We start from the raw sequence: 230,686 nt of genomic DNA on the forward strand, positions 1-230,686 counted from the left end.
TAAGTTACTCCATTTCAATGTGTGATAGCAAGGAAATAGATGAAAAAGGTATCGGATACTGTAATAATCATGTATTCATAAAAGCTTGTGAAGGACTAAGCATAAAGCCAGATTTAGTCCTTTCAGATGGATATTTAATAAAGAACTTTAATGGAGAAAATAAGCATGTTATAAAAGGCGATACAAAAAGTGCTTGTATAGCCTGTGCTTCAATAATTGCAAAAGTTTATAGAGATAATATTATGAAAGAATATCATAAAAAATATCCACAATATGATTTTGAAAAAAATGTTGGTTATGGAACTAAGACTCATGTAGATGCTTTAAAAGAAGTAGGGCCTACAGAAATTCATAGAATGAGTTTTTTAAAGAATATTCTATAGTTATACCCTAAAAGCATCTTTTAAAAAGTTTAATTCATACTTTGAACTATCAATATGAAAGTTAATTTCAATAACATCAAATCTAATATAGTAATTGTAGAGTTTTTTTATATGTAGATAGTATTTTGCTGCATTTATTATTCTACCTTGTTTAGAGCAGGTTACTGATTCTTTTGGCTTACCAAAGGAGTTAGAAAACCTGCTTTTTACTTCTATAAAAGAAATTATTTCATCTTTAATAGCTATAATATCAATTTCTCCAGAGGAACAATTAAAGTTTTTTTCTAAGATTGAATATCCCTCTTTTTCTAAGAATTTTGCGCTTAAATCCTCCCCGTAGAAACCTATAGATTTATTATATTTTTTCATTTAAATCACCTCTACTGAATTTTTAACACTTAAGTACAAGTTTAAACATTTTAAAATTTTAATGATTAAAAAATTTTTTTGTGGTTAGTATGATTTTTGAAAGTATATCTTTTAAAGAAGGTGATTTGTATGTCTATAAGTTTGAAAAGTTCAACTTTAATAGGAATAGAAGGTGTAATTGTTAATATAGAAGTTGATATAAGTAAGGGGTTGCCAAGTTTTACTTTGGTAGGCTTAGCGGATACTTCCGTTAGAGAAGCTAAAGAGAGAGTAAGAGCAGCTATTTTAAATAGTGGTTATGAATTTCCTTTAGGGAGAATAACAGTAAATTTAGCTCCAGGTAATTTAAGAAAGGTAGGAACTGGATTTGATCTTCCTATAGCTTTAGCCATATTAATTGAAAGTGGTCAAATTCAAAGAGAGATTTTAGAGAATACTGTTTATTTAGGAGAATTATCTTTAGATGGCCATATTAGATCTGTTAATGGAGCTTTGTGCTCTGTTATATCTGGAGTTGAAAATAATAATGATAAGTTTATTATACCAATGGATAATTTAAGAGAATGTTCTTGTGTTGATAATATTAATTTATATGGTTTCTCTCATTTAAAAGAGGTAGTTGGATTTTTAACCTATAGAGATGTGCTACCTTATAAAAGAGAAAAGGAAATTTGTGCGTTAAAGGAAGATAATTCTTTTAATGAGATTTGTGGTCAAGAAAGTGCAAAGAGAGCTATGATAATTGCAGCAGCTGGAAATCACAATGTTATATTGCAAGGACCTCCAGGATCAGGTAAAACAATGCTTGCTAAAGGTGTTAAATCTTTATTGCCAGAATTAAATAAAAAAGAAATATTAGAGACAACAAGGATATATAGTGTTTCAGGACTTTTAAATAATACTAAAGGAAAAATTGAAAGACCCTTTAGAAATCCACATCATACTGCAACAAGGGTATCTCTCATAGGGGGAGGAAGAGATTTAAGAGTAGGAGAAGTTACCTTAGCTCACAATGGTATTTTGTTTTTAGATGAACTTTTAGAGTTTGATAGAAGAACCTTAGAATGTTTAAGAGAGCCTATGGAAAATGGAGAGATAACAATATCTAGGAATGTAGGAAGTGTAACATATCCAGCAGAAGTCATGCTTATAGGAGCTTTTAATCCATGTCCATGTGGAAATTACTTAAGTGGTTATGAAGGAAGAGTATGTACTTGTAGTGAATATGAACGGATTAAATACAGAAATAGACTTTCTAAGGCTATGTTAGATAGAATAGATATTTTTACTTCTGTTAGATATGCCTCTTATAATGAACTTAATTCAAGTAATAAAAAAGAAAATTTAGAGGATATAAGAAATAAAATTAAGGAAGCAAGAGAAAGACAAAAATTTAGGTTTAAAGATTTAGAAATAACTTATAACTCTCAGATGAAACATAGTCATATTCAAAGTTTAATAAAATTAGATCAAGAATGTCATGAAGTTTTAAATAATATATACACAAGATTTTCTTTAAGTAGTAGGGCTTTAGATAGAATTATAAAATTATCTAGAACCATAGCAGATATGGATGGCAGTGAAGATATTAAAAAAAGCAATATTTATGAGGCACTTAATTATAGAAAAAATTTAGATGGAGAGGTTATATAAATGAAAGAGGTTGATTTAAATTATAAAATATGGTTTGGAAGTTTAAAGATTTCAAATAATATAAAAATAGAACTTTTAAATCAATTAGGAAATGAAGAAAATATATACATACATAGAAAGGATATAGAGGAAACGGGAATTAAATGCGCTAGTAAATTTAAAAATGATATTAACATTGATTTGAATAGTAGGGTAATTAATGATATAAATAAGAAAGACTATAAAATAGTAACATATTTAGACAAAGACTATCCTAAAAGACTTAAAAATATAGATGAACCTCCCTATATTCTTTTTTATAAGGGAGATTTAGAAAGAGCTGAAGATACTAATGTTGCCATTGTTGGATCAAGAAAATGCGATCCATATGGGAAAAGATGTGCAAGTCTTATAGCTTCAGGGCTAGGAAAAGCAGGTGTTGGAATAGTAAGCGGTGGAGCTTTTGGGGTTGATACTGAAGCACATAAAAAGTGTGTTGAAGAAAATTTTTATAATGTTGCCGTTTTGGGTTGTGGAATAAATTTAGATTATCCTGTCTATAATAGAGAATTGTATAAAAAAATAATTAAAAATGGATGTATAATTAGTGAATTTTTCCCTGATACACCACCTCTTAGATATAATTTTCCTCAAAGGAATAGAATAATAAGTGGATTATCTGAAGCAGTTATAGTAGTTCAAGCTGGAGAAAAAAGTGGATCTTTAATAACGGCAAATTATGCTATAAATCAAGGAAAAGATGTTTTTGCAGTGCCAGGAGATGTGTTTTCTTCTCAAAGCAGGGGTTGTAATAATCTTATAAAAGATGGAGCAGGCATATTTACTAATATAGGTGATTTATTAAATTCAATACCTTTTAAAATAAAAAAAGAAGGAAAATGTAATAAAGATGGCAAAAAAGAGGAAAATTCAGAGATTAACCAGTTGCTTTTAAGCATATTAGAGAATAATATTCTACATATAGACGATATTATAAGAGTAACAAATATTGACACATCTATCATATATGAGTTATTATGTGAATTGCAATTTGAAAATAAAATAGAAGTTATACCAGGAGATTATTATACAAAAATAATATGATAGTTTGAGGGGGTGAACACTCTGGATTTAATTCAGAGTTTACGATGGGTCAAAAATTAGTAATTGTTGAGTCACCAGCTAAAGCCAAGACAATAGAAAAATATTTAGGTAAAAATTATGTAGTCGAAGCTTCCATGGGACATGTAAGAGATTTGCCAAAAAGCCAATTAGGCGTTGATATAGAAAATGAATATAATCCTAAATATATAACAATAAGAGGAAAAGGTGAACTTTTAAGCAAACTTAGAAAGTTAGCTAAAAAAAGTGATAAGATATACCTTGCAACTGACCCTGATAGAGAAGGGGAAGCTATATCTTGGCACTTAGCTAATGTGCTTAAGATAGATGAAAACGAGAATTGTAGAATAGAATTTAATGAAATAACAAAGGATGCAGTTAAAAATTCAATAAAGCATCCAAGAAAAATAAATTGTAATTTAGTAGATGCTCAGCAAGCAAGAAGAGTGTTAGACAGATTGGTTGGATATGAAATAAGTCCACTTCTATGGAGAAATGTAAAATGGGGATTGAGTGCTGGAAGGGTTCAGTCAGCAGCATTAAAACTTATATGTGATAGAGAAGAAGAAATAAAGAAGTTCAATCCAGAAGAGTATTGGACTGTTGATGTTAAACTTAAAAAAGGAAAGAAGTCTTTCCCTGTTAAGTTAACAACTAAAAATAAGAAAAAGATAGAAATAAAAAATAAAGAACAAGCAGATCAAATAATAGATGAACTTAAAGAAAATGAATATATAGTAAGCAAAATAAAAAAAGGAACTAAAAATAAAAATCCTTTAGCTCCATTTACCACAAGTACTCTTCAACAAGAGGCAAGTAAAAAGCTTAACTTTATGACAAAGAAAACAATGTCAGTAGCTCAACAACTTTATGAAGGGGTTGAAGTTAAGAAATTTGGAACTGTAGGTTTAATAACTTATATGAGAACTGATTCTGTTAGAATCTCAAAGGAAGCTCAAGAAAAAGCTCTTAACTTTATAGATGAAACATATGGAAAAGAGTATGTTCCAGAGGAGCCAAGAGTATATAAAGGAAAGAAAAATATACAAGATGCACATGAAGCCATAAGACCTACATATGTTGAAATAACACCAGAGATTGCTAAGGCAAACTTAAGTAATGATCAATATAAGTTATATGCTTTAATATGGAAAAGATTCATAGCAAGTCAAATGGCTACATGTATATTAAATACTAATAGCTTAGAGATTAAAAATGGTGATTATACATTAAGAGCTAGTGGATCCACTATAAAATTTGATGGTTTCATGAAAGTTTATGAATATATATCAGGGGAAGAGGAAGAATCAGTACTTTTACCTGAATTAGAAGAAAATGAAGTTTTAAAAGAAGAATCAATTGAAGGTAAACAACATTTTACTCAACCACCTGCTAGATATTCAGAGGCTGCTTTCGTTAAGCTTTTAGAGGAAAAAGGTATTGGAAGACCAAGTACTTATGTTCCAACAATATCTACATTAATAAGTAGAAAATATGTAGATAGAGAGAAAAAGATTCTTATACCTACAGAATTAGGCTTTATAGTAAATGATATACTTTCAAATTATTTCAAGCAGATAGTTGATACTGACTTTACCGCAGAAATGGAAGTTAAACTTGATAATGTTGAAGCTGGAAAAGAAAGTTGGACTCATATAGTAGATGAATTCTTTACTCCATTAAAGGAAGATATAGAAAAGGCAGAAAAAGAGATATCTAAGGTTATTATAGAAGATAAAGTTAGTGATGTTCCTTGTGATAAATGTGGAAGACTTATGGTTATTAAGCATGGAAGATTTGGAGACTTCTTAGCTTGTCCTGGATATCCAGAGTGTCAAAATACAAAACCTATAGTTGAAGAGGTTGATGCAAACTGTCCATTATGTGGAGGAAAGATTTTAGTTAAGAGAAGTAAAAAGGGAAACAGATTCTATGGATGTAGTAATTATCCAGAGTGTAATTTCGTAAGTTGGTATGAACCAACAAATGAAAAATGCCCAGAATGTGGTTCATATATGGTTAAGAGATACTCTAAGAGTAAAGGTGAATATTTACAGTGTAGCGATAAAGAATGTAAATATGAAAAAATAATTGAAAAAAATAATGATGAAAATAACTCAGAAAAGTAGTTTTTAGTCCTTATCTCCACCAGTATTACTGGTTGAAATGAAGTATTTACTATGTTAATATTTAAATAATAAGTTTATTATAAGAATATTTTAAAAATTCTGAAATTTACATCTTTTGTAAAATGGTGCGAGGAGGATATAATGTCGACACTACTTAGTAAAACTAGAAGATTAAATAAGATTTTACAAAAATCAGGTACTGAAGCTATAGCTTTTGGAGATATATGCCAATTATTAAGTGATGTTATGTCGTGTAATGTATATTTAGTTGGAAGAAAAGGTAGAATATTAGGTTATTCTTTTTCTGAAAAATTTGAATGTGACATAATGAAAGAAAAAGTTGTTGTTGATAGAAAATTCCCAGAAGACTACAATAATAAATTAATAAACATTCAAGATACAATTGCAAACATACCTAATAAAGGAATATGTGTTTTTGAAGGGGTAGGCGAATGTTTAATCTCTAAAAAAATATCAACTATTGTTCCTATAGTTGGTAATGGAGATAGATTAGGAACTTTATTATTAGCTAGATTTGGGGAAGAATTTAATGATGATGACCTAGTTTTAGCAGAATATAGTGCTACAATAGTTGGGATGGAGCTTTTAAGAGCTAGACAAGGTGAGATAGAAGAAGAAGCACGTAAAAAAGCAGTGGTTCAGTTAGCTATTGGAACTTTATCTTACTCAGAATTAGAGGCTGTAGAACATATTTTTAGTGAGTTAAATGGAGATGAAGGATTATTAGTAGCTTCTAAAATAGCTGATAAAGTTGGAATAACTAGATCAGTTATAGTAAATGCTCTTAGAAAATTTGAGAGTGCAGGAGTTATTGAATCAAGAAGTCTTGGAATGAAGGGTACTCATATAAAAATATTAAACGAAAAGTTAATGGATGAACTTAAAAAGATAAAATAAGATTTGAAGAAGGTGTTTTTTGCATCTTCTTCTTTTTTTATATAATAAACTAATATTAATTAAATAAATATAAAAATCTATGATTTATAACTTTTATAAGAGGTTTAATAGAAATAAGTAATTTTTTATAATTAATTAGTATTTTTCAGTATATTTATAGATAATTTAAGATAAAATCAAATTAGGTGAAAGGTTTAAAAGTTATATAATATTATTTTATAAAAACTTTGAAAAATCTTGTTGATACTTTTATAACCCTATGTTATACTATCAAAGGTAACAAATACACACATTATCGAATCTATAAGCTGGTGCTACTTTAAGTAGTGCTTATAGTAAAGAAGATAGTGGAGGAAATAACCAATCTAGGAGGAAAAAATAATGTCAGTAATTTCAATGAAACAATTATTAGAAGCTGGTGTTCATTTCGGACATCAAACAAGAAGATGGAACCCTAAAATGGCTCCTTACATCTTTACAGAAAGAAACGGTATATACATAATCGATTTACAAAAAACTGTAAAGAAAGCTGAAGAAGCTTACAACTTTATAAGAGAAGTATCAGAAGCTGGTAAAGACGTAATATTCGTTGGAACTAAAAAACAAGCTCAAGAAGCTGTTAAAGAAGAAGCTGAAAGATCAAACATGTACTTCGTTAACCACAGATGGTTAGGAGGAATGTTAACTAACTTCACAACTATAAAAACAAGAATAAACAGATTAAACAAATTAGATGAAATGGAACAAGACGGAACATTTGACGTTTTACCTAAGAAAGAAGTAATCAAGTTAAAACTTGAAAGAGAAAAATTACAAAGAAACTTAGGCGGAATCAAAGAATTAGACGCTTCAAACATAGGAGCTATGTTCGTTGTTGACCCAAGAAAAGAAAAGAATGCAATAGCAGAAGCTAAAATATTAGGAATCCCAGTAGTAGCTATAGTTGATACTAACTGTGATCCAGAAGAAGTTGACTACGTAATTCCAGGAAATGACGATGCTATAAGAGCAGTTAAATTAATAGCTGGTAAAATGGCAGACGCTATAATCGAAGGAAGACAAGGCGAGCAATTAGCAGAGTAATATTAAGATAAATACTGAAAAGGTAGATGAAGCTCTCTGCTTCGTTTACCTTTTAATTAAATAGTCAGGAGGAATTTCAATGATAACAGCTAAAGCAGTTAAAGAGTTAAGAGAAAGAACTGGCGCAGGAATGATGGATTGTAAAAAAGCGCTAACTGAAACTAATGGAGATATGGAAAAAGCAGTTGAAGTTTTAAGAGAAAAAGGATTAGCAGCTGCAGCTAAAAAAGCTGGAAGAGTAGCAGCTGAAGGTATCGTTAAAACTTACGTATCAGAAGATATGAAAAAAGGTTCAATAGTTGAAATCAACTGTGAAACTGACTTCGTTGCTTTAAACGAAGAATTCGTTGGATTTGCAGGAAGAGTAGCAGAATTAGTTGCTAACTCAAATGTAAACACTGTAGAAGAATTATTAGCAGAAAAATTAGACGGAGACAAAACTGTTCAAGAAGTTTTAACTGAGTTAATTGCTAAGATCGGTGAAAACATGAGCGTAAGAAGATTCGAAAGATTCTCTGTTGAAAGCGGATTAGTTCAAAGCTACATCCACGGTGGTGGAAGAATAGGTGTTATGGCTGAATTAGCATGTGAAGCTTCATCACCAGTATTAGCTGAAGTTGCTAAAGATGTTTGTATGCAAATAGCTGCTGCTAACCCACTATTCTTATCAGAAGCTGATGTTGATCAAGAATCTTTAGAAAAAGAAAAAGAAATATACAGAGCTCAAGCTCTTAACGAAGGTAAACCAGAGCACATCGTTGATAAGATGGTAATGGGAAGAATCAAAAAATACTGTAAAGAAGTTTGTCTTTTAGATCAAGCTTGGGTAAAAGATGGCGACAAATCAATCGCTAAATTATTAGAAGAAAAATCAAAAGAAGTAGGTTCTCCAATAACTATAACTAAGTTCGTAAGATTCGAAAGAGGAGAAGGAATCGAAAAGAAAGAAGAAAACTTCGCTGAAGAAGTAGCTAAAATGGGCGGAAAATAATAACATAAGAGAACACATTGTGTTCTCTTTTTTTAGAATATAGATATAAAAAATTAACAAAAATAGAGAATTCAGCGTTTTGGAGGTTTAAGATGGGAACTTGTAAATACAAAAGAGTTATGCTTAAGTTATCAGGTGAGGCTTTAGCAGGCGAAAATGGTTTTGGAATAGATTTTAATATAGCAATGAACATAGCAAAGGCTGTAAAAGAGCTTGTTGATATGGGAATAGAAGTAGGCGCAGTTGTAGGTGGCGGAAACATATGGAGAGGTAGAAGTGGAGAAGGCATGGATAGAACTACTGCTGACTATATGGGAATGCTAGCTACTTCAATAAATGCTTTAGCACTTCAAGATTCATTAGAATCTTTAGGGGTAGACACTAGAGTACAAACTGCTATAGAAATGAAGGAAATAGCAGAGCCATATATAAGAAGAAGAGCTATGAGACACTTAGAAAAAGGTAGAGTAGTAATATTCGGAGCAGGAACAGGAAACCCTTATTTTTCAACTGATACAGCAGCAGCATTAAGAGCCGCTGAAATAGAAGCTGATGTAATATTATTAGCTAAAAAGGTTGATGGAGTTTATGATAAAGATCCACATAAATACGATGATGCTAAAAAATATGATGAATTATCATATATAGAAGTACTTGAGCAAGGATTACAAGTAATGGATTCAACTGCAACATCACTTTGTATGGACAACAACATCCCTATATTAGTATTTGCTTTAGATAATCCTGAAAACATTAAGAGAGTTGTTTTAGGAGAAAATATAGGAACAATAGTAAGCAAAAAATAAGGAGGAGTTTTAAATGATTAAGGACGTTATAAAAAAATCAGAAGAAAAAATGAATAAAACTATAAATTCTTTAAATTCAGAATTAGCTACAATGAAAGCTGGAAGAGCTAACCCAACTATGTTAGATAGAATTCAAGTTGAGTATTATGGAAGCATGTGTCCTTTAAATCAAGTAGCTAATGTTTCATCACCAGAACCAAGATTATTAGTTATAACACCTTGGGAAAAACCAATGCTTAAAGAAATAGAAAAAGCTATCTTAAAATCAGATTTAGGAATAAACCCTAACAATGATGGTACTATAATAAGACTTTTAGTTCCAGAATTAACTGAAGAAACTAGAAAAAATTTAGTTAAGAACGTTAAAAAAGTTGGAGAGCAAGCTAAGGTTGCTATAAGATCTATAAGAAAAGATGCAAATGATAAAGTTAAAAACTTCAAAAAAGAAGGAACTATAACTGAAGATGAAATGAAAAAGGGTGAAGATGACATCCAAAAAGTAACAGATAAGTTTGTTAAAGAAATAGATACTATAGTGGCAGCTAAAGAAAAAGAGATTATGTCAATTTAATTTAAAAAACCTGCTCTTTAGCAGGTTTTTTATTTTATAATTGAATTATAAGGAGGAACCTTCTATGTTAGATTTTTTTAGTAAAAAAGGAAATGAAGATTCAGAAGAAATAGTTCTAATTGAAGATAAAATGCCAAAGCATATTGCCATAATAATGGATGGTAATGGAAGATGGGCAAAAAAAAGAGGTCTTCCAAGAACTATGGGACATAGAGCTGGGGTTAAGACTATAAAAACTATTGTAAAAGAATGCGATAAATTAGGAGTGAAATATTTAACTTTATATGCTTTCTCTACTGAAAACTGGAAAAGACCAGAAGATGAAGTTAATGCTCTTATGAAGTTAGTTGTTGAATTTATAAAAAATGAAATTGATGAACTTCATCAAAACGGAGTAAGGGTACAAACTATAGGTGATTTATCAAGATTCCCAGAAGAACCTAAAAAAGCTATACTTTGGGCTATGGAAAAAACTAAAGATAACACTGGAGTAGTTTTAAGCTTAGCATTAAATTATGGTGGAAGAAATGAAATAGTTAGAGGTATAAAATCTGTAATAGAAGATGTTAAAGCGGGCAAAATAAGTATAGATGATATAAACGAAGATATGTTTGATGACTATCTTTATACTAAGGGAATGCCAGATCCAGATCTTATAATAAGGCCAAGTGGAGAACAAAGACTTAGCAACTTCTTATTATGGCAATGTGCATACTCAGAATTTTGGTATTCTCAAATAAACTGGCCAGATTTTAATGGTGAAGATTTAAGAAAAGCTATTTTTGATTATCAAAATAGAGATAGAAGATTTGGTGGAATTAAATAAATAATGAGGTGATTTGGGTGAAATCTAATAGCAGATATCTAGGCGCACTTATAATGGCTCCATTTATTGCTTTTATATTCCTAGGTGGAATTTGGCTTAAGCTATTTACTATTGCTCTTTCTTTTGCAGGATTATATGAATATTATAAAACTGTTAAAGTAGCAAAATTAAAGCCTATTTCCATAGGGGGATATATATTATTAATATTATATTACTTAACTTCAAATAATTTTGAAATGTTATCATTTTTAATAATAATAGCTACATTTATATTACTTTGTGTTCCTATACTTAATATTGAATATACATTTATAGATGTTGCAGTTACTATTTTAGGATTTATATATGTAGGAGTTTTCTTTAGCTTCATACATTTAGTAAACATCAAAGAAGGTGGACAATACCTAGTTTGGTTAATATTCCTATCATCATGGCTTTGTGATACTGCTGCATACTATTCAGGTAGATTCTTTGGTAAACACAAATTATGTCCAAAGGTTAGTCCTAAGAAGACTATAGAAGGTTCTATAGGAGGAATATTAGGAAGTACATTAGCTTGTGGAATATTTGGTATAATAATATCTAATAGTTTATCTTTAATACCTGTATATCATTATTTTATAATAGGTATATTATGTGGAGTATTCTGTCAATTTGGTGATTTAGTTGCTTCATCAATAAAGAGATACGCAGGAATAAAAGATTATAGTAATTTAATACCAGGACATGGTGGAATATTAGATAGATTTGACAGTATATTATTTGCTGGAACAATAGTATTCTTCTATTTAACACTTGTCTTAAAATTTTAATGCTTTAGATTTTCTAAAGCATTTTTTTATGCAAAGATTTATAAATATTAAATAAATCTGTATTTTATGTAAAAAAATATATACCTTATGTACTTCATATTGTAATAGTATTTTTTAGAATATATAATTTAGATATTCTAGAATATAAAAAATAGAATTTGCACTAGTGGAGAGTTTTATGATAAGAATTGGAATATGTGATGATGATAAGTCGGTTATTGAAAAAATTAAAAGTTATGTAGAAAACTTTAAAGAATGTAAGTGTCAAATAACTACTTATTGTAATGGAGAGAAGCTTTTAAATGAAAGAAAAAAGTTTGATGTAATATTTTTAGATATTGATATGCCAAATATAGATGGAATTGAAACAGCTAAGAGAATAAGATTATACGATAAATCAGTAAAGATAATATATATAACAAGTTATAATGAGTATGCAAATTTAGCATTTCAAGTTCATGCATTTGCATATTTAAAAAAACCAGTAGATGAATTAGAAATACATAAGCAGTTAAAAGAGGTGATATGTTATTTAGAAGAAGAGAAGCATGAAAAGAGTATAAGGTTTGTTACTACAGAAGGATTATTAACTTTAGAATTAAAAAATATCTGGTACTTTGAGTATATAGAAAGAAAAGTCTATATTCATTCTAAGGAAAAAGTATATGTTATAAAGGAGAAGATAACAAATATTGCAGATATAATGGGGAAATATGGTTTTATTATGCCTCATAAGAGTTTTGTTGTAAACTTGCTATACGTTAAATCTATAAAAGGGTATGATATTTTCATGATGGATGGAAGTATTATTCCATTATCTCAAAAAAAAGCTACTTACTTTAGAGATAAGTTAAATAGATTTTTAGAGAGTTGTCTCTTATTTTAAGGAGGAAATAAGGTGAGTAATTCAATTGAACTTTTAGCAAGTTTTATAAATATTTTATTAGGTCTATTTTCCACTTTTATAATATTTGATTTTTTAGGTAGATTTAAAAGAAGTATATTTTATCCAAAGTATATTTATATAATAACCTACATTTTATTTACAGCTTCTTTGTTTTTAGTAAATATAACCTTAGATAATGGAATTATAACTTTAGTAGTAACACTTTTAGGGACTGTATTTATAGGGCACTTTTTATATAATAATGAAAAAATATATATAATATATTATGCTATTTATGTAGTATCATTACTAATAATTCAGTGTATTGTCAGCTTATTGTTTAATTTTTCTTGTTATTATTTTGACATATATTTCTATAGTTCATTAATTTATATTAATACTCTTTCCTTAGTTATTCAATTTTCTTATTTAGGAATTTCAAGATTATTTATAATATATTTTAAAAATAAAAAAATTAAGAAAATAACAAAAGTTCAATATTTAAATTTTTTAGTTATGCCTTTGTTTAGCATAATATATATAATAACTTTGATGATGTATCTTCAAATCTATATAGAATTTAGTGATGTACTTTGGATAATCGTTAATATAGTATCAATAATTATTCTTAATATATTTATTACTAGTATATTTGAATCTATATCAAAAAATAATGAGCTTAAGAGTAAATTAATGATATATGAAGAAAAATCAAGAATTCAGTATGACTATTATATTTCATTAGAGAATAATTATAAAAATTCTAGGAAAATAATTCACGATATAAAGAATCATCTTCAAACAGTAGAAAATTTATATAAATCAGGAAATTATGATAAAGGAAAAATGTATACCGAGGATATGTATAAACTTTTAGATAAGTTTTCTCAAAAGCAATATGCAGAACATAAGACTTTGAATCTTATTATAAATGATAAGATGCTTAAAGCTCATAAGTATGATATTGATTTTCAGTGCAAAATTGGTGATATAGATTTAGAGTTCATTAAGGATATAGACTTAACAACGATTTTTGCAAATTTATTAGATAATGCTATTGATGAGACAAGATTAGGAAAAGATAGAAAGAAGATAATGTTAAAAGTTGATTCTTTTAATAATTTTTTAATAATTAATATTATAAATTCATTGAATAGTACACCAAAAAAGGGAAATAAGTTTTTAAAAAGCACTAAGCGAAATCATAGTGGATTTGGGTTAGAAAACGTAAATACGACTATAGAAAATTATGATGGAAACATGAGAATAGATTTTGATAAGAATGAATTTAAAGTAAATATAATTATTCCAATTAATAATTAGGGGGGATTATATGGAATCATCAAGTATAATTTATTATATTTTAATAAATATAATAATCAGCTTTGGAATACCTATAGTAGCATTAATTTATTTTATATTAAAAAAGAAGGCATGTGTGAAATCTTATTTTATAGGTGTAATAGTTTTTTTTATATCTCAAATTACTCTTAGATTACCCATTTTGAATAATGTAATAAGTAATATGGATTGGTATATAGAGATATCTATAGTTTCACCAATAATAATTATGATATTTCTTGGATTAACAGCAGGAATATTTGAAGAGATAGGAAGATATTTAGGATTTAAAATAGCTTTAAAAAATAATAGAAGGTGGATAGATGGAATTGCATTTGGAATAGGTCATGGTGGAATAGAAGCTATTCTTTTATCAGGAGTTACTAATTTGAAAAATTTGTTTATGGCAATTTCAAAGGTAGATGGAAATGTTTTAAGTGTTTTGAATTCAAATGGACCATATATTCTTTTAAGTGGAATTGAACGTCTATTTGCAATTTTTATTCATATAGGATTAACAATGATAATCTTATATGGAATTAATAAAAATAAGAAAAGATATTTGTTCTTAGCAATTATAATTCATGGATTTATAGATTTTATGGTTTTATTATTATCAAGTCTAGGAATAAATATAATTTTAATTGAATTAATTGTAGGAATTTTTGCCTTGGGAGGATTAATAGTTATTATTAAATCTAAAAGATTATTTTAAGGAAAATAATGGAGGTATTAAAATGAAAAAAATAATATCTATATTAATTATAGCTTTATGTGGAATTTTATTTATTGGGTGCGGAGCACAAAAATTAAGTTCAGATTATAATGAAGAAGATTTAAAAGCTTCCTCAGAAAAAATTGTTAATTATTTAGTAGAAGGAAAATATGAAGATATAATAAATATGGGAAGTGATGAGCTGAAAAAGATAGCAACTAAAGAGCAGATAGAAGAGGCATATATGAACTTATCTTCTAAACTAGGCCATTACGAAGGAATAAAAAAAATTGTATTTCAAGAAACTGAAGATGGTGTAGTTGTGGCTGTAATAGCAAAGTATGAAAATGGTAAAGCACAATTTACATTAGGGTTCAATAAAGAGATGAACTTAACTGCAATCTATATGAAGTAATAAAGAATTTGGATGTGGTAATATGATTATATATTTTTTAGCATCAATAACTTTATGGATATTAGCAATAGCAATAGGTTTAGGAAAAGCTAATTTTGGGGTTGCAGGATATAATATTGCAAGCAAAGAAGAAAAAATTGACGAGAAAAAATTAAGTGGATTTATGAGGAAATTCTTATTTGTTTTAGGATTAATTTAATTAGTTTTACCTATTGCTGAGATTTTAAAATTTAATGAGGAGTGGCTTATTTTCTTAGTGAATGTAATATTTATTATTGTTACATTAGGTGGAATTATATATATGAATACTGGGAATAGGTTTGAAAAATAATATTGAAAAGCATGGTTAATCCATGTTTTTTATTTTTTTATGTAGAATATACTTAGAGTAAAATAATCTATGTAGAATATATTAGAAATAAATATAATATATTTATTATGTAGATAAGTATTAAGTTTTTAAATCAAATACTAAATTTAATAGTGAATATATAAATATTTGTTAAAAGAAAACATAATAAATGTATATTATTGTATTTAGAGATATAATGATATAAAATAATATAATAGGCTAAGTAGATAATTTTAGTCTATTATGTTTAAGGAAGAACTTAGGAGGAAAGAATATGAAGAGAATATCTATACTAGGGGTAACTGGTTCTATAGGAACTCAAACTTTAGATGTATTAAGATTTCATAAAGAAGATTTTGAATTAGTTGGTATAACAGCTAATAGAAATATAGAATTAACAATGGATATAATAAAAGAGTTTTCACCTAAATACATTGCAATAAATCATGAGGAGTCTTACAAAAAACTTGTAGATTTAGTAAAAAGCGAAGGTTTAAAATGTGAAGTTATCTATGGTATGGAAGGCTTAGTTAAAGTTGCTACTTTAGATGAAATTGATATAGTTGTTACTTCTGTTGTTGGCATGATTGGATTAAAACCAACTGTGGAAGCTATAAGAAAAGGAAAAGATATCGCTTTAGCAAATAAAGAAACTTTAGTAGTAGCAGGTGAACTTGTTATGAGAGAAGCTAAAGAAAATGGAGTAAAAATACTTCCAGTAGATTCAGAACATAGTGCTATATTCCAATCATTACAAGGAAATGCTCATAACAAAATTGATAAAATACTTTTAACTGCTTCTGGAGGGCCTTTTAGAGGATTTACTATAGAAGATTTAAAATCAGTAACTCCAGAAAGAGCTCTTAAGCATCCAAAATGGAATATGGGTCAAAAAATATCAATAGATTCATCAACTCTAATGAACAAGGGATTAGAAGTTATAGAAGCTCATTGGTTATTTGATTGTCCTTATAAAGATATAGAGGTTGTAGTTCATCCACAATCAATAATACATTCTATGGTTCAATATACTGATGGAGCAGTTATAGCTCAATTAGGTGTACCAGATATGAAATTACCAATTCAATATGCTTTAAATTATCCAAATAGGGAAGGAAATATTAGTGAAAAGTTAGATTTATTTAAGATTAGAGAGTTAACTTTTGAAAAGCCAGATTTAGATACATTTAAATGCTTAAAATTAGCTTATGAAGCAGGAGAAAAAGGAAAGCTTATGCCAACAATTTTAAATGGGGCTAATGAAGTATGTGTTGAACTATTCCTAAATAAAAAGATAACATATCTGCAAATACCAGAGATAATAGAAGAGTGTATGAATACTTTTGATTACAACAAAGAGGTTACTCTTGATAATGTAATAAATTTAGACAAAGAAGTAAGACAGTATATATATGAAAAATATAACTAGGAGGGAAAAGGGTGTATATAATTTTTGCTTTATTAGCATTTAGTGCTTTAATCTTAGTTCATGAGCTTGGACATTTTATTGTGGCTAAATTAAATGGGATTTATGTTGAGGAATTTGCTATTGGTATGGGTCCAAAGCTTTTTGGTGTAAAAGTTGGAGAAACAGAATATAACTTAAGAATCCTTCCTTTTGGTGGATTTGTTAAAATGCTTGGTGAAGAGGATGAAAGTGATGATTCAAGAAGCTTAAATGCAAAAACTCCTATTCAAAGAATACTTGTTATGGGAGCAGGGGCATTTATGAATTATGTATTAGCCCTTATAATATTTATTGGGCTAGCTATGAGTTCTGGCTTTGCAGAAAATAAAGTAGCAAGTGTAGTACCTAATTCACCAGCACAAGAAATAGGAATTGAACAGGGAGATGAATTCCTAAAAATAGATGGAAACAAAATTCATACAACTGATGATTTTAGAATGGGATTAGCTTTAGCTAAGGGAAATCCAGTTGAATTAGAGATAAAAAGAGGCAATGATGTCTTAACAAAAACAGTACAGCCGATTTTAAATGAGAGTGGAATGTATCAAGTTGGAATAAGCTATGCTTTAGTTGAAAAACCTACTTTGCTTCAAGGAATAAAACAAGGATTTAATGAAACAAGAAGTCTTGTATCTCAGTCATTTATTGCATTAAAGACTATTGTTACAGGAGAAGCAAATTTAAAAACTGATGTAGGAGGTCCTGTTACAATAATTAAAATGTCAGGGCAAGCAGCAAAAGCAGGAGCAAATACTCTTTTATGGTTTATGGCATTCTTAAGTGTTCAATTAGCAGTATTTAACCTTTTACCATTCCCAGCTTTAGATGGTGGAAGAATATTTATAGAGCTTATTCAAATGATAATTAGAAAAGAAATACCTGCTAAGTACATTGAAGCTGTAAATACCGTTGGATTCATGCTCCTTATGGGACTTATGGTATTAGTAACTATAAAAGATATAATATTCCCGATACTATAAAAATTTGGAGGAATTAATAGTGAATAGAAAAGAAACTAGAAAGGTTAAGGTTGGAAACATATATGTTGGAGGAGATTTTAGAGTTTCCATTCAATCTATGACCAATACAGATACAAAAGATGTAGAGTCTACAGTTAAACAAATAAAAGAGCTTCAAGAAGCTGGATGTGATATTGTTAGATGTGCAGTTTTAGATATGGATGCAGCTTGTGCTATAAAAGATATAGTGGAAAAAATAAATATACCACTAGTTGCAGACATTCATTTTGATTATAGATTAGCTTTAAAAGCCATAGAAAATGGAGTTTCTGCAATAAGAATAAATCCAGGAAATATTGGATCAAGAGAAAAGGTAGAAGCTGTAGTAAAAGCTTGTAAAGAAAAAAATATTCCTATAAGAATAGGGGTTAACTCAGGGTCATTATCAAAAGAGCTTTTAGCAAAATACGGAAAGCCTACCCCAGATGCCCTAGTTGAAAGTGCATTAGAACATGTTAAAATATTAGAAGAGTTAGATTTTCATGATATAGTAATTTCAATGAAATCATCAAATGTTGAAACTATGATAGAAAGTTATAGAATAGCTTCACAAAAAACAAATTATCCTCTTCACTTAGGGGTTACTGAGGCTGGTACACCTTGGAGAGGAACAATAAAATCTGCTATAGGAATAGGAACTTTACTTGCAGAAGGAATAGGTGATACTATAAGAGTTTCTTTAACTGGAGATCCTGTTGAAGAGATAAAAGTAGGTAAAGAAATTCTTAAAAACTTTGGATATGTAAAAGAAGGAATAGAGTTTATATCATGTCCTACATGTGGAAGAACTCAAATAGACTTAATAAACATAGCTAAAGAAGTAGAAGAAAGATTAAGTTCTTGCAAGAAAAATATAAAGGTTGCAGTAATGGGCTGTGTTGTAAATGGACCAGGAGAAGCAAGAGAGGCAGATATTGGAATAGCTGGAGGTAAAGGCGAAGGTCTTATCTTTAGAAAAGGTGAAATAATTAAAAAAGTAAAAGAAGAAGACTTAGTTGAAGAGCTTATAAAGATAATAGAAACAATATAGTTTAAAGGAGGGATTAATATCCCTTCTTTATGTCGTATAGGGATAAATTAAAATAAAATTCAAAGGAGGCTTAGATTTTGAGTAACGAGTTTGTTAAACAGATTAACAGATCTATAAAATCAGATGATAATCTTAATGATTTAGAGTTTGAAATAACTAAGTTTCAATTGTTGAAGAAAAGCAATACTTTAAGAACCATAATAAAAAGTAAAGATCAATTATCAGAAGAACAAAAGAAAATAATTAAGCAATATATAAAAAAAGCTATAGGTTTTGAAATAAATATAGAGATTATGTATTACATAGATATTTCTGATATAACTTTAAAACAGGTAGTAGATCAGCATTGGAATCATGTTTGTGAAAAAATTATAGAGAAACATCCTGTTTTAAAAGAAGTTTTACTTAATTCTCCTATAGTAATTGAAGGAGAAAAAATAATTATAAAAAATGGTTCTGAGTTTTTATGTACTTTTGTTAATAAGAAACATATAGATAGAGAGATTAAGGGATATATAAAATCATTCTTTGGAATAAATTCTTTAGTAGAAGTTAAATATGATGAAAGTTTAGCTAATAAGAATTACAATGATGAAAAGTTAAATGAAAATAAAGAAATAGCTAAAAAAGTTATAGAAACTATGAAAGCTCAAGCTGCTCAAGAAAAGCCTGTTAAAAAAGAAAGTAGTGATAATAAACATAAATCTAATGGTGGCAATAAAGGTGGTTATGAGAAGAAATCTTATAAAGATGAGCCTAAGAATGAAAATACTATACTTGGAAGAAATATTCAAGGAGATACTATAGATATAAGCAGTATAGATATGGGGTCTGGAATTGTTACTATTTCAGGAGATGTATTTAAAACTGATATTTTTGAAACTAAGACAGGTAGAATAATACTTACATTCTTCATAACAGACTATACAAGTTCCATAGCCGTTAAATGCTTCTTAAGAGATAAGGATAAAGAACATGTTTTAGAAAATGTTAAAAAAGGTCTTTATTGTAAAGTAAGAGGAGAAGCTACTATGGATCCTTATGCTAAGGAAGTTGTAATAATGGCTAGGGATATAAATAAGCTTACAAAAATAGAGCGTATGGATACAGCAGAGGAAAAAAGAGTAGAACTTCATATGCATACAACTATGAGCTCAATGGATGCCGTAACTGCTGCAAGTAAAATTGTTGAGAGAGCAGCAAAGTTTGGTCATAAGGCTGTAGCCATAACAGACCATGGAGTTGTTCAGGCCTTTCCAGATGCTCAAATAGCTGCTAAAAAGAATAACATAAAAGTTATTTATGGAGTAGAGGGATATTTAGCGGATAATGGAACACCTATAGTTATTAATGGCCATGAGGAATCCTTTGATGATGAGTATGTGGTTTTTGATATAGAAACCACAGGTTTTTCAAGTAAAAATGATAAGATTATAGAAATTGGTGCTGTTAAGTTAAAGGATGGAGAAATAGTTGATTCCTTTAGTACTTTTGTTGATCCAAAGGTAAATATTCCATATAAGATTACAGAGCTTACAAGTATAACTCAAAATATGGTTAATGGACAGCCTACTATAGATGAAGTGCTTCCTAAATTTATGGAATTTGTAGGAGATTCTATACTAGTAGCTCACAATGCTGCCTTTGACGTTGGTTTTATAAAAAAGAACTTAATGGATATGGGAAAAACTTTAAATAATCCTGTAATGGATACCGTTCCTTTAGCTAGATATCTTTATCCAGATTTAAAAAAGGTTAAGTTAAATCTAGTTGCTAAACATTTAGGAATTAGCCTTGAAAATCACCATAGAGCTGTTGATGATGCAAAGGCTACTGCGGAGATATTAAAGTTTTCTTTCAAAAAGATGAAAGAAGAAATGGATATTCATGATGTTAAAACTCTAAATGAAAAGTATTTATCAAATATAGATGTAAAGAAACTTCCTCTACATCACATAATAATATTAGCTAAAAATCAAACTGGAATTAAGAATTTATATAAATTAGTTTCTATGGCTCACTTAGATTATTTTGCTAGAAGGCCAAGACTTCCTAAAAGTATAATAACTGAGTATAGAGAAGGCTTAATAATTGGTTCAGCTTGTGAAGCAGGTCAATTATATAAGGCAGTTTTAGAAGGAAAGACAGATGGGGAGTTAAAAGAAATAGCATCTTTTTATGATTATCTAGAAATTCAACCAATACAAAATAATGAATTCCTTATAAGAAAAGGAAATGTAAAAGATGAAGATGAACTTAGAGAGTTAAATAGAAAAATATATGATTTAGGAAAGGAAATGGATAAACCAGTAGTTGCTACATGCGATTGTCATTTCTTAGATCCTAATGATGAAGTATTTAGAAGAATAATAATGGCTGGTCAAGGATATGGAGATGCAGATAATCAACCACCTTTATATTTTAGAACTACTAATGAAATGATGAAAGAGTTTGAATATTTAGGAGAAGAGGCTTGTAAGGAAGTTGTAATAGAAAATACTCAGAAGATAGCTGATATGGTTGATGTTGTAAAACCTATACCAGATGAAACATTTCCTCCTAAAATAGAGGGAGCCGAGGAAGATATAAGAAATATGACTATGAATAAGGTTCATAGCATATATGGAAAAAATCTTCCAGAAGTTGTTCAAAAGAGATTAGATAAAGAACTTAATTCTATAATAAATAATGGATATGCAGTACTTTATCTTATAGCTCAAAAATTGGTTGCTAAATCCTTAGAAGATGGATACCTAGTTGGTTCAAGAGGATCTGTTGGTTCCTCTTTCGTAGCAACAATGTCAGATATAACAGAGGTTAATGGATTACCACCTCATTATGTTTGTCCAAATTGTAAGAAATCAGAATTTTTCTTAGATGGTTCTATAAGTTCAGGAGCAGATTTACCAGATAAAAATTGTCCTGATTGTGGAGCTAAGTATATTAAGGATGGCCATGATATTCCTTTCGAAACATTCTTAGGCTTTGAAGGGGATAAGGAACCAGATATAGACCTTAACTTCTCTGGAGAATACCAAGCTGTTGTACATAAATACACAGAAGTTCTTTTCGGAAAAGGATATGTATTTAAAGCTGGAACTATAGGTACAGTAGCTGAAAAAACAGCTTATGGTTTTGTTAAAAAATATCTTCAAGAAAGAGGATTAGTTGTATCTCAAGCTGAAATAGAAAGGCTTACTATTGGATGTACTGGAATAAAAAGAACTAGTGGACAGCATCCAGGTGGAATCATGGTTGTTCCAAATGACAATGAAATATATAATTTTTGTCCAATACAACATCCAGCTGATGATGTTAACACAGATATTATAACCACTCACTTTGATTACCATTCAATAAGTGGTAGACTTCTTAAGCTTGATATACTTGGACACGACGATCCGACCGTTCTTAGAATGCTTCAAGACTTAACTGGCTTAGATCCTAAGACAATACCTTTAAATGATCCTAAGGTTATAAGTTTATTTACATCACCAGATGCCTTAGGGGTAACTAAAGAGGAATTAGGATGTGAAGTTGGTAGTTATGGACTTCCTGAGTTCGGTACTAAATTCGTTAGACAGATGCTTGTGGATACTCAACCTAAGAGTTTTGCAGACCTTGTGAGAATATCTGGACTTTCACATGGTACTGATGTTTGGCTTAATAATGCTCAGTACTTTATTAAAGAAGGTTACACTACACTAAAAGATTGTATAGCAACAAGAGACGATATTATGGTTTATCTTATGTATAAAGATCTTCCTCCTAAGACAGCCTTTACTATAATGGAAAAGGTAAGAAAAGGAAAAGGGCTTAGTGAAGAGGATGAAGCTTTAATGAGAGAGAAAAATGTACCAGATTGGTATATTGAATCTTGTAAAAGAATAAAATACATGTTCCCTAAAGGTCATGCTGTTGCATATGTTATGATGGCAGTTAGAATAGCATATTATAAAGTTTATTATCCAGAAGCATATTACACAACATACTTTACAGTAAGAGCTGATGATTTCGATGCAGACTTAATTTGTAAGGGTGAAGAAGCAATAAAGGCAAAAATGGAAGAGCTAAATTCTTTAGGAAATAACATATCAGTAAAAGAAAAAGGGCTTTTAACTATTTTAGAAATTTCTTATGAAATGTATAAAAGAGGATTGAATTTCTTAAAGGTTGATTTATATAAATCAGAAGCAACTAAGTTTAAGATAGAAGAAGATGGTATAAGACCTCCATTAAATGCTCTTCAAGGAGTTGGAGATAATGCTGCAAAAAGTATAGTTGAATGTAGGGTTAATGGAGAATTTATTTCAAAGGAAGATTTAAGAATTAGATCTAAGGTTTCAAAGACTGTAATAGAAACTTTAGATAATCATGGATGCCTAGAAGGAATGCAAGAAAGTAACCAACTTAGTTTGTTTGGCTAATTTTAAAAATTTCTTGTAATATAAAATATACTATGTTACTATATAAGTAGAAGTTTTTTACTAATAGTTTGAGGTAAAGGAGTGGGACAGAAAAGCCCGCTCTTTCTATTTGTAACGCAACTTAGAATAAAGTTGCGTTTTTGCATACCTATTATTATATAAATTAATAGGTATTTGCTTTATTGGATACAATAAAGATAAGATTTAAAACTTAATAAGGGAGGGAAGTATAATGAAAAAAGAACAACTTGTAGCTGATCTTGAAGCACTTTGTGCTCCTATAGTTAAAGAAAAGGGATATGATTTATATCATATTGAATATGTAAAAGAAAATAATGAATATTATTTAAGATTATATATAGAAAAGCCAGAGGAGAGAATTTCTCTAAGGGATTGTGAAATTGTAAGTAGAGCATTAAGTGATATGCTTGATATAGAAGATCCAATAAAAGATGCGTACTTCTTAGAAGTTTCATCACCAGGATTAAATAGAAGATTACATAGTGATGAGCATTTTAATAGATTTATAGGAAAAGAAGTTTTTGTTGGATTTAAGAGTTCTTTAAGTGGAAGAAAAAATGTAAAAGGAATTCTTAAAGATGTACAAGAAAATGAAATAATAGTTGAATGTGAAGGGAATGAAATAAAAGTTCCTAAAGATAAAATTAAGACAGCGAACCTTGAAGGGGAGATATAATTTTAAGGAGGGTTTAAAAATGAATGAAGAATTTCTAGGGGCATTATCTGAAATAGTAAAAGAGAAAGGTATTTCAGTAGAGGCTTTATTAGAAACTATAGATGATGCTATAATAGCAGCTTATAAGAAAAACTTTTCAAATTCAGGAACAACTGCACAAAATGTAAAGGTAAAACGTGATGAGAAATCAGGAGAAATCCATGTTTATGCTCAAAAAGTTGTTGTTGAAGAAGTTTATGATGATGTAACAGAAATAAGTTTAGAAGATGCAAAGGCTATTAGTGCTATTTATCAATTAGATGACATAGTAGAAATAGAAGTAACACCTAAAAACTTTGGAAGAGTTGCAGCACAACTTGCTAAGCAAATGGTTATCCAAAGAATAAAAGAATCTGAGAGAAATGTAATTTACTCAGAATTTGCAGAAAAAGAATTTGACATATTACCTGGTACAGTAATTAGAAAAGACAAAGGTAATGTATTTGTAGACTTAGGAAAAATAGAAGGTGTTTTGGGACCAAATGAACAAATGCCTACAGAAAAATATAACTTCAATGAAAAATTACAATTATACGTAGTTGAAGTTAAGAAAACATCTAAAGGTGCTTCAGTTTTATGTTCAAGAACACATCCAGGTTTAGTTAAAAGATTATTTGAATTAGAAGTTCCAGAAATATATGAAGGAATAGTTGAAATAAAAAGTATAGCTAGAGAAGCTGGATCAAGAACTAAAATAGCTGTTTACTCAAATGATGAATCAGTAGATGCTATGGGAGCTTGTGTTGGACCTAAGGGTGTTAGAGTTCAAAATATAGTTAATGAACTAAAAAATGAAAAAATTGATATAATAAAATGGAGCAATACTCCATCTGAGTATATAGAAAATGCTTTAAGCCCAGCTAAGGTTATAAGTGTAGAAGCTGATGAAGAAACTAAATCAGCTAAGGTTATAGTAGATGATAGTCAATTATCATTAGCTATAGGTAAAGAAGGACAAAACGTTAGATTAGCAGCTAAATTAACTGGTTGGAAAATAGACATAAAGAGCAAATCTAAAGCAGAAGAATTATTACAAGAAGAAGATATTGTTGTTGAAGAAGACACCATAATAGAAGAATAATAACTTCTAGACTTTGGAGGTGACAAGATGAAACCTAAAAAAATTCCAATGAGAATGTGCAATGGTTGCATGGAAATGAAGCCTAAAAAAGAACTGATAAGAATAGTTAAAAATGCTGAAGGAGAAGTTTCTGTAGATTTAACTGGTAAAAAGTCAGGAAGAGGGGCTTACATTTGTAAAAGTGTTGAATGTTTAGAAAAAGCATTTAAAGCAAAAAGATTAAATAAAAATCTTCAATCTAACATTGGAGATGAAGTCTATGATAGATTGAGGGATGAGATAACAAATGGATAAATTTCTTAATTTTTTAGGACTTACAAAAAGAGCAGGTAAACTTTTGGAAGGTTATAATAAATGTGAAGAGGAAATGAAAAGAAGTAAGATCTACTTATTTATTTTTTCAAATAGCATTTCAAATCGTTCAAAAGATAAATTCGTTAAGTACTGTGAACAGTATGATATACCATACATAGATAATTTTTCAAAAGAAGAGTTAGGATATAGTATAGGTAGATGCGAAATCAATATATTAGGAGTAACTGATGAGAATATGGCAGAAAAACTTTTGTCATATTCTAATAATAATTAGTTCATCTAAAAATTTTTCGGGGGTGAATATATGTCAAAAATAAGAGTTTATGAATTGGCAAAAGAGTTAAGAGTTCCAAGTAAAGTTCTTATAAACGTATTAATGGATGAGTTCGGCGTTGAGGTTAAAAACCATATGAGCGTTATAGAAGATGAAGATGCTGCGTTAATAAAAGAACTTTTAGCAGGAAGTGAAGCAAACAGTGAATTGGTTGCTGAATATGAAGCTGAATTAGCTGAAGAAGTTAATAACGCTGCTAAGAAGAAAAAGAAAAAGAAAAAAGGTAGTGAAGATGATAACCTAGAACAAGATGTTGAAGTTATCGAAATTGGAAAAACTATAACAGTTAAAGAATTAGCTGAGAAATTAAACAAACCAGTTAATGATGTTATAAAAACTCTTATCTTCACAGGAGTAATGGCTGCTATAAACCAAGAAATAGACTTTGAAACAGCTGAAAAGGTTGCTGAAAAATATGAGGTTGCAGTTTATGAAAAAGAAGAAGAGAACACTTTAGAAGAGTTCGAAGAAGAAACTGATGTAGAAGAAGAAAACCTAGCTAAGAGACCACCTATCATAACAGTTATGGGTCACGTTGACCATGGTAAAACTTCATTACTTGATGCTATAAGAAAATCAAAGGTAACAAGTACAGAAGCTGGTGGAATAACTCAACATATAGGTGCTTACACTGTTGAAGTAAACGGAGAAACTTTAACATTCTTAGATACACCAGGACATGAAGCTTTCACAGCAATGAGAGCTAGAGGAGCTCAAATAACAGACGTAGTTATCTTAGTTGTTGCAGCTGATGACGGAATAATGCCACAAACAGTAGAAGCTATAAATCACTGTAAGGCAGCTAACGTTCCAATGATAGTTGCTATAAACAAAATGGATAGAGAAGGTGCTAATCCAGATAGAGTTAAACAAGAATTAACTGAGCATGGATTAGTTGTTGAAGACTGGGGTGGAGATATAATAGCAGTACCAGTTTCAGCTAAAACTAGAGAAAACATAGATACTCTATTAGAAATGGTTCTTTTAACTTCAGAAATGCAAGAATTAAAAGCAGATGCTGGAAGAAAAGCAAAAGGAACAGTTGTAGAGGCTAAATTAGATAAAGGTAGAGGTGCTGTAGCAACATTATTAGTTCAAAATGGTACTCTACACATGGGAGATTCAATCATAGTTGGTAGCACTTACGGAAGAATAAGAGCTATGTTTGATGACTCAGGTAAGAAGATAAAATCAGCTGGTCCATCAATCCCAGTTGAGGTTTTAGGTCTTTCAGAAGTGCCAGCTGCTGGAGATAGATTCACAGTTGTTAAAGATGAAAAGACTGCTAGAAATATGGCTGAAGCTAGAAAAGAAAAAATAAGACAAGAAAGTTTCGCAACTTCACATAGAGTTTCATTAGAAGATTTATATAGTCAAATTAAAGAAGGTTCAGTTAAAGAACTTTCAGTTATAGTTAAAGCAGACGTTCAAGGTTCTGTTGAAGCTATAAAAGCATCATTAGAAAAATTATCAACTGATGATGTAAAGGTAAGAGTTATACACGGAGCTGTTGGTGCTATATCAGAAACAGATATAACATTAGCTGCTGCATCTAACGCTATAGTAATAGGATTTAATGTTAGACCAGATAACAATGCTGTAGCAGCTTCAGAAAGAGATGGAGTTGAAGTTAAAACTTACAGAGTAATATACGATGCTATAGAAGATATTAAGTCAGCTATGATTGGTATGTTAGATCCAGAATACAAAGAAGTTGTATTAGGAACTGCTGAAATAAGAGCTACTTACAAAATTTCTAACGTTGGAACAATTGCTGGAGGATATGTATTAACTGGTAAATTAGTTAGAAATGCAGATGTAAGAGTTATAAGAGAAGGTATTGTAATATTTGAATCTAAGTTAGCATCATTAAAGAGATTTAAAGATGATGTAAAAGAAGTAAATGCTGGATACGAGTGTGGATTTAGTGTAGAAAAGTTCAATGACATTAAAGAAGGCGATATAATAGAAGCATATACTATGGAAGCTGTTCAAAGAAAAGAACTTTAATTTTATAAAGAGGTGATTTATATGGCTAACTTCAGAGGTAAAAGAATAAATGAAGAAGTAAGAAAAGAAGTAAGTGATATCATAAGAAATCAAATAAAAGACCCTAGACTAACAGCTATGGTAAGTGTAACTCAAGTTGAAGTTACTAAAGATTTAAGATACGCTAAAGTTTTTGTTAGCCTATTCGCTAAAAATGATGAAGAAAAAGAGGAAAGCTTAAAGGCTCTAAAAAGTTCAGCTGGATTCATAAGAAGAGAAGTTGGAAACAGAGTTAAGCTAAGAAGTACTCCTGAAATATTATTTGAAGAAGATAATTCTATAGATAATGCAATGTATATTGAATCATTGCTAAACAAAATCAAGGAGAAATAAAAAATGAGATTTCATGATGTAATATCAATTATAAATAAAAGCAAAAAGATTGGTATAACATATCATGTGTCTCCAGATGGTGATGCCTTAGGTAGTGTCTTAGCACTACTTCAAGGCATTAGAATTTATGGTAAAGAAGCTTATGTTATCTCTAAAGACCTAGTCTCAGATAACCTAAGCTTTCTGCCTTATGCTGAGGAAATAACTGGAGAAGTTATAAAGCCATCAGAAGATACTGATTGTGTTATAGTATTAGATTGTGGAAATGTTGAAAGAATTTCCGCAGATTTAAGCGAATTCAAAGGAACTTTAGTTAATATGGATCATCATTTATCAAATGATAAATATGGTGCTATTAACTATGTAGATACAGAGGCTTCTGCAACAGCTGAAATAATATTTATGTTACTTAAGGAATTAAAGGTTGAAATTAATGAAAATATAGCTAAATGTCTATATACATCATTAATAACTGATACAGGTTCTTTTAGATACTCAAATTCTACTGAAAGAACTCATATAATAGCAGGGGAATTAGTTAATTATATAAAACATGATGAAATTCATAGAAATATATTTGATAATAAGCCTTTTGCTAAAATGAAACTAATGTCTTTAGTTTTAGGAGACATGGAGCTAGTTTGCAATAATAAAATAGTTCTTATGAGAATTACTAAAGAGATGATAGATTCTATTGGAGAAGAAGTTCAAAATAGTTCAGATGTTGTATCCTTAGGAAATCAAATAAAAGGTGTAGAAGGATGCATACTTCTTAAAGAGGTAGATGAGGGAGTAAAGGTTAGCTTAAGATCTAAAGATACACTAGATGTTAGAAAAATTGCAGAAAACTTTGGTGGCGGTGGTCATACAAAGGCTTCTGGAGCATTCATTAAAGGTGTAAGTATAGATGAAGCTAAAAATAAAATATTAGAAATACTTGCAAAAGAGATGGTGTAATATATGAATGGAGTAATTAACATATATAAAAATACGGGAATGACTTCATTTGATGTTGTAGCAATGGTAAGAAGAGTTGCAAAGATGAAAAAGGTAGGACATACAGGAACTTTAGATCCAGCAGCTTCTGGAGTTTTACCCGTATGCCTTGGAAAAGCTACAAAAATTATAGATTATATAATGGAAAATAAAAAAGTTTATAGAGTGAATTTAAAACTTGGTATGGTTACTGACACATATGATTTAGAAGGAGAAGTTTTAAGAGAAGAGGATGCATCACATATAACAAAGGATGAAATATTAAATTGTATAAATTCCTTTTTAGGAACAATAGATCAAGTTCCACCAATGTATTCTGCTTTAAAACAAAATGGAGTAAGATTATATGAATTAGCACGTCAAGGAATAGAAGTTCACAGAGAAGCTAGAAAAATTACTATTTATTCTATTGAAAATATAAAAATAGAATCAAATGATAATATACAAATGGATGTTTGTTGTTCTAAGGGAACATATATAAGAAGCCTTTGCTATGATATTGGTGAAAAATTAAATGTTGGAGCAACAATGACTGCCTTAGAGAGAATACAAAATGGTCCATTTACTAAAGAAGAAGCAATAAATATAGAGGAATTAACAGAAGAACTTTTAGAAAAACACATTATTTCCATTGAAAAGGCTTTAGATTCTTTTGAAAAAATCACAGTAAATGAGAAGTTTGGTAAGCTTTTAAGAAATGGTGTTAAAGTATTTGATAATAGAATGTATAGTGAAGAAGTTGAATTTAATAAACTATATAGAGTATATGAAGACAATGGAGTCTTTTTAGGATTAGGAAAAAGGGATGAAAAAGGATTTAAATTGGAGAAATTACTGATAGAGGAGTAGTCAATGATTTTAATAAATAATGATTTTAAGAGAGTGGTTCAAAAAAGCACCTATGCAGCTTTAGGGAGTTTTGATGGAATTCATAAAGGTCATTTAGCTTTAATAAACAAAAGTAATGAATTATCTAGAAAAAATGATTCATTAAGTATGGTATATACATTTAAAAATCATCCAAGAAAATTTATAAACAAGGAAGGTGCACCAAAACTTTTAGTAACTTTACATGAAAAAATAAGAATTCTTGAAGACTTAAATGTTGATTTAAGTAGTTTTGTTGAGTTTAATAAAAAGTTTATGGAGCTAGAACCAGAAGAGTTTATAGAAAATCTTATAAAAAACTATAATGTACGAGGAGTTGTTGTTGGATTTAACTATAGATTTGGGCATAAGAATAAAGGTGATGTTAATTTGCTTAAGGAATTATGTAATTCAAAAGGGTTAGAGCTTTATGTTATAGAGCCATTTACATATAAATCAGAAGTAGTTAGTTCAACAAGAATAAGAAAAGCTTTATCAGAAGGAGAGCTAGAAGATGCTAATAATATGTTAGGCAGGTATTTCTCGTTAAATGGTGAAGTGGTAAGTGGAAAGAAAATAGGAAGAACAATTAATTTCCCAACAGCCAATTTAAAGAATAATGATGAAATAATTCTTCCTAAAATAGGAGTTTATTATACTAATGTAGAAGTTAATGGAGAAATTTATAAAGGTATAACTTCAGTTGGGAATAATCCTACTGTAAATGGTAAGAATACTACAGTAGAGACTCACATACTAAATTTTGATGAAGACATATATGGAAAGCATATAAAACTTTACTTTATAAGTAAGATAAGAAATGAAAAGAAATTTAATTCTTTAGAAGAATTAAAAGAACAACTAATTAAGGATAAAAAATTCGCAGAAGAAAGTAACATAAAAATTTCTTTGTAATAAAGATTTACAAGAAAAGCGAGTTTTGATATAATCATATAGAACCTAACTCTAAGATTTAAGGGTAACCGTCTTTTTTCTTGGAACTAGGGGATAATTTTTCGGAGGTGTAACAATGGATAAAATAAGAAAACAAGAAATAATAGCTAAACATGCAAGACACGAAGGAGACACTGGTTCACCAGAAGTTCAAATCGCGTTATTAACAGAAAGAATAAACTCTTTAACTGATCACTTAAGAACACACAAAAAAGACCACCACTCAAGAAGAGGTCTTTTAATGATGGTTGGACAAAGAAGAGGTTTATTAAACTACTTATATGAGCAAGATATCGAAAGATACAGAGCTATAATCAAAGAATTAGGATTAAGAAGATAATTTAGTAGAGCGGGTTTTTTACCGCTCTATTATTTTAAAAATATTAATATTGTAAAAATTTAGTCTTTATATACCGAAAGGAGGTATTTATATGAATCATACCCATGAAACTATCATAGCAGGAAGACCAATGAAAGTTGAGTTCGGAAAATTAGGAATGCTTTCAGATGCTGCTATATTAATGAGTTATGGTGATACAGTAATATTAACAAATGTAAATGCATCAGAAAAACCAAGAGAGGGAATAGACTTTTTCCCATTAAGTGTTGAATACGAAGAGAGATTATATTCAGTTGGTAAAATACCAGGTGGATTTATAAAAAGAGAAGGAAAACCTTCAGAGAAAGCTATACTAAATGGTAGAGCTATAGACAGACCTTTAAGACCTTTATTCCCAAAAGGATATAGAAATGATGTTCAAGTAGTATGTACAGTTGTTTCAGTAGAAAATGATAACCTTCCTGAAATACTAGCTATAAATGCTGCCTCAATGGCATTATGTTTATCAAGCATACCTTTTACTACTCCAGTGGCTGCAGTTCAAGTAGGATTAATAGGAGAAGAATTCATACTAAACCCTACTTCAAAGGAAAGAGAAGAAAGTTCACTTCAATTAACTGTTTGCGCAACTAAGGAAAGAGTTATGATGATTGAAGCTGGTGGAGATGAAATCCCAGAAGATACAATGATTAATGCTATCAAATTTGGTTTTGATAAGTGTCAAGATATAATAAAATTCCAAGAAGAAGCTGTAAGTATGTTCGGTAAAGAGAAAAAAGTGCCAGAACTACATAAAGTACCAGAAGAAATAGAAGAAGCTGTAAGAGAATTTGCTTTTGATATGATTAGTGAGTCAATGCACATTACTGATAGAGATGAAAGAAATGCTGCAATGGACGAAGTTAAAGCTAAAATAAATGAAGAGTTCGAAGAAAAATATCCAGATAACATGTCTGATATTGGAGAAGCTGTTTACGATATGCAAAAAGAAGTCGTAAGACATATGCTTTTAAAAGAAGGAAAAAGACCTGATGGAAGAGCTTTTGATGAGGTAAGAAACATTGGTTGTGAAGTTGGATTACTTCCAAGAACTCATGGAACAGGATTATTTACAAGAGGACTTACTCAAGTAATGACTGTTGCAACTTTAGGATCAATAAGTGAAATTCAAATATTAGATGGTATTGGTGAAGAAGAATCTAAGAGATATATGCATCACTATAACTTCCCAGCATACAGTGTAGGAGAAGTTAGACCATTAAGAGGACCAGGTAGAAGAGAAATTGGTCATGGAGCTTTAGCTGAAAGAGCTTTAGAACCACTTATACCTTCAGAAGCTGAGTTCCCATACACAATAAGATTAGTATCAGAAGTATTAAGCTCAAATGGATCTACTTCACAGGCTTCAGTTTGTGGTAGTACATTAGCACTTTTAGATGCTGGGGTTCCAATAAAGAGACCAGCAGCAGGTATAGCTATGGGATTAATAACTTCAAAAGATTTAACTGAGGAAGAAGTTTTAACTGATATCCAAGGTTTAGAAGATTTCTTTGGAGATATGGACTTTAAAGTAGCTGGAACAGAAGAGGGAATAACTTCAATCCAAGTAGATACTAAAATAAAAGGTTTATCAGAGAAAGTTATACACGATGCTATATATGGAGCAAGAAAAGCAAGATTAATGATCTTAGATAAGATTAAAGAATGCATACCAGCTCCAAGAGAAGAAGTTTCAAAATATGCACCTAAAACATCAACTCTACAAATAGATCCTGAGAAAATCAGAGATGTAATTGGGGCTGGTGGAAAAGTTATAAACAAGATTATAGCTGATACTGGTGTTAAAATAGATATAAAAGAAGATGGATTAGTTTATGTTTCATCAGCTGAATCAGAAGGCGTTAAAGAAGCTGTTAAAATAATAGAAGGTTTAACTAAAGAGGTTAAAGCTGGAGAAATTTATTTAGGTAAAGTTACAAAAATTGCTCAATTTGGTGCCTTTGTTGAGGTATTACCTAATAAAGAAGGATTAGTTCATATTTCTAAGTTAGATAATAAGAGAGTAGAAAAAGTTGAGGATGTAGTATCTGTTGGAGATGAAATCTTAGTTAAGGTAACAGAAATAGATTCTCAAGGTAGAATAAATCTTTCAAGAAAAGATGCAATAAAAGAAGCTGAAGAAGAAAATAAACAGCAATAGTAAAAGGCAATTATTATTGCCTTTTTATTTTTTTTCTTATTCATAAAGCCTACCTCTTTTAATGAGAATTGACATATATTATTTATAATCAACATATTATTTATTGTTTTAATAAATAAGTGGAGGTATGTTTTATGAGTAATAATGTTAGATATTTAAGCGAAATAGAAAGATATGAAATTATAAACATAAATGATGGTGAAAAGTATAGCGGACTTATAAATAATGATGTTATTATAGATGAAGAAGGAAAGCTAAAATATTTAATAGTAAACTTAGGTGGTGGCAAGTTTAATCTTTTTAACTCAGATGAATACTTAGAAATCGAGTGGGAAAATGTAAAAAGAATAGGAGCTAAAACCATAATATTAGATGTAGATAGTGATATGATAAAAAAAACTAAGCTGTAGGAGTGTGGGGATTTTGAAAATAGTAGTACAAAAATTTGGTGGTACTTCTGTATCAACAAAAGAAAGAAGAACTATGGTTGTAGAAAAGGTAAAAGGGGCAATAAATAAAGGATACTTACCAGTGGTTGTTGTATCTGCTATGGGAAGAAAAGGAGAACCTTATGCAACTGATACACTTTTAGGATTAGTATCAGAAGAGTTTAAAAAAGAAAATAAATTAGCTACTGATTTACTTATGGGATGTGGAGAAATTATAAGCACTGTTGTCATGAGTGATGAATTAAGAGAGGCAGAAATAGAAGCAGTTCCTTTAACAGGAGGAAATGCAGGAATACTTACAGATGATAATTATTCAAGTGCTGATTTTATAGATATAAATCCTAAATTAATATTAGAAGTTCTTAAAGAAGGAAAAGTGCCTGTTGTTGCTGGATTCCAAGGTGTTGATAGAAATGGATTCTTAACTACTTTAGGAAGAGGCGGAAGTGATACTACGGCTGCGGTTTTAGGAGTCGCATTAAAGGCTGAAGAAATTGAAATATATACAGATGTTGATGGAATAATGACTGCTGACCCAAGAATAGTTGGAGATGCTGAGCTTATAAATAAAATAAGCTACAATGAAGTATTCCAATTAGCAGACCAAGGGGCTAAGGTAATTCATCCAAGAGCTGTAGAAATAGCAATGAAAGGTAATGTTACTTTAGTCATAAAGAATACTATGAGTACTTGCATTGGTACAATGATAGATAGTCTAGGGGATGTAGATAATAATAAGTTCATAACTGGAATAACTCATCAAGGAAATAGAATTCAAGTTTCTATAAAATCTGATGACAATAAAGATAATATAAATTATAAGACTATTTTAGAAAGTCTTGCAAACAATAAAATAAGTTTAGACTTAATTAATATTTTCCCTAAAGAAAAAGTATTTACAATAGATTCAAGTGTTAAAGAATTATTTGAAGATATTATGAGGAAAAATGATTTAAAATATAGTTTAGTAGAAGATTTAAGCACTATAGCTATAGTTGGTTCAAGAATGAGAGGAATTCCAGGAGTTATGGCTAAAATAGTAGGTGCTTTAGATCAGGAAAACATAGAAGTTTTACAAACAGCAGACTCACATATGACAATTTGGTGTCTTGTTGAAAGTAAAAATGTAAAAGAAGCTATAAAAGCACTTCATAGAGCTTTTATGAAATAATGTATATAAATTTCCTTTCTGTACAAAATAATTTTAGTACAGGAGGGATATATATGGAACATAACAAAGAAAATGAAAATAAAAGTATAGAAGAAATAAAAGAAATGGGAGCAGTTTTACCTGAGCATAAGAAAGAAGATTCTAATATACAGGTTTTAACAATAATAGGGCAAATTGAAGGACATAGTGTTCAACCGCCACAAACTAAAACAACTAAGTATGAGCATATGATTCCTCAACTAATTGATATAGAACAAAATGATAGAATAAAAGGTATATTATTTGTTTTAAATACTGTTGGAGGGGATGTTGAAGCAGGGTTAGCAATTGCTGAGATGATAAGAAGCCTAAAAAAACCAACAGTATCCTTAGTTATTGGGGGAGGTCATTCCATAGGAGTTCCTCTAGCAACTGCATCCCAATATTCCTTTATTTCTCCATCAGCTACAATGATAATACATCCAATAAGAATGAATGGACTTGTAATAGGGGTTCCTCAAACATTTAATTATTTTAATAAAATGCAAGAGAGAATAAATGATTTTATAATAAGGACATCAGAAATCAAATTAGATGTACTAAAAAAGATGATGATGCAAACAGATGAACTTTTAAATGATATGGGAACAATATTAGTTGGAGAAGAAGCAGTTAAGTGCGGATTAATAAACGAAGTTGGCGGTGTTAAGGAAGCCTTAGATAAGTTAAATAGCTTAATAGAAGCTTATAATGTAGAACCATAGTATATCTATGGTTCTATTTATGTAATATAAAAATATTTTGACAATTTATAGTCATTTATGTATATAATATTTTTTGGTACAAGTATTTTACCATTTTGAAATTAAAATAGGGTGAGGTGATTTAGTTTAGTATGGCTGGGGGAAAAAAGAAAACCGCAACTAAAACTCAAAAAAAGAAAAATCAAAGCCAAATTAAAGTTACGGAAGAAATATATGCCTTAATAGCAATATGTGTTTCTTTAATTGTTATGTTTAGTTTATATACTGATAAAGCAGGATATTTAAGTGTTATATCAAGAAATCTCTTAATAGGACTTTTTGGAATAGGAGCTTTTTTTATTCCGATTTACATAATATATTTATGTACAAAGCTTTTCTTATTTAAAAGAGAGGTGTTATTTTCAAGAATAGGATTAGGAATAACCATAGCACTTATAACTAGTGTTTTACTTATTCAGACTGTGAATATAAACGATTATTATGTGCAGGGAAGCATATGGGGATCTATAAAAACTATATGGCATTCTCAAAGTGAATGGCATGGAGGAGTAGTAGGATTTTTAATTGTATTACCATTATATAAATTAGTAGGTAAAATAGGCCTTTTTGTTATTTTTGTAACCTTATATCTTATATCTTCAATGCTTATATTCGATTATAATCTAGTTTCAATAAGAAATTTCTTTGGAGGTTTTAAGGAAAAAGCTTCTAAGGTTAAATTTGTGGATAAAAAGTATGAAAAAGATGATTATATTAATTTGAAGAAAAAAGATGGAGCTTCTGAAGGAAATAAAGAGAGTAAAAAAGATGATATTTCAGAGGATAACAATAAGATAAAAATATTAGACTTTATGAAAAATTCTTCTTTAAATGATATAGAAGATAATAAGAAGGAAAAAGATAATCAATTAAAGGATAATATTAAGATAAATGATTTTAAACAAGAGTCTAAAATGCCTAGAGACTTAAGTTTAGATAATACTATAATAGAGCAAAGAGGATTCAATTCAGAAAAGGCTAAGGATGAAGAATCTATAGATAAAGAAATATCAAATAATATAGCTAGTAAAGGCTCAAATGTGGGAGCTAGTTATGTTGCACCAAATGCAGATTTATTAAATTTAAATAATAATAATGAATTAGACAAAGATGATAAAAAGGCATTATTAGCTAATGCTGCTAAACTTGAAGAAACTCTTATGAGCTTTGGAGTAGAGGCAAAAATACTTCAAGTAACAAAAGGGCCATCTGTTACTAGATTTGAACTTCAACCTAAGGCTGGTATAAAGGTTAGTAAAATAGTTAATTTAGCTGATGATATAGCTTTAGGATTAGCAGCTAAAGGAGTTAGAATAGAGGCACCTATTCCAGGAAAATCTGCCATAGGAATAGAGGTTCCAAATAAAGAACAAACACCAGTTTTTTTTAGAGAGATTGTAGAATCTAAAGAATTTTTAGATAATAAGTTTAAGGTAGCTTGTGCTTTAGGAAAAGATATAACAGGTAAGGCGGTTGTTACAGATTTAAGTAAGATGCCTCACGTTCTTATTGCAGGGGCAACTGGTTCTGGTAAGAGTGTATGTATAAATACATTAATAGTGAGTATATTATATAAGTATTCTCCAGATGAAGTTAAACTTTTAATGGTAGACCCAAAAGTTGTTGAATTAAATGTTTATAATGGAATTCCACACTTATTAATCCCAGTAGTTACAGATCCTAAGAAGGCTGCTGCGGCATTAAACTGGGCTGTAAATGAAATGACTAGAAGATATAAACTTTTTGCAGATAATGGAGTAAGAAATATAGAATCATATAATGCTTTATATAACAAAGGGGAAGTTCCAGAAAAGCTTCCTTATATAGTTATTATAGTAGATGAGCTTGCAGACCTTATGATGGCTTGTCCTCATGATGTAGAAGATTATATTTGTAGACTTGCTCAAATGGCTAGAGCCGCAGGTATGCATTTAGTAATAGCTACTCAAAGACCATCTGTAGATGTAATTACAGGGGTAATTAAGGCTAATATACCTTCTAGAATATCCTTTGCAGTTTCAAGCCAAATTGACTCTAGAACAATATTAGACTCAGCAGGAGCTGAAAAACTTTTAGGTAGGGGAGATATGTTATTCTACCCAGTTGGAGAGTCTAAACCTCAGAGAGTTCAAGGTGCTTTTATTTCAGAGGAAGAGGTTGAACATGTTGTATCATTTATAAAAGAGTCTCAAAAGGATGCTCAGTATGAAGAGGATATATTAGAACATATAAACTCAGCAACTCTAGCTTCAGAGGGAAATGGTGATGGTGATAGAGATGAACTTTTAGATGAAGCTATAGAAATCGTAGTTGAAAGTGGTCAAGCTTCAGCATCATATTTACAAAGAAGATTAAGAATAGGATTTAATAGAGCGGCAAGAATAATAGAAGAGCTAGAAGAATGTGGTGTTATTTCTAGAAGAGATGGAAGTAAACCAAGACAAGTACTTCTTAGTAAAGATGAATTAGAAAATATGAAATAAAAACTTGTTTAATTTAAAAAAGAGTTTTAAAATAAGAAATATATATTTAAACGTAGGAGGAAGTAGATTTGGCGAAATATAAGGTAGGAATGGTGAGTTTAGGTTGTGATAAAAATAGAGTTGACTCAGAAATCATGCTTGGAATGGTTCAGAATGAGTACGAACTTACTAATAATCCAAAGGAAGCTGACATAATAATAGTAAATACTTGCGGATTTATAGAAAAGGCTAAACAAGAATCCATAAACACAATATTAGATATGGCAAAATATAAAACAAGTCACAACTGTAAGTTACTTATAGCTACAGGCTGCTTAACTCAAAGATATGGTGATGAATTATTAGAATTAATGCCTGAAATAGATATAATGTTAGGTGTTAATGATTATGCTAAAATAAATGAAGCCATAATGAACTTTATAAATGGAAATAATGAAAAAGTAAAAGCTACAAATTACAGTGATGTATCAATTAATGAAGGATTAAGACTTATAACAACTGATAAAACTACTGCATACCTAAGAATTGCAGAAGGATGTGATAATTTCTGTACTTATTGCATTATTCCTAAAATCAGAGGTAAGTTTAGAAGTAGAGCTTTAGAAAGTATTGTAGAAGAAGCAAAAAAATTAGCTGAAAATGGAGTGAAAGAGTTAATATTAATAGCTCAAGACACAACTAATTATGGTATAGATATATATGGTGAAAAAAAACTTCACTTAGTTTTAAGAGAATTAGCTAAGATTGAAGGAATAGAGTGGATAAGAGTTCTTTATTGTTATCCAGAGGCTATATATGATGAACTTATCAAAGAGATTTCAGTAAATGCTAAGGTATGTAATTATCTTGACTTGCCTATACAACATATTAGCAATAATGTTTTAAAAAGAATGGGAAGAAAGACAACAAAAGAAGAAATAATAGGAAAAATTAATGACTTAAGAAAAAATGTTCCTAACATAGTTTTAAGAACTTCTTTAATAGTTGGTTTCCCAGGAGAATCTTGTGAAGATTTTAATGAATTAAAAGATTTTATAAAAACAATAAAGTTAGATAAAGTTGGAGTATTTACTTACTCAAGAGAAGAAGGAACACCAGCTGCCATAATGGAAGATCAAATAGATGAAGAAGTTAAAAAAGCTAGGGAAGAAGAAATAATGTTACTTCAAAAGGAAGTATCAGAGGAAATCAATAAAAACAAAGTAGGTAGAGAATATGATGTTCTTATCGAAAAGTTTAATGGAGAATACTATATAGGAAGAAGCTATGAGATGGCTCCAGATATAGATGGATATATTTATGTGAAAGGGAATGGAGCTAAAAAGGACCAGTTCTGTAAAGTTAAAATTGAAAAGGCCTTAGAATATGATTTGGTAGGAGTTGTATGCAATGAATCTTGCAAATAAATTAACTTTAATTAGAATAATTTTAGTTCCCATATTCTTAGTGTTTATAGCTTACCAGGACTTACCTTATGGGAGTGTAATAGCAACACTTATATTCATAATAGCATCTGTTACAGATCAACTAGATGGATATATTGCAAGATCAAGAAATCAAGTTACTAACTTTGGTAAGTTTATGGACCCTTTAGCAGATAAGTTATTGGTTACGGCAGCACTTATATCTTTAGTTGAATTACAATTAGTTCCTGCATGGGCAGCTATTGTAATAATAGCTAGAGAGTTTGCTGTTTCAGGTTTAAGAACTATAGCTGCATCAGAGGGATTAGTTATAGCTGCTAGCTGGTGGGGAAAAATTAAGACTGTAATACAAATAATTGCAATAGTGCTTTTATTATTACAAGTAAACATAATTAATTCACCAGGAATTAAGGAGTTAGTTGCAGGAAGCAGCTTTTTAAGAAATTTCTTTATATATGTTCCTGATATATTCTTATATTTAGCTGTTGTAATAACAATAATTTCTGGAGTAGATTACTTTAGAAAAAATAAAAATGTTATAAATACTTATAAATAATGTTTTAAAAGTCAAAAAATAGTCAATTATTAAGGCATGAGGTTCTTTTAAGAACTTCATGTTGATGTTGACTTTTTTTTTGTATATATTATAATAATAGTAGAACTTATGTTCGGTTATTTAAGGAGGTTACGTATGGCAAATATAGATAAAGATAAATTAAAAGCTATTGAGATGGCTATGGGTCAAATAGAGAAGCAATTTGGAAAGGGATCAGTAATGAAACTTGGCGAGCAAGGAGCTCCTCAAATGGATGCTGTTTCTACTGGATGTTTAGATCTTGATATAGCTTTAGGAATCGGTGGAGTACCAAGAGGAAGAATTATTGAGATATATGGACCAGAAAGTTCAGGTAAAACAACGGTGGCTTTACATGTAGTAGCAGAAGCGCAAAAATTAGGGGGAGCAGCAGCGTATATAGATGCAGAGCATGCTTTAGACCCAGTTTATGCAAAAAGATTAGGTGTTAATATAGATGATTTAGTAGTTTCACAACCAGATACAGGAGAACAGGCTTTAGAGATAACAGAAGCTTTAGTTAGATCAGGAGCTATAGATGTTTTAGTTGTGGACTCAGTTGCGGCTTTAGTTCCAAGAGCGGAAATTGAAGGTGAAATGGGTGATTCTCATGTTGGTCTTCAAGCTAGATTAATGTCACAAGCTTTAAGAAAGTTAACAGGAACAATCAACAAATCAAACTGCGTAGTAATATTCATAAATCAATTAAGAGAAAAAGTTGGTATAATGTTTGGTAATCCAGAAACAACACCTGGTGGTAGAGCATTAAAGTTCTATGCTTCAGTTAGAATGGACATAAGAAGAATAGATTCAATAAAACAAGGTGACGGAATAACTGGTAATAGAACAAGAGTTAAAATAGTTAAGAATAAGGTTGCTCCTCCATTTAAGCAAGCTGAATTTGATATAATGTACAATGAAGGTATATCAAAAGAAGGTAATATAGTAGACGTTGGAGTAAAAGAAAATATAGTACAAAAGAGTGGTGCTTGGTTCTCATATGGAGATATAAGATTAGGCCAAGGTAGAGAAAATGCTAAACAATATTTAAAAGAGAATCCAGCAGTTGCTTTAGATATAGAAAATCAAATAAGAGAAAAATATTCTCTTCCTTTAGCTAAGGCTGTTGAATCAGTAGATGTAGAAAAAAATACAGAAGAGTCTGTTGAAAGTTAATAAAAAAAGATAAGGATTTCCTTATCTTTTTTTTATAATTTAATCACTGTTTAATAATTCTAACGTGTGAATTTAAAGTTTTATGAATATGTTAACATTAATAAAATTTTAAAGCTTTTTTAGAATATAAAAAACTAAAAAAAGCACAATATAACTAGTATTATAAGGGAATAATTTTAGCTTTCTAGCATATAATATACGCAAGGGGTAACCTTGACATAAGTTTAAAATTACTATACAATAATAACAAATACTGGTTTATCATATTCAAAAAATTACAGTGAGAATAGTATGACACCTTTCTACGCGAAGTGTTTTTATAGAGAGAATAAGCGAGGAGGTGTTTATATGGTAGTAGGAATACTTATAGGAATAATAATATTAGGGGTAGTAGGGTTTATTCAATACACTCTTATACAAAAAGCTTCAAAAAATAGGGTGGAAAGCTTAGAAAAAGAAGCTAGTTTAACACTTGAGGAGGCTAAAAGAGAAGCTGAATCAACAAAGAAAGAAGCCATATTAGAAGCTAAAGAAGAGGTGCACAAACTAAGAGCAGATCTTGATAAAGAAACTCGTGACAGAAGAAATGAGATTCAAAGGTTTGAAAGAAGACTTATCCAAAGGGAAGAGTCATTAGATAAAAAAGGTGAAATGCTTGAAAAAAGAGAAGATAGCATAAACAAAAAATCTATAGAGATTCAAGAACTTGAAGAACGTGTACAAAATTTATACGGTGAACAAAGAGCTGAACTTGAGAGGATTTCAAATCTTTCAAGTGAAGACGCAAGAACATTATTATTAGATGAAGTAAGAAGAGAAATAAAACATGAATCAGCTATGCTGATCAAAGAACTTGAGACTAAGGCCAAAGAAGAAGCTGACAAAAAATCAAGAGAAATAATTACTACTGCTATTCAAAGATGTGCAGCAGATCATGTTTCTGAAACTACAGTACATGTTGTTGCCCTACCTAATGACGAAATGAAAGGAAGAATCATTGGTAGAGAAGGTAGAAATATAAGAACTTTAGAAACATTAACAGGAGTTGATTTAATAATAGATGATACTCCAGAGGCTGTTATTCTTTCAAGCTTCGATCCAATAAGAAGAGAAGTTGCTAGAATAGCTTTAGAAAAATTAATTGTAGATGGAAGAATTCATCCAGCTAGAATTGAAGAAATGGTAGAAAGAGCTATTAAAGATGTAGAAAATGACATTAAGGAAGAGGGAGAACAAGCAACTTTCGAAACTGGTGTTCATGGATTACATCCAGAAATAATTAAGCTTCTAGGAAGACTAAAGTACAGAACAAGTTATGGTCAAAATGTTTTAAAACATTCAATAGAGGTTTCATATTTAGCGGGATTAATGGCATCTGAATTAGGTTTAGATGTAAATCTAGCTAGAAGAGCAGGTCTTTTACATGATATAGGTAAAGGTGTTGACCAAGAATATGAGGGTCCTCATGCTGTTATAGGTGGAGAACTTGCAAAAAAATATCATGAGTCACCAGCTGTGGTAAATGCTATAGCAGCCCATCATGGTGATACAGAAATGCAAACTCTTGAAGCAGTACTTGTTCAAGCAGCAGATGCTATATCAGCAGCTAGACCTGGTGCAAGAAGAGAAACTTTAGAAGCTTATATTAAGAGATTAGAAAAATTAGAAGAAATAGCTACTTCATATGAAGGTGTAGAAAAGTCATATGCCATTCAAGCTGGAAGAGAAATTAGAATTATGGTTAAACCAGATCAAGTTGACGATGCAGGGGCAATTGAGATGGCGAGAAATATTGTTAAGAAGATAGAAGAACAATTAGAGTATCCAGGTCAAATCAAGATAAATGTAATAAGAGAAACCCGTGCAGTTGACTATGCTAAATAAATGAATATGTAAAATACATTTTGGTTACAAAATGTATTTTTTTAATTAACTCTACTGAAATCATTCAGTAGAGTTTTCTTATTATTTAAAATAAAAAATAAAATATTTTATCTATTTAAGAAGGAATTAGAGAGTTTATATAGAATATTATTAGGTAAAGGAAAACGTTAACTATTAAATGTAAACGTATCCTAAAAAGATCTAGGAGGTTTATATAATGGAAGTATTAAAGGTATCAACTAAATCAAATCCTAATTCAGTAGCAGGAGCACTAGCAGCCATAATAAAAGAAAGAAATACTGTGGAGATACAAGCAGTAGGAGCTGGAGCTATAAATCAAGCTGTAAAGGCTATAGCTATAGCAAGAGGTTTTGTAGCCCCAAGTGGAAAAGATATAGTTTGTATTCCTGCATTCACAGACATCGAAATTGATGGTGAAGAAAGAACAGCTATAAAGCTTATAATACAACCAAGATAAAGTTTATAGAGGAACTAAGTTTGGTAAATAAATAGATACTGCTATGAGTATTTTAACTTATAGCAGTATTTTTTATTGGTTTACTTTAAATAATAAAAATGATATATTGGAAGCGTAATAAATAAATTTAAAGCAGTAAAGAGGGGATTAGATGATATTATCTAGAAAAGCACAAAATATAGGGGCATCACTAACTTTAGCCTTAACAGCTAAAGCAGGTGAATTAAAAAAAGAAGGAATAGATGTAGTAAGCTTTGGAGTAGGTGAGCCAGATTTTAATACACCTAAAAATATAATAGAAGCTGCCACTAGAGCTATGGAAGAAGGAAAGACAAAGTACACAGCCACATCTGGAATAGTAGAATTAAAAGAGGCCATAGCAAAGAAATTACATGATGATAATGGACTTAACTATGGAACTAAAAATATAATTATCTCAACAGGAGCTAAACAATCTTTAGCTAATGTATTTATGGCGATTTTAAATCCAGGAGATGAGGTTATAATACCAGTACCATATTGGGTAAGTTATCCTGAGCTAGTTAAATTAAGTGATGGAGTTCCTGTTTTTATAGAAACAAAAAAAGAAAATGATTTTAAGGTTACTTATGATGAATTAAAATCAGTTTTAAGTGAAAATACAAAGGCAATAGTGATAAATTCACCAAACAATCCAACAGGAACTGTATATTCAAAAAAAGATTTAGAAGTTATTGCGAAATTTGCTGAAGAAAATGATCTTATAATAATTTCTGATGAAATATATGAAAAACTTATATATGGAAAAGAAAAACATATAAGTATTGCTTCATTAAGTGAAGATGCTTTCAAGAGAACAGTAGTTATAAATGGATTTTCAAAGGCTTATGCAATGACTGGATGGAGAATTGGATATGCAGCTTGTTATGATGAAGAGCTAATTAAGGTAATGAATAATGTTCAAAGTCATATGACATCAAATACAAATAGTATAGCTCAGTTTGCTGCCTTAGAAGCCTTAAACGGAGATCAAGAAACTATAAAGAATATGGTTAAAGAATTTAGTTTAAGAAGAGAACTTATGATAGAACTTATAAGTGGAATTGAGGATCTTACTTTTATAGAGCCTAAAGGTGCTTTTTATGTAATGATTGATGTGTCTAAGGTTCTAAAAAAAGCTAATATAAAGGGTTCAATGGAATTTGCAAACTTATTACTAAAAGAGGAAAATGTTGTTGTAATACCAGGTATAGCTTTTGGGGAAGATAACTTCATACGACTATCTTATGCTACATCTAAAGAAGAAATAATTAAGGGCTTAAAGAGAATAAAGAAATTTGTTAATAAATTTATGAATAGGGATTAATCTTTTCTTAAGTTGTTGAAATTTTCTAAAAAAATGAGTATAATTAAGAAGTTAGTATTATTAAATAACAAATAAAAGTAAAGAGGTGTTTATAATGGTAACTAAAGAAGTTATAGTTAAAAATTCAACAGGATTACATGCTAGACCAGCAACTTTACTAGTAAAAAAAGCTTCAGCTTTCAAATCAGACATAAGCTTAGAGTACAATGGAAAAAAAGCTAATGTTAAGAGCTTAATCGGAGTTTTATCATTAGGAGTTTCTAAAGATGCTAATGTTAAGGTTATCGCTAGTGGTGATGATGAAGCTTTAGCAGCTGAAGAAATAGCTAAGTTAATCGAAAATTTAGAAGAGTAGTCTTCGTAAAAGGATTCCTAATGGAATCCTTTTATTTTTATAAATTTATTTTAATAATTTTTTATGGTTTTTCAAAAACTATAAGTAAGATACGTACATTAAAGTCTAAGTTATAGGGATTTTGTGAGTAATAAAGGTGAAAACACGAATGATAGATAAAAAATGGATAAATTTATTTATAATAAACTTATCTTATGATATAATAAATTTAAATTAGCATTTCTACTTTAGGAGGGTACAAAGTGAAAAATTTATATAGCACACCATTGAATTCAAGATATGCGTCAAAAGAAATGTCATATATTTTCTCAGATGATATGAAATTCTCAACATGGAGAAAATTATGGGTTGCTCTTGCAGAGGGTGAAAAAGAATTAGGATTAAATATAACTAACGAGCAAATAGAAGAGCTTAAAAGTCATATTTCAGATATAAATTACGAAGAAGCAATAAAAAAAGAAAAAGAAGTTAGACACGATGTTATGAGTCACGTTTATGCATATGGACTTCAATGTCCTTCAGCAAAAGGTATCATACATTTAGGAGCAACAAGCTGCTATGTTGGAGATAATACAGATGTAATAATAATGAGAGATGCATTATTATTAATAAAGAAAAAAATAGTTGCAGTTTTAAATAATTTAAAAAGATTTGCTTTAGAATATAAGGATATGCCTACTCTAGGATTTACTCATTTCCAACCAGCACAGCTTACTACTGTAGGTAAGAGAGCTACATTATGGATGCAAGATTTAGTAATGGATATGGAGAACATAGATTTTCTATTATCAACTTTAAAATTAAGAGGGGTAAAAGGAACTACTGGTACTCAAGCAAGCTTTATGAATCTTTTTGAAGGTGATGAAGAAAAGGTTAAGGCTTTAGATAAAATCGTTGCAGAAAAAATGGGATTTAAAAAGAGTTTTGGAGTTACAGGTCAAACTTATCCAAGAAAATTAGATTCTATAATTTTAAATACATTATCAGAAATTGCACAAAGTGCATATAAATTCTCAAATGACTTAAGATTACTTCAAAGTATGAAAGAAATAGAAGAACCATTTGAAAAAAATCAAATAGGGTCATCAGCTATGGCATATAAGAGAAATCCTATGAGAAGTGAAAGAATGGGAGCATTAGCTAGATATGTTATAGTAGATGCCTTAAATCCAGCTATTACGGCTTCAACTCAATGGTTTGAGAGAACATTAGATGATTCAGCTAATAAGAGAATTGCAGTAGCAGAAGCTTTCTTAGCTTTAGATGGAGTTTTAAATCTTTATATAAATATTGCTGAGAATATGGTAGTTTATGATAAGGTTATTGAAGCTCATGTAAATCAAGAATTACCTTTCATGGCGACTGAAAATATAATGATGGAATCAGTTAAAAAAGGCGGAGATAGACAAGAACTTCATGAAAGAATAAGAGTTCATTCTATGGATGCTGCTCAAAGAGTTAAAGGAGAAGGGCTTAATAATGACTTAATAGAAAGAATAATAAATGATCCTTCATTTAATCTTTCTAAAGAAGAAATTATAGCTATAATAGATCCAGTTAAATTTGTTGGTAGAGCTCCAAGCCAAGTTGTAGAGTTTATTGATGAGTATGTAAACCCTATAATAGAAGCTAATAAGGATGCAGCTAGCTTAAGTAGTGATATAACAGTTTAATATAATATAGAGCTATTAAAGATTTATCTTTAATAGCTCTTTTTTATGGAAACAATTAAAAATTTCATAAAAATATTTATGAATTTTTACTTTGAGTTTTCATATAACTTTTGACTTAAAAAAATTATAAAGATGAAAATAATATTTAACATTTATAATAAAGAATAAATTTTTATGTTATATTAAATTGATTTGTTAAAAATTTTTTAAAGAACACATGTTTGAGACTCTTAAATCTGGTCAATACTTTAGGTAAATCATAATGAAGGAGATGAAAAGCATGAATAAAGTGGATCTTATTGGAAGAGTTGCTACTAAAATAGAAGTTAAGGAATCTAAAAATAAGAAAAAATATGTTAGATTTAGAATAGCTGTTAATAGTTTTAATGGAAGAGAAGAAACAACTACATTTTTAAGTGTAATTACTTGGAGTAAATCTACAGTGGATTTCTTAGAGAAATTTGTAAACATAGGAGACTTAGTATCTGTAAGTGGAGAAATAGTAGAAAGTAGATACGAAAGTGAAAGTGGAGAAGTTAGATATTATACAAATATACAAACTTCTAATATAAATCTTCTTAATAAAGCAAAGGAAAAAGAGATTTCATAGTAAAGAAAAAAAGATATATTGTGAAAATATATCTTTTTATTTTGCTTCTAAAAGTTTTGTAAAATAATTTCTTGGAATTAATCCTTTTTTTATACCGTTTATAACAGTAAGATAAGTTGCTGCTGTATCAAATCTAGCATCATGATAGTTTCCACTACCTTGGAAATATTTATTAGCAGTTTCACTTATTTCAGAATCAGTTATATTTAAGTGTTTGATTACTTCTTCAAGTTTAGGATTTTTATAATCTCCAGTAGGTCTTAATATTTTACAAATATCTTTATAATATTTCATAGTACAAAATACGTTGTTAGGTTCAAAGAACTCTCCAAGACCTAGTAATTCATGTTTTAAGAATTTAATATCAAACTGAACGTTATGACCTATTATAAAATCTGCTTCTAAGAAGTCATTTATGAAATCAGCATAAAGATCTTCAAAGTACATTCCTTCACTTAATTCATATAATTTCTCTAAGGAAAAACCATGGATTCTTTCAGCTTCTGGTTCCATTTCATCAACTGTAAAAAATATATTTTTACCTATTGTTTTTTGAGGTTTAGTTGAAGTGTCTACAAGGATATAACTAAGCTGACATATGCTTCCAGGTTTGACTCCTGTAGTTTCTGTATCAAAAAAAAGTAATTTCATTATTTAAGGCCTCCCATATTCTAATGTCCATATAATAGTATAAACTAAAATTTTTATTAATAAAATCTAATTTAAAATTTATATATTATAGATTATAGAAATTTTGATTATAAAATATCAATATTTAAGAATTATATTGAGTATTCTTAAATATTAATATATAAACAAATGAAAATCAAGTTTGATTATTATAGCTGTATTATTCTAAAGGAGTGATTGTTTTGAAGAAAACTTATATATTAGATACCAATGTATTGCTATATTCACCAGGAGCTATATATTCATTTGAAGATAACAATGTTATTATTCCAGAGGTGGTTCTAGAGGAATTAGACAATATTAAAAAAATGAATAATGATTTAGGAGCTAATGCTAGGCATGTTGCAAGAGAATTAGATAAACTTAGATTAAGTGGGTCATTAAGCGAAGGAGTTGATTTACCTAAAGGCGGAAAGCTTAAGGTGGTTACTAACTTTTATAATACTGAAATACCAGAAGCATGGAATATAAGCAAGCCTGATAATAGAATAATACAAATTTGTAAGGCCTTAAAGGAAAAGGGAGAAGATGTTTGTTTAATAACTAAGGATATATTTGAGAGAATAAAGGCTGATACTGTTGGCATAAAATCAGAGGATTTTTATGAGGTTGTAGTTCCAGAATTTGAAGAACAATATAGTGGAAGAATGGAAGTTTACACAAGTTCTGAATGTTTAAGTAAATTCTTTAAAAATAAATTTATGGAGAAAAAAGATTTAACTTCCTATGATGAAGAAAATAAGTGCTATGTGGAACCAAAATTAGAGATTAATCAATTTTTAATAATACACTGTAATGACAATGATAAACAAACTGCTTTAGGAAGATTTGATGGAAAAGTTATAAGACCTTTACTTTATAAAGATAGCAATAATATTATGGGAATAAGCCCTAGAAATGTTGGTCAAAAATTTATGCTAGAATGTTTGAGTATGGATGCTAAAAAGGCACCTTTAGTAATTATAAAGGGACCAGCAGGAACAGCAAAAACTTTATTTTCATTAGCTGTGGGATTACAAAAGATATTAGAAGAGGAAAGTGGACAATATAGAAGGATTTTAGTTTGTAGACCTAATGTAACAATGGATGAAGAAATAGGGTATTTGCCAGGAACTGAGCAAGAAAAAATAGCTCCATTTATGAGACCTATATATGATAATTTAGAGATTTTAATAGATTCAGATGAGAAAGAAAGATATTCAAATGAGAGAGAGTTAAATGATAAAATAGAGGAGCTTTTTGAAAGAAAGATAATAACAACAGAGGCTGTGGCTTATTTAAGAGGAAGAAGCATAATAAAGAATTGGATTATAATAGATGAAGCACAAAACTTAACACCAAAGCAGGTTAAAGCAATTATAACAAGAGCTGGAGAAGGATCAAAAATAATACTAGTTGGAGATCCAGAGCAAATAGATCAAGCTTTCTTAGATTCAAGAAGTAATGGACTTTGTTATGCTTCAGAAAAGATGAAAGGAAGTCATCTTTGCTACCAAGTTACCTTAAAATATGATGAATGTGAGAGAAGTGAATTAGCTTATGAAGCTGCAAAAAGATTATAATATTTAGAATTTTAAGAGGTTTCTTACTCCTAAATAGGGAGGAAAGGAACCTCTATTTTTAAATGTTTAGAGAAACATATAATCTTATTTGTAGAAAAATATTCTGATATAAAAATTAAAATTAATAAATTATTAAGTTTACCGAATAATAAATTCAAGAAATTTATGGTATAATTTAAAATACAAAATAAGGAGGTCTTGATTATGCAATTTTTATTAGATGCGTTTCTTAGTATTCCAGCAATATTAATAGCTTTTTCAGTAAAAGAGTATACTCGTGCTAAAATGGCAGATAAATTAGGAGATAAATCACCAAGGTTTAAAGGGGAATTAACCTTAGATCCATTAAAGCATGTTGATATAGCTGGTGCCTTAATGATGGCTTTCTTTGGATTTGGTTGGAGTAAATCTGTAGAGATAAATAAATATGCATTTAAAAATCCAAAGAAGGATGCTCTTAAAGTTAACATAGCTGCATGGCTTTCAAACTTAGTTGTTGCCATAATTGGAGTAATACTTACAAGTTTATACTTAAGATTTTTTGGTTTAAGAGGAGATCTTTCTCAAATTATATTTTTAATGTTACAATATATAATAATATTAAATGTAAACTTCTTTGTATTTAATATATTACCACTTCCAGGTCTTGATTGTTTTAGAATTTTAGAGGATCTTAAGCCTCAATTATTCTATAAGTTATCTGGAATAGTATATAAATATTATTATCCTATACTTATAGTTATAATACTTCTTGGAAGATATGTATTAGCTATACCATCTCAATTGGTTATGGCTTTTGTATATTCTATAGGTTTATTTATTTAAGAATAATTTAAAATTTATAATACTTTAGTTAGATTAGGTTAATAATTTGAAAATAACTCTTGATTTATAAGTTGTTTTCAAATTTAATATCTAATCTAATTTTTTTTATGGAAAGATAATTGAAATAAAATGTAAAAATATGGTAATATATAGAGGGGTGAGAATATGATAAGAATGTCTAAAAAAATTAAAGTAATTTTAGCCTCTCTACTTATTGTTTGTTCTGTTTTAGTAATAAATAGTATTATAAGCAATAATGTTGTAACGACAAAGGGAGCTAGTATTGAGGAAAAAGAAGTAATTAAGGAGAATGATAAAAAGGGATTTTTTAATAGGTTTAGCTTAGGAAGAAAGGTTAATATAAGTGCTGTAGGAGACATAATATTACATGATGAACAAATATGGTCTGCATATAATGAAGAAAATAAGGCCTATGATTTTATGAATAATTTTAAGTATGTAAAGAACTTCATAGAAAAAAGCGATATAGCCTATGGAACAATTGAGGGAACTTATGCTGGAGAAGAAATAGGGTATTCTGGTTATCCTAATTATAATGGGCCAGATTCCATGATAGATGCTTTAAAGGATACTGGATTTGATATTATAAATGTAGCAACGGATCATTCTTTAGATAAGGGGTTAGAAGGAGTTAGTAAAACTGGAGAAAAAATAGATAAGGATATGACTTCTATTGGGAATAAGAAGTATATTATTAAGAAGATAAAGGGAATAGAAATAGGATTTACCTCTTATACTTATGAGAGCAAAGAGGGAGAGTTAAATGGTCATAAAATTCCTGAAGATATTAATTTAAATACTTTTTCTTATAATAAATTAGATAAGGGACTAGAGGAGATGAAAGCCTTAGTAGAAGAGATGAAAAATGAGGGGGCTGAGTTTATAGTCTTTGGAATGCACTGGGGTATAGAATATAACACTGAGCCTAGTAAATATCAAGTGAAAATTGCTGAAGCCTTAAATGAATATGGAGTTGACTTAATATTAGGAAGTAATCCTCATGTTGTACAACCTATAGAAGAAATAGAGGGGAAAGATGGACATAATACCTTAGTAGCTTATTCTTTAGGTAATTTTATATCTAATCAAAGACTAGAGACTATGGGAGATAGAAGAACAGCTGATGGTGTTATATTAAATTTAACCTTAGATAAGAGTAGAAAAGGGGTTAAAATAGAGAAATGGGATTACACTCCAACTTGGGTATATAAGATTCCAAGAGAAAATAAAAAATCAGATTATTATATATTACCAGTTGAAGAGACTTTAAATAGTGAAGAAGGAAAAAAACTAGATAAGGAAACCTTAAATCAGTTAAATAAGTCTTTAGAATCAACTAAATCTATAGTAGAAAAATAAAGTTTATTAGAAAGTAGAGTGCTTTAAGCTTAAATAAATTTAGGGGTGTAAGTTTAAAAAAAAGTTTATGGGAAACTATTCTCCCATAAACTTTTTTATTTAGGCTTTTTCAATAACTAGATTTTTATTATAAACTTCTTTAAAGGCTTTAGAACTTCTTCTAGCTTGACGAAGCTCTAATTCTAAATCATATTCAGAATGAAGTTTTAAATTAACAGTATCTTCGTTAATTATTACATCAACATTTTCTACATGGCCAGTTAATCCTCTGTCTAAGCCTTCAGCAAGCTTAAGAATAACTCCTAAATACTCTACATGTTTTACGTCTAACCTATTTATTATAGTTGAATATTTAGCAATTGGAGCTTGGAAAGAGTTATTTCTATGGTAAGCGGCACATAATGCACTTAATAATATTTCCTTATGAGTTAATCCGCTTATATGAGAATTTAAAATAACATAAAATGAGTGTACATGGTGATCATAATATCTTATGCTTATACCACAATCATGAAGTAAGGAGGCTGTTTTTAATATATTCTTAAACTCATCTCCTAAATGATGAAGTGGTTTTAAACCTTCAAATAGTGAAAAAGCAAGTTTACATACATTTTGAGCATGAGGAATATTTATGTTTAAAGTATCCATAATTCCTTTTAAACTTACATCTAAAATATCATCATAAGTATGGAATTTATCTATTATATATTCATATATAAGTCCTTCTCTAAGACCACGACCACATATTATTACTTCATTAGTATTTGTGAAGCTTAAAACTTCTTTTATTAAGTCTGTAGAAGCAACTATGACATCAGCTCTAGCAGGAGAAAGTCCTTCAATTTTTTGTCTTTGACGAAGATTTTTACTTTTTAGTAGATGAAACATCTCATCAATATCATAGTCATAAAGAACATAATTATGAACTATATCAATAGGATATCTTTTTCTACGTCTATCAATTTTTCCTAGGTTTCTGAAAGAACCTCCAACACCTATAACAGATTTAAATGAATTATCTTTAAGCCAATCTATTTTTTCAAGGTGTTCCTTAATATAATTAACACAGTTTGTATTATTTTCATATCCAATCATGTCGTTTAATTGGAATAAGGATGTTAAAGTTACATATCCAAAGGGTAGAGTAACTTCTTTATAAATTTCGCTGTTTTTTAACCAACATAAGTGAGTATTATTTCCGTTTATATCTAAAAGAAGAGAATTATCTATATAAAGAGAATTTTTAGCTCCTAAAAAGTTATAATGAATTTCTTCTTCATTAGATAATATTCTAAGGTCTAATCCAAGTTCTTTTTTTATTATTTCTTTAAGATTAATTTTTTCATCTACATTTTTAATACTTTCAGCACCTATAAGTATAATTTTTGATGCACCACAGGATATGCACATAGATTTAAAAGCTTTTATAGATGAGATTGTAAGCTTAATTTTCTCTTCGTCTAAAACAGAGCAAGCGAAGAAATCAGAGCCAAGTCTTATATGCTCTTTTAATTCATCAATTATTTTAAAATATCCAGACTTCTCAACTTCAGCAAGTGTTAATCTTACAGAGTTAGAGCCTATGTCTATTACTCCTATTCTATCCATTTCTTTTCCCCTCTACTTGTTTAAAATATAATTTGATTATAATACTGATACTATAGAATTTCAAAGAAGTTTTCAATGGATATTTCAAAATAAAATATTATTAATAATAAATGAAAGATGATATTGACAGGGTTTAAGGTAAAATACTATAATAAGTTAAGAAAATATAATATAAAAAGTCTGTGAAGAGAAGAGTAGTCTTTATGATTTCTTAAGCGAGTAAGGGATGGTGTAAGCCTTATAGAATAGTTTAGATGAAGAGAGCCTCTGAGATTGCATTTTAATAACTTATATTTTTATTAAAGTGTCGCTTATGCGTTAAATTATAAAGTGGGTTTTTAACCAATTAGAGTGGTACCGCGGATATATCCGTCTCTTTGTTACAAAGAGGCGGTTTTTTATATTGTAAATAAATTTATATTTTGGCAATAATGTCATTATAATATATGTTTTAAAATCAGATAAAATAAGGAGGACAATTATGGATTACAAAAAGTTAGTTGCAGAAAGAATTAAAGAACATGTTGATCTAGAATTAGAAAACATAGAAAAACTTATAGAAATACCACCTAAGCCAGAAATGGGAGACTTTGCATTCCCTTGCTTCCAATTAGCAAAAGTTATGAGAAAAGCTCCTAATATGATAGCAGCTGAATTAGCTGAAAAGATAAATAAAGAGGGATTTGAAAGAGTAGAGTGTTTAGGACCTTACTTAAACTTCTTTGTTGATAAAGTAGCTTTCTCAAAAAATATAATAAGCAAAGTTTTAGAAGAAGGAGATAAATATGGTTCTTCTAAAATAGGAGAGGGAAAAAATGTTGTAGTTGAATATTCATCACCTAACATAGCTAAGCCTTTCCACGTTGGGCATTTATTCACAACAGCTATAGGACATTCATTATATAGAATGTTAAACTTTGAAGGATATAATCCAATAAGAATAAATCACTTAGGAGACTGGGGAACTCAGTTTGGTAAGTTAATCTCAGCTTATAAAAGATGGGGAAATGAAGAAGCTTTAGAAGAGGCTCCAATAAATGAGCTTTTAAGAATATATGTTAAATTCCATGATGAAGCTGAAAATAATCCAGAACTTGAAGATGAAGGAAGAATGTACTTTAAGAAGCTTGAAGATGGGGATCAAGAAGCTGTGGCTCTATGGGAAAGATTTAAAGACTTATCTTTAAAAGAATTTAATAAGATATACGGTATGCTAGGAGTAGATTTCGATTCTTGGGCTGGAGAAAGCTTCTATAATGATAAGATGGATACAGTAGTAGAAGAATTAGAAAAGGCTAATATATTAACTGAGAGTAATGGTGCTAAGGTTGTAATGTTAGATGAATACAATATGCCACCTTGTATAGTTGTTAAATCAGATGGAGCATCAATATATGCTACAAGAGACTTAGCAGCAGCTAGTTATAGACATAAAACATATAACTTTGATAAATGTATATATGTAGTTGGTAAAGACCAAATATTACACTTTAACCAAGTATTCAAAACATTAGAATTAGCAGGTAATGAATGGGCTAAAAACTGTGTACACATTCCATTTGGATTAGTTAAGTTCGCAGATAGAAAGCTTTCAACAAGAAAAGGTAATGTAGTTTTACTTGAAGACTTATTAAACGAAGCTATAGATAAAACAAGAGAAACTATAGAAGAAAAGAACCCACAATTAGAAAATAAAGAGGAAGTAGCTAAGAAAATAGGTATAGGAGCTATATTATTTACTTACTTAAAGAACTCAAGAGAAAGAGATATAGTTTTTGATTGGAAAGAGATGTTAAGCTTTGATGGAGAAACTGGTCCATATGTTCAATACTCATATGCAAGAGCTAAGAGTATATTAAGAAAAGCTGAAGAACAAAACATAACAGCTGAGCCAGATTTCACAAAGTTAACTTCAAAAGAAGAATTTGAATTAGCTAAAACTTTAGAAGGATTACAAAAGGCTGTAGTTTTAGGAATAGATAAGTTAGAACCTTCAGTTGTAACTAGATATTCAATAGAAGTAGCTAAGGCTTTCAATAAATTTTACAACAACCATACAGTTTTAAATGTAGAAGATGAAGGATTAAAGGCTGCAAGACTTGAACTTATAAAAGCTACTGCTCAAGTTATTAAAAATGCTTTATTCTTAATAGGAATAGATGTAGTTGAAAAAATGTAGTTTATAATAAAAAATAACCAATTCCATTTGGAATTGGTTATTTTTTTACTTCTTATTATCTTTTCTACTAGGACAACTTCCTTTAGATGCACATCCGCTGCAACCACTACATTGTCCTTTAGAGGATTTTTTGAAGTTTTTATATAATATAAACACAACAGCTATTACGATTAAAGCTGTAATAAGAATTTCCATTTAAAACACCTTCTTTAAAAGATTAATAAACCGATATGATAAATTATGAAGGCACTTATCCAAGCAACTAGGAATTGGAATATTACTGATAAAATTGTGAACTTACCACCATATTCTTTTTTCATAACCCCTACAACACTTATACATGGTGTATAAAGTAATACAAATACCATGAATGAGTAAGATGAAAGCGCTGTAAAGAATTGAGGTAACATATGAGTTAAATCACCTTTATAAATAACTTCCATTGTTGATATTATAGTTTCTTTAGCCATTAAACCAGTTAATAATGAAACTGAAGCTTGCCAATCTCCAAATCCTAATGGAGTAAATATTGGAGCTATAAATGAACCTATGTTATATAAGAAACTATGAGTTATATCCTCAACCATTCCAGTAAAGTTAAAGCTTTGAAGGAACCAAATAACAACACTCATTGCAAAGATAATAGTTCCAGCTTTCTTTAAGAAGCTCTTTGATTTATCCCAAAGTTGAGCTAATACAGATCTAACTTCTGGTACTTTATATTCAGGAAGTTCTATAATGAATGGTTCTTCATCTTTCTTGAATAAAGTATTTTTAAATACTAAGCCTAATATGAAAGCTACTAATATACCTAATATGTATAAAGATGCAACAACCATAGATGCATTATCTGGGAAGAATAATCCAGCAAATATTACATATACAGGTAGTCTAGCATTACATGACATAAATGGTGCTAAAAGAGCAGTAAGTTTTCTATCCTTTTCACTTTCTAAAGTTCTAGCTGACATAATAGCAGGAACTGTACATCCAAATCCTGTTATCATAGGAAGAAAAGCCTTTCCTGAAAGTCCTATTTTTCTCATGAACTTATCCATTAAAAAAGCAACTCTAGCCATATATCCACTGTCTTCTAATATTGCTATACATAAGAATAAAGCTAATATTATTGGTAATAAGACTATAATTCCACCTACACCGGCTACGATACCATCAACAAGTAATGATTGGAACCATGGAGCCGTACCTGATAATAGATCACTTAAGTATGGCATTAAAGTATCACCTAAGAATCCATCTAAAGCGTCTGAAATAGGTTGTCCAACCCATGAGAATGTAAATTGGAATACAAAGTACATAAGTGCTATAAATAATGGGTATGCAAGCCATGGGTTTAAAAATATTTTATCTAACTTATCAGTTAAAGTAGTTGAAGAATTACCTGATCTATTAAAGCAGTCTGATAATTTATCTTCAATAAATTTATAAGTATGAGCCTCATCCTTAAATGAGTAAGTATTTTTATCTAAATATTTTTCGAAATTACCTTTATTTAAGAATTCTTTAACCTCATCTAAGCCTTCTTTTTTAGATGCTGTTATTGGAATTACTTTAAGATTAAAAGCCTTTTCTAATTTTTTAGGATCAATTTTGATTCCTTTTTTCTCAGCGATGTCATTCATGTTAAGAAGCAATACTATTGGCTTCTTAAAGTCTTTAAGTTGCATAGTTAAATATAGGTTTCTATCTAGATTAGAAGCATCTACTATATTTAATATTAAATCAACATCTCCAGATTCTAAGAATTTTTTAGATACTTTTTCTTCGTTAGAGAATGTATCTAAAGCATATATACCAGGTAAATCCACTATTTTGTTAGAGTTGAAAAATCCTTCCTTTTTATCAACTGTAACACCTGGCCAGTTTCCTACATGTTGGTTAGAGCCTGTTAAGGCATTAAAAAGAGTAGTTTTACCAACGTTAGGATTACCGAGTAAGGCTATTGTTGTCATTAGTTTTCCCCCTAATTAAATTATTCTATTTTATTTATTATTTTAAAATTATATTTTTAGCATCTTTCTTTCTGATTGCTAAATCAAATCCTCTTAAATTTACTATTAATGGATCACCAAGTGGAGCCACTCTTTTAAGTTTAACTTCTGTTCCTTCTATACATCCTAAAGCAAGAAGTCTTTTAGCTAAACCATCGTGTCCGCATATTTTATCTACAACACCTGCTTGGCCTATTTTTAAATCATATATACTCATCTTAAGCACCTCACTAATGAAAATCATTATCAAATTCATTTAAATTATATCAAGTTACTTGGAATTTGTCAATTGATAAATTCTATTAATTAAAAATTTAATTAATATTTATTAATACTTAACGAAATAATGATATAATGATATAATATTTTTGTTATAAGTTTATATAAGAAAAGAGTGATAGAGTGATCATAAAAGAGCATGAAATAGATATAAATGATTTAGATCTTAGTAATGCCCTATCTTTTAATGAAAATTATGATATATATAAACAGGCTGTATATTTTGATTTAGAACACTATGTATATAAAAAACCAAAGTGCATAGGTGTTTTTGGTGCTGGATATTTTGATGAAGAGAAATCAAAATTCATTACTACTCAGTACATGATAGAGCATAAGGGCGAAGTGAGAGATATTCTTTACTTAGCAAAGAAATATTTTATAATGGTTGCAGCAGAGAAAAAGAAGAAATACATAGTGACTTTTTCTGGAAATAATGATTTTACAGTTATAAATTATTTGTTTGATAAATATGGGATAAACTTTGATTTTAATAATTACTTTAGATCTGTGGATATACAGAAAATTTATGAGCATACTTTTAAGCAAGGGATAGGTCTTAAAGCTTTGGAAAAGAAATTTGGGATTGAAAGAGAAGGTGATGTTCTTTCAGGATCAAATTTAGCAAAAACATTCCATAAGGTTTTAAAGGATAAAGATTATTTTCAAAGAATGCCAAAAGAAAAAGTTGAAAAGATACTTGTCTATAATGAGCAAGATGTTGTAAATTTATTTTACATATTATTAAGTTGGAAAAAGATATTAGTTAATTTAGAAGACAGTGAGAGTAAGGAAAGTGAAAATTAATAGTTTATTATAGTAAATAAAACTATAAAAACTAAAGGCACCAATTATTGGTGCCTTTAGTTTTTATGCTTTTTTATAGATTTTCCATCAGAGGTTAAAATAATAGTTCCATCTTCATCTGTTCTAAAAACCTTAGTTTTATAGGAAGATAATTTTTTAAGGGTTTCTTTTGCTGGATGTCCATATGAATTATCTAGCCCTGAAGAAATTATAGCTATTTTAGGAGAAACTTCTTTTAAAAAGGAATCTGTTGAAGAAGTTGTACTTCCATGATGTCCTACCTTTAACACATCTGACTTTAAATTTTCATTTGATTTAACTGCTTCCATTTCCGCTTCAGTCTCTGCATCTCCAGTAAACAAAAAGGAGGTTTCACCATAATATATCTTAAGGATAGGTGAGTAGTTATTTAGGTTTTCATAGGTTTTATAAGAGGGAGAATATACCTCTATTTTAGTATTTTCACCTAAATCTATAGGAAGAGATTTTGATTTAGATATAGTATTTATATTAAGATTCTTTTCTTTTAGTGCAGTTACCATGTCTTTAAATATATCAGTATTTTCTGTTACTTTAGGTGCACAAAAATAGTCTACATCAAATTTTTTAATAATAGATTCAATACCTCCAATATGATCAGCATGAGGATGAGTGGCTATTATAAAATCAAGCTTCTTTATTCCAAGGTTTTTTAAATATTTTACTAGAGAATTAGTAGATTCAGGAGTACCTGCGTCTATTAAAAGATTTTTACCATTGCTTTGAATTAAAGCAGAATCTCCTTGTCCTACATCTATATAATGGACTATAAAATTCTCATTTGGAATTGAATATGAAGTAGAATATAAAAATATTGATGTTACTAGTATAAATATTAAAAATAAACTAACTTTTTTAGAGGTGATTTTCAATTAAAAAACTCCTTTGAAAATAATTAATCATATAATAGATTATTAACAGATAGTTAAAGGAATAAACTTTAATTTGTAAATTTTATAATTACAATTAAAATAAACAATGAAAATTTTTGGAAAGATACAACTTTAGTGATATAATTGAATTGGAGATATTCATCTTTAAACTTGTAAAAAATAAAAAGGGGGCTTAATAATGAAAAAAGAATTTTGCTTAAAGCATGGAAAAGTAACTATGAACTTTACTGCAAAGTATTGTGATAGTTTTGAATCCATAATAAATAGCGAAGGATTTAGAAAAGTTTTAGAAACTTATTTAAAAAAGACTAAAAATAAAAAGAGTCATAATTTTAGATTCTTAAGCGAAGCCATAGGTACTGAAGACATAAAGGTTATATCTAGGTACTTAATAAGCACATTAAAGCTATTATCTATGATGGGGGCTGATGAGGTATTAGTTGTTAATGACGCTTTTGAAGGATTGCTTGAGGATAAGAAATCTTTTGCTAATATTATAGATGATGTCTATTCATTCTGGAGAAAGTTAGAAAGATACACTGTTATTCAAAATAATAAAGTAAAAGATGGTATTGCAGCAGTTGGATTTGTAGATGCTAATAAAAGTTTTAATGATTTAATTTTAAGATTTTACAGAAGACTTCAAAAGAATCTATTAGGAAGTATGCCAAACATACTTAGGCAGGTTTCTGCTGGTGGAAATGCAAGTATTATGGTAAGTAATTTAATATGGCCAAGTCCAAGGGAATATTCCATACTAGATCATATTCCATTTATAGATGCAATATCCTTAGAAGCACCATTTATAACTTATCCAAGTAAGAATACTAGGGATGGTATATTCTTAGAAACAAGTGAAAATCCATTAAGTGGATCTCATATAAATAGTGAAGAATGGTTTTGTTATCCTGCTAAGGTAGGGGAATTATTAGCATATGTATATTTCCATAGAGATTTTATGTCTCATGGAATAAGTTTATGTAATTTGTTTGATTTAGCAACTGTAGAGGAGTGCAGAGGGGTAAAACCAGATATTATTTATGTTTTCGGAGCTAAGGATGATGATGATGAATTAAAAACTTGTTTCTATGATGATGAAAAAAATAATATCATGCTAGGGTATGCTAATTATAGTGAAGAAATAGATTACTTTGGATATATGAAAAAAATGATATTAACTCTTCACAATATAATAATGATAAAAAGAGGATATATGCCTATTCATGGAGCTATGGTCAACGTGGTTCTTAAAAATGGAAAAGAAGCTAATATTGTAATAATGGGTGATAGTGGAGCTGGAAAATCTGAAAGTTTAGAAGCATTTAGAGCCTTGAGTGAAGAATATATAAGTGATATGACCATAATTTTTGATGACATGGGTGTATTTAAAAATGTAGATGGCATAATTAAGGGGTATGGAACTGAAATAGGAGCCTTTGTAAGACTTGATGACTTGGATCAAGGATATGCATTTAAGGAAATTGATAGAAGTATATTTATGAATCCTGATAAGATAAATGCTAGACTTCTTATGCCAGTATGTAAGTATGATGATATAATAAAGGGATATGATGTAGATCTTTTCCTTTATGCTAATAATTATGATGGGGTAGATGAGGGAGAAAAATCTATTGAATATTTTAATAATCCAGAGGAAGCGAAGAAAATTTTTAAAGCTGGTGCTAGAATGGCAAAGGGAACAACTACTGAAAATGGCTTAGTGGAATCATATTTTGCTAATCCTTTTGGACCAGTGCAAAAGAAAGAAGAGATGGATTTAATAATAGATAAATATTTTGATGATATGTTTAATAATAAAGTGAAGGTTGGACAAATAAAAACTTGTTTAGGAGTTTTAGGTTTTGAAAAAGAAGGACCTAAAAAAGCAGCCATAGAACTTTTCAATATAATTGAAAAAATGTAAAATGGTATGTATAAAAGTAACTTTTTATAAAACTTACAAACATATTCTGAGAATTACTAGATTTCGCTAAGAATTTATAATTATTACTCCGAAGATATTACTAAAACTTCGAAACTTGCTACGCTTCGAACAGTCTCAGTTTTTTAACGTAATATCTTCTGCGTAATAATTTAAATTCTAAAGCTCATCTAGATATTCTCTTCATATTGTTTGTAAGTTTTATTTGTTATATTTTGATACAGACCCTTTATTTTAGTCTTTTATACGATTGAAATAACCGTAGAATGATAAGCAGTATAATCCTGCTAATCCTACTAATACATATATTGTTCTACTCCAAATAGAAGCTATTCCAAAGATTGAGTCTACTAAATTAAAATTCATGATACCAATTAGACCCCAATTTAGAGCACCTATTATTACTAAAGTAAGAGCAATAATATTTAATGTTTTCATTGTTAACACATCCTTTTCTAAGATATGTTAATATTATTAGTAGAAATTTGTATTTTATTCATAGTTAAAAATATAAAAAAAAGAAATAGCTTAAGCTATTTCTTTTTTTAAAGGGTTATATTTCTATCTATTGGTTGAGATAGAGATATAAATGTATCAGTTCCGCTTATTCCTTCAATATGATTAATTTTGTTCATTAAAATATCTTGAAGATCTGATATGCTCTTGCAAATAACCTTAGCGAAAATAGCATAACCCCCAGTTATTAAATGAATTTCAACTACTTCTTTAATTTTTGAAAGTTCATCAAAAACATGAGTGTATGATGAAGTTGAGTTAACATGAATACCAACGAAGCATGTAACGTCATAACCTAATTTAGGTAAATTTAAAAGTATTCTAGTACCTTTTATAATTCCTAAGTCTTCCATCTTTTTCATTCTAACATGGATTGTACCACCTGAAACGTGGCATATTCTTGCTATCTCTAAGTAAGGAGTTCTGCAATCTTTAATTAGGATATCTAAAATTTGTAAATCTAATTCATCTAAATGAGTTGATGTGTTTATTAAAGACATAGTATCACCTCTTTAAAATTTGAATAAAATGATAATTCTATTTTATCAAATTTTTTATAGAAATACTATATATACTTTTGAAAATCACAAATATATTTTTATTAATTTAACACATTAATAAAAATGATATTGTAAATGTTAATTTTATAAGAACAACTTTAAAAATTAAAAACTTGAAAATGTTTTTCTTTTAGACTAATATATTATATAAGGAGTATTATGCAAGGAGGCAAAACTATGGGAATATTTGTATTAATTTTACAAATAATACTTTTAGCAGTAGTGATTTTCGGGGGATTTTCATTATTAAGTAGATTTGTATTTAACAAAGTTAAAATTAATAAATGGATAATTTTAGCTGCAGCAATAATAATCTTCCTTATTCCTACGTTCATCCCTATGAATCAATGGATTGTGTTAGCAATTTCTGCAGTAGCAACTATATTATTCTTATGGTTCTTAGATATTCTTAGAAATGGATATCCAAAGCTTAAAAAAGAGAAAAAAGTTGTTATTAAACCAAAGGCAAAACCAAATAGAGTTAAACATAATAAGGATTCAAAAAAATAAACTCCATTATTAATGGAGTTTGTTTTTTTATTCATAATTAACAAAGATGGGAGAGGACATGGCCTCTTTATTGTTATTTAAATAAACTTTAGCTACAAACCAAGTTTCATTTAAAGAAACTTCCTTTTCAAAAATATATTTAACATTATGCAAATCTATATCTTTAATTTCTTTAATGATTTTTCCCTGGTTAGTTAAAAATTGAACTTTAGATATTTTGTTTATATGATCTTCAACTTGTAAATAGAGACTAATTTTTGAAGAGGAATCTACAGTTATTGTTCCTCCCATAAAGGTTGAATTTAAAGAAAATAGCATTTTTAAAGTTTTTGATTCCGTTGAAAATATATGTCTATTTTTAAATGCATCAAGTAAGGAGTTTTTATTTAATTTATGTGAAATTACGCAGGTTAAATTTTCGCTATCTCCTTGATTTAATTTGTGATTGTCTTGGGAATTTATAGCTCCTATTTTAAATCCCTTATCTAAAAGGGAGAAAAATTGAGAGTCATATCTTGTATAAGTACTAGGTGGGATTCCATTTCCAACCTCTATAGAACATAAAAGTTTATCTAAAATAGGAGTAAATTCAATTTTTTTAGCTATGGAATTTTTAGGATGATTAATACTAAGTAAGGCTGTGTGATCATTAATGAGCCAAAGTAATAGATATTTAATGTCTGGAATTATTCCAGTAAAAAATGTATTAGGACATAGGATATTTAAGTGACCTAAGGTTGTTGATTTAGCTTCAAAACCACATAAGGCTAAAAAATCAGAATGTTTTTTATTAAATTTATTTATACATTTATTTAAATACTCCCATTTTGAAATTTCTTTATTTTTTTCTTTGATAGTTTCGCTTAAATATTTATTATGATCAGTAATTATTAAAAAATCCAATCCATTAGAGCGAGCATGTTCTAGGGATTCATAAGGACTACTTTTTCCTGTTGATAAGGATGTATGGGAATGGGGAATTCCATAATAAAACTTAAGCTTATCAAAGGGTATAGATTTTTTATCCATTAATACCTCTTTATAAATATTAGTATAGTATATAATATTTATAATATTTAGATTAAATGTGTTTTATTTATTATTTTTATATATGATTTTTTAAGTATATAATGTTAAGTATATTTAAACTAAAGTATCTTAGTTTTTATTAGAGAAATCTTTACAATAGAAAAGATTAAATTAAGCATACAAAAGCATAAGTAGACATATTCTACTTTCATATGATAAAATTACAAGAATGACTAAGAGGTGATCATATGTTAATTGAAATTAGAGGAAAGAAGCCTGAAATAGGGGGAAAAACATTTATAGCTCACAGTAGTGATATCATTGGTGATGTTACTATAGGAAGAGATTGTGGAATTTGGTTTGGATCTGTAATAAGAGGAGACGATAATTTAATTAAAATAGGAAATGAAACCAATGTACAAGATAATGCAGTATTACATGTTGATAAGGAGCACACTATTGAAATTGGGAGTGGTGTTACTATAGGACATGGTGCTATAATACATGGGTGTAAGATAGAGGATGAATGCTTAATTGGTATGGGAGCAATAATACTAAATGGAGCAAAAATAGGAAAAAATACTATGATTGCTGCAGGAACTTTAGTAAGTCAAAACAAGGAAATACCAGAGGGCGTGTTAGTCATGGGAGTTCCAGGAAAGGTTGTTAGAAAACTTACTGAGGATGAAATTGAAAGTATAAAAAATTCAAGAAGAGAATATGTAAAGATGAAAAATCTTTATATTAAATAAAGGAGGAGCTTATGATAATAAACATAGGACAATTTAATAAAATGAAAGTAGTAAGAGAAGCGGATTTTGGATACTACTTAGACAGAGGAACTAGAAATACTTCTGATGATATATTAATTCCAACTGGAAATTTAGATGGAAGAGAAATTAAGGTTGGAGATGAAGTAGAAGCTTTTATCTATAGAGATTCTAGAGATAGACTTATAGCTACATTAAAAGAGCCTTTAGCTGTTGTAGGAGATGTTGCCTTATTAGAAGTTAAATCTGTTACTAAAATAGGTGCTTTTGTAGACTTTGGTTTAGAAAGAGATATACTTGTTCCATTAAAAGAGCAAAAATACAAAATGGAAGAGGGTAAAAAGTACTTAGTATATATTTATGTAGATAAAACAGGAAGATTAGCAGCAACAACAGAGGTAGATAAATATTTAGATGAAATAGAAGAACCTAAAATGGGAACTGAAGTTTCAGGAATAGTTTATGGATATCAAACTAATGGATCTTTAAGAGTGGCAATAGATAATAAACATAGAGCTGTGGTTCTTAAAAATGAATATTTTACAAATATTAAACCTGGAGATAATATAAAAGGTAAGATAATAAAGGTTTATGAAGATGGAATAGTAGGATTATCTTTAAGAAATCATAAACTTAAGGAAAGAAATGAATTAGGAGACACTATATTAAATTACTTAAAAGAAAATGGTGGAGTTATGAGCTTAAATGATAAGAGTACTCCAGATGAAATAAGAAATACTTTTAAAACTTCTAAAAATTACTTTAAAATGGCCTTAGGTGGACTTATGAAAAAAGGTTTAATTGAGCAAGATGAATTTGGTACTAGATTAAAATAATAAAAAAAGAGCTATATGGAGTTTTTACTCTATATAGCTCTTTTTTATTACTATAAGTAGTATAAAAAATAATTTTTAGGGGATTTTATTGGTATAGGTGGTGAATTTTATGAGGAAAATAAAAGTAAATAGAATAATATTTCTTATAAGTTTAATATCATGTTTATTCATTGGAGGTAATACTGCTTTGGCAAAGGAAAATCCTAATACTATAGAATTTCTAAGCTATGATGAAGAAATCTTAATTTTAAGAAGTAATGATGAAACTGTTCTTATAAGCGAAGGTGATAATGTAGAGGGAATCATAGAAGGAATAAATAAAGAAAATTTAAAGGAATTTGATTTGTTTGTTTTAAGATCTATGGAAGAAGAAACTGATGAACTTATAAAAACTTTGATAAATAAAAGTAGTGTAAAGAAAATACTTCTTCCCACTTTAAAGGGAGTAAGTGAAGAGGTAAGTAATCTTACAAAGAAAAAAAATATAGAAATAGCATCTATGGAAGAGGGATTTAACTATAACAAGGAAAGCATTTCTTTAAATGCAAAGAAAGTAGAGAATTCTAAGGAAGGTATGATTTTTGCTACTATAGATAATATTAAGCTAGCTGTTTTATCAGAAGAGGCTTATGACAGTGCAATTAACCTTAGTAATATAGAAGATTGTAGAGTTGAGATTTTAAATTTAATTGACTCAGAGAAAGAAAATAAAAAAGAAGTAAAAAAATTAGTTAAGAGATTAAAACCTTTAGTTATAATAGAGGATTTAGATAATGGGAAATCCATAGAAAAGTTAGGAGTAAAACATTATAACTTAAATGAAGAAAAAGGATTAAAAATAATGAGAGTTCTTGGAGAAACTAAAGAGTTCAAGGTTCTTTCAAAAAAGGAAGGCTATACATCAAAATAACTTTTTATAAAACTTACAAACATATTCCGAGAATTACTAGATATTCTCTTCATACTGTTTGTAAGTTTTATTATTATATTTTGATATAGCCTCCTATCTGCTTTTTAAAGAGATTTTTCTAAACCTCGATGAGAATTTCTCCTTTATTATTAAAAATATGAATATAGAAGCTGCTATAGAAGTTACAGCTAAAACTTGAACTCTAAAATCAATAAAAGAAAGTTTTAGTGAAAGTGGACTTAAGCATATATAGGTTAAAACTCCTGTTAATATATATATTAAAAAGTTTGATAAGGATAAACCTATATTTATATTTTTATATATTTCATAAAGGTTTAAACAAAGAGAAAGTGATGAAATTACAAGCATAGTTATTGCATAACCATAAATATTTATAGATGGTATTGCAGTTAAGAAAAATAACAATGTAACTTCTAAAACTTCTGTTATTATAGTATTTCTTAAAATTACATTTTGTCTTCCAAGTCCATTTAAAATTCCATACATAGTATTTGAAGTAAATACTATTGGCATCATTACTGAGGTTATTCTTATATATTCTCCTAAATCATCTCTTCCAAAGAATAATTTACCTAAAGAGTCAGGAACACATAGGCCAATTACTGTGGTACAAATACCTATTAAAAAAGCTATTTTAATAACATCTCTAATTCTTTTAGTAGCTGAAAGATAATTCCCTTTACTTAAAGTTTGAGATAAATCAGGTATTAGCATAGTATTTATTGAAGAAACTATAATTATAGGAAAAGTTACTATGGACATAGCCATGGAAGAATATTTTCCTATAAGAGAAAGTGCTTGGGAATAAGTAAATCCTGCAACTATAAGCCGTTTAGGAACTAAAAGTGTTGATATAACGCTAAAAATACTCATTAAAAATCCATTTAAGCATAAAGGTACTGAGGTTACTAAAACATCAAATAATAATTGAGCACGGCTTTCCCCCTTTGCATTTGTTTTTGGAAATTTACTCATTGAGTATTTAAAATAGCCAAATAAAAGTATTAAACTTTGTAGTTCTCCAAGACATAAGGCTAAGTAAGCTAAAGTAACTAAAGACTCTAAAGTTTCAGCTTTAAATATAAAAATTAATATAGCTAAAACAAAGATACGTAAAGATTTTTCTAAAATATCTATAAAAGAAGGAACAGTAATTTTTGAAGTCCCATAGAAAAATCCCTTTAATATGTTTGAAAGTGCTATAAATATCATAGCTGGACAAGTTACCATTATAGATTTTATTATTCTAGGATCCTTAGCCCAAAAATGTCCGATTATAGGTGATAAGAAAAATACAAATATTCCTATTATAAGACACCAAATAAAGTTAAAAATAGCCACAACTTTCATTGTTCGAATTATGTTTTTATAATCATCTCTTGCTGAATATACAGCAGTTATCTTAGAAATGGATGCAATTATACCAGCTGTCATAATTGATATAAATAAATTATAAATAGGCATTATAATACCATAGAGTCCCATTCCTTCAGGGCCTAGTACCTTTGATAGGTACATAGAAAAGATAAAACCTAATAATCCAGTTGTTAAGTTAGAGGCTGTTAGCATGAAAGAGTTTTTATAGAAATCATTTTTACTCAATGAATCACCACCCTATTTAAAAGTTCAATAATAATGAATATTCACAACTTATGTTAAATATTCATTATATAGGAGGTAATTATTATTAATTATCTATGAGTTTCTAATTATTAAAATTTATTATTGAGGCTTTTTTAGGGAGGAAATATGAAGAATGTTATAAAGTTTATAAGTTTAATTTTAATTAGTGCATTACTAGGAAGTATAATATGTTTTTTTACTAATAAAGATGGTAAATATTTAGAAAGTGAAAGTTTTAGTGAAGAGTTAATACTAAAGGGATTAAAGGGAGCAAGAGCCTTATGTAATGATGAAGAGAATATTTATATAGCATTAGAAAATAAGATTTTGAAAATAGATAGAAATAATAATGTGTTTTTAGAATTAAAAGAAGAGGGAAATATATATGATTTAGAATATTATAATGAATTTTTATATTATACTTTAGATGAAAAGTTAGTATCTTATAATATAAAAAGTTCAGAAAGAGAAGTTTTAATTGAGGATATTCCTAATAAGGGTATAAATAAAGAGGATACTAGGATTTTAATAAATGATGGAAAGCTTTATTTAACCATAGGAACTTCTACAAATTCTGGAATAGTAGATGAAGAGGGAGAAAATCCTGATATTCCTCCAGTAGATATTGTTTTAAGTGGAAGAAATTATGATGAAAATAAAAAAGGAGCTTTTGTGCCCTATAATACTAAGACAGTAAAGGGAGAAAAAATAAAAGGAAATATATTAGGAAATGGAGCTATTATAGAATTTAATATAGAGAGCAAGAAAAAGCAATTATATTCTTATGGAATAAGAAATGTTAAAGGCTTTGATTTAAATAGTTCAGGAGAAATTTTTGCAATTGTTGGAGGAATGGAAGATGAGGGGTATAGACCTTTAAGTGGAGATTCAGATTATATATATAAAATAGAAGGAAAGGGAACTTGGTATGGTTGGCCAGATTATAGTGGAGGAGATCCAGTTAATTCTCCAAGATTTAGAGAAGAAGGAAAACCTATAATTAATTTTATAACAGATGAACATAAAAGCTATGTAATGCCAAAGCCACTATACCAAAGTGAAGGCACTAGAAATATAAATACATTATTAATAGATAGAAAAGGAACAATTTTAGAAGATGAGAATTCATTTTTATTCTTTAACAATAAAAATAATACTCTTTCAAAATTGTTAAAAGAGGGAGAGGTTAAAGAATTAATATATTTAGATAAAAATTCATATATAAATGATATGAAGATAATAGGGGACAATCTTTATATATTAGATGGGAATAAGGGTGTACTTTTTAGACTAGAAAAAAGTAACACTATAAATAACACACCTATTTATAGTTACTTTATTATATTAGGAATAAACTTTATATTCATTGGAGTTTTAGGTATTAAGTTCCTACTATCTTTAAAGAAAAAATAAATTAAGTAGTTGCTTTGAATTTTTAAATATAAAAAAATAATTATAAAAAATAAAATTATAAGAGTAATTTTTTCTAATAAGCATAGAAAGAATTACTCTTTAAATGTATAATAGAAATTAATATGGAATAAATTGGGAGTGGTATTATGATGAGAGAAGTTATACTTGATATGAGTAACATAAATTTTAAAGGTAACACTTTAGATGTTGGTATAAATAACTATGGAATTATTTATAATATTTTAAAGCAAACAGAAAGTGAAATAAGTGTAGATTATTATGTTGAAAGTTTTAATGGAGAATATAGAAATCAATATGATAATGGTGTGCTTTTCTTTTCCTTAAGTCAATTGCATAAGAATGAGGTTGAAGATGTTATAAAAAACATATGGAGTAATGTAAGATTTGGAGGAAACTTATATATATGGGATAGAGAAAAGCAAAAAAAAGAAACTGTAAATGATAAGGTTAAAGTTTTAATGACGGGAAATAAAGAAAAAGAGTTTGAATTTATAGACAATAGTATTTCTAATGAGTTTACAATAGATAGCTCAAAAAAAATACTTGAAAAATATTTTGAAATAGAGGAAACTAAAGTTTGTGATAAAATAATATTTATCAAAGGAATAAAGAGAGGAAGTATAAAGAATGAAAATACTGCTAACAGCAATAAACTCAAAGTACATTCACAGCAACCTAGCAGTGAGGTACCTGAAGGCATTTACAAAGGATTTAGATTTCCAAGGTGATATAAAAGAATTTTCAATAAATGATAGAGTTGAGAATATTTTAGAAGGTATTATTGAGGAGAAACCAGATGTAGTGGCTTTCTCCTGTTACATATGGAATATGGAATTTGTAAATAGACTAGCTGAACTTATAAAACTTGTTGATCCTAATATAGAAATACTTTATGGTGGACCAGAAGTTTCTTATGAAGGAAAAGAATTTTTAGAAAATCATCCAGGTGAATATGTAATAGTAGGAGAAGGAGAAAAAACTTTTAGAGAGTTTGTTCTTTATAAGCTTGGAGAAGGAAAAATAGAAGATATAAAAGGATTAAATTATAAGAGGGATGGGAAAGTCTTTGAAAATCCTAAAAGGCCTGAAATGGATATGAATGAATTAGTATTCCCTTATACTTATGAAGAAGATATAAACAATAAGATTGTTTACTATGAAGCTTCAAGGGGATGTCCTTTTAAATGTAAATATTGTCTTTCATCTGTAATGCATGGAGTTAGGTTCTTAGATGTAGAAAGAGTAAAGAAAGAACTAAAATACTTCATGGAAAGAGGATTAAAATTAGTTAAGTTTGTTGATAGAACTTTTAACTGTAATAGAGAATATACAGTGGAGCTTCTTAAATATTTAAGCGAACAGGATACAGAGACAAGATTCCATTTTGAGGTTGCAGCAGACCTTTTAACAGAGGAGCAAATAGAAATATTAAATAATGCTCCAAAGGGAAGATTCCAATTAGAGGTTGGAGTTCAAACTACAAATAATGAAGTCCTACATAATATAAATAGATATATTACATATGAAAATATAAAAGAGAAAGTATTAAAAGTTGCATCAGGAAAAAATGTAATGCAACATTTAGATTTAATTGCAGGACTACCAGGAGAAGATTTAGAGTCATTTAAAAAATCTTTTAATGATGTTCATGCCATAAGACCAGATGAAATTCAATTAGGTTTCCTAAAATTATTAAAGGGATCTTCAATGAGAGAGGAAGCTGAAAAATGGGGAATAGTTTATTCACCTTATGCTCCATATGAAATAATCAGAAGTAAAGATATAAGTTATGAAGAGCTTTTATTGTTAAAAAAAGTAGAAGCCATGGTTGATAAATATTATAATTCATGTAAGTTTAACAATGTAATTAAATTCTTCTTAAATATATATGAGAAACCTTTTGATTTTTATTATGACTTAGCTATGTTCTTTGAAGAGAAGGGTAATTTCAAGAGAAGTATAGGAAATGTTGAATATTATAAGATATTATTAGATTTTTATCTTGAGAAGATAGGAGGAGAGGATGAAGGTCTATTTAAGGAAGTTTTAAAATTTGATTATTTATGCTTTAATAAAAAGAGATGGTTACCAGACTTTTTAGTTAGAACAATTACTAAAGATGATGAACAAAATATAAAAGATAGTTTTGATAGACAAATGCCATTTAAAAAAGCTCATATAGAAAAATTTGAATTAGATATAATTAATTACATTAAAAATGGGAAAATTAACTTTGAACCAAAATATCTTATATTTGATGAAATGAATTTTGACTATGATTCATATGTAGAAGTGGAAAAGAAATAAATGGAAAATTAAAAAATATTAGTATATTAGTCGTATTAATATACAATATGAAAAGATATTAATACGACTTTTTTGTAAATGTTAATAATTTTAATCTTTTATTCAAAAAAATGTAATGTGGATTTTTGCAAAAAAACCTTTGAAAATGTATACAATCATAAAATTATGTTGAATTAAGTTAATTTTCATGTATAATTAATATTAAGGGTTAATTAATACTATATAAAGTATTAATATATATTTTATAAAAATTCCTTATATAAAGGTGGTGAAACTTTGGCAATAGAAGCAATAAAAGAAATTAAAAAAGTTGAATTGCAAGCTGATGAAATGATTAAAAAAGCTCATGAGCAAAGCAAAAAAATAATTTCTGATGCAACAATAGAAGCTGATGAAAGATATAACTCAATAATAGAAGAAGCTAAAAATGTTGCAAGAGGAATTGTTAGCAATGCAGAGGAAGCCGGAAGAAAAGAGGCTGAGGTCATACTTTCAGAAGGTGAAAAACAATGTGCTGAGGTATCAAGTCTTAAAGGTTCTAAGATTGATTCAGCAGTAAATTTAGTTATTGAGAGGATTGTGAAAACTAATGGCAATAGTTAAGATGAATAAATTCACCTTACTTGCCTTTGAATCAGAGAAAGAAAAGCTTCTTAAAAAAATTCAAAGTTCTTCAGAAGTTGAGTTCATAAACTTACAAGATGAAGAAAAAGTGGAAGGCAATGAAGTCTTTGAATCTCTTAGCAAAGATGATTTAGATGCTGAAACAACTCTTATAGAAGAAAATGTTTCAAAAACAAGATCAGCTTTAGACTTCTTAAAAGAGTTTGTTGCTGAAGTTGGAGGACTTAAGGCTTTAAAAGCTGGTAAAGAAAGCTTAACTTTGGATGAGCTAGAAGTAAAGGTTGAAAATAGCAACTGGGAAGTCGTTTATTCAGAGGTTAAGAAAATGGAGAGAGAGCTTGCTACTCTAGAAAACGAAAAGACAAAACTTTTAGGTGAAATAGAAATCTTAGAGCCATGGCAAAGTTTCGATGCTCCACTAGGTGAATTAAATAATTTTGAAAAAGTAGTTGCGTTCTTAGGTGTGATTTCAAGTCAAAATCTTGAAAACATGAAGAATGAAATTGAAAGCGAATTCAAGGAAAGTTATATAGAAGTTATTTCTAACACTGACCAAGATTCATATGTCTTTGTAATGACAATGAAAGAAAGAGCTGAAGAAATGGACGAAGTTTTAAAGAACTTTGGTTTTTCAGCGTTCCAAACTAAGTACAAAGAAAAAGCTTCAGTTCTTGTTGAAGAGTTTAAATTAAAGATACAAGAAATCGAAGCTCAAAAATCAGACTTAAAAGGAGTACTTTCAAATTACAGAGAAGAAAAGAGAACTTTAGAACTAGCTTATGAATATTACAGCAACATACTTCTTAGAAAAGAAGCAAGTGAAAACTTCTTAAAAACAGATAGAGTAGTTGTTATTCAAGGTTGGGTTCCTAAAAATGATAATTCTTCTTTAGAAGGAATCATTCAAAGTTCAGTAGGAGATATGTATTATCTTGAGTTTGAAGAAGTTAAGGAAGAAGAGGTTGCAGAAGTTCCAGTTAAATTACACAATAAGGGACCAGCAGCAGCTTTCGATTCAATAACAGAAATGTATAGCTTACCAAGATATGATGAAATAGACCCTACACCACTTTTAACACCTTTCTACCTAGTATTCTTCGGCATGATGGTTGCAGATTTAGGATACGGACTAGTATTATTTATAGGATCACTATTAGCTATGAAATTACTTAATTTAGATGAGGCACAAGAAAAGTTTGCTAAATTCTTTATGTATTTAAGTATAGCTACAACTATTGCAGGTGCAATATTTGGTACTGCCTTTGGATTTGAATTGAAATCTATAGGGCTTATAAATCCAAGTAAAGATACCAACTTGTTACTTATGTTATCAGTTGGATTTGGGGTTATTCAAATATTCTTTGGATTATTTATAAAAGCGTATATGTTAATCAGAGATAAGCAATATTTATATGCTTTATTTGATGTAGGATCATGGATTATGCTTTTAATAGGTCTTCCAATGATATTCTTTGATGGTCCTATAAGCTTAGTAGGTAAAGTATTATCAATAGTAGGTTCAATATTAATAATCTTAACACAAGGTAGAGATGAAGAAACAAAAGGTGCTCAAATAGGTCAAGGTTTATATGCCTTATACGGTATAACAGGATACGTAGGAGACTTAGTATCATATACAAGACTTATGGCTTTAGGTATTGCAGGTGGATCAATAGCAGCTGCACTTAACCTAATAATAGGTATGTTCCCAGGAATAGCAGTTATAATTGTAGGACCTCTATTCTTTATAGCAGCTCATACATTTAACATGCTTTTATCATTACTTGGAGCATATGTTCATACAGCGAGATTACAGTACGTTGAGTACTTCTCAAAATTCTATGAAGGTGGCGGAAAAGCATTCACACCATTTAGAACAATAAATAAATTCATAACAATAAAAAGAAATAAATAAATTATAGTTAAAATTAAATTAAAATAACATTATATTTTCAGGAGGAATTAAATTATGGAAAACTGGATTTCATATTTTATGGCAAATTACGGAGGATTAATATTTGGAGCTTTAGGTATAGCTTTAGCTGTAGGTATGTCAGGTATAGGATCAGCTAAAGGTGTTGGTATAGTTGGGGAAGCAGCAGCGGGATTAGTTACTGAAGAACCAGAAAAGTTTGGTAAAGCATTAGTTCTTGAATTATTACCAGGTACACAAGGTCTTTATGGATTCGTTATAGGTTTCTTAGTATTTAACCAAATCAGTAATGGTGATGCATCATTAGCTAAAGGATTATACTTATTATTTGCTTGTTTACCAATAGCTATCGCTGGATTATGGTCAGGTATATCTCAAGGTAAAGCAGCTGCAGCTGGTATCCAAATCTTAGCTAAAAGACCAGAGCACAATACTAAAGGTATCATATTCGCAGCAATGGTTGAAACATATGCATTATTAGGATTCGTTATATCATTCTTATTAGTAAATGGTGCAAGCGTAATAAAATAGTAAGCAAAGATTGGAGAAGTGAAGGGAATGTCAAATTTAAATAATTTAACTTCCAAGATTCTAAATGATGCTGAAGAAAAGAAAAAGTATATATTAGCTGACGCTGAAGCACAAAAAGATAAAATAATATCTAAGAAAACTAATAGAGCAGAAGCGGATAAAGAAGAAATAATAACTAAAGCTAATATAGAAGCAGAAGTTAAAAAAGCAAGAATAATTTCAAATGCTAAATTATCAGTAAGAAATGATATGTTAAGAGCTAAGCAAGACGTTATATCAAAAGTATTTAACGAAGCTATAGAAAAATTACAAAATCTTTCTAATGGAGATTATAAATATTATGTTATTTCAACTTTAGATTCTTTAGAGTTAGAAGGAACAGAAGTTATTATAATCAATGAAAAAGATAAAGATATATTTAGCAATGAGTTCTTGGAAGCATTAAATAAAGAACTTGAATCTAAAGGAAAAAAAGGAAGTATTACATTAAATATGGAAGGCAAATTTAATGGTGGCTTCATATTAGATAGAAATGGAATACAAATAAATAATACCTTTGAAGCTTTAATTAACTCTTTAAGAGGAGAGTTAGAGTTTGAGGTGAACAAAGTATTATTTGATTAAGGAGGATGAAGAATGGATTCAATGCAATTTTTGCAATTAATTCCTAGAATCAGAGTATACGAAAAGAAACTCCTTGATAAAGCTCAAATAGAAAGAATGATAGATGCAAACACTTCAGAAGGTGCATTAAAAGTTCTACAAGAAACAGAGTATGCAGCATTTATGAATGAAGTAAGAAGACCAGATGATTATGAAATTCTTTTATCAAATGAGTTAGTTAGATTATATAAAACTATGTATGAAGCTAGTCCTTTAAAAGAAATCATAGATGTTATGGCTTTAAAATATGACTATCATAACATAAAAGTGTTAGTTAAGGGGAAAATCTTAGATAAAGATTTTTCCCAAATGCTAATACCAGTTGGTATGGTAGGAGTAAATGATTTAAAATCTGCAATAAATGGAGAAGATTTTGGTAGACTTCCTAAGAAAATGGAAGAGTGCTTAAGAAAAATATTTGAAAAGTTTGAGGAAACTAATGATCCTCAATTCATAGATTTAATCGCAGATCAATACTTATATGCTCATATTCATGAAATTGCAAATAAGAAAAATATAAAAGATAAGGCTTTAGATAGATATCTTACTAATCTTATAGATTTAAATAATGTTAAAACATTATTAAGAGCTAAAAAGCAAGATAAAAATGTTAACTTCTTTTTAGATGCTATAGTACCAGGCGGTAGTATAGATGCAAGTAAGTTTAGAAGTTTATACTTAGATACAATCGAAAATATTCCAAACAACTTAAGTAGTAAAGAATATTCACAAGTACTAAGAGAAGGTATAGCTAGTTACATAGAGACTTCATCAGTTAGTGAATTTGAAAAGCTTATTGATAATCACATAATGAGTATAATGAAGGAAGCTAAAATAGTAACTAAAGGTTTAGAGCCAGTTTTAACATATATGTATGTTAAAGAGAATGAAATAAAGCAAATAAGAACTATCATGGTTGGTAAATTAAACAATATTACTAAGGAAGTAATAAGAGAAAGGCTGCGTGATGGATATGTATAAGAAAATAGGAGTTGTAGGTGATAAAGATTCAGTTTTAGCTTTCAAAGCTCTTGGAATAGATGTGTTCCCTGTAGTTGAAGATGAAGAAGCTAGAAAAACAATTGATAAGCTTGCAATGACAGGTTATGCAGTAATCTTTGTTACAGAGCACGTAGCTAAGAATATAGAAGAAACTATCGAGAGATATACAAGACAAGTACTTCCTGCTGTAATATTAATTCCAAGCAATCAAGGAACTCTAAATATAGGAAAACAAAGAATATCAGATAACGTTGAAAAAGCAGTTGGCGTTAACATTTTATAGAAAGTAGGTAGATAACTTGAAAACGGGGAAAATTATCAAGGTTTCAGGTCCTTTAGTAGTTGCTGAAGGTATGGATGAAGCTAATGTATATGACGTTGTAAAAGTTGGAGAAAAAGGTCTTATCGGAGAGATCATTGAAATGAGAGGAGATAAGGCTTCAATCCAGGTATATGAAGAAACATCAGGTATTGGACCTGGGGACCCAGTTATAACTACTGGAGAACCACTTTCAGTAGAGTTAGGACCAGGACTTATAGAGTCAATGTTCGATGGAATACAAAGACCTCTAGACGCTTTCATGAAAGCAGCTAATTCTGCTTTCTTAAGTAAAGGAGTAGAAGTTAAATCTTTAAATAGAGAGAAAAAATGGCCTTTTATGCCGACTGCTAAGGTTGGAGATAAGGTTTCAGCTGGAGACGTAATAGGAACAGTTCAAGAGACTGCCGTTGTTCTTCATAGAATAATGGTTCCTTTCGGCGTTGAAGGTACAATAAAAGAAATCAAAGCTGGAGATTTCAATGTAGAAGAAGTTATCGCTGTAGTAGAAACTGAAAAAGGTGATAAGAACTTAACATTAATGCAAAAATGGCCTGTAAGAAAAGGTAGACCATATGCAAGAAAATTAAATCCAGTTGAACCAATGACTACAGGACAAAGAGTTATAGATACTTTCTTCCCAGTAGCTAAAGGTGGAGCTGCTGCCGTTCCAGGACCTTTCGGAGCTGGTAAAACAGTAGTTCAGCACCAAGTTGCTAAATGGGGAGATACTGAGATAGTTGTTTACGTTGGATGTGGAGAACGTGGTAACGAAATGACAGACGTTCTTAACGAATTCCCAGAACTTAAAGACCCTAAAACTGGGGAAAGCTTAATGAAGAGAACAGTTCTTATAGCTAATACATCTAACATGCCAGTTGCTGCCAGAGAAGCATCAATATATACTGGTATAACAATAGCAGAGTATTTCAGAGATATGGGATACTCAGTATCAATCATGGCTGACTCAACTTCACGTTGGGCAGAGGCTTTAAGAGAAATGTCAGGAAGACTTGAAGAAATGCCTGGAGACGAAGGTTACCCAGCATACTTAGGATCAAGACTTGCTGATTACTATGAAAGAGCTGGTAAAGTTGTAGCTTTAGGTAAAGATGGAAGAGAAGGAGCTGTTACAGCTATCGGAGCAGTATCCCCTCCAGGAGGAGATATATCTGAGCCAGTTACACAATCAACTTTAAGAATAGTTAAAGTTTTCTGGGGACTAGATGCTCAATTAGCATACAAGAGACACTTCCCATCAATTAACTGGTTAACATCATACTCATTATACTTAGAAAAAATGGGTGAATGGATGGATGCTCACGTAGCAGATGATTGGTCAGCATTAAGAACAGAAGCTATGGCACTTCTTCAAGAAGAAGCAAACTTAGAAGAAATAGTAAGACTTGTTGGTATGGATGCACTTTCAGAAGGTGATAGATTAAAACTTGAAGTTGCTAAATCAATAAGAGAAGACTATTTACAACAAAACGCATTCCATGAGAATGACACATATACTTCATTAAATAAACAGTACAAAATGTTAAACTTAATCTTAAGTTTCAGACATGAAGCTGAAAAAGCTTTAGAAGCTGGAGTTTATTTAGATAAAGTATTAAAACTTCCTGTTAGAGACAGAATTGCAAGAAGTAAATATATTTCAGAAGAAGAAATAAGTAAGATGGATGACATCTTAGTTGAATTAAAATCAGAGATGAACAAGTTAATCAGCGAGGGAGGTGTTCTAAATGCTTAAAGAGTACAGAACAGTTACAGAAGTTGTAGGACCCTTAATGGCTGTTGAAGGCGTGGAAGGTGTTAAATACGATGAACTAGTTGAAATAGAAATGCAAACTGGTGAGTTAAGAAGAGGTAAAGTTCTTGAAGTTAACGGAGATAAAGCTATGGTTCAGCTTTTCGAAGGTTCAGCAGGAATCAACCTTAAAAATACAAAAGTAAGATTCTTAGGAAGACCACTTGAAATTGGTGTTTCAGAAGATATGTTAGGAAGAGTATTCGATGGTATGGGAAGACCAAAAGATAATGGTCCAAATATAATACCAGAGAAGAGATTAGATATAAATGGAGAAGCTATAAACCCAGTTGCTAGAAACTATCCATCAGAATTTATTCAAACTGGTATTTCTGCAATAGATGGACTTAACACTCTAGTTAGAGGACAAAAACTTCCTGTTTTCTCAGGATCAGGTCTTCCACACAAAGAGTTAGCTGCTCAAATTGCAAGACAAGCAAAAGTTTTAAACTCAGATTCTAAGTTCGCAGTTGTATTCGCTGCTATAGGTATAACTTTCGAAGAAGCTGAATTCTTCGTAGATGAGTTCACAAAAACTGGTGCTATAGATAGATCAGTTCTATTTATGAACTTAGCATCAGACCCAGCTATCGAGAGAATAGCTACTCCAAGAATGGCATTAACTACTGCTGAGTACTTAGCATATGAAAAAGGAATGCATGTTCTTGTTATAATGACAGATATAACAAACTACTGTGAAGCTTTAAGAGAAGTTTCTGCAGCTAGAAAAGAGGTTCCAGGAAGAAGAGGATATCCAGGATACTTATATACTGACCTTTCAACATTATATGAAAGAGCAGGAAGATTAGTTGGAAAAGAAGGTTCAATAACTCAAATTCCAATATTAACAATGCCTGAAGATGATAAGACTCACCCAATTCCAGACTTAACTGGATACATCACTGAGGGACAAATAATCCTTTCAAGAGAACTTTACAAGAAAGGAATAATGCCTCCAATAGATGTTTTACCATCATTATCAAGACTTAAAGATAAGGGTATTGGTAAAGGAAAAACTAGAGAAGATCATGCTGATACAATGAACCAATTATTCTCAGCATATGCTCAAGGTAAGCAAGCAAAAGAACTTGCTGCTATCTTAGGAGAATCAGCATTATCAGATGTAGATAAAGCATACGCTAAATTTGCTGAAGCTTTCGAAAATGAATATGTTTCACAAGGTTTTACAACTAACAGAACAATAGAGGAAACTCTAAATCTTGGATGGAAATTACTTAAGATCTTACCTAGAACAGAGCTTAAGAGAATTAGAGATGAATATCTTGAAAAGTATATGCCTGTTGGAGAGGATGAGTAAGAATGGCACAAAGATTAAATGTCAATCCTACTAGAATGGAACTCTCAAAGCTAAAGAAAAGACTAGCAACAGCAACAAGAGGACATAAATTATTAAAAGATAAGCAAGATGAGTTAATGAGACAATTCATAAATCTTATCAAATATAATAATCAATTAAGAGATGAAGTTGAAAAGGAACTAGGAAGTTCCTTAAAAGACTTCGTTATGGCTAGAGCTGTTATGAGTTCAGAGTTCCTAGAGGAAGCTATAGCATACCCTAAAGAAGAAATTGAGGTTGAAGTGGGAAATAAAAACATAATGAGTGTAAATGTGCCTATAATGAACTTCAAAAGAAAATTAGAAGGTGATGAAGGTAGTATTTATCCTTATGGCTTTATGAATACTTCAGCTGAACTTGATGATGCAATTTCTAAACTATATGGAATTTTACCAAAGTTATTAGAACTTGCAGAAGTTGAGAAATCTGGTCAGCTTATGGCAGACGAGATAGAGAAGACAAGAAGAAGAGTTAATGCTCTTGAATATATGACAATTCCTCAATTAAAAGAAACTATCAGATACATCAGAATGAAGCTTGATGAAAATGAGAGAAGTGCCTTAACAAGACTTATGAAAGTTAAGTCTATGATAGAGCAAAGAGGATAATATATTTAAATTAATAAAAAAGGCAATCTTATGTTAATAAAACATCAAGGTTTGCCTTTTTTCTTTACTATTTTCAAAATAAAATGTATAATTTTATTAAGCAAAATAGATATTTTAATATAATAAAAATTTTAATAATATTTTTATATATGTAAAATATCTAAAAATATGGTATAATAAGTAAATATTATACTGAAATATTAGGGGGGCTTAAAATGAACAGTGTTATGAATTTAACAACTTTAGAACAAATAAAAGCATATTCAGATCCTTATAGACTGAAGATAATAACTTATCTTAGAAATAATCAAGAATCTGCTACGGTAAAGGAAATTGCTGATTTTTTTGGGGAAGTACCAGCAAAAGTTCATTACCACATTAAAAAATTAGAAAAAGCAGGTATCTTAGAGCTTGTAAAAACAAAAGAAATAAAGGGAATAATAGCAAAATATTATTATCTAACTGCAGAAAGCTTCAATATAGAGGGAAATCAAATTAAAAAAGAAGCTAAACAAGTTTACAAATCTCAAATATTAAATATTCTAAGTGAATATTATGATAGTTCAAAGGAACAAACTATGAAAAGAATATCTGAGAAAGTAGATACTGGTAATGCAGAAGATTCCATAGGTTTCAATTATAAGAACATATACTTAAATGAAGAAGAGTTTAAAGAAGTAAATAGACAAATGAGAGAACTGGTTAAAAAATACGAAAGAAAAGAAGAAGGAAAAATGCCTTGTCATGTATTTTCAGTTTGCTTAAAACATGAAGTAGAGTAATTATTAAAATATGATTAAATTTCTTAATTAGTGACATAATAAGAAGTGATAAAATAATTTTAATTAAAATGTCATTAATATGACTTATTAATCTACTAGAATAGTATATGTAAGAAAAAATGTTTTTAATACAGAGGGAGAAAAAATGATTAAGTATTTAATTGTGATGCTTATTCCTTTTGTCATAGTATATCTATTAATGCCAAAGTTTATTGAATTTGCAAATGAAAAGGGTTTTGTTGATAAGCCTACAGGAAGAAAAAAACATGATAAATTAACACCTTTAATAGGTGGGGTTGTTATGTATATAGGATTCTTTGCAACATACCTTTTTGGAATAGATTCTACAAGGCAATTATCACAAACTTTTATTATATTTATAGCATCTACTTTGGTAATAATAATAGGAGTAATTGATGACTATTATAAGGGAAAGGGCAAAGAGTTTCCAATTTATCCAAGGGTTATAATTCAAGTTTTAGCTGCAACTATGGTTTTTAAAGCTGGGATTGTTTTTAGAGGTATAACTAATCCATTTACTGGAGAGTTTACTCAATTTTCAGGATGGATTCAATATATACTTACAATAACATGGATTTTTGGGGTTACTACAGTAATAAACTGGTCTGATGGAATGGATGGATTAGCAGGAAGCATTTCCATAATATCTGCTATGACTATGTTTGTTGTTGCTCTTGCAAAAGGACAATTTAACTCTGCATATATGTCAATAACTCTAGTAGGGTCAATATTAGCCTTTTTAAGATATAATAGACATCCAGCGCGGGTATTTATGGGTGATTCAGGTGCTAACTTTTTAGGGTTTATTTTAGCTATTATAGCCTTAGAAGGTGCTTTTAAGCAAGCAACAGCATTATCTATATTAGTACCAGTATTAGCCTTAGGAGTTCCTATTTTTGATAATATCTTTGTAATTTTTAGAAGATTTCAATCTGGAAAGCCTGTTTATGAAGCTGATAGAAGCCAAATACATTATAGGCTACAAGAAAGAGGAATGTCTGTAAAGCAAATTGTGTCATATATATGCATACTAAGTGGATGTTTAAGTTTAGTATCATTATTAATAATTATGATAATATTATAAGTATTGACTGTCTTTAAAGTATAATAAGTTTTAACTTAGATGCTTTAAAGACAGTCAATAATATTTTACAGAGAATATAATTTATTAGTGAAAAATTTATATTTTTATGTTTTAATATATTTATAGGAATTTTGAAAGGAGAAGTTAAATGGCTGTTAAGAAAATAGTTCAAATAGGACACGAAGCTTTAAAAAAAGTTTCAGAACCTGTTAAAGATGTTAATGAAGTTAAAGGATTAATACAAGATTTAAAAGATACATTAGCAACTGTAGAAGGAATAGGATTAGCTGCACCTCAAATAGCAGTTAATAAAAGAGTTGTTTATATAAATTTTGGAGATGGTGAGAATGAATATGTTCTTATAAATCCAGAAATAACAGGAGTTTCAAAGGAAACTTATGAAGACTATGAAGGTTGTTTAAGCTATGTAATGCATGAGGGATTAGTTGAAAGACCAAGAGCAGTAAGAATACAAGCTTTAAATGAAAAGGGTGAATTAAAAGTTTATGAAGCTCAAGACCTTTTAGCAAGATGTTTCTTACATGAGATAGATCACTTAGAGGGTATTATGTATGTTGATAGAGCTAAAGAAATGTACGAATTAGTAGAAAAGTAAATAGCTAGTTTAAGAGTATAGATTTTAAAATCTATACTCTTTTTTTATATTTTTACAAAAAAGCCTTGATTATCGTTTACAAAAGTATTATTATATAGTTAATCGGTTCAGTGAAGCGGTTAACTAGGGAGGGATATTAATGAATAAGATATGTGTACTTGGAAGTATGAATATGGATTTAGTTTTAAAGGTTAAAGATATGCCTAAAGTAGGAGAAACTATACTTTCTAAGTCATTTCAAAAAATAGCTGGTGGAAAAGGAGCTAATCAAGCAGTAGCAGCTAAAAGAAGTGGCGCAGAAGTTTTTATGATTTCTAAAATAGGAAAAGATGAAAATGGAAGAGAGTTAAGAGATAAATTAGTAGAAGATAATATAGATGTTAAATATGTTTTTGAAGATAGAATAGAGCCAACTGGAATGGCTTTAATAATGGTAAATCATAATGGAAATAATTCAATAATTGTTAATGCTGGTTCAAATATGACATTAACAAAAGAGGAAATATATAGTGCTGAAAATTTAATAAAAGAATCAGATATTATAATTTCACAATTTGAAACACCAGAGGATATTACAATAGAAGCATTTAAAATAGCTAAGGAGAATGGAAAAGTTACAATATTAAATCCAGCTCCAGCTAAAAAAATAAAAGATGAATTATTAAATTACACAGATATAATAGTTCCAAATGAAACAGAAGCAGAGCTTTTAACTGGAATTGAAATAAAAGATATAGAAGATGCTAAAAAAGCTGGGGATATATTCTTAGGTAAAGGAGTTAAGTTTGTAATTATTACTCTTGGTGAAAAGGGAGCAGCTTTAATAGGAAAAGATTTTTGTGAAATAGTTCCAGCTTATAGAGTTAATGCAATAGATACTACAGCAGCTGGAGATAGCTTCATTGGAGGCCTAAGTTCAAAGTTAGATACTAAAAATTTAGGAAGAGAGACTTTAAGTAGCTCCATAAGATTTGGAAATAAGGTATCATCAATAGCAGTACAAAGAAAAGGAGCTCAACCATCAATACCATATTTAAAGGAAGTTTTAGAAGTTTATAAGGGAGAAGAGTAATTATGAGAAAAACAAGCTTATTAAATAGTAATATAAGTTCAGTCATATCAGAGATGGGACATACTGATATGTTGGCTATAGGGGATTGCGGATTACCTATACCAAAGGAAACTGAGAGAATAGACTTAGCTTTAATAAAAGGTGTACCTGGCTTTATAGAAACTTTAAAAGCTATTTTAGAGGAATTACAAGTAGAAGAGGTACTTATTGCTAAGGAAACAGAAAAGGTAAGTCCAGAATTATTTACAGAAATAAAAGAAGTGATAAAAGATACTAAAATAACTTTTATATCACATGAGGAATTAAAGAAAGAATTAAAAGATTGTAAGGCAGTTGTTAGAACTGGAGAACAAACTCCATATGCAAATATAATCTTAAAATCAGGGGTTGTTTTTTAAAAAGTTTAAAAATGAATATTCTACTCAGTATTTATTGAGTGGAATATTCTTTGCAAAATAGGAATTATTTTGGGAGGTGTAGTAAATGGGTGAAAGAACACCAATGCTAAAAATGGTAGGTGTATCAAAATCCTTTCCGGGAGTCAAAGCTTTAGATAATGTTAGCTTAATGGCTTATGGTGGAGAAGTTACTGCTTTAATGGGAGAAAATGGAGCAGGAAAATCAACTTTAATGAAAATACTAAGTGGAGTATATAAAAAAGATGAAGGTAAGATATTCATTGAAGGAAGGGAAGTAGAAGTAAAGGGAATTAAATCAGCAGAAGAAGCTGGAATAACAATAATTCACCAAGAACTTAGTGTTTTAAATAACTTAACTGTTTCAGAAAATATTTTTTTAGGTAATGAAAAACATAGTAAATTTACAGGAAGAATAAATAAAAAATTATTAGCTGAAAGAAGTAAAATGTTCTTAGAACAAATAGGTTGTAATATAGATCCAAATAGATTAGTTAGTACTCTTAATGTAGGTGAAAAGCAAATGATAGAAATAGCAAAAGCTTTAACTAAGAATGCTAGAATAATTATTATGGACGAGCCTACTACAGCCTTAACTGATGTAGAGACTGAAAACCTTTTTAAAGTAATAGAGAATTTAAGAAAAAAGGGAATAGCAATAATATACATATCACATAGAATGGAAGAAATATTTAAAATATGTCATAGAGTAGAAGTATTAAGAGATGGTAAATATGCAGGAAGTGCAGAAATAAAAGACATAGATAATGATAAGCTTATAGCAATGATGGTTGGAAGAACCATAGAGGATCAATTTCCATACAGAGATGTTAAAAAAGGAGATTTAGCTTTAGAAGTTAAAAATCTTAGCTGTAAGGAAGGTGTTAAAGGAGCTTCATTTACTCTTAGAAAGGGAGAAATATTAGGAATTGCAGGTCTTATGGGATCAGGCAGAACAGAGCTTGCAAAAACAATATTTGGAGAATATAAAAAAACAAGTGGTGAAATTTCTTTAAATGGAAGTGCTATTAATATAAATTGCATAAGTGATGCCATAAATAATGGTATATGTTATCTTTCAGAGGATAGAAAAAAAGAAGGCTGTATTTTAGGAATGTCTGTTGGAGAAAATATGACCTTATGTAACTTAAAGAAATATGAGAATAAGTTTAAATATCTTGATAAAAAAGAAGAAGCAAAGGATATAGAGTACTATATTAAGAAGATAAACATAAAAACTCCAAATAAGGAACAATTTATTAAGAATTTAAGTGGAGGTAATCAACAGAAGGTTATACTTGCTAAATGGCTTATGCTATCTCCAGAAGTATTAATAATTGACGAGCCAACTAGAGGAATAGACGTAGGGGCAAAGAAAGAAATTTATGAACTTTTAAATGAACTTAAAGCTAGTGGAAAAGCCATAATAATGATTTCTTCAGACTTACCAGAGGTTTTAGGAATTAGTGATAGAATTATGGTTATGAGTGAAGGAAGAATCTCTGGAGAATTAAATAGAGATGAAGCAAACCAAGAAAGTATAATGAAATTAGCCGTTGGAATAAACAATTAGGGAGGATTACATAATGAAAGCGAATGTTAAAGCAAATATATCTAAATATAAATCTCTTATAGGACTAGTATTATTATGTATAGTTATTACTATAGTTACTCCAAACTTTTTAAGTGTATCTAATATAACTAACGTATTTACACAGGTTTCAGTTAATGCAATCATAGCAATAGGTATGACTTTCGTAATTTTAACTGGTGGAATAGACTTATCAGTTGGATCTACTTTAGCTATTAGTGGTGCCGTAGGGGCTTCTATTGTTAAGTCAACTGGAAACGTATTCTTAGCAATTATAGTGGCAGCTGTTATTGGTATAGCAGTTGGATTAATAAATGGTTTATTAGTATCAAAAGGAAAATTACAAGCATTCATAGTTACTTTAGCTACAATGACAATATTTAGAGGAGCTACTTTAGTATTTACAGATGGTACTCCAATATCAAAATTACCTGAAGCTTTTGTTAAAATAGGAAATGGTAAACTTGGATTTATGCCAATACCAGTTATAATAACAATAATAATAGCAATCATAGCAGTATATGCTTTATCACAAACAAGATTTGGAAGATATTTATATGCTTTAGGTGGAAATGAAGATGCTTCAAGATTATCAGGAATAAATACAGATAAGATAAAAACTTTAGTTTATGTAGTATCAGGTTTTGCCTCAGCTATTGCAGGGGTAATAATAACAAGTAGAATAGGATCTGCTTCACCTAATGCAGGAACAGGATTTGAATTAGATGCTATCGCTGCTGTAGTAATAGGAGGAACTTCTTTAGCAGGGGGAGAAGGAACAATAACAGGTACTTTAATAGGTGCTCTTATTATAGGTGTACTTAATAATGGATTAAACCTTATGAATGTATCACCATTCTATCAATCAATAGTAAAAGGTTTAGTTATATTAATAGCAGTACTTTTAGATAAAAAGAGCAGAAAAAATTAAGAAGCTTAAGAGGTGAGTTTTATGCATATAAATAAAAAAATATTTTCAGTTGGATTAATGCTCATGATGCTTATGACTTCATTTATAGGGTGTGGAAGAGATAATAAGCCTAAAATAGGAATGGTTGTATCAACTCTTAATAACCCATTCTTTGTAAATATGAAAGATGGAGCAGAAAAAGAGGCTGAAAAATTAGGATATGATTTAGTAGTATTAGATTCTCAAAATGATCCAGCTAAAGAAAGAGCAAATGTAGAGGATTTAGTACAATTAGGAGTTATTGCCTTACTTATAAATCCAACAGATAGCGATGCCGTAGTTAAGACTGTTGAGGTAGCTAACAAGAGTAATATTCCAGTAATAACATTAGATAGACAAGCTAATGGTGGAAAAATAACAAGTCATATAGCTTCAGATAATATAAAAGGCGGAGAAATGGCTGCTGAGTATGTATTAGATAAATTCAAAGATGAAAAAGGACCAATAAATGTAGTTGAGATACAAGGTATTCCAGGTGCATCAGCTACTAGAGATAGGGGAGAAGGATTCCATAATATAATGGATAAAAATGATAAATTTAATTTTATTTCAATACAAGCTGCTGATTTTGATAGACAAAAAGGTCTTCAAGTTATGGAAAATATAATCCAAGCTAATCCTAATATACAAGTTGTATTTGCTCACAATGATGAAATGGCTTTAGGGGCAGTTAAAGCAATTAAGGCTAGTGGAATAAATGCATTAGTTATAGGATTCGATGGAAATGATGATGCTAAAGATTCCATAGATGCTAATGAAATGACAGCTACAATAGCTCAACAACCAGATTTAATTGGAGCATTAGGAGTAGAATTAGCTAATAAGATATATAATGGTGAAAGCATTAAAGATAAAATAGCAGCAGACCTTAAGGTATATACTAAATAATTAGTAAAATTTTAGATTTGTTTTGATTAATAATATTAAATAATGCTTGTATATGCTAAATAGTAGGGGTATAGGTAGTCATAATATGGTATAATTACTGTTGTTATAAAAGGAAGCGGACAAGAGGTGTTGCGTAAAATGGGAAAAACTACATTACTAGACATAGCTAAAGCAGTAAATGTATCAAAGACCACTGTATCTATGGTGTTAAATAATAAAGAAATAAATGTTTCAAAAGAAACTAGAGAAAAAATATTTAAAGCTGCAAAAGATATGAATTATATACCAAATTCCTTAGCTAGAAGCCTAAGTACTAAAAAGAGTTATACTTTAGGTATGATAATACCAGATATTCAAAACCCTTTTTTCTCAGAAATGGCAAAGGCCATAGAAATTGAAAGTGAAAAGCATGGTTATAGTATTATTTTGTGTAACACTCTCAATGAAAAAAAGAAAGAAGAGGAATACTTAAAACTTTTAATTAGTAAATTAGTAGATGGTGTTATAATAGCAGCTTGTGGTGATGGTAAAGAGTGGATTAAAATTCTAAAAAATAATAAGATTCCCTTTGTTATGATTGATAGAATGGTTTCAGATGAAAAAAATGCTAATGGTGTATTTTGTGATAACAAGAAAGGTGTTGAATTAGGAGTAAATTACTTAGTTAATAAGGGCAATAAGAATATTGCCTTTGTTACAGGAAAGGCTAATTTAGAAATAGCTAATTTAAGACTAGAGGGTTTCAAAAATACGGCAAAGAGCTTGGGAATATCTAATGAGACCATAATAGAAGAATCTGATTTCTCTATGGAAGGTGGAATAAATGCCACAGAGAGAATAATTAAAAATAATAAAAAGGTAGATGCAATTTTTTATAGTAGTGATGTTATGGCAATTGGAGGTATGAAATACTTAATAAGAAACGGATATAAAATACCTGAAGATATAAGCATATTAGGTTATGATAATATAAACATTTGTTCTTATATGGAGCCAGAATTAACTACCATAGCTCAACCAATATATAAAATTGGTGAATATTCTTGTAAACTACTTATGGATTTAATAAACAATAAATCTTTAAAAAGCAAAATAATAAATTTAGAGCCTTCTTTAGTAGAGAGGGGAACAGTAAAATAATTAAATGAGGTTGTGTCAAAAGTTAATGATAAGACTTACAAACATATTCCGAGAATTACTAGATTTCGCTAAGAATTTATAATCATTACTACGAAGATATTACTAAAGCTTCGAAACTTGCTTCGCTTCGAACAGTCTCAGCTTTTTAACGTAATATCTTCTCCGTAATAATTTAAATTCTAAAGCTCATCTAGATATTCTCTTCATATTGTTTATAAGTCTTATTAAAAGCTAGTTTGATACAGTCTCATTTTTATTTTTTTCATTTTACTTAAAAATAAGTTTTGTAAAAAGTAAAGTTAACATAGTTTTTCAGAGAAAATAAATTTATGTTATAATTATAAGATATGAAGCACTTAAATAGAGGAGTAAATATGTTAGTTGAAGATTTATTGTTACAAAGGTTTAAAGAAGAAACTACAGGAAGAAATTATGCTAAGGGACAAAGAATAATAAGCAACGATCTTGTGGAATCTATAGAAATAGAAGACGAAGAAGATTTAGTGGCCGTTAATGGAATAGTGATTTCAGAACAATTATTTAGTAAATATAGTACGAAATTAGAGATAGATATTAGAACTAGAGGGATTTTATCAACATATTGTACCTGTACTGATTATGAAAAACATGAGTTTAGTAAGGAAAATTATTGTTGCAAGCATTTAGTAGCCACTTTTTATAAAGCTTTAGGAGAGTTAGCTAAGAAAAAAGAGTTTGAAGAGGATAAAAACTTATTTGCTAAGAAGAAAGAAAATAAAATTTTAGATTTAATTCTTCAAGAGGAAACAGATAAAGAAGAGTTGAAAATAGAAGTTTATATAAATAAAAATGAGTGGAGCAATAGCATATTAGCAGAGTTTAAAATAGGAACTAAGTCCATGAGTTCAAATAAACTTTATATATTAAAGGATATTGAGCAGTTTTTAGTAGCTTACTATAACAGAATTCCTATTAAATATAGTAAGGTTTTTACTTTTGATATAAGGGAACAAAAGTTAAGTACTAAGGATAGGGAATTAATAGAGTTTATAGAAAGCTTAAAAGAGATAGAAAAGCCAATAAAAAGCTTCTTAAGAAATAGAGATACATTTATAGAGGGTAAAAGCATAAAGATACCTAATTATTTAGTAAGAGATTTTTTTTGTGTTATAAAAAATCATAGAATTTATTTAAATGAAGGATTTTTTTATAGAGCAGTAGAAAGTGAAGTGCTTTTTGAAGATGTTCCAATAGATTTTTCTCTAAAGGATTCAAAAAATAATTTTGAACTGAGCTCCTTAAACGGAATGCCTAAGGTTTTAGGAGATAGAGCTGATGTATTCTTATATGGAACTAATATATATATTCCTAAAAAAGATTTTTGTTATAAAATAAAGAATTATTTAGATATATTTTCAGAGGGAAAGGTTATAAAGATTGATAAATGTGAAGAGGAAAGAGTATTTAGAAAGCTAATACCTTCCTTAAGAGATTTAACTGAGAATGTAGTTCTTTCTAAAAATATAATGAATAAGACGGTTTTAGAGCCTGTAAAATTTAATTTTTACTTTGATAAAGAGGGGAAAGAAGTAACTTTAACCTTAAAAGTAAAATATGGTTCTTATGAATTTAATATATTTGATGATTGTAAGGAAAAAATAATATATAGAGATATAAAAAAAGAAAAAGAAGTAATTGCCTTAATTGAGAGATTTAGCCTTGAAGAGATAAATAAAAAGTTTTATTTCTATTTAGGAGATGAATATATATTTAGCTTTTTTAAATATGATGTATGCAAATTACAAGAGTATGGAGAAGTGTATTATTCAGAAAACTTTAAAGGTATAAAAAGCTTAGGAAGCAAGGGGATAAAGGGAGACATTAAACCAGGAAGATATAATTATTTTGAGTTTGACTTTAAAATAGGAGATATACCTAGTGAGGAAACAAGAGAAATACTTAGGGCTTTTAGGGAGAATTTAAAGTTTTTTAAACTTAAAAGTGGAGAATTTCTTGATTTAGAAGAACTAGAATTAAAGCAATTTTTAAAGTTATTAGATTCAGTGGATAATGGAGATTTAGAGAAAAATTGCCTAGAAATAAATAATAGTAGGGCATTATATATAGCTAATTACATAGAAGAGAAGGGTATTAGATATATTAAGGGGAAAAAGAAGTTAAATGAATTGAAAAGTAAATTTAAAAATATAAATAAACTGTCCTTTGAAGTTCCTAAGGATCTTAAGGCTAATCTTAGAGAATATCAAAAGTTTGGATACAATTGGCTTAAAACTTTAGAGCATTTAGGCTTAGGAGGAATTCTTGGAGATGAAATGGGACTTGGAAAAACCCTTCAAGCAATTACCTTTATTCTTTCTAATAAGGGAAAGAAAACACTAGTAGTAGCACCCACTTCCTTAATATATAACTGGAAAGAAGAATTCAATAAATTTGCACCTGATTTAGTTGTGGAGGTATTAAATGAAGGCAAGGATAAGAGAGAAGAAGCTTTAAGAGATATAGAGAGTAAGGATGTAATTATAACTACCTATAACTTATTAAAAAGAGATTTAGAGGAATATAAGAAGATAAACTTTGATTATTGCTTTATTGATGAAGCGCAAGCTATTAAGAACCCAGATTCTCAAAATTCTGAAGCTGTTAAAGAGGTTAATTCAGAATATAAATTTGCTTTAACTGGTACCCCTATGGAAAATTCTCTTATGGAACTTTGGTCTATTTTTGATTTTGTAATGCCAGGATATCTTTATGATAGAAAAAGATTCACTGTTAGATATTATAAAAAATTAAATGAAAGTGAAGAAGTATTAAGTGAAATACATAGCCTTATAAAACCTTTCATACTAAGAAGAAAGAAAAAAGATGTTATAAAAGAATTACCTGATAAGATTGAAAAGATGCACTTAGTTGATTTAGGAGAAGATCAGAAAAAGGTATATTCAATATATGCTAATAATGCCTTATCAATTATGGAAAAGAAACAGGATGCAGAGGAGTTTAATAAGAGTAAAATAGAAATATTATCTTATATAACTAAACTTAGACAATTAGCCTTAGACCCTGCTATAACAATAAATGATTATATGGGGGAAAGTGCTAAAATAGAGGCTTTAGTTGAAATACTAAATCAAGGAATAGAAGAAGGGCATAAAATCCTTGTGTTTTCACAGTTTACTTCAGTATTAAAAAATATAAGTAGTAGACTTAAGGAAGAAAAAATTTCTTTTAGTTACTTAGATGGAAGTGTTTCATCTAAGAAAAGAATAAATATGGTTAATGAATTTAATGAGGGTGAAAACTCAGTATTTTTAATAAGTTTAAAAGCAGGGGGAACAGGACTTAACTTAACTTCAGCAGATATTGTAATTCATTTTGATCCTTGGTGGAACCCAGCAGTAGAAAATCAGGCAACGGATAGAGCCCATAGAATGGGACAAAAAAATGTAGTAGAGGTTATAAAATTAATAGCTAAAGGAACTATTGAGGAAAAGGTAGTAGCTCTTCAAGAGGAGAAGAAGGAATTGATTTCTAAGATTATTGAAGAGGGAGAATTAGGAGCAGGAAGTACATTTAATACTTTAAGTGAAGAAGAGTTAATGGATTTATTCAAAGTAGATTATTTAGGTTAATAATAAACTATAAGATAATAAATTTAGGTGATTTAAGAAACGCTAAGGTTTAGTATATAGTTAATAATGAACTGATCATAGTGGTGAAACCTGTATTGGAATGTTAGGTATATAGTTAATAATGAGCCCTATAAATAATTTAAAATAATAAAGTTTACTAATATAAAAAAAGAGCGTATATGAAAATAGCTTATGAATAAAACTTACAAAGAGTATAAAAATAATTTTTACTAATTTTAAATTTGTAAGTTTTATTAAGCTTCATATAAGCTCTTATATTTTTATGTAATCAAATAAAATTAAGATAATATTATTAAGGTTTATAGTTTAATTTTATATGCACTTATAATTTAATCACATAAATAAGTTTTTTATCTCATTATAAATTTTATTCTAAGTGTTCTTATAATGAGATAGTTACTTAAGAAATAAGCTTTAATTAATATATGAACCCATTAGAGGCAGGATTATAAATTACTTTTCTAGAGTAAGGACAATTAATAAGAGAATCAACTGTTGAGTCTAATAGGTTTATTATATCTATTAATGGCACCTTTTCTTTAAGGGAATATTGCAATTTACTTTGAAGCTTAATTAACTCATCTTTATTTATTCCACATACTAATCCTAAATCTTTCTTTAAAAGGGTATAGTAGCTTAAAGAAGCAGTAAGATTTTCAGTTAAGAGTATTAATCTATTTATATCCTTATCTTTTTTTTGAATATTTCTAAGTGTAAGCTTATTACACATAAGCTTTATATGGATGGTTAAATTTATTATTTCCTCTTCATTTTTTGAAGGGTTTTTTATTAGATCTTCTGCTAATATATTTACATATTTTATTAATTTAAGGCTTAATTCCTTTAGCCCTTGATCTAAGTTATAAGGAAATAAAAACTTATTAGCTAAGAAGGTTATTAATATACCTAAAGCTAAATAAAAAACTCTAAAAATAGCTAAGGTATTAACTCCATAGCTAAGAGATGCCATGCAAATAGCAGAGATGGCAGTAAAGAGAGAAAGCTTATAATAGCTTTTAAATCCATAGGTTAGATACAGGCTACAAACTAATACAATAATATGCACAACTTGGCTTTGAAACAAGTTTAAAATAATAATTACAAGGAAAATGGCTAAAAGATTTCCTTTTAATCTGTCTTTACTTTTATTTAAGGTCTCTTCATAATAAGGTTGCATTATGGACATTATAGTTATTCCAAGCCAACTCATTTTAGTAAAATCAAATAGATAGCTAAGAAGTAACACAAGACTTAAGGTTAAGGAGATCCTTAGGGCAAAATTAAATTTTATTGTACCAAAATGTAGAGAATCTCTAAATTTAAATTGGTTTTTATCTGTATTTTTCCATAAATCATAGCTTTTGTATCCTTCACCTTCTTCAAGAGTAGTCATATCAGCTAAATACAAATAAAGATTGGTTACTGAAATAGATAAGTCATGAAAAAAAGTGAACTGATCAGGTAAATCTTCATGAAATCTAGTTAATCTATACAGTTGTTTATCTATTTCATAATAAGAAATCTCATCATTTAAATATAATCTTAAAATATTTATAGATTTTTTTAATTCCTTTAAAAATGATTTAATTAGGGCACTATTGTAATTAAGTTTTGAGTATAGCTTATTTAGATTATATAAATCTAAGTTTAAGTTTTCTAATATTATATATATTTTAAATTGAATACTGCCTAAATTATTAGTTAAAATTTTTCTTTTTCTAGTAGTATAAAGGTTATAACAAATAGTAGTAAGTTCTTTAGAGATAGATTGCTGCAAATCTAAATTATAACTTCTAAAAATAAGGTTATCTACTTGGCTTTCTAATAAAAGTAAAGATTTATTTATGTTATCTTTTATTAATGATTTATAACTTAGCTTGTTTAAAAATAAGTGAAAGATTATTATTAAACTAAAGCCAAAGAAAATAGACAATAATCTTCTAGGTAAGCCTTGAAAGTCTACCTTATAAAAATAAGTAAATACATATAACATTAAGAATGGTTTGTATAATAAAGGGGTATAGGCAACTGAGAGCTTATAGGCTATAAAAAATATGGTGAAGAAATTTATTATAATTCCTAATATAAAGTTGCTTGAGGCTAAAAATGATAAAACAACTATAAAACAATATAAAAACAAAAGTCTTATAGTTTTTTCTAAGGGATTTATTTTAAAATTTTCTTTTAAAAGAATTGAGGAGGTTAAAGCTATTGGATATGCTAAGATTGCATTATTGATTCCAAAGAATATCCAAGAGGCTAAAAATGTTAAAAAGGCAATTGTCCCTTCACGTTTCATTGAATCCACATCTAAATTGTATTTCTTTATAACTTTATCAATCATAAACATCACCTAAACTAATATATAATAAATCTATTATTCCACTTAATATATAAATTTATGTTTGAAATTAAAAAAAGGCATTTATCAAAATACCTTTTGATAAAGCCATTTTTTAATTTAGGTTTGGAAAGATTGAGCTAAGTAACGGAATAGTACCATTAAATACTATTACTATTTTATTATCCCCTACCTTTATAGATTTTATTTGAAGATATTTTATTATATCCTTAAAAGAAAGGATTATATCTCCATTATTTTTGTCAAAGGAAAGTATTGAATTATCTTTTAGGTTTTTAAAGATAGTATCCTTAGAAATATCAATAAAACCAACCTTTCCTTCTTTATAGTGGAATATTCCTTTACCATCCTTGCTTTGAGCTGTAAAGGTAAGTTTTCCTTGGAAAGGTATATCTTTATAGTTTATATCTACATAAATATTAATATCATCATTTTCTATATCTACTTTTAATCCTGTAAGATCTTTTATTGCATCAGGTTCTTCACGTAAAGCTAGTATAAATAAATCTGTTAATTCAGAATCAGAAAATTCAGTTGTAGAGCTAACATTTATTTCTTTTAAAGAAAGATTTATGTTGTTAGGAAGGAATTTTTTTATTAAATTCCAATCATTAAGTTCTATGTTGGAATTCATTGAGGTTACAGGTACTTTAGGAGCAAAATATGATTTATAAACCATTTTTACTCCAAAAAAACAAGCTAATATTAAAATTAATATTGATAATATAACTATAAAAAGTTTATTTTTCTTTTTAGTCATGTTAATTATCTCCAATCTATAAGAGTTTATTAATTCAATTATAAACTAAATTAATTTAAATTTCACTTGTTTTCAAATGAAAGTAACAGATAAGGAAAGAGAAGATAAAATAATATTATAACGATATAATTTGGAGTTAATATGCTTGAAAATAATAATGAAAAAATAATAGATTACAAATCAGGTGATGTTACTGGTGATGGTATTAATGACGAAGTTTATATTATGTCTTGTGCCTTTAATCAATGTTTAAATAGACATTGGTTACTTATTAAAGAGGGAAATTCCGAAAGGGTTGTAAAGTATGAATTGGAAGAAAATAATTATAATTTTGAAGTTCATTTGGAACACTTTAAGGATCCAAATAAATTAGATATATTTATAAGATCCATAGGTGATTGTTTTGGGGGATGTGTTAAGGGACAAATTCTTACTTATGAGAATAATGAATTAAAGGAGATATTTAATACCAATGATTTCTACGAGAAAAATAAAGTAAGTGCCTTTTATAGAGATGATTATAAAGTTGAGGTATTTAACTATGAAAGAAATAAAAAATATATTGTTGATATAAAAGAGAATTTTAAATATTATCTAGACTTTGTATATTACGGAGATGGAAAAGTAAAAGAAGGAAAGGAAAAAGCAAATATAAGTAGTGTATGGGGATGTAACTCATATTATCCTATAGGAAGTGAAGTTGCTAATATAAGCATTATACAAAAGGTTATAGGTCAAGCTTCTACAGATAATATATGTTTAATTGAAAGTAAATTAAGGTGGAAAGATAATTCTTTTAATATAATTGATCAAACAGTAATTTTAAAGGGAACTTCTATAAATCAAAATAATAGAAGTAAAGAAATAAACAATAAAAAAGATTTTTCAATTGATACAAAAAATATTTATGAAGATTTAGTTGAATACTATAATGAATGTGTGAAATTTGATTCATCATCAATATATTGGTATTACTTAGCTAAAGCACAGTTATTAACAAAAGACTTAATTGGAGCTTTAAAATCAATAAATATGAATTTAAGTTTTCAATACCCTTATCCTTCAAAGGAAAAAGCTCTAATATTAAAAGAAAATATTGAATATAGTCTTAGGTTAAATAAATAGTTATTTTTAAAAGTAGCTTTCTGATGTGAAATAGTGATTAAAATGTTTTATACTAAATTTTATACAAGGCAAAGATAATGTAATAGTGTCATATTTAAGACTTATTAGTTAGTGAATTTCCTTGAAAAAAACCATAAAATATTATTAGAAGGTTTATTTTGAGGTGAAATTTATGGGGACGGAAAGTTATTTGCTTAAGATATCTACATTAGGAACATTGTTTTTTGCTGTGTTAGGAATAGCATGGGGATGAACTGTAAAGTCAGAGATGATTTTATTTGATGGAATGTACTCACTAGGTGGTGTGATTTTATCATTACTAGCCCTAATGGGAAGTATTTATATAAATAAAAAAGATTATGAGAAGTATCCCTTTGGTAAGAGGATGATAGAACCTTTAATAGTAATAATCAAATCCTTAGCAATTTTTATTATGTGTATATATTCACTTACAGGCTCTATTAAAGAGTTAATAGCTGGTGGTAATGAAGTTCAATATGGGTATGCCTTAATATATGCCCTAATATCAACTTTAGGGTGTGGAATTGTATATTTTTTCTTAAAGAAAAAAGGAAAAGCTATTAACTCAAGTTTAGTAAATGTAGAAAGTAGTCAGTGGTTAATGGACACTTTATTAAGCCTAGGAGTTTTAGTAGGATTTTTAATAGCAAATATAATTAAGCATACAGAATTTATTTGGTTTAATAAATACTTAGACCCATTAATGGTTATTGTTTGTTCATCAGTATTTATAAAAATGCCTATAAAATCTTTTAGTGATGGATTAAAAGAAATTTTAGAGTTTAAGGCTGATGATAGTATAACTTTAGAAATAGATAAACTTGTAGAGGGAATAGAGAGAGAATATAATTTTGAAGAGGCTATTACAAGAGTATCTAAAACGGGAAATGATTTAAGAATAGAAATAGATTTTATATATAATGAAGAATCTAATATTAAAGCATTAGATGAAATGGATAGGTTAAGAGAAAAAATATTTAATTCTTTATCACATATAAATTATGAAAAATGGTTAAATGTATCCTTTACTAAGGATAAAAAGTGGGCTATATAAAAGCTTAAATTAAAACTTATAAATAGTTTAATAAATAATTTATAAGTTTAATTTATAGGCTATTTATATAGCCTTGTTTATTTAGAAAAAGTTAGCTTGATGAGGGCTTGAATACTCATTTAATTTTTTACTAAGCTCTTCATTTTCTTGTATCATATTTTTTACTAGGTTAATTGATTCTTTATCTAATTGATCTTCTTTTTCATGTAAAAACTTTTGAAACATAATTATACCTGTCTTAAAAGCTTTTATGCTTTCCTCTAGAATTTCACTATCTGTATCAGCTGTAACAGTTTTTATATTGTAAATAGCCTCAGAAGCTTTTCCAAGAATTCCAACATTTGAAGCTGGGGAATCACCAAGAGCAGAGATTTTGCTTGAAAGTTCACAGGCTTCCTTAGAGTAAAGATTTATAACATCATTAAGTAAATTTTTAAGGTCATTAGACTTACATTTTTTTTCGTAACGTTTAAAAATATCCATTCCCATATAAAGCCCCTTAAGATTATCGTTTAAAGCTTCACTAGGAGTTCTATCTGTAATTTTTTCCATGAATATCACCTCTACTTTATTTTGTCCTTTTATAAAAAAATAATTAGAAAAATTTATTTTAAATAAGAAATTCTTAGTTTTATATTAATATTTTAAAATATTGTTTTTAGTAAAGGTTAATTAATAAGGTTATTATTTTAGAGTAGATTAGATTGTGTAATAGAAAATATAATTGAACTTAATAATAAAATCTAATATAATTAACAATATGATGTAGGCAAGTTATAATAATGACTTTATGAAGGAAAATAAATTGATTATACCTAAAAATATGTTCTATCTTTAATATGATTTTAGTTAAATGAATTAGGGTTATAGAAGAATTTAAATGATTAAGACATATTTCGTGAAATAAAGGTGTAAAAGGACTTACATTGTTAGTAAATAATAATGAAGTAGTCTTTTACACCTTTTTTAAGGTATATTTTATAAATTAAAATTTTTTGTTTTATAAATTATTTTTTATTATTTATGATTTAAATGAGAAATTAAACGGGACTATTTAGTGAGGGAGGTATTTATTATGAGTGATAATAAGATTTTAACTTATGAGAGAGAAGTCCTTTCAGAAACTAAAAGGTGGATTGAAAGTGAAGAGGAAAGATTAGAAGGTGAAAAGTTAAAAGCTAATGAAAAACTAGACGCTTTAAATAAGAAATCTAAGGGAGCCTATGATCCAGAAATAGAAATAGTTAAGAAGTCTGTAGACTTTTTATCAAAGGAAGAAGAAAAATTTAAAGAAGCTTATAATAAGCCATACTTTGCAAGAATAGATTTTAGGGAGTATAGAAAAGATTTTGAAAGTTTTTATATAGGTAAATGCGGACTTGGAGATATGCTAGAAGGAGAAGAAAAGGTAATAGATTGGAGAGCTCCACTAGCTGATCTTTATTACAGTGGTACTCAAGGGGAGGCATATTATAAGGCACCTATTGGGGTTATTGAGGGTGAGCTTAGTTTAAAGAGAAAATTTCTTTTTGATGATGAGCATAGCTTAAAGGAATGTTTTGATGAGGGAATTAATGAAATTATTTTAAAATCTGGTCTTGATGAAGAAGGGGATGGATTAATAGACGAATTCCTTAGAATTAATTTAGAAAATAGCACAGGTACTAAATTAAAAGATGTAGTAGCTACTATACAAAAAGAGCAGAATGATATAATAAGAGCACCTAAAAATTCACCTTTAATAATACAAGGGTCAGCAGGTTCAGGAAAAACCACTGTAGCTCTTCATAGACTGGCTTATTTATTATATAGATATAAGGAAACCATAACTGGAGAAGATATTTTGGTTGTAGCACCAAATAAAATATTTTTAGATTATATTTCTGAAGTGTTGCCTAACTTAGGAGTAGATAAGGTTGAACAAAAAACTTTTGAGGAACTAGCCTTAAAAAAGTTAGGTATAAAAGGTAAAGTTATAACTAAGGATAAAAAATTAGTAGAAATTTTAGAAAATGATTTAGAAAAAAATAAATATATGATGAATGATAGCAAAATAAAAGGTTCTATATTATTTAAAGAAATGTTAGATAGATATATTCAAATTCTTGAAAGAGAAGATAGCGATATAGATAATATAAGAATTTGTGGATATTCAGTTTTTGATTCAAAGGAGATAAAAAGATTATTCTTAAAGGATTTAATAAAATATCCTGTTAACAAGAGAAAGGATGAAATCAAAAACTATTTCTCTAAGAAATTAGGAGAAAAGGTAAGTAAGGTTTTAGATAAGGTTGATTTTCAGTATGAGTATAGAATAGCTAGACTTAAAAAAAGTATGGAAGATTCTAAGGAAAGAAGAGAAAAACTTATAGAGCTTTATGATGAGAGAGATAATCATAAAAAAGAAATAAAGAAATCGGCTAAAAAAGAATTTAATGAATATTTCAATAGATGGAAGGGTATAGATACAACTAATGTTTATAAAAATTTCTTTGAAAACAAGGATATTTTTAATGAAGTAACAGCAGGAAAAATACCAGATAAGTTGGCTGAATATATGAGAGAAAATTTGGCTAATAATATAGATAAAAAAATAATAGATTCAGATGACTTAGCAGCTATGCTTTATTTAAAATTTAGAATAGAAGGCATAGAAGAAAGCAGCTTATTAAAACATATTGTTATTGATGAGGCTCAGGATTATTCTATGCTACAGCTATATGTTATGTCTATGATGGCTTCAGGAAAGTCTTTAACAATAGTTGGAGATATTGGTCAGGGAATATATTCATTTAAAGGCATTAATGATTGGAAAGAAGCTATTAAATTAGTTTATGATGAAAATGCAGAGTATAAGCATTTAAGTCAAAGCTATAGAAGTACAGTAGAAATAATAAATTATGCAAATAAGGTTTTAGTTAAACAAAATACCTATGAAGAGCCAGCAAAGCCAGTTTTAAGACATGGAATGGTTCCAGAGGAAATTGAGTTTAATAATGCAAAAGAATTTTGTGAAAGATTAGATAACATAGTTAAAAAAGTAAAAGATGAAGGAAAAACTTCAATAGCTATAGTTGGTAAAACCCTTGATGAATGTAAGAAGATAAGAACCTTAGTTAAGAAATATTCAAATTATGACTTTGAATTAATTAAAGATGATCAAAAAGAGTTTGATTTGAACTTAATAATTATACCATCATATCTTACTAAAGGATTAGAATTTGACTGCACTATAGTTTATAATTTAAATAAAGAAAATTATAATGATAATGAAATAGATAAGAAACTTCTTTATGTGGTTTTAACTAGAGCGTTACATTATGAATATATATTTTATAAAGAGGAAAAATCACCTTTAATAGGTTGATTTAGGAGGAGAAATAATGGAAGAAAAACAAATAATGGCTTTTAGAGATGAAGAGGGAAATAAAGTTGAATTTGAGGTTGTTGCTAAAATATATTTAGGAGAAAAGAATAAAAAAGAATATATAGTTCTTTCACCAGTAGAAGGTAACGGAGATGAAGCTGATGACTTTGTTTTCAGAGTTGATAAAGTAAATGATTCAGTTGAATATAACTTAGTTGAAGATGATGAAGAATTTAGATTAGTAAAAAAAGAATATAAGAAGTTATTATACTAAAAAGAGGTAAATATTATGGAGAAGTATAGAATAATAAATTTTTTATCTACTAATGGATTAACAGAAATAGAGGAAGTTTCTTCAGAAGAGGATAGATTAGCTCTTAAATTTTATTATGATTTTGAAGATATAGAAATACAAGGTGCTAAAGCTTGTGCAAATGATGAAACAGACTATGAAGAAGATAGTAATCCATGGATTGTGGAAGGTGTTATTCCATATTTAGATGATATTGCAACAGATAGTGTTGAAGAGATTTTAGAAGAAGTTATGGAAGACTTTGAAATAATAGCTAAAGCTGAAGGATATGAAATAGAAGCTAGCAATTATTCAGGAAAACAGTTCTTAGCTGTGTTCTTACCAGAGGATGAAGAACTAGAAATAGATGATATTTTAGATGAATTAAAGTAGTTTAAGCAAATACTTAACTAAAACTATCTTAATAGTAAAAATATTCTAAAAATTCAATGTTGATTTTTTTATATCTTGTGTTATAATAAAAACATGATTAATCCTGAGATGTACGCGAAGCTTATTAATTTTAACCTACATGATTAATACGGGATTTGCAAAACAGCTAATGAAATCGGGCTTCAAGTTTTACTTCACTTTTGTGACGGAAGATGGTCGAGTTAGTTTGCGTAAAACCCACCTGCGAGAGGCAGGTATAAAATTGTAAGTGTGACGGCATATTTGGGAACATTAATTGAGTTTGTTTAAAGGTTCAACTTTTGTTGGACCTTTTTTTCTTTACTTTACTCAATTATTTTTTCTATATATGTATAAAAATAAGTCTTAGATTTTAAATTATATAAATTAAATTTAAAGTATAAACTTTTTTATATAATTAAAAAAAGTAGCTTAAAGAGCTACCTTTTTAAAAAATTGATGTATTTTTTAGCTTTTCTTTTAAAGAAAAGAATTTACTTTCTAGTGAGTCTACTTTTTTAGAATAGATTTCTCTATCTTTCCGATTAAGATTTTTACTTAATAAATCATTGTAATAATCAATATCGCCCATTAAGGATAAAACTTCTAATGTATAGTCCCAAGCAGATTTACTCATAAAAAACCTCCTAAGTTTAAAATCTAGTAATAGTATAGATTTAAATAGAAGATTTGGTGAATAATTTTAATAATTACTTTGATATATTTTAGTCCATGTGTATAATATAATTATGAATAAATTATTAACTTATCTAGGGAGTGAATGATTATGAGCAAAGAAATAAGCAATAAAGATAGAGAAAATATAATAAAAAGAATATATGAAAGAATGAAACATGATTTCAAGGAAGAAGAGTTTTATGCTGAAGTTTCATTATCAGAAATGGAAGATAGTATAAAAAAACATTATTTAAATGGAAAAAGTAAATTTAAAACTCTACAAGAGCTTATAGATGATGAAATAAAAAATGAAAAATTTTAATTTATAATTAAGGACTATATAAAAGCATATTACTTAGACAAAGTATGTTTTTGTATAGTCTTTTTAAAAGTAGAATTAAACAAATATTAATTAAATTTACTATATATACTTATTATATTAACAAAATTATTTTTATGGTGTATAATATGTTGATGTGTAGTGTTTTAGTAAAATAATATATTTAAAGAAATAGGTGAATATTATGAACAAGAGAAAATTAACTGCAATTATACTTAGTATATCAATGATCTTTGCAGTTTCAATAAATAGCAATAATATTGTACAAGCTAAGACTACAGAAGAAGCTCAACAAGAAATTGATAATAATAAGAATAAAATAAATGATCTTAAAGATAAACAAAGTGATATAAATGCTGAGAAAAGTAAATCTCAAAGTAAATTAGATGAAATACAAAAACAAGTAGCTGATAAAAATCAAAAGTTACTTACTTCACAAAAGAAAGTTGATGAATATAAAGGCAATATTGATTCCTTAAAAGATAGTATAGATAAACTTCAAGGGCAAATCACTGATATTCAAAGCAATATAGATAAGAAGAAAAAAGAAGAACAAGAAAAAGAAGAAATACTTTCAGGTAGAATAAGAAGTGCTTATAAATCTAATTTAAGTAATCAGTTTTTATACATAATGCTTGAATCAAAGAATGTAGGGGACTTTATAAGTAATGTATCAAGCATAAAATATGTGGTGGACACAGATAATAAGTTAATTGATGATATAAAGAAGGTTCAAGGTGAATTAAAAAGTGAAGAATCTCAATTAAAAAGTCAAGAAGAAGACTTATCAAGTAAAAAAACTAAGTTAGAAAATGAGAAGAAAGAATATGATACCTTAGTAAGTCAGTATCAATCTCAATTAAATGAATTAAATTCTTTAGAAGAGCAAAAGCAAGCTGAAATAAATAGCTTAAGTGAAAAAGAAAGAACAGTATTAGATGAAATTAATAGTTACGAAGAAGATAATGCTAATCTTAAAGATTATATAAATAATTTAATTAATGAGAAAAAAAGTGTTAAGGTAAATAGTGATAATAATAGTAAAAGTAGTACAAACAATAAAAGTAGTCAAGAATCAGGTTCATCTAGTAATGAAGGAAGTTCAGAGACAAAGGCTAATTCCTCAAGTGGATTTATGAGACCAGCTCCAGGTGGAGTTACAGATCCCTTTGGACCTAGAGTGCATCCTGTTACAGGAAAAAGAAGTGTCCACACAGGGGCAGATTTAGGAGCATCTTATGGAACACCTATTCTTGCATCAAAGTCAGGTACTGTTGTTGAAGCAGGATGGAATACTGCTTATGGTAATATGGTTATAATAGATCATGGAGATGGAACAAGTACTTTATATGGACATTCATCTAGACTTGCTGTACAAGCTGGTCAGCATGTATCACAAGGACAAGTAATTGCCTATGTAGGATCAACAGGATATAGTACAGGACCTCACCTTCATTTTGGTATAATGATAAATGGTGAATGGGTAAATCCTATGAATTATATAAGTTAATTTAGAGGGAGTGTATTAAAATTATATTTACAAAGAAAACTATGATAGAATTTCTTTGGAGTTAAATTTTAATATGCTCCTTTTTACTTAATATAGTTTAAATAAAAATTTAGTTTGGAGATGATTAGGTGAAAGCTTTAATTTTAGTAGGAATAATATTATTTGCTGTAGGATTATTATTTGAGTCAATGTATAAAATAAAAATGGTATTTAAGAGTTTTTCTAAAGATACTAATGGAAAGGCAGGAAAGGATTTTAATTTTGACTTTAAAAATCAGTTTAATAATATATCAGCAGAAAAGAGAGAAGAGTTTATAAGATCCTTATCAGATGATAAGAAGAGTTTATTTAAAGAATACTTAGCTTGTAATAAAGAAGAGGAAAATTTATTAAGAGAAAAATTAGATGAAAAACATGTGTTTAATATGTTTAACAGATGGGCAAGACAAAATAATATAGAACCAATAAACATAAGTAATTATAAAGATTTATAAAAGGTTTTTACAAATATAAAAATAGTCCTAGGAAGAAAAAATCCTTGGACTATTTTTATTTTGTAAAAAAGATTTAATTATCTTTTGCTAAATGCTTATTTATATAAATTTTCTTTAAGAACACAGATACTATTATAAATAATATTAATAGACTTACAGATAGATATATACTTGTTTTGTTAAAAGTAATCCATTGAGCTCCTAAATTTACAAAAACTAATATGCCAGGAATAGTTCCTATTAAAGTACCTAAAGCAAAGTCTTTATATGATATTTTAGTAAGACCAGCTCCATAGCTTATTAAATCAAAGGGGAAAAGAGGGATTAATCTTAAAAGTAGAATCATTAAAAATCCATTGTCCTTTAATAATTCTTGTATGTTTTTAAGTTTATCATTTTCAAACTTTTCCACAAAGGATTGACCAAGGATTCTAGAAATAAAGAAAGATATACTTCCTCCTATTAAAGCACCAATACTTGTATATAAGAATCCTCCTCCTAGTCCAAATATACTTCCACCTAAGATTGCTAGTACTGAATCAGGAAAAAAAGTTAATGGAACTAAGGCAAAGGCTATTATATAAATTAGTGGAGCGAAATATCCAGAACTTAAAATTAAGTTTTTTAAGCTATCTAAATTTAATATATTACTCTTAGCAAGGAAAAATATAAGACAAACTAAGGCTAATATTATTATAGAAATTAAAAATTTATAAAATTTCGTCATTATTAAACCATCCTTTATATTTATTCAGCAATTTTTATTGTAAAATAAAATTATAGAATTGTAAAATTAAATAAAAATATAGTTTTAGTGAGGGGGGATAGGATGATAAATAGAGATTTTATTATAAGCTTTATTGTTGTAACTTGTATTATATATCTTATATATGTATGTTACGGCAAATATTTAGAGAAAAAGCAAATATATCTTAAAACTTTAACTATATTTTTAATAATAGAAGTCTTAAGAAGGATTTTTATTTATGGAAAAGTCAACAATCGTTTAATAAGTGGACTTTCTTTTATTCAATTGATATTTTTAGGAATTTCAGTAGCTGTGTATGGACTTATGTATTTTAAGAATAATTTAAGCTGATAAATTTAATCATAAGAATAAACTTTAGTAATTTATCTTAATAGAGTTTATTCTTATTTTTTATTAGAAAATATACTTTCATTTGATATATAATAATATTTAGGCTAAAATTAATTTTATAATTATTAAAAAAATGTAACTATTTTGAAATGATAAATTTAAAAAATTAAAAGATAATTATCTAAGTGAGAAATGGAGTAATTATAAAATATACAAATTTAACATAGGAGGAAAGAATGAGTAAGGAGATTTTTTCTAAAAGAAGAAACTCAAATAAAAATAATTTTTTGAAAATATTTTTAGGAGTTTTAGCAATTATAATATTATTATGGGTTGGAATAAAAGTTGTTACAATGATAGGTAGCAATTTAGCTAATAAGGCTTCAATTAATAAAGAACAGGAAGAGCAGGAGAAGGTCATAAAGCCTAATCCAGATGATGTAATGCCTGGAATGAATATTACATATGAAGCAGATAAATATGCTGTTGATGCTAAAGATGTACAAGCAATGGCTAATGATACGTATAAAGGTGAAGGAAAATATGTATTTTTAACCTTTGATGATGGACCATCTAATTCAACAGAAAAGATATTAAATATATTAAAAGATAAGGATGTACATGGAACATTTTTTGTTTTAGGAAGTAGTATAGAAAAAGACGCTAAAAGACAAGAGTATTTAAAAGAAGAATTAAAAAGTGGAAATGCAATTGCAAATCACAGTTATAGTCATGACTTTAAAAAATTATACCCAGGAAATAAGCTGAAAATTGATTATTTTATGGATGAGTTCAATAAGACTAATGATATAATGAAGAGTATTTTAGGAGGAGAATTTGATTGCAAGGTATTAAGAATGCCAGGTGGGTATGGAACAAGAAAATATTATAAAGATCCTTCTCTTAAAGAATTTGACAATACATTACAGGAAAATGGAATAATAAATGTTGATTGGAACGCTCTAGATGGTGATGCAGAGGGAAAACCATATTCTACAGAGGAAATGCTTAATTATGTGAAAAAAACATCAAAAGGAAAAAATCATGTAGTTATTCTTATGCATGATGCAGCAGGAAAAGAAAAAACTGTAGAAATATTACCACAAATAATAGATTACTACAAAAATGAAGGATATGAGTTTAAAGTTATAAAAAATACTTCTAAGGAAGAAAATAATAGGAATAAAACTGAAAATAATACAGAGAAATCAAGTAAATAGTATAAGAAAACATCATTAGAAAATCCTAATGATGTTTTTTATTTTTTATCTATAGTAAATTTCCATTTCCAAAAGGATTCATTAGTTAATTCATATATACGCTTCTTTTCTTTACTTGAAAAATCTTTGCTAGAAAAAATATCACTAATTTCCTTTTCAAGTAATTCTAAGTACATTTTTTTATCTTTTAGGTTCTCATAAATTTCTTTTGAAAAGTCATTTTTTAGATCTTTTTTCTTTTTTGAATTTCTAAGCCAGCTACATTGTTCTTTAAAATGAATTTCAGAGATCATTTTGTTGCTTTTGGCTTGAACTTCTTTTATATTATCAATATTCATAAGAACTCCTTTCTAAAAGAGAGATTATATTATATATTCTTCTATTTTATAGAAAATCCTTTGTGGAAAATATAAATATAAATTTTTCTTTCTTGAAAAAATTTAACATATAATTATATAATAGAATTTAAAAAGAAGGTGAGTAAAATATGAACAGTTTTAATATAGAGAAGCAATCAATGTGGAAATGTAGAACTAAGAACAAATTAATTTGTAATGAAAGTGATACTTTAGCAATAATACTACCAGGCCTTGGGTACACCCTAGATAAGGCACTTTTAGATTATTCTAAACAGCTTATTTTAGATTTGAAATTTGATTGTTTAGGAATAGAATATGGTTTTCAGGTTAGTAGGGAAGATTTCAATAGACATGATGAAAATGATATAAGGGAATTATTACTTGAAAGTTTAGATATTATTTTTAGTGCCTTAGAGCTTAGAAGAGGAAAATATAGGAGAATTATTCTTATAGGTAAAAGTCTAGGTACAGTATTACAAAGTAGAATAGATAAAGAAATTAAGGAAAATTATAATATTCATATTAAAAATATTTATTTAACTCCTATAAATGCAACCTTTAAAGAGAAATTAGATAAAGAAGGATTAATAATAACTGGTACTAAGGATACTTTAATATCTTCAGAGAATTTGGAAAAAATAAAATCTGAAGGCCTAAGAGTATTAGAAATAGAGGATGCTGGCCATTCATTATGTATAAAAGGAAATGTATTAAGGAGTATTAAAGCTTTAGAAATAATAATTGAAAATATAAAAGATTATCTTGAAAGAATGTAAATATAAAGCATTAAAACAATATTTTACATAAGTATTATTTTAAAATAATAATAAATAAAAAATGGAGTGATCATTTTGAAATATACAAAGAAGGAAAAAGAGGAATTAAAAAAAGTCTTAACTGAGGAAGAATATTATGTTACTCAAGAAAATGGAACTGAAAGACCTTTTACAAATGAATATTGGGACTTCAATGGAGAAGGAATATATGTAGATATTACAACAGGAGAGCCTTTATTTACTTCAAAGGATAAATTTCACTCTTCTTGTGGGTGGCCTGCCTTTTCAAAACCAATAGATAGAAGCATAATAAAAGAAAAGGTAGATAAAAGTCATGGAATGATTAGAACAGAAGTTAGAAGTAGACTAGGAGATTCACATCTAGGCCATGTGTTTTGTGATGGACCAGAGGATTTAGGTGGATTAAGATATTGCATAAATTCTGCTTCTTTAAAATTTATTCCAAAGGAAGAATTAAAGGAAAAGGGATATGAAGAATATTTAGAGCTTTTTAAATAAAGTTAAGTATTTTAAAGATAAGTATATAATAAAGAAAATAGAAAAGTAGGTGTTTTAATGGGATTCTTATTAAACAATGATGGAGAAAATGATTTTCTTTTAGCTGATACTTATTCAAAGGATGATATCTTTTGGATAACTTTAAGAGGATTAATATCTAAAGGTAAAATTGATGAAGCTGAGGATATGCTTTTTAAAGAGGCAGAGAAAAATCCTTCTATGGAAATATATGAAATAGGAGAGAAAATGTATAGCTTATTAGCTAATAAAAGTGAAGAAGAACTTAAAAAATATAATTTCTCCAAAGAGGAAATTGATTTAGGTTTAGAAGATTTAAAGAGATTAATAGATAAACATAGCTTATAGTCTACTGTATATAGCAATAAATCAAAATAAGGGGAGATAGTTATGAGAAGTTTAAATAAAGAAGTTTTTCTTAAGAAATATCCTCATGTAGAAGAATATATAGAGAAAAATAAAATTAAATTTGAAGATTTACAAAGAATATATAAGGATTTTGTAAAGTTTGAAGGCTCTTATTATAATCAAGCTGATTTTATAGCAAATATACTTCGTTCTAATGAAAATGTTCATTCTGTTAAATCAAGGATAAAAAATCCAGATAGATTAATAGAAAAAATAATTAGAAAAACAGAAGATAGAAAAGAAAAGTATGGTGAAGATTTTTATTTTAATGAAGATAACTATAAAAATGAAATAACTGACTTAATAGGAATAAGGGTTTTACATATATTTAAGGATCAATGGAAGGATATACATGATTTCATAATAAAGACTTGGAATGTAATTGAAATAACAGCAAATATAAGAGATGGAGATGATAGAAGTATATTTGATAATCTTGGTATTGAAGTTATATCAAGACAATCAGGATATAGATCAGTTCATTATCTTGTAGAATGTTATCCTACTAATCAGAAGGTTATTGCAGAAATTCAAGTAAGAACTATTTTTGAGGAAGGGTATGGAGAAATTGATCATAGACTAAGATATTCTCATAATGAAATTCCAGAGATATTAAAATCTAATCTTTTACTTTTTAATAGAATTGTAGGAAGTGCAGATGAAATGGCTTCCTTAATAAATATGTTAAATAATAATTTAGATGATAAAGACAATTATTATGAAAGTAAGCTAAAAGAAAAAGATGAAGAAATAAGAAATTTAAAAGAAGAAATTGAAAAGTTAAAATAGCTAAAATGGGTTATATCAAAATAATTAGTAAATAAAATTTATAAATATTAACAAAGAAATATTTATAGGTTTTATACTTTTATTTTAATATAGCCCTTAATTTTTAGAAAATATAATGTTAACAAAATATTAACTAAATGTGAATAAAAATAAAATAAATAAGGAGTTTTAATAAATTTTGGGAGAATTTAAGAAAATTCAAACTTTGATTTTATAAGCTTTAGGTAGTAAACTGAACATAGTTCACTGTGAGTTTTATTAATGGTATTTAAATAAATAATATTAATAAAAGTCACACTTAGAATAAGTAAAAACTTACGAAAGGGTGATAATAATGAAGAAAAAATCAGTTGGAATTACCATGGCTGTTTTTTTACTAGGAATCTTCATGGGAGCTATTGACTCTGGTATAGTTTCACCAGCAAGAGATATAATAGCTGAGGGATTAAAAGTTTCACAAAATGCTAGTGTTTGGGTTGTAACAATATACACCTTAGCATATGCAGTATCAATGCCTCTTATGGGAAAACTTTCTGATAAGTATGGTAGAAAAAAAGTTTACATGGTTTCAATAACTCTATTTGGACTAGGTTCTTTACTATGTGGAATATCAGACTATGTAAATAGTTATACATTTTTATTATTTTCAAGGGTTATAGAAGCAATAGGTGGCGGAGGTATAATGCCAATAGCTACAGCGTACATAGGAACATCATTCCCAGTTGAAAAAAGAGGTTCAGCTTTAGGAATGATTGGTGGAGTATATGGAATAGCAACAGTTGTAGGACCAACCTTAGGTTCAGGAATACTTTCTATTTTTGGAGATAAAAACTGGGGATTTTTATTCTTAGTAAATGTTCCAATCAGTATAATAATATTACTTATGGCAACTAAATTAGAAGAAAATACTTCTGCACAAGGAATTAAGAAGTTAGATGTTTGTGGTTCAGGGGTATTAACAATATTAATTTTATCTTTAATGTATGGAGCTACAAATTTAAGATTCTATGATTTCACTAATTCAATAAAATCACTAGATGTTTGGCCATATCTTTTAATATTTATAATATCAATTCCGGTATTAGTTTGGGTAGAAAGAAAAGCCGAAGATCCAGTAATAAACTTATCTTACTTTACTAATAAGGAAATAGCTATAACTTTAATATTAAGCTTTGTTGTAGGTTGTGGATTAATGGCAACAGTATTTATTCCTCAATTTAGTGAAAATATATTAAGAACTCCAATGGGGAGTGGTGGATATATAGTTACAATATTTGCAATATTTGTAGGTATAGCAGCACCTTTAGGTGGAAAATTTATTGATAAAATAGGGGTTAAAAAAGTATTATTAATAGGTATGTGTTTAGTTATCATAGGAAACCTTTATCAAGGATATGTAACAACTAAACACCCAGGTATGGTTAATTTAGTAATAGGACTAGCTATTATGGGATTTGGGTTAGGATTCTCTATGGGAACACCGATAAATTACTTAATGCTTAGCTTAGTACCGGATAATGAGGCTACAGTTGGACAATCAGCAGTATCATTAGTTAAATCTATAGGTATTGCAGTATCACCAAATATTCTTATTAACTTTATATCAGATGCTGGTAGAAGAGTACCAGAAGCATTACAAAAAGTTATGCCACATGTAGATGGAATGTCTAATATTATGTCAAACAGTGGTGGAGCTTCAAGCTTTGCTAATTCAATGGGAAATGCTAGTGTTACGAATATATTTAGTCTTATAAAAGGAATGGTACAATCACAATTTGCAACTTTAGGAGACAAGTTTGCTAATAATCCTCATATGAACATTGACATGATTGAAAAATCATATATGCAAAGTTTAGATGGAGCTAAAAATGCAATAGAAACTGCATTCCAACAAACAATGAATACTGGATATACTAAATTATTTTTAACATGTGCTATTATAGCTTTAATAGGATTAATATTAACAGCTATGTTAAATAATAATTTAATAACAATGAAAAATAGAAGATTAGAAAATAAGGAAAAAACTAATTGATAAAAAATGTTTTTTGAGTTATGATAAATAAAAATAAATAATTTTAAGATATTGCTAGGGGTGCTGTAAAAGGCTGAGAGGGATTTTTAATCCTAACTCTAATAACCTGATTTGGTTAATACCAACGTAGGGAAGTATATTTTAAGTTGTGATTTTTCATATTAGAAAATATTATTATGATTAATTAGAGAATATATTTTTAAAAGGTTTAGCAATATTGCTAAACCTTTTTTTGTTGGTATAAAAGCGATAGTTATTGGGAAAGGGGTGAAAAGATGATTGTTAATGGTAAGAAAGTAGAAAAAGGTGAACTTAATACAGTTTATGATTTACTAAAAAGTTTAAATGTAAACAGCAACAGAGTTGTTGTAGAACTAAACAAAGAGATAGTTAATTCCTGTAATTATAATAAAATCTTACTTAATCATGAAGATGTAATTGAGATTATTGCCTTTGTTGGTGGGGGATAATTAAGAAGGATTTAAGAAGTCTAAACAATAAAAGGTGAGTGAAAATAAAAGAGAAAAAAGATAAGAGGAGCCTTTATGAATATAAAGATTAATGAAAAGTGGAGAGAGGTAAAGGAAAATTGCACAGTATATGCTTTAAAAAATGAAGAATTTCCTGATTCTCATGTTATAGTTTTAAATGGATTTCCACTTGTAGAAGATAAGAAACTTAAGGATGGAGATAGGATTGTCTTTATAAAAAAGGGAATTATGCCTAATAAAGAGGAGTTAGAAGAACTAATGGTATCTAGGCATACACCAGGTATTCATGAAAAACTAAAAAGAATTAAGGTTTTAATAGCTGGATGTGGAGGCCTTGGATCTAATATTGCTATCTCCTTAGGAAGAATAGGGGTTGGAAGTATAAGTTTAGTAGACTTTGATATAGTAGAACCTTCTAATTTAAATAGGCAGCAGTATTATATTGAGGATATTGGAGAATTTAAAGTAACTGCTTTAAAAAGAAATTTAATGAGAATAAATCCTTTTATAAAAATAGAAGCTTTAAATCTTAAGCTTTCTGGAGATAATATGAGTGTTTTACAAGGGGCTGACATAATAATAGAAGCCTTTGATAATCCAGATTATAAAGCCTTATTAGCTAATTATGTTTTAGGTAATATGAAGGACAAATTTTTGATTTCTTCTTCAGGAATGGCTGGATTTTATAATTCAAATTTAATAAAAACAAAGCAAATAACAGATAAGTTTTATATTTGTGGAGATTTGGTAAATGAAGCTAAGGAAGGCTGTGGATTAATGGCTCCTAGAGTGGCTATATGTGCAAATCACATGGCTAATTTAGTTATAGATATAGCTGTTAATAAAATAGAATTTCAAAAATAAATAATAGTAAAAATAGAGTGGATTTTAAGTGCTTTTTAGACAGAGTTTATATATAAAAAATAAAATACTAGTCTAAAATATGAAGAAATAAGAAGAGTAGTGAGTAGAAAAGGGGAGTTTTTTATGGACAAGTTAATAATAGGTGGAGTAGAAATAAAAAATAGACTTTTTGTTGGAAGTGGTAAATATCCTTCAAATGAAATAATAAAGGATGTTTTAGAGGGAAGTGGCTCTCAAGTTATAACTTTAGCCTTAAGAAGGGTAGATTTAGATAATAAGGAAGAGGATATTCTTCAAAATATACCTAAGGATGTAATACTACTTCCTAATACTTCTGGGGCAACTAATGCAGAGGAGGCTATTAGAATAGCTAGGATAGCAAGAGCTATGGGATGTGGAAACTGGATAAAGATAGAAGTTATATCAGATTCTAAGTATTTGCTTCCAGATAATGAAGAAACCATAAAGGCAACTAAGGTATTAGCTGATGAAGGCTTTATTGTCCTTCCTTATATGTGTCCAGATCTTTATGCAGGAAGAAGGTTAATAGAAGCTGGAGCGGCAGCTGTAATGCCACTTGGTGCACCAATAGGAAGTAATAGAGGGTTAAAGACTAAAGAATTGATTCAAATAATGATAGATGAATTAGATATTCCTATTATAGTTGACGCAGGTATAGGAAAGCCATCACAGGCTATGGAAGCAATGGAAATGGGAGCTGCAGCTTGTTTAGTTAATACTGCCATAGCATCCTCAGAAGATCCTATAAATATGGCTAGAGCTTTTAAAATGGCAGTAGAAGGTGGCAGATTAGCTTATGAAGCTAAAATGGGAAGAGAATCAAAGTTTGGAAATGCTTCATCTCCACTTACTGGATTTTTAGATTAGGAGATGATTTAATTGAGTTTTTATGATGTAGTAGAAAAATATAGAGATTTTGATTTTTATGGATATTTTGATTCTGTAAAAAAGGAAGATGTATTAAGAAGTATTTATGAAAGAAATAAGAGACCAGAAGATTTACTTAATTTAATATCTCCTATGGGAGAAGAGCTTTTAGAAGAAATGGCTCAGGAAGCAAGAAATCTCTCTTTAAAATATTTTGGAAGAACAATATTACTTTATACACCTATGTATATATCAAATTATTGTGTAAATAAGTGTTCATATTGTGGATATAATGTAGAAAATAAAATATGTAGAAAAAAATTAAATCAAGAAGAAATAGAAAAAGAGGGAGAAGCTATTTCAAAGGAGGGATTTAAACATATTTTAATATTAACAGGGGAAAGTGAATATCATACTCCAGTAGAGTATATAGAGGAGAGCATTAAAACTCTGAAAGAGAAATTTCCTTCAATAACCATTGAAATATATCCAATGACAGAAGAGGGATATAAAAAGGTGGTAGAAGCAGGGGCTGAAGGGCTTACTGTATATCAAGAGACCTATGATGAAAAGGTATATGATAGGGTTCATGTGGCTGGTCCAAAGAAAAATTATAAATTCAGATTAGAAGCTCCAGAGAGAGGAGCAGAAGCTGGAATGAGAAGCATAAGTATAGGAGCCTTATTAGGATTAGCTGATTTTAGAATAGATGCCTTCTTTACAGCAATGCATGGAAAATATTTAAGAGATAAGTATCCTCATATAGATATAAGTTATTCGGTGCCAAGAATAAGACCCTGTGAAGGAGGGCTTAAAAAGTTAAATGAAGTTGATGATAGGGAACTAGTTCAAATACTTTTAGCCTATAGACTATTTGATCCTCAAGGGGGAATAAATATATCTACTAGAGAAGGAAAGGATTTTAGAAGAAATTTAATTCCTTTTGGAGTAAGTAAAATTAGTGCTGGAGTTTCTACTGAAGTTGGAGGTCATTCTTTAAAAGAAAAAGGTACAAGCCAATTTGATATAAATGATGAAAGTTCTGTAAGTGAAGTTAAGGAATTAATAAAAAGTCAAGGTTATCAACCTATATTTAAGGATTGGCATAGATTTTAAAATAATTTTTTATTAAAATGGTGATTTTTATGTTTTTAATAACCAATAGAAAGTTAGTAAATATGGAAAGATATTTTAATGCTATAGAGGAATCAGGTAAATATGGTGTTAAAAATATAATTTTAAGAGAAAAAGATTTAAGTACAGAGGAATTAATAAAGATTTATATAAAAATAAAAGAGTTAGTTCCAGAGGAAACAAATATAATAATAAATTCCAATATTGAAGCAACAAGGATTTTGAAAGAGAAGTTTATTCATTTAAGCTTTAAGGATTTTAAGAGAAATTTAGAAGAAATTAAATCCTTAAAGGTTGGAGTATCTGTTCATTCTATCTTAGAGGCCATAGAGGCTGATAGATTAGGAGCAAGCTATATATTAGTATCTCCTATTTTTGAAACACAATGTAAGAAGGACGTAATTCCTAAGGGAATTGATTTTATAAAAGAAATTAAGGAAAAGGTAAATTGCAAGGTCATAGCCTTAGGAGGAATAAATGAACTTAACTTTAAAGAAGTATTAGGGGCTGGTGCTGATGATTTTGCATGTATGTCACTTTTGTTTATGAGTAACAATATAAAGAAGTGCTTAGATACTTTTAAAGAGCTTTAAATATATCTAGATTTATATGAAGAAAAATGTAAATTATATGATTATTAATGGAATTATGGTATAATTCATATTAATTAATAATTACAATTTGTTATCAAAGGAGAAGTGATTATGTCATTTGAAAGAATAGATATTTCAGATAGAAGTGAACAAGAAGGAAGAAGTTGTGTAATCTTATATAACTTTGGAAATAAGGAATTAAAGAAAATACAAAACTTTGCTAGAATAATGGGAATAAAAGATCAAATAGTTTTAAATTCTAAAAATGGAGAAGAAACTATAAAGAATATATTAGAAGATAAAATTGAAAAAACAGAAGGCGAAGGAGTTAAAGAAAGAGCAATAATATTTAATGCCATAGCTCCTGGAAAAGTTCATATATTTTTAGAAAACTTAAAAAAAGTAGGCATACAAAGACCTTTAGTTGCAATGGTTACAGAAACATCTATTAATTGGACTATTGATGTTTTAGTTAAAAATTTAATAGCTGAAAGAAGAGCATTAAGATCAGGAGATATGACTACTCACGAAAATAACTAATTTACAAAGTTTTTAATTTGTATTAATACAGAGAAATTAAATATTTTTTATACTTAAAATCTACAGATATTTTATCTGTAGATTTTTTTGGATTATGAATTTTTCTAAGAAGTTTTGTTTGTTAGTTCATACAATAAAAATGGGTATCAACTTTATTTGGGTTATGAAATCCAGTATAATTATTTGAGTTTAATTAGATCTTTTCAATTTCTTTCGAGTTAATTCTGTAAAAATAATAAATAATAAAACATTGACAATAAGTACTATTATGCTTCCTTCCAGTTTGCATAGACCTCCTGAAAGGAGTTTATTCCCTAAAAAATTAACTTCAAGTAAATTAGGATAATCACTAGCTAAAGATACGCCGCCTAAAATAATAGAACCAACTATGTTCCAGATAGAATGAATTATAATTGGAGTTACAAGTGAGTTTGTATATTCTAATATAGCTGTCATAAATAGACTCATGGTTATAATATTTAATATTGGAATAATTCCATATGTTAATACACCACCATGCATAAGTGTAAATAAAGTAGTTGTTATAATAGTTGAAGTAATAACATTATAGTTATCTTTTATCAATTGATATAAATATCCACGAATTAATAATTCTTGCATAATTACATTAAGAAATGCAGAAATTATCCATAGCCATAATGAAGGAACATAATTTACTTTAAGGATTTTCATTGTCCCTGTTAATATTAAAATTAAAGTAGGAATTAAAAGCCAAATAAGTCCAACACCAATTCCAATACAAATATTGAAAAAAATGTTATTGAAAATATGTATAGTTTTTCTATCTATTATACAAAATATTAGAGTAATGGATATAATTAAAAGAAACGGAACTAATTCTGCACCAAATCTCCAAATAGCTGCATTATTTGAGGGTATTGTTGGTAAGATACTTCCAATAATGGCAAAAGAAAAAAAGAATAACATTCCTTTTAATAAGACATATAAATTTTTTTTCATGTTTAGCTCTCCTAAAATATTAAATTTTATAAATAAAGTATATATATTATATTAATATTTTATCATTTTTACACTTTAAAATCATTTATTATCTTATTTAGGAATGTTTTACAATTTAATTATTTATTAATATCTAAAAGTTTTATAATTATAATATTTATATTTAATTAAAATTTATTGATTTTCCGTCTGAAGTTAATATTATCTCTCCATCTGTATCAGTTCTAAAGGTCTTAATATTATATTTTTTTATTATGTCTAAAGTTTCTCTATGTGGATGTCCATATTTATTATCTTTAGCACAACTTATTATTCCATACTTTGGAGAAACAGCTTCTATAAAGGCATTGCTTGATGAACTACTAGATCCATGATGACCAAATTTTATTACATCTGAATCAAGAGAAGTTTTATACTTAGCTAAGGCTTCCTCTTCAGCTAACTTTTCAGCATCACCAGTGAATAAATAAGAAGTGTCACCAAAGCTTAATTTCATTATAGGAGAATAATCGTTAAGTTCTTCATATTCTGATTTTTGAGGGGTAAATACCTCAAATTTAGCTCCCTCTCCTAAATCTATAACCATTCCACCTTTTAATTCTTTAGTTTTTAATCCTTCATCTTTCACTGCTTTAACAAGATTTTCATATGTTTTAGTTGTATGAGTTATTTTTGGAGAATAGAAAGCCTTTACTTCATATTCTTTAAATACATCAACCATTCCACCAATGTGATCTTCATGGGGATGAGTTGCAATAACTAATTCAAAATCATCAATGTTTTTAGCTTTTAATTGTTCTAATAGTTCTTTAGAATTACTTCTTGGACCAGCATCTATTAAAATATCATTTCCATTTACTTTTATATATGCTGCATCACCTTGCCCAACATCCATATAAGAAATCATAAGTTTAGAGTCTTTAGGAACTTTAGAGTCTTGTGTTAAATCTATTCCAAAATATCCAGCTAAAAGAACAACTATAATTCCAATAATTGAGCTAATAATTTTCTTTTTTTTATCCATGTAATAAATCTCCTTGTATTTTATTTGTGAGAATTAAATTCATCAATAAGAATTATAGTTTAATATGAGATTTAATAGATGTACATTGTTTATATTAAGAGTAAACTTTTTAATAAAATTAAAATTATTATTCTAAAGATTTAATAATTTAAATGATCTTATGGCAATATAGATAATTATTAAGCCACAAGGAATAATTAAAATGAGAAATTAATTAAAATGTAGTATACTTAACTAGTTTTTAGAAAAAATTTTCTATGATGTTTTGATCAAAGATAATATATGAATTAATTGAAAGAAATACAATTTAATGGTAAAATTAGGTTGTGGTAAAGGTTTAAATTTAATAAAAATAAAAAGATTTTATAAAAATATATATAGGGGAAAATAATTTTTAAATTAAATGTAGGTATATGGGATTATAGGGGGAGTATTATCATGGCAATTTTAGATATGTCTTTAGAGAAACTTTATGAATATAGAGGGATTAGCCCACTGCCAGAAGATTTTGATGAATTTTGGGATTCTAAGTTAATGGAATTAGATGATTTAGATATTAAATTAGAATTAAAAAAAGCTGACTTTGAAAGTCCTATAGCAGAATGTTATGATTTGTATTTTAATGGTATTGATGGAGCTAGAATATATGCAAAATTTATGAAACCTAAAGAGGTTAAAGGAAAAATGTCAGCTTTATTAGAGTTTCATGGATATGAAGAGAGAAGCAATGACTGGAGTAATAATCTTCACTATGTAGCTAGTGGAATGTGTGTTGCAGTTATGGAGTGTAGAGGGCAAGATTACTTGAAAGAAGATTCTTGTAAGTTTAAATCTTTTAAGTCAAAAGGGCATATAGTTAGAGGGTTAGTTGAAGGTAGAGAAAAATTGTTATTTAAGAATATATTTTTAGATACTGCTATTTTAGCTAGAATAGTAATGAATATGGAATGGGTAGATGAGAAGAGAGTTTTTGCAACTGGTGGTTCTCAAGGAGGAGCCTTAGCTTTGGCTTGTGCAGCCTTAGAAAATAGAATAAAAGGTGTTTATGCTTATTATCCATTTTTATGTGATTACAAAAGAATTTGGGTTATGGATTTAGGGGGAGATTCTTATGATGAATTAATAAGATATTTTAAGTTTATAGATCCAAATCATGAGAATGAAGAATATGTTTTTAATACCTTAGGATATATTGATATAAAAAATATGGTTCATAGAATAAAAGGAAAAGTAAATATGGCTATAGGACTAAGGGATGATATATGCCCTCCATCAACTCAATTTGCTGCTTATAATAATATTCTATGTGAAAAAGAGCTAGTTTTATATGATTCAGGACAAAAGCCTTACTTACTAAATTTAAAGGACAGGATATACAAGTGGGCAATAAATCTTTAAATTGAATAATATTTTATAATTGATATAATTATATTAGGGGATGAATTTTAGATTGAATTCATCCCTTTATACATATTTAGAAAGAAGATGAGTTTATGAGGATTATTGATAATGAAAAAGAATTTAAGGAATTTTGTAATGAAAAAGGTATAAGGTTAGCTTATTTAAGCACTAATACTTGTTGTGCTTGCAGCGTTTTAAAACCTAAAATAGAGGAATTAATAAAAAAGTACCATAATGCAAAAATTATAGAGGTTCAGGCTGATAAAAGTGTAGATATAGTATCACAATTAAGCATTTTTATGTTTCCAGCAATTATTTTATATATAGATGGCAAGGAAATTCTAAGGAAAGCTAAATATATAAGTGTTGTTGAGTTAGAAAAGGTTATAGATAGATATTCTGAACTTTATAATTAAAAATAAGAAACATATGAAAAAGGTTAGGAGATAATTCTAGGTTCTATTTCTATGCTTTATTAAAATATTTAATTCAATTTGCTTTGTAAAATAAAATTTTATATACTATATACAAGTTAAATATGAATAATTTGACAATATTTTAATATATTTTTAAAAGAAAGGAGATAGTATGTGGGATTCACTAAAAAAAAGTTATAGACATTTAAAAAATATTTTAGGATTTGTTACTGATAAAAGAAATTATGAAAATATAAAGAAGCTTTTAAAAAACTACAAAATATTAAGTGATATATCAAATATAATAGTATCAGTTTTAGTATTTTTAAGTGGTATTCTTTTAATAATTTCAGGGGTTTATCCTAGTATATTTTATAAGATAAAATTTTTAGACAATATATATAGTTTATCTTTTTTAAGGTTTTCACATAGAGTTTCAATATTAATTGGATTAATGTTAATAATGACCTCTAAGGAAGTTTTCTTTAAGGTAAAAAGAGCCTATTATGTCACATTAACATTGCTTATAGTAGGAGGAGTTTTTGCCTTTGTAAAAGATTTAGATTACAAAGAAGGAATTTTTATTTTAGGAGTAATAATACTTCTAATATTATCAAAAAAAAGTTTTTACAGAAAAAGTATTCCTATTAAGGTTACTAAATTAAGTGGTATATTACTAGTTCTTTCAATTGTAATGATTATCTTTGCAAGTTTTATACATAAATTTAACATACATTTTAGTAAGAATTATAGGTACTATGTAGATTTCTTCCACAGCACAAAGGGTTATTTAAGGGTAGCATTATTCACCTATGTAGCCTTTATAATATTTGTGATAATATGGTATTTAACAATGCCTAAAATAGAAGATGACGAAAGATATATGGATGCTGATTTAGAAAAGATATCAAAATTCTTTGGAGAAATAAATTATGGAACAATATTCTCTCATTTAGTTTATTTAAGAGATAAAAAGGTCTTTTGGGCTAATGAGGGTAAGTCCTTAATAATGTACAGCAAGTACAAAGATAAGATAATAGTTTTGGGAGACCCTATAGCTACAAAGGAAAATCTATATAGTTGTATAGAAGAGTTTCAAGCTTTTACAAACTTATATGGATATGATGTTGTCTTTTATGAAATAGAAGAAAAAAACTTTTCTACCTATCATGATGCAGGGTATTATTTCTTTAAGCTAGGAGAAGAGGCAAGAATAGATTTAAAAGAATTTAATTTGGTTGGTTCTAAAAAGAGTGCCTTTAGAAATACCTTAAGAAGAGTTGAAAGAGAAGGATATAGTTTTAGTATTATAGAGCCTCCTTTTAATAATGAGGTAGTAAGCCAATTGAAAGAAATATCTGATAAATGGTTAGGGGACAGAAAGGAAAAGGGATTTTCTTTAGGATGGTTTAGTGAGGATTATATACAAAGATCGCCTATAGCTATTTTAAAGAATGAAGAAGAAAATAAGATTATGGGCTTTGTAACAATAATGGATGCTAATGATGGAGGGGAGACAGTAGCAATAGATTTAATGAGAATAGATAAAAATGCTCCTAATGCCTCTATGGATTACTTAATGCTGAATTTATTCTTAACATTTAAAGAAAAAGGATATAAATATTTTAGCTTAGGAGAAGCACCATTATCTAATGTAGGATTTAACACTCATTCACATTTACAAGAAAAGCTTGCAAGATTAGTTTATAATAGTGGTAATATATTCTATAGTTTTGATGGACTAAGAAGATATAAGTCAAAGTTTTCTCCAATTTGGCAGCCTAGATATTTAGCATATCCTAAGTTTATGTCCTTACCAGAGGTTTTTATTAACTTATGTTTATTAATAGCTAATTCAAAGGAAAGAGTAGAGAAAAAATAAAAAAGTATATTTTAATTTAAGTTTAATTTTAAGTAAATATTTTTATAGCTAGCTTAATTAAGTTTATTATGTTAAAGAGAGTCTTTTAGTTATAAGGCTCTCTTTTTTTAGAAAATTTTATTTTTTATAAATAAAGCTTATTTTTTATATTGAAGTTTAAAAAAATAAGGGCATTATTTTTAATTTATTTAGAAGAAACAATGAGTTTTTAAATAGATATAAAAAATCTAAGGATTTAGGCTAAGATTTGTCAAATGAAAATGTTTTGAAGTGATTTTTAAGAGGTGTATAATAGTGTTAAATATTTAATAAAACATATTAAACTTTGTTTTATTAAGGAGGGTATAAATATGGGAAACTTTTTTTTAGAAAGTGATTTTAGAGCTTTTGATATAGACAAATCAAGAAGTAGAGATAAGGTAATATTAGAGAGAAGAAGAGTTGCTGCTGAGAAATTAAGAGAACTGAATAATTTAGGTCTTTTTGAATTTATGAATTCTAAAGGGTTAAGTTCTCATTGGGAAAAGCAATATATAACTAGTATAACTTGGCCATTAAAAAGAGTTAATGATGAATATGTTGATAGAATATATTTATCTTATGGGAAAAATAGAGCTGATGTTAGAAAGCTTATAAAGGTTTTAAATTTATTTCATGATATTGAGGGAAGTAGAATAGAAGATGACATGGTATTTAATTATATTCCTCGCATTCAATTAGGATTAGACTCTAATTCTTGGAATACAGCTCTATATTTAGACAAGTATGGAGCCATAGAACAAAAAAATCTTGTTAATAAAATAAGAGAAAACTACGAGTTAAAAGAAAGATTTAAAAACATACTTATGGCTTTAGAAGAAAAGGGATATAGATTATATTTAATTAAGGACAATAATCCTAGAAGTTATGAAGATGAAACAGATTATGTTGAGGATATAATAAAATATACAGATAGTGGAGAAAAATATGGATTAACCATAAGAAAAGATTATGATAAAAATCATGTTAGTAACTCAAGAAATGAAATATTAGATTTTGTTAAAAATGAATTTGATAATTTAATGGATGTTTATTATTTTATTTCTTGGGATTCAGAAGAAAATGACTATTTAAGATAATATCTATAGTTTAAAAAGTTAATGACTTTTAATTATAAATTTAAAGTTAAGTTTATGCTTTATATATAGATAAATAAAAATCTAGTATAAAACTCATAAAAGGAGTTATATCAAAAGTTAACAATAAAACTTATTTTGATATAACTCCTTTTTATTTGATTTATTGTATCTATAAAAACATTTTAAGCAAACTAAATACTTTTATTTAAATAGTTATTATTTTCAGTACTTTTAATTTTACTATTAATAAGTCTTTTTATAGAAAAATATAGCTTAGTAAAGGATGAAACTAAAACAATTCCAGTAGCTATGGAACCAGCTAACATTAGTGTATTGCATCCTAAGGATAAAGCCTTATCTATATTTCCTTTTAAGGTCTCTAGCATCGTATAGAACATGCCTCCTCCAGGAACTAGAGGAATTATTCCACAAACTAAAAATACTAATACAGGAGCTTTTAATACCCTAGCTGAAATCTCAGAGAATAGGGCTATGAAAATAGCAGCTAAAAAATAATTAAAGCTTTCATTTGTGCTAATAAAACTTGAGGAAAAAAGATAAACAAACCATCCTAAACCACCACATAGGGAAGAGAAAAATAAGTTTTTACCTTTTATATTAAATATTATTCCAAAACCTAAAGAACTAAAAAATGCATATATTGAGTTTATTATTAGGTTCATATAGTCATACCCCCATAGTGATTTATTAATATAGATAAAATACTAGCACTTCCAATAGCAATCCCTACAGCTATTAAAAAGGCTTCAATAAATTTAGCACTTCCAGCAACTAAATCACCAGCTATTATATCACGAAGTGAGTTGGTTATAGCAAGTCCAGGTACTAAGGGCATTAAAGAACCTATTATTATTTCATTTAGATTAGGAGCAATATTAAATCTTACTGCAAGAAAAGCTAGTAATGATGCCAAAGCTCCAGATATTATATTTACAAAGAAATTGTTTGTCTTTAAAATATTAAAAAAGTATGCAAGAAGACAAAGAACTATTCCTATAAAACCTGAGACTAAAGAATCCTTTAAATTACCTCCAAAAAGTAGAGTAAATGTTGAAGCTGAAATTAAATATCCTAATATTTTTATTTTAAGAGGATATTCTTTTTCATCAGCTATACTACTTAGCTTTTTTTCAGCATCTTCAATAGAAACTTTATTAAAGGCAACCTCTCTTGAAAGGTTGTTTAATTTAGTTATTTTATCTAAATTAATAGTTCTACTTGTTACCCTTCTAGTTCTAGAAATTGCATTTTTATATGTTTTTATTGTTATTATTATGTTTGTAGGAATTACAAAAACATCAACTTTTTCTATTCCATAAGCCAAACAGATTCTGCTCATGGTTTCTTCAACTCTATATGTTTCAGCGCCATTTTCAAGCATTAGAGTACCAAGTTCAGTTGAGAAATTGATAATTCTATTAAAATCCATATGTACCTCCAAATAAGTATGTAAAAATTAATAAGAAACATTTTTTCATTATTACAATATTTCTTTTCTATTATACTTTGAAGAAGAGTTTATTATAAAGACTTTAAATTAAAAAAAATGTAAAAAAATATGTTTTTTTTATGGAAAATAGCTAATAGATTTGTATTTATAATTTAGTTACTATAGTTAAAGTTTTGCATAGATTAATTATGAATGGAATTTATTGGGGAGGATATAATTATAATGGCTATTTTAGATTCTAAAGTTGGACATATAAAAAGCAGAATTTCTAAAGATAGGGTTGTATTAAAAACAATGTATCCATTTAAAAAAGGAGAGTTAGCAGATGAAGTTGAAATAAATTTATACTTAGAAGGAAGTAATAGGGTCATAAAAAAAGAATTGCCTTATGGTGGATATAATATGCATTTGTTTTTAGGAGATTTTTTAGGCAGTGGAAGAGATTGTATTTTGGTGAAGGGAAGATTTCAAGGTTCTGGTGGAATTGCTATTTTATTATTATATGAATATGATAATGGAGAAATAAGAGAAATAACTAATCAGTGGGAAATAAGTGCTAGAAACAAAGCTATTATAAGATATTTACCAAATTATAAAGTGGAGGTATCTTACGGAGCAAAAGAAAAATATATTGTAGATCTTTCTTCAAAGGATAAATCTTACTTAAATCTTATATATGATGAAAAGGGAAATGTAAAATTAAAAATTAATCCTGGTATTTCTGATATTAATACCTATTATGAAATAAAAGAACTTGGAAGTAATAAATATGATCTTTTAATACGCCAAAATATCATAGGAATAGTACTAGTAGATGTTATAGGTATAATACAAAGTAGAGTTGTATTTAATATTAATGGAAACTTTGTCATAAAAGATAGGGAATTGATAATAAGTAAAGATAGAAATTTGAATAACACCCATAATTAATTGTAATTTAATACCTAAAATAGTATAATTAAAGCAAAATATTGTGTTTATAATATTTTGCTTTAATGAGAGGTTTACTATGGGGGGGAAAAGAGATGAGAAATTGTAAAGAACTTAAGCATGAGAAAAATGGTAACGTTACCGAAAAAGTGGGGAAAAACAAAGAAAAAAGCAAAAAAGTGTCTAAAGATGAAAGCTTATTAAGCTTTGATTTATTTTTAGAAGGAAAAGAACATTCAGCTTATAAGTTTATGGGAGCTCATTTTGTAACTGAAAATAGAAAAAGGGGTGTAAGATTTACTACTTGGGCTCCAAGGGCTAGCAAAATATATGTTATAGGTGATTTTAATAATTGGGAATTAAAAGAAGAATACTCTATGGAAAAAATTAATGAAAGAGGAATATGGAGTTTATTTGTTCCTAAATTAGAAGAGGATATAAAGTATAAATTTGCAGTAGTAAATGAATGTGGAAATAATACAGTATATAAAGCTGACCCATATGCATTTAAATCAGAATTGAGACCTAATACAGCCTCTGTACTTACTAAAATTAAGAGTTTTAGATGGGGAGATAAGAGATGGCTTAATAAAAGAGAAAAAGAAGGTTTAGATAATAAACCTATGAATATATATGAACTTCATTTAGGTTCTTGGAAAAGAAAAGATGGAGAGTTTATGACCTATGAAGAAATAAGTGAGATACTAGTAGAATATATAAAAGAGATGGGATACACCCATGTTGAGTTCATGCCTATAAATGAACATCCCTTAGATGCTTCTTGGGGATATCAAGGAGTAGGGTATTACTCAGTTACAAGTAGATATGGAGATTTAAATGGATTAAAGACTCTTATAAATAAACTTCATAAAAATAATATTGGAGTATTACTAGATTGGGTACCTAGCCATTTTTGTAAGGATGAGCATGGATTATTTATGTTTGATGGGTCACCAACCTATGAATATGGAGCTTGGTGGAAGGCTAATAATGAAGGATGGGGAACTTGTAATTTTGATTTAGGAAGACCAGAAGTTAAATCCTTTTTATTTTCCAATGCTATGTACTGGATAAATGAGTTTCATATAGATGGATTAAGAGTAGATGCGGTATCTAATATGCTTTATTTAGATTATGGAAGAGAATATGGAGAATGGGAACCAAACATATATGGAGGAAATGGAAACCTTGAAGCTATTGCCTTTTTAAAAGAACTAAATACAATTATAAAAAAAGAAGGAAAAGGGGCAATTACAGTAGCTGAAGAATCAACTTCATGGGAAGGAATTACTAAACCTGTTGAAGAGGATGGATTAGGATTTGACTATAAATGGAATATGGGATGGATGAATGATACTTTAAGTTATATTGAGTTAGATCCAATATACAGAAAGTATCATCATAATAAAATGAATTTTTCAATGATGTACAATTATTCAGAAAAGTTTATTCTACCAATTTCACATGATGAGGTTGTTCATGGCAAGAAATCTCTTATAAATAAAATGTGGGGAGATGATTGGAAGAAGTATGCAGGGTTAAGACTTTATGCTTCTTTTATGATGGGACACCCAGGGAAAAAATTAATGTTTATGGGATGTGAATTTGGTCAGTTCGTTGAATGGAGAGAATGGGAAGAACTTCAATGGAATGTTATTGAAGAATTTGATATACACAGAAAAACCAAGGAGTATTTTAAAGCATTAAATCATTTTTATTTAGAGAATAGTTCTTTATGGTCACTTGATTATGAAGAAGAAGGTTTTAGATGGATTGATGCTGATAATTCAGAAGAAAGTGTACTTTCATTTATAAGAATTGGAAAGAATAAAAAGGAAAAATTAATATTTATATGTAATTTTACTCCAGAGGTTTATTATGATTTTAAAGTAGGGGTTCCAGAGCTTGGAGAATATGTTGAGGTCTTTAACTCAGATTCCTTAGAATTTGGAGGAGCAGGAAATATTATGGGAGATAGTATTTTAAAAGCCACAGAGGAAAGCTTTAAAGATTTTGATTATTCAATAAGTGTTAAGGTACCTCCATTAGGAACTTTAGTTTTAAAAGTAAAATAAGAAAGAAAAGGCTACTATAAATCTAAGTACATAATATTATTTTACTTTGGATAAATAGTAGCTTTTATTACATAAATAATTAATAGAGGAGCATTTTATATGTTTAATTCTGTAAAAAGAAAACTTGTTTGTTATGATGATAATGAATACTACATAGAGATTAGTCCTTTAACTAATACCATAAGAGCAACCTTATGTTGTAAGGGGGCAATTGAGGCTTATTTAGTTGGAGATTTTAATAATTGGGAAAAAAGCGAAAATTTTAAGCTTAATTGGGGCTTGGATACTAATGATGGTAGAGTAAAAATGATTAAAGATATTACCTTTCCTTGCGGACTAAAGAAGGGGGAATATAAGTATGGATATATAATTATTACTCTAGATGGAAAAGAAATATATGTAGATAACTTAAATGAAGAGAAAAATGATTTTTATTTCCTTTGGGAGCCCTTTGAAGAATCCTTAGAAGTAAAAAGTTCAAGAGATTTTATATCTACTAGATACCCAGTTGAATTAATAGCTGTTAAAAATTCATTTTATGGAAATATAACCATTGAAGAAGCGGTTCTTTCCATAGAGAACTCTTTAAAGGGAGTAACTTTAGAAAATGGTTTTTTAAAGATCAATGAGGAAGTAGCCCCTGGCACTAAAATTATAGTAAAGGCCTATGATTCTTTAAATGACATGACAGCTTATAAGGAAATTGAGGTTAGAGAAGAAGGGGAAAAAGGGACTTTTGTACAATTTTTAAAGAATGATGGATTATATTATGGAGAAAATTTCAGCTGGAATATTTGGGGCTTTGGAGAAAATAGCTCAGGTAAAGAATTTAATTTAAATATTAAAACAGATTTAGGTGTAGGAACTTTTGTAGATGAAGAGAAATTTATAGTAAGAAAGAGAACTTGGGGATGTAACTGGGTAAATGATTGGAATGAGCAGACATATACTTTTTATTTAGGTAAGAAAGATAGAAATTTATTTTGCATATATGAAAACAATAAGATATTAACTTCTTTAAAGACTGCCATAGAAGAAACTACCCCTAAAATACAAGTTGCCTTAATGGATCATAAAAATACTATAAAAGCATATCTTTCTCATAAGCCTTTAATTGGAGTTAAGTATGGATTGTATATAAACGGAATAAAGGCTAAGGGAGTTTCAACCCTAGTTAGAGAAAATGAAAAAGAAGTTTTAATCACTAATCTTCCAAGTGATATAGATCCATCAGATTTATTAGAAGTAAGAGCTTCTAGTATGTTTTCAAGTTGCAAAGTAATAGTAAGAGATTATTTAAATGATTATTATTATGGAGGAAATGACCTAGGGGTAAGATTTAGTGAAGAAAATATAAGCTTAAGGTTGTGGGCACCTACTGCTAAAAAAGTAGAATTATTAATATATGAAGATTATAAATCTCTAAGGGAAAATCCTTTAAGAAAATATGATATGAATAGGGAAAAAGGAAATGGAACTCATTTAATTAAAGTACCAAGAAAAGAAAATGAGGGTAAATATTATTTATATAGATTATACTTTAATGATTTAAGCAAAGAAGGTAAACATGTAAATAAGATGACCTATGCTGTAGATCCCTATGCTGTTTCAGTAGGAGTAAATGGAGAAAAGGGAGCTTTAGTAGATTTATTTAGTAAAGAGTGTGTACCAGAAGGATGGAATAAATATAATAAACCTAAGTTAATAAATAAAGAAGACTCAATAATTTATGAGATGCATATTAGAGATTTTACCATAAATGAAAATTCAGGAGTTTCTGAAAGCTTAAGAGGAAAATTTTTAGGGGCAGTTGAAGAGGGAACTTTCTATATTAATAAAGAAAATGGAAATAAGGTTAAGACAGGATTAGATCATTTAAAGGAATTAGGGATAACCCATGTTCACTTGCTTCCAGTCTTTGATTTTGCTTCTGTTAATGAAGAAATAAGCAATGATGAAAATAATAGAAACTGGGGATATGATCCTAAAAACTTTAATGCCATAGAAGGAAGTTATTCAACAGACCCATATAAACCTTCAAGAAGAATAATAGAGTTTAGAGAGATGATAAAAAGGTTTCATGATAATGGAATAAGAGTTGTATTAGATATGGTTTATAATCATATGTATGAAACTTTAAACATGGATAATATAGTTCCTTCATATTACTTTAGAAGTGATAAATTGGGAAAATATACAAATGGATCTGGCTGTGGAAATGAAATGGCCTCTGAAAAGCCTATGGTTAGGAAATTTATTTTAGATTCCATATTACATTGGATTAAAAATTATCATATAGATGGATTAAGATTTGACTTAATGGAGCTTATAGATTTAGATACTATGAAGGAAATAGTAAAAAGAAGTGAAGAGATTGATGAAAAAATACTTATTTATGGGGAGCCTTGGAAAGGTGGAGATTCTCCTTTAAGTAATGGAACTTACAAGGGAAGTCAAAAAGGTCTTGGATTTTCCATATTTAATGATGATTTTAGAAATGCTCTAAGAGGAAATAATGACCCATCTAATGGATTTATAAATGGAGAACAGCACAATAAAAATAAAGCTTGGCAAGTTATAGAAGGAATTAAGGGATCCATAAATTCAATAACCTATAAACCTATGGAAAGTATAAATTATTTAGAAGCACATGATAACTATACCCTATGGGATCAAATAGTAAAAAGTCAAAATCACAGTGTGGAAAAGGGACATTATAGAGATTTTAATGAAAAAAATATATTAGATAATTTTTATGTTAAGGAAGATTTACTAGGAGCTTCTATATTATTTACTTCTCAAGGAATTCCCTTTATTCAATCTGGAGCTGAAATTTTAAGATCTAAAGATGGAGATCATAATAGCTATAAGAGTCCAGACAGTATAAATGCTTTAAATTGGGCAGAGAAAGAAAAGTATATTGATGTTTTTAATTATTATAAAGATTTAATAAGTTTAAGAAAAAATCACAGTGCTTTTAGAATGAAAAACCCAGAGGATATAATAAAAAATTTAGAAGTTTATTTTTATGACAATAATGATACTAGCGGAGTAATAATAGCTCACTATAAAAATAATGCTAATGAAGATTTATGGAAAGATATAGTGGTAATATATAATGGAACTACCATTGATGATTATAATGTAATTTCTTCTATGCCTAAATCAAGTAATGGCTTTTGGAATATTGCAGTTAAAAATGGGGTTGTAAATCAGTTGGGTATAGAAAGAGTGAGTGAGGATGAAATTCCTAAAATAAAATCTCATTCTATGATGATCCTTTATGATTAATAAAAAAGATAAATAATTTTTAAAAGACTACATAGAATATATCTATGTGGTCTTTTTTGCTTTTAAATTAAGGTAACAAATAAAAAAATAAGTAATATATTAAAGTTAGAAAGAATATATAGGATTATTAAAAAGGAGTAAGAGATGAGTAGAATTTTAAGTATTTTAAATATATGTGAGAAAAGTCTAGCTTATAGGGATTATCATGAGTATATATTAGGATTAATAAAAATATATACTGAAAATGAATTGAAGACCTATAAAGAGGACAATTTAGAAAAATTAAGGAAGATGAATAATATAAATTACTTATTAGAACAAAAAAGAACTGATTTCTTCTGGAGAATGAATAGAATGTTTCAGGGACTTGATTATGATGAATTAAAAACTTTAAAAAAAGATAGTAAAAGTTATGAAATAAAAAGAAATATTAATGAGGTTATAAAAGAAAAAAGAAATAAAAAATAATAAAGAGAAATACTTCAAAAAGTATTTCTCTTTATTATTAAAAGATTATTTGATAATGTCAATAATTTTGTGTAAACTATCTAAAAAATATATTGAAAATTATTAAGGTTTAGATATTGATTTATTTAAACCTTAATTTTCTTTTTATGTAATTATATTGAATATAAATTATACAAAAAATATAGCTATTATATTAAATTTTTTAATATAAATGGTTGTCAAGACGCTCGTCGAAATAAATTGAAAGTTGTGCTAAGATTTGAGACCATCCCCTAATAGATTGAACCCATTTTTTTGTTATATCTATTGTTGCAAGATAAAGTATTTTAAGCAAAGCTTCATCTGTAGGAAAAGATGTTTTAGTTTTAGTAACTTTTCTTAATTGTCTGTTGTAGCCTTCCATAGCATTAGTTGTATATATTATTCTTCGTATCTCCGGTGGATATTTAAAGAATGTAGATAGTTCCTCCCAATTGTTTCTCCAAGATTTTATAGCAAGTAAATATTTATCTCCCCATTTCTCCTCAAGAGAAGTTAAAGCTTGAAGTGCAGCATCTTCATTTACAGCAGTATATACTAGTTTTAAATCAGCATTAAACTCTTTAATATCTTTATATGATAAATAACGACTAGAATTTCTAATTTGGTGAATAATGCAACGTTGTACCTCAGTATTCGGATATACGGCTTTTATAGCTTCTTTAAAGCCATTTAATCCATCTATACAAGCTATAAGAATATCTTTAACTCCCCTGTTTTTCAATTCATTTAAAACAAGTAACCAGTACTTTGAAGATTCAGCAGCACCAATCCAAATACCTAAAACATCTTTCTTACCTTCAATATTTACACCGATAGCAGCATAAGCAGCCTTATTAACTATAGAATTATCTTTTTTAACTTTAAAATGAATAGCATCCATAAAAACGATGGGATATATACTTTCTAATGGTCTACATTGCCATTCTTTTATAGAAGGTATTATTTTATCAGTTATATTTGAGATTAGAGTAGGAGAAACATCCATGCCATACATTTCATTAACTTGAGTTGCTATATCTCGTGTAGACATGCCTTTCGCATACATACCTATTATTGAACTTTCTAGTCTAGATATATCAGTTTGATGTTTCTTTACGATTTGTGGTTCGAAAGAACCCTCACGATCTCTTGGGATATCTAAATCAAATAATCCTAAATCAGATTTAACAGTTTTCTTACTTTTTCCATTACGAGAATTAGTAGTATTTTTATTTATATAATCATATTTTGAATATCCTAAATATTCTTCCATTTCTGCTTCAAGCATTTGTTGAATTAAATCACCGAATAAACTTTTAATGGCATTTTGAGCATCTTCAGCAGTCTTTATGTTAGGATTTTTGGCAAGTTGTTTTATCAATTCTTTTTCGGAATAAGACATAGTCTGTGCACCCTCCTTTTGTATGATACTTAATTATATCATTTTAGTAGTTTACACAGACTATTTTACACTCTCGATTATTTTTCAACTTCTCCATCCCATTTAGATATTCCATCTTTCATGTGAACAAGATTTTTAAACCCATTTTCCTTTAAGATATCCATAGCTTCAGCACTTCTCTTTCCACTTCTACAGTAAACTAAAACTAATTCATCTTTAAACTTTTCTATGTCACTTAGGTTTTCTTTAAGTTCATTAACTGGAATTTGAATTGCATTTTTTAAATGTCCTTCAGCAAATTCATCTTCATTTCTAACATCTAAGATTAGAGTAACTTCCCCTTCATTTATAAGTTTTTTAGATTCTTCTATTGAGATATCTTTTGCAACTGCTTCAGCTGGCGCTTCACTTGATGATTCAGAACTTGTTTGTGTATTAGTTCCAGTATTAGTATCCTTTTTTTCAGTACTATTATTACCACATCCTATAAATAAGCTAGTTGTTAAAGTCAAACTAAGTAATAATAATGATATTCTTTTCATAAATATCCTCCCTATCTTCAAACATATAAATAGAATTTAACATATTATTACATAATAAGGCAATTAAGAAAATGTTAATATTTAAGGGCTCAGCTTAAGGTTATTGACAATTACTTTAATAATCTTTATAGTTAACTGTGTGAAATTATGTTTAAAATAATATATATTAAAAAATATTTTATTATATAGAGATAGATTTTTCTAAAATGGAGATTAACAATGAAAAAAAATAAACTATCAATTAAAACAATTGTAGCTATAGGAATTGGCTCAGCAGTTTTTATGATATTAGGTAGATTTGGTTCTTTGCCTACAGGAATTCCTAATACAAACATAGAAACAGCATATGCGTTTTTAGCTTTAATGGCATTGTTATATGGTCCTTTAGCTGGTTTTTTAATAGGATTCATAGGACATGCTTTAAAAGATATAATATTCTTTGGATCACCTTGGATAAGTTGGGTTTTTGCTTCAGGTATAGTAGGATTAATAATTGGATTTGGAGCTAGATTTATAAAAATTAATCAAGGAGTATTTAAGTTAAAGCAAATACTTATGTTTAATTTAATACAGATAATTGCCAATGGAGTGGCGTGGTTTTTAGTAGCACCAACTTTAGATATATTAATTTACTCTGAACCTGCAAATAAGGTTTATCTACAAGGGGGAATTGGTGGAATTTCTAATATGGTTACTGTTGGAGTTTTAGGAACTATTTTAATAGCTAATTATGCTAAAACAAGAATACAAAAAGGTAGCTTAAGAAAAGAATATTAGAAGTATATGAGGTTGTGGGAAAGATATTTTCAGACAACCTTTTTTTGAAGTTTAATTTAGGAGATGTATAAAACTTAAATATAGAGTTAAAAAATAATATATACAATTCCTTAACTTAAAATGATTATTTGAAAGGAAATTGATATGGAAAGAAAAGCAATAATAGAGTTTAAAGATTTTACTGCTCATTATACAGTTCAATCAAAGCCAACTTTAAATAACATAAATTTAACTATATATGAAGGAGAAAAAGTTCTTATAGCTGGTCCTTCAGGGTCAGGAAAAAGTACATTAGCTAACTGTATAAATGGATTAATACCATTTTCAACTGATATTGAAATTTCAGGAAGTCTTAAAATAAAGGGAAAAGAAACTAAAGATTTAAGTGTTTTTGAAATATCTAAAATGGTAGGAACTGTACTTCAAGATCCAGATAGTCAATTTATAGGATTAACTGTGGCTGAAGATATAGCTTTTAAATTAGAAAATAACTGTGTATCTCAAGAAGAGATGAAGAAAAAAGTTAATTATGTATCAAAAATAGTTGATATAGAAAATAGATTAGACTTAGCTCCATATAGTCTTTCAGGAGGACAAAAGCAGAGGGTAACCTTAGCTGGAACTATTGTTGATGATGTGGATATACTTCTTTTTGATGAACCTTTAGCAAGCTTAGATCCAGCAGCAGGAAAAGCTTCTATAGAACTTATAGATAAAATACAAAAGGAAGAAAAAAAGACAGTAATAATAATAGAACATAGATTAGAAGAAGTTTTAAATTGTGATGTAGACAGAATAATACTTATGAATGAAGGAGAAATTATTGCTGATACAACTCCAAATGAAATCTTAGCTTCTAATAAATTAAAAGAGTGTGGAATAAGAGAACCTTTATACATAACAGCACTTAAATACAGTGGATATGAATTAAATAAAGAAATGAACCTTGAACATATAGATAAGTTAAAGCTTAGTGATGAGGGCGAGAAATTAAAAAATTGGTATAAAAGTTTAAATTTTAATAAGAAAGAAAGAGAAGAAGACACCCTATTAGAATTTAAAAATGTATCTTTTTCTTACGATAAGAAAAAAGATATATTAAGTGATATTAATTTTAAAATTAATAGGGGAGACATAGTAAGTGTAGTTGGGAAAAATGGTGCTGGTAAATCAACTGTATCTAAGCTTATATGTGGTTTTTTCAAAGAATCAAAGGGAGATATAATATTTGAAGGAAAAAGTTTAGATGGAAAGACTATTAAGGAAAGAGGAGAAGAAATAGGAGTTGTTCTTCAAAATCCAAATCAAATGATATCTAAAACAATGATCTTTGATGAGGTTGCATTAGGCTTAAGAGTTAGAGGAATTGATGAAAAAGAAGTTAAGGAAAGAGTACTTGAAACCCTAAAGACCTGTGGTTTATATCCATATAGAAATTGGCCAGTTTCTGCACTTAGTTTTGGACAGAAAAAGAGGGTTACTATAGCTTCAATACTAGTTTTAAATCCTAAGGTTATAATACTTGATGAACCAACAGCAGGACAAGACTATAAACATTATAATGAAATAATGGAGTTTCTTCTAAAACTTAATAAAAAGGGAGTTACAATAATTTTAATAACTCACGATATGCATTTAATGCTTGAATATACAGACAAGGCTATTGTAATTTCAAATGGACGTAAAATAGCTGATACAACATCAGCAGAAATACTTACAAATAAAGAAGTTATAGAAAAGGCAAGCTTAAAAGAAACTTCATTATATGATTTAGCCTTGAAATTTAAGGTGGAAGACCCTAAGGATTTTGTTTGTAAATTTATTGATTTTGACAGGGGGGCAAGAAATTAGTGGATGCAATGCTTACATATATAAAAAAGGATTCTCCTATTGATAAACTTACTGGAGCAACTAAGCTTATTTGTTTTATATTTTGGACATTAGCTGCCATGCTTACATATGATACAAGAGTATTAATTGGCATGCTTATATTTAGTTTAATTATATTTAAGGTCTCAAAAATAGAGTTTAAAGAAGTTTCTTTTATAGTTTATTTTATATTATTCTTTTTATTTTTAAATGATTTAGCTATTTTTATATTTTCACCTTATGAAGGAGTTAATATATATGGAACAAGACATGATATATTTCATATAGTTGGGCCATACACACTAACATGGGAACAATTATTTTATGAGTTTAATGTTACATTAAAATATTTATCAGTTATACCTATGGCACTTTTATTTATACTTGCAACAAATCCAAGTGAGTTTGCTGCATCTTTAAATAAAATAGGTGTTAGTTATAAAATATCATATTCTGTATCAATAGCTTTAAGATACATACCAGATATTCAAAGGGAATATCATGATATATCTTTTGCTCAACAAGCAAGAGGAATTGATATGTCTAAAAAAGAAAAGTTAGGAAAAAGAATAAAGAATATATCTTCAGTTTTAATGCCACTTATTTTTTCAAGTTTAGATAGAATAGAAAATATAAGTACAGCAATGGAGCTTAGAGCCTTTGGAAAGAATAAAAAAAGAACTTGGTACAATGAAAGAAAATTTTCTAAGGGTGATTACTTAGCTATTATTGTAGTCATATTAATATTTGTTTTATCATTATACTTTACATTTAATAATGGAAGTAGATTTTATAATCCTTTTATAAAATAGTAAATAAAAATATAATTTAATAGTTAATATAAAGTTTAAGTAAGGGCGTGATCAAAATAACTTTTGATACAGCCCTTTTATTTTATTACAATCAAAAGCGTTCTTTGTTGATTATTTTAGGGTAATAGAAAAATAAAAGATGAAAATGAAATAAATATTAATAAATTTTAAACAAAGTGTTGAAATTGTTAATAAATATAAGGTATATTTGTATTTGAGAAATTTAAATGTAATTTTAAAGTTTAAGGAGATTATAAATGTATGATAGTCAGAAAGAAGAGAAAAAATTAAAGAGAAAATTGTTTTTTAAAATCTTTAACTACAATTTCTTAAAGGATAGAAATATAGAATATAAAGAGTTTAGATATGGTGATAATAAAAGAGATTACTATAGAGTATATAAAGGCTATGATAAAAGAAAGCCTACCATATTCTTTATATATAGTGGAGGTTTATGGAAGGGGAGCCCTAAAGGCTGTGCGGCTATAGGTAAGTTTTTCTATAAGTATGGCTTTACTGTAGTAATTCCATCCTATGAGTTAGCTCCAGAACATAAATATCCAGTGCAAATGGAAAATATATTTTCATCATTTAAGCATTATGTAGAAAATAATAACTTTAATAGAATAGTAGTTATGGGATATTCTTCAGGAGCAGATTTAGCTGCAAATTTAGTTTACAATGAAGACATGAAAGAAAAATTCAATATAGACAGTAATATAATATCTTCTTTTATAACACTAGGAGGAACCTTAGATTTTAGTCAATGTAATTCTAAAGAATATGAAAAGTATATAAAAAGGTATTTATATGGAAAAGAACAGATTTTTGATGTTAATCCAATAAATCTAGTAACTGAATATTCACCTAAAATCCCTGTACTATGTGTACATGGCTCTAAAGATTGTATAGTTAGTTGTGAAAATTCTAAAAGGTTTGTAGAAAAAATAAATAAATTTAAAGGCAATGGGCAGTTTTTAAAATTAGATGAATATCAACATTCAGATTTACTAAACTTATTTATTGGATTAGGAAATGAAAAAACTGGAGATATAATGAGTTTTATTAATAGATGTTAAATTTATATTTAGAGCATAGTAATTTTACTATACTCTTTTTTTATTTTTCTTTCTAAGAACCTAAAATTAATCTTTTATTTTAATAATATTTTTATGTTAAAGTAATTATTTTAATAAATAAAGTTTTAATTGCTAATACTAAAAATTAATAATTAAAAGTATACATATAAAAATGTTTAACTAGCTTAAATGATATAATATTTAATTTGTGAAAGCGCTTTCTAAGTGTTTTTCTTAAGTATTAATAAAGTTGAAATAACTTGTATATAAAGTGTTAATCTGCGAAAAGAAATAACTGTAAAAAAGATACAAAAAAAGATTAAAAAGGTTAAAATACATAAAATGTAAGTTTGGGTTTTGTATAAAATAATAAATTATGTCTAATTACTATAAAAATGAAAATAAAATATTAAAATAAAAAAAACGTTATAGAAGGGCATCGCTTTCACAGTTTAATATAATCTTGTAAACTCGAACGTTAAGTTTAAAATAGCTTATGAATATTAGTTTATTACATTTTTATTATTAACTTAACTTTAAGGTTAGTACATAAGCTTTAAAATAAGAATTATTTTAATAGGTATTAAGGAGGATTATTAAATGAAAAAGAAATTTCTTTCTGCTGTGTTAGCAGTACTTACAACAGCTACTTTACTTGCGGGATGTGGTGGTTCAAATGATGGACAAGCAACGAGTGATAGTGGTTCTAAGGGGAATAAAATGAAGGTCGGAATGGCTACCGATGCAGGTACTATAGATGATAAATCATTTAACCAAGGAACATGGACAGGAATCGAAAAGGCTAAAACTGATTTAGGAATAGAAAATAAGTACTTAAAACCAAATGGTACAACAGAAGCTGATTATTTAAAAGAAATAGGAAATCTTTATGATGCAGGATATAAATTTATAGTAACTCCTGGATTTAAATTTGAAACAGCTATATATAAGGGACAAGAAAAATATAAAGATGCTAAATTTGTATTATTAGATGGTGCTCCTCACTCAGGTGAAAAAGACGCAAAACCAGAGGTAGGATCAAATACAGTTTCAATATTTTTTGCTGAAGAACAAGCTGGATTTATGGCTGGAGTTGCTACAGCTTTAGAACTTAAAGAAGGTGACTTAGGATTTATAGGTGGTATGGAAATTCCATCAGTACAAAAGTTTAACTGGGGATTCCAACAAGGAGTAGCTTTTGCTAATGAAAAATTAGGTACTAAGATGTCTCTTCAAGAAAAAAATGTTATATATCAAGGATCATTTGATGATTCAGCTGCTGGTGGACAAATTGCTGCTCAAATGTATGACAATGGTGTAAAAGCTATATTCTGTGCTGCTGGTGGAGTTGGTGTAGGAGCTATACAAGAAGCTAAAAATAGAACTGCTTCAGGAAAAGAAGCTTGGATAATCGGTGTTGACGTTGACCAATACGATGATGGTATATATGAAGGAGATAAATCTGTAATACTTACTTCAGCTATTAAGAGAATAGACCACGCTTCATACGATATGATAAAGAAAGAATTAGATGGAAGTTTCCCAGGAGGACAAACTTTAAGATATGATGTAACAAATGATGGTGTAGGTTTACCTGATAAAAATCCAAACTTAAGTGAAGAAACAATAACTGAAGTAAATAAAGTATTTGAACAGTTAAAAAATGGAGAAATAACAGTTTCTGCTGAGCAAGGAGACTTAATAAAGTAATTTAAAAATTCAAGGAAGTTTTTATTAAGGAGATGGGGCTTCCCTCTCCTTTTATTTATATTAAGTTAATAATAGAAAAAATAAATTTATGATATAAAAATCAAATTTGTTAAAGGTATAGAATTTTTTAGTATTAAGGAGGAGAACTTATGGAATATGTAGTAGAAATGCTAAATATCCGTAAAGAATTTCCAGGTATAGTAGCAAATGATAACATAACTTTGCAACTAAGAAAAGGAGAAATACATGCTTTGCTTGGAGAAAATGGAGCAGGTAAATCTACTTTAATGGGAATTCTTTTTGGAATGAACCAACCTGATAGAGGAATTATAAAAGTTAAAGGTAAAGAAGTTAAAATTACTAACCCTAATGTTGCCAATGACCTTGGAATAGGTATGGTACATCAGCATTTTAAACTAGTTGAAAACTTTACCGTAACTCAAAATATAGTTTTAGGATGTGAGCCTAAAATTCTATTTGGATTAGGAATGGACTTAAATAAAGCAGCGAAGAGAATTGAAGAATTATCAAAGCAATATGGATTAAATGTTGATCCTTATGCAAGGATTGAAGATATATCTGTTGGTATGCAACAAAGAGTTGAAATATTAAAAATGCTTTATAGAGATGCTGATGTTCTTATACTAGATGAGCCTACAGCAGTTTTAACTCCGCAGGAAATTGATGAACTTATAAAAATAATGAAAAATCTTATAAATGAGGGAAAATCAATAATAATTATTACTCATAAGCTTAAAGAGATAAAGGCTGCCGCAGATAGATGTACAGTTATAAGAAGAGGAAGATATATTGGTACTGTAGATGTAAAAACTACTAGCGAAGCTGAAATGGCTAAGATGATGGTAGGAAGAGAAGTATCATTTAAAGTTGATAAGAAACCAGCTAATCCAGGTGAGGTAGTATTAGATATAAAAAATCTTTCAGTTAAGAATAATAAGAAAGTATTAGGACTAAAGAATTTTTCTATTGATGTTAGAGCAGGAGAAATAGTAGGAATAGCCGGAGTAGAGGGTAATGGTCAAAGTGAACTTATTGAAGCTATTACAGGGCTTAGAAAAAGTGAAAGTGGGACTATAAACTTTAAAAATAAGAATATAACTGATGAATCTATAAGAAATAGAATAAATTCAGGTATTGCACATATTCCAGAAGATAGACATAAAAGAGGATTGGTTTTAGATTATACAATTGAAGATAATATGGTTTTAGAAGTATACAATAAAAAACCATTCTCAAATAAAGGTTTATTAAATAGAAAAGAAATAAAAAAATATGCAGAAAAAATAATAGATGAATTTGATGTAAGGTCTGGTGAAGGTGCTGAGTCTGTAGCAAGATCTCTATCGGGAGGAAATCAGCAAAAAGCAATTATAGGACGTGAAATAGAATTAAATCCAGAACTTCTAATAGCAGCACAGCCTACAAGGGGACTTGATGTAGGTTCTATAGAATATATCCATAAAAGACTTGTTGAACAAAGAGATGGTGGAAAGGCTGTCCTTTTAGTATCTCTTGAATTAGATGAAATATTAAATGTTTCAGACAGAATTGCAATAATAAATAACGGAGAACTTATAGGAATTGTAAATGCAGATGAAACAAATGAAAATGAAGTAGGTCTTATGATGGCTGGTATAAAAGGAGGAGAAAAGCATGAAGTTTAAACAGTGTATTATATCTTTAATGGCTATTTTATTAGGACTTATTGCTGGTGCTATTTTAATGGCTATTATGGGGCATAATCCAATAGATGGTTATTCTTTCTTATTCCAAGGTGGACTTATGAACATAGAAAGAATAGGAAATACTTTAGCTACAGCTACTCCTCTTATATTAACAGGGCTTTCATTAGCTTTTGCTTTTAGAACTGGATTATTTAATATAGGGGCTCCAGGACAAATGCTTATGGGAGGATTTTTTGCTACAGCAGTAGGATTAACAGTGAAATTACCAGCTCCAGTATTAATTCCATTAATGATTCTTGCTGGAATACTTGGGGGAGCTTTGTGGGCATTTATACCAGGCGCTTTAAAAGCTAAGTTTAATGTTCATGAGGTTGTTTCAACAATAATGATGAACTGGATAGCTTATTGGATAGTTTATTATATGGTTCCTATGTATTTTAAGGGAGAATTCTTAGAAACTGAATCAGCACAGCTTCCAGCTACAGCTACTTTAAGAATACAAGCACTTACAGATTTCTTTCAAGGATCATTTATAAACATGGGAATATTAATAGCACTTGTTTCCGTATTTGCTATTTGGTTTATACTAAATAAAACAGTTTTAGGATACGAATTAAAGGCTGTTGGATTCAATAGAGATGCTGCAGAATATGCAGGTATTTCAGTAAATAGAAACATAGTATTATCAATGATGATAGCTGGTGCTTTAGCAGGACTTGCAGGTGTTGTTCAATATACAGGAAACGCTACAAGCATACAAATAGGGGTTATGCCAACACAAGGATTTGATGGTATAGCAGTAGCTTTACTTGGTGCAAGTAATCCTATAGGAGTTTTATTCTCAGCTTTATTCTTTGGTATCTTATACACTGGAAAAGGATTTATGAATGCTATGACAAGCATACCTCCAGAAATAGCAGATACTATAATGGCTACAATAATATACTTTGCAGCTACTAGCGTAATAATGGAAAGAGTGTTTAATAAATTTCAAAAAAGAAAGAAAGATAAATTAAATAAAAATACCAATCAGGAAACAACTAAAGAAAGGGTGGTGAGCAAGTAATGTGGGGAACAATTCAACAAATATTTCCGTATGCTATAGCCTTTACTATACCTCTTTTAATAACTGCATTAGGTGCTTTATTTTCTGAAAGAAGTGGTGTAGTAAATATAGGACTTGATGGTCTTATGATTGTAGGATCTTTTACTGGAGCATTTACAGTTTCAAAGCTTCAAGAGGCTATGCCAGGTAGCTCACTTCCTTTATGGATTGGTTTAGGAGTTGCAGTTTTAGTAGGCGTGTTATTTTCTTTATTACATGCTTTTGCAAGTATAAATTTAAATGCAGATCAGGTAATAAGTGGTACTGCTATAAATATGATAGCTGGAGCTTTAACTGTATTCTTAGCTAGAAATATGACAGGTAGTGGTAATATAAGAATTATGCAAGGTTTTATACCAAAAGATATTCCAGTATTATCTTCAATACCAATAATAGGGGATTTATTCTTTTCAAAAACTTATGCAACTACATGGTTAGTTATTGCAATACTTGCTATAAGTACATTCTTATTATATAAGACAAGCTTTGGATTAAGGCTTAGAGCGTGTGGAGAGCATCCTCAAGCTGCTGATGCCGCAGGTATAAATGTTTATAAAATGAGATATATAGGAGTTATGATATCAGGAGCATTTTCATCTCTTGGTGGAGCTATAATACTTGTAACTTATGGTGGAGAATTTACAGGAAGCGTTGCAGGACTTGGATTCTTAGCTTTAGCTGCTTTAATATTTGGTCAATGGAAGCCATGGGGAATATTAGGAGCAACTTTATTCTTCGGCTTTGCAACAACTATAGCAAACGTATCTCAAATAATACCATCGCTTTCAGCTATACCTCCAGTAATACTTAAGATATTCCCATATGTTGTTACCTTAATAGCATTAATAGTATTCTCTAAAACATCTCAAGCGCCTAAGGCTGCTGGAGAGCCATATCAAAAGGATAAGAGATAGTAAATTTTAAAAACTTATCTCTGGATAGTATTTTATTATATCCAGGGATAGTTTTTTTATTTTGAAATATATTTTTAGTTATCATTAATTTAAAGAGAAGAACTTATATATGTAAAGCTGTAAAAACAAAACTAATTTATTTATATCCTTTATATTTTAAAGATAATTAGCCATAATAGAGTTAAATAAAGTTTAAATGGAGGAATTATTATGTTAGCTAAAGATTTTTTGAATTTTAAAAATTGGTGTGTTGTTGGTGATGTAGGCAATGAGAAAAAGTATGGATATAGAATTTTAAATAAGCTTAAAGAAAATGGATATAACGCTTTTGGAGTTAGCTTAAAAGAAGGAGAAAACATATTTAAAAGCTTATCAGAAGTTCCTTATAACATCGAGGTTATAGATTTATGTATAAATCCTATTAAGGGAATAGAATTTATTAAAGAGGCTAAAGCTTTAGAAATAAATAAAGTTTTGATTCAACCAGGTGCTGAAAGCGAAGAGATTTTGAATTTTTGTAAGGAGAATAGTATTTGTGCTATAGAAGGATGTGCACTAGTTGAACTAAGTAGAAAGTAATATTTAAAAAGTTCGCATGTTTAATAAAAAAGTATTTATTGAATAGATTTAAATTATAAAAATATGGTTTTATACGTACTATAAAGAGATAGGTTCGCTTGAATATACGTATAAAGTGAAATGTAATTACAAAAAAACTTATTAATTTCACTTTTTCGACAAAAATATTCGTAAAAGTATTGATAAATATAAAAAATCTGATAATATATTAAAGGTGATTTAGAAAAACAAATGAAGGAAAGAGTGAGATTATGGAAAAGTTCTTTAAGCTTAAAGAAAATAACACTGATGCAAAAACAGAATTTATTGCTGGATTAACTACTTTTATGACAATGGCTTATATACTTATAGTAAATCCATCAATATTATCAGCAGCAGGAATGGATCAAGGAGCTGTATTTACAGCAACGGCTTTATCAGCAGTAATAGCAACTTTAATAATGGGACTTTATGCTAAGTTACCCTTTGCACAAGCTCCAGGAATGGGACTAAATGCATTTTTTGCTTATACAATAGTTATTCAAATGGGATATTCATTTGAATTTGCTTTAACTGCAGTTTTATTAGAAGGAATAATATTTATACTTTTAACTATATTTAATGTACGTGAAGCAATAGTAGATTCAATACCAAAGGGAATTAAAAATGCTATATCAGTAGGTATAGGATTACTTATTGCCTTAATAGGATTAGAGGGTGCAGGAATCGTAGTACATACAGATGGAGGAACTATAGTTTCTTTAGGAAATATAGTTTCAGGCTCAGGACTTTTAGCAATAATAGGTCTTTTAATAACAAGTGTTTTAATAGCTAAAAATGTTAAGGGAGCATTATTTATAGGTATGATTATTACTGCAATAATAGGAATACCTATGGGAATAACTCCATTACCAAGTAAGATTATTAGTATGCCACCTTCAATAGCGCCTACTTTCTTCAAGTTCGATTTCCACAACATATTCTCTTTAGATATGGTAATAGCATTATTTACATTATTATTCATGGATATGTTTGATACAATAGGAACTTTAGTTGGAGTTGCAACTAAGGCTAAAATGTTAGATAAGGACGGAAAAGTACCTAACATAAAGAAAGCTTTATTTTCTGATGCAGTAGGTACAACATTAGGAGCTTGTTTAGGAACAAGTACAGTAAGTACTTTTGTAGAGAGTGCTTCAGGGGTTGCAGAAGGAGGAAGAACTGGATTAACAGCAGTTTCAACTGCATTTATGTTCTTCTTAGCTTTATTCTTTGCTCCATTATTTGCAGTTATAACTCCAGCGGTTACAGCATCAGCTTTAGTTTTAGTTGGATTATTTATGATAGAACCAATAAAAGAAATAGACTTACATGATTTTACAGAAGCTATACCAGCTTTCTTAACAATAATCATGATGCCATTTGCTTACTCAATATCAGATGGTATAGTATTTGGAGTTATATCATACATAATATTAAAATTATTCTCTGGAAAAAGAAAAGAGATAAGTTTAACTACTGTTATTTTAGGATTAGTATTTTTACTTAAATTTTTAATATAATAATTAATAAAATAGACTATGTGATTTTATCATGTAGTCTATTTTTATATAATTTATTATCAATTTTTTGTATAATGTAGTAAAATAATATAATGGATATCTTATTGGTATAAAACGATTCATTTAATAATGAATGGAGGAAATATTATGAAAGTTGGATTAGTTTTATCAGGTGGGGGAGGAAAAGGTGCATATGAACTAGGGGTTTGGAAAGCTTTAGTTGAAATGAAATTGGACAAGTACATAGAAGTTATATCAGGAACTTCTATTGGTGCATTTAATGCTGCCCTATTTGCTCAAGGGGATATGGACAATGCTCAAGCCTTATGGGATGAAGTTACTATGGAGAAGTTAGTTCCTATGACTAAAATGGATTTGTTAAAAAAAGGGGTAGCTTTAGCCTTAGGAGTAAAAAGTATTAATTTTGTTAAAAAACATATGTCAGATAGATTAGAAAATGGTGATTTTCCTAAAGATGGGGCTTATGAAGTTGTAAATAAATTTATAGATATAAATAAGGTGAAAGAATCAGGAAAAATTTGTTATGCTGCCTGTACAGAGTTACCAGACTGTAAGGTTAAATATTTTAAAATTAATGATTATGATGAAGAGGTAGGAAGAGAGATAATAATGGCTTCAGCATCACTTCCTTTAATATATGATAGTTCAGAGGTAGATGGTAAAAAATATTTAGATGGAGGAATGGTGGATAATACACCAATTCAACCAGTTTATGGAGAAGGTTGTGATTTAATTATTGTAGTACATTTATCTAAAGAGGGAACTGTAGATAGAAGCCTTTATCCAAATGCTCAGATAATAGAAATAGTACCTAAGAGTTTAGATGATAGCATGATAAATGGAACATTAAATTTAGATATAGATGCAAAAAGATTAAGAGCACAGCAAGGTTATGAGGATACTATGAATCTTATGAGACCTATAATAAGTTTAGCAAAAACTAGCTTTGAATTTGAAATGAATGAAAAAAACCCAATATTATATAGGTTGTTTAATAGTTTTAAGGAATTTAAAGAAAAATGTTCTAAAAGACACTATAGTTAAAAAGCTATGGTGTTTTTTTATTTATAAAATAAAAATTAGAGAAAAAGGTTATTATAAGAAATAAAAGATTTTTAATGGAAAAATAAAATATATTAATTAATAGAGATTTTCAAGTGTTTAGAAATATGGAGAAAAGAAAAGTAATTTTGAAAAAATGAAAGAAATATATATAATACTCCCTTTGACTATATAAGGAATTTCTTATATATTTATAATAAAGCCTAGAATTCCTATAAGAATTAAGGTGATTAATAAGTATTATACTATTTTTATCAATTAATATAATTTTGAAGAAAAAATAGTTAGTTCATAAATAATACATAAGTAGATGTTTTATTATAAATGGTTAAATAGAACTGGTTAGTATGGATAAGAGAATTCCAGGAGGAGAGAAATGGTGAATTTAGATGAATGTTTATTAAAGATTATAAAAGATGAAAGTTTAGAAGATTACTTTATAAAGGCTAATTTTGGTTTGGAAAAAGAAAATGTTAGGGTTACAGAAAGGGGAAACTTAGCTTTAACACCTCATCCAAAGGCCTTTGGAGATAGAGAAAAGAATCCATATATAAAAACAGATTTTTCTGAGAGTCAGTTAGAAATGGTAACACCTGTCTGTAATACTTTAGAGGAAGTTTATAGTTTTATATGTAATTTAAATAAGGTTGTATCTTTAGAGATTATGAAAAATGGAGAGTTTTTATGGCCACAGAGTAATCCTCCTATATTACCAAGGGAAGATGAGATTCCAATTGCTAAGCTTTCTAATAGGACAGATGAATTATATAGAGAAAATCTTAGTTATAAATACGGCAAAAAGAAACAAGTAATAAGTGGAATACATTATAATTTTTCATTTAAAGAGGAATTTATTAAGTTACTTTATAAAGAGCTTAAAGTGGAAAAGGATTTTAGAGAATTTAAAGATGATATTTACCTTAGAATGGCTAGAAACTTTCAAAAATATCATTGGTTATTAATATACTTAACTGGAGCAAGTCCTGTTTTCCATGAAAGTTATATAGATGAGATTAAAAAAGAGGGTGAAAAATTAGGAGAGGATTCTTATTATATAAAAGATGATACTTCTTTAAGAAATAGTTCTTATGGATATAAAAATAAAAGGGACTATTATGTTTCATATAATAGTATAGAAGAATATGCTAGTGACATAAAGAATTTAGTTAATGATAAGGAAATACAAAGTATAAAAGAATATTATAATCCTATAAGGTTAAAATCATTAGGAAGCGAAGATATGCTTGAAAGCTTGCTTAATAAGGGGATTGATTACTTAGAGGTAAGACTTTTAGACTTAGATCCTTTAAGTATTCAAGGAGTGAGTAAAGAAACACTTTATCTAGTGCACTTATTTATGATTTATACTTTATTAAAAGAGAACAAGGAAATAACATATAAAGATCAAGAAGAATTTTTCAAAAATCATGATATGATTGCTTTAAAGGGTAGAAATGAAGAGGCTGTTATATATGAAAATGGAGTTCCTGTTTTATTAAAAGACAAAGGAAGAGAAATACTAAGTGAAATGGGTGAAATTGTAGAGATCTTATTTTCAAATAATGAGGAATTTAAAAATGTTATCAAAAGAGCATTAGAAAAAATTAATAATCCTCATGATACAATTTCAGAAAAACTTATTAAGGATATAAAAGAAGAGGGATATATTAATTTCCATATGAGATTAGCTAAGGAGTACTTAAATAACTTTAAAAATAAAGAATTTAATTTAGTTGGTTATGAAGATTTAGAATTATCAACACAAATATTAATATTAGATGCTATTAAAAGAGGAATAGAGTTTAATATGATGGATAGATTAGAGAACTTTATTTCTCTTAGTGATGGAGAAAAGGTTGAATATGTTAAACAAGCAACAAAAACTTCTAAGGATTCATATATAACTGCCTTAATAATGGAAAATAAATTAGTTACTAAGGACATTCTTAGGGAAAATAATATAAGGGTTCCTAAGGGTAAAGATTATGACAATATAGATGAGGCAAAGAAAGATTTTAGATTATTTAAGGGTGAAAAAATAGTTATAAAACCTAAGTCTACTAATTTTGGTTTAGGAATTAGTATATTTCCTGGAGAATATTCAAGGGAAGACTATGATAAAGCTGTTGAAATAGCTTTTAGAGAGGATAGTTCAATCCTTATAGAAGAGTTTATGACAGGAAAGGAATATAGATTTCTTGTAATAGGGGAAGAGGTAGTAGGAATACTTCATAGAGAACCTGCCAATGTAATTGGTAATGGAGAAAGTACCATAGAAGAACTTGTTTCTGAAAAGAATAAAGATCCATTAAGAGGAAAGGGATATAAGACTCCTTTAGAAAAAATAAAATTAGGAGAGATAGAAGAAATGTTTTTGAAAAATCAAGGACTAAGCTTTAAGTATATCCCTAAAAATGGAGAAAAAATCTATTTAAGAGAAAACTCTAATATAAGCACAGGAGGAGACAGCATAGACTTTACTGACAAAATACATCCTAGTTATAAAGAGGTGGCATTAAAGTCTGCTAAGGCTGTTAAAGCCCTTATATGCGGAGTAGATATGGTAATAGATAATATAGAGGAAGAGACAAAAGAAAAAAATCATGGCATAATAGAATTGAATTTTAACCCAGCAATACATATTCATTGTTTCCCTTATAAAGGAGAGAATAGAAAAGCTGGTGAAAAGATATTAGATTTATTGTTTAATTAAATTAGATATAAAACTTGTAGAATTAAGATAATATTAAATAAAAAGTAGATATATAAAATAAGATTTTAAGGGCTGTATTAAAATATAAAAGGTTATTTTAATACACGCCCTTATTAAGTGTTTAAATACTTTATTTTAATTTATATCTTATTACTTTCATAAATATCTATTATTTCATTAAATAGGTCTACATCCTCAATTGAATTATATAGATCACCATCTTTTATATTGTAGACATACTCAAGCACAAATTGTTCACCACTTAAAACTTCTTTAATTATTCTAAAACGCTTGTCCATATCTAACATTTCCACTTCACAAAGAATTTCAAGAGGTTCATTTTCATTAGTTTCATTATTGTATTGTTGTTTTATAAAGTTTTTAAATACTATAAGATTAGTATTTTCTTTATCACAATAATTAACTTTTCCAGTTTTGTTACATGATAAACATGGGTTAAAGCCACATTCTCTTATGCATTTTACACACATGCATTTAGAACATACAAATATTTTATCAAGAGAATCTTTATAAGTTTTTTTGAAATCTTCACATTCTTTTATAATTTCATTTTCTTTAGATTTATTTAAAAATGACAGGAAAGATTTTTTCCCTGGAAGTTCTCTAGATAACTTATCTAATAAATCATTATATTTTTTCAATATTTTAATGTTTTTATAGTATGCTCTTTCCTTTAAAGTAGAATCTTCGCTTAAATCTTCAATATCATCTAAAACAAAAATTAGCTCACTGTAAAGATTACCATAAGTATTTTTTTCTTTATCTAAAAATTCCTTTGCATTCATTTGCTATACTCCTTTACCATATAAATAATATATATATTTATGATATCATATATTATCAAATAATTATGAATTTAGGCTATTAAAATATACAAAATTTAATAATTAATTTATAATGATGATATATAATACATTTAAGGAGGGGAAGAGGTGAAAAAACATAAGAGGTTTGGTCAGTTAGTCCTATTTTTTATAGCTTTTTTCTTTTTAGTTGGATGTTTTAATATTTCTCCAATTAAAAAAGTTAAGGCAGAAACCTTTGGTATAGAAAATACTATTGCTAAAGGTGGAAGATCCTCAGGTGGGGGCTCTAGAAGTAGCTCAAGGAGTTCAGGAAGTTCTTCTAGAAGTTCAAGTAAGAGTAGTTCTTATAATTCTAGTAAAAAGTATTCTAAGCCTAGTAGTTCATCTAGTGAAAATAAAAAAAGCCAAGGAAATAGTAATTATTCCACTACGGATAAGTTTAATAAACCTTCATCAGGAAGTAATTCAAGCTCTGATAAAGTAGAAAGTGGAAAAGATTCTAGTAACTCAGATAAAGGTAGTACACAGGGAAATAATAATTATTCAACTACAGATAAGTTTAATAGCAAAGCCCCTAATAATCAAGAAGGAAGTTCTAAAGAAAATAATAAGTATGAAAATAATGATAAATCCAGTGGTAGTTCAAATAAAAGCTATAGAAGTAGCAATTCAGGAGGATTTAGCTTTTTTGATATGCTTATGTTAAATAATATACTTAATATGTTTGGAAATATGTTTAGTTTTATGTTCATAAGAAGACCTTTTATAGGTATTGGAACTATTTTATTAATAGCTTTAATAATATTTGCAATTAGAAAAAGAAGATAATTAAAATTAATAATTATGACATGAATTTGTAAAAAAGAGAGAGTATAATAAATCTAAATAAAAATTCGGTAAAGGTGGTAATAAAATGGGAATATTTAATAGAATATCAAATATGATTAAGGCTAAGACTAACTCAGCTTTAGATGAAATGGAGAATCCAGTAGAATTATTAGATCAAAAAATAAGAGATATGGAGAAATCTTTTAATGAAGCTAAAAGATCATCAGCTCAAATTTTTGGTAACTTAAAAGATACTGAAAAGAAAATGAATGAAGCTAAGGAAGAGTCAGCTCAGTATGATGAAAAAGTAAGATTAGCAATGAGTAAAGGAAATGAAGAGTTAGCTAAGAAAGCTTTAAAACTTAAATTAGACAGTGACAAGAAATTTGAGTCTTTAAAGGCAAGCTATGAAGGACAAAGAGCGAAAGCTGATGTTTTAAAAGCAAAATTAGTGGAATTAGAAAAAGAATTAGATAAAACAAGAAGTTATAGAGATGAAGCAGTAGCTAGACTTAATAATGCTGAAGCTTCAAAACAAATAAATGAAGTTATTGCAAATGTTCAAAGTAAGAGTAATTCAATTAATATTGATGATATAGAAAGAAGTATTTCAAGAAAAGAGAGTTATGCTGCTGGACTAGAAGAATTAAAAGGTGAAAGCTTAGATGATGAATTTGCTAAATTAGAAGAATTAAGTTTAGACGATGAATTAAATAAGTATAGAACACAAAATACACAAGAAGATAAAACTTCAGATTCAGAGGTAGATTTAGAATTAGAGAAATATAAAAATAAATAATATGAATTTAAAAGGGTTATACTAAAATAGCTCGTAAATAAAACTTATAAATATTCTCTTCCCAATATTTATAAGTTTTTTATTTTAGAAGATAACTTTATAAGTCTTTAGAAAAATATTATATAGAATTTATAACAAATAGAATTTTAAGTTATAACATAACTACTTTTATTTAAGGGCTGTATATTAAAGTATTAAATCTTGATTAAAAAAGAAAGTCTATATAAAATTTAATTTAGAAAGGGGAGAATTAAATGAATTATAAATTAGTTTGTATAGATATGGACGGTACGCTTTTAGATTCTCATCATAAAGTTAGTGAAAGAAATAAAGAGGCTTTAAAGAAAGCCATTGAAAAAGGAGTACATATTGCTATATCAACAGGAAGGGTTTTTCCGTCAGCTAGGATATATGGGAATATAATAGGAGTAAATGCACCATTAATCTGTTCAAATGGTTCATATATAAAGGATAAAAATACTGATGAGGTAATATTTAAATCTACACTAGACAGGGAAACTTACTTTAAAATATGTGATATTATAAACAAATATAAGTTTTTAGCTTATGTAGACTCTACAGATGGACTAATAGCAGATACAGATATTCCAGAGGATGATAGTCATAGGCTTATGAATAGCTGGGTAGATGAGGAAGAAAAAATAAAATTTTATAAATATGATGACTTAAGAGATGCTTATGATGAACATGAAGATGATATATTAAAGTTCATAATAATAAAAAAAGAAGAGGGTCCTAATATAGAAGAAGCAAAGGATGAATTTGAAGCTTTAGAAGGAGTAGATTTAGTTTATGCTTCTTGGGGTGGATGTATAGAGATCATGAAAAAAGGAACTTCAAAGGGAAGTGCAGTTAAAGCCCTTGCAGATAAATTAGGAATAAGCCTAAAAGAGGTAATATGCATTGGTGATAGTGGAAATGATGTATCTATGCTAGAAGAGGCAGGATTATCTGTAGTAATGGGAAATGCACCAGACTTTATTAAGGAATATGGAGATTATATAACAGATACAAATGAAAATGAAGGCGTTGCTAAGGCTATAGAGAAATTTATATTAGAGTAATAGAAATAAAGAGTTTAATAAAAAAGAAATTTAGTTTGACATATTGTCTTTAAAGTTATTAAATATGTTTAGAGATAATAATAAAATATAAATTGTTCATAGAAAGGAATGATTAAATGTTTAGTTTCACTTTTGATAAAAAAGAATATACTTTATCAGAGGATAAATTGCTTTATTTCTTTAATGAAGATGTTGAAGGTTTTGATATAGATAAGCTTTTTGAAATATTAAATAGTAGTGAGGGTGTTAGCTTTGGAAAAGCCTATTATGATGGCCCTTGTGAAGAATGTAAATTTGGATTAGAGGAAAAAAAGAAGAGCTTCCCATTTTTAGAGTTTAATATGTTTATTTATGCTAAGAATGGAAAGTTTGTAATAAGCAATATAGAAAAAGCTTATGAAGGTCTTACTTACAATAAATTATTAAGAGATAAAAAAGTAGACAAGAGCTATTTAGTTAATATAAATGTTTGTAAAAATTGTGGGAACTTCGCAGTTGAAGTTGAAGAACTTGAAGTATAATAAAAAAGTTTTTGGTATGTATTCTTATAACACAAAAAAAGAATACATACCTTTTTTGTTTTAGGAAAATTTAATTATATAGAAACAAATTAATAGCTTATATGACATAAATTTAAAGGGTTTAGATGATATAATTTAAAACATATTAGTAAAAATTTTAAGAAAGGGGAATAAAGAAATGAGTTTATTAAAGAAAGTTAGCAAAATAGCAATAGGAGTTACAATGGCATCTTTACTTTTAATAGGATGTGGAGGAACAGGTAAAAAGGCAAAGGAAAATATACCAGAGGATAAATTACCTGTAGCTACTATTGAAGTTAAGAATTTTGGAACTATAGAAGCAGAGTTATATCCAAACAAAGCTCCAAATACTGTTGATAACTTTATAAGCCTAGCTAATAGTGGATTTTATGATGGCTTAACTATCCATAGAATAGTTAAGGGATTTGTGCTTCAAGGTGGAGATCCAAAGGGAACGGGTACAGGTGGACCAGGATATATGATAAAGGGTGAATTTTCTTCTAATGGAGTAGAAAATGATATTAAGCATGAAGAGGGAATATTATCAATGGCAAGGTCTCAAAATCCTGATAGTGCAGGAAGTCAATTTTTTATTGTTACAAAAGAAGCACCACATTTAGATGGTCAATATGCAGCCTTTGGAAAAGTTACTAAGGGATTAGATGTGGTTCATGAAATAGAAAAGGTTTCAGTAGGTGCAAATGATAAACCAGTTGAGGATGTTGTTATAGAATCAATTAAGGTAGATACAAAGGGAATAGAGTATAAGGAGCCTGAAAAGGTTAAATAAAGGAATTTTAATTTATTAATTACCATATTTAAGATAAGTTTTAAATAGATTTATAATTTAAAACTTATCTTTTATAATATTGGAATTTAAAAAGTCTTAGTGTAAAATTAAAAATGAACATATGTTTGCATGGAGGCTTTATGAAAGAGAATAGAAAGATAATTCACATAGATATGGATGCTTTTTATGCATCCATTGAACAAAGAGATAATCCTAAGTATAAAGGAAAGCCATTGATTGTTGGAGGCGATCCAAATAGGAGAGGGGTAGTTGCAACTTGTTCTTATGAAGCAAGAAAATATGGAATACATTCAGCTATGCCCTCTTTAACTGCATATAAATTATGTCCTAAAGCTATTTTTATAAGACCTAGAATGGATGTTTATAAAAAAGTTTCTAGACAGGTTATGAATATATTAAATGAATACTCTAATCTTGTAGAGCCTTTGTCCTTAGATGAGGCTTTTGTTGACGTAAGTAAAAGCAAAAGGTGCAAAGGTTCTGCAACCTTAATGGCACTTGAAATAAAGGAGAGAATATTTAAAGAATTAGGTCTTACTGCTTCAGCAGGGGTTTCTTTTAATAAATTTTTAGCAAAGATGGCATCAGATTTTAGAAAACCAGATGGTATAACAGTAATAACAGAGGAGAATTCAAAGGATTTTATAAGAAATTTACCTATAGGAAAATTTTTTGGAGTTGGAAGAGTAACTAAAAATAAGCTAAATAATATAGGTGTATTTAAGGGAGAGGATTTACTTAAATTTTCTGAAGAAGAACTTATAGATATTTTTAGTGAAAGAGGCAAGATATTATACGAGTTTGCTAGGGGAATAGATAATAGGCCAGTAAATCCATACAGGATTAGAAAGTCTATAGGTAAAGAAATTACCTTAAGAGAAGACATAGAAGATATAGAAGAAATGATAGAGATTTTAGAGGGAATAGCAGAAAGAGTTAGTGAGAGCTTAGATTTATTGAATAAAAAAGGAAAAACTGTAACCTTAAAGGTGAAATTTAACGACTTTAAACATATAACAAGAAGTATTACTTTAGAACACTTTTTAAAAGAAAAGAAGGAAATAATGGAATGTGTAAAAGATCTTATAAGCGTAGTTGATTTTAAAAATAAAAAGGTCAGATTATTAGGAATAACAATATCATCTTTAGAAGAAAATATAATAACAGAAGAAAGTAAGCAGTTAAGCTTTGATGTTTAGACAATTTATTAACTAGATGAAAACAAATTTCGATAATATAGAAATTATTTAAATAAATAGTATAATTATACTTATGATTTATAAAAAATATTTATATTTAGTAAAGTTATTTGAAATGGAGAGGAATTAATGAACTACATACTTCTAATAATAGGGTTCCTTTTACTTATTAAAGGGGCAGATCTTTTTGTTGATGGTGCTTCAGGAATAGCTAAAAAGCTAGGAGTTCCAGCAGTTATAATTGGACTTACTATTGTATCTTTAGGAACTAGTGCTCCAGAGCTTGCTGTAAGTATATCAGCTTCACTAAAAGGTAGCAATGATATTACCATGGGAAATGTTTTAGGTTCAAATTTATTTAATCTTTTAGCAGCTTTAGGGTGTACAGCTATTGTGGCTCCTTTAGTCATAAAGAAGAACATAATAAAAAATGATTTTATAGTAAATTTAATTGCAACTTTTGTTTTATATATTTTTACTTTTACTGGACTAATAGGAAGTAAAAACTCTTTATCTAGAATAGATGGAGGAATATTAGTCTTAATGTGCATAACTTATATAATATATTTAATATATACAGTTAAGAGAAGCAATAAAAAAGAAGATGAAGTAGCAGTAACTGCAGAGTTTGAAGATTTTGAAGAGCAAAATATAAAGTCACCTAATAGCACAGTTAAAAATATAATTTTATCAATAGTTGGAGTTATAGGAATAATATTAGGTGGAAAAATAGTTGTTGATTCAGCTTCTGCAATTGCCTTAGGGTTAGGACTGAGTGAAAAATTAGTTGGCCTTACAATTGTAGCAATAGGTACTTCTCTTCCAGAACTTGTTACTTCTTTAGTTGCGGCTAAAAAGGGTGAAAATGACATAGCTCTTGGAAATATATTAGGATCTAATACCTTTAACATATTATTAATATTAGGTTTATCCTCCTTAATAAGTCCTATAACAATAGCTGCAAGCTTATCAATAGATTTAATATTCCTTATAATTGTTATTCTCATAATAGGTGCTTTAATTTTCTTAAATAAGAAAAAGGAAAAAGTACTTACTAGATATGAAGGGATATTTCTTTTAGTTCTTTATATTGGATATACAGTATATATAATAATGAGAAATTAATTTTTTATAACTGTCTTAAATTAAGACAGTTATTTTTTTATAAAATTATGTTAAATAGAGAGAAAGAATATTACTATTAGGTAAAATATATTGAAACTTTGGTAGTTTGGAAGATATACTTAAAATGAGAATTAACAGTGTTAATATGTAAGCGGGGGAGGAGAAAAATATAAATAGTTTAATAAATATTTTTAATCAGTATAGCGAGTTAGCTATATTTATAAGTTTGTTTATAAGTGTAATTATAGCATTACTTGGGGTAGTTCCATCTGTATTTGTTACAGGAGCCAATATAGTATTCTTCGGTCCTATAAATGGATTTTTAATTTCTTTATTAGGTGAAGTTATAGGGGGATGGATAAGCTTTAAAGTATATAGAAAAGGTATAAATAAATTTGCAGGAAATATTGAAGGAAAGTATGAATTAATAGATAAAATTGTAAATAGTGAAGGGAAAAGTGTTGGAATTTTAATTTTTGAAGGAAGATTAATACCATTTATTCCATCAGGATTAGTAACCTTAGCTGCTGCCATGAGTAAAGTTAATAGTTTTACATTTATAATAGCTACATTCTTAGGAAAAATACCTTCTATTTTATTAGAGGTTTTAGCCAGTTATGGAGTGATAATAGCTTCTCAAAAAAATTTAAAACTTGTTATTGGAGTTTTAAGTTTAATTTTATTTTTACTAACATTAAAGAAATTAAAGGATAAAACAAGCATAAAATGAGAAATTTATCATTAAAAACAAAAAAAGCTCAAATTTTTTGTAAAAAATGGGTTTTTATTATTGATTTAATATGAATTATATGATTTAATTTAAATGGATAAAGTTTTAATAATTTGTTAAAGCTTTACAGTTGGTTGAAGGAGTAAAATAATGATCGAAGCAGTGATTATAGCATTAATAATTGCAAAAATAAAAGGATATAGTTTAAAACCTTTCTTTAAAAGTTGGACAATCTATCCTATTTTGATTTTTGAAGCTATTTATATAGTCTTTCAAATGAGTATATTTATGGGTAACTATGATGTCATAAAATGGGCACCTTGGTTCAAAAGTATATATATGTACTTATTCTTAATACCTATATTTTGGTACAAGGAGTATGTAAGTGCTTTAATTGGATCGTTATTTATTTTAGCAGGAACTTTCTTAAATCATATTGTAATGGCTGCTAACGGTGGGGAAATGCCTGTTTTTCCAAGTTTATCTTATTTAACAGGATATCTTAAGCCGAATACTATTTCAAAGGTCAATGATATACATATGATAGGAACAAGTACAGTAAAATATAAGTATTTAAGTGACATAATAGATATAGGATATAGTGTTTTAAGTATTGGTGATATACTTATAAGAGTTTTTGTAGTTATAATAATATATGTTACAGTTAAAAAAACTAATGAGAAAAATGAATATAAGCAAAGAAATATATTTGCTTAGTGACAGCGGAGGAAGAATGTTAAAAGTAACTTTATTTGAAACTTTAGTAAGGGGAATACCAGAAGCTCTTACAATGATGTTAGCTATGTACTCTTTCGCTAATAAAAAGTTAGAAAAGAAGGAGTATTTAATCTCAAGTTTGATATTGGTATTAGTAGTTTATTTAATTAGATTATTACCTATAAATTATGGGATTCATACAATATTGAATATATTCGTTTTAATATTTTTAGCATTCAATGTTAATAAAATAGATTTAATAGTAAGTATAAAAGCATCAATATTAATATTAATGATTTTATTTTTATGTGAAGGTTTAAACTTACTATTTATAGAGAAATTCTTTAATGAAAATATTGATTATTTGTTTGAAAATGTATTTACTAAAACAATATTAGGTATTCCATCTACTATAATGTTTATGGTTATTGTTACTTATTATTATTTAATAGCATCAAAAAAAGGAAAGTTGAGATAAAATGATTGAGAATATATCGAAGTTAATAGCTGAAAAAGTTTCTAGTGAGTTAAATTATGATAATGAAAGAAAAGAAATTATTCAGTATGGAACTTATGCTTTAATACAAACATTAATATCAATAATTTCAGTACTTATACTGGGATTAGTCTTTAATATAGCTTTAGAAGCTTTGATATTTTTATTTACAGCAAGCATACTTAGAAAATACTCTGGAGGAGCACATTCAGAATCTTCTAATGTATGTACTTTATTAGGCATAATAATTTCAATATGTATTGGTTTTTTAATAAAAAGTAGTTTTTTTACAAAAATGAACTTTGAGCTTGTAGTGTTTATTGGAATATTTATTTTTGTTTTTGCATATTTTATAGTTTTTAAATTTGCTCCAGTAGATACACCAAATAAACCAATAAAAACCGAAAAGAAGAAAAGACGCATGAAAAAAGGATCTTTAAAGATTTTAACTATATATTTACTTATTGAACTATTAAGTATAATTTTATATTATAATTCAGGATGGAGTTTAGCTAAGCATGTTATGTTAAGCATAATCTTTGGAGTAGCATGGCAATGCATGACTCTAACCTACATAGGAAATATATTGTTAAGAACTATAGATTCTTTTACAAATAAATTATTATAAATTTTGAGGGGATGAGTTAAATGAAAAAATTAAACAAAAACTTATTAACATTATTTGCTGCATTAACAACAGTAGTTGCAACAACAGTTGCTACTTCAGCATGTCTTTGGTTTACACACCAACCAGAGGAACCAAAATCTTTAAGAGATGAATAATTTACCTAAAGGTCGGTTTTAAACCGGCCTTATTTTATACTAGATTAGAGAGGGAGAATATGATTAGAGATGTAAATGATAATAAAAAGAAAAAAGTTGATGAAATATTATCAATAGTAAAAGTATCATCATTATTATTTTCAGCTATGGCTTTTTTACAATACACCTTTAATCTTACAAAGTCTAACAATAAATTTTTAGCGTATTATAGTATATTATCAATTTTAATAAGTATATTCTTATTATCAACGATTTACATACTTTGGAGTTTAGCTAGTTTAAACAAATATAAAGATCATATAAATAAGATACAATTAATTGAAATAATTTTATTTATGATTATATTCATAATGGCTATAGTAGTTTCAGGGGGAAATTCTAGTAATAATAAATTTTTATTTTTATTTATTATAATAACATCTACAATACAGGGAGGCATGCATAGAGGATGTGTGGTTTCAGTAGTGTCATCAGCTATTATTTTATCTATAGATTTGATTTTTTCAGGGAATGCTGATGTAAATATTTATTTTCAAAATGATTTAATATTAGCAGGAGTATTTGTTTTAACAGCTTGGACATTGGGTTTTTATGTAAAAACTGAAAATGATCACATAAGGGAATTACAAACTTTGGTTAATGAAGATGGATTAACAGGAGTTTATAATCATAGATATTTTTATGATAAATTAAGAGAGAAAATGCATATTAGTGAGGTTGAAAACGAGAAACTTTCATTAATATTTTTGGATATAGATTATTTTAAGCATTATAATGATTTGTATGGACATCAAAAAGGTGATGAAGCATTAAAAAAAATAGGGAAAATTCTGAAAAACATAGCTAGGGAAAATGATTTAGTATCTAGATATGGAGGAGAAGAGTTTGCAATAATTTTACCTAATACTTCAGAAGAGGAAGCAACTAAAATTGCAGAAAGAATTAGAAATAAAGTAGAAAAGAGATATTTTGAGGGACAAGAAAATCAACCTAATGCTAATTTTACAGTATCTGTTGGTATAGCTGTATTTCCAGATAAAGCTAAAAGTGAGTTGGAATTAGTTAAATGTGCTGATGATGCATTGTATAGAGCTAAATTTTTCCATAAAAATAGGGTTGAGACCTATGTATCTGTTTTAGATGAGTTAAAACGAGATTTAAATGAAGAGGAAAATGCCCTTGTAACATCTATAAAAACGTTAATAAGCATTATAAATGCAAAGGATAAATATACATATAGCCATGTAGAAAGAGTAGTTATTTATAGTAGACTTATGGCTAAAAAATTAGGACTTTCAGAAGATGAGAAAAAGGAGTTAATATATGGGGCTTATATGCATGATATAGGCAAAATAAATATACCTAATGAAATATTAACTAAAAAGATGAGACTTACTAAAGAGGAATGGGAGATCTTAAAGCAACATCCTAAAGATGGAGTAGAAATAATAAAATCAGTAAATTCTTTAAAGAATGTTGTACCTCTTATTTTATATCATCATGAGAGATATGATGGCTTTGGATATCCAGTAGGGTTAAAGGAGAAAGAAATACCATATCTAGCAAGGGTCTTAACTGTAATAGATAGTTTTGATGCTATGACTTCAAGTAGACCTTATAATAAAAGAAAAACTTATGATGAAGGATTAATTGAACTAGAAAGATGCAGTGGAACTCAATTTGATCCAGAAATAGTTGGTATTTTTAGTGAAGTGGTTAAGGAAAATATAAATGAAATACAAGATTTTTAAAGAGATGTATCATAATACACCTCTTTTTATTTTAGCTAAAATCTGATATTATTTTTTCACAGCATAGCTTAGCTGAGATTAAAGACATGGATATTCCAGAGCCAGGATGTACTGAATCACCTACAAAATATATATTCTTTAGTTTTTTTATTTTTGCCTGAGGTCTAAAAATAGTTGTTTGTAGTAAATTATGATTAAGACCAAAAGCTGCACCAAAAAAGCAATTAAAATCATTTTTTAAGGTCATAGGTGTTGTATAGCTTTCGTAAATTATATTTTCTTTTATATCTTCTAAACCTTTAATTTTACTTAGGTCATATAAGATTTTATTTCTCAAAGAAACAATTGTAGATTCATTCCATTTTGATTTATATTTTTTTAAGTTTGGAACACGTACTGTTATATTAATGCATTCACAATCTTCAGGAGTTAATGAAGTATCTATTGAGCTTGGGCAATAGATATAATATATATATTCCTTTGGCAAAGGCCCATCTATAAAGGGAGCTAATAAAACATCTTTCTTATTTAAATTAAGTACTATATTATGAACATGTAAATTTTTATATTTTTTCTTAAGAAATAAATGTAGTATAAATGTAGAGCAAGAAAAGGATAAGTTATTTTGTTTTCTTCTAGAAAATTTATTTTTAAATGTACTTCTAGGAAGCAAATTTTGTATGGTATAAGTAAAATCTGAATTACAAACAATTAAATCAGAAAATATATTTTCATGGTTTATTTTTGCTCCAATTGATACATTCTTTTCCATAAGTATGTTTGTTACATTTGAGTTAAGGTGTATTTTTCCCCCAAGTTCTAAGATTAACTTTTCTAAAGCTTTTACATAAGAGTACATCCCACCTTTAATATAGTATAATCCATATATTTGAGTGGTTGATGGAATTAAATTAAAAACATTAGAACTTTTAAGGGGAGACTCCCCAATATACATGCATTGAAAAGCTAATAAGGTTTTTAAATATTCATTATTTATATATTCTTCAATGGTTTTATAACAATTTTTGAAAGGATGTATTTTAAGTAGTTCAGGTAAAGATTTAAAATAGCTCCAATAATTTAAGGTGAAAAAACTCCTATTTAAAAAATATTTTTCTACTAAAAGATATCTTCTATAAGAATCAGATATATATTTATAATAATTTGAACTTTCATCATTAAATACCTTTTCTAAAGACTCTGTAGTTTTTAGAAAGTCTGAATAAATATTAAAGCTATCTCCTCTATCATTAAACACTTTATATAAAGTATTTAATTCTACAAGATCTATATAATCTTTAGGGTCTTTTTTTGCATATTTAAATACTTCTAAATAGGGCTTAGGAAGCATAAATATTGAAGCAGAAGAATCTATCTTAAAATCTTTGTATTCAATTAAATTTACTTTTCCACCTATCTTAGAGTTTTTTTCAAAAATATCTACTTCAAAATTATTAACAAGAAGGCGAACAGCAGTAGCTAATCCACCTATTCCAGCTCCAACTATTATAGCTTTTTTCTTTGGACTCATTTAATTAACCGCCTAGGGTAATATCTTGATCGTTGTACCATTCAAGAGCATTAAAGAAATGATCTTTATTAAAATTAGGCCATAAATCATCAATTATGTATATATCAGAATAAACTGATTGAACTGGCAAAAATCCGCTTAATCTACGTCTACCGCCCCATCTTATTAATAAATCTATTCTTGAAATATCTTTTGATTGAATATTATCATAGATATTTTTACTCTTAATGTCACAGGATTTTAGAAGGTTTAAATCCCATTCCCAACCATAATTAACAAGGAAGTTAACACGTATGCCACCTTTACCCATTTTAGTCCTTTTAGTATATTTTTTTAACTCTTCAGGAAAAACTGGAGAATCAGCATTCCCTATAACAAGCAATTCACAATCTTCATTTGCAATTAATTCTACTGATTTTATGCAGGCATCTATGAATGCCTTTTTTTGATATGATGGTCTTTTGGTATTGTCTGTAGTAAAACCATAATAAGTTATTTCTTTAATATCTAGTTTTTGACAAAGTTTAAAAAGTTCAAGTCCAGGGTCAATTCCATGTAAATATCCTTGATCTTTTTCAAGTCCATTTTCTACAGCCCAACGTCTATTACCATCTGGGATAACCCCTATATGTTTTGGAATTCTCATAATATGTCTCAACCCTTTCTTAAAAATAGATTCAAATGAAAGTATTCCCATTTTAATAAATAAAATGCATAAATTTGATTATTTTAAATTTTGATTATATTATTATTCTATGGAAAAATTTAATGTTAATTATACGGAGTTGAAAAATGAGATTTATAGGTGTTAGAACTTGGAAAACAGGAATAGGCGCTGTAATAGCTATGATAATAGCAAAGGAATTAGGGCTAAGTTACTGGGTTTCAGCGGGAATTATAACTATACTGAGCATACAGAGTACAAAAAGAGAATCATTAAAAATAGCTATAAAGAGAATAGAATCTGTTATTATAGCCTTAATAGTGTCTTCGATTTTATTTTTAGTATTAGGATTTAACTCAGTTGTTTTTGGATTATATCTTTTAATTTTTATACCTTTAACAGTAAAACTAAAAGTGACAGATGGAATTGTTGTAAGTTCTGTTTTAGTAACTCATTTATTAGTTGAGAAACAAGTGAATTCATATTGGATAATAAATGAACTAGGCCTTATGCTAGTTGGGGTTTTAGTTGCACTAATATTAAATAGTTATATGCCTAAGAATGAGGAAAAGATAAAAGAAGACATAGATTATATATCAGAAAAAATAAAAGAGATATTTATGGATATGGCATATTCCCTAAGAACACATAGTGTTTCAATAAAGGAACAAAGACTTTTTGATGAACTTGAAAACAGGATAGAGTTAGCTAAAAAAAGAGCTAATGATAATTTTAATAACTACTTGTTTTCGGATGTTAGATATTATGTACACTACATAGATATGAGAGAAGTTCAATTTCAAATTCTAAAGTATATGAGAGAACACTTTTCAAGAATATCTATTACTGTGAAACAGACTGAACTAGTTGCCAATTTTACAGAAGAAGTAGCCTCTGTAATAGGTAAAGAAGTTAATGTAAATATACTTATTAATAGATTAAATAGATTGAAAAAAGAGTTAAGTGAACAAGAACTTCCAGTGACCAGAGAAGAGTTTGAAAATAGAGCTATGTTATTTCAATTTATTAATGATTTAGAGATTTTTATAAAAACAAAAAATCAATGTTATATAAAATAAAAAATTATATTTAGAATATGTTTATTAAAATAAAAGAATATCAGGGTAAATTTATATTTTTTAGTTTTGTTGATGTTTAAAACATATAAAAATTGCTAATAATGGTGATGAAATAAGATACAATAGAAAAGTATATTCAATAAATATAATATATTGGATAAACATGAATAATATTCATTTAATGATTATTAACAAAATTAAAATAGCATAAAATTCTTAAATAAGTTAGAATAGTCAATATAGATTTATAAATTTAATTCTTAATTAAGTCTTATTTTGTTACATTCGTTCTAAGGGAGGCATAAGATGAACAAAAAGTACTTTAAAGAGGTTTTAGGAAATAAAAAAACTTTGAAGAATTTGGGGATTAACGTATTTATTTGGATTACTCTATCTTTTCTATTAGTATTTTTAGGGGAGTCATTTCATAGAGGATCTATTGAAAATGGAAAGAATTTTTTAGATAATCAAACAACAGTATTTATATTAAATTATTTAATATTTTTGATGATTACTTCAATAGCTTTTTTCTTTAAGAAGACTAGAATGGTTTATGGAATAATAAGCACTATTCTTATGGGATTTTATATGGCGAGCGGAGTAATACTAGGTTTTAGAGGAACACCACTTATATGGGCAGATATGTTTTCTTTTAAAGAAGGTTTAGCTATAGCAGGAAATTATTTAAACTTAAACATTTTAAAATATGCTGTTATAGCCTTAGTAATTATAATTGCAATATTAGTATTGTTATGGTTTAGTGAAAGATATAAAAGTAGAAATAAAGTTATTAACCCCTATGGGGTTATAATTCTACCATTATCTATTTTGGCTGTAGGAGCTTTTTATGGAAATGCAAAAGGGAGTATAGAAGTATATAGATGGGATTTGCCAGTTTCCTATGAGAGAAATGGGTTTATGTACTCATTTTTAGATACTGCAGCAGGATTTAAAGTTAAAGAGCCAAGTGATTATAATAAGGTATCTATTGAGAAAATAAAGAATGATATAATTGAAGAGGCACAATTAGCTAGTAATGATACTAAAATGGCATCTGCTATGCCAGCAGAATTTCCTAATATAATAATTGTTCAATTAGAATCATTTATGGATTTAGGGAGAATAAATGGATTAACTTTTACAGAGGACCCTATACCAACCTTTAGAAAAATAGCTAGTGAATCGACAAATGGGTTTTTAAAGGTTCCTACTTATGGAGGGGGAACTGTTAGAAGTGAATTTGAAGTATTAACTGGATTAAGCACTGATTACTTACCAGTAGGTGAAATACCTAATAATAATATACTTAAAAAACAACCAGTTGAAAGTTTAGCTTATATATTACATGATTATGGTTATGGAACAAATGTTATACATAATTATGAAGGGAATTTTTATAATAGAGACACAGTATATCCTAACTTAGGATTTGATAAATATATATCTATGGAATATATGGACAAACCTAATAATGCCACTTGGCAATATCCAGAGGATGTTTTAAATATAGAGCCTATAGAAGATATAATAGCTAATAATGAAAAGCCTCAGTTTATTTATAATGTAACTGTAGAAAGTCATGGAGGATATTCTTCTTCAGATTTTGAAAATTATACAGTGGATGGAAATTTAGATCAAGAAGAAAAAAATGAACTTCAATGTTACATAGATAAATTAAGAGGTGTTGATGAATACATAAAAGAGCTTGTGGATTATGTAGAATCCTCAGGAGAGCCTACAGTAATTGCTATGTTTGGAGATCATTTACCTTCATTAAAGATAATAAATGATGATGAGAGTGTATTAAAAGATGGAAATAAATATTTAGCTGACTTTTTTATATGGGATAATATTGGCTTACCAAAGGAAAATATAAATATGGAAGCAGAGGAGTTGACAACATATATATTAGAAAAGCTTAATATGGTGGCAGGCGTTATGCCTACTTTTCATAATGCATGTAAGGATGATGAGAATTATAAAGAAGAGTTTGAACTTCTTCAATATGATATGCTATTTGGAAATAAATATATTTTAAATGAAAATAAAAATAAGTATGAAAAAACCAACATGAAAATGGGCTTAAAGGAAATAACTCTAAATAATTATGATATAAGAAATGATATATTAACTGTAACTGGTAATAATTTTAATTATAAGAGCAAAATTATTATAAATGGAAAAATTAAAGAAACTAATTTTATAGATGAAAATACATTAACAACCACTGAAATTCCCTCAAATATTAAAAATATTTCAGTTGGTCAAATAGGAAAGTATGACAAAATACTAAGTACTAGCAATTTACTAGAAACAAAATAGTAGGTTAATTCATATAAAAGGCTATTCAAAAATCATATGCTTTTAATTTAATTAATAACATATGATTTTAAAAATTTAAGAATGGCCTTTTATTTATTAGCTCTTAGTATAAATTTATCTTTCAAGAATAAAATGTAAATGTTATACTTAATTTGAGAATTACTAAATTATACTAATTTAACGGGAGGATATTTATGAACATAATAAAAAAAGATGGAAGAATTGAAGAATTTAAAATTGAAAAATTATCAACAAGCTTATCTAATGCAGCAAGTGATTTAAATTTCACACTTAATAAATCAGATATAAATATAATTGCAAAAGACGTTGAGGAAACACTAAAATCAATAAGAAAAGATAATGGAGAAACTTCAAGTTATGAAGTTATTGGTGTTGTAATTGATACATTAAAAAATGAAAAGTTTAGTGATGTTTTAAGAGCGTATGTAAAATATAGAAAATAATTAAAAGGGGCTGTATCAACTATAACAAATAAAACTTATTTTGATACACGCCCTTTCTTTGTAAAGAGTATATTTTATTAATGGTAAATAGGGGAGAGAAGTGAAAATATGATAAAAAAAATAGTTGTAGCTGTAGGTTTAGTATTTAGTTTAAGTTTTTTTGTTGGGTGTGGAAATAAAAGTTTAGTAGAACAAGGTAAAGCTGCCATAAAACAAGGAAATTATGAAGAAGCTACAGCAATTTTTAAAGCGGCCAGTGAAGAGGATTCAAAGGATAAAGAAGAAGCTGAAAGCTTATACGATTTAACATATAATTATGTAATATCTACTAAAGCATATAATGAATTTAAGTTAGATGTGGCTTTAGATAGTTTAAAGAAAGTAGAAGAAAATAAAAATAAAGAATTAATGAAAGAAGATATTACTAGTTTAAAAGAAGAAATAAGTAAAGATAAGAGTGTACTAGATGACTTTTACTCAAGTATGGAGAAGGTTAATGATTTAGAGAGTGAAGGTAAGATATCAGAAGCAAGGGACTTGTTAAATAAATCTCTTAAAAATATTTCTTATTTAGGAGAAAATGTTAAGGAACTAATTGAAAGTGGAAATTCTAAATTAAAAAATTTAGATGAAAAGCTTGATAAAGGGGAACTTGGTAAAGAAGATAATAAAGAAGAAAAAACTGATTCCACTGAAAAAAATAATAAAGAATTAGCAAATAAAGCTTTAGAAACAGTAAAGAATCTTGGTGTAGTAAAAAAAGATCAATATTTAGAGTTAAAATCTGATGAAATATATGACTTAGGTGATGGAAGTTACGGTTTTATAGTAAATAAATACTATTATCCAGAAGGAAAGCCAGAGCCTGCATTTATATGTCAGTATTTAGTAGATAAAGAATCATGGAAAGTTAAAGAGGTAAAAGAGGGGATTAACAAAGAATTGAATTAAAAATTTTATGACAAACTAGAGTGATATTTTTATTCTCTCTAGTTTGTTTAATTTAAATTAAAATAATTTAAATTTATGATTCTTACAGCAATATTTAAATATTGCCTTGCCTTGAATATCAGTACCTTGTACTAGTCCGAAATACCTAGAATCCAAACTTATATTCCTATTATCACCCATAACAAAGAATTTATCTTTAGGTATCTTTAATTTTAAATAATAAGGAAGATTCATTTCTTCTTTTATATATGATTCATAAATTTTATCACCATTTACATATACTTCAGAATCATTTATTTCAATTATATCACCAGGAAGACCTATGATTCTTTTAACTAGAAAATTATCATATTTACAAGGGGCATAAATATTTACTATATCATACCTTTTAGGAGAAGAAGTGGAATAGGATTTTTTATTTATAATTAATACATCACCGTGATGAATAGTATCTTCCATTGAAGAGCCATCAACAACAGCTATGAATATATTGTTTAAGAAGAAACCTAAAATTAGAATTAAGGATATTAATAGAGTTATTATAATCTTAAAAAAGCTATCAGGTAGATCTAAAATATAATTAAAGCATTTCATGAATTATTACCTCATGTATATTAAGAATATATTATTAGATTATTTTTTATGGATTCAAATAAGAACTAATAATTAACTTTAAGTTGAAATTTAATTACTACTTTAATATAATTAAGTTAGTTGTAATTTATATACAGTTAATTGGAAACGTTACCGAAATGGGGGAGAGGATTTTATGAGAAGAAATTTTAATTCTAAAGAGTTTAATGATAAGTATTATTATGATGGAGAACTTGGAGCTATTTATAATAAAGAGGAGACTATTTTTAGGGTATGGTCACCAGAAGCTAAGAGTTTAGAATTATTACTTTACAGAGATGGGAATACAGAGAGTTTAATAGAAAGAGATTTGCTTCATAAAAAAAGTAATGGACTTTGGGAAATAGTAAAAAAGGGAGATTTAAATGGAGTTTATTATAAGTACCATATTGTAGGAGAAGATTTTGAGCATGATTTTGTTGATCCTTATGGCAAAGCTTTAGGAGTTAATGGGTATAGGGCTATGGTTATTGATTTGAAGGAAACTAATCCTAAGGGATGGGAAAATGAAAAGAAACCATCAATTGAAAATCCCTTAGATTCAATTTTATATGAGATGCATGTAAGAGATTTTTCAATTGATAAGAGTTCAGGGGTTTCTTTAGAAAATAGAGGAAAGTTTTTAGGAATAGTTGAGGAAAATACAAAAGTTCCTGGTACAGAAGTAAAAACAACTTTAGATCATTTAAAGGAGTTAGGAATAACCCATGTACATCTTTTACCTTCTTTTGATTTTGGAACAATTGATGAGGAGAGATTACATGAAGAGCAGTATAATTGGGGATATGATCCTGTAAATTATAATGTACCAGAAGGATCATATTCTAAAAATCCATATAAAGGGGACGTGAGGATTAAAGAATTCAAGGAAATGGTACTTAAACTTCATAGAGAAGGAATAAGAGTTGTTATGGATGTTGTGTATAATCACACTTATTCAGGAGAAAACTCTAATTTAAATTTATCTTACCCAGGATATTACCATAGACAAGATGACTTTGGGAATTTTTCTAATGGTTCTGGATGTGGTAATGAATTAGCATCAGAAAGACTTATGGTAAGAAAATATATGGTTGATTCATTAAAATATTGGGCAAAAGAATATCACATAGATGGATTTAGATTTGATTTAATGGCATTACATGACATTGAAACCTTAAAGGAAATAAGAGAAGAATTAAATAAAATAGATCCTTCAATATTAATATATGGAGAAGGGTGGAATGGAGGAGAGTCTCCACTGCCTAGAGAAGAAGCTTGTTTTAAATGTAATATAGGTAAGTTTGATAAATTACAAATAGCAGCTTTCAGTGATGATATGAGAGATGGAATAAAAGGACATGTAGCACATCTTAAAGAAGGTGGTTTTGTAAATGGAGGGAAAGACTTTGAAGAGAGTATAAAGTTTGGAATAGTAGCTTCTACTTATCATGAGGGTGTGGATTATAATAAAGTAAATTATTCAGATTCTCCTTGGGCAAATGAGCCTTATCAGACAGTAAATTATTGCTCTGCCCATGATAATAATACATTACATGATAAACTTAAAATTGTATGTGAAAATGCTTCTGAAGAAGAGATAATAGAAATGAATAAGTTAAGTGCTGCTATTTTCTTAACATCTCAAGGAATACCATTTATTCATTCAGGAGAGGAGCTTTTAAGAACTAAGACTAATGAAAAAGGAGAATTTATTGAAAATAGTTATAATTCTAATGATTTTGTAAATAAGATTGACTGGACTAGAAAAGTAAAGTATATGGATTTGTTTAAATACTATAAGGGATTAATCGAATTAAGAAAGGAATATCCTTTATTTAGATTAGAAAGTAACAAAGAAATAAGAGAAAAAATTTCATTTATAGAGAGTGAGTTAGGAATAAAGAAAAAGGGTATAGTTGCTTATAGATTAAAAGATCATAATAATGAATTCATAGTAGTTTTTAATAGTAATAATAATGAGGTTAAAATAAATCTTCCTAAGGGTCTTTGGGGAGTTATGGTGAATAATAAGTTTTCAGGAAAAGAAATAAGGGAGGAATCTAGAGATTTTTATGATATAATAAGAAAGTCAGCATGTGTTATTAAAAAATTAAGTGATTAAATAGAATTATAAAGTTTATAGGTTGCAATAAAATAACTTTTAATATAGCTTATAAACAGTATGAAGAGAATATCTAGATGAACTTTAGAATTTAAATTATTACGTAGAAGATATCACGTTAAGAAGCTGAGACTGTTAATTTCTTAGGAATACAATCTCACAAAGTTCGATTGCATAAGTTCAAGAATCCAAATTAAAAATTTGGGCTTTCACTTAAAATCTAGTAATTATCGGAATATGTTTGTAATCTGTATTATATTTTGATACAGATACTTGTTTAAAATAGAGCTAATTATGAAATTTTCATATAGCTCTATTTTTCTTATTTAATTTAATATGAATTAAATTTAAACAATTTGTAACAAAAATATTTTTATAAAGTTTTATTATAGATAATGAGAGGTTAATAATTTAATTTATATAGACATGGAGATGAATTTTGTGAGTAACAAAGTAAGAAATGGAAAACCTAATAAGTATTTAAAAAGAAGAATAGCCGTTGCTGTAGCAGGGATTGTAGTAATTGCAGGAGTAGGTTTTGGAATTAAATCACTAGTTAGCAATAAAGCTAATAAAGAGGCTTTAGCATCAGCTAAGGAAGAGGAAACTAAAAAAGAAGAGGAAAAACCAAAGCCAACGGATATAATGCCAAATGGTAATATAATTTATGCTGCAGATTCTTATGCAGTTAGCGCAGATGAAGTTGAAAAAATGCTTCAAGGAAAATCTACAAATACTGACAAAGAAATATTTTTAACTTTTGATGATGGTCCAAGTGAAAATACAAGGGAAATATTAAAGATTTTAAAGGAAGAAGATGTACATGCTACATTTTTTGATATAGGATCTGCCTTAAAGGATAATAAAGAAAATCAAGAGTTATTAAAACAAGAAATTGATCAAGGAAACGCAGTAGCTGGTCATAGTTTTTCACATAATTATAAAACATTGTATCCAGGAAATTCAGTTGATGTAAATAAGTTTATGAGCGAATTAAATGAAACTAATGAAATAATGAAAAGCGTATTAGGAAAAAACTTTAATGCTAGAGTAATTAGAATGCCAGGTGGATATATGTCTAGAAGGTATTACAGAGATCCTAACTTAAAAGCTTTAGATGAGGCTTTTGCAAAGGATAATATAGTTAGTATAGATTGGGATGCAGAAACAGGAGATGCAACTGGAAGACATTATACAGTAGAGCAATATGTTCAAAACTCAGCTAAAAACATTAATAATTTAAATCATGTAATTTTATTAATGCATGATGCAGCGGCTAAAAAAGAAACTGTACAAGCATTACCTGCAATAATTAAATTCTATAAAGAACATGGATATGCATTTAAAGTAATAAAAAATACACCTGTAGGTGAAAATAATTCTTCAGATGCAACTAATAGTTCACAAAATACTGATAATAAAACAAAGTAAAGATAAATTATTATTAATAAACATACATTAAATTTTTAAATATTAATACTTAATTAAACATAGAAGAAGGATTTAAGGGAACATTATTTAATATAAAGAAGAGAGTTGATTTTATAAAAATAAGATCAGCTCTCTTCTTTGCTGTAACTTATTTACAAATTTAAAAATATAATAAGTTAAGAGCTATATATTGATATTAAGGAGAAGAAAATGAAAAATGTAGTTTATTATTATGGAGCAGGAAACACAGCAAAAGGATTTAGACCACTTTATAATTCTATATTTCAAGGAGTCAAGAAAATTTATTCACTAAATGGAGGTAGCAATATATTTAAAACTGCCATTATAAAGGAACTTATAGATGAATATAGTGATACCTTAAGTTTAGAGGGAATCGTGAGTACTATAGACAATAATGAAATGGAAGGGGTAATACTAAGAGAAAAAGAAATTGCAGTAATAAATGGAACACCTCTTCATGGATTTATGAATTTAGTTGGTGATAATATTGAAGTTATAGATTTAGATATATTTTTAGATAAAGATGAAATAGAGAAAAATGAAGAGACTATAAAAGCTTTAAAGGAACAATTTAAGGAGTGTATGGAAAATACTCATAAAGAATACGAAAAGGCTTTGAAGATACATGATTATTGGGAAGACATTTATTTCCCTTATTTAAATATTGAAAAGGCAAATAAATTTACTGAGCGTGTTATTTCCTTACTAACAGGGGGAGCAGTTAAAAAAGAGTCAAAGGGCAAGTGTGTTGAAAGATATTTAGGTGGAGCAACACCAAGTGGTTCTAAGGATTCTGTTCCTAGTATAACTGAAGGGGTAAAAAGATACTTTTTAAAAGGAAGAGCTGGAACTGGAAAGTCAACTATGCTAAAGAAAATAGCTAATGAAGTAATAGAATTAGGTTATGATGTGGAAGTTTATAATTGTGGATTTGATCCAGATAGTAAGGATATGATTATAAGTAGAGAACTAAATTTTGCAATTTTTGATAGTACAGCTCCTCATGAATATTTCCCAAGTAGGGAAGATGATGAAATAATAGATGTTTATACAACATATATTGATGGAGATGTTGATAAAATTCACAATGAAGAGATTAAAAAGATTGCTTTAAGTTACAAAAATCAAGTAGCAAAAGGAACAGCTTTTTTAGCAAAAGGAGAGGAAATAAAAAATAAGCTAGATGATATTTATAATAATGCATTTAATCATAAGGAAGCAAAAGGTGTTTTAGAATTTTTATTTGAATAGACTAAAAAAGTGCTCTGCAAAAAAGCAGAGCACTTTTAAAAAATTAAGCATATTATTTTTCGTCTAATAATCTTTGGATTATGTTAGTAGCGTCCATATATGAGGCTACAGATTTATCATAGTTTAATCTGTTTATTATTCTTGAGATAAAGTCAGATAAATCAACAGCTTTAAACCAAGGAGCAGCCTTTAATTCATCAGGAATATAAGTTAAGTTTGTTGAGTAAACACTCTTAATTATTCCATCATTGAAGAATTTATTGAATTTTTCTAAACCTTCAGTAAAGAATGAGAAAGTAGTAGCAACATATACATTTCTAGCATTTCTTCCTTTAAGTTCCTTAGCAATATCAAGTACAGATTCTCCAGAAGCTATCATATCATCAACGATTAAAACATCTTTTCCAGCAACGTCTCTTCCCATATATTCATGTTTAACTATTGGGTTTTTACCATTAACTATACGTGAATGGTCTCTTCTTTTGTAGAATAAACCAACATCAACACCTAGTACGCTTGAATAGTAGATTGCCCTATCCATGGCACCAGTATCAGGACTTATTACAAGTAATTTTTCCTTATCAAGCTCTAAATCTTTTTCATTGTGAATTAAAGATTTAACTATATCATAAGTTGGGTAGAAGTTTTCAAAGGACATTAATGGGATAGCATTTTGAACGTTAGGATCGTGAACGTCAAAAGTTAAAACTTCATCAACGCCTAATCTTTCTAGTTCTTGAAGTGCTAAAGCACAATCTAGAGATTCTCTTCCTTTACGTCTATGTTGTCTTGATTCATATAAAAGAGGCATTATTACAGTTATTCTTCTAGCCTTTCCTCTTATAGCAGAAACAGTTCTTTTTATATCTTGGAAATGTTCATCTGGTCCTTTATGATTTTCAAAACCAAACATTTTATATGTACAACTATAGTTACCTATATCACAAAGAATGTATATATCTCTTCCTCTTACAGATTCAGGTATTTTAACCTTTCCTTCACCATTAGAGAATCTTATCTCATCAGTTTTTATTAAAAAAGATTCCTCACAATTTCTTTTCTCTTGTATAAGCTTGTCTATAGCATTACCAAGTTCTGTACAACTTTCTAAAGCTATAATTCCTAATCCATGATTTTGTTCGTTCATTCGTCTATCTCCTTTTTTAATGCTTATTTAAAATATTTTACAATCGTAAATACTAAAGATATCGTCATTTATATTATATACGAATAATTTACTTTTAAAAATAGAAATTTATCATAAATTTTGACTAAATTTAATAAAAAACTTGAAAATTTGTTGTCAGATAATTTAGATTTTTTAGAAAATATGAATATTATTCTAAATTTACTTCATAAAAAATCTATTTTTTTATAGTTAAATTCAATTAAATAGGAAGCAAAAAGGTTATAGTATGCTTTTAATTGTTTTTATTTTTTAATAGTAATTTTTGATTTTATAGTTGTTAATGAAGGAACATTCATATAAAATTAGACTAAATTAGACATAGAGGAATTTTATTATGTACGTCGTTTAAAGATGTATGAAATTAATAAAAGATAAGGGGGAGTTATTATGGAAGTATTAAGTCACGGATGTACATTGGATTGCTTTGATTGTTGTAAATTTAATGTTTATAAAGAAGAAAGTAAAATTCTAAAAATAGAAGGTGACAAAAATCATCCATTTACAAGGGGGCTAATATGTAAAAAGGGAATAGCTCACTTAAAAAGATTAAATCATAAAGATAGAATATACACTCCTCTTTTAAAGAATAATGGAGTATGGGAAGAGATTTCCTTTGAAGATGCCTTAGAAATAATGAAAGAGAAACTTGAATCTACAAAAGAGAAGTATTCTTCTAAGTCAATATTATATTATAGCCAATATGGAAGTGGAGGCATATTAAAGGGAATAGAGGATATATTCTTTAATTTTTATGGGGGCGTAAGTAAAGCCACAGGAGGTCCTTGCTGGAGTGCTGGAATGAGAGCGCAAAAATATGATTTTGGAGATTCTGTATCAAATTCTTTAGAGGATATGATAAATAGTAAAAACATATTTTTATGGGGTAAAAATCCTGCAAATACAACAATACATACTATGGCAATTTTAAATAAGGCAAAGAAAAACGGGAGCAGAATAATAGTTATAGATCCAATAAATACTCAAAGTGCAAAGCTTGGGGATATTCATGTGAAAATTAAACCAGGGACAGATGGAGCTTTAGCTATGGCCATGGCAAAAATAATAATTTCTAAAGGTCTTCAAGATGATGATTTTATAAATAAATATGTTTTAGGATTCCAAGAATATAAAGATCATTTAGAGAATTTTGATTTGGATTATTTAAGTTATGAATGTGGAATAGAAATAAAGGATATAGAAAAGCTAACTAAATACTATTGTGAGAAAAATTCTAGCATATATTTGGGATATGGAATGCAAAAATATAAAAATGGTGGAAATACCATAAGAGCTATTGATGCCTTAGGTGCTTTAACTGGTCAAATTGGAGTTAAAGGTGGTGGAGTAAATTACGCCAATAAGGTATTAAGTAGAATTTTAGATTTAGATCCCTTTAAAAGTGGAGAAGTTGGAGAAAATAGAGAATTTTATGTTTCTAATATAAATGAGTTCATAGAAGAACCTAAAAAATATTCTTTAAGTACAGAAGATTCTAATGCACCTATAAAAATCATGGTAATAGCTAATAGCAATCTCATGAATCAACTTCCAAACTTAAGTAGATTAAATAGTACTTTAGATAAAGTAGAGTTTAAAGTTTGTTTCGACATGTTTATGACAGATACTGCTTTAAAGTGTGATTTATTCATTCCTTGTACCAATACTTTAGAAAGTGAAGATATGGTTTTTAGTTCAATGACTAATCCATATTTAATATATAATGAAAAGATAATAGAACCTAGAGAAAAACTTATGGATGAATACTACTTTTTTAGAGAGTTAGCTAAAAGAATGAACTTAAAAGGATATCCAATCCTATCTAAAAAAGAATATTTAAGTAAGGTTATTGAACCTTTAATGAGATATAATAAAGATATAACCTTAGATTATTTAAAAAATAATCCTTTTACAGTTTATGATGATGTAGCTTGGGAAAATAAAAAGTTTAAAACACCTTCTGGCAAATTTGAACTTGCTTCTAAAAGGGCTTTAAAAGATTGCGGAAGCTTAACACCAACATACTTAAGTCCTAGAATAAAAGAAAACTGTTTTAGATTGCTTACTAATCATTCTAAAGATTCATTATCAAGTCAGCATTATATAGATGTAGATGAAAAGGCAAAAGTATATTTAAATGAGAAGATGATAAAAAAGTTTTCCTTAATTTGCGGAGAAGAAGTTAAATTAAAATCAAGGACTGGAGAGATTACAGCAATTTGTTCCTTGGATAATGGGGTTCAAGATTATGTGGCTTTAATGTATGTTGGTTGGTGGAAGAAACATGGAAATCCAAACTTTTTAACTGAATCAGGAATCTCTGATATGGGTGGACAAATAACATACAATGAAACCTTTATAGAGATTGAAAATATATGATAAATAAAAATCAAAAGAGAAAGGTTGTATTTTAAAAGGGAATAAACATTAAAGAAAAAAGGAGGATGCTTCATAAAATATTCTTTGTGGAGCGAAAAGATATGGTGAATAAAGAGATTATAGAAAATGGATTTTTTAAAATAGAAAAAAAGCTAAATGAAGAATTTATAGGACAAAAAACTTTCAATAAGGAGCTATGTGATTACTTCAAAGAAAAAATAGAGGAAGATAGCAAAGGGATATTGCTTATAGTAGAAGAAAGAGACATATTTAAAAATAGTGTACTAAAATACTTTTTTGAAAAACTTAATCATTATAAGTTTGTTAAAAATAGTAAAATTGATGAGATTGATTTAGCTGCATATAAGTTTAATTTAGGATACAATGCCTTTTTAACAGATTTATATGAAAAATTAAATAATGACTCTCAATGTTTAGTATTTAAAAATACAGATAAAGGTAGTGAAGATATATTAAATGTTCTTTCAGGAATAAGCCCTAATTCTTGTATAATGCTAAAAGATAATTATGTAATAAAAAATAAATTTTTAGTTGAAGCTGAAGAAATTGATGAGGATATTGTAAATAAAATTATTTGTAATAATAAATTCTTCATATTCCTTTATAACAAGGATAAGGGTGAGGAACTTGAAATAATAGATAATGAATTCCTAATAAATAAAGACAAGACCTTATATAGAAAAGCCTTAAGCGAAAAGGACAAAAATAAAGTAATAAAGAAAAAATTATTAAAAGAAATAAATAAGGTTAAGGAGCTTTTTGATATTGACATAATAATAGGAGTAGATGAAAACCCAGATATAGAAGAAAGAGCAGGGGTTTGTACTTATATAGAAGATAACTTTAGGGAAAAAGGAAGTTTAAGCTTAGATCAATACATATCATATAAGATTTGTAAGCCTATAATCAATATAATCAGAAAAGAAGCTATTGAAGCAAATAGTAGATTACTTATATATGTAGAAGATGATGAAATCTATTGTAAATCAAATGATGAAGTTTATGATTTAAGTAAGTATAGTAATCCAACCTTAGAAGAAGTTAGATATAAATTAGAATCTATAATTGGTATGAAAGAGCTTAAGGAGTTTATAGATAAGATTGAAAATAACTTTAAGGTTCAAAAAATAAGAGAAAAACTTGGATTAAAGACTACACAAATCTCATTAAATATGATATTTGCTGGAAATGCTGGTACTGGTAAAACCAATGCAGCAAGAATAACCTTTGAGTATTTATACGCCTTAGGCATGATAAAAGAAAATATATTTAAAGAGGTTAGTAAAGCAGATTTTATAGGAGAAGGAATTAGTAATACAGCAAGAAGAACTAATGAAATAATAGAATCAGCTTTAGGTGGAGTATTATTTATAGATGAGGCTTATTCTTTATGTACAGATGAAAATGATAAGGCAGGCCGTGAAATAGTAGATGCTTTATTAAAAGGAATAGAAGATAACAGAGACAACATAACTGTTATTTTAGCAGGGTATGAGAAGGATATGGAAACTTTCCTAAGTTTCAACCAAGGATTAAAATCTAGATTTCCAAATGTAATTAAGTTTGAAGACTATAATCCTTCAGAGATGTATGAAATAGCAGTTAATATTGCTAAGTCAAAAGGATATAGAATAGCTAAAAGTGCAAAGGCTGGACTTATTGAATTATTTACTAAAAACCAAATGGTTGGGAAAAGTGATTTAGGAAATGCCAGATTTGTTAGAAATATTGTAGAAAACGCAATAATGGATGCATCTAAGAAGTATTTAGTGAATAAGGAGAGAGCTATTGATCTTCTAGAAAAAGATAATTTTAACTTTAAGGTAAGTGCAAAATTTGATTTAGAAGAAAAGTTAAAAGAAATAATAGGGCTTGAAGAGGTTAAGGAATTTTTAAGAAGCCAATATAAGCTTATAGTAGCTCAAGAAAAGAGAAAATCTGTTGGAGTAAATACGAAAATAGAGCAAAATTTAAATATGATATTTGCAGGTAACCCTGGAACAGGAAAGACTAGTATAGCAAGATTAGTAGCTGAAATGTTAAATAGCATGGGGCTTTTAAAGGTTGGACAATTAGTTGAAACAGACAGATCAAGTTTTGTTTCAGATATTCCTGGAGAAACTTCAAAGAAAACTGAAGAAAAATTTAAAGAAGCATTAGGTGGAGTTTTATTTATTGATGAAGCTTATACTTTAGCTAATGATTCCATAGGTAGAGAAGCTATAGAGACACTTCTTAAATTAATAGAAGACTATTCAAGAGAAGTAATAGTTATTTTAGCAGGATATGAAGAGGAAATGGAGAATTTCTTTGATGTTAATATAGGATTAAGATCAAGATTCCCACTTTGGACTAAATTTGAAGACTACAATCCTAATGAACTTTTAGAAATGGCAATAAAATTAGTAGAAGCTAAGGGATTTAAACTTTCTAAAAATGGATATTCAGAGCTTAAAAAGAATTTCGTTGAGATATATGAAAATGCAGATGCTCAATCTGGAAATGGAAGAATGGTAAGAAACTATGTTGAGCAACTTATAAGAAATCAAAGTATTAGAATTGCAGAAAGTGATATAAGTGTTTATGAAATGAACCTTATAAACACAAAGGATATAAAGGCTATGAATGCAATAAAATATGATAATCACTTTGATTTAGAGAAAAAGTTAAATAATTTAATTGGAAATGAAGAGCTTAAGGATTTTCTTAGAGGACAATATAAACTTATGAAAATCAGAGAAAAGAGAAAGAAACTTGGTTTTCAAGTTGATTTAAATAAGTATATGAATATGGTCTTTACTGGAGAAAGTGGAACAGGGAAAAAGACAGTTTTAAATATATATTCAGAAATGCTATATAGTATGGGGATAATCAAGGCAAAAAACATAGTTCAAATAGATAAATATGAATTTATGGCAATGATTAATTCAGGTATGAAAGTTGAAGATATATTAAATAAACATGTTGGAAAAATATTATATATAGACAAATGGAATACTTTCTTTGGAGAAGAAAGATACAATGAAATAGTATCTGATCTTATAAAATTCATAGATAATAATAGCAATAGAATAGTTATTGTTCTTGGTGGAATAAGAGGTAAGATGAAAGACCTTATTTTAACTAATGAGGGATTAAATTATAGATTCCCTATTTGGGTTGACTTTGGAAACTACAATGAAAGAGAATTATATGACATAGCTTCAAGCACTTTAGTTAAAAAAGGTTTTACTTTAGATGAAGAAGCTGAAACTGCTTTAGAAAATGCTATTGGAGATATACAAAAGAGAATGGGAGAGCTAGCTCTTAAAAATGGTCTTATGATTAAGCAATTTTTAGATAGCTTAGTAAGAGTACAAAGCATTAGAGTTTGTGATGAAGATTTTGATATAAATACAATAAATAGAATTATATCAGAGGATATATTAAAGAGTACTGAAATCTTTTTAAAGAAAAATATAACTCAAAATGGAAGTTTTTAAAGAATTAAATTTATAAATTAAATACTTCTAAGTTAGTTATACATTCTATTTGAAAAAGTATTAAATTTATCTAAATTGCTAAGGTCCTAGTACAATTAATATTGTGCTAGGGCTTTATTTATATAAATTACTTTTTTCTTAAGATATACTAACGTAATTAAATTTTAATTTTTACTCATATTTGCCATGATATAATTTGAAAACAGATGATTAATTAAGCAGAGTTTTAACTTTAAAGCTTAAGTTTCTCATAATAATTATTTTAGGAGGTGAGGTTGTTAGTAATAGGAAAATAGTTAAAAGTATATTAGCTATTACTTACAACAAATAGAGTATGATAAAGAAAAAGAGTATTATGAAAGTTCTTTGTGGAGCAATAGTTAGTACATTCATGTTTGGAATGGCTACTCCAGTATTTGCACAAAGTGAAAAAACTGAGGCTGTAGTAACTTTAGGAGCTAATTTAACAAAGTCAGAAAGATTACAAATGTTAGATGCTTTTGGAGTAAAAGCTAATGAGGTTAAAATAATAGATGTAACTAATCAAGATATAAGAGAACAATTAGGTTTAGATACAAGTAAACCAATACCTGCTAGCAGTCAATCAATATCAAGTTCTTACGTTGTGGTTAAGGACAAAGGTGGAATAAATGTAACTACTAACAATTTAACAGAGGTAACAGGAAGTATGCTTGCTAATGCCCTTCTTACTTCAGGGGTAAATAATGCTGATGTAAAGGCTGATGCTCCGTTTAAGGTTACAGGAACAGCTGCCTTAGCTGGTATTTTAAAAGGATTTGAAGATGCATCAGGAGAGGAGTTATCTCTTCCAAAGAAAGAGGCTGCAAGAGAAGAAATTTCTTTAACTAATAATTTAAGTAATGCTAAAACTAAAGATGGACAAACATTAGGAAAAGATGAAGCCGCTGTAGTAGTAAATGATATTAAAACTGATGTAATTAAAGATAAACCTAAAAATGATGAGGAAATAGGTAAGATAGTAAACAATGTTACAAATAACTATAATATACTTTTAACACAAGGGCAACAAGAACAAACAATAAAATTTATGTCTAAAATAAATGATTTAGATTATAACTATGGTGCTATGAAAGAGTCTTTAAATCAAATGAATGATAAGCTTCAACAGATATTAAAAGACACAGGAAAACAATTAGAAGAAAGTGGTCTTTTAGAAAAAGCATTAAATGGTATAAAAAATGTTTTAGTTGATATTAAGGATTTTCTAGTAAATATGTTTAGCTCAGCTAGTGAAAAAGTTAAAGATGGAATAACTTACGATGAAAATGGTAATATAGTTATAAAAACAGGAAATAATTCTGATGAATCAAAGAATGAAGAAAGTATCCAAGATAAGCCACAAACTCAGTCAAATGATAATAATCAAAATCAAGAAAATGAACAAGGACAAAATCAAACAAAATAATTAGTATTGAAAAAGAGAGTATTTAACTCTCTTTTTTTATTTTTAAATAGGGTTTAGGGTAAACTAATGAAAGTTTGTTGTAAACCTAAAATTATAAAACAGTTGACAATTATGAATTGTAAGGTTATTATATGGAATATACTTTGATAATCAAGATAAATTTATTTTGAAAGTAGTATTTATAAGATTAAAGGAGAGTTAACTATGAAAATGAAAACAAGAGATTTAACACTGATACCTATTTTTGCAGCACTTACAGCTATTGGGGCTTTTATTAAAATACCAATACCAATAGTGCCTTTTACACTTCAATATTTCTTTTGTGCCTTAGGAGCAATTTTACTTGGTGCTAAAAGAGGAGCCTTAGCTCAAATAATCTATGTATTAGTAGGACTCCTTGGAATTCCTGTATTTACTCAAGGAGGAGGACCATCATATGTATTTCAACCTACTTTTGGATATTTAATTGGTTTTATTTTTGGAGCTTATATAATTGGAAAAATAACAGAAAATCTAAAAAGTATAAATATTAAAAATTTATTTTTAGCTGGAATTTTAGGACTTTTAGTAATCTATTTATTTGGAGTTCCATATATGTATGTAATTTATAATTTTTATCTAGGGGATGCAATGAGCTTATTATCAGCAGTGAGCATTGGAGCTATAGCGTGTTTACCAAGTGATTTATTATTGACATTTATAATTTCATTAGTAGGATCTAAGGTTTGTCCAAGGTTAAAAAGACTTGATTATATTTAAGGTGTGGAGTTGGTTTTTATGGATTTTGTTTTAAAAATGAAGGATAAGTCTTTAAAAAATAGAAAGCTAACCAGAGAAGAAGGCTTAAGACTTTTTAATAGTAATCTAGAAGAGTTAATTAAAGAAGCTAACAACATAAGAAAAGAGATTCACGGTGAAGGCGTTGATTTATGTTCAATAATTAATGGGAAAAGTGGAAGGTGTGGAGAAGATTGTGCTTTTTGTGCCCAATCTAAGTATTATAATACTAATATAGATGAATATCCTCTTCTTGATTATGAAAAGATAAAAAAAGTTGCTAAGGAAAATGAAGATGAAGGAGTTCATAGATTTTCTATAGTTACTTCAGGAAGAGGACTTTATGGTGAGGAGTTTGAGAGAGTAATTACTTATTATTCAAATTTAAATAAAGATTTTAAAATAAATCTTTGTGCTTCTCATGGAATAATAAATAAAGAGTCTTTAATAAAATTAAAGAAAGCTGGAGTAAAAAGATATCATCATAATTTAGAGACATCTAGAAACTACTATGAGAAAATATGCAAAACTCATTCTTATGAGGAAAGAGTAAAGACTATAAAAAATGCTAAGGAAGCTGGTTTAGAAGTATGCTCAGGAGGAATAATTGGCCTTGGAGAAACAATTTTAGATAGAATAGATTTAGCTATTACCCTTAGAGAATTAGAAATAAAATCAATTCCAATAAATGTTTTAAGTGCTATTAAGGGAACTAAGCTTCAGCATATGACTCCTTTAAATGAAGAAGAAATTCTTAGGACAATAGCTGTTTTTAGATTTATAAATCCAGAAGCTAAAATAAGATTAGCAGGAGGGAGGTATTTGCTTAAAAACTTTGGTGAAAATGCTTTTAAAGCAGGAGCAAATGCTACTATAACAGGAAATTTATTAACTACATGTGGAAATAAGATAAAAGACGATAAAAGATTAATAGAGAATATTGGGATGAGGATTTTTTAGTTATGGAAAAGGGAGTATATATAATAGGAACTAATACTGATATTGGTAAAACTTTTATTAGTGGACTAATTTTAAAAAAGTTAAGAGAAGAGGGAATAAATGCAGGGTATTACAAGGCAGTCTTAAGTGGAGCTATAAAAGGCAAAAAGGGGTTAATACCTTTAGATTGTGAAGAAGTTATGGAGATTTCTGGACTTAAGGAATCCTATGAAAATATGGTTTCTTACATACTAGAAAATCCATATTCTCCTCATTTAGCAAGTGAAGTAGAAGAAGTTTCTATAAGTATGGAAAAGATAAAAAAAGATTATAAGAGTGTTAGAGATAAATATGACTTTATTCTTTGTGAAGGAAGTGGAGGAATAGTGTGTCCCATAAGTTTTTCAGAGAAAAAGCTTATGCTAGAAGATGTAATTAAAGAGTTTAACCTTCCAATAATACTAGTATCTAATAGTGGGTTAGGTGCTATTAATCACACTGTTTTAACAGTAAGTTATTTAAGAAACTTAGGACTAAAAGTAAGAGGAATAATACTTAATGAATTTAATAAAAGTGATATCATACACATAGATAATAAAAATATAATCAAAGAACTAACAGGAGTAAATAATATTTCAACTGTGCCAAAGATAGAAGATATAGAAAAGTATGATTTAAATGAACTTAATGAGGTGCTTTATGGAATTTAAAGAGGATTTAATTTAGAGGAATATATTAAATTTATGCTTTAATTAACTAAAAATGTATAGAAAATCTTTTAGGAGAATAAGATAGTTTTGCTATCTTATTTTTTTATTAATAAAACGTTAAAAATTGGATTTAAGGTTTATTTAAGGTTTAAAATATTCAAAAATTATACATAATTTTTAAAAATATGATATTATTAGGATAAATGATTCGTAAGGGAGGATATTCATGAAAAAGAAATACATAATAGCAATAGTAACAGTTGTAATACTTGCAGGGGTAGGAGTTGGAAGTTATTTTTTAAAACAAAGTATGAATAAGGAATCAGTGGCAACTATGGAGATATACACTGTTCCCTCTACAGATAAGGTTTTTGTAAATGGGAAAATAGAACCAGAAAAAGTTGAAAATATATTTTTAGATGCTACAAAGGGTACTGTAGATAAAGTAGAAGTTGAAAATGGAGATGTTGTTGAAAAAGGAGATACTTTATTTACATATAAAAATGACCAAGTTCAAAGTCAGGTAGAACAGTTAGAATTACAATTAAATTCTGCTAAAAGTCAAAAAGAAGAAATTAATAAACAAAATGCAGAAGCAAAAAAACAATTAGAGGATTTAAAGAAAGCCGGATTAGAAAATCAAATGCCTCAAGGAGGTCAAATACCTAATTTAGGGCAAAATGCAGGTGGGGAGCTATCAACTGGAAATGTAGATGAGCAAATAAAACTTCTAGAAAAGCAAATAAAAGCATTAAAGGATAAGGAATATTATAAAGTAACTGCGCCTATAGGTGGAAAGGTAATTTTGGCAGAACCAAGTGGAAATCCTACACAACCATATATTACTGTTGAATCAGGTGATTATTATATTAGTGGAAGTGTAAATGAAAAAGATCAACCTAAGATAAAGGAAGGACAAGAAGTTCAGATAACTATTCTTTCAACAAATAAAAATATAAATGGTAAAATATCCTCTGTTGGAAATACTCCTATAGATAATGGAGCTTCTTTAGCAGCACAGACAGGTGCACAGGAAGGAGCAGGTGGAAATATGTCTTATTATGAAGTTAAGATAACTCCAGATTCTCAGGAGGATTTAACTAATGGATTCCATGTTCAAGCATCTGTTAATTTAGATAAAAAGCCAATAGAAATTCCTAAGGAAGCAATTTTAAGTGTGGATAATGAAGAATTTGTATTTAAAAATGTAGATGGAAAACTTGTTAAGCAAGTTATAACATATTCACCTAAAGAAGGAAGTGAAGATGAAGTTATAGTAAGCAGTGGATTAAATGAAGAAGATAAAATAGTTTCTAATCCTACTCCTAACATGAAAGAGGGGATGAAGGTTGAGTAATATAGTAGAGGTTATTAAGTTAAATAAATACTATAGCCTAGGTAAAGAGAAATTTCATGCTTTAAAGGATGTTAATTTGGAAATAGAACAAGGGGATTTTGTCATGATAATGGGGAAATCAGGTAGTGGTAAAACAACTTTAATGAACTTACTAGGATTATTAGATAGCTTTGAAGATGGAACATATAAGTTTAATAATATTGATGTTAGTAAATTAAAAGAAGATCAGAAAGCTGACATAAGAAATAAGTATATGGGATTTATATTTCAACAATTCCATTTAATAAACTCTATGACCATAGGAAGCAATGTTGAACTTCCATTATTATATAATGAAAAAAGCATACCTCGTAAGAAAAGAGAAGAACTTATAGATAAATACTTAAAAATGGTAGGTTTATCGGAAAAGAAGAACCAACTTCCTCTAGAGTTATCAGGAGGTCAGCAACAAAGGGTAGCTATTGCAAGAGCTCTTATAAATAATCCTTATGTTATTTTTGCTGATGAACCAACAGGAGCTTTAGATAGTAATACTAGTACAGAAATCATGGAGATTTTAAAAAAATTAAATGAGGATAATAAGACAATAATCATGGTAACACATGATGAAGACTTAACTAAATATGCAAATAAGATAATAAGAGTTAAGGATGGAGTTATAACAAAGGGGGAAGATTATGTCAGCAATTAATTTAATAAAAACAGCCATTGCTAGTTTAAAGTTTCATAAGTTAAGAACTTTTCTAACAATGATTGGTATTATTATTGGCATAAGCTCTGTAGTTACAATACTTTCAGTTGGAGATGGATTAAAAGCTTATGTTTTAGAATCTTCTCAAGAAACTAATGCTAATAAGATAAACATAACATTTAAACCAGATAATTTTGACGCTAATATGAGTCTTTTAGAACCTTTTACAAAATCAGATATGAACGGCATAAAAGGAATAAAGGGAGTTAAAGATGTGAAACCATCTCAAGGCTTTATGGGTATAATGAGCTTTTCAAGTAGTCAACTTCAGTATTTTGATAAAAATCAATTTGCTATGCTTGGATCCTATGATGGAAAAAATGAGAAAGTTGAATATGGAAGATGGTTTGAAGATGGAGATAAGGATAAGTCTGTAATTGTATTGGATAATAATGTTGCAAAAGAACTATTTAATCCAATAGAAAGTGGTATTGGTAAGGCTGTAACTATGAATGGAATGAATTTTGAGGTTATAGGTATTTTACCACAGTTTGATATGATGAGCTTTGGAGGAAATACAAGTTATGTTCCAAAGAAAGCTATAGACAATATGAATAGCAATGAATTAATAACTTCCTTAGATGTATCACTTAATGCAGGTGTTGATAAAAAAGAAGTATATAAGGAAATAGAAAAATATTTAATGTCTAATCATCCTAATATTGGAGGAAAATATGAGATGCAAGACCCAGAGGAAGTTACAAAGGCCTTTGAAAAGATAATTGGTGGATTAACAAAATTCATAGCATTTATTACAGGAATTTCACTTTTAGTAGGTGGAATTGGAGTTATGAACATAATGTATGTTTCAGTTTCTGAAAGAAAAAGAGAAATTGGTATAAGAAGAGCTATTGGAGCAAAGCCTAAGAGCATATTACTTCAATTCTTATTTGAAGCTGTATTAGTAACCTTAATAGGTGGATTAATTGGAATATTATTAGGATACTTAATATCTAAAGTAGCTGGTGCCTTTTTACCATTTAAGCCAATACTTACAATGAGTACCTTTGTAGGAGCTACATTGGTTTCAATAATAGAAGGAGTAGTATTTGGAATAATACCAGCTTACAATGCTTGTAAGTTAGATCCTATAAAAGCCATTTATAGATAAAGAAGATTAATAGTAATAAATATATAAATTAATTATAAAAGATAAAGAAAAAAGATGGAAATTTAAATTGATTTCCATCTTTTTTATTAATATTCTTATTTACTTAATCCGAAAAGCTCCTTTTTTCTATAAACAAAGAATGTCATTAATACTGGTAAAATTAATGAGCCTATTAATGATGATATCATAAATCCATTCATTATAATTGAATAAATTATATTAGCAGCAGTTACTAATAAATATATGTATAGTCCAATAGCTTTTTTTCTTAATATTAGTATTATTCCTAAAAGATCTAATATTATTGAAACTAATCCAATAATAATACTAGTATTGTTTATACCTAATTGATCTATTGGTGCTCCAGTAATTGTAGCTAACTTTTCTTGAAAGCTTGGTATTAATAACATTATTGATCCAAAAAGAGCAAAAACTGAAAAAATTATTTGTATTACAGAAATGGTTATTATTCCAGCTCCTAATTTATTTTGTTTTTGGTTTTCCATAATATAGTCCCCCTTTAAAGTTTATTTATTACAATATACCATAAAAGTAAATAAAATGTAAAAGAAATAACAAGAAAATGTTAATAATTAAGGAAAATTTAAGAAAAGTACTATTTATAAATAAGTAATTAAAATTACAGAAAAATAATATTTTTAGAGTATTTTATATTTTACAATGTATTTTTAGATTTATCTTCTAATAAAGTATTCTTATATAGGAATACCAGAATCCATTGCATATTTTTGCATTGTTAAAGCTTCAGAAATTATTTTATTTGTACCTTGTTCATTAGAAAATATTATTTTAGTAGGATTATTAACTTTACTTTGTTTTTATAAAATTCTATAGATTTATTGGAATTCTATTTTCATGTTTTAAGGCTATTTTAGAGTTTATTAATAAGTCTATTATAAGTACATATATGTAAAATAGAATTATAAAAATAATAAATAAAACACCTTTTGATAAAAAATATATATAAATTGTGAATGTTTTTAGATGAAAAATAAAAAATACTTATCTAAAATTTTTAATTTACTAAATTTCCCTTAATTATTAACGGTTTGTTGATATATATTTACAAAATGTTAACTTTTATGGTATATTGTAATAGATAACTTTTAAAAAGAGACTATATTAAACTTTGATATAGGAATTTTTATAAAGATATTCATAGAGAGTCATAAAAATGTATATAGGTAAATAGTTATGATTTCAATAAAAAAAGAGAATTTAACTTATTTATAAAAATGGAGTATTATAAGTATGTAAGGAGTTTGTTAAAAAATAAACTATCAAAAGAAGAATAGTTTAAATTTTGGAGGTGTTTGAATGGGATACAAATTAAATTTAAAAGAAGTAAATGATTTATTTAACGAGCTTAAAAAGGAGTATATAATTTATGCTCCAAAAAGATTTGAAAAACAAGGAAGATACTCAGACACAGATATTATAAAATATGATGTTATAAATAATGTGGAAGAAATAGTATATAATGAAAAATCAACTTATCCAGTAAAAGAAATAATTACTCCAATTTCTCAAACTTTATATTATTTCATAGAAAATGAGTTTAGAGAAAGTAAAATGGATAGTCAAAAGAAAATGCTTATATTTGCAAGACCATGTGATATAAATGCTCAAAGAAGACAAGACACTATATATCTTAAAAATGGAAATTTTGAAGATACATTTTATAAAAGAATGAGAGATAGAGTTAAGTTTATTTGTATGGAATGTACAGAGGGATGGGATACTTGTTTCTGTACAACAATGAATAGCAATAAAACTGATGACTATAGTTTAGCAGTAAGATTTAATGAGGATAATTTACTTTTTAATGTTAAAGAAGAAGAATTTAATAAATACTTTGAAGGAAAAGAAGAAGAAGAATTTGAACTTAAGTTTATTGAAGAAAATATAGCTAAGGTTGAGTTACCAGAAATAGATAGTGTTGAAGTTTTAAATAAATTAAAGGATCATAAAATGTGGGAAGAATACAATAAAAGATGTATTCAATGTGGAAGTTGTACATTAGCTTGTAGTACATGTACATGCTTTACAACAAGGGATATAGTTCATGATTCAAATCATAACATAGGTGAAAGAAAGAGAATACAAGCATCTTGTCATGTAGATGGATTCGATGAAATGGCTGGTGGACATTTATTTAGAAAAACTGCTGGCGATAAAATGAGATATAAAGTTATGCATAAAATTCATGATTATAAAGCTCAATTTGGAGAAGAGCATATGTGTGTAGGATGTGGAAGATGTACAGATAGATGTCCAGAACATATATCAATTACAGCTACTATTAATAAGGTTTCAAAAGCAGTAAAAGAGATAATGGAGGAGATGTAAATGGAAAATATTTTAACACCTAAATCATGTGAAATAATAGACATAGTTAAGGAAACTGATAAAGAATGGACTTTTAGAATAGCTTCTGATGTTGTTCCAGAGCATGGTCAATTTTTAGAATTATCTCTTCCTAAGGTAGGGGAAGCACCTATTTCTGTTAGTGGATTTGGACCAGGATACTTAGATTTTACAATAAGAGCAGTAGGTAAAGTTACTGATGAAATATTTAAGTTACAACCAGGAGATAAGATTTCTTTAAGAGGAGCTTATGGAAAAGGGTGGCCTGTAGAACAATTTAAAAATAAAAATGTAATAATAGTAGCTGGGGGTACAGGAGTAGCACCAGTTAGAAGTTTAATAAATAAATTTTATGAGGAACCAAATTATGTTGAAACTTTAAGTCTAGTATTTGGATTTAAAAATTCAGAGGGAATACTTTTTAAAAATGACTTAGATAGATGGAATGAAAAATTCAATACTATTTATACTTTAGATAATGATACAAAAGAAGGATGGGAAACTGGACTTGTAACAGTTCATTTAAATAAATTACCTTTAGAAAGCTTTGGAGATAATTATGAGGTTATCATAGTTGGACCTCCTGTAATGATGCATTTTACAGCTTTAGAATTCTTAAAACTTGGAGTTCCAGAAGATAAGATATGGGTTTCATTTGAAAGAAAAATGTCATGTGCAGTAGGAAAATGTGGACATTGTAGAATAAATGAAACATATGTATGTCTTGAAGGACCTGTGTTTAACTATACAAAAGCAAAGACATTATTAGATTAGGAGGAATTATTTATGAATCATGATATAGATATTAAAAAAGTTAGATTAAATTGTTTTCGTCAATCAAAGGTTCCAGGAGAGTTTATGCTTCAAATGCGTATTCCAGGAGGAATAGTAGATGCTAAGTATTTATCACAAATACAAGAAATAGCAGAAACTTGGGGAAATGGAACATTTCATATGGGGATGAGACAAACCTTTAATATTCCAGGAATTAAATATGAAAATATTCCAGCAGTAAATAAGTTTATAGAAAATTATTTACAAGAAGTTGAAGTTGATAGATGTAATTGTGATATGAAAGTTGATGAAAATGGATATCCAACAATAGGTGCTAGAAATGTTATGGCATGTATTGGAAATTCACATTGTATAAAAGCAAATGTTGATACTAAGGATATGGCTAATAAAATAGAAAAATTAGTATTTCCATCACACTATCATATAAAAGTATCTGTAGCTGGATGTCCAAATGACTGTGCAAAGGGACATTTCCAAGACTTTGGTGTTATAGGACAAGCTAGGATGGAATATCATCCAGAAAGATGTATAGGCTGTGGAGCTTGTGTAAGGGCTTGTGAACATCATGCAACAAGAGTTTTAAGTTTAAATGATAAAGGACTAGTTGATAAGGATCCATGTTGTTGTGTAGGATGTGGAGAATGTGTATTAGCATGTCCAGCAAGTGCTTGGACTAGAAAACCAGAAAAATACTATAGAATAGTTATAGGAGGAAGAACAGGAAAGCAAACTCCTAGAATGGGTAAAACATTTATAAACTTTGCAACAGAAGAAGTTGTTCTTGGTATCTTTGGTAACTGGCAAAAATTCTCTGCTTGGGCTTTAGATTATAAACCAGAATATTTACATGGTGGTCACTTAATTGATAGAGCGGGATATCATAAATTTAAAGAAATAATTTTAGATGGAGTAGAGTTAAATCCAGAAGCTTTAGTTGCAGATAATATATTCTGGGCTGAAACAGAATATAGATCAAACTTTAATGTTAAACCAATAAAGATGCATAAAACTATAGAATCTAATAGACCTTTAAGATAGTTATTTAATGTGAGAAAGATAAATTTTATTATATTAGTATTGAGCTTAATTTTATGATAATAAAAATTTATGCTTTTAAAGCTTATATGATTTATAAAGTTTTAATTTTTAGGGAAGGGGTACACTCTTTAAATTAAATATAAACATAGTAATGCTAATATAATATTAAAGAATTAAGTTTATTTTTAAAATTACATAGATTAGAGAATTTTCTACAATCTATGTAATTTTTTTATATAAGCAAAAAATACAATAAATTAGCAAATTAATATTAATAAAATATAAATAAGTTAATAGATTGTTAATAAAATGAAGTTGTATTTTAAATCTTTATTTTTTTAAGACTTTGATTGTATTATTATTTAAATTTATAATGTTAAGTGAAATGAGAAAAGAATGTCAGTAAAATTTATTATAGATTTAAAAATAATTTGTCCTAAGAAGTGAAATATTTATTCTCCCTTTCATATCACTTTTTAGGACAGATTTTTGAAAACTTTAAAATTTAGGAGGTTTTTAAAATGAGTAATAAAATAATAAAATCATATTGGGGTGTTGAATTAAGTCCAAGATTTATTGATGCTGGAAGTAAAAAACTTTGTATAATATTGCCTGGAATAGGATATTGTTTAGATAGATCTTACTTAGATTACTCTAAACAATTAGCAAAAGAAATAGGATATGATGTTCTAGAAATAGAATATGGATATCAAATAAACAGAAGTGAATTTAATATAGAAAAAGAGTTTAGTATAATGGTTTCTGAGTCATTAGAAGTTATAGATAATGCTATAGAAAAAGAGTATGAAGAAATTTTAATAATAGGAAAAAGCATTGGAACAAGTGTACAGTCTTTCTTAAATAAAGATTTAAGTAGAAGATTTAAAAATATAAGAAATATATATATAAGCCCAATAAATAAGACTTTAGATGAGTTTAATATAGAGTCTAATTCTTTAGTTATAACAGGAGATAAAGATCCATTATTAAGTATAGCTCATAGAGTAGAGATAGAAAAAAGAGAAGATGTAGAAAGTTTTATAATAGAAGGTGCAAATCATGCTCTTGATATAGAAGGAAATGTTATGAATACTATTGATGCTTTAAAAGAGTCTTTAGAAATAGAAAAAGATTTTATATTAAAATAATTAAATTAAAATGAAAAAGAATAAGGTTAATCATGAGTGTTTAACCTTATTCTTTTTTCATTTTAAATATTTTCAATTCTTTATGAAACTAATTCCATATATAAAATGTAAAGGGTTTAATAAAATATTATATTTCAATTAAATTATATTATTAATTAATAAAATAACAAATAAATAAATTTAAAATTTGAAATTTATTAAAATATATCTTTAATTAATTTTAAAACATAAATTTTGAAGCTTGACAGAAAGTGTATGGAACTGATACCATATATTCAAGAAGTAAAGGATATCAAAAGAGGATAGGTTTTAGGAGGTTTTAAAATGAGTAAAGAACAAATAGTTGCTCAAGAAATATTAAAAAATATTGGTGGAAAAGAAAATATAAAATCAATGGAACACTGTGCAACTAGATTGAGACTTATAGTTAAAGATAAAAGTCTAATAAATGAAAAGGCAATTGAGAATATTGATGGAGTAAGGGGACAATTTTTTGCTGCTGCTCAATATCAAATAATTCTAGGAACTGGATTTGTAAATAAAGTCTTTGCAGCTATGAATGGTGAAGGAGTAGAAACTGGGAATGTAAAAGAAGATGCATATAGTGATATGACTTTACCACAAAAAATATCCCGTACTTTAGGAGATATTTTCGTTCCTATAATTCCAGTACTTGTGGCAACAGGTTTATTTATGGGATTAAGAGGACTTTTAACTAATTTAGGAGTTGAATTTAGTCCAACTTTTAATACTTTATCAGAGGTTTTAACAGATACAGCATTTATATTCTTACCAGCCTTAGTAGCTTGGTCAACAATGAAAAAATTTGGTGGAACACCTGTAGTTGGTATAGTATTAGGGCTTATGCTTGTAGCTCCTCAGCTTCCAAATGCTTGGCAAGTAGCAGGAGGAGCAGATCCAATATATATTTCTTTATTAGGAATAAGTATCCCTATAGTAGGATATCAAGGATCAGTACTTCCAGCTTTAGTATTAGGTATTATAGCAGCTAAATTAGAAAAATTTGTTAGAAAGTTTATGCCAGATGTACTAGATTTAATATTTACTCCATTTTTAACTTTATTAGTATCAATGATTATTGGACTTTTAGTAGTAGGTCCTATAATGCATACAAGTGAAGTATATATATTAGATTTATTTAAAATGTTTTTAAGCTTACCATTTGGAATAGGTGGAGCAATAATTGGAGGAGTTCACCAAGTTATAGTTGTAACTGGAGTTCATCATATATTTAATGCTTTAGAAGTTGAATTAATTTCAAGTACAGGATTAAATCCATTTAATGCAGTAATAACTGGGGCTATAGTATCTCAAGGAGCAGCAGCTCTTGCAGTTGGATTTAAGACAAAAGATAAGAAAAAACGTTCATTATATATTTCCTCTGCAATACCAGCCTTTTTAGGAATTACAGAAGCGGCCATATTTGGAGTAAACTTAAGATTTATTAAACCATTTATATTTGCATGTATAGGTGGAGCTGCATCAGGAATGTTTGCATCAATGATGAAATTAGCTGGAACAGGTATGGGAATAACAGCTATACCGGGAACACTTCTTTATATTAATACAGGATTAATTCAGTACTTCATAACAATTGCTATTGGATTTGCTATTTCATTTGCATTAACATATATATTCTTTAAACCACAAGAATAATTTTTAGGCTCTGTGATTTTACAGAGCCTGCTTTTAAATATTTCAAAATAGTATTATATGGTTAAAAACTTCTAGGTAATGATATAATTTATAATATAAGAAGATATATATCTTTATTTAGGAGGAAAATGATGAAAGTTACAATACAGGACATAGCTAATATGGTAGGAGTATCAAAAAGCACTGTATCAAGATACTTAAATGGTGGTTATGTGAGTAATGAAAATACAGTTAAGATAAAAGAAGCTATAGAAAAAACTGGTTTTGAAACTAACTTTTTTGCTAAAAGGTTAAAGTCTAAACAAAGTAAGTTAATAGGAATAATTGTTCCTAGAATAGATTCATTTACTGCAGGTAAAACATTAAATGGTATAAATAAAAAACTAGAAGAACAGGGTTATCAAGGAATAATATTAACAAGTGAATTTAACATAGAAAAGGAATTAGAACAAATTAATAAGTTATATAATCAAGGGGTAGATGGAATTATTATAATGTCTTTTGAAATTTCAAAAGAACATGTAAAATTAGCCAATAAACTTCCTATACCTATTTTGTTTTCAGGACAAAAAAATGATTATATAAATTATTTAGTTTTAGATGATGAAAAGATAGGAAATATTTTAGGAACATATATAAAAGAACAAGGACATAAAGATATTGTGTTCTTAGGGGTTAGTGAAAGTGATAGAGAAGTTGGAATTCTTAGAAAAAAGGGGTTTTGTGATGTTTTTGGAAAAGAAGTCAATATAAGTTTTGTAGAAACAGACTTTTCTTTTGATAAAGCATATGAAGCAGGAGGAGAGGTTTTAAAATATAATCCAACAGCTATTGTATGTGCAACAGATAATATAGCTCTTGGGCTTATGAGATATCTTCTTGAGAATGGAAAGCAAATACCAGAGGATATTTCTATTGCAGCCTTTGGAGGATATGAGGTAAGTGCAATAACATATCCATCACTAACCACTGTAAAAATTGATTATAAATTATTTGGTGAAGAAATAGCACTTAATATTTTAAGTTTGATAAATGGAGAGAAAAGTATAAATACTTGTGAAATTCCTTTAGAACTTATGGTAAGAGAAAGTGTTAAAAGTTTAAAGTAGGGTTTGCTTCACCTAATAATTAAAAGAAAGGTGAAGTAAATGGAGTTTTTAAATGATGAAGATATAAACAAAAAATCAAAAGAATATTATAATAAAACTAAAGATATATGGAGAGATAATTTTCATTTTGAGCCTCCCTTTGGGCTTATAAATGATCCAAATGGATTAAGTTATTATAAAGGAGAATATTACATATTTTTTCAGTGGAACCCATATGGCTGTGAGCACAAGAATAAACATTGGGGAATTGTAAAAACAAAGAATTTTAAAGATTTTTCAATACCTAAAATTGCCTTAACTCCAAAAGAATATTTTGATAAGGATGGATGTTATTCAGGGGGAGCTATTGTTAAAGATGGTAATTTACAAGTATTTTATACTGGGAATGTTAAAGGGGATAAAGGAGAGAGAATATCTTATCAATGCAAGGGGATTCTTGAAGAAAATGGACAATTGAAAAAATTAGGCCCAGTTATTTCTACATTACCAAAAGGATATACAGCTCATTTTAGAGATCCATATATTTGGGAAAATAATGGTTATTATTATATGATTCTTGGAATACAGACTGAAAAGCTAAAGGGTAGATGCGTAATATATAAATCAAATGATCTAGATGACTGGAAGTTTTATGGGGAACTAAAAACGTCTTATGAGGATTTTGGATTTATGTGGGAATGTCCATCCTTTTTAAAAATTCATAATAAGGATATTTTTATATTTTCTCCTCAAGGAATTAAAGAAGAAGAGTTTAGATATCAAAACATATATCAATCGGGATACTTAATAGGAAATTTAAATTATGATACTTTAGAATTTAAAAATAATAATGAGTTCAAGGAATTAGATATGGGCTTTGATTTTTATGCGCCTCAAGTATTTAAGGACGAAAAAGGAAGAAATATATTAATTGGATGGATGGGACTTCCTGAAAGAGAAGAGTTTCATTGTAGTAGGGAGAATGGATTGATATTTTCTTTAACCATGCCTAGAGAATTAACCTTAAAGAATGGAATTTTACATCAAAATCCTATAGAGGAGATAAGAAAGCTTAGGGGAGATAAAATTGTAAGCCTAAAAAATATAATTATTGAAGATTTAAATTTTAATGAAGTAAAAGAAAATAGTTATGAGCTTAAACTAGATATAGAAAGACAGGAAGCATCAAAGATTGAAATTGATTTTATGAAGAGTAATGAGGAACACACATCCTTAATTTATGATTTTAAAAAAGAAATTTGTATAATAGATAGAAATTCAATGATTAATGGAGAAAAGGGTATAAGGAAGTTTAAGTTACATTCTAATGGGAATTTAAAAATTAATATGTTTGTGGATAAATCATCAGTAGAAATATATTTCCAAGATGGAATTGAAGTAGCATCATTAAAGCTTTATCCTAAAAAAGATAGCTTTAATTTAAGTTTAAAATCTGAAGAAGGTAAAATTAAAATAAATTCCTTAAATGTATGGGAGATGAATGAGGTGAATTATAATGAATAAAGTATTTTGTATAGGAGAATTATTAATAGATTTTATAGGAAAAGATATAGGAAAAGGTCTTAAAAATGGAGTAAACTTTGAGAAAAAGGCTGGAGGAGCTCCAGCAAATGTTGGAGCAGCAGTTTGTAAGCTTGGAGGAGAATCTTATTTTTTAGGACAAGTTGGTAATGACTCTTTTGGAGAATTTCTAGTTGATATGATAAAAAATATAGGTATAAATACTGAAATGACTAAAATGGATGGATATACCACTTTAGCATTTGTTGCTATTGATGAAAATGGAGAAAGAGATTTTGAGTTTCATAGAGGTAGTGATGGAGAATATTCATTTAATAATATTGATTTAAGTAAAATAGAAAAGGATGATATAATTCACTTTGGTTCAGCTACGGGATTTTTAAAAGGGGAACTTAAGAATACTTATTTTAAACTTTTAGAGATTGGACGTAAAAATGGAAACTTTATATCTTTTGATCCAAACTATAGAGATATGCTTATTAAAGAAGAAGGAATTGAAGAGTTTAAGGAAGACTGTAAGAAATTTATAAGCTCTTGTGATTTTTTAAAGCTTAGTGATGAGGAGATAAAGCTATTAACTGATGAAGAAGATTTAGAAAGAGGAGTTGAAAAACTTCATTCTTTAGGAGCAAAAATAATAGCTGTTACACTAGGAGGAAAAGGAACTCTTTTAAGTAATGGCATTCATTCAGAGATAGTTCCATCAATAAAAATTAATCAAGTAGATTCAACTGGGGCAGGGGATGCTTTCGTTGGGGCTGTTCTTAAGAAAGTAAGTGAATTAAAAGATAAGAAGAATTTTGATTTAAATTTATGGAGAGAAATTATAAGTTATGGAAATAAGGTTGGAGCATTAACATGCACAAATTATGGTGCTATTGATGCTATTCCAAATGAAGAAGATTTAATGAAATATATATAGTTTATTTGAAAGCATATGAGAATTTTTAGGAACCTATTAAAATCCTTTAGTTCTCATATGTTTTTTTATTTTAGTGTATTTTAGATTAGAGTTTTATCCTTTAAAATAAAATTTTATGATTAGATTAAATATTATTTTAAACTTTAGATTAATAGGTTATATTAAAATTTAACAGGAATATAGTTTAGTAAAGTGATTTTTAAGGAGGAATCTTTGAAGGGATGTTTTAAAGATATATCTTATGATGATAGAAATTTTTTAGCTATAGGTCTTGCATTTATATCAAATTTAATATTTTTAAATATAACAGAAAAAGAAGTAAGGTTTAATAATATCTATGAAATATTTAATTTAAAGGGGTATGAAGCTTTAAAGGAAGTATTTATTATTTTTATAACTTTTATAGCTATAATTTTTTTAATTTTTGCTATTATTATAGGTATAGATATAATTTTGCATTCCTTGGAGGTCTTTAACAAAATTGTATCTTTAGGAACTATTATAGTAATTTTTATAATAGCTTTTTATGGATTAAATAACAGTATTCAAGGATTTAAGATATTATTTTTAACTTTATTCTTTGTGGGGTTATTTTTTAAGATATGGGAAGAGGTAAAGAATAATAAATAATTAAATGAATTAAAGGTTAAGTCCAAATTAAAAATGAATAATTTGGATTTAACCTTTATTTAAAAGTGTAATTTATTTTTCAGAAACTTGTTCTATGGAAATAATAGAGACATTTCTTTTTTCAAATTCATCAATTACTTTTTGAATTATAGATGGTTTTTTATAATTATCTTCAGGGTAACCGTCTTGTCCATCTTTAAAATCTATTAGTTTAGCTTCTAAAAATGGATGATAAAACATCCCAGCAAAAGTAGTATTAGACATGTTTTTTATCTTATTTAACATATCATTTTCTTTACCACCCTCAATATAATAAAGAGGGGTAGGTACATAATAAGAACCACTTCCAGTTGGTGATTTAATAGGCTTTGATTGATGGTTATTTTCATCATAATCATTAAATATATATTTAAAATTCTTTTCTAAAGCTTCATTTTGTTCTTTGCTTATAGTGTAATGAGGAGCTTCAAAGAAATTTATTTTTATATCAAGATCTTTGGCTATTTGGAGAGCTTTATCAACTCTTGTTTTTAAATCTTCCACAGAAGGATTATATTTTCCAAATTCAAAGCCATGTCCACTAATTGTATTACCTATTTGATGAGTATATCCATGTAATCCTATTTCCCCTTTATGAGAAGCTACAAAGTCTAAAGTGTATATAAGCTCTGCATTAGCAAAATTATTTTCTTTAGAAGGATCATTATCTATTTTCTTTTCAGGATCTATATACCTAGGTATCCAAGCTATATGATAAGGAACATTTTTTTTGCCTAAATATCTTCCCATAACTCTTATAGTCTCAAGATATTGTGAATCATACTCTGTTCCAGTTCCAGTAGAGGCAACATCTTCAAATCTTATTATGCCTTTTTGAGGGCCATTTCCCTTATAGGGTTTAACATCTAACATGTCTTTATTATTGTATAATTTTATTAGCTTGTCCTTTGAGTTCCATCTGCTTTTTAAATCAAACATATTAACAACATCAATTAAAGACATATATACAGTATCATCTTTTACTATAGGGTCAATTTTAAATTTCTTAGCCTCTGGATTTTCCTTTGATGAATCAGTCCAAGTATTATCTTTTAAATTAACTTTAATATCTTTATTTTCAAATTTAATATTTAAAGAATCATCTTCTATTTTAAAATCCCCATTGTTATTTTTAATTATTTCGCTTATAGGGATTAGATATCTATTTTTATCTAAGTATACTGGTAAGCTTAAATCTTGAACTTTACCATTTAAATTTATTTTAATATTATCTTCAGGTTTATCTAATCCAGAAAACTTTTCTAATCCAAATACAGATAGCCCAAAGTTTTTGCTTTCCCCTTTAGATCCACATCCTATTAGAAAAATCATTGAAAGAATTAATAGGGAAGTTGTAAAAAGTTTTTTCATATAGTGCCTCCTTGTATTAATTTAAATTATAATTAAGTAGAACTGTAAACTTAATAAATCATAAAAAGTGTACATTTATAATAATATTTTACAAATTAAGGTTTAAATTTACAAAAAGGTTAAAAAAGTATTAATAAATAACTTATTACATATTTTATTAGAATAAATAAAAAAAGATAATAACAAGTTTTGTTATTATCTTTTTGCTTTGTTTTAAAAATTAATTTTATTTTTATTTATAATTAACCTCTTGGAGCGTACATTATAATTAAAACTCCAATTAAGGCAATAAATCCACCAATTAAATCAAATTTATCAGGAATAATATTATCAACTTTCCATCCCCATAAGATTGATAAAACTATAAATATCCCACCGTAGGTAGCATAAACTCTTCCAAAATTAGAGTTTTCAGGTTGAAGTGTTGGAATAATTCCATATAATATTAGAACTAAAGCACCTATAATTCCATATATTGAACTTTTTCCTTGGCGAAGCCAAAGCCATATAAGGTAACCACCACCTATTTCAAAAACTCCAGCTAATAAAAAATAAAATATTGATTTTATATTTTCCAAATTAGAATCTCCTCTTCTAGTAATTAATTTAAGTATGCAAATTATATCATTCATATAAAGATGCATCAATTCATTTAATTTTGAATATATTTAGTTGGAAATATAATAATATGATGATATAATAATTAGTGAAACGATTACAAGGTGTTGAAGAATTTAGGGGGCAAGTATGGTAGTTGGATTTTTTATAGCTTTAATTTTTATAATAGTTGAAATAGGAATAAGTTCTTATCTTGTATATGACCTTCATTGTAAAAAGGATGAAGACATTAAAAAGTTGGAAAAACAAGATGTTAAGACAATAGTTACATTGAGAAAAGTGGTTGTATTAGAGAATTTAGTATCTTTATTATTGTACAGTGTCTTAATAAGCAATAAAGAGATATTAAAGTTTGGAAGAGGTGAAATGCTGACTATAGCAATATTGTTATCTATGGGTGTAATGATGATTTATCTTTATATGTTTGATAATTTTATTGAAAAGTTTAAGAGGTTTAATAATACTGAAAAAGAAAATATCATAGCTTAAAAGCTATTTTGAATTTATAAAATACTTAAATTTTTATTTTAAGGAGAAATTAAAGGAAATAGAGAAGATATTTTATAGTTTAAGTAAAAAAAGTCATGTATAAAAACATGGCTTTTTTATTTAGGTAATTTATAAAAAGTAATGAAATAAATTAATAAATACGAAAGTTTAATTAGCAATTTGTATTTTATTACAAAAATTAAATTTAATTACATAAAATATTTGACAACGTTTACTTAGAATCTTATACTTTATTTAAAATATTATATATAATTTTTAGTAAATATTGGGGGGGTAAAGCATGAGAAAAGTAAGGGAAAAGATAGCTATTATAGCTTCTATGGTATGCGTAGCCACATCATCTTTAGCTATTACAGCAGAGGCTGGTGTCTCGCTTCCGCCAGCTGGAAATGCCAAGAAAGGAATAAATCAGCCATTTCAACATGGTTATAGAGTAATTGATATTGAAAATTGGAATCTAGAGGATGATACTTATGCAGAAATGTTAAGATCACATGTACCTCTTCAAGAGCGTATAAGTCCATTTGCAGAAACTCAAGCAAATCCTAATTTGAGTTCTGAAACATCACTTACTAATTTAAACGGAGATTATGGAAATTATTTTTTTGATAGTACATCATACACTAATGATTTTAGTCAGTATGCTTATAATTTTTGGCAATATACAGATTATTATGGAGGATGGCACGGAATGCCAACTGATGGAGTTCCATTAAGTTTATATGCAGGTGGTGAGGATAGTAACTTCGAATTTGGAATATTAAATCTTCCAAATCCAGCTTATACTAATGCCGCTCATAAAAATGGGGTTAAGTCAATTGGATGTTTATTTATACCAAGATCAGGACAACCATATGATGAATTATTAAAAAAAGATGAGAATGGAGAATATATAATTGCTAAAAAACTTATTGAAATAAAAGAATATTTTGGCTTCGATGGATATTTTATAAATCAAGAAACTAGTATAGATCCAGCACATATTATTCCATACAAAGAATTTACTAAAACTTTATTAGATGCAGGAGTTTATACTCAATGGTATGACTGTGTAGATGATGTAAATGGAAATTTAATATATAAGCCATCCTTAATACCTTCACATAGTTCTTATGTATATGATCAAAATCTTGGGCGTGTAAATGACTCAATATTTATGAATTATAACTGGAATTCACCAGATGGTTGGAATAATGGAGAAAGTACAGATCCTAGATATATAGATGCAAGTGTAGAAGAAGCTAAACGTATAGGAATTAACACTTTAGATTCAGTTCTTATGGGAGTTGAGGTTACCATGGGGAAATTTAACGGTTCTCATAACTCAACAAGAAATATGGATGTGATACTGGACGAAAGTGGTAATCCTAAGACTGGAATAGCTTTATTTACACCTGATTATGTAAAGGCTGGATTGGATGGAGATTTAGGTGATCCTACTCAAAATAGAAGGGGACAGGCAGATTATCAGTGGATGGTAGCAGAACGTGAAAGAATGTTCTATACAGGTGTAACTATTGATCCATTAGATACAGGAGAAAAAGAAGGATATTCAAGACCGGATGTTGGACTTAATGATGCAAGTCAATGGGGTGGAGTATCAAGATATATAACTGAACGTTCAGTTATTGATGGTAAAACTTTTATTACAAATTTTAATACAGGACATGGTGTACATTATTATAAAGATGGAGAAATATCTAATAATGAAGAATGGGCAAATATGAATATTCAAGATATTCTTCCAACATGGCAATGGTGGATAGATACTAAGGGTACTAAATTACAAGCGGATTTTGATTATGGTCCAAATGTAGAAAAAGGTGATAAATTTACTTATAAACAAGTTGGAGCATATAAAGGAGGGAGTTCTTTAGTAGTTAATGGAGAATTAGATTCAGAAAATTATTTGCGTTTATTTAAAACAGAATTAGATATTATAAATAAGTCTAAAGCTACTATAACTTATAATAAAGTATCTGGGGAAGATGCTAGAGAGATGTCTTTAGGACTCATATTTAAGGATAATCCAAATAAGGTTGAATATATTCCTATTAAAGGATCAGATATTAATAGTAATGGTTGGGTTAGTACCGAGGTTGATTTAAGTGAATTTGCAGGTAGGAAAGTAGCTGTAATTGGACTTGCTTTTACACCGGACAATGGAAAAGTTTCTTCTGGTTATCAAATAAATATTGGTGAGATAAAGATAACTGATGGTAAAAATTATACTCCAGATATGCCAGAGGATTTTGAAATAGAGGCTTATTTAAATACTAATGAAGTTTACGTAGAGTGGGATTTAGAAGATTATGATGAGGTTAAACAATACAATCTTTATTCTAAAGGTGATAAAGGAACTTTGACTTACTTGGGTGGAATATATGATGATGTGTATTATATTAAAAATTTACCAAAGGATACTAAAGAACTTTTACTAACTGCTCAAGGGGAAGATGGAAGTGAAAGTAAGCCAGCTAAGATTAAATTATCTAAAGATTACAAAGTTAAGGGTTTAAAGGTAAATGAAACTGATGAAGGACTAGAAATAAGTTGGAATAAGCCAGACAAAAAATCCTTTAAAGGTATAGCGGTAGAAGTTAATTTATTAGAAAATGGGGAAGAAAATGATGTGTTCTCAAAAAAAATTAAATCAGATATAACTTCTGTAAAAGTACCATTAAAGAAAGAAGATGGTAAAAAATACGAGGTAAAAGTATCTACATTGAATAATAAAAATAAAATTTTAGATACTGTTACTGCTAAAGGTAAAACTAAAGATTTTTATGCAGAGCCGTATGCAGGAAGTTATAGAATTTCTAATGGAAAGTTAGTTTTTGATGGACCAACTTCTAAAGATTGGTGGAAGATGTTTATTGTTATTGATGGAGTTGAATATTCATATATAAGAGGAAAAGATGGATTTGATAATATTCCAGCTCCAGAAAAGGCTACTGATATTTCTATAACATTAAAAGATTACGAAGGTAATATGTCAGTACCAACAATACTTAAATATAATCCTTAATATATTAAATTTAATAAAAGACTTTTGAATTTAAATTCAAAAGTCTTTTTCTATAAGTTTTATTAACAAAAACAAAATTTAAGAATAATTATATAAGGTATAATATTCTTCGGAGTGTGAAAATATTAAGAGGGTAAAATCTTAATAGATGTTATGATTAATCAAAGAGTTTTTTTTAATATTTTAGATGAAGATCAAAGACCTATTACAAAGTGTATAGTAAGAATTGAAAATCAAAGAGAAAAATATGAAGGTGAGACAGATTTAGCTGGAATAGTAGAATTTTTAGTTCCATTAGGTATTTACGTATTGACCATAGAACATCCTGCTTTTAAGAAGAAAATTTATAGAATGGTTTTAAGGGATGGATTTAGTTTTACTAGGATAATTCTTCAAAGAAATAAACTAAATTATAAGAGGGAAGAAAAAATTCCTATTATAGAACATACTGATAAAGAATTTATAAATAAGAAGGTTCAAAAAAAGGATATAGAAGAAAAATATGATGGCAATAAAAATCAAGACATAGATAAAGCCTTGAATTCAGAAGAAGATTCTATAGATAATTTTAGTGAAAAAGAATATAACTTTAAATATTATTTTGATAATGTAGATTTATTCCAAAATCCAAGCTTATGGGGTGCAACTGGAATATTTAATGAGGTAAATGAGAATGGTTTTAATGAGATAATTAATGGAGCAAAAACAATCCTTGAAGAAATATTAAATTTAGCTAATTCCTTTGAAGCTGAAGATTTTAAAGGAGATGAAAATAATATACCTTTTACTTTTGATGCAATAAAGAAAGCTAGTAAAAATATTGCAAATAATAGTACTGATGAAGATTATGATGGTGAGACCTATGATGTTTGTGACTATGAAGAAGAGATTTTTGATGAAGACGAAAGATAAAACTAAAAGTATAAAAAAATTATAATGATAAATTTTGTAAAAAATATAATAAAATGGTTGAAAATTGAGTAATATAAAGTATAATAAGTATAAGATTAAATTTATGAAAGGAGACATTTTGATGAGAAAATTTGATAATAAATATATGAATAGTATGTATTTGTTATTTTTTACAATAAAATTAGTATTTACTCAGTCAATGGCTCCTTTTATGGGATTTTTCTAATACTTTCCATAAAATTTTATAAAATCTTTTCTAGATTTTAAAGCATGGCTGAGAAGCTATGCTTTTTGTTGAAATAAAGTCTATAATAAAAATTTCATAAGGCTAAGAAGGTTTTTGTATAATGTCGGATGTTTTAATAGAATCCTTACTTTTTAATATAAAACATCACTAGTTTGCCAATTAGAATTTTTTAAGTCTTCCTATTTAACTTAGTCTAGAAATTTTTGTTATATTCTTGATTTTATAGGACATCTATGTCTTTAAGCATAGTTTTTGCTTAAGGAACATAGGTGTCTTTTTATTTTAATTATAAGGAGGGAAATAATATGAATATAGGTAACTTCATATAAGGATTGTTAAGTGATATTAGATTAAATTATATAAATAAAGGGGGTATATATATGGGGATATTTAAGGATTATATATCTAAGAGAATGGTATTTTTAATAGTTCCGATATTAGCTATGATAATTGTTTTAGGTATAGATAGTTTTTTTCCATATCTTCAAAAAATATTTGTTGATGATATTTTATTAGGAAGTAATAAAAGTAAATTGGGATTATTTTTTGGAATTTTTTTAGGGTTATCACTTTTACGTGGAATATTAGGATATATTAAGGAGTTTTTATTTGATAAGTTTTCTTTAAATGTAAGCAAAGAAATTAGAATGGACTTATTTAAAAAGATTCAAAGCTTTGAATTTTCATTCTTTGATAGTACCAATACAGGAGAACTTATGTCAAGAATTGGTGAAGATGTAGATATTGTTTGGGAAACAATATCTTATGGACTTAGATTACTTATAGAAGGAATAATATTATTTATTATATCTGTAACCATAATGATGAGCATGAGTCCTTCTCTTACAATAATTTGTTTAGTCATCTTACTTCCTGTAGGAGTTTTGGCCATTTTAGTTAATAAAAAATTTCATAGAAATTACTCCAAAATAAGTGATAAAGTAGCTGATATAAATCTTATGGCACAGCAAGATATAGCAGGAATAAGATTAGTAAAGGCTTTTGCTAGGGAAAAATATGAAACTGAAAAGTTTTTAAAGGTCAATAAGGATTATTATGACCTTAATATAACTCAAGCAAGAATTCTAAGCAATTTCTTGCCTGTAATTGATCTTTTAACAAATTTAACTCCTGTAGCAATGATAATTTATGGAGGGTATTTGGTTATAAAAGGGAATATTACTATGGGGACGCTTTTAGCTTTCAGTAGTTATATTTTAAATTTATCTTTTTGTGTGAAAAATATAGGTGGTCTTGTAAATATGATGTCTCAAAATAGAGCATCTATGGATAAAATATTTAATATTCTTAAAAGAAAGCCTCAAATAACTTCTATGGAGAATTCTTATAATCCAGATAAGGTTAAAGGTGAAATAGAATTTAAGAATGTATCCTTTAGATATAATGAGGAAGAAGTGCTAAAGAAAATAAATCTAAAAATACCAGCAGGAAGTACAGTAGCGATTATGGGAGAAACAGGATGTGGTAAAAGTTCAATTCTTTCTCTAATAGGAAGGCATTATGATGTATCTTCTGGAGAAGTATTGATTGATGGGGTTAACGTGAAAAAATGGAATTTAGATAGTTTAAGAGAAAATATGGCTGTGGTTTTTCAAGATACATTTCTATTTTCAGATTCTATAAAAGATAATATAGATTTTGGAGGAAATAAAAGTGAAGATGAAATAATAGAGGCATCAAAGGATAGCTGTGCTTATGATTTCATAAAAGAAATGCCTGAAGGATTTAAAACAGAAGTTGGAGAAAGAGGTCTAGGGCTTTCAGGTGGTCAAAAGCAGAGGTTAGCAATAGCTAGAGCTTTAGTTAGAAAAACACCAATATTAATTTTAGATGATGCTACATCAGCCCTTGATATGGAGACAGAATTTAATGTGCTTAAAAACTTATCTAAAAAGCAAGATAAAGCGACTACATTTATAATTGCCCATAGAATCTCTGGGGTTAAGGATGCTGATATAATACTTTTCATGAAAGATGGAGAAATAGTTGAAATGGGAGATCATGAAAGTTTATTAAAGAAAAAGGGATATTACTATAGTGTATATTGCCATCAATTTCAAGATTTAGAGTTTGTACAATAATATTAAAACTTTAATTAAAAAGGGGGAAGAGATAATGGAAGAAATAAATGAGAAAAAAACTCATAAGTGGAAGACTATAAAGAGACTTCTAAAATATGTGGCTCCATATAAGTGGAAAACTATAGGAATAATATTAATGCTTTTACTTATTATGAGTTGTAATACATTAAATCCATACTTAATGAAGGTTTCTATAGATAAATTTGTTTCTGCTAAGGATGTAAATGGATTACTTGGCATAGGAGCAGTTTTACTTTTATTAAATATAATAGCAATGATACTTTCAAAAATAAGAATGCTATCTATGAGTAAAATAACAAATCAAATATTAGTAAATATAAGACATGAACTTTATACTCATATACAAACTTTAAGTTTTTCATTTTTTGATAATAGGCCAGTAGGTAAGATTTTATCAAGGGTAGTTGGTGATGTTAATGCATTAAATAACTTGTTAAATCATAGTATTGTTAATTTAATACCAAACCTTTTTACGATTTTACTAGTAATTTTTATGATGTTTTTAATGGATCCAAGTCTTACTTTGGTTTGTTTAACAGTTTTACCATTTCTTTTTGCGGGAATGTTTTTTATAGAAATAAAATCAAATAAAAGGTGGAGAGTCTTTAGGGAAAATAGATCAGCTCTTTTAGGTTATACCCATGAAGCATTTTCAGGAATGAAAGTGGTTCAAGGATTTAATAGAGAAGAGTATTCAAGAGAAAAATTTGAAAATCATCTAGAAGGACATGCAGGTGGTTTTTTACATGCAGTTAGACTTCAAGATTATTTTTGGCCTACAGTGGATATATGCAGAGGTTTTGGAATTGCAATAGTATTATTTGCAGGGTATAAATTAACAAGAGGTGGAAATTTATCATTAGGAACCTTAATGGCCTTCATAATGTATATTGAAATGCTTTGGAGACCTATAATGAACTTATCAGCCTTTTATAATGCTTTTGTTACTAACCTTTCAGCGGCAGAAAGAATTTTTGATATTATGGATACTAAGAATGATATGGTAAATAATAAAGCAGAAGAAAGACTTCCAAAGATAAAAGGAGAAATTCACTTTGAAGATGTTACTTTTTCTTATGATAATGATGGCAATCATGCATTAAAAGATGTAACATTCACCTTAAATCCAGGAGAAAAAATAGCCTTAGTTGGAGAAACAGGAGCTGGAAAAACTACAATAACAAACCTTATAAGTAGATTTTATGAGCCAACTAAAGGAAAAATATTTATAGATGGTATTGATATAAGTACTGTAGATGTAGAAAGTCTTAGAAGTCAAATGGGAATAATGCTTCAAGATTCATTTCTTTTTGCTTCTTCTATTAAGGAGAACATACGCTATGGGAAATTAGATGCTACTGATGAGGAAATAATCCAAGCTGCAAAGGCTGTAAATGCTCATAACTTTATAGAAAAACTTGAAGAGGGATATAATACAAATGTTAATGAAAGAGGATCAAGACTTTCATTAGGACAAAGACAGTTAATAGCATTTGCTAGGGCCTTAATTTCAGATCCAAGAATACTTATATTAGATGAAGCAACAGCTAATATTGATACCGAAACAGAAAGACTAGTTCAAGAAGGAATAAAGAAATTAATGGAAGGAAGAACTTCTATAGTTATAGCACATAGGCTTTCTACCATAAGAGATTGTGATAAAATATTTGTTCTTTCCCATGGAAAAATTGTTGAAGAGGGAACTCATGAAGAGTTATTAAATAGAAAAGGATATTATTATAATTTATATTGTGCTCAATATAGCTTTTTAAGAGAAGCTTAGGATAAAAAGAGGTTTTTAAGCCTCTTTTTTTATTTTATGAAGAAAAAGTTTATTTTAAAAATAAATTGGTACATATTTTAACAAAAATGAGAATATATTTATATATTAGGGAGTAATTGTTATAGAAAATTTATATAAATTTTTATAAGAATTACTTGTATTTTTAGTTGTAAGTGAGGATAGAGGTTATTTGCAATTAAAAATATTAAATTTTTTTAGGGGGAATTTAAATGAATAAGAAAAAGATTAAAAAGCTTATTAAAAGTGCCTTGGCTACTACTTGTGCAGTAAGTGTAATAACTACAACTTCAGTTACTGCCTTTGCAATTAATAGTGGAGAAAATAGTAAAGAGGGAGAAAGTAATAAAAGAGTAGAAGCTGAAGTTTATCCAGTACCTCAAAGTTTAGAACATTCTTCTGTAGAAGGAATGACTTTAGAGGGAGAGGTTAACATAGTTTATCATGGTGAACAAGAAGCAGCAACTTCTAAAAGACTTGAAAGAACTTTAAATGAAAATAATATAGCTTTTAAGGTGTCAGAAAATGTTGAAGAGGGAAAGGCTAATATTATAGTTTCTTCAGAGGGGGATCACTGTGATATATGCTCTGAGGGAAAAGAAGAAAATAGTGATGTTTTAACTCATAAAGAAGGGTATGTACTAAAAACAAGTAATGATATTAACGAAAAAGGTAATATATCTATAATAGGTTCTGACAAAGATGGTGCTTACTATGGTGTTTTAACTTTAAGTCAAATTCTAGAACAGTCTAATGAGGAAAATAAGTTTGCAGAAGTTGTAGTAACTGATTATCCTGAAATAGAATTTAGAGGATTTATAGAAGGTTTTTATGGAGTACCTTGGAGTCATGAAGATAGAATGAATTTAATGAAGGATACTAGTGAATATAAGATGAATACTTATATTTATGCTCCTAAGGATGATCCTTACCATAGATTAAGTTGGAAAGAATTATATCCAGAACAGGAAGCAAAACAAATTGCTGAACTTGCTAAGGCTGGAGCAGAAAATAATTTTAATTTCTGTTGGACAATTCACCCAGGGGCTACTCTTCAATTTACAGATGAAGATTTCGATGCTCTTATTAATAAATTTGAGCAACTTTATAGCTTAGGAGTTCGCCAATTTGGAGTTCTTTTTGATGATACTGATGACTGGTCAAGAGGACAAATGCAAGCTGAGTGGATAAATAAAATAGATACAGAATTTGTAAAAGCTAAGGGTGATGTAGCACCTATGATAGTTATATCAGCAAGATATAATTCAGCTTGGGGTCCAAATATGGATAGATATTTTAAACCTTTTATGCAAACATTGCATGATGATATACAAGTAATGTGGACAGGACATGCAACAATGTCAAATGTATCTAAGGAAGTTTTTGAATGGCCTAAGGTTCAAACAGGAGTTGATAAGGATGTAGCTGTTTGGTGGAACTATCCAGTAAATGATTATTGCGATAGCAGAATATTAATGGCTCCACTTCATAATTTAAATCAAGATCTTGATAATGTTAGTGGATTTTTCTCAAATCCAATGAACCAAGCTGAAGCTTCAAAGGTAGCCTTATATAGTATAGCTGATTATACTTGGAATACTGATGCATTTGATTATATGAAAAGTTGGGAAACTTCTATAGAAAAGTTTGTGCCAGAAGTAAAAGAAGAGTTTATGAGGTTTGCGTCAAATACATGTTATTTAAAAGATGATGGAGGAGCAAGTGGTCCTTTTGAATACGATGAATCTTGGTATTTATCAGAAAAGATAGATGCCTTAAAAGAGGCTATGAAGAATGGACAATCAGCTGTGAAACCCGCTAAGGATTTGTTAGAAGAATTTAAATTAATAGTATCTGATTATGAAAATATTACTTCAAAAGTTACAAATAAAAATCTATTAGATGAGATAGAACAACATTTAAATGCATATAAAGCCTTAGGCGAAGCAGGTATTGCTGCTATGGAAGCTATAATAGCTTCAGAGGAAGGAAATCTAGAATTATGGATGGATAGTAATTCACTAGCACAAGAAAAACTTGATTTAATGGAAACATTTAAAATTGAAAGTTTAGAAGGTGATGGTCCAAAAGAATATGTTGTTTCAGTAGGAACAAAACTTCTTAAGCCTTTAGTAAAAGAAAGTATAGATTATGCTAAAGAAAAAATGGGAGAAGTAGTTTTACCAAAGTATGAGCCAGAAATAAACACATCTCTTAATAATCTTAAAGATGTAGAAGTTAACTTTGAAGATGGAATATATTCTTTAAGAGAGTTAGGAGAAGTTACTCTTAATAATGGAGACTATGTAGGTATAAGCCTTCCAAAAGCAACAAAGTTAAGAGGAATAAACTTACTTGCTAATAATTATGATAATATAGAAATTCAATATTCAATAAATGGGTTAGAATGGGTTACAGCTAAGGCATCAACAAGTGAAAATGTTTTAGAGACTTTAGAAGTGGTTGATGCTACTTTTGTAAGAATTATTAATGTTGGTGAAAATTCAAAGAATATTAATTTAGAAAAATTAGAAGCTTTACCAGTATATAAAGCTGAACCAACTATTACTGAAAATATAGGAACTCATGAAAATTATACTATAGATAAAGCTTTAGATGGAAATATGGACACAAAATATTGGTCAAATAAGCCATCAGATTCAGGACATAATATACAAATTGATTTAGGTAATGTAATGCCATTATATGATATAAACACTTATTTTGGAGCAAATGATTTTATGAGAAATTCTGAATATATGATTTCAGAGGATGGAGTGAATTGGACTTCACTTGGAGAGTTAGCATATAATTCACAGGAGGGAAAAATGGTTGCATCTGCAAATGCAGAGGGAAAAATGGCAAGATATATTAAGATACAATCCAATGGACACAATTATGGATGCTGGGTTGAAATTTATGAAATTGAATTTAATAAGACAGCACCAGAATTTGATGAAAGTGCTGTAAATTTAGCAAGTGGTACTTTAGAAGGTAATTTTAATGCTTTTTATGATGAAGATTTATCAACAGCATATGAAGCTAAATCAGTAAAGGATGGAGATTCCTTAATATATAAAATGAGTAGGGTAACTAATATTTCAGAATTAGAAATATTACAAGATAAAAATAGAATTTCAGGGGCTAAGGTAAGCGTAAAAGATTTAGAAGGAAATTGGACAGAGATTGGAGCCTTAAATGCTCAAATTAATAAATTAAAAGTAGACAATAATATAACTGAGGTTAAATTTGATTTTGAAGGTTCAAAACCAGCTCCAAAAATATATGAAATTATTGCTAGAGAAAGAGAAGAACAAGAAGAAATAGTAGTAAGTCCTGTAAAAGAATTTAAAGCTACTACAATCAATAAGAAAAATGTAACAGTTTCATGGGAATCACCAGAGAATACTTTTGGATTAGAAAGCTATATTCTTTATAAGGATGGAAAGAAAGTTAGTGAAATCTCAAGTGATGAAACAAGCTATACATTTAAGGGATTAAATAGACATACTATCTATAACTTTAAAATAGCAGCAAAGTATTCTAATGGAGAAATATCAAAGAAAGAATCATTAACACTAAGAACTGCAAGATAGTTTTTAGATATTACTAACAATTAAATACTTTAAAATGAATTAATTGAGGCTATGTTTTAGTGAAAACATAGCCTTTAATTAGTGAAAACATAGCTTTTAAAATATGATTTAAGAGATAAATTTTCAATAATATAGCCAAATAAAATAAGCTTTGTGTATAATAATCATAATAAGTTAAGTGAAGGAGTGTTATTTTTGAGTCAAATCTTAAAATCTATAAGTGAAGATGAATTTAAAAATAAAATAAAAATAAGATTTAATAATATATTAGATGGATTTGATAGATATTCAAACGGGCTTTTAGAATATAATGGGGATAATGATTCTTTTAAAATAAAAGAGGAATATTTTATTAATTTCTTTAATGAAGCATTAGAGCTTAATAAAGGAAAAGTAATAATAGATTTATACATAAAAAACTTAGAAAATGAGAGTTTAGCAAGGCTTTTAGAGGGGTTAGATGAAAGAGATAAAAATATTTTAATAGATAATATTAATAAACAGGAAATAAAAAGTGTTTATTTTGAGCTTCATAATAAAGATTTAATGTCCTTTATAACTAGATTAAATACTAGGGAATTATTCTTTTGTACCATATATTTTATGGAAAAGCCTATGACTATATGGGGAAATTATAATTTGAGTTTTCCTATGTTTTTTGAGGAAAATAATATGCTAGAAATATATAGGGATTTAGCTAAAAAGCATAATTTATATATAAGGGGAATAGTATTAAAGTAAGAACTTAATTTTGAGGAAATATATGAAGCTTCTTAATAAATTAGTTATTACTTTTTTTATAACAATATCAATTATTATTTGTTCATATTTCTTTATGCCTATTAAATTAGAGGCTGCATTTAATATGTTAATAGAAAATCCAGAATTTATAGTTGTTACAGAAAAGAAAAATGATTCTGAACTTAATAGTTATAAAATAGAAGATGAAAATGATATAGCAAGTCTATATGATGATATTAAGGAAATAAAAATAGTTAAACCTTTTAGAAATCCATTAATTTCAAATGAGTATAATATATACATGGGAGATCAGTATATTAACGTATTATTAAGTGAAGATTTTATTAAGGTTAATGATGAAACTTTTAGGATAATAGATTCTGATCATAAGTATAAAGAATTAATAAGAGAAATAAAAGAAAATTTTATTAAGTAAGAGAAAAAGAGAGGAGTTTAATACTCACTCTCTTTTTTATGTATTATTTAACTTCAAATATCCAGCCTTCAGGAGCTTTTACATCTCCAAATTGCATTCCAGATAAAAGATCATAAAGTTTTTTAGTAGTAGGACCAACTTCAGTTTCGCTATGGAAAACATGAAGTTTATTCTTATATTCTATTCCTCCTATTGGAGTTATTACAGCGGCTGTACCACAAGCACCAGCCTCAGCGAATTCATCTAAGTTATCTATTAAAACATCTCTTTCTGATACAGGCATTTTTAAATAATCTTTAGCTATTTGCATTAAAGAGTATTTTGTTATACTTGGTAAAATTGATTCTGAGTATGGAGTAACAAATTCACCTTTCTTTGTTATTCCAAAGAAGTTTGCAGCTCCAACTTCCTCGATTTTAGTGTGAGTTGCTGGGTCTAAATATATACAATCAGCAAATCCTTTTTTTGCAGCTATTTCATGAGCCTTTAAGCTTGCTGCGTAATTTCCACCAACTTTAGCGGCACCAGTTCCTTTAGGAGCAGCTCTATCATAATCTGCAATCATAAAGTTTACAGGCTTCATTCCACCTTTAAAATAAGCACCAACTGGAAGGCAGAATACTGAAAATATAAATTCAGAAGCAGATTTAACACCTATATTATCACCAACACCTATCATGAAAGGTCTTATATAAAGAGTTGCACCAGTACCGTATGGAGGTACAAATCTTTCATTAGCCTTGACAACTTGCATACAGGCATCTATGAATTTTTCCACTGGTATTTCAGGCATTAAAAGTTTATCACATGATTTATTCATTCTTTTAGCATTTTCATCTACTCTGAAAAGTTGGATCTTTCCATCTTTTGTTCTATAAGCTTTTAAACCTTCAAAACATTGTTGACCATAGTGAAGGGCAGTTGAAGCTTCACTTATGCTTAATTTGTTGTCTGTAACTAATTTTCCTTCATCCCATTTACCATCTTTATAGTGAGATATGTAACGATAATCTGTTTTCATATAAGAGAAGCCTAGATTATTCCAATCAATAGCTGTCTTTTTATCCATAGTTTAACACTCCTATCAAAATTTAATACTTTTTAATTTTATCATTTTATTTTAAAAAATGAAAGATTAAAATTTAAAAATTGCAAATTAAAATTATTTTAATGTTAAGTTTAAATGATATAAATATTAAAATAATACAAAAAATTAATATTTATTACTAGGTTTAGTATATAAAATTGAAAAGAAATTTATGATATAATGAAAGAAAAAACAAATGGAAAAGGGAGAAGGGTATGGAGAAGTTTTATGAATTAAGTATAAGTGGCGAAGAATCAAAGCTACATAAGATGATAGTGCCAGCTATGATTATTTCCTTGTTTTTAGCAGCTGGAATATTTATTTTTACAGGGTTAATACCGACTTTGATATTTTTAATAGTAATATGTTTGCCGCTTTTTATAGCTAAAAGATTAACAATGGTTGAATATGACTATGAATTTACTGATGGAGAACTTGAAATAAGTGCTATTTATGAGAGAGTTAGAAGAAAAGTAAAGGGTAACATAAATTTAAGAGAGGTTGAAATTGTTGCACCTTTAGGAAATAGTGAATTAAAGAGATATTCTAATGTAAAAGTAAAAAAATGTTATAACAATATTCAAGAAGGAAAAAAGGTTTATGTAATAGTGGTTAGATGGGAAACTAAAATGGTTGCATATGAAGTTTTAATAGATCAGAAAATGCTTGATTTATTCTTTTTTTCAAATCCACAAAAAGTTATTAGATAATAAAAATAAAGGTAGCTTTATTAAATAAAGTTACCTTTTTTTATTTTTAAGATTAAATTAAAAGTATAAATAAGTTTTATATAATTAAGTAAGTTAATATACAAAAATACTATATTAGATTTTAAATAACTAAAATTTTAGTATAATATCTTAAAAATTAATAATAATAAATTGTAATATAAAATGTTATTATGATAAAAAGTCACTTGGCATCTATAGTTACTTATATATAATAATTGTGAAAAAAAGATGCTTGATAAATATTTTTAATGTTAAAAATATTTATTTATAATATAAGTCTTGTTAAAATTATCAATTTATTAAATATTAAAGATTATTATTTAATAAATGGTACTTTGTGCTATAATATAAAATAAGATTTAATTAAGAAAATATTTTCCTAGAATATTAGCTTAAAGCTATAACTTTTAAATAATATAGGCAATGTAAAAGCTATAGTGAACATAAAAAAGGGGGCATTAAAATGGAAGTAAAAAAATATGTAGATAATTTAATGGAAGATTTAAAGAAAGATAACCCTGGAGAAAGTGAGTTCTTAGCTGCTGCAGAAGAAGTGTTATACTCTTTAGTACCTGTCTTAGAAAAGAATCCTAAGTATATAGAAGAAGGAATATTAGAAAGAATTGTTGAACCAGAGAGAGTTATAATGTTTAGAGTTCCTTGGGTTGACGATGCTGGAAATGTAAGAGTTAACAGAGGATATAGAGTACAATTTAATAGCGCTATAGGACCATATAAGGGAGGGTTAAGATTCCATCCTTCAGTTAATTTAAGCATAATAAAGTTTTTAGGATTTGAGCAAATATTTAAGAATTCTTTAACTACTCTTCCTATTGGAGGAGGAAAAGGAGGATCTAACTTTGATCCTAAGGGAAAATCAGATAGAGAGATAATGAGATTTTGCCAAAGTTTTATGAGTGAACTTTATAGACATATAGGACCTAATACAGATGTTCCTGCAGGAGATATTGGGGTTGGAGGAAGAGAAATAGGCTATATGTTTGGGCAATATAAAAAACTTAAAAATTCAGTAGATGCTGGAGTTTTAACTGGTAAGGGCTTAACATATGGTGGTAGCTTAGCTAGAAAAGAAGCAACAGGATATGGTTTAGTATATTTTGTAGATGAAATGTTAAGAGATAATGGTCAAACAATAGAAGGGAAAACTGTTGTAATCTCAGGTTCAGGAAATGTTGCAATATATGCCACTGAAAAAGTTCAAGAGCTTGGAGGAAAGGTTGTTGCACTTTCAGATTCATCAGGGTATGTATATGATGAAAATGGAATAGATTTAGAGGTTGTAAAAGAAATCAAAGAAGTAAAAAGAGGAAGAATTTCTGAATATGTAAACTATGTTAAAACTGCTAAGTTTACTGAGGGATTTAGCGGAATTTGGAATGTTAAATGTGATATAGCACTTCCTTGTGCTACTCAAAATGAAATAGATGAAAACAGTGCAAAAACTTTAATTGATAATGGAGTAATTGCTGTAGGAGAAGGAGCAAATATGCCTTCAACTTTAGAAGCTCAAAAACTTTTTGTGGATAATAAAATTTTATTTGCCCCAGCAAAAGCTGCTAATGCAGGTGGAGTAGCAACATCAGCTTTAGAAATGAGTCAAAATAGTTTAAGAATGTCTTGGACTTTTGAAGAGGTTGATGCAAAACTTAAAGACATAATGAAAAATATATACTATAATTCTAGAAATGCAGCTTCTGAATATGGTCATGATGGAAATCTAATAGTTGGAGCTAATATTGCAGGATTTAAAAAGGTTGCAGATGCTATGTTAGACCATGGTATTATATAAGAAATACTTTTAAATTAGTTTTTATTTTAAGTATTATATATTTTATAAAGTTTGATATTTAAATTAAAGCTAAACTTTATAGAATAATAAAATAGAGAATATTATTATTTTAAGAAGAAACTATATTGAATCTTTAAAAATAAAACTTATAGATTTATCTAGTAATTAGTAAAATATATTAATAAGTTTTATTTAAAGTTTATTTTCATATAGTTTCTTCTGTTTTTTTCTTTTTACTTATGATATATTAAAGAATGTTATGTCAATAATTTATGGTAAATCATAATTTATTTAGAAAGGAAAATAAGTATGGCAAAGATAACTAGTAGAAATAATGATTTCTTAAAAATGCATAGAAATTCAACTTCTCCTAAGGTATATTCTTTATTAATAGAACTTATAAATGAAGATAGAGAAGACTTAGCTAATGAAGTAATAAAGATAGATTATTTAGTTGATTATTTTAATACATGTATTAAAAAAAGAGATAAAAGAGAAGGTAAGGAAACTTTAGAAAGAATAAATTTAAGACTTTCTAAGTTGAAGAAGGAAGGCGTAGATACTTCTCATTTTGAAACTCTTTGTGAGAATATATTAAAAAACAATAAGATTAAACTTTAGAGTTAAAGAAGGATGGGATGCTAATGGATAAATTTTTAAAGTTAGGATTAAGTGAAGAGGTTGCAAAATCTTTAGTAGGATTAGGAATAGAGGAGCCAACAGATATTCAGGAAAAAGCTATACCTGAAATTTTAAGTGGTAAAAATGTAATAGGAAAAGCTGAAACAGGGACAGGAAAAACTTTAGCATATTTACTTCCTATAATAGAAAAGATTGATGATTCAAAAAATGAGATGCAAGCTATTGTACTTTCGCCAACTCATGAATTAGGAGTTCAGATAAACAATGTTTTAAATGATCTTAAAAGAGGACTTGGAAAGAAGATAACTTCAACAACTTTAGTTGGAAGCGGAAATATAAAGAGACAAATAGAAAAACTTAAAAATAAGCCTCATATACTTGTTGGAACTACAGGAAGAATTTTAGAGCTTATAAATAAGAAAAAAATAACTACTAATACTATAAAGACAATAGTTATTGATGAAGGTGATAAACTATTAGATTTTATAAACATAAAAGATGTGAAAAGTGTTGTTAAATCTTGTCCAAGGGATACTCAAAAGCTTATATTTTCAGCTACAATGAATGAAAAAGCCTTAGAAACTGCAGATGAATTAATAGGAACTAGTGAGCTTATTCAAGCAAAAGCTGCAAACAAGGTTAATGAAAATATAGAACATGGATATTTTCAAGTAGAGTTAAGAGATAAAATAGACTTTTTAAGAAAGCTTATACATGCTATAGGTAATGAGAAAAAAATAATAGTTTTTATAAATAATAGCTATAATGTACATAATGTAATTCAAAAGTTAAAGTATAATAAAATAGAGGCAGTTTCTCTTCATGGAAGTGATAATAAAATGGAGAGAAAAAAGGCACTTCAAGATTTTAGAAGTGGGAAAGCCAAGGTTTTAATAACTTCAGATGTATCAGCTAGAGGATTAGATATTAAGGGAGCTACACATATAGTTAACTTAGATATTCCTATGAATTCTCAAAACTACTTACATAGGGTAGGACGTGTAGGAAGAGCTGGAGAAAAAGGCTTTGCATACTCTTTAGCAGATTATAAAGAAGAAAAAATAATAGTAAAATGTGAAAGACAATTAAAAATAAAAATTCCTAGAGTTTATTTATATGAAGGAAAGATACATGAAACAGAGGTAAAAAAGGTTCCTTCAAATAAAAACAATAGTAAAAAGAAAAGTAATTTACCTAAAAAGGTATATAAAAAAAGATAATTAAATATATATTTTAAGGCACCAAAGAATTAATTTCTTTTGGTGCTTTTTTATTTAGATAGTAGTTTTATATATTATTAATTAGATTTTAATTAAGATGATTTTAGAAGAAAATTATTTAATTATAAAAAATAATCTTTAAAAGTTACTAAAGGATTAACAATATTCCAAAATTATTGGAGGGGATTAGGTTATAGGATATAATAGCTTTAACATAATAAATATGTATGTTAGGGAGTGAATATAGGGATGAAAAAGTTTTTAATAAGTGTCTTAGCTGCAGCTATGATAGGGGCTACATTAACCTCTTGTGGAGCTAAAGATAATAATGGAACAAATGTTGAACAAAGTGATATAAAAATGTCTATGAGTGCTTCAGATATGACAAATGAACTTGTAGATGCTGGCATGGTTATAATGCCTATGCCTGTAGATGATGAAATGGCTAAGGAACTTTATCATTTAAATTTAGATGATGTAGAGGAATATGGAATTTCTGAGACTGGAAGATCACCAGGAAATGCCTTAATTATTATTGCAAAGGCTAAGGATGGAAAAGTAGAATCAGTAAAAGCGTCTTTAGATAAGGTTCTAGAAGATAAGATTGGAAAAGCTTTTTATCCAGAGGAAAAAGAGATTGCAGAGTCTTCAGAGGTTAAGGTTAAAGGAAATTATGTTTCACTATTTATATTACCACAAGACCAATTAGAAGAAGCAAATAAGATATACGAAGGGGAATTCAAATAAAGGCTAATTCCTATTTAAAGAAATAATAAATTAATAGTTTGATTTTTAAACTTGCTATGCTTAGGGAAAGGGGAAATTTTTATATTTTTCTACAAGTATTAGCAAGTTTAACTAATTTATTTATTGTTTTAAAATACATATTTTAAATTAGAAAGTATTTAGAGAGAAAGATAATAAAAAAGAGACTATTAAAGTCTCTTAGAAATATAAAATTGAATTTTGAGGATATTTAAAATGGTATTTAGCAGTATTATGTTTATATTTAGATTTTTACCAATAATGTTTATAATATACTACCTAACTCCAAATAAATTTAAAAATTTATCTCTATTAATATTAAGTTTAATATTTTACTCATGGGGAGAACCAAAGTATTTTATTATAATGCTTTTATCCATAGTTGTAGATTATTCAATAAGTATTTTTATTGAAAAATATAGGGAGAAAAAAATAATAAGTAAGTTACTTTTATTTTGCTCTCTTATATTTAATTTAGGTATGCTCATATTATTTAAATATTTAAATTTCTTTATTGAAAATATAAATTTAGTTCTTGGCACTTCTTTATCATTAATATATTTAACATTACCTCTAGGTATAAGTTTTTATACCTTTCAGACTATGTCATATACCATTGATGTATATAGAGGAAAGATAAAGGCTGAAAGAAATATAATAAACTTTGGAGCTTATGTATGTCTTTTTCCACAGCTTATAGCAGGACCTATAGTAAAATATTCAGAGATAAAAAATGAACTTAAAAATAGGAAAATTAAAGTTAATCAAGTTGAAGAAGGAATTACTGAATTTATAATAGGAATGGGCAAGAAGGTTTTAATAGCTAATAATATAGGTCTCCTATGGAATGAGATTCAAGAACTTGGAATAAATTACGTATCAACTCCTTTATTATGGCTTGGCATAATAGCATTTTCTTTTCAGATTTATTTTGATTTTAGTGGATATTCCTCTATGGCCATAGGACTTGGAAAGATGCTTGGGTTTGATTTCCCAGAAAATTTTAATTTCCCATATATATCAAGAAGTATTACTGAGTTTTGGAGAAGGTGGCATATTACCCTTGGAGCTTGGTTTAAGGAATATGTTTATATTCCTATGGGAGGGAATAGATTAGGGAAAATGAGAACAGTAGTTAATCTTTTTGTTGTATGGTTTTTAACTGGTTTTTGGCATGGCGCAAAATATAATTTTATAATATGGGGATTATATTTTTTCTTTCTTATTGTTATAGAAAAAGTTTTTTTAATGAATTATTTAAATAAATATAAGATTCTTTCTCATATATATGCAATAGTTTTTATAGTTTTTGGGTGGGCACTTTTTTCCTTTGAGGATTTACTTAGTATAAAGTATTTATTTAGAATGAAATTTTCTTTAGATTTTATTTATTATTTAAGAAACTATTTTTTAGTTATTATAATAGCTATTTTAGGATCTACAAAGCTAATAAATAATATTTATGAGAGATTCATAAAGAAAAATAAATCTTTAGAATGCTTAGTAGTAATGATGGTGTTTATATTATCCGTAGCATATTTAGTAGACTCTACTTATAATCCATTTCTTTATTTTAGATTTTAGAAAGGAAATATTTTATGAAAAAGCATCCAATTGTTTATATATTTTTTTCTTTTATAATGATTTTAACTTTTTCTGATATTGTAAAGAAAAATAATAGTTTTTCAGAATTAGAAAATAGGAATCTTGCAAGGAAACCTATATTTTCAATAAGTTCTTTTGTAGAGGGAAAATACAGAGATAAATATGAAGAGTATATAAATGATAATTTTATTTTTAGAAATCAGTGGATAAACTTAAAATCTATAAGTGAGTACACCTTAGGAAAGTTAGAAAATAACAATATAATTTATGGAAAAGAAAATTATATGTTTGAAAAGAATATTTCTTATGATAAGGATAGATTTAAAAATAACATGGATTCCATAAATAAATTTATTGATATATATGAGGGCAAGGTTACTACTATGATAGTTCCAAATTCATATACCATTTATGAGGAATATATTCCATGGGGAATAAAGCTTTTAAATCAAGAGAATCTTATAAATGAAGTTTATAAGGCAAATTCTAAAGATAGAAATATAGATTTAGTAAGTTTATTTAAGAAGAGTAAAGAGGAATATATATATTATAAAACTGATAACCATTGGACAAGTTATGGGGCATATTTAGCATATAAAGCTTATATTGAAAGCTTAGGAGAAAAACCTATTGATTTAAATAGTTTAAAAAAGAATGAGGCTGCAGGATTTTATGGAACCTATTTTTCAAAGGCTAAGCTTTTTAGTGCAGAAAGTGATATTTTAACTTATTATGATATAAATAATATTACTATGAATATACAGGGAGAAATTTTTGAAAGTTTATATGATTATGATAAGTTAAATACTAGGGACAAGTACTCAGTATTTATTAAGGGAAATAATGGACTTACTATTATAGAAAATAAAAATATAAAGTTAGGAAAAAAATTATTGATATTTAAAGATTCCTTTGCTAATTCTATGATTCCATTTTTAAGTCAAAACTTTCAGGAAATTCATGTGGTCGATCTTAGGAGTTTTTCATGGAAAGTAAGTGAATATATGAAAAATACGAATTTTAATGAGATATTAATATTATATAATATGGAAAGTTTTTTGAGAGATATAAGTATTACTAGGATAAAATATTAAATTCAATGTGACATTGTTTGACAATATTCTTGTTTTTTGAGAAAATTAAATTGTTATTTTGGTTTTAGAGAGGTAATAAAATTGAATATAAAAAAATTAGTTATAAGATATGCTTTTCTCTCCTTAATACTAATATTAATTCAAGGTAAAAATGTTTTTGCATTAGGAGAATCAGAAGTAAGATTCAACAATTTAACATTAAAGGACGGACTATCCCAATCTACTGTAAATAAGATAATTCAAGATAATAAGGGATATATGTGGTTTGGGACATCAGATGGATTAAATAAATACAATGGACATGAGTTTGTTGTTTTTAGGGAATTAGGAAATGATAAAAAGAGTATTAATTCAAGTTTCATATCATCTATAATAGAATATGACAATGATAATATTCTTGTTGGAACTAGTAAAGGTATAAGTAAAATAAATGTAATAACAAATGAAGTAAGTAGAATGTTTGAGGATGAAGAGGGAAAAAGCAAGCTATCGAATAATAATATATGGGATATATTAAAGCATAGTAATGGAACGATTTGGATAGCTACTAGAAAAGGGTTAAATATTTATAATCCCAAAACAGGTGATATGTACCAAATTTTTAAAGACACAAAACCTAAGGGGTTAAAAAGCAATGTAGTTACTTCTTTATGTGAGGATAAATATGAAAATGTATGGGTTGGAACAAGCGAAGGTTTAAGTGTAATTAATACAAAGACTAAGGATATTCAACCAATAAATGATATAATAGATAATGAGAATACGGCAATTTCTAATATTTATAGAGATAAAGAGGATGATATATGGGTAGTAACAAATAATCATATTATGTTAGTATCAAGCAATTATAAAGATATTACTTATTTTGATAAAGAATTAGAGTCTTTTAAAATATCTCCAGATAGTGTAAATGCCATTTATGAAGATACATATAATAATTTATGGATATCAACTCAAAATGGATTATTAGAATATAATAAAGAAAATAAAAAAATGCATCTTTTTGAAAGCAGGTATTATGATGATACGAGTTTAGTTAACGATAATGTATTAACTGCATATGAAGATAGAAGTGGATTGCTTTGGTTTGGTACTTATAATGGAATAAGTTTATTAAATCCTAAGCAGCCTTTTAAGCATTATAAAAGAGAGCCTGATAAGGAAAATACTATTAGTGATAATAGTATGAGTGGAATTTATAAAGACTCTGATGGAATGTTATGGCTTGGAACTAACTCGGCAGGATTGAATAAATTAAATACTATGACTGGTGAAGTTACAAATTTTTATAGTAATAGTAGTGATGAAAATACCTTAAGTAGCAATGTAGTTTGGCAAATATGTGAAGCTGATAAAGACAATTTGTGGGTTGCAACTCAAGGTGGAGTTAACAAGATAAATAAAAAAAGTGGAAATGTTGAAAGATTAAAGTATCCAGACAATATGAGAGAAAGAAATAAAATGGATGCTAGAAATGTTTTTGTGGATAAGGATGGATTATTGTGGATAGGAGCAAGAGGTGGATTACAATCCTATGATGATAAAACAGGAACTTTCACTGATTATTCCAATGTTTTTAAGGCTGTAGGTATAGTTGAGAATGCTGTAACAAGTATTTCACAAGATGAAGAGGGATTTTTATGGATTACTATAGGCATTGATGGTGGTGTAGTAAAATTTGATAAGGATAAGGGCGTACTAAAAAGTTATTTAAATAATAGTTTTGATAGCAATAGTCTTATAAATAATGGAGTACGTTGCTTAGAAAAAGATTCAAAGGGAAATGTTTGGATTGGAACTGAAGCAGGATTAAGTAAACTAAATCCTAAAACTGATAAATTTACTAACTATACTATTGTAAATGGATTAGCTAATAATTTTATATATGGAATACTTATAGATGAAGAAGATAATCTTTGGATAAGTACAAATGATGGTCTATCTAGATTTGATCAAAAAACAAATAAGTTTATAAATTATACTGCTATGGATGGACTACAAAGTAATGAGTTTAACGGTAGATCCTATTTTAAAAGCAAAGATGGAGAAATGTTTTTTGGTGGGATAAATGGGATTACTGCATTTTATCCTAAGGACGTTTTAAAATTATCAGATAATAGAAATAAGAGCAAAGTAGTAATAGATGAAATTAAGATTAATAATAAAACTTATCCATACTATGGGGGAACTCTTAGTTTAAAATATAATGAAAATAATATATCTATTGATTTCTTTTTGCCAGATTATTTAAACACAACAAAAACTACTTATGAGTATAAGTTAGAAGGTGTTGATGAAGATTGGACCTTTGCTAATAAAAGAAATAATGCCAATTATGCAACCTTAGATTCAGGAACATATAAGGTTTTAATTAGAGCTAGGGATAATCATGGAGACTTAACTCCAGTGACTGCTTTAGACTTAAAGATTGCGCCACCACCATGGCGTACACCAACAGCTTATTTAATATATTTTTCAAGTGCAGTAATAGTTATTTTCTTAATGTGGAGTTATGTAACTGCCTTAGAGAAAACTGTTAAGAAAAGAGCTGAGCAACTTAAAAAAGAGGCTAAGGAAAAAGAAAAACTTTACATAGAAAAAGAGAAACTTTATAAAGAAGCAGCGGATCTTAAAGATGAGATGATAAAAAGGCAAAAATTTAAAAATGATTATTTTGTAAATCTTTCGCATGAGCTTAGAACTCCATTAAATGTGATATTAGCTACAGTACAGTTAATAAAACTAAAGAATAAGGAAGATTGCTTAGGAAAATATCAAGTAGAAGATTACACTAATACTCTTAGAAATAATGCTCATCATTTGCTTAAGATAATAAATGATATAATAGATTCATCTAAAATAGAGTCAGGTGCATATAAATTGAATATAGAAAAGCAGGATATAGTTTCTTTAGTTGAGGATACGGCTTTAAGTTTAAAAGCTTATATTGAAGAAAATAATTTAGATATTATAATAGATCCTGAAATAGAAGAATTAGATGTGGAATGTGATAAAAATGAGATTGAAAGATGTGTTATAAACCTTTTATCTAATGCTATAAAATATACCCATGGACATGGTACAATTGAAGTTTTCATAAGAGAGTGTGAAAATGAAGCTGTAGAAATTGCTATAAAGGATACTGGAGTTGGAATATCTAAGGAGCAACAAAAGATTATATTTGATAGATTTGTACAAGCTGATAGCATATCTAAAAAACAATATAGAAGTAGTGGTATAGGATTAACATTGGTAAAAAGTATAATAGAACTTCACCATGGTACAATAAGAGTAGAAAGTGAACTTAATAAAGGAAGTACTTTTATAATCACATTACCTATAAGACAAGAGAAAAGCAAATAACTAATTTAAAAAAAGAGAGTATATTAAGAGAACTTTAATAAAACTTACAAACAATATGAAGATTTAATTTTCCTAATAAGTTTGTAAGTTTTATTTATAAGCTATCTTGGTAAGCTCTCTTTTAAATTTTGTATTATTTTGGGGATGGAATTTTCAAGTGGGATTAATCATAAGCTTTAGATAAGGAATATTATTTAGGGAGAAAAGTATGCTTGATTTAAAAAGATGTGCAATAAAAATGGCTTCAAATATAAAAGTAGTAGATAGTAAAAGAGGAAAAGTTACATTAAAGAATGATTTAATATTAAGAGGATTAAGAAATAACAGTGAATATGAAGAGCTTATTAAAGAAGCAATAATGACAATGAAGGAGATAAGTAAGGTTGAATTCTTTTATGAAAAATTAAATTTAATCATTTCTTATGATTACACAGTTACCTCTGAAAAGAAAGTGGTAGGTTGGATAAAATCAATAATAGAAATAATTCTTGATAATTATGAAGAAGTAAAAAGTCTTGTGGAAAAGAATAATAAAGAAGAATTGATAAATTTTATTTTACCTGAACTTAAAAAGGAAATTAATTTAAATAAATATAGGGTAAGATAACTTTGAAAATATGGGAATATATAATGATTTAAATAAGTATTATAATGTGGTAAAATATTTAATACTAGAGAAAGTTTTAGTATGAGGAGGGTAGCCTATAAGAATGGTTTTCTTATAGGTTTTTTTTATTAAAGGAGGAGTTAATGAAATATAAATTAAGTAAATTATTTATTGTTAAATCTATTATTCTTAGATTTTTAATTTTTTCACTTTTATATTTGGTTTTAAGATTGGGATTTTATAAATTAAAAAGTTTTGGTAGCTTTAACCAATTGAATGGAGTTATGGATAATACTTTATGGATTTTACAATTATTAATTACAGTTATATTTATTATATCAGTACTAATATGTCCAATAATTAAGTACTTTACGTGGTCTTATTTTATATTTAATGATTTTATTGAGATTAGATATGGAGTATTATTTAAAAGATATATATGTATAAAGAGGAATAATATAAAATATATAAATGTATGCGAAAATCCAATAGATATGATTTTAAGAATAAAGAGCATAAATATTTATACTGCCGGAGGGAAAGTTAGTATTCCAGCAATTAATAAGGAGCAGATAGAATTTTTCAATTATATAGTTCAGGAGAGAGTTTAGAGGTGAAAAATGAGTTTTTATAAAAAAAATCATTGGTGTAAAATTTTTATAACCTTTTTTAAGCTTATGAAAAATACTTGGCCAGTAATAATATTTTTAGCTTTGAAATTCAATGATTATATTAAGGAAATAACCTCTATTTCTGTAGTGTTAATTTTAACCTTCTCTATAGTGAAATGGTTTAATACAAGTATTTTAATTGAAGAAAATTTTTTAATATACAGAGAAGGGGCTCTACTTAAGGAAGAAATGGTGATTCCCTTAAGGAGCATATCCTTAATAGAGCTTGAAAGAAATATAATCTATAGAATTTTTAAGCTTAGAAAGATAAAGATTGATAGTGTATATCCTTCTTCAAAGAAAAATGCAGAAATAATAATGGTATTAAAAAAGAAAGATTTAGAATCCCTTTATGGAAACTTAAGTTATAGGATGAGGAACTTAATACATGATGAAAGAGAAATAAATCAAACCTTAGTTTATAACATATCAGCTATTCATTTGATTTTACTTTCAATGCTGAGAAACAATATATTATTAGGAATAGGGGTTTTATATTCAAGCATACATTTTATGAGCAAGATATACAAGGGAGTGAATCAAGAATTAATCAGTTTTTTCAAAAATGTTATTGAGGAAAATGTAATATCTAGAAATACAATATTAGCAATATTTTTATCAGCACTTTTTTTATTTAGTATTTTATTATTAATAATATTGATATTTTCTGTCTTAGCAATATTGTCTAAGTATTACAAGTTCACAATATATAGAAATAATAACTATTTAAAAGTTGAGTATGGCTTAATAACAAGAAGAAGCTATTCAATTCCAATGGAAAGCATACATGCAGTAAAAATAGAGCAAAATATTATAAATCAAATATTTAAGTTTTATACTATAAAATGCTGTGTAGTTGGATATGGAAATAGTATTAAGGAAGATGAACTTATATTTCCCTTATGTAATGAAAAGGGATATAGAGATATATTAAAAAACCTTATTCCTGAGTTTATATTTGAAGGGAAAGTGTACAGGCCAGAAAAGAAAGATCTAAGAAGGTTTTTTACAATTCCAATACAAGTTGCGCTATATTCTAGTATAGGATTTTTTTTGTTAACTAATGAGATATGGCTTCTTTTAATAAGCGTGCCTGTAGTTATTATTGAGAGAACTTTGCTATATAAAAACACTAAAATAGGTTTTGGAAAGGACTTATATTATGTTAGCTATAAATCTCTTAATAGAAGACAAATTTTTATAAAAAGATCTAGTATGGAAGAAATAAGAGTAACATCAAATCCACTTCAAATAAGAAAAAAGCTTGGTAATTTTAAGCTGAGATTTTATTCCCAAAAGAAACTTGATTGGATTAAATTAAAAAACTTAAAATTAGAGATTTATGATGAACTAAAGAAATGGGC

General features: G+C 28.0%; 206 protein-coding genes, 1 other RNA gene, 1 riboswitch and 1 other annotated feature (2 of these 209 running past the window's edge). Of the genes, 175 read left to right on the forward strand and 32 right to left on the reverse strand.

The window, feature by feature from the left end; genetic code table 11:
* Window positions 1–383 carry the 3' portion of a ribonuclease HII gene (locus tag QP548_RS02420; protein WP_061428788.1) on the forward strand. The gene continues 436 nt to the left of window position 1, outside the view, so 383 of the gene's 819 nt are visible here — the last part of the coding sequence; its start codon lies beyond the left edge, outside the window; the stop codon is at window positions 381–383.
* Here the strand turns inward: QP548_RS02420 and QP548_RS02425 are convergent, their stop codons facing one another.
* Window positions 384–752, reverse strand: coding sequence for a YraN family protein (locus QP548_RS02425; RefSeq protein WP_061428787.1), 369 nt, complete (start codon window positions 750–752; stop codon window positions 384–386).
* A gap of 129 nt (window positions 753–881) precedes the next feature.
* Here QP548_RS02425 and QP548_RS02430 point away from each other — a divergent pair, with 129 nt between their 5' ends.
* From QP548_RS02430 to QP548_RS02640, 43 genes are all read left to right on the forward strand, one after another.
* Window positions 882–2,405, forward strand: a complete 1,524-nt coding sequence (locus QP548_RS02430; RefSeq protein ID WP_061428786.1) for a YifB family Mg chelatase-like AAA ATPase — start codon at window positions 882–884, stop codon at window positions 2,403–2,405.
* Window positions 2,406–3,488: a DNA-processing protein DprA gene (dprA, locus tag QP548_RS02435; protein WP_061428785.1), complete on the forward strand. Its 1,083-nt coding sequence runs from the start codon at window positions 2,406–2,408 to the stop codon at window positions 3,486–3,488.
* 44 nt (window positions 3,489–3,532) lie between these two features.
* Window positions 3,533–5,635, forward strand: coding sequence for a type I DNA topoisomerase (gene topA, locus QP548_RS02440; RefSeq protein ID WP_003449413.1), 2,103 nt, complete (start codon window positions 3,533–3,535; stop codon window positions 5,633–5,635).
* Between the two features lie 141 nt (window positions 5,636–5,776).
* Window positions 5,777–6,553 (forward strand): GTP-sensing pleiotropic transcriptional regulator CodY, encoded by a 777-nt coding sequence (codY, locus tag QP548_RS02445; RefSeq protein WP_003449426.1) that lies wholly within the window; start codon window positions 5,777–5,779, stop codon window positions 6,551–6,553.
* 381 nt (window positions 6,554–6,934) lie between these two features.
* Window positions 6,935–7,636 (forward strand): 30S ribosomal protein S2, encoded by a 702-nt coding sequence (gene rpsB, locus QP548_RS02450; RefSeq protein ID WP_003470452.1) that lies wholly within the window; start codon window positions 6,935–6,937, stop codon window positions 7,634–7,636.
* A gap of 79 nt (window positions 7,637–7,715) precedes the next feature.
* Window positions 7,716–8,627, forward strand: coding sequence for a translation elongation factor Ts (gene tsf, locus QP548_RS02455; protein ID WP_003459744.1), 912 nt, complete (start codon window positions 7,716–7,718; stop codon window positions 8,625–8,627).
* Window positions 8,628–8,719: 92 nt separating this feature from the next.
* Window positions 8,720–9,433: a UMP kinase gene (gene pyrH, locus QP548_RS02460; RefSeq protein WP_003459788.1), complete on the forward strand. Its 714-nt coding sequence runs from the start codon at window positions 8,720–8,722 to the stop codon at window positions 9,431–9,433.
* Between the two features lie 13 nt (window positions 9,434–9,446).
* On the forward strand, window positions 9,447–10,004 hold the full coding sequence (gene frr, locus QP548_RS02465) for a ribosome recycling factor (protein WP_003459781.1): 558 nt from the start codon (window positions 9,447–9,449) through the stop codon (window positions 10,002–10,004).
* A 64-nt stretch (window positions 10,005–10,068) separates the two neighbouring features.
* Window positions 10,069–10,830, forward strand: a complete 762-nt coding sequence (locus tag QP548_RS02470; RefSeq protein WP_061428784.1) for an isoprenyl transferase — start codon at window positions 10,069–10,071, stop codon at window positions 10,828–10,830.
* 17 nt (window positions 10,831–10,847) lie between these two features.
* Entirely contained in the window at window positions 10,848–11,642 is a 795-nt protein-coding gene (locus tag QP548_RS02475; protein WP_061428783.1) for a phosphatidate cytidylyltransferase, read from the forward strand.
* Window positions 11,643–11,820: 178 nt separating this feature from the next.
* Window positions 11,821–12,528 (forward strand): LytR/AlgR family response regulator transcription factor, encoded by a 708-nt coding sequence (locus tag QP548_RS02480; protein WP_061428782.1) that lies wholly within the window; start codon window positions 11,821–11,823, stop codon window positions 12,526–12,528.
* A 12-nt stretch (window positions 12,529–12,540) separates the two neighbouring features.
* Window positions 12,541–13,851, forward strand: coding sequence for a GHKL domain-containing protein (locus tag QP548_RS02485; protein ID WP_061428781.1), 1,311 nt, complete (start codon window positions 12,541–12,543; stop codon window positions 13,849–13,851).
* 10 nt (window positions 13,852–13,861) lie between these two features.
* Entirely contained in the window at window positions 13,862–14,584 is a 723-nt protein-coding gene (locus QP548_RS02490; protein WP_061428780.1) for a YhfC family intramembrane metalloprotease, read from the forward strand.
* Window positions 14,585–14,606: 22 nt separating this feature from the next.
* Window positions 14,607–14,999, forward strand: coding sequence for a DUF3887 domain-containing protein (locus QP548_RS02495; protein ID WP_061428779.1), 393 nt, complete (start codon window positions 14,607–14,609; stop codon window positions 14,997–14,999).
* A gap of 22 nt (window positions 15,000–15,021) precedes the next feature.
* Complete coding sequence (locus tag QP548_RS02500; RefSeq protein ID WP_081109959.1) at window positions 15,022–15,198, forward strand: DUF3784 domain-containing protein; 177 nt, start codon at window positions 15,022–15,024, stop codon at window positions 15,196–15,198.
* A gap of 427 nt (window positions 15,199–15,625) precedes the next feature.
* On the forward strand, window positions 15,626–16,780 hold the full coding sequence (gene dxr, locus QP548_RS02505) for a 1-deoxy-D-xylulose-5-phosphate reductoisomerase (RefSeq protein WP_061428778.1): 1,155 nt from the start codon (window positions 15,626–15,628) through the stop codon (window positions 16,778–16,780).
* Window positions 16,781–16,791: 11 nt separating this feature from the next.
* Window positions 16,792–17,799, forward strand: a complete 1,008-nt coding sequence (gene rseP / locus QP548_RS02510) for an RIP metalloprotease RseP (RefSeq protein ID WP_003466788.1) — start codon at window positions 16,792–16,794, stop codon at window positions 17,797–17,799.
* 19 nt (window positions 17,800–17,818) lie between these two features.
* A complete protein-coding gene (gene ispG / locus QP548_RS02515) occupies window positions 17,819–18,868 on the forward strand; it encodes a flavodoxin-dependent (E)-4-hydroxy-3-methylbut-2-enyl-diphosphate synthase (RefSeq protein ID WP_061428777.1) in 1,050 nt (349 codons plus the stop codon).
* A gap of 77 nt (window positions 18,869–18,945) precedes the next feature.
* On the forward strand, window positions 18,946–23,295 hold the full coding sequence (locus tag QP548_RS02520) for a PolC-type DNA polymerase III (RefSeq protein WP_061428776.1): 4,350 nt from the start codon (window positions 18,946–18,948) through the stop codon (window positions 23,293–23,295).
* Between the two features lie 232 nt (window positions 23,296–23,527).
* Complete coding sequence (rimP, locus tag QP548_RS02525; RefSeq protein WP_003459796.1) at window positions 23,528–23,992, forward strand: ribosome maturation factor RimP; 465 nt, start codon at window positions 23,528–23,530, stop codon at window positions 23,990–23,992.
* Between the two features lie 19 nt (window positions 23,993–24,011).
* A complete protein-coding gene (gene nusA / locus QP548_RS02530) occupies window positions 24,012–25,112 on the forward strand; it encodes a transcription termination factor NusA (protein ID WP_003449452.1) in 1,101 nt (366 codons plus the stop codon).
* Between the two features lie 27 nt (window positions 25,113–25,139).
* A complete protein-coding gene (gene rnpM / locus QP548_RS02535) occupies window positions 25,140–25,406 on the forward strand; it encodes an RNase P modulator RnpM (protein WP_003459790.1) in 267 nt (88 codons plus the stop codon).
* Window positions 25,399–25,701 (forward strand): 50S ribosomal protein L7ae-like protein, encoded by a 303-nt coding sequence (locus QP548_RS02540; protein WP_003459801.1) that lies wholly within the window; start codon window positions 25,399–25,401, stop codon window positions 25,699–25,701. The genes rnpM and QP548_RS02540 overlap by 8 nt, the downstream gene beginning before the upstream one ends.
* 30 nt (window positions 25,702–25,731) lie before the next feature.
* A complete protein-coding gene (gene infB, locus QP548_RS02545; RefSeq protein ID WP_061428775.1) occupies window positions 25,732–27,771 on the forward strand; it encodes a translation initiation factor IF-2 in 2,040 nt (679 codons plus the stop codon).
* Between the two features lie 21 nt (window positions 27,772–27,792).
* Window positions 27,793–28,143 (forward strand): 30S ribosome-binding factor RbfA, encoded by a 351-nt coding sequence (rbfA, locus tag QP548_RS02550; protein WP_003449473.1) that lies wholly within the window; start codon window positions 27,793–27,795, stop codon window positions 28,141–28,143.
* Between the two features lie 3 nt (window positions 28,144–28,146).
* A complete protein-coding gene (locus QP548_RS02555) occupies window positions 28,147–29,100 on the forward strand; it encodes a DHH family phosphoesterase (RefSeq protein WP_060670722.1) in 954 nt (317 codons plus the stop codon).
* Between the two features lie 3 nt (window positions 29,101–29,103).
* Window positions 29,104–29,988: a tRNA pseudouridine(55) synthase TruB gene (gene truB / locus QP548_RS02560; RefSeq protein ID WP_061428774.1), complete on the forward strand. Its 885-nt coding sequence runs from the start codon at window positions 29,104–29,106 to the stop codon at window positions 29,986–29,988.
* Between the two features lie 3 nt (window positions 29,989–29,991).
* Window positions 29,992–30,921 (forward strand): bifunctional riboflavin kinase/FAD synthetase, encoded by a 930-nt coding sequence (locus QP548_RS02565; RefSeq protein ID WP_061428773.1) that lies wholly within the window; start codon window positions 29,992–29,994, stop codon window positions 30,919–30,921.
* Window positions 30,922–31,036: 115 nt separating this feature from the next.
* Window positions 31,037–31,300, forward strand: a complete 264-nt coding sequence (gene rpsO, locus QP548_RS02570) for a 30S ribosomal protein S15 (protein WP_003449423.1) — start codon at window positions 31,037–31,039, stop codon at window positions 31,298–31,300.
* Window positions 31,301–31,391: 91 nt separating this feature from the next.
* The gene (locus tag QP548_RS02575) at window positions 31,392–33,500 is read left to right on the forward strand and encodes a polyribonucleotide nucleotidyltransferase (protein WP_003465777.1); all 2,109 of its coding nucleotides are present in this window, start codon (window positions 31,392–31,394) and stop codon (window positions 33,498–33,500) included.
* 134 nt (window positions 33,501–33,634) lie between these two features.
* Window positions 33,635–33,910, forward strand: a complete 276-nt coding sequence (locus QP548_RS02580) for a YlmC/YmxH family sporulation protein (RefSeq protein ID WP_003459765.1) — start codon at window positions 33,635–33,637, stop codon at window positions 33,908–33,910.
* Between the two features lie 13 nt (window positions 33,911–33,923).
* Window positions 33,924–35,120 carry an aspartate kinase gene (dapG, locus tag QP548_RS02585; RefSeq protein WP_061428772.1) on the forward strand — a complete coding sequence of 399 codons (1,197 nt, stop codon included), beginning with the start codon at window positions 33,924–33,926 and terminating at the stop codon, window positions 35,118–35,120.
* A 53-nt stretch (window positions 35,121–35,173) separates the two neighbouring features.
* Window positions 35,174–35,863 carry a ClpP family protease gene (locus QP548_RS02590; RefSeq protein WP_003459750.1) on the forward strand — a complete coding sequence of 230 codons (690 nt, stop codon included), beginning with the start codon at window positions 35,174–35,176 and terminating at the stop codon, window positions 35,861–35,863.
* Window positions 35,864–35,994: 131 nt separating this feature from the next.
* Window positions 35,995–38,385, forward strand: coding sequence for an FtsK/SpoIIIE family DNA translocase (locus tag QP548_RS02595; protein ID WP_061428771.1), 2,391 nt, complete (start codon window positions 35,995–35,997; stop codon window positions 38,383–38,385).
* 68 nt (window positions 38,386–38,453) lie between these two features.
* Window positions 38,454–39,791 (forward strand): 30S ribosomal protein S12 methylthiotransferase RimO, encoded by a 1,338-nt coding sequence (rimO, locus tag QP548_RS02600; protein ID WP_061428770.1) that lies wholly within the window; start codon window positions 38,454–38,456, stop codon window positions 39,789–39,791.
* A complete protein-coding gene (pgsA, locus tag QP548_RS02605) occupies window positions 39,775–40,365 on the forward strand; it encodes a CDP-diacylglycerol--glycerol-3-phosphate 3-phosphatidyltransferase (protein WP_061428769.1) in 591 nt (196 codons plus the stop codon). Before rimO ends, pgsA begins: the two co-directional genes overlap by 17 nt.
* A 135-nt stretch (window positions 40,366–40,500) precedes the next feature.
* On the forward strand, window positions 40,501–41,559 hold the full coding sequence (gene recA / locus QP548_RS02610; RefSeq protein WP_061428768.1) for a recombinase RecA: 1,059 nt from the start codon (window positions 40,501–40,503) through the stop codon (window positions 41,557–41,559).
* A gap of 348 nt (window positions 41,560–41,907) precedes the next feature.
* Window positions 41,908–43,443, forward strand: coding sequence for a ribonuclease Y (gene rny / locus QP548_RS02615; RefSeq protein ID WP_003459753.1), 1,536 nt, complete (start codon window positions 41,908–41,910; stop codon window positions 43,441–43,443).
* Window positions 43,444–43,660: 217 nt separating this feature from the next.
* Window positions 43,661–43,921 (forward strand): stage V sporulation protein S, encoded by a 261-nt coding sequence (locus QP548_RS02620; protein ID WP_003459803.1) that lies wholly within the window; start codon window positions 43,661–43,663, stop codon window positions 43,919–43,921.
* 151 nt (window positions 43,922–44,072) lie between these two features.
* Window positions 44,073–45,266: a pyridoxal phosphate-dependent aminotransferase gene (locus QP548_RS02625; RefSeq protein ID WP_061428767.1), complete on the forward strand. Its 1,194-nt coding sequence runs from the start codon at window positions 44,073–44,075 to the stop codon at window positions 45,264–45,266.
* Window positions 45,267–45,360: 94 nt separating this feature from the next.
* On the forward strand, window positions 45,361–45,621 hold the full coding sequence (locus tag QP548_RS02630) for an HPr family phosphocarrier protein (protein WP_003459789.1): 261 nt from the start codon (window positions 45,361–45,363) through the stop codon (window positions 45,619–45,621).
* A 242-nt stretch (window positions 45,622–45,863) separates the two neighbouring features.
* Complete coding sequence (purB, locus tag QP548_RS02635; RefSeq protein WP_003465733.1) at window positions 45,864–47,294, forward strand: adenylosuccinate lyase; 1,431 nt, start codon at window positions 45,864–45,866, stop codon at window positions 47,292–47,294.
* Between the two features lie 280 nt (window positions 47,295–47,574).
* Window positions 47,575–47,904, forward strand: a complete 330-nt coding sequence (locus QP548_RS02640; RefSeq protein ID WP_003459777.1) for a single-stranded DNA-binding protein — start codon at window positions 47,575–47,577, stop codon at window positions 47,902–47,904.
* A gap of 36 nt (window positions 47,905–47,940) precedes the next feature.
* Here the strand turns inward: QP548_RS02640 and QP548_RS02645 are convergent, their stop codons facing one another.
* Window positions 47,941–48,555 (reverse strand): 3'-5' exonuclease, encoded by a 615-nt coding sequence (locus QP548_RS02645; protein ID WP_003459802.1) that lies wholly within the window; start codon window positions 48,553–48,555, stop codon window positions 47,941–47,943.
* Window positions 48,556–48,776: 221 nt separating this feature from the next.
* Between QP548_RS02645 and QP548_RS02650 the strand changes: the two genes are divergently transcribed.
* From QP548_RS02650 to QP548_RS02660, 3 genes are all read left to right on the forward strand, one after another.
* Window positions 48,777–50,156 carry a PhoH family protein gene (locus QP548_RS02650; protein WP_061428766.1) on the forward strand — a complete coding sequence of 460 codons (1,380 nt, stop codon included), beginning with the start codon at window positions 48,777–48,779 and terminating at the stop codon, window positions 50,154–50,156.
* 204 nt (window positions 50,157–50,360) lie between these two features.
* Entirely contained in the window at window positions 50,361–50,981 is a 621-nt protein-coding gene (locus QP548_RS02655; RefSeq protein ID WP_061428765.1) for a site-2 protease family protein, read from the forward strand.
* A 165-nt stretch (window positions 50,982–51,146) separates the two neighbouring features.
* A complete protein-coding gene (locus tag QP548_RS02660; protein ID WP_061428764.1) occupies window positions 51,147–52,361 on the forward strand; it encodes a CapA family protein in 1,215 nt (404 codons plus the stop codon).
* A 99-nt stretch (window positions 52,362–52,460) separates the two neighbouring features.
* Here QP548_RS02660 and QP548_RS02665 read toward each other — a convergent pair whose 3' ends face one another.
* Window positions 52,461–53,969 (reverse strand): Ppx/GppA phosphatase family protein, encoded by a 1,509-nt coding sequence (locus tag QP548_RS02665; RefSeq protein ID WP_061428763.1) that lies wholly within the window; start codon window positions 53,967–53,969, stop codon window positions 52,461–52,463.
* Window positions 53,970–54,142: 173 nt separating this feature from the next.
* Window positions 54,143–54,349, forward strand: a binding site (T-box leader).
* A gap of 101 nt (window positions 54,350–54,450) precedes the next feature.
* Between QP548_RS02665 and argS the strand changes: the two genes are divergently transcribed.
* Entirely contained in the window at window positions 54,451–56,148 is a 1,698-nt protein-coding gene (argS, locus tag QP548_RS02670) for an arginine--tRNA ligase (RefSeq protein ID WP_061428762.1), read from the forward strand.
* Between the two features lie 45 nt (window positions 56,149–56,193).
* Here the strand turns inward: argS and QP548_RS02675 are convergent, their stop codons facing one another.
* From QP548_RS02675 to QP548_RS02685, 3 genes are read right to left on the reverse strand one after another with little or no spacing between them, the layout of a single operon-like run.
* On the reverse strand, window positions 56,194–56,343 hold the full coding sequence (locus QP548_RS02675) for a FeoB-associated Cys-rich membrane protein (RefSeq protein WP_003459783.1): 150 nt from the start codon (window positions 56,341–56,343) through the stop codon (window positions 56,194–56,196).
* Between the two features lie 14 nt (window positions 56,344–56,357).
* Window positions 56,358–58,121 carry a ferrous iron transport protein B gene (gene feoB, locus QP548_RS02680; protein ID WP_061428761.1) on the reverse strand — a complete coding sequence of 588 codons (1,764 nt, stop codon included), beginning with the start codon at window positions 58,119–58,121 and terminating at the stop codon, window positions 56,358–56,360.
* 37 nt (window positions 58,122–58,158) lie between these two features.
* Window positions 58,159–58,377, reverse strand: coding sequence for a FeoA family protein (locus QP548_RS02685; protein WP_061428760.1), 219 nt, complete (start codon window positions 58,375–58,377; stop codon window positions 58,159–58,161).
* Between the two features lie 185 nt (window positions 58,378–58,562).
* Between QP548_RS02685 and QP548_RS02690 the strand changes: the two genes are divergently transcribed.
* Window positions 58,563–59,246, forward strand: a complete 684-nt coding sequence (locus QP548_RS02690; protein ID WP_003449676.1) for a ribonuclease H-like domain-containing protein — start codon at window positions 58,563–58,565, stop codon at window positions 59,244–59,246.
* 56 nt (window positions 59,247–59,302) lie between these two features.
* On the opposite strand, the gene QP548_RS02695 is transcribed toward QP548_RS02690, so the two are convergent.
* Window positions 59,303–60,157: a ComEC/Rec2 family competence protein gene (locus QP548_RS02695; protein WP_061428759.1), complete on the reverse strand. Its 855-nt coding sequence runs from the start codon at window positions 60,155–60,157 to the stop codon at window positions 59,303–59,305.
* A 199-nt stretch (window positions 60,158–60,356) separates the two neighbouring features.
* Here QP548_RS02695 and QP548_RS02700 point away from each other — a divergent pair, with 199 nt between their 5' ends.
* Window positions 60,357–62,102, forward strand: a complete 1,746-nt coding sequence (locus QP548_RS02700; protein WP_061428758.1) for a hypothetical protein — start codon at window positions 60,357–60,359, stop codon at window positions 62,100–62,102.
* A gap of 252 nt (window positions 62,103–62,354) precedes the next feature.
* Here the strand turns inward: QP548_RS02700 and QP548_RS02705 are convergent, their stop codons facing one another.
* Window positions 62,355–62,558, reverse strand: coding sequence for a DUF378 domain-containing protein (locus QP548_RS02705; protein ID WP_003471570.1), 204 nt, complete (start codon window positions 62,556–62,558; stop codon window positions 62,355–62,357).
* A gap of 107 nt (window positions 62,559–62,665) precedes the next feature.
* Entirely contained in the window at window positions 62,666–63,136 is a 471-nt protein-coding gene (locus QP548_RS02710; protein ID WP_003449697.1) for an Lrp/AsnC ligand binding domain-containing protein, read from the reverse strand.
* Between the two features lie 237 nt (window positions 63,137–63,373).
* Here QP548_RS02710 and QP548_RS02715 point away from each other — a divergent pair, with 237 nt between their 5' ends.
* On the forward strand, window positions 63,374–63,706 hold the full coding sequence (locus QP548_RS02715; protein ID WP_011590927.1) for a hypothetical protein: 333 nt from the start codon (window positions 63,374–63,376) through the stop codon (window positions 63,704–63,706).
* A 27-nt stretch (window positions 63,707–63,733) separates the two neighbouring features.
* On the opposite strand, the gene QP548_RS02720 is transcribed toward QP548_RS02715, so the two are convergent.
* Window positions 63,734–64,735: a CehA/McbA family metallohydrolase gene (locus tag QP548_RS02720; RefSeq protein ID WP_003459762.1), complete on the reverse strand. Its 1,002-nt coding sequence runs from the start codon at window positions 64,733–64,735 to the stop codon at window positions 63,734–63,736.
* Between the two features lie 248 nt (window positions 64,736–64,983).
* Between QP548_RS02720 and QP548_RS02725 the strand changes: the two genes are divergently transcribed.
* The 3 genes from QP548_RS02725 to QP548_RS02735 all read left to right on the forward strand — a co-directional run bounded on the left by QP548_RS02725 (window position 64,984) and on the right by QP548_RS02735 (window position 67,251).
* Window positions 64,984–65,487 carry a gamma carbonic anhydrase family protein gene (locus QP548_RS02725; RefSeq protein WP_061428757.1) on the forward strand — a complete coding sequence of 168 codons (504 nt, stop codon included), beginning with the start codon at window positions 64,984–64,986 and terminating at the stop codon, window positions 65,485–65,487.
* An 11-nt stretch (window positions 65,488–65,498) separates the two neighbouring features.
* A complete protein-coding gene (locus tag QP548_RS02730) occupies window positions 65,499–66,341 on the forward strand; it encodes a S1 RNA-binding domain-containing protein (RefSeq protein ID WP_061428756.1) in 843 nt (280 codons plus the stop codon).
* Window positions 66,342–66,450: 109 nt separating this feature from the next.
* A complete protein-coding gene (locus QP548_RS02735; RefSeq protein ID WP_061428755.1) occupies window positions 66,451–67,251 on the forward strand; it encodes a hypothetical protein in 801 nt (266 codons plus the stop codon).
* A gap of 93 nt (window positions 67,252–67,344) precedes the next feature.
* On the opposite strand, the gene spoVB is transcribed toward QP548_RS02735, so the two are convergent.
* The gene (gene spoVB, locus QP548_RS02740; protein ID WP_061428754.1) at window positions 67,345–68,874 is read right to left on the reverse strand and encodes a stage V sporulation protein B; all 1,530 of its coding nucleotides are present in this window, start codon (window positions 68,872–68,874) and stop codon (window positions 67,345–67,347) included.
* A 147-nt stretch (window positions 68,875–69,021) separates the two neighbouring features.
* Here spoVB and QP548_RS02745 point away from each other — a divergent pair, with 147 nt between their 5' ends.
* From QP548_RS02745 to QP548_RS02850, 22 genes are all read left to right on the forward strand, one after another.
* Window positions 69,022–70,308, forward strand: a complete 1,287-nt coding sequence (locus QP548_RS02745) for a PQQ-dependent sugar dehydrogenase (RefSeq protein WP_061428753.1) — start codon at window positions 69,022–69,024, stop codon at window positions 70,306–70,308.
* A gap of 146 nt (window positions 70,309–70,454) precedes the next feature.
* Window positions 70,455–71,057 carry a hypothetical protein gene (locus tag QP548_RS02750; RefSeq protein ID WP_061428752.1) on the forward strand — a complete coding sequence of 201 codons (603 nt, stop codon included), beginning with the start codon at window positions 70,455–70,457 and terminating at the stop codon, window positions 71,055–71,057.
* A complete protein-coding gene (locus tag QP548_RS02755) occupies window positions 70,957–72,636 on the forward strand; it encodes a B12-binding domain-containing radical SAM protein (RefSeq protein WP_061428751.1) in 1,680 nt (559 codons plus the stop codon). The genes QP548_RS02750 and QP548_RS02755 overlap by 101 nt, the downstream gene beginning before the upstream one ends.
* 276 nt (window positions 72,637–72,912) lie before the next feature.
* Window positions 72,913–73,239, forward strand: coding sequence for a V-type ATP synthase subunit H (locus tag QP548_RS02760; RefSeq protein WP_003449527.1), 327 nt, complete (start codon window positions 72,913–72,915; stop codon window positions 73,237–73,239).
* Entirely contained in the window at window positions 73,226–75,175 is a 1,950-nt protein-coding gene (locus tag QP548_RS02765) for a V-type ATP synthase subunit I (RefSeq protein ID WP_061428750.1), read from the forward strand. Before QP548_RS02760 ends, QP548_RS02765 begins: the two co-directional genes overlap by 14 nt.
* 54 nt (window positions 75,176–75,229) lie before the next feature.
* A complete protein-coding gene (locus QP548_RS02770; protein ID WP_011592554.1) occupies window positions 75,230–75,724 on the forward strand; it encodes a V-type ATP synthase subunit K in 495 nt (164 codons plus the stop codon).
* Window positions 75,725–75,751: 27 nt separating this feature from the next.
* Window positions 75,752–76,348, forward strand: a complete 597-nt coding sequence (locus QP548_RS02775) for a V-type ATP synthase subunit E (protein WP_003449544.1) — start codon at window positions 75,752–75,754, stop codon at window positions 76,346–76,348.
* A 12-nt stretch (window positions 76,349–76,360) separates the two neighbouring features.
* Complete coding sequence (locus QP548_RS02780) at window positions 76,361–77,368, forward strand: V-type ATP synthase subunit C (RefSeq protein WP_003471636.1); 1,008 nt, start codon at window positions 76,361–76,363, stop codon at window positions 77,366–77,368.
* Entirely contained in the window at window positions 77,355–77,672 is a 318-nt protein-coding gene (locus QP548_RS02785; protein ID WP_003449642.1) for a V-type ATP synthase subunit F, read from the forward strand. Before QP548_RS02780 ends, QP548_RS02785 begins: the two co-directional genes overlap by 14 nt.
* Before the next feature lie 16 nt (window positions 77,673–77,688).
* Window positions 77,689–79,464, forward strand: coding sequence for a V-type ATP synthase subunit A (locus tag QP548_RS02790; protein WP_061428749.1), 1,776 nt, complete (start codon window positions 77,689–77,691; stop codon window positions 79,462–79,464).
* Window positions 79,457–80,839, forward strand: coding sequence for a V-type ATP synthase subunit B (locus QP548_RS02795; protein ID WP_003449785.1), 1,383 nt, complete (start codon window positions 79,457–79,459; stop codon window positions 80,837–80,839). The genes QP548_RS02790 and QP548_RS02795 overlap by 8 nt, the downstream gene beginning before the upstream one ends.
* 2 nt (window positions 80,840–80,841) lie before the next feature.
* On the forward strand, window positions 80,842–81,486 hold the full coding sequence (locus QP548_RS02800) for a V-type ATP synthase subunit D (RefSeq protein ID WP_003449608.1): 645 nt from the start codon (window positions 80,842–80,844) through the stop codon (window positions 81,484–81,486).
* Window positions 81,487–81,701: 215 nt separating this feature from the next.
* Complete coding sequence (locus QP548_RS02805; RefSeq protein WP_003456056.1) at window positions 81,702–82,268, forward strand: helix-turn-helix domain-containing protein; 567 nt, start codon at window positions 81,702–81,704, stop codon at window positions 82,266–82,268.
* Window positions 82,269–82,413: 145 nt separating this feature from the next.
* Window positions 82,414–83,373, forward strand: coding sequence for an MraY family glycosyltransferase (locus tag QP548_RS02810; protein ID WP_081109958.1), 960 nt, complete (start codon window positions 82,414–82,416; stop codon window positions 83,371–83,373).
* A 148-nt stretch (window positions 83,374–83,521) separates the two neighbouring features.
* On the forward strand, window positions 83,522–83,989 hold the full coding sequence (gene def, locus QP548_RS02815; protein ID WP_061428748.1) for a peptide deformylase: 468 nt from the start codon (window positions 83,522–83,524) through the stop codon (window positions 83,987–83,989).
* A gap of 139 nt (window positions 83,990–84,128) precedes the next feature.
* Window positions 84,129–85,061 carry a ribokinase gene (rbsK, locus tag QP548_RS02820; protein WP_061428747.1) on the forward strand — a complete coding sequence of 311 codons (933 nt, stop codon included), beginning with the start codon at window positions 84,129–84,131 and terminating at the stop codon, window positions 85,059–85,061.
* Between the two features lie 2 nt (window positions 85,062–85,063).
* Window positions 85,064–85,459 carry a D-ribose pyranase gene (gene rbsD / locus QP548_RS02825; protein WP_061428746.1) on the forward strand — a complete coding sequence of 132 codons (396 nt, stop codon included), beginning with the start codon at window positions 85,064–85,066 and terminating at the stop codon, window positions 85,457–85,459.
* Between the two features lie 85 nt (window positions 85,460–85,544).
* Window positions 85,545–87,050 carry a sugar ABC transporter ATP-binding protein gene (locus tag QP548_RS02830; RefSeq protein WP_061428745.1) on the forward strand — a complete coding sequence of 502 codons (1,506 nt, stop codon included), beginning with the start codon at window positions 85,545–85,547 and terminating at the stop codon, window positions 87,048–87,050.
* Between the two features lie 13 nt (window positions 87,051–87,063).
* Window positions 87,064–87,999, forward strand: a complete 936-nt coding sequence (locus QP548_RS02835; RefSeq protein WP_003456058.1) for an ABC transporter permease — start codon at window positions 87,064–87,066, stop codon at window positions 87,997–87,999.
* Between the two features lie 21 nt (window positions 88,000–88,020).
* Complete coding sequence (rbsB, locus tag QP548_RS02840; RefSeq protein ID WP_061428744.1) at window positions 88,021–88,926, forward strand: ribose ABC transporter substrate-binding protein RbsB; 906 nt, start codon at window positions 88,021–88,023, stop codon at window positions 88,924–88,926.
* A gap of 138 nt (window positions 88,927–89,064) precedes the next feature.
* Window positions 89,065–90,066, forward strand: a complete 1,002-nt coding sequence (locus tag QP548_RS02845) for a LacI family DNA-binding transcriptional regulator (protein ID WP_061428743.1) — start codon at window positions 89,065–89,067, stop codon at window positions 90,064–90,066.
* A 374-nt stretch (window positions 90,067–90,440) separates the two neighbouring features.
* Window positions 90,441–93,695 carry an SNF2 helicase associated domain-containing protein gene (locus QP548_RS02850; RefSeq protein ID WP_061428742.1) on the forward strand — a complete coding sequence of 1,085 codons (3,255 nt, stop codon included), beginning with the start codon at window positions 90,441–90,443 and terminating at the stop codon, window positions 93,693–93,695.
* Between the two features lie 439 nt (window positions 93,696–94,134).
* On the opposite strand, the gene QP548_RS02855 is transcribed toward QP548_RS02850, so the two are convergent.
* Both QP548_RS02855 and QP548_RS02860 read right to left on the reverse strand, forming a co-directional pair.
* Window positions 94,135–96,060: an FUSC family protein gene (locus QP548_RS02855; RefSeq protein ID WP_061428741.1), complete on the reverse strand. Its 1,926-nt coding sequence runs from the start codon at window positions 96,058–96,060 to the stop codon at window positions 94,135–94,137.
* 112 nt (window positions 96,061–96,172) lie between these two features.
* On the reverse strand, window positions 96,173–96,838 hold the full coding sequence (locus QP548_RS02860; RefSeq protein WP_061428740.1) for a hypothetical protein: 666 nt from the start codon (window positions 96,836–96,838) through the stop codon (window positions 96,173–96,175).
* Between the two features lie 141 nt (window positions 96,839–96,979).
* On the opposite strand from QP548_RS02860, the gene QP548_RS02865 reads away from it, so the two are divergent.
* Window positions 96,980–97,963, forward strand: coding sequence for a hypothetical protein (locus QP548_RS02865; RefSeq protein WP_061428739.1), 984 nt, complete (start codon window positions 96,980–96,982; stop codon window positions 97,961–97,963).
* Between the two features lie 268 nt (window positions 97,964–98,231).
* The gene (locus QP548_RS02870) at window positions 98,232–99,038 is read left to right on the forward strand and encodes a cation diffusion facilitator family transporter (RefSeq protein ID WP_061428738.1); all 807 of its coding nucleotides are present in this window, start codon (window positions 98,232–98,234) and stop codon (window positions 99,036–99,038) included.
* A gap of 81 nt (window positions 99,039–99,119) precedes the next feature.
* Here QP548_RS02870 and QP548_RS02875 read toward each other — a convergent pair whose 3' ends face one another.
* The gene (locus QP548_RS02875; RefSeq protein WP_061428737.1) at window positions 99,120–99,590 is read right to left on the reverse strand and encodes a ferritin-like domain-containing protein; all 471 of its coding nucleotides are present in this window, start codon (window positions 99,588–99,590) and stop codon (window positions 99,120–99,122) included.
* A gap of 523 nt (window positions 99,591–100,113) precedes the next feature.
* On the opposite strand from QP548_RS02875, the gene helD reads away from it, so the two are divergent.
* The 4 genes from helD to ssrS all read left to right on the forward strand — a co-directional run bounded on the left by helD (window position 100,114) and on the right by ssrS (window position 103,383).
* Window positions 100,114–102,405, forward strand: coding sequence for an RNA polymerase recycling motor HelD (helD, locus tag QP548_RS02880; protein ID WP_061428736.1), 2,292 nt, complete (start codon window positions 100,114–100,116; stop codon window positions 102,403–102,405).
* A gap of 16 nt (window positions 102,406–102,421) precedes the next feature.
* Window positions 102,422–102,679 (forward strand): DUF1292 domain-containing protein, encoded by a 258-nt coding sequence (locus QP548_RS02885; RefSeq protein WP_003449706.1) that lies wholly within the window; start codon window positions 102,422–102,424, stop codon window positions 102,677–102,679.
* A gap of 15 nt (window positions 102,680–102,694) precedes the next feature.
* Complete coding sequence (locus tag QP548_RS02890; RefSeq protein ID WP_061428735.1) at window positions 102,695–103,090, forward strand: hypothetical protein; 396 nt, start codon at window positions 102,695–102,697, stop codon at window positions 103,088–103,090.
* Window positions 103,091–103,187: 97 nt separating this feature from the next.
* Window positions 103,188–103,383: non-coding RNA, 6S RNA (ssrS, locus tag QP548_RS02895), on the forward strand.
* A 173-nt stretch (window positions 103,384–103,556) separates the two neighbouring features.
* Here the strand turns inward: ssrS and QP548_RS02900 are convergent.
* Window positions 103,557–103,745: a hypothetical protein gene (locus QP548_RS02900; protein WP_061428734.1), complete on the reverse strand. Its 189-nt coding sequence runs from the start codon at window positions 103,743–103,745 to the stop codon at window positions 103,557–103,559.
* 150 nt (window positions 103,746–103,895) lie between these two features.
* Between QP548_RS02900 and QP548_RS02905 the strand changes: the two genes are divergently transcribed.
* The 3 genes from QP548_RS02905 (at window position 103,896) to QP548_RS02915 (ending at window position 106,130) form a co-directional block, all read left to right on the forward strand.
* Complete coding sequence (locus QP548_RS02905; protein ID WP_061428733.1) at window positions 103,896–104,108, forward strand: hypothetical protein; 213 nt, start codon at window positions 103,896–103,898, stop codon at window positions 104,106–104,108.
* A 202-nt stretch (window positions 104,109–104,310) separates the two neighbouring features.
* Window positions 104,311–105,636, forward strand: a complete 1,326-nt coding sequence (locus QP548_RS02910; RefSeq protein WP_061428732.1) for a murein hydrolase activator EnvC family protein — start codon at window positions 104,311–104,313, stop codon at window positions 105,634–105,636.
* 128 nt (window positions 105,637–105,764) lie between these two features.
* Window positions 105,765–106,130: a hypothetical protein gene (locus QP548_RS02915; RefSeq protein ID WP_061428731.1), complete on the forward strand. Its 366-nt coding sequence runs from the start codon at window positions 105,765–105,767 to the stop codon at window positions 106,128–106,130.
* Window positions 106,131–106,203: 73 nt separating this feature from the next.
* On the opposite strand, the gene QP548_RS02920 is transcribed toward QP548_RS02915, so the two are convergent.
* Window positions 106,204–106,857: a TVP38/TMEM64 family protein gene (locus QP548_RS02920; RefSeq protein WP_003478202.1), complete on the reverse strand. Its 654-nt coding sequence runs from the start codon at window positions 106,855–106,857 to the stop codon at window positions 106,204–106,206.
* Window positions 106,858–106,959: 102 nt separating this feature from the next.
* Here QP548_RS02920 and QP548_RS02925 point away from each other — a divergent pair, with 102 nt between their 5' ends.
* Both QP548_RS02925 and QP548_RS02930 read left to right on the forward strand, forming a co-directional pair.
* Complete coding sequence (locus QP548_RS02925) at window positions 106,960–107,229, forward strand: hypothetical protein (RefSeq protein ID WP_061428730.1); 270 nt, start codon at window positions 106,960–106,962, stop codon at window positions 107,227–107,229.
* Between the two features lie 236 nt (window positions 107,230–107,465).
* Window positions 107,466–108,449, forward strand: coding sequence for a polysaccharide deacetylase family protein (locus QP548_RS02930; protein WP_061428729.1), 984 nt, complete (start codon window positions 107,466–107,468; stop codon window positions 108,447–108,449).
* 38 nt (window positions 108,450–108,487) lie between these two features.
* On the opposite strand, the gene QP548_RS02935 is transcribed toward QP548_RS02930, so the two are convergent.
* The gene (locus QP548_RS02935) at window positions 108,488–108,787 is read right to left on the reverse strand and encodes a hypothetical protein (RefSeq protein WP_061428728.1); all 300 of its coding nucleotides are present in this window, start codon (window positions 108,785–108,787) and stop codon (window positions 108,488–108,490) included.
* A 149-nt stretch (window positions 108,788–108,936) separates the two neighbouring features.
* Between QP548_RS02935 and QP548_RS02940 the strand changes: the two genes are divergently transcribed.
* The 11 genes from QP548_RS02940 (at window position 108,937) to QP548_RS02990 (ending at window position 117,863) form a co-directional block, all read left to right on the forward strand.
* Entirely contained in the window at window positions 108,937–109,584 is a 648-nt protein-coding gene (locus tag QP548_RS02940) for an alpha/beta hydrolase (protein ID WP_061428727.1), read from the forward strand.
* 75 nt (window positions 109,585–109,659) lie between these two features.
* A complete protein-coding gene (gene msrB / locus QP548_RS02945; RefSeq protein ID WP_061428726.1) occupies window positions 109,660–110,103 on the forward strand; it encodes a peptide-methionine (R)-S-oxide reductase MsrB in 444 nt (147 codons plus the stop codon).
* A 57-nt stretch (window positions 110,104–110,160) separates the two neighbouring features.
* Window positions 110,161–110,469: a DUF6483 family protein gene (locus QP548_RS02950; protein WP_003449678.1), complete on the forward strand. Its 309-nt coding sequence runs from the start codon at window positions 110,161–110,163 to the stop codon at window positions 110,467–110,469.
* A gap of 42 nt (window positions 110,470–110,511) precedes the next feature.
* Window positions 110,512–111,318: a RelA/SpoT domain-containing protein gene (locus QP548_RS02955; RefSeq protein ID WP_061428725.1), complete on the forward strand. Its 807-nt coding sequence runs from the start codon at window positions 110,512–110,514 to the stop codon at window positions 111,316–111,318.
* A 334-nt stretch (window positions 111,319–111,652) separates the two neighbouring features.
* Window positions 111,653–113,353 carry an MFS transporter gene (locus tag QP548_RS02960; RefSeq protein WP_061428724.1) on the forward strand — a complete coding sequence of 567 codons (1,701 nt, stop codon included), beginning with the start codon at window positions 111,653–111,655 and terminating at the stop codon, window positions 113,351–113,353.
* Between the two features lie 46 nt (window positions 113,354–113,399).
* Window positions 113,400–113,503, forward strand: a riboswitch (TPP riboswitch).
* A 125-nt stretch (window positions 113,504–113,628) separates the two neighbouring features.
* Complete coding sequence (gene thiS / locus QP548_RS02965) at window positions 113,629–113,823, forward strand: sulfur carrier protein ThiS (RefSeq protein WP_061428723.1); 195 nt, start codon at window positions 113,629–113,631, stop codon at window positions 113,821–113,823.
* A gap of 75 nt (window positions 113,824–113,898) precedes the next feature.
* A complete protein-coding gene (thiF, locus tag QP548_RS02970; protein WP_061428722.1) occupies window positions 113,899–114,708 on the forward strand; it encodes a sulfur carrier protein ThiS adenylyltransferase ThiF in 810 nt (269 codons plus the stop codon).
* Between the two features lie 123 nt (window positions 114,709–114,831).
* Window positions 114,832–115,596: a thiazole synthase gene (locus QP548_RS02975; RefSeq protein WP_003449693.1), complete on the forward strand. Its 765-nt coding sequence runs from the start codon at window positions 114,832–114,834 to the stop codon at window positions 115,594–115,596.
* Window positions 115,597–115,608: 12 nt separating this feature from the next.
* Entirely contained in the window at window positions 115,609–116,712 is a 1,104-nt protein-coding gene (thiH, locus tag QP548_RS02980) for a 2-iminoacetate synthase ThiH (RefSeq protein WP_061428721.1), read from the forward strand.
* A gap of 29 nt (window positions 116,713–116,741) precedes the next feature.
* Window positions 116,742–117,323, forward strand: a complete 582-nt coding sequence (locus QP548_RS02985; protein WP_061428720.1) for a thiamine phosphate synthase — start codon at window positions 116,742–116,744, stop codon at window positions 117,321–117,323.
* 111 nt (window positions 117,324–117,434) lie between these two features.
* Window positions 117,435–117,863 (forward strand): DUF3783 domain-containing protein, encoded by a 429-nt coding sequence (locus QP548_RS02990; RefSeq protein ID WP_061428719.1) that lies wholly within the window; start codon window positions 117,435–117,437, stop codon window positions 117,861–117,863.
* A 189-nt stretch (window positions 117,864–118,052) separates the two neighbouring features.
* Here the strand turns inward: QP548_RS02990 and QP548_RS02995 are convergent, their stop codons facing one another.
* A complete protein-coding gene (locus QP548_RS02995) occupies window positions 118,053–118,844 on the reverse strand; it encodes a CPBP family intramembrane glutamic endopeptidase (RefSeq protein ID WP_061428718.1) in 792 nt (263 codons plus the stop codon).
* Between the two features lie 163 nt (window positions 118,845–119,007).
* Window positions 119,008–119,868 (reverse strand): ComEC/Rec2 family competence protein, encoded by an 861-nt coding sequence (locus QP548_RS03000; RefSeq protein WP_061428717.1) that lies wholly within the window; start codon window positions 119,866–119,868, stop codon window positions 119,008–119,010.
* A 438-nt stretch (window positions 119,869–120,306) separates the two neighbouring features.
* On the opposite strand from QP548_RS03000, the gene QP548_RS03005 reads away from it, so the two are divergent.
* From QP548_RS03005 to QP548_RS03020, 4 genes are all read left to right on the forward strand, one after another.
* On the forward strand, window positions 120,307–121,266 hold the full coding sequence (locus QP548_RS03005) for an acetylxylan esterase (RefSeq protein WP_061428716.1): 960 nt from the start codon (window positions 120,307–120,309) through the stop codon (window positions 121,264–121,266).
* A 95-nt stretch (window positions 121,267–121,361) separates the two neighbouring features.
* Entirely contained in the window at window positions 121,362–121,685 is a 324-nt protein-coding gene (locus QP548_RS03010) for a thioredoxin family protein (protein ID WP_061428715.1), read from the forward strand.
* 172 nt (window positions 121,686–121,857) lie between these two features.
* A complete protein-coding gene (locus QP548_RS03015; protein ID WP_061428714.1) occupies window positions 121,858–123,567 on the forward strand; it encodes a phosphatidylglycerol lysyltransferase domain-containing protein in 1,710 nt (569 codons plus the stop codon).
* A 350-nt stretch (window positions 123,568–123,917) separates the two neighbouring features.
* Window positions 123,918–124,685, forward strand: coding sequence for a hypothetical protein (locus QP548_RS03020; RefSeq protein WP_057231672.1), 768 nt, complete (start codon window positions 123,918–123,920; stop codon window positions 124,683–124,685).
* Between the two features lie 191 nt (window positions 124,686–124,876).
* Here QP548_RS03020 and QP548_RS03025 read toward each other — a convergent pair whose 3' ends face one another.
* Both QP548_RS03025 and QP548_RS03030 read right to left on the reverse strand, forming a co-directional pair.
* Window positions 124,877–125,368, reverse strand: coding sequence for a threonine/serine exporter family protein (locus tag QP548_RS03025; protein ID WP_003456089.1), 492 nt, complete (start codon window positions 125,366–125,368; stop codon window positions 124,877–124,879).
* Window positions 125,365–126,135, reverse strand: coding sequence for a threonine/serine exporter family protein (locus QP548_RS03030; RefSeq protein WP_061428713.1), 771 nt, complete (start codon window positions 126,133–126,135; stop codon window positions 125,365–125,367). The genes QP548_RS03025 and QP548_RS03030 overlap by 4 nt, the downstream gene beginning before the upstream one ends.
* A gap of 243 nt (window positions 126,136–126,378) precedes the next feature.
* Here QP548_RS03030 and QP548_RS03035 point away from each other — a divergent pair, with 243 nt between their 5' ends.
* The 4 genes from QP548_RS03035 (at window position 126,379) to QP548_RS03050 (ending at window position 132,920) form a co-directional block, all read left to right on the forward strand.
* Entirely contained in the window at window positions 126,379–127,086 is a 708-nt protein-coding gene (locus QP548_RS03035; protein ID WP_061428712.1) for a hypothetical protein, read from the forward strand.
* A 95-nt stretch (window positions 127,087–127,181) separates the two neighbouring features.
* Window positions 127,182–129,161, forward strand: coding sequence for a 1,4-alpha-glucan branching protein GlgB (gene glgB / locus QP548_RS03040; protein WP_081109957.1), 1,980 nt, complete (start codon window positions 127,182–127,184; stop codon window positions 129,159–129,161).
* A 99-nt stretch (window positions 129,162–129,260) separates the two neighbouring features.
* Window positions 129,261–132,452, forward strand: a complete 3,192-nt coding sequence (gene pulA / locus QP548_RS03045) for a type I pullulanase (protein ID WP_061428711.1) — start codon at window positions 129,261–129,263, stop codon at window positions 132,450–132,452.
* 144 nt (window positions 132,453–132,596) lie between these two features.
* On the forward strand, window positions 132,597–132,920 hold the full coding sequence (locus tag QP548_RS03050) for a hypothetical protein (RefSeq protein WP_061428710.1): 324 nt from the start codon (window positions 132,597–132,599) through the stop codon (window positions 132,918–132,920).
* A 202-nt stretch (window positions 132,921–133,122) separates the two neighbouring features.
* Here the strand turns inward: QP548_RS03050 and QP548_RS03055 are convergent, their stop codons facing one another.
* Window positions 133,123–134,343 (reverse strand): IS256 family transposase, encoded by a 1,221-nt coding sequence (locus QP548_RS03055; RefSeq protein ID WP_061428709.1) that lies wholly within the window; start codon window positions 134,341–134,343, stop codon window positions 133,123–133,125.
* Between the two features lie 77 nt (window positions 134,344–134,420).
* Window positions 134,421–134,885: a rhodanese-like domain-containing protein gene (locus QP548_RS03060; RefSeq protein ID WP_061428708.1), complete on the reverse strand. Its 465-nt coding sequence runs from the start codon at window positions 134,883–134,885 to the stop codon at window positions 134,421–134,423.
* Window positions 134,886–135,104: 219 nt separating this feature from the next.
* Between QP548_RS03060 and QP548_RS03065 the strand changes: the two genes are divergently transcribed.
* The 12 genes from QP548_RS03065 (at window position 135,105) to gshAB (ending at window position 150,773) form a co-directional block, all read left to right on the forward strand.
* Window positions 135,105–135,662: an ECF-type riboflavin transporter substrate-binding protein gene (locus tag QP548_RS03065; RefSeq protein ID WP_061428707.1), complete on the forward strand. Its 558-nt coding sequence runs from the start codon at window positions 135,105–135,107 to the stop codon at window positions 135,660–135,662.
* 144 nt (window positions 135,663–135,806) lie between these two features.
* Window positions 135,807–137,513: an ABC transporter ATP-binding protein gene (locus QP548_RS03070; RefSeq protein ID WP_061428706.1), complete on the forward strand. Its 1,707-nt coding sequence runs from the start codon at window positions 135,807–135,809 to the stop codon at window positions 137,511–137,513.
* On the forward strand, window positions 137,513–138,343 hold the full coding sequence (locus QP548_RS03075) for an energy-coupling factor transporter transmembrane component T family protein (RefSeq protein ID WP_081109956.1): 831 nt from the start codon (window positions 137,513–137,515) through the stop codon (window positions 138,341–138,343). The genes QP548_RS03070 and QP548_RS03075 overlap by 1 nt, the downstream gene beginning before the upstream one ends.
* A gap of 257 nt (window positions 138,344–138,600) precedes the next feature.
* Window positions 138,601–139,422: an alpha/beta hydrolase gene (locus QP548_RS03080; RefSeq protein ID WP_061428705.1), complete on the forward strand. Its 822-nt coding sequence runs from the start codon at window positions 138,601–138,603 to the stop codon at window positions 139,420–139,422.
* A 600-nt stretch (window positions 139,423–140,022) separates the two neighbouring features.
* The gene (locus QP548_RS03085; protein WP_061428704.1) at window positions 140,023–141,132 is read left to right on the forward strand and encodes a BMP family lipoprotein; all 1,110 of its coding nucleotides are present in this window, start codon (window positions 140,023–140,025) and stop codon (window positions 141,130–141,132) included.
* A gap of 149 nt (window positions 141,133–141,281) precedes the next feature.
* Window positions 141,282–142,817, forward strand: a complete 1,536-nt coding sequence (locus QP548_RS03090; RefSeq protein ID WP_061428703.1) for an ABC transporter ATP-binding protein — start codon at window positions 141,282–141,284, stop codon at window positions 142,815–142,817.
* Window positions 142,807–143,904 carry an ABC transporter permease gene (locus QP548_RS03095; RefSeq protein ID WP_061428702.1) on the forward strand — a complete coding sequence of 366 codons (1,098 nt, stop codon included), beginning with the start codon at window positions 142,807–142,809 and terminating at the stop codon, window positions 143,902–143,904. Before QP548_RS03090 ends, QP548_RS03095 begins: the two co-directional genes overlap by 11 nt.
* A complete protein-coding gene (locus tag QP548_RS03100) occupies window positions 143,904–144,857 on the forward strand; it encodes an ABC transporter permease (protein WP_061428701.1) in 954 nt (317 codons plus the stop codon). The genes QP548_RS03095 and QP548_RS03100 overlap by 1 nt, the downstream gene beginning before the upstream one ends.
* 210 nt (window positions 144,858–145,067) lie before the next feature.
* Window positions 145,068–145,436, forward strand: a complete 369-nt coding sequence (locus tag QP548_RS03105; protein ID WP_061428699.1) for a CoA-binding protein — start codon at window positions 145,068–145,070, stop codon at window positions 145,434–145,436.
* A 251-nt stretch (window positions 145,437–145,687) separates the two neighbouring features.
* A complete protein-coding gene (locus QP548_RS03110) occupies window positions 145,688–146,977 on the forward strand; it encodes an NCS2 family permease (protein ID WP_061428697.1) in 1,290 nt (429 codons plus the stop codon).
* A gap of 147 nt (window positions 146,978–147,124) precedes the next feature.
* Entirely contained in the window at window positions 147,125–148,042 is a 918-nt protein-coding gene (locus QP548_RS03115; protein WP_061428695.1) for a patatin-like phospholipase family protein, read from the forward strand.
* A gap of 394 nt (window positions 148,043–148,436) precedes the next feature.
* Window positions 148,437–150,773, forward strand: a complete 2,337-nt coding sequence (gene gshAB, locus QP548_RS03120) for a bifunctional glutamate--cysteine ligase GshA/glutathione synthetase GshB (protein ID WP_061428693.1) — start codon at window positions 148,437–148,439, stop codon at window positions 150,771–150,773.
* Window positions 150,774–150,913: 140 nt separating this feature from the next.
* On the opposite strand, the gene QP548_RS03125 is transcribed toward gshAB, so the two are convergent.
* Window positions 150,914–151,579, reverse strand: a complete 666-nt coding sequence (locus QP548_RS03125) for a hypothetical protein (protein WP_061428692.1) — start codon at window positions 151,577–151,579, stop codon at window positions 150,914–150,916.
* A 147-nt stretch (window positions 151,580–151,726) separates the two neighbouring features.
* Here QP548_RS03125 and QP548_RS03130 point away from each other — a divergent pair, with 147 nt between their 5' ends.
* The 13 genes from QP548_RS03130 (at window position 151,727) to QP548_RS03190 (ending at window position 162,466) form a co-directional block, all read left to right on the forward strand.
* On the forward strand, window positions 151,727–152,428 hold the full coding sequence (locus tag QP548_RS03130) for a hypothetical protein (RefSeq protein ID WP_061428690.1): 702 nt from the start codon (window positions 151,727–151,729) through the stop codon (window positions 152,426–152,428).
* A gap of 85 nt (window positions 152,429–152,513) precedes the next feature.
* Entirely contained in the window at window positions 152,514–153,227 is a 714-nt protein-coding gene (locus QP548_RS03135) for a PspA/IM30 family protein (RefSeq protein WP_003455961.1), read from the forward strand.
* A gap of 254 nt (window positions 153,228–153,481) precedes the next feature.
* Window positions 153,482–154,312, forward strand: a complete 831-nt coding sequence (locus QP548_RS03140; protein ID WP_061428687.1) for a Cof-type HAD-IIB family hydrolase — start codon at window positions 153,482–153,484, stop codon at window positions 154,310–154,312.
* A 116-nt stretch (window positions 154,313–154,428) separates the two neighbouring features.
* The gene (locus QP548_RS03145; RefSeq protein WP_061428685.1) at window positions 154,429–154,833 is read left to right on the forward strand and encodes a DUF3785 family protein; all 405 of its coding nucleotides are present in this window, start codon (window positions 154,429–154,431) and stop codon (window positions 154,831–154,833) included.
* Window positions 154,834–155,011: 178 nt separating this feature from the next.
* Complete coding sequence (locus QP548_RS03150; protein ID WP_061428683.1) at window positions 155,012–155,644, forward strand: peptidylprolyl isomerase; 633 nt, start codon at window positions 155,012–155,014, stop codon at window positions 155,642–155,644.
* Between the two features lie 140 nt (window positions 155,645–155,784).
* Window positions 155,785–156,864 carry a DNA polymerase IV gene (dinB, locus tag QP548_RS03155; protein ID WP_061428681.1) on the forward strand — a complete coding sequence of 360 codons (1,080 nt, stop codon included), beginning with the start codon at window positions 155,785–155,787 and terminating at the stop codon, window positions 156,862–156,864.
* Window positions 156,865–156,993: 129 nt separating this feature from the next.
* Window positions 156,994–157,989: a calcium/sodium antiporter gene (locus QP548_RS03160; protein WP_061428679.1), complete on the forward strand. Its 996-nt coding sequence runs from the start codon at window positions 156,994–156,996 to the stop codon at window positions 157,987–157,989.
* 226 nt (window positions 157,990–158,215) lie between these two features.
* On the forward strand, window positions 158,216–158,719 hold the full coding sequence (locus QP548_RS03165) for a TVP38/TMEM64 family protein (RefSeq protein ID WP_081109955.1): 504 nt from the start codon (window positions 158,216–158,218) through the stop codon (window positions 158,717–158,719).
* Window positions 158,720–158,869: 150 nt separating this feature from the next.
* Window positions 158,870–159,436 carry a DUF5317 domain-containing protein gene (locus QP548_RS03170; RefSeq protein WP_061428675.1) on the forward strand — a complete coding sequence of 189 codons (567 nt, stop codon included), beginning with the start codon at window positions 158,870–158,872 and terminating at the stop codon, window positions 159,434–159,436.
* 16 nt (window positions 159,437–159,452) lie between these two features.
* Window positions 159,453–159,914 carry a hypothetical protein gene (locus QP548_RS03175; protein ID WP_061429446.1) on the forward strand — a complete coding sequence of 154 codons (462 nt, stop codon included), beginning with the start codon at window positions 159,453–159,455 and terminating at the stop codon, window positions 159,912–159,914.
* A gap of 1 nt (window position 159,915) precedes the next feature.
* Complete coding sequence (locus QP548_RS03180; protein ID WP_061428674.1) at window positions 159,916–160,560, forward strand: accessory gene regulator ArgB-like protein; 645 nt, start codon at window positions 159,916–159,918, stop codon at window positions 160,558–160,560.
* A gap of 20 nt (window positions 160,561–160,580) precedes the next feature.
* Entirely contained in the window at window positions 160,581–160,715 is a 135-nt protein-coding gene (locus tag QP548_RS03185) for a cyclic lactone autoinducer peptide (protein ID WP_003449588.1), read from the forward strand.
* 59 nt (window positions 160,716–160,774) lie between these two features.
* Window positions 160,775–162,466, forward strand: a complete 1,692-nt coding sequence (locus QP548_RS03190) for a diguanylate cyclase (protein ID WP_061428672.1) — start codon at window positions 160,775–160,777, stop codon at window positions 162,464–162,466.
* Window positions 162,467–162,497: 31 nt separating this feature from the next.
* Here QP548_RS03190 and QP548_RS03195 read toward each other — a convergent pair whose 3' ends face one another.
* Window positions 162,498–163,997, reverse strand: coding sequence for a phytoene desaturase family protein (locus tag QP548_RS03195; RefSeq protein WP_061428670.1), 1,500 nt, complete (start codon window positions 163,995–163,997; stop codon window positions 162,498–162,500).
* Between the two features lie 4 nt (window positions 163,998–164,001).
* Entirely contained in the window at window positions 164,002–164,643 is a 642-nt protein-coding gene (locus QP548_RS03200) for an undecaprenyl diphosphate synthase family protein (protein ID WP_061428668.1), read from the reverse strand.
* A 146-nt stretch (window positions 164,644–164,789) separates the two neighbouring features.
* Here QP548_RS03200 and QP548_RS03205 point away from each other — a divergent pair, with 146 nt between their 5' ends.
* The 4 genes from QP548_RS03205 (at window position 164,790) to QP548_RS03220 (ending at window position 169,477) form a co-directional block, all read left to right on the forward strand.
* Window positions 164,790–165,740, forward strand: a complete 951-nt coding sequence (locus QP548_RS03205) for an aromatic acid exporter family protein (RefSeq protein ID WP_061428666.1) — start codon at window positions 164,790–164,792, stop codon at window positions 165,738–165,740.
* A 306-nt stretch (window positions 165,741–166,046) separates the two neighbouring features.
* Complete coding sequence (locus tag QP548_RS03210; protein ID WP_061428659.1) at window positions 166,047–168,062, forward strand: LTA synthase family protein; 2,016 nt, start codon at window positions 166,047–166,049, stop codon at window positions 168,060–168,062.
* A 194-nt stretch (window positions 168,063–168,256) separates the two neighbouring features.
* Window positions 168,257–168,526 carry an ATP cone domain-containing protein gene (locus QP548_RS03215; protein WP_003449692.1) on the forward strand — a complete coding sequence of 90 codons (270 nt, stop codon included), beginning with the start codon at window positions 168,257–168,259 and terminating at the stop codon, window positions 168,524–168,526.
* Window positions 168,527–168,634: 108 nt separating this feature from the next.
* The gene (locus QP548_RS03220) at window positions 168,635–169,477 is read left to right on the forward strand and encodes a hypothetical protein (RefSeq protein WP_061428657.1); all 843 of its coding nucleotides are present in this window, start codon (window positions 168,635–168,637) and stop codon (window positions 169,475–169,477) included.
* Between the two features lie 57 nt (window positions 169,478–169,534).
* On the opposite strand, the gene lepB is transcribed toward QP548_RS03220, so the two are convergent.
* Window positions 169,535–170,071 carry a signal peptidase I gene (lepB, locus tag QP548_RS03225; protein WP_061428655.1) on the reverse strand — a complete coding sequence of 179 codons (537 nt, stop codon included), beginning with the start codon at window positions 170,069–170,071 and terminating at the stop codon, window positions 169,535–169,537.
* A 175-nt stretch (window positions 170,072–170,246) separates the two neighbouring features.
* On the opposite strand from lepB, the gene pulA (QP548_RS03230) reads away from it, so the two are divergent.
* The 3 genes from pulA (QP548_RS03230) (at window position 170,247) to QP548_RS03240 (ending at window position 174,917) form a co-directional block, all read left to right on the forward strand.
* Entirely contained in the window at window positions 170,247–172,214 is a 1,968-nt protein-coding gene (pulA, locus tag QP548_RS03230; protein ID WP_061428653.1) for a type I pullulanase, read from the forward strand.
* A 441-nt stretch (window positions 172,215–172,655) separates the two neighbouring features.
* Window positions 172,656–173,645 carry a polysaccharide deacetylase family protein gene (locus tag QP548_RS03235; protein ID WP_061428651.1) on the forward strand — a complete coding sequence of 330 codons (990 nt, stop codon included), beginning with the start codon at window positions 172,656–172,658 and terminating at the stop codon, window positions 173,643–173,645.
* A gap of 210 nt (window positions 173,646–173,855) precedes the next feature.
* Complete coding sequence (locus tag QP548_RS03240) at window positions 173,856–174,917, forward strand: PRK06851 family protein (protein WP_061428649.1); 1,062 nt, start codon at window positions 173,856–173,858, stop codon at window positions 174,915–174,917.
* Window positions 174,918–174,969: 52 nt separating this feature from the next.
* Here the strand turns inward: QP548_RS03240 and QP548_RS03245 are convergent, their stop codons facing one another.
* Window positions 174,970–176,064, reverse strand: a complete 1,095-nt coding sequence (locus QP548_RS03245; protein ID WP_061428647.1) for a ribose-phosphate pyrophosphokinase — start codon at window positions 176,062–176,064, stop codon at window positions 174,970–174,972.
* 429 nt (window positions 176,065–176,493) lie between these two features.
* On the opposite strand from QP548_RS03245, the gene QP548_RS03250 reads away from it, so the two are divergent.
* From QP548_RS03250 to QP548_RS03290, 9 genes are all read left to right on the forward strand, one after another.
* Window positions 176,494–178,482, forward strand: a complete 1,989-nt coding sequence (locus QP548_RS03250; protein ID WP_061428645.1) for a molybdopterin-dependent oxidoreductase — start codon at window positions 176,494–176,496, stop codon at window positions 178,480–178,482.
* Window positions 178,483–178,583: 101 nt separating this feature from the next.
* Window positions 178,584–181,985 carry an AAA family ATPase gene (locus tag QP548_RS03255; protein ID WP_061428643.1) on the forward strand — a complete coding sequence of 1,134 codons (3,402 nt, stop codon included), beginning with the start codon at window positions 178,584–178,586 and terminating at the stop codon, window positions 181,983–181,985.
* A gap of 355 nt (window positions 181,986–182,340) precedes the next feature.
* Window positions 182,341–183,432: a DUF1002 domain-containing protein gene (locus QP548_RS03260; RefSeq protein WP_003456048.1), complete on the forward strand. Its 1,092-nt coding sequence runs from the start codon at window positions 182,341–182,343 to the stop codon at window positions 183,430–183,432.
* Window positions 183,433–183,636: 204 nt separating this feature from the next.
* Window positions 183,637–184,191, forward strand: a complete 555-nt coding sequence (locus tag QP548_RS03265; protein ID WP_061428641.1) for a biotin transporter BioY — start codon at window positions 183,637–183,639, stop codon at window positions 184,189–184,191.
* A gap of 18 nt (window positions 184,192–184,209) precedes the next feature.
* Entirely contained in the window at window positions 184,210–185,169 is a 960-nt protein-coding gene (bioB, locus tag QP548_RS03270) for a biotin synthase BioB (RefSeq protein WP_061428639.1), read from the forward strand.
* Between the two features lie 2 nt (window positions 185,170–185,171).
* Window positions 185,172–185,858, forward strand: a complete 687-nt coding sequence (bioD, locus tag QP548_RS03275) for a dethiobiotin synthase (RefSeq protein ID WP_061428637.1) — start codon at window positions 185,172–185,174, stop codon at window positions 185,856–185,858.
* Between the two features lie 226 nt (window positions 185,859–186,084).
* Window positions 186,085–187,215 carry an efflux RND transporter periplasmic adaptor subunit gene (locus tag QP548_RS03280; RefSeq protein WP_061428635.1) on the forward strand — a complete coding sequence of 377 codons (1,131 nt, stop codon included), beginning with the start codon at window positions 186,085–186,087 and terminating at the stop codon, window positions 187,213–187,215.
* Window positions 187,208–187,906, forward strand: a complete 699-nt coding sequence (locus tag QP548_RS03285) for an ABC transporter ATP-binding protein (protein WP_061428633.1) — start codon at window positions 187,208–187,210, stop codon at window positions 187,904–187,906. The genes QP548_RS03280 and QP548_RS03285 overlap by 8 nt, the downstream gene beginning before the upstream one ends.
* On the forward strand, window positions 187,893–189,077 hold the full coding sequence (locus QP548_RS03290; RefSeq protein WP_061428631.1) for an ABC transporter permease: 1,185 nt from the start codon (window positions 187,893–187,895) through the stop codon (window positions 189,075–189,077). The genes QP548_RS03285 and QP548_RS03290 overlap by 14 nt, the downstream gene beginning before the upstream one ends.
* Before the next feature lie 95 nt (window positions 189,078–189,172).
* Here the strand turns inward: QP548_RS03290 and QP548_RS03295 are convergent, their stop codons facing one another.
* Window positions 189,173–189,583, reverse strand: coding sequence for a hypothetical protein (locus QP548_RS03295; RefSeq protein ID WP_061428629.1), 411 nt, complete (start codon window positions 189,581–189,583; stop codon window positions 189,173–189,175).
* Between the two features lie 832 nt (window positions 189,584–190,415).
* On the opposite strand from QP548_RS03295, the gene asrA reads away from it, so the two are divergent.
* From asrA to QP548_RS03340, 9 genes are all read left to right on the forward strand, one after another.
* Window positions 190,416–191,447 carry an anaerobic sulfite reductase subunit AsrA gene (gene asrA, locus QP548_RS03300; protein WP_061428627.1) on the forward strand — a complete coding sequence of 344 codons (1,032 nt, stop codon included), beginning with the start codon at window positions 190,416–190,418 and terminating at the stop codon, window positions 191,445–191,447.
* Window positions 191,448–192,239 carry an anaerobic sulfite reductase subunit AsrB gene (gene asrB, locus QP548_RS03305; RefSeq protein ID WP_061428625.1) on the forward strand — a complete coding sequence of 264 codons (792 nt, stop codon included), beginning with the start codon at window positions 191,448–191,450 and terminating at the stop codon, window positions 192,237–192,239. It begins immediately after the preceding gene.
* 12 nt (window positions 192,240–192,251) lie between these two features.
* Window positions 192,252–193,298, forward strand: a complete 1,047-nt coding sequence (gene asrC, locus QP548_RS03310; protein WP_061428623.1) for a sulfite reductase subunit C — start codon at window positions 192,252–192,254, stop codon at window positions 193,296–193,298.
* Between the two features lie 521 nt (window positions 193,299–193,819).
* Window positions 193,820–194,446 (forward strand): alpha/beta hydrolase, encoded by a 627-nt coding sequence (locus tag QP548_RS03315; RefSeq protein ID WP_061428621.1) that lies wholly within the window; start codon window positions 193,820–193,822, stop codon window positions 194,444–194,446.
* Window positions 194,447–194,770: 324 nt separating this feature from the next.
* A complete protein-coding gene (locus QP548_RS03320) occupies window positions 194,771–196,123 on the forward strand; it encodes a sucrose-specific PTS transporter subunit IIBC (RefSeq protein WP_061428619.1) in 1,353 nt (450 codons plus the stop codon).
* 131 nt (window positions 196,124–196,254) lie between these two features.
* The gene (locus QP548_RS03325) at window positions 196,255–197,232 is read left to right on the forward strand and encodes a LacI family DNA-binding transcriptional regulator (protein WP_061428617.1); all 978 of its coding nucleotides are present in this window, start codon (window positions 196,255–196,257) and stop codon (window positions 197,230–197,232) included.
* Between the two features lie 39 nt (window positions 197,233–197,271).
* A complete protein-coding gene (locus QP548_RS03330; protein WP_061428615.1) occupies window positions 197,272–198,735 on the forward strand; it encodes a glycoside hydrolase family 32 protein in 1,464 nt (487 codons plus the stop codon).
* Window positions 198,728–199,675, forward strand: coding sequence for a carbohydrate kinase family protein (locus QP548_RS03335; RefSeq protein ID WP_061428613.1), 948 nt, complete (start codon window positions 198,728–198,730; stop codon window positions 199,673–199,675). Before QP548_RS03330 ends, QP548_RS03335 begins: the two co-directional genes overlap by 8 nt.
* A gap of 213 nt (window positions 199,676–199,888) precedes the next feature.
* Window positions 199,889–200,305, forward strand: a complete 417-nt coding sequence (locus QP548_RS03340; RefSeq protein ID WP_061428611.1) for a hypothetical protein — start codon at window positions 199,889–199,891, stop codon at window positions 200,303–200,305.
* A gap of 72 nt (window positions 200,306–200,377) precedes the next feature.
* On the opposite strand, the gene QP548_RS03345 is transcribed toward QP548_RS03340, so the two are convergent.
* Window positions 200,378–201,715 (reverse strand): polysaccharide deacetylase family protein, encoded by a 1,338-nt coding sequence (locus QP548_RS03345; protein ID WP_075808043.1) that lies wholly within the window; start codon window positions 201,713–201,715, stop codon window positions 200,378–200,380.
* Between the two features lie 242 nt (window positions 201,716–201,957).
* Window positions 201,958–202,293: a YnfA family protein gene (locus QP548_RS03350; protein ID WP_061428607.1), complete on the reverse strand. Its 336-nt coding sequence runs from the start codon at window positions 202,291–202,293 to the stop codon at window positions 201,958–201,960.
* 169 nt (window positions 202,294–202,462) lie between these two features.
* Here QP548_RS03350 and QP548_RS03355 point away from each other — a divergent pair, with 169 nt between their 5' ends.
* The 8 genes from QP548_RS03355 to QP548_RS03390 all read left to right on the forward strand — a co-directional run bounded on the left by QP548_RS03355 (window position 202,463) and on the right by QP548_RS03390 (window position 215,727).
* Window positions 202,463–202,822 carry a hypothetical protein gene (locus tag QP548_RS03355; protein WP_061428605.1) on the forward strand — a complete coding sequence of 120 codons (360 nt, stop codon included), beginning with the start codon at window positions 202,463–202,465 and terminating at the stop codon, window positions 202,820–202,822.
* A gap of 301 nt (window positions 202,823–203,123) precedes the next feature.
* Window positions 203,124–205,871 carry an endo-beta-N-acetylglucosaminidase gene (locus QP548_RS03360; RefSeq protein ID WP_061428602.1) on the forward strand — a complete coding sequence of 916 codons (2,748 nt, stop codon included), beginning with the start codon at window positions 203,124–203,126 and terminating at the stop codon, window positions 205,869–205,871.
* Window positions 205,872–206,024: 153 nt separating this feature from the next.
* Window positions 206,025–206,783: a hypothetical protein gene (locus QP548_RS03365; protein WP_061428600.1), complete on the forward strand. Its 759-nt coding sequence runs from the start codon at window positions 206,025–206,027 to the stop codon at window positions 206,781–206,783.
* Between the two features lie 627 nt (window positions 206,784–207,410).
* A complete protein-coding gene (locus QP548_RS03370) occupies window positions 207,411–209,132 on the forward strand; it encodes an ABC transporter ATP-binding protein (RefSeq protein WP_061428598.1) in 1,722 nt (573 codons plus the stop codon).
* 34 nt (window positions 209,133–209,166) lie between these two features.
* On the forward strand, window positions 209,167–210,936 hold the full coding sequence (locus QP548_RS03375) for an ABC transporter ATP-binding protein (protein ID WP_075808044.1): 1,770 nt from the start codon (window positions 209,167–209,169) through the stop codon (window positions 210,934–210,936).
* Window positions 210,937–211,166: 230 nt separating this feature from the next.
* Window positions 211,167–214,550, forward strand: coding sequence for a beta-N-acetylglucosaminidase domain-containing protein (locus QP548_RS03380; RefSeq protein ID WP_061428594.1), 3,384 nt, complete (start codon window positions 211,167–211,169; stop codon window positions 214,548–214,550).
* Between the two features lie 195 nt (window positions 214,551–214,745).
* On the forward strand, window positions 214,746–215,291 hold the full coding sequence (locus QP548_RS03385; protein WP_061428588.1) for a hypothetical protein: 546 nt from the start codon (window positions 214,746–214,748) through the stop codon (window positions 215,289–215,291).
* A gap of 22 nt (window positions 215,292–215,313) precedes the next feature.
* Window positions 215,314–215,727 (forward strand): hypothetical protein, encoded by a 414-nt coding sequence (locus QP548_RS03390; protein WP_061428586.1) that lies wholly within the window; start codon window positions 215,314–215,316, stop codon window positions 215,725–215,727.
* Between the two features lie 43 nt (window positions 215,728–215,770).
* Here QP548_RS03390 and QP548_RS03395 read toward each other — a convergent pair whose 3' ends face one another.
* Window positions 215,771–216,796: a branched-chain amino acid aminotransferase gene (locus QP548_RS03395; RefSeq protein WP_061428584.1), complete on the reverse strand. Its 1,026-nt coding sequence runs from the start codon at window positions 216,794–216,796 to the stop codon at window positions 215,771–215,773.
* 233 nt (window positions 216,797–217,029) lie between these two features.
* Here QP548_RS03395 and QP548_RS03400 point away from each other — a divergent pair, with 233 nt between their 5' ends.
* The 11 genes from QP548_RS03400 to QP548_RS03450 form a co-directional block, all read left to right on the forward strand.
* Window positions 217,030–217,524, forward strand: coding sequence for a hypothetical protein (locus QP548_RS03400; protein ID WP_061428582.1), 495 nt, complete (start codon window positions 217,030–217,032; stop codon window positions 217,522–217,524).
* A gap of 484 nt (window positions 217,525–218,008) precedes the next feature.
* A complete protein-coding gene (gdhA, locus tag QP548_RS03405) occupies window positions 218,009–219,355 on the forward strand; it encodes an NADP-specific glutamate dehydrogenase (RefSeq protein ID WP_061428580.1) in 1,347 nt (448 codons plus the stop codon).
* A gap of 309 nt (window positions 219,356–219,664) precedes the next feature.
* Window positions 219,665–219,976, forward strand: coding sequence for a hypothetical protein (locus tag QP548_RS03410; protein ID WP_003452013.1), 312 nt, complete (start codon window positions 219,665–219,667; stop codon window positions 219,974–219,976).
* A gap of 23 nt (window positions 219,977–219,999) precedes the next feature.
* Entirely contained in the window at window positions 220,000–221,217 is a 1,218-nt protein-coding gene (locus QP548_RS03415) for a DEAD/DEAH box helicase (protein ID WP_061428577.1), read from the forward strand.
* A gap of 249 nt (window positions 221,218–221,466) precedes the next feature.
* Window positions 221,467–221,964 (forward strand): DUF4358 domain-containing protein, encoded by a 498-nt coding sequence (locus QP548_RS03420; protein WP_061428576.1) that lies wholly within the window; start codon window positions 221,467–221,469, stop codon window positions 221,962–221,964.
* A gap of 234 nt (window positions 221,965–222,198) precedes the next feature.
* On the forward strand, window positions 222,199–223,566 hold the full coding sequence (locus QP548_RS03425; protein WP_061428574.1) for an MBOAT family O-acyltransferase: 1,368 nt from the start codon (window positions 222,199–222,201) through the stop codon (window positions 223,564–223,566).
* Between the two features lie 14 nt (window positions 223,567–223,580).
* Window positions 223,581–224,681, forward strand: a complete 1,101-nt coding sequence (locus QP548_RS03430) for a DHHW family protein (protein ID WP_075837525.1) — start codon at window positions 223,581–223,583, stop codon at window positions 224,679–224,681.
* A gap of 81 nt (window positions 224,682–224,762) precedes the next feature.
* A complete protein-coding gene (locus tag QP548_RS03435) occupies window positions 224,763–228,044 on the forward strand; it encodes a ligand-binding sensor domain-containing protein (RefSeq protein WP_075808098.1) in 3,282 nt (1,093 codons plus the stop codon).
* A 208-nt stretch (window positions 228,045–228,252) separates the two neighbouring features.
* Window positions 228,253–228,651, forward strand: a complete 399-nt coding sequence (locus QP548_RS03440; RefSeq protein ID WP_061428568.1) for a hypothetical protein — start codon at window positions 228,253–228,255, stop codon at window positions 228,649–228,651.
* 143 nt (window positions 228,652–228,794) lie between these two features.
* Window positions 228,795–229,262, forward strand: a complete 468-nt coding sequence (locus QP548_RS03445) for a PH domain-containing protein (RefSeq protein WP_061428567.1) — start codon at window positions 228,795–228,797, stop codon at window positions 229,260–229,262.
* A gap of 9 nt (window positions 229,263–229,271) precedes the next feature.
* Window positions 229,272–230,686, forward strand: partial view of a PH domain-containing protein gene (locus QP548_RS03450; RefSeq protein ID WP_061428565.1) — the 5' portion only. It continues 4 nt past the right edge of the window; only the first 1,415 of its 1,419 coding nucleotides appear in the window; its start codon is at window positions 229,272–229,274; the stop codon falls past the right edge of the window.

It is taken from the genome of Clostridium sp. UMB9555A, assembly GCF_030222355.1.
Taxonomy (GTDB): domain Bacteria; phylum Bacillota; class Clostridia; order Clostridiales; family Clostridiaceae; genus Sarcina; species Sarcina perfringens.

What these genes read in the sequence shown, in the direction of transcription:
- QP548_RS02425 (WP_061428787.1), bottom strand. Translation starts at nt 752, where the DNA reads ATGAAAAAATATAATAAATCTATAGGTTTCTACGGGGAGGATTTAAGC.
- QP548_RS02430 (WP_061428786.1), top strand. Translation starts at nt 882, where the DNA reads ATGTCTATAAGTTTGAAAAGTTCAACTTTAATAGGAATAGAAGGTGTA.
- dprA (WP_061428785.1), top strand. Translation starts at nt 2,406, where the DNA reads ATGAAAGAGGTTGATTTAAATTATAAAATATGGTTTGGAAGTTTAAAG.
- topA (WP_003449413.1), top strand. Translation starts at nt 3,533, where the DNA reads ATGGGTCAAAAATTAGTAATTGTTGAGTCACCAGCTAAAGCCAAGACA.
- codY (WP_003449426.1), top strand. Translation starts at nt 5,777, where the DNA reads ATGTCGACACTACTTAGTAAAACTAGAAGATTAAATAAGATTTTACAA.
- rpsB (WP_003470452.1), top strand. Translation starts at nt 6,935, where the DNA reads ATGTCAGTAATTTCAATGAAACAATTATTAGAAGCTGGTGTTCATTTC.
- tsf (WP_003459744.1), top strand. Translation starts at nt 7,716, where the DNA reads ATGATAACAGCTAAAGCAGTTAAAGAGTTAAGAGAAAGAACTGGCGCA.
- pyrH (WP_003459788.1), top strand. Translation starts at nt 8,720, where the DNA reads ATGGGAACTTGTAAATACAAAAGAGTTATGCTTAAGTTATCAGGTGAG.
- frr (WP_003459781.1), top strand. Translation starts at nt 9,447, where the DNA reads ATGATTAAGGACGTTATAAAAAAATCAGAAGAAAAAATGAATAAAACT.
- QP548_RS02470 (WP_061428784.1), top strand. Translation starts at nt 10,069, where the DNA reads ATGTTAGATTTTTTTAGTAAAAAAGGAAATGAAGATTCAGAAGAAATA.
- QP548_RS02480 (WP_061428782.1), top strand. Translation starts at nt 11,821, where the DNA reads ATGATAAGAATTGGAATATGTGATGATGATAAGTCGGTTATTGAAAAA.
- QP548_RS02490 (WP_061428780.1), top strand. Translation starts at nt 13,862, where the DNA reads ATGGAATCATCAAGTATAATTTATTATATTTTAATAAATATAATAATC.
- QP548_RS02495 (WP_061428779.1), top strand. Translation starts at nt 14,607, where the DNA reads ATGAAAAAAATAATATCTATATTAATTATAGCTTTATGTGGAATTTTA.
- QP548_RS02500 (WP_081109959.1), top strand. Translation starts at nt 15,022, where the DNA reads ATGATTATATATTTTTTAGCATCAATAACTTTATGGATATTAGCAATA.
- dxr (WP_061428778.1), top strand. Translation starts at nt 15,626, where the DNA reads ATGAAGAGAATATCTATACTAGGGGTAACTGGTTCTATAGGAACTCAA.
- rimP (WP_003459796.1), top strand. Translation starts at nt 23,528, where the DNA reads ATGAAAAAAGAACAACTTGTAGCTGATCTTGAAGCACTTTGTGCTCCT.
- nusA (WP_003449452.1), top strand. Translation starts at nt 24,012, where the DNA reads ATGAATGAAGAATTTCTAGGGGCATTATCTGAAATAGTAAAAGAGAAA.
- rnpM (WP_003459790.1), top strand. Translation starts at nt 25,140, where the DNA reads ATGAAACCTAAAAAAATTCCAATGAGAATGTGCAATGGTTGCATGGAA.
- QP548_RS02540 (WP_003459801.1), top strand. Translation starts at nt 25,399, where the DNA reads ATGGATAAATTTCTTAATTTTTTAGGACTTACAAAAAGAGCAGGTAAA.
- infB (WP_061428775.1), top strand. Translation starts at nt 25,732, where the DNA reads ATGTCAAAAATAAGAGTTTATGAATTGGCAAAAGAGTTAAGAGTTCCA.
- rbfA (WP_003449473.1), top strand. Translation starts at nt 27,793, where the DNA reads ATGGCTAACTTCAGAGGTAAAAGAATAAATGAAGAAGTAAGAAAAGAA.
- QP548_RS02555 (WP_060670722.1), top strand. Translation starts at nt 28,147, where the DNA reads ATGAGATTTCATGATGTAATATCAATTATAAATAAAAGCAAAAAGATT.
- truB (WP_061428774.1), top strand. Translation starts at nt 29,104, where the DNA reads ATGAATGGAGTAATTAACATATATAAAAATACGGGAATGACTTCATTT.
- QP548_RS02565 (WP_061428773.1), top strand. Translation starts at nt 29,992, where the DNA reads ATGATTTTAATAAATAATGATTTTAAGAGAGTGGTTCAAAAAAGCACC.
- rpsO (WP_003449423.1), top strand. Translation starts at nt 31,037, where the DNA reads ATGGATAAAATAAGAAAACAAGAAATAATAGCTAAACATGCAAGACAC.
- QP548_RS02575 (WP_003465777.1), top strand. Translation starts at nt 31,392, where the DNA reads ATGAATCATACCCATGAAACTATCATAGCAGGAAGACCAATGAAAGTT.
- QP548_RS02580 (WP_003459765.1), top strand. Translation starts at nt 33,635, where the DNA reads ATGAGTAATAATGTTAGATATTTAAGCGAAATAGAAAGATATGAAATT.
- QP548_RS02590 (WP_003459750.1), top strand. Translation starts at nt 35,174, where the DNA reads ATGGAACATAACAAAGAAAATGAAAATAAAAGTATAGAAGAAATAAAA.
- QP548_RS02595 (WP_061428771.1), top strand. Translation starts at nt 35,995, where the DNA reads ATGGCTGGGGGAAAAAAGAAAACCGCAACTAAAACTCAAAAAAAGAAA.
- pgsA (WP_061428769.1), top strand. Translation starts at nt 39,775, where the DNA reads ATGAATCTTGCAAATAAATTAACTTTAATTAGAATAATTTTAGTTCCC.
- recA (WP_061428768.1), top strand. Translation starts at nt 40,501, where the DNA reads ATGGCAAATATAGATAAAGATAAATTAAAAGCTATTGAGATGGCTATG.
- rny (WP_003459753.1), top strand. Translation starts at nt 41,908, where the DNA reads ATGGTAGTAGGAATACTTATAGGAATAATAATATTAGGGGTAGTAGGG.
- QP548_RS02620 (WP_003459803.1), top strand. Translation starts at nt 43,661, where the DNA reads ATGGAAGTATTAAAGGTATCAACTAAATCAAATCCTAATTCAGTAGCA.
- QP548_RS02625 (WP_061428767.1), top strand. Translation starts at nt 44,073, where the DNA reads ATGATATTATCTAGAAAAGCACAAAATATAGGGGCATCACTAACTTTA.
- QP548_RS02630 (WP_003459789.1), top strand. Translation starts at nt 45,361, where the DNA reads ATGGTAACTAAAGAAGTTATAGTTAAAAATTCAACAGGATTACATGCT.
- QP548_RS02640 (WP_003459777.1), top strand. Translation starts at nt 47,575, where the DNA reads ATGAATAAAGTGGATCTTATTGGAAGAGTTGCTACTAAAATAGAAGTT.
- QP548_RS02645 (WP_003459802.1), bottom strand. Translation starts at nt 48,555, where the DNA reads ATGAAATTACTTTTTTTTGATACAGAAACTACAGGAGTCAAACCTGGA.
- QP548_RS02655 (WP_061428765.1), top strand. Translation starts at nt 50,361, where the DNA reads ATGCAATTTTTATTAGATGCGTTTCTTAGTATTCCAGCAATATTAATA.
- QP548_RS02660 (WP_061428764.1), top strand. Translation starts at nt 51,147, where the DNA reads ATGATAAGAATGTCTAAAAAAATTAAAGTAATTTTAGCCTCTCTACTT.
- QP548_RS02665 (WP_061428763.1), bottom strand. Translation starts at nt 53,969, where the DNA reads ATGGATAGAATAGGAGTAATAGACATAGGCTCTAACTCTGTAAGATTA.
- argS (WP_061428762.1), top strand. Translation starts at nt 54,451, where the DNA reads ATGGATTACAAAAAGTTAGTTGCAGAAAGAATTAAAGAACATGTTGAT.
- QP548_RS02675 (WP_003459783.1), bottom strand. Translation starts at nt 56,343, where the DNA reads ATGGAAATTCTTATTACAGCTTTAATCGTAATAGCTGTTGTGTTTATA.
- feoB (WP_061428761.1), bottom strand. Translation starts at nt 58,121, where the DNA reads ATGACAACAATAGCCTTACTCGGTAATCCTAACGTTGGTAAAACTACT.
- QP548_RS02685 (WP_061428760.1), bottom strand. Translation starts at nt 58,377, where the DNA reads ATGAGTATATATGATTTAAAAATAGGCCAAGCAGGTGTTGTAGATAAA.
- QP548_RS02700 (WP_061428758.1), top strand. Translation starts at nt 60,357, where the DNA reads ATGAAAAAAGAATTTTGCTTAAAGCATGGAAAAGTAACTATGAACTTT.
- QP548_RS02705 (WP_003471570.1), bottom strand. Translation starts at nt 62,558, where the DNA reads ATGAAAACATTAAATATTATTGCTCTTACTTTAGTAATAATAGGTGCT.
- QP548_RS02710 (WP_003449697.1), bottom strand. Translation starts at nt 63,136, where the DNA reads ATGTCTTTAATAAACACATCAACTCATTTAGATGAATTAGATTTACAA.
- QP548_RS02715 (WP_011590927.1), top strand. Translation starts at nt 63,374, where the DNA reads ATGGGAATATTTGTATTAATTTTACAAATAATACTTTTAGCAGTAGTG.
- QP548_RS02720 (WP_003459762.1), bottom strand. Translation starts at nt 64,735, where the DNA reads ATGGATAAAAAATCTATACCCTTTGATAAGCTTAAGTTTTATTATGGA.
- QP548_RS02725 (WP_061428757.1), top strand. Translation starts at nt 64,984, where the DNA reads ATGTTAATTGAAATTAGAGGAAAGAAGCCTGAAATAGGGGGAAAAACA.
- QP548_RS02730 (WP_061428756.1), top strand. Translation starts at nt 65,499, where the DNA reads ATGATAATAAACATAGGACAATTTAATAAAATGAAAGTAGTAAGAGAA.
- QP548_RS02735 (WP_061428755.1), top strand. Translation starts at nt 66,451, where the DNA reads ATGAGGAAAATAAAAGTAAATAGAATAATATTTCTTATAAGTTTAATA.
- QP548_RS02745 (WP_061428753.1), top strand. Translation starts at nt 69,022, where the DNA reads ATGAAGAATGTTATAAAGTTTATAAGTTTAATTTTAATTAGTGCATTA.
- QP548_RS02750 (WP_061428752.1), top strand. Translation starts at nt 70,455, where the DNA reads ATGATGAGAGAAGTTATACTTGATATGAGTAACATAAATTTTAAAGGT.
- QP548_RS02755 (WP_061428751.1), top strand. Translation starts at nt 70,957, where the DNA reads ATGAAAATACTGCTAACAGCAATAAACTCAAAGTACATTCACAGCAAC.
- QP548_RS02765 (WP_061428750.1), top strand. Translation starts at nt 73,226, where the DNA reads ATGGCAATAGTTAAGATGAATAAATTCACCTTACTTGCCTTTGAATCA.
- QP548_RS02770 (WP_011592554.1), top strand. Translation starts at nt 75,230, where the DNA reads ATGGAAAACTGGATTTCATATTTTATGGCAAATTACGGAGGATTAATA.
- QP548_RS02775 (WP_003449544.1), top strand. Translation starts at nt 75,752, where the DNA reads ATGTCAAATTTAAATAATTTAACTTCCAAGATTCTAAATGATGCTGAA.
- QP548_RS02780 (WP_003471636.1), top strand. Translation starts at nt 76,361, where the DNA reads ATGGATTCAATGCAATTTTTGCAATTAATTCCTAGAATCAGAGTATAC.
- QP548_RS02785 (WP_003449642.1), top strand. Translation starts at nt 77,355, where the DNA reads ATGGATATGTATAAGAAAATAGGAGTTGTAGGTGATAAAGATTCAGTT.
- QP548_RS02795 (WP_003449785.1), top strand. Translation starts at nt 79,457, where the DNA reads ATGCTTAAAGAGTACAGAACAGTTACAGAAGTTGTAGGACCCTTAATG.
- QP548_RS02800 (WP_003449608.1), top strand. Translation starts at nt 80,842, where the DNA reads ATGGCACAAAGATTAAATGTCAATCCTACTAGAATGGAACTCTCAAAG.
- QP548_RS02805 (WP_003456056.1), top strand. Translation starts at nt 81,702, where the DNA reads ATGAACAGTGTTATGAATTTAACAACTTTAGAACAAATAAAAGCATAT.
- QP548_RS02810 (WP_081109958.1), top strand. Translation starts at nt 82,414, where the DNA reads ATGATTAAGTATTTAATTGTGATGCTTATTCCTTTTGTCATAGTATAT.
- def (WP_061428748.1), top strand. Translation starts at nt 83,522, where the DNA reads ATGGCTGTTAAGAAAATAGTTCAAATAGGACACGAAGCTTTAAAAAAA.
- rbsK (WP_061428747.1), top strand. Translation starts at nt 84,129, where the DNA reads ATGAATAAGATATGTGTACTTGGAAGTATGAATATGGATTTAGTTTTA.
- rbsD (WP_061428746.1), top strand. Translation starts at nt 85,064, where the DNA reads ATGAGAAAAACAAGCTTATTAAATAGTAATATAAGTTCAGTCATATCA.
- QP548_RS02830 (WP_061428745.1), top strand. Translation starts at nt 85,545, where the DNA reads ATGGGTGAAAGAACACCAATGCTAAAAATGGTAGGTGTATCAAAATCC.
- QP548_RS02835 (WP_003456058.1), top strand. Translation starts at nt 87,064, where the DNA reads ATGAAAGCGAATGTTAAAGCAAATATATCTAAATATAAATCTCTTATA.
- rbsB (WP_061428744.1), top strand. Translation starts at nt 88,021, where the DNA reads ATGCATATAAATAAAAAAATATTTTCAGTTGGATTAATGCTCATGATG.
- QP548_RS02845 (WP_061428743.1), top strand. Translation starts at nt 89,065, where the DNA reads ATGGGAAAAACTACATTACTAGACATAGCTAAAGCAGTAAATGTATCA.
- QP548_RS02850 (WP_061428742.1), top strand. Translation starts at nt 90,441, where the DNA reads ATGTTAGTTGAAGATTTATTGTTACAAAGGTTTAAAGAAGAAACTACA.
- QP548_RS02855 (WP_061428741.1), bottom strand. Translation starts at nt 96,060, where the DNA reads ATGATTGATAAAGTTATAAAGAAATACAATTTAGATGTGGATTCAATG.
- QP548_RS02860 (WP_061428740.1), bottom strand. Translation starts at nt 96,838, where the DNA reads ATGACTAAAAAGAAAAATAAACTTTTTATAGTTATATTATCAATATTA.
- QP548_RS02865 (WP_061428739.1), top strand. Translation starts at nt 96,980, where the DNA reads ATGCTTGAAAATAATAATGAAAAAATAATAGATTACAAATCAGGTGAT.
- QP548_RS02870 (WP_061428738.1), top strand. Translation starts at nt 98,232, where the DNA reads ATGATTTTATTTGATGGAATGTACTCACTAGGTGGTGTGATTTTATCA.
- QP548_RS02875 (WP_061428737.1), bottom strand. Translation starts at nt 99,590, where the DNA reads ATGGAAAAAATTACAGATAGAACTCCTAGTGAAGCTTTAAACGATAAT.
- helD (WP_061428736.1), top strand. Translation starts at nt 100,114, where the DNA reads ATGAGTGATAATAAGATTTTAACTTATGAGAGAGAAGTCCTTTCAGAA.
- QP548_RS02885 (WP_003449706.1), top strand. Translation starts at nt 102,422, where the DNA reads ATGGAAGAAAAACAAATAATGGCTTTTAGAGATGAAGAGGGAAATAAA.
- QP548_RS02890 (WP_061428735.1), top strand. Translation starts at nt 102,695, where the DNA reads ATGGAGAAGTATAGAATAATAAATTTTTTATCTACTAATGGATTAACA.
- QP548_RS02900 (WP_061428734.1), bottom strand. Translation starts at nt 103,745, where the DNA reads ATGAGTAAATCTGCTTGGGACTATACATTAGAAGTTTTATCCTTAATG.
- QP548_RS02905 (WP_061428733.1), top strand. Translation starts at nt 103,896, where the DNA reads ATGAGCAAAGAAATAAGCAATAAAGATAGAGAAAATATAATAAAAAGA.
- QP548_RS02910 (WP_061428732.1), top strand. Translation starts at nt 104,311, where the DNA reads ATGAACAAGAGAAAATTAACTGCAATTATACTTAGTATATCAATGATC.
- QP548_RS02920 (WP_003478202.1), bottom strand. Translation starts at nt 106,857, where the DNA reads ATGACGAAATTTTATAAATTTTTAATTTCTATAATAATATTAGCCTTA.
- QP548_RS02925 (WP_061428730.1), top strand. Translation starts at nt 106,960, where the DNA reads ATGATAAATAGAGATTTTATTATAAGCTTTATTGTTGTAACTTGTATT.
- QP548_RS02930 (WP_061428729.1), top strand. Translation starts at nt 107,466, where the DNA reads ATGAGTAAGGAGATTTTTTCTAAAAGAAGAAACTCAAATAAAAATAAT.
- QP548_RS02935 (WP_061428728.1), bottom strand. Translation starts at nt 108,787, where the DNA reads ATGAATATTGATAATATAAAAGAAGTTCAAGCCAAAAGCAACAAAATG.
- QP548_RS02940 (WP_061428727.1), top strand. Translation starts at nt 108,937, where the DNA reads ATGAACAGTTTTAATATAGAGAAGCAATCAATGTGGAAATGTAGAACT.
- QP548_RS02950 (WP_003449678.1), top strand. Translation starts at nt 110,161, where the DNA reads ATGGGATTCTTATTAAACAATGATGGAGAAAATGATTTTCTTTTAGCT.
- QP548_RS02955 (WP_061428725.1), top strand. Translation starts at nt 110,512, where the DNA reads ATGAGAAGTTTAAATAAAGAAGTTTTTCTTAAGAAATATCCTCATGTA.
- QP548_RS02960 (WP_061428724.1), top strand. Translation starts at nt 111,653, where the DNA reads ATGAAGAAAAAATCAGTTGGAATTACCATGGCTGTTTTTTTACTAGGA.
- thiS (WP_061428723.1), top strand. Translation starts at nt 113,629, where the DNA reads ATGATTGTTAATGGTAAGAAAGTAGAAAAAGGTGAACTTAATACAGTT.
- thiF (WP_061428722.1), top strand. Translation starts at nt 113,899, where the DNA reads ATGAATATAAAGATTAATGAAAAGTGGAGAGAGGTAAAGGAAAATTGC.
- QP548_RS02975 (WP_003449693.1), top strand. Translation starts at nt 114,832, where the DNA reads ATGGACAAGTTAATAATAGGTGGAGTAGAAATAAAAAATAGACTTTTT.
- QP548_RS02985 (WP_061428720.1), top strand. Translation starts at nt 116,742, where the DNA reads ATGTTTTTAATAACCAATAGAAAGTTAGTAAATATGGAAAGATATTTT.
- QP548_RS02990 (WP_061428719.1), top strand. Translation starts at nt 117,435, where the DNA reads ATGTCATTTGAAAGAATAGATATTTCAGATAGAAGTGAACAAGAAGGA.
- QP548_RS02995 (WP_061428718.1), bottom strand. Translation starts at nt 118,844, where the DNA reads ATGAAAAAAAATTTATATGTCTTATTAAAAGGAATGTTATTCTTTTTT.
- QP548_RS03000 (WP_061428717.1), bottom strand. Translation starts at nt 119,868, where the DNA reads ATGGATAAAAAAAAGAAAATTATTAGCTCAATTATTGGAATTATAGTT.
- QP548_RS03005 (WP_061428716.1), top strand. Translation starts at nt 120,307, where the DNA reads ATGGCAATTTTAGATATGTCTTTAGAGAAACTTTATGAATATAGAGGG.
- QP548_RS03010 (WP_061428715.1), top strand. Translation starts at nt 121,362, where the DNA reads ATGAGGATTATTGATAATGAAAAAGAATTTAAGGAATTTTGTAATGAA.
- QP548_RS03015 (WP_061428714.1), top strand. Translation starts at nt 121,858, where the DNA reads ATGTGGGATTCACTAAAAAAAAGTTATAGACATTTAAAAAATATTTTA.
- QP548_RS03020 (WP_057231672.1), top strand. Translation starts at nt 123,918, where the DNA reads ATGGGAAACTTTTTTTTAGAAAGTGATTTTAGAGCTTTTGATATAGAC.
- QP548_RS03025 (WP_003456089.1), bottom strand. Translation starts at nt 125,368, where the DNA reads ATGAACCTAATAATAAACTCAATATATGCATTTTTTAGTTCTTTAGGT.
- QP548_RS03030 (WP_061428713.1), bottom strand. Translation starts at nt 126,135, where the DNA reads ATGGATTTTAATAGAATTATCAATTTCTCAACTGAACTTGGTACTCTA.
- QP548_RS03035 (WP_061428712.1), top strand. Translation starts at nt 126,379, where the DNA reads ATGGCTATTTTAGATTCTAAAGTTGGACATATAAAAAGCAGAATTTCT.
- glgB (WP_081109957.1), top strand. Translation starts at nt 127,182, where the DNA reads ATGAGAAATTGTAAAGAACTTAAGCATGAGAAAAATGGTAACGTTACC.
- pulA (WP_061428711.1), top strand. Translation starts at nt 129,261, where the DNA reads ATGTTTAATTCTGTAAAAAGAAAACTTGTTTGTTATGATGATAATGAA.
- QP548_RS03050 (WP_061428710.1), top strand. Translation starts at nt 132,597, where the DNA reads ATGAGTAGAATTTTAAGTATTTTAAATATATGTGAGAAAAGTCTAGCT.
- QP548_RS03055 (WP_061428709.1), bottom strand. Translation starts at nt 134,343, where the DNA reads ATGTCTTATTCCGAAAAAGAATTGATAAAACAACTTGCCAAAAATCCT.
- QP548_RS03060 (WP_061428708.1), bottom strand. Translation starts at nt 134,885, where the DNA reads ATGAAAAGAATATCATTATTATTACTTAGTTTGACTTTAACAACTAGC.
- QP548_RS03065 (WP_061428707.1), top strand. Translation starts at nt 135,105, where the DNA reads ATGAAAAAAAATAAACTATCAATTAAAACAATTGTAGCTATAGGAATT.
- QP548_RS03070 (WP_061428706.1), top strand. Translation starts at nt 135,807, where the DNA reads ATGGAAAGAAAAGCAATAATAGAGTTTAAAGATTTTACTGCTCATTAT.
- QP548_RS03080 (WP_061428705.1), top strand. Translation starts at nt 138,601, where the DNA reads ATGTATGATAGTCAGAAAGAAGAGAAAAAATTAAAGAGAAAATTGTTT.
- QP548_RS03085 (WP_061428704.1), top strand. Translation starts at nt 140,023, where the DNA reads ATGAAAAAGAAATTTCTTTCTGCTGTGTTAGCAGTACTTACAACAGCT.
- QP548_RS03090 (WP_061428703.1), top strand. Translation starts at nt 141,282, where the DNA reads ATGGAATATGTAGTAGAAATGCTAAATATCCGTAAAGAATTTCCAGGT.
- QP548_RS03095 (WP_061428702.1), top strand. Translation starts at nt 142,807, where the DNA reads ATGAAGTTTAAACAGTGTATTATATCTTTAATGGCTATTTTATTAGGA.
- QP548_RS03100 (WP_061428701.1), top strand. Translation starts at nt 143,904, where the DNA reads ATGTGGGGAACAATTCAACAAATATTTCCGTATGCTATAGCCTTTACT.
- QP548_RS03105 (WP_061428699.1), top strand. Translation starts at nt 145,068, where the DNA reads ATGTTAGCTAAAGATTTTTTGAATTTTAAAAATTGGTGTGTTGTTGGT.
- QP548_RS03110 (WP_061428697.1), top strand. Translation starts at nt 145,688, where the DNA reads ATGGAAAAGTTCTTTAAGCTTAAAGAAAATAACACTGATGCAAAAACA.
- QP548_RS03115 (WP_061428695.1), top strand. Translation starts at nt 147,125, where the DNA reads ATGAAAGTTGGATTAGTTTTATCAGGTGGGGGAGGAAAAGGTGCATAT.
- gshAB (WP_061428693.1), top strand. Translation starts at nt 148,437, where the DNA reads ATGGTGAATTTAGATGAATGTTTATTAAAGATTATAAAAGATGAAAGT.
- QP548_RS03125 (WP_061428692.1), bottom strand. Translation starts at nt 151,579, where the DNA reads ATGAATGCAAAGGAATTTTTAGATAAAGAAAAAAATACTTATGGTAAT.
- QP548_RS03135 (WP_003455961.1), top strand. Translation starts at nt 152,514, where the DNA reads ATGGGAATATTTAATAGAATATCAAATATGATTAAGGCTAAGACTAAC.
- QP548_RS03140 (WP_061428687.1), top strand. Translation starts at nt 153,482, where the DNA reads ATGAATTATAAATTAGTTTGTATAGATATGGACGGTACGCTTTTAGAT.
- QP548_RS03145 (WP_061428685.1), top strand. Translation starts at nt 154,429, where the DNA reads ATGTTTAGTTTCACTTTTGATAAAAAAGAATATACTTTATCAGAGGAT.
- QP548_RS03150 (WP_061428683.1), top strand. Translation starts at nt 155,012, where the DNA reads ATGAGTTTATTAAAGAAAGTTAGCAAAATAGCAATAGGAGTTACAATG.
- dinB (WP_061428681.1), top strand. Translation starts at nt 155,785, where the DNA reads ATGAAAGAGAATAGAAAGATAATTCACATAGATATGGATGCTTTTTAT.
- QP548_RS03160 (WP_061428679.1), top strand. Translation starts at nt 156,994, where the DNA reads ATGAACTACATACTTCTAATAATAGGGTTCCTTTTACTTATTAAAGGG.
- QP548_RS03170 (WP_061428675.1), top strand. Translation starts at nt 158,870, where the DNA reads ATGATCGAAGCAGTGATTATAGCATTAATAATTGCAAAAATAAAAGGA.
- QP548_RS03175 (WP_061429446.1), top strand. Translation starts at nt 159,453, where the DNA reads ATGTTAAAAGTAACTTTATTTGAAACTTTAGTAAGGGGAATACCAGAA.
- QP548_RS03180 (WP_061428674.1), top strand. Translation starts at nt 159,916, where the DNA reads ATGATTGAGAATATATCGAAGTTAATAGCTGAAAAAGTTTCTAGTGAG.
- QP548_RS03185 (WP_003449588.1), top strand. Translation starts at nt 160,581, where the DNA reads ATGAAAAAATTAAACAAAAACTTATTAACATTATTTGCTGCATTAACA.
- QP548_RS03190 (WP_061428672.1), top strand. Translation starts at nt 160,775, where the DNA reads ATGATTAGAGATGTAAATGATAATAAAAAGAAAAAAGTTGATGAAATA.
- QP548_RS03195 (WP_061428670.1), bottom strand. Translation starts at nt 163,997, where the DNA reads ATGAGTCCAAAGAAAAAAGCTATAATAGTTGGAGCTGGAATAGGTGGA.
- QP548_RS03200 (WP_061428668.1), bottom strand. Translation starts at nt 164,643, where the DNA reads ATGAGAATTCCAAAACATATAGGGGTTATCCCAGATGGTAATAGACGT.
- QP548_RS03205 (WP_061428666.1), top strand. Translation starts at nt 164,790, where the DNA reads ATGAGATTTATAGGTGTTAGAACTTGGAAAACAGGAATAGGCGCTGTA.
- QP548_RS03210 (WP_061428659.1), top strand. Translation starts at nt 166,047, where the DNA reads ATGAACAAAAAGTACTTTAAAGAGGTTTTAGGAAATAAAAAAACTTTG.
- QP548_RS03215 (WP_003449692.1), top strand. Translation starts at nt 168,257, where the DNA reads ATGAACATAATAAAAAAAGATGGAAGAATTGAAGAATTTAAAATTGAA.
- QP548_RS03220 (WP_061428657.1), top strand. Translation starts at nt 168,635, where the DNA reads ATGATAAAAAAAATAGTTGTAGCTGTAGGTTTAGTATTTAGTTTAAGT.
- lepB (WP_061428655.1), bottom strand. Translation starts at nt 170,071, where the DNA reads ATGAAATGCTTTAATTATATTTTAGATCTACCTGATAGCTTTTTTAAG.
- pulA (WP_061428653.1), top strand. Translation starts at nt 170,247, where the DNA reads ATGAGAAGAAATTTTAATTCTAAAGAGTTTAATGATAAGTATTATTAT.
- QP548_RS03240 (WP_061428649.1), top strand. Translation starts at nt 173,856, where the DNA reads ATGAAAAATGTAGTTTATTATTATGGAGCAGGAAACACAGCAAAAGGA.
- QP548_RS03245 (WP_061428647.1), bottom strand. Translation starts at nt 176,064, where the DNA reads ATGAACGAACAAAATCATGGATTAGGAATTATAGCTTTAGAAAGTTGT.
- QP548_RS03250 (WP_061428645.1), top strand. Translation starts at nt 176,494, where the DNA reads ATGGAAGTATTAAGTCACGGATGTACATTGGATTGCTTTGATTGTTGT.
- QP548_RS03255 (WP_061428643.1), top strand. Translation starts at nt 178,584, where the DNA reads ATGGTGAATAAAGAGATTATAGAAAATGGATTTTTTAAAATAGAAAAA.
- QP548_RS03260 (WP_003456048.1), top strand. Translation starts at nt 182,341, where the DNA reads ATGAAAGTTCTTTGTGGAGCAATAGTTAGTACATTCATGTTTGGAATG.
- QP548_RS03265 (WP_061428641.1), top strand. Translation starts at nt 183,637, where the DNA reads ATGAAAATGAAAACAAGAGATTTAACACTGATACCTATTTTTGCAGCA.
- bioB (WP_061428639.1), top strand. Translation starts at nt 184,210, where the DNA reads ATGGATTTTGTTTTAAAAATGAAGGATAAGTCTTTAAAAAATAGAAAG.
- bioD (WP_061428637.1), top strand. Translation starts at nt 185,172, where the DNA reads ATGGAAAAGGGAGTATATATAATAGGAACTAATACTGATATTGGTAAA.
- QP548_RS03280 (WP_061428635.1), top strand. Translation starts at nt 186,085, where the DNA reads ATGAAAAAGAAATACATAATAGCAATAGTAACAGTTGTAATACTTGCA.
- QP548_RS03290 (WP_061428631.1), top strand. Translation starts at nt 187,893, where the DNA reads ATGTCAGCAATTAATTTAATAAAAACAGCCATTGCTAGTTTAAAGTTT.
- QP548_RS03295 (WP_061428629.1), bottom strand. Translation starts at nt 189,583, where the DNA reads ATGGAAAACCAAAAACAAAATAAATTAGGAGCTGGAATAATAACCATT.
- asrA (WP_061428627.1), top strand. Translation starts at nt 190,416, where the DNA reads ATGGGATACAAATTAAATTTAAAAGAAGTAAATGATTTATTTAACGAG.
- asrB (WP_061428625.1), top strand. Translation starts at nt 191,448, where the DNA reads ATGGAAAATATTTTAACACCTAAATCATGTGAAATAATAGACATAGTT.
- asrC (WP_061428623.1), top strand. Translation starts at nt 192,252, where the DNA reads ATGAATCATGATATAGATATTAAAAAAGTTAGATTAAATTGTTTTCGT.
- QP548_RS03315 (WP_061428621.1), top strand. Translation starts at nt 193,820, where the DNA reads ATGAGTAATAAAATAATAAAATCATATTGGGGTGTTGAATTAAGTCCA.
- QP548_RS03320 (WP_061428619.1), top strand. Translation starts at nt 194,771, where the DNA reads ATGAGTAAAGAACAAATAGTTGCTCAAGAAATATTAAAAAATATTGGT.
- QP548_RS03325 (WP_061428617.1), top strand. Translation starts at nt 196,255, where the DNA reads ATGAAAGTTACAATACAGGACATAGCTAATATGGTAGGAGTATCAAAA.
- QP548_RS03330 (WP_061428615.1), top strand. Translation starts at nt 197,272, where the DNA reads ATGGAGTTTTTAAATGATGAAGATATAAACAAAAAATCAAAAGAATAT.
- QP548_RS03335 (WP_061428613.1), top strand. Translation starts at nt 198,728, where the DNA reads ATGAATAAAGTATTTTGTATAGGAGAATTATTAATAGATTTTATAGGA.
- QP548_RS03345 (WP_075808043.1), bottom strand. Translation starts at nt 201,715, where the DNA reads ATGAAAAAACTTTTTACAACTTCCCTATTAATTCTTTCAATGATTTTT.
- QP548_RS03355 (WP_061428605.1), top strand. Translation starts at nt 202,463, where the DNA reads ATGGTAGTTGGATTTTTTATAGCTTTAATTTTTATAATAGTTGAAATA.
- QP548_RS03360 (WP_061428602.1), top strand. Translation starts at nt 203,124, where the DNA reads ATGAGAAAAGTAAGGGAAAAGATAGCTATTATAGCTTCTATGGTATGC.
- QP548_RS03365 (WP_061428600.1), top strand. Translation starts at nt 206,025, where the DNA reads ATGATTAATCAAAGAGTTTTTTTTAATATTTTAGATGAAGATCAAAGA.
- QP548_RS03370 (WP_061428598.1), top strand. Translation starts at nt 207,411, where the DNA reads ATGGGGATATTTAAGGATTATATATCTAAGAGAATGGTATTTTTAATA.
- QP548_RS03375 (WP_075808044.1), top strand. Translation starts at nt 209,167, where the DNA reads ATGGAAGAAATAAATGAGAAAAAAACTCATAAGTGGAAGACTATAAAG.
- QP548_RS03380 (WP_061428594.1), top strand. Translation starts at nt 211,167, where the DNA reads ATGAATAAGAAAAAGATTAAAAAGCTTATTAAAAGTGCCTTGGCTACT.
- QP548_RS03390 (WP_061428586.1), top strand. Translation starts at nt 215,314, where the DNA reads ATGAAGCTTCTTAATAAATTAGTTATTACTTTTTTTATAACAATATCA.
- QP548_RS03395 (WP_061428584.1), bottom strand. Translation starts at nt 216,796, where the DNA reads ATGGATAAAAAGACAGCTATTGATTGGAATAATCTAGGCTTCTCTTAT.
- QP548_RS03400 (WP_061428582.1), top strand. Translation starts at nt 217,030, where the DNA reads ATGGAGAAGTTTTATGAATTAAGTATAAGTGGCGAAGAATCAAAGCTA.
- gdhA (WP_061428580.1), top strand. Translation starts at nt 218,009, where the DNA reads ATGGAAGTAAAAAAATATGTAGATAATTTAATGGAAGATTTAAAGAAA.
- QP548_RS03410 (WP_003452013.1), top strand. Translation starts at nt 219,665, where the DNA reads ATGGCAAAGATAACTAGTAGAAATAATGATTTCTTAAAAATGCATAGA.
- QP548_RS03415 (WP_061428577.1), top strand. Translation starts at nt 220,000, where the DNA reads ATGGATAAATTTTTAAAGTTAGGATTAAGTGAAGAGGTTGCAAAATCT.
- QP548_RS03420 (WP_061428576.1), top strand. Translation starts at nt 221,467, where the DNA reads ATGAAAAAGTTTTTAATAAGTGTCTTAGCTGCAGCTATGATAGGGGCT.
- QP548_RS03425 (WP_061428574.1), top strand. Translation starts at nt 222,199, where the DNA reads ATGGTATTTAGCAGTATTATGTTTATATTTAGATTTTTACCAATAATG.
- QP548_RS03430 (WP_075837525.1), top strand. Translation starts at nt 223,581, where the DNA reads ATGAAAAAGCATCCAATTGTTTATATATTTTTTTCTTTTATAATGATT.
- QP548_RS03440 (WP_061428568.1), top strand. Translation starts at nt 228,253, where the DNA reads ATGCTTGATTTAAAAAGATGTGCAATAAAAATGGCTTCAAATATAAAA.
- QP548_RS03445 (WP_061428567.1), top strand. Translation starts at nt 228,795, where the DNA reads ATGAAATATAAATTAAGTAAATTATTTATTGTTAAATCTATTATTCTT.